Raw genomic sequence first — 226,624 nt, 5'->3', positions numbered from 1 at the left:
TGATGACGGGAAGATCTTTCGCGACAACGGCTTGGAATTCCTTGAAGAAGGCAGCGCGTTTCTCGATGTCAGGCTCCACCGCCGCCGCTTCCAGCAGCCGGTCCACCTCCGGATTGGCGTAGTGGCTGGCATTTGAGAATGGCAGGCCTATCTTGAAGTTCTTGCTCCAGTAGACGCGCTGGACGCCGGCCGTTGGATCGAAAGTGTTGGACAGGGATTCCACCGAAAGGTCCCAGGCGCGGTCAGTGTAGACCACCTTCACATAGGTGCCGAAATCGAATTTCTGGATATCGGCCTCAATCCCGATCTTCGACAGCGCCTGCGCGATGAAATCCGAATAGGTCTGCGGATTGAATGGGTTGGTGGTGACGCGGAGCTTGAAACGCTTGCCGCCGTCCTTGCGCGGGAAACCCGCCTCGTCCAGCAATTTTTCCGCCTGCGCGACGTCGAACCTGGCAAAACCGATATCGGGATTGTGGAACTTCGCAAGACCGGGGCTGATCGGTGTCGGCGATGGCACGGCGTAACCGTAAAGCACGGTATCGATGAGCGCCGGAACATCGATGGCGTGGGCAATGGCCTGCCTGACCTTCAGTTCCTTCAGATATTCGTTCTCAAGATTGATGACCAGCTGGTTCTGCTGGCCGGCATAGGCATAGATGCGGTCATCCACCTTCAACGTCGGGATCGCTTTCAGCCGCTCCAGATCGGCGAGCGCCACAGGGTTGGGGCCAATATCCCCTTCCCCGGTTTCCAGCGCCGCCGCGCGGGCGCCCGCATCGTTGATGAGGCGGATGATGACGCGCTCCAGATAAGGGCGCGGCGCATCCCAGTAGTCGGCATTTTTCTCCAGCAGGATATGGCTGCCTGGCACCCATTCCTTCAGCACGAAAGGGCCGCTGCCGATGATCTGCGCAGGCTTGGGATTGTCGGTCGGTTTGAAGGTTTCAAAGATGTGCTTCGGCACGATTGGCGATTCAGACGACGCGAGCGCGGTGATCAGGCCCGGCGCCGGCTTGGAGAGCTTCACCTTCGCGACCAGCGGATCGGAAGTATCGACGCGTTCGACATTCGCGAACGTCGCCCGACCGCGCGGATGGGCCTCTTTCAGCCGCAGGATGGAAAATTCCACATCCGCCGATGTTACCGGTTTGCCGTCATGGAATTTGGCCTTCGGCTGGAGGTGGAAAACATATTCCAGTCCGTCCGCCGATACGCTCCATTCCCTGGCGAGGCTCGGCTTCGGCGAAAGCTCATAGTCATAGGTCAGAAGCCCATCATAAATCTTCGAGCCGATGAACTGCGGTCCGCCCGCGCTTGTATTGATGGCCACGAGCTGAGTCGGCTCAGGAAAATAAACGATCTTGAGCGTGCCGCCCGAAACCGGCTCTTCGGCCGCGGCGAAAGAACCGCCCGGGAGCGCCACGAATGCGCCGGCAGCAAGTGCGATCTTATGAAACTGGCGTCTGGAAATGGTCATATCTGTCTCCGAAAAATCCGATATGCGGGGTGCGGCAACTCAGTGCAGCTGCGGGAACCCGTGGCGCTCGGCGAGGATTTGCAAAATGCGTTTGGTGTCCTGAATGAAATGCGTCTCGCCCTCGACCGCGACGTCGGCAGGCGCGTCGCCGGCGAAGATCAACAGCGGCAGCGACTGATTTTCCTCCCCCACCGCGGCGATAACCGCCTCACGCGGGCGCTGGAACCCAACGCGGTGGATATCGATCCCGGCGGCAAGGTCAGGAAACGCGGCAAGCAGACCCTCGATCTGGTTACAATGCGGGCAGACGAACCGGACACCGGGGTGCTTGGGGTCCTCGAAACCGGGAGCGATCAAAAAAAGCGTATCCTTGGCCATGGCATCCATCATGTGAGGGTGAGATTTCCAGCTCACAGTGCAGGCGGCCATAGCGCGGGTCCAGAAAGCAATTCTTGCTTGGAAACGAAGAAAAGCTTTGCGCTAAATTATTGATGAAATTGGTTTTTTGGAAATTTTCGTGGATGGCATCGCTGTTTCACCCGATCTGTCTCATGCGCAAAGTTTTTCCCTGAAACAGGCTTGCCGCGCGAAGGTGCAAACAGGATGGAGGGTGGGTTTTGGCAATAAAAAACCCGGCAGAATTGCCGGGTTCTGGTGAGATGCTGTTGGCGTAAAACCTCTCCTTCGTCATGCTCCGGCCTTTCCCAAGCATCTGCGATCTACAAGGCGTAGGATGCCTTGGCAGATCCTCGGTACAAGATCGAGGATGACGTTGAATGCGGAGAAAAGTTCGTCATAACTCTGGCGCCGCAGGGTCACCGGATTTCTGTCCTCACTCGCTTTTCCATGCCGTCGCCAGATCGCCATAGGCAATGTCGATGGTCGTCACGAGGGATTTCAGGCTGGTGTTGCGTAGAATGACGGTCGGCAAAGCAACGATCGAGAAATTCGGCAGGTCATCGCCGACGACTTTCTGGATCTCATGGAACTGCCCGGCCCGCTTCGTGTCATCAACCTCGATGGCGGCCGCCCGGAAAAGATTGTCCACCGTAGGATTGTTATAGTGGGCGGCGTTGACATAAGGCGCGGGGTTCTTGATACCATCGGACCAGTAAAGACGCTGCACGCCCGCCGTCGGATCGAACAACCGGCTGATGCCATTCACCGTCAGGTCGAAACCGCGCTCGGTATAAACGCGCTTGATGAAGGTGGCGAGATCGCCTTCGACGATATCCACCTTCACGCCGAGTTTGCCGAAGGATGAGCGGAGATATTCGGACGTTTTACGGAAGACGTCGGACGGCAGAAAGGCGAGCCGCAGCGAAAAGCGGGTGCCATCCGCGCCCTTCGGGTAGCCGGCCTTGTCCAGCAACTCATTCGCCTTGGCGAGATCGAAGGGATAGGTGAAAGGCTTTTCGTCGTTATAGGCGGTGAAGACTGCCGGGATGTTGGAACCGGCAGGTTTCGCCGTCCCGAAGAAGATGGCGTCATTGATGAAATCGCGGTCGATGGCGTGGGCCAGCGCGTGACGCACCTCCTTCTTCGCCAGAATTGGGTTCTCCAGATTGAACTCGAACACGGCCGCATTGTTGAGATAAGCGTCGGTATAGACCTCCACAGCCAGTTTCGGATTTTGCCGCAGGCGCTCAAGATCGCTGTAGGAGACATCGGCGGTGTAATCCGCCTCACCCGTCTCGACGGAAATGGTGGTGGAAGCCGCATCGGCGACGAACCGTGCCACGAAACCATCAAGGTAGGGCAGATCGGCCTGCCAGTAATCCGGGTTCTTCTTCAGCTTCACATAGCTTCCGCGTTTCCATTCCTCGAACACGAAGGGGCCTGTGCCGATTGGCGCATTGCCGTTCGGGCTTTCATTGTAGTTTTCCGAAGCATAGGCATGGGCCGGCAATATGGGCGTTTCTCCGCCCGTCAGCGCGCGCAGTAGATAAGGTGCGGGTTTGGAAAGCACCACCACGGCCGTCAGCGGATCAGGCGTTTCGATATCGGCAACATTGGCGAAGGTGATGCGCCCCCGTGGCCCGACCTTCTTGAAGGCAAGCAACGAAAATTTGACGTCCTGCGATGTGAAATCCTTGCCATCATGCCATTTGACACCCTTGCGCAGCTTGAAAGTGTAGCGCAGTCCGTCGGCTGATGTTTCCCAGCTTTCGGCCAGAACCGGATGCGGTTTGAACTCGCTGTCGAACCGCACCAGACCCTCGAGGATTTTCGTGGAAATGGCGCGGGTGCGCGTATTGGAATCGGAAAGCGGCACCAGCGTCGTTGGCTCGCCGAGACCTGCAAAAGTGACGATCCCGCCCTTTTTCGGCGTTTCCGCCGCCAGCGTCGGCAGGGATGGCAGCAATGTGGCTCCGGCCAGGGCGGCACTCAGAAGCAATGTCTTACGTCTTGTAATATCCATGGATGTTTCCTCTTACAGACTTGTTTTTAAATTTCAGGCAGGTTTCAGCCGAGTTTCCACCAGCCGCGCGAACAGGGTCGCACCGACGGGCAGGATGTCGTCGTCAACGATGAAACCGGGATTGTGGGCAGGTACCGTGCCGGAATGGCCAAGGGTGAAAAACGCACCTGGTGCGTGTTTCAAAAGATCGGCAAAATCCTCGCTGCCCATGAAGCGGCCGGGCTCGGTAGAAACGCGTTCATCTCCCAGAACCTCGCGCGCCACGCCGGCAACGATTTCCACTGACACGTCATCATTGGTAAGGACCGAGAAGATGTCGCGAATATCCACCTCAGCAGTCAGGCCGTAGGCAGCAGCGATGTGATCCGAGATGGTGCGGATGCGGCCCCTTATGGTTTCGCGCACGCTGTCGGAGAAGGCTCGCACTGTTCCGGCAATCGCGGCCGTTTCGGGAATGACATTATAGGCTGATCCAGCTTCGATCCGCGTGATCGACAGCACGGCGGGATCGGTGGGCGATACGTTGCGGCTGACGATGGTCTGCAGCGCCTGGATCAGCTCACCCGTTGCCGGCACCGGGTCGCGGGAGACATCGGGATGCGCGGCGTGAGCACCCCGGCCCTTGAGCCGGATGTCAAAGAAATCCGCACCAGCCAGAATGGTGCCCGGCGAAACCTTGAGGTGATTGGGCGCGGCATGGGTGGAATTGTGGAGCCCGTAAATCTCGTCGACCGGAAAATCCTTGAACAGCCCATCGGCAATCATGGCGCGCGCGCCGCCCAGCCCCTCTTCGGCAGGCTGGAAAATGAACACCACCGTGCCGGCGAAATCGCGGGTTTCCGCCAGATAACGGGCGGTGCCGAGCAGGATGGTGGTGTGCACATCATGCCCGCAGCCATGGAACTTTCCGGGGTAGACGGACGCATAGGGCAGACCGGTTTCCTCGGGCATCGGCAGGGCATCCATATCGGCCCGGAGCCCGATGGAGCGATTGCCCGAATGACGGCCGCGCAGCACGCCAACCACGCCGGTCTTGCCATAACCGCGATGAACCTCGATGCCCCAGGAAGCAAGCTTTTCAGCGACGATGCCTGACGTGCGCACCTCCTCGAAGCCGATTTCTGGATGCTGGTGCAGGTCGTGGCGGATGGAGACGAGCTCGGGAACAAACGTCCCGATCCGGTCGATGATTTTAGGGGCGGGAGTTTTAACGGGATCGACGGCGATATTCACGGTATCTCCTCAGGACAAAAAATATCGTTTTCGCAATCGGACGATTGCGAAGGATTGGCTTCGGATAGGAAAATCAGGGCTGGAAAGGCGTCAGAGCCTCAGGCCCGCCTCCTTCATCAAGGGCAGAATACGCTCGGCGAAATAATCGAGGTCTTCGCGGAAATCGTAGAAATTCAGCTGAACGCCATCGATCCCCGCCTTCTTCAGGCCGACAAGCTGCTCGACCACCTGTTCCGGCGAGCCGATGATTTCGATATTGCCACCGAGATTGCGGCCCTGCTTGTGGCGTGCATCACCGCGTCCGCGCCAGGCATGGGCGTCGCTGTCGTAATTGTTGGTGGCGAAAGCACGCGTGCCGGGCTGCGGCTTTCCGGCCTCGATGGCATCGGCATAGGCGATCGCCTCCTTCTCCGTATCGCGACTGACAATGATCGGATTGATGATCGTCTTCACCTGCCGGCCATAGGCTTTGGCGCGGTTCTTGATGGTGGCGACATGATCGGGAAGCGTTTCGAGCGCACTGTCTATATGCGCACCGCCTGGCGAAGTGACGAAAACCAGATCGGAATGACGGGCGGCGAAATCGATACCGGCGGGAGAACCCGTCGCTGTGACCAGCGGCGGGCGGCCGAAGGCGGGCTTTGGCGTGATCCAGCCATTGTTGATCGCCCACGGGTTGAGCTTGCCTTCATAAGAGAAGTTTTCGGTTTCTCCCCAAAGGCGGTGGAGCACATCGAACAATTCCCCCGCCATGTCATAACGCTTGTCATGATCGATCCGCTGCCAGCCGAACATTTCATGTTCGATGGCACGGTGGCCGGTGACGATGTTGATGCCCCAGCGCCCTTTGGCGATATGATCCAGCGTCGCGCCATATTTGGCGAGATGCAGCGGATGCAGGGGCCCGTAAAGAACGTGGATGGTGGAGATCAGCAATATGCTCTTCGTCACCGCCGCCATCGCGCCAAGCGCAATGAAACTGTCAAGCGAGGATTCACCGTCATAACCACCCTTCGGCAGCCATTGCGTGCGACTGAAGGCGATTTCGAAACCGAGCTCTTCGGCACGCTTCACCAGTTCGACATTGTAATCGAAGGTCCAGCTGTTGCTGGTCGGCAAGCTGGAGAAATTGATATCCTGCAGATTGAGGAACAGACCGAGCATCAGGGGCTGCTTTATGGCGCGACTGAGCGGGCTGTCGTCGAAATCAGCCGGGCCTTTCAGCTCAAGACCTTTGAGCTCAGAATCTTCGGGTAATGGAACAGTCAGCGCCATGTCTTTTCTCCCTCGGAATGATCGCCCTGTGGGGCAGTCGCCAGCCGCGCGCGCAGATAATCTTCGACACTGCGGGGCTGGCGGCCGGTGATATGGTAGATGGCGTCGGTGATGGATGCGGCGAAACCTTCGCGGATGAGTTCTCCGAATTCACCGATCGCCGTCTGTTCGAAAGCGCCGATATGCGGCGGGAAGACGGGGGCAGCATGGTGCGAAACGCCAACGGGCCGATGCAGGATACGGGCCGCAATGCGGGCAATTTCCAGCGCCGTCAGCGCTTCGCGTCCGGTCAGCACCAATGGGCCGACGAGCGGTGCGCTTGAAGCCAGAGCCTGTACAGCGACATCGGCAATATCGTCGGCATCGATGAAGGAGACCGCCGCATCGCCGAAACGGGCCGGCACGTCCTCGCCTTTGCGAAGCGCGGCGACAGCAGGCTCCAGCGCAACCTGCATCCAGGCGTTCGGCCGCAACACCGTATGCGCGATGCCGCTTGCCGCCAGATATTGTTCCACCTCGCCATGCGCCGCTCCCGAAATCGAGCGTGCAGCATTTCCAATAGTCCAGTCGGAACCGGATATTTTCACGATCCGCGATATACCGGCGGAGAGGGCGGCATCGATGACCGTCTTCTGGTCTGCCGCCAGCGTCTCTCCGATGGGCGAAAGCAGAAGCACCCTGTTGGTCCCCCGCGCCGCCGCCTTCAGGCTGGCCCGATCGGAAAAATTACCCTCCGCAATCTCGACCCTGTCGCCCCACAGCTTCAGCGCGTCTTCGCGCCGGCGGGTCAATACCCGAACCTCCGCCTGACGTTGCAAAAGACGGCTGACGACCCTTTGCCCGAGCTTGCCCGTTGCACCCGTTACAAGAATGATGGCTGCCATGATGTTATCATCTCCCAACAATATGGTGCGCGGTATCCTGCGGTGCAGAAAGGGCGCGTGGATCGGCCCAGTCCTGGACATCGAAATCTTCGGGAATGAATTTCCATTGCAGCAGGAAATCCTTGAAGTGACTGAGCGCATCCAGCTCAGCCGGATCGAGATCGAGTCTCAGATTGCGATATACGTCCGGGCCATTCGCAGCGAGAACCGCCTCCTCGCTGACGCCGATCTCGCGAGCGATGAAACGCACGGCCTCCCCCGGATTGTCATTTGCCCAATCCGCAACGCGCTGAACCGTGGCCACCAGTTCCGCTACCAGATCCGGACGCTCATCGGCAAAAGTGGCGTCCACGGTCAGGGGACGCGGCGTACCGTTATTGATGCGGATCTTCGGATCAGGGTGAAAACCCGTCGATACCACGACCTGCGCGGCGATGAGATTGGCGACAGTGACGCCTTCCGCGCCCTTGACGAAAAATGCATCGATTTGGCCCCGGTGTAATGCTGCGATTTCCTCGCCATAAGGAAGCCGCCGGCGCAGACCGTGGAACCGTTCCTCCGTCGGGCCGAGCAGCACGGGTTCTTTGGCGGCAAGCTCGATAAGCTCGACATCTGCGATGGAAAGCCCCGAGACCGTCAATGCCGACACGATGCCCTTGAGCGAGGTGGCGCGCTGGAAATCGATGATCTCGTCCGGGCGCTTCGGCAGACCGATGCGCCGCCCCTTCAGATCGCTTCCCTTGCTTATGCCACTTGCGGGCAAGGCAATGACGGCCTGGAACTCGTCGGTCCTTGTCAGCCCCACCAGCCGTGTTTTCCGGCCACCGGATTTCGCCCAGATCGGTGGGATGTTGCCGCCCTGACGGAACGACCAGTCCAGCCGATGATCAAAATGACTCTGGCGAATGGCTGGATCGGCCGCATCGCGAATGGACGAAACGGAGATGCCGTGGTTGGCAAAACTCTGCTCAATCCAGCCCAGTTGCGTTGCGATGGAAAGCGGCGTGGGCGCCGGGCAGCGTGTATACCACACCGTTACGGGTTGGGTTCCCTGGCGAAGGGCGGCGTTGGCCATGGCGTTCGTCCTCGAAATTGCGATCTGGACGGCACGCTACACGCCATAAAACATTTTCTATAGATAAAGTGTACTATTTCAAACGCGATTGAGGAAATTCGTTTCCATCTTACCAGCTCATGCGCCGCATGGCGGAATATCCTTTCGATAAAAGCAGGATTTCGCTGGGATTTTTGTCGGGCATCGATCAGATCGACCACGCGCGGGTGAAACTGGAGACGAAAGTTTTTCTTCTCCGCACAGCAAGGATTTTTAACTCGCGACCGGCCCCCCGGCTGTTACGCTTCCCGCAATTGCGCGGCCATACAGGCCGATAATCCAACAGACCCGAAAGAAAAAGTGGCAGCATGAGCAAGACCAAACGCCGGCTCAATCTCAACGTCGGCATCAACACGACAGGATATCTCGCCAGTGCCTGGAAATACCGGAGCGGAGACCGGCACGATATAAACGATATCGGATATTACCGACGACTGACGGAACTGGCGCATGAGGGCCGGTTCGACGCCGTTTTCCTTTCCGACCACCCGGCACTGCTGACCGACCCGGCAAGCCGGCCGTTCCACACCATTGATCCGCTCATCCTCTCGACATCGCTTGCCGCACAGGTGCCGGATATCGGCTTCGTGGCAACCGTGTCCTCCACCTACAATTCGCCCTATAATTTCGCCAGACGAACTCAATCCATCGATCTCGTCACCGGCGGCCGGCTGATCGTCAATATCGTTTCTTCCTTTAATCCCAATGTTGCCGCCAATTTTGGCAACGATCCGCTGCCGCCGCGCAGCGAACGTTATGCCAAGGCTACCGAATTCCTGGATGTCGCAAAAAAGCTCTGGTCTAGCTGGGACCCCCGCCGCGAGAGCGACGTGCCGGAGAACCGCTTCTGGGATGCGGCGACAGCCGAAACCATCGATCATGAGGGGCAATATTTCCATGTCAAAGGCCCCCTCAACGTTCCGCGCGGGCCGCAGGGGCATCCCGTTATCGCGCAGGCCGGCGCCTCCGAAGGCGGCATTGATCTCGCGGCACGCCATGGCGAGATCATCTATTGCAATATTCTGTCACGTCCCGCAGGGCAGGCCTTTGGCAAGAAGGTCCGCGACCGCGCTGTCTCCCTCGGGCGCGATCCCTCTGGCATCCGCATCGTTCCCGGCCTCGTCGTCATTCTCGGCGAAACCCGGCAGGAAGCCCTGCGTAAACATGAACTCTACAGCGGCGCCGGTTCGGAAGACGGTCTCCTGGCACGTTTCGCCAGAGAAAACGGCATAGAGCCTCGCGATTTCGACCCCGACGCAAAACTCGATGCCGAGCGTTTCATCCCCGACCAGAACCGGCAATGGGCGGTAGGCATGGGCCTTGGCCTTTCCGATCTTCTGACCCATGAAAAACTGACTGCCCGCGAGGCCGTACGCCGCTCGGAAGGACATCACCGGCTGCTGCTCGGCACGGCGGAAGAGGTAGCGGACGGCATTATCGAGCTCTGGCAGGATGGCACAGTGGACGGCTACACATTACAGCCGCCACGGGCGCCCGATGATATCGCTGAATTCGTCGAACAAGTTGTTCCGGTACTGCAGGATCGTGGGGTTTACCCGCGCGAATATGAAGCCGCGACGATCCGCGACCGCTATGGCCTGCCATACCCCGATTGAAGGACGGATGCGGCAATGTCGCTCAGTCGACCTCCCGCCGGCTTCCATTGAAAGTCGAATGGCGGGAGGTGGCGATGTTATTGCCCCGTCGCCACTTTCAAAACCGGCCTTTCGCCGGAAAGCTGCGGCAGGACAGAGGCGAAATCCGTCACGATCTGGCGATAATCGTCCGGCTGGAATTCATAGGGAAGTTCGAGGCGGAATTCCGAGACAAACGGCAGAACGGGGTCGCTCGACAATCTTTCCAGAATCTCATGCGTCGTCCCGACGATATCCGGCAGGAAAAGCGTGCGGCGCGCCCCATGCGGCGAGGTCGTGCGCTTGTCCCGCTCGGCAACGAATTCCTGGTAACGGCGGCGCGTGGCGGGGCTTGCGCTATCGGTTGGCAGGATGACGCGGCCAAGAGCGACACGCGGTTCGCGCTCATGCGCCCATTCCTGCCGGAAGCGAGCAACGAGAGCCGCCTGAGCGGTCAGAAAATCATCGGTATTCTCGCCGCTGACAATATTGCCCGTCAGAAGATTGAACCCTGCCCTGCCAGCCCAGCGCGCAGAGTTCTGCGATCCACCGCCATACCATAACCGGTCCGTCAGCCCCTTAGCGACTGGCCGAAGCCGCGGCACCTGCGCACCGGCCGCATTGCCCGCCTCCGTCTCGTTCGACAGCGGCTCCGATCGCAGCGCCCTCGCCAGCTTCTCAGCGCGCGCGTGGCTGTAGTCCGCTTCGATAACCGTATCAACATAGTCGGAAATAAGATGGGCGAAGGGCGGTGCGCCCACCGAAACCCCCACATTCAGCCGTCCGCGCGACAGGACATCCACGGTGGCCAGATCCTCCGCCAGCCTGAACGGGTTCTCGTAACCGAGTTGAATAACGGCGGTGCCTAATCCGATCCGTCTGGTTCGTTGCGAAGCCGCAGCGAGGAAAGTCGCCGCAGAGGAAACACCCCGCTCCAGATGGCGCTGGCGGACCCAGGCGCTATGATAACCCAGCGCCTCTCCTGCTTCGAAAAGCTGCAGGGTTTCTTCCAGCCCCTGTCCCGGATCATCGTCATGATAGTTGCCCGGGACAAGAAAGGCGAAATGGGAGATGTGGGAAAGGGGCATGGGCGCGCATCCGGAAACGAGTTGAAACTCAGCGACGCAAATGCAGCCCTCCTGGTTTGGAACGACCGCCCGATGCGACGCATGCTCACACAGCATGCATGATGACGGCGGCAACTGGCGCGGCATGTTCGTTTATAGTCCCGGCCATTGTTGAAAGATCATTGCGCGATTCAATAATACACTAAAATTGTCGACTATCCCTCCACACAGCCCGCCCTCACGCTTCCTCGGGTCTTTTTTTGGAATGAGGCAAATCCGCCAGAGGCTGTTCCTCACCGTCGACCTGCGCAGCGTCGAGCACAAATGACCTTGATTTCCCCCTCCAACATGTAATACAGATTATCATACATGTTGACAAATATTGCACACATGTATGACATTGCGGCGACCAACAACGCCGAGACACCTGCATGAGGGAGGAATTATGATCATTACCGACGTCGAGGTCCGTGTTTTCCGCACGACGACCCGTCGGCACTCGGACAGTGCCGGCCACGCGCATCCGGGTCCGGCGCATCAGGTGGAACAGGCCATGCTGACGATCCGGACAGAGGACGGCCACGAGGGCCATTCTTTTACCGCGCCAGAGATCGTTCGCCCGCATGTCATCGAAAAATTCGTCAAGAAAGTCTTGGTCGGTGAGGACCATCGAGACCGCGAACGGCTGTGGCAGGACCTTGCCCACTGGCAGCGCGGTTCGGCCGCCCAACTGACTGACCGCACGCTGGCGGTGGTTGACTGCGCGCTATGGGACCTTGCCGGCCGCTCCCTCAATCAACCTGTATACAAGTTGATCGGCGGTTATCGCGACAAGGTGCTCGCCTATGGCTCCATCATGTGCGGTGACGAACTGGAAGGCGGGCTGGCGACACCGGACGACTACGGCCGCTTTGCCGAGACACTGGTGAAGCGCGGCTACAAGGGCATCAAGCTGCACACGTGGATGCCGCCCGTCAGCTGGGCGCCGGATGTGAAGATGGACCTCAAGGCCTGCGCGGCCGTGCGCGAGGCGGTCGGCCCCGATATCCGCCTGATGATTGACGCCTTCCACTGGTACTCCCGCACCGATGCGCTGGCGCTGGGCCGCGGCCTCGAAAAACTCGGTTTCGACTGGATCGAGGAGCCGATGGATGAACAGTCGCTGTCCTCCTACAGGTGGCTTTCCGACAATCTCGATATTCCGGTCGTCGGCCCGGAAAGTGCGGCCGGCAAACACTGGCACCGTGCCGAATGGATCAAGGCCGGCGCCTGCGACATTCTGCGAACCGGCGTCAACGATGTCGGGGGCATCACACCGGCGCTGAAGACGATGCATCTGGCCGAAGCCTTCGGTATGGAGTGCGAAGTGCATGGAAATACCGCCATGAACCTGCATGTGGTTGCCGCCACCAAGAACTGCCGCTGGTATGAGCGTGGCCTGCTACATCCCTTCCTCGAATATGATGACGGCCACGACTATCTGAAGTCTCTGTCCGATCCGATGGACCGGGATGGCTTTGTCCACGTTCCCGACCGGCCGGGCCTTGGCGAGGACATCGATTTTACCTTCATCGACAACAACCGGGTGAGGTAACGGGCGATGAAAACGGTGCTCGCCTTTGGAGACAGCCTCACCTGGGGCGCGGACCCGGCAACGGGCCTCAGGCACCCCGCCGCATATCGCTGGCCGGAGGTTCTGGAAACCGAGCTTGCCGGCATGGCGAAAGTTTACCCCGAAGGTCTTGGCGGACGAACCACCTGCTACGACGACCACGCCGGTCCGGCCTGCCGCAACGGCGCGCGGGCGCTGGAAATAGCGCTCTCGTGCCATATGCCGCTTGACCTCGTCATAATCATGCTCGGCACCAACGACATCAAACCGGTGCATGGCGGACGCGCGGAAGCCGCCGTTTCCGGCATGCGCCGGTTAGCGCAGATCGTCGAGACCTTCATCTACAAGCCGCGAGAAGCGGTACCGAAACTGCTGATCGTTGCCCCACCGCCCTGCGTTGCAGGCCCCGGTGGAGAACCGGCGGGAGGGCGGGACGTCGGGCAATCGCTCAGGCTTGCACCGCTTTACCAAAAACTCGCTACCGAACTCGGACATCACTTCTTCGACGCCGGTTCGGTCGCCAGTGCTTCGCCGGTGGACGGCGTGCATCTGGACGCGCCGGCGACAGCGGCGATCGGCCGGGCCCTGGCCACGCCAGTCAAAGATATTCTTGGTTGATCACACGCCGCCCGAGGAGGAACCGGGCACGTGGATCGAAACGTGGAAGGCCGTATGAAGCGGCCGTATTGGGAGGAAAGATGAAACATTTTCTTGCAACAGCAGCACTTGGCGCCCTGCTGATCGGCGCCATGCCGCTCAGCACTTTTGCCGAGACGCCAAAGGACCAGCTTATTGTCGCCACGACCATGAGCAATATCCTCACACTCGACCCCGCCGCCATCACCGGCCGCGAGACCGTGCAGGTTCTGAACAATATCTATGACACCCTGATCGTGCTTTCGCCTGAGGACCGCAGCGTCCAGCCGCGCCTTGCCGAACGCTGGGAAATAGCCGAAGACCGGAAGTCGATCCGTTTCCATCTGCGTGCCGATGCCAAGTTCGCTTCCGGCAATGCCGTGACGGCAAAGGATGTGGCATGGAGCCTCAAACGGCTGCTCGCCCGCAATCTGGCGCAATCATCCTTTCTGAAAACCCGCGGTTTCAAGCTCGAAGAGGCCGACAAGCTTTTCGTTGCCGAAAGCGATCAGATCTTCGTGCTGAATATCCCCAAGCCCGACGATCCCAACCTTCTCCTGATGATCCTTGCCCAGAACGGTCCCGGCTCGATCATCGACAGCCAGACCGCGCTTGAGAATGAGAAGGATGGCGATCTCGGCGGCGCATGGCTGACGCTGAATTCCGCCGGCTCCGGCCCCTTCAAGCTGACCCAGTGGAAATCCAACGAATATATCATCCTCACCCGCAACGACGATTACTGGGGTGAAAAGGCCAAGATGAAGCGTATCCTGATGCGCCATCTGCCGGAATCGCAGTCGCAGCGGCTCATGCTGGAAAAGGGCGATATCGACGTTGCCTATTCCCTGCAGGCTCCGGATCTGAAATCACTTGAGGCCGACAAGGCCGTCACCATCGAATCCACGCCGGGCTCCGGTTTCTATTACCTCAGCGTTTCGATGAAGGACGAGAAATTCGCGAACAAGAAGGTGCGGGAGGCCCTGCGTTACCTGATTGATTACGATGGTCTCGACAAGGCGGTCATGCCCTATTACGGCAAGCTGCATCAGCGCTCCCTCAGCACCGGCGTCATGGGTGCGCTGCCGGACCAGGGCTACAAGCTCGATATTGAAAAAGCCAAGGCGCTTCTGGCCGAGGCCGGTTATCCTGATGGGTTCAAGACAACGCTGCGCGTGCTTTCGGAAGACCCGTTCATGAAAGCCGCAACGGCGATCCAGAACACGCTCGCCCAGGCAGGCATTCAGGCCGAGCTGATCAGCGGCTCCGGCGACCAGATCTATGGTGCGATGCGCGAGCGCAACTTCGAATTGCTGCTCGGCCGCGGTGGCGGCGGCCAGCAGCCGCACCCGGACAACAACCTGCGCTCGATTGCCTACAATCCCAATAATGCCGATGACGCCAAGCTCACGAATTACCAGAGCTGGCGCACCAGCTTCTTCGACGAAAAGCTGAACAAGATGATCGAGGAAGCGCTTGTCGAGCGCGATGCGGCAAAACAGACGAAGCTTTATGAAGACCTGCAGGGTTATATGGATGAAATCGTCATGTCCATTCAGCCATTCTCCGAAGTGGTCGACACCGCAGCCTTCCGCAGCGACGTCAAGGGCATGATCGTCAGCCCCTGGCTCTCGAGGTTTGAAGTGGTGAGCAAGGAGCGATAATCGGCGCCATATCTGCGAGCAAGAAAAGGCGCGGCTAACCCCGCGCTTTTTTTGCTGCCGACGAGGCCTTACAAAGCCGAAATATTCCGCACTCCGTCACCCCGGACTAGATCCGGGTCCAGCGCGATCAAGTCCTTGATCGCGTAAGACTCCTCTTACGGCGCAGACATGCCGTGGCTGGATGCCGGATCTAGTCCGGCATGACGGCGGAGAGGCTCCGTTTGTCAGCAGCCCAAGGCCCGATTACCACCGGTCTTTTCTATCTTCGGCCTGCCTCCCCAAAAAAAATGCCCGGCGGGGAGGCCGGGCAAGGAAGGAGGCTGTTATTATCCGTGGCGCCCCGGAGGAGGACGGTCACGTTCTTGGAGCCGTCACGCGCCTTCATATTCCAGTGAAGCGCCGATCAGTTCGCGCGCATAAGGATGCGTTGCATCGTTGCCAGCAATGGCCTCGCGCGGCAGGATTTCGGTTATTTCGCCACGCAGCATCACGGCGAAGCGATCGCACATGTGATCGACCACGGCGAGATCATGGGTCACCATGATATAGGTGAAACCGCGCTCTTCCCGCAGCCGCTGCAAGAGGTTGAGGATTTCCGCCTGGACCGAGACATCGAGCGCCGAGGTCGGCTCATCGAGCAGCAGCAGCGACGGTTCCAGGATCAGCGCCCTCGCAATCGCCACGCGCTGCCGTTGGCCGCCGGAGAGTTGGTGCGGGAAACGGTCGAGGAAAGACACCGGCAGGCCGACATCAGTGATGACCTTGCGCATGCGCTCCTCGCGGTCGCCGAGCTTGTGGATCGCAAGCGATTCACCAAGCACGGTGCGCACCGACTGGCGGGGATGCAGAGAGCCATAGGGGTCCTGAAACACCATCTGCAGCATACGGCAGCGCTCGATCAGCGGCACGTCTCGCACCGATCTGCCGTCGATGAGGATATCGCCTGTCCAGAAATCGTTGAGCATTGAGACGCAGCGCAACACGGTGGACTTGCCCGAACCGCTTTCACCGACCAGCCCGAAACATTCGCCGGGCTCGACACGGAACGACACCGAAGGCAGCACTTTCATTGCGGTGCTGCCGCTGCCGAAAGTGATGGAAAGATCGCGGGTTTCGACAGAAACGGCCATTATGCATTCTCCTCCAGCCATTCAGGGCGGCGGTCCAGCACCGCAAGCGGTGCGCGCGCACCGCCGATACGCGGCTGTGCCGCCAGAAGGCCGCGCGTATAGGGATGCTGCGCCTGATCGAGATCGCGGGCGGCCAGCGTTTCCACCACGCGGCCTGAATACATGATCAGCACCCGGTCGCAGAAATTGCGCACAAGGTTGAGATCGTGGCTGATCATGATGAGGCCGATGCCGCGATCGCGCACCAGACCGTCGAGAATGTTCAGCACCTGCAACCGCACCGTCACATCAAGCGCCGAAGTTGGTTCGTCAGCGATAACGAGATCGGGATCGGCAAGCAGCATCATGGCGATCATCACGCGCTGACCCATGCCACCGGAGATTTCGTGCGGGTATTGCTCGTAGACACGTGAGGCATCGCGGATCTTCACCGCATCCAGCATCGCCAGCGCCTTTTCCCGTGCCTCGGCTTTTGATGCCCTGAAGTGGCGCAGATAGGTCTCCGTCACCTGATCGCCGACCCGACGGATGGGGTTGAGGGAGAATTTCGGATCCTGAAGGATCATCGACATGCGCCGGCCACGAACCTTCAGCATCTCCTTCTCATCGAGGGAGAGAAGATCGAGCCCGTCGAAAGCCAGCTTGTCAGCGGTGATCGTTGCCGAAGGCAGAAGGCGCAACAGAGCGCGTCCGACTGTGGATTTTCCCGAACCGCTTTCACCGACAATGCCGAGCCGCTCCCGACCGAGCGTGAAGGAGATGCCGCGCACCGCCTCGGTGGGTGAGCCACCATAACGGATACGGAGATTTTCAACATCAAGGATTGGTTTTTCCATGTTCCTATCTCCGGTTCATCTGCTTCGGATCGAGCGCATCCCGCAGCCCGTCACCGAGGAGGTTGAAAGCGAGACTGACAGACAGGATCGCAATGCCGGGAAAGGTCACCAGCCACCAGCTATCCAGCATGTAACGCCGGCCGGTGGCGATCATCGCTCCCCATTCCGGCAGCGGCGGCTGCGCGCCGAGGCCAAGAAAGCCAAGACCTGCGGCGGTCAGAATGACGGTCGCCATGTTCAGCGTCAGTCTGATGAGAACCGAGGGGAGACACATGGGCATGATCGACTTGACGATGATGCGCAGCGGCGACGCGCCCTGAAGCCTTGCAGCGGCAATGTAATCCGCCTTGCGAAAGGTCATGGCTTCAGCGCGGGCAAGACGCGCAATCGGCGGCCATGAGGTGAGCGCAATTGCAATGATCGCGTTATTAAGGCTCGGACCCAGTGCTGCGACGAAGGCGAGCGACAGGATGAGGCTAGGGAAAGACAGGAAGATATCCGTGATGCGCATCATCACCGTATCGAACTTGCCGCCGAGATAACCGGATGCCGTACCGACCAGAAGGCCGACGGGACCGACGATGATCGATACCAGCGTGATGATGGTGAGCGTGATGCGAGCGCCCCAGAGAAGACGGCTATAGATATCGCGCCCCAGCTCATCCGTCCCGAAGACATGGCCGTTGCCCGGGGGCTGCAGCGTGTTGGCGAGATTCTGTGCGTAAGGATCATGCGTCGCGAGCCAGGGCGCAAAAATCGCCGAGATGACGAGCAGCAGCAAGATAAGCAGGCCGAAAGCCGATGTCGGGCTCTTGAGCAGGAAGACGATAATGTTCTTCAGCGCGTTCAGCGGCACCGGAAGACGGAAGGAAGTTTCAGCACGGGCCGTCATCAGCGGGTCCTCGGATCGAAAAAGCGGTAGAGAATGTCGGACAGGAGATTGAGCCCGATAAAGATGACGCCGACGATCAGTACACAGGTCATCACGGCATTCATGTCGCCGATGATAAGATTGCTGGTGAGATATTGCCCGAAACCCGGCCAGGCGAAGACGGTCTCAATGAGGACCGCTCCTTCCAGCAGCGAACCGTAAGCCAGCGCGATGATGGTGACCAGCTGCACGCGAATATTGCCAAAAGCATGCAGCCACACCGTCTGCCGCTGCGACAGGCCTTTGACACGCGCGGTCGTCACATATTCCTGCCCCAGCTGATCCAGCATGAAGCTGCGCGTCATGCGGGTGATATAGGCAGAGGAGGAATAGCCCAGCAGGGCAGCTGGCAGGATGAGGTGGTTGATGGCCGACCGGAAGACCTCCATGTCACCCGCAAGCAGGCTGTCGATCAGCAGAAAGCCCGTCCGCTCCTCCACCAGACCGATATAGAACTGGTCCATGCGGCCACCGCCGCCAACGAGGCCGAGATGGGCGTAAAAAACGATCAGCGCGATCATGCCGGTCCAGAAGATCGGCATGGAATGGCCGAACAGGCTGAGAACGCGCACAAGATGATCCTGCCAGCGGTCTTTCTTCACGGCGGCGTAAACGCCCATGGGGATGCCGAGACCGGCACCGATCAGGATGGCGAAGGTCGCAAGCTCGATCGTCGCCGGCATCACGCTTATGATGTCCTCGATGACGGGGCGGCCCGTGCGGATCGACGTTCCGAAATTGCCGGTGAAGACATCTCCGAGATAATAGACGAACTGCTGCCACAGCGGGCGGTCAAAGCCGAGCGCGTGATAGACCTGTTCATAGGTTTCGCGGGTCGCATCCTCACCGACAATGGCCCGCACTGGGTCGGCGGGCATCAGGCGGCCAATGAAAAAGGTCAGCAGCAGCAATCCAAGCAGCGTGACCGCAATACTTCCGATCTGGCCGGACAAGCCATAAAGCGAAAGGCGTCTTTTTGACATGATTCCTCCCTTGCCAGTCATCGAACGTGCAAGGAGCACATCCTGTCTGACAACTACGGTAAAGTTGTCACAGGTGTTGCGGGCTGTCAAGCATCCGACGCCAAAATCGATATCAGCAAGCGCGGTGGTATATAGGGACAGCGTTGCCCAGGCGGCGGTTGCGGCGTTCTTCTTTCCCTAAAGAAGCCCACATTGCCACAACCGCAAAACGCTGTATTCTCCCTGCCCACAGAAGGCTGACATGGAAATTCGTGGCGATTTGACCGCTCGTGTCTGCCGCCTCGGGGGAGGAAAATATGATCGACGTGACGCTTCTGGCCTTTGCCATGGTCGCCTTTATCGGTATTGCAACACCCGGCCCCACCGTCTTGCTGGCGCTTGCCAATGGCTCGAAATTCGGCGTGCGTCGCGCGATGATCGGCATGGCTGGTGCCGTCCTTTCGGATTTCGTCCTGATCGGCGCGGTTGCACTGGGACTGGGGGCTCTTATGGCCGCCTCGGAGTTCTGGTTCGGTGTCGTCAAATGGGCGGGGGTCTGCTACCTTGTTTACCTTGGCATCATGCTTTTGCGTTCAAGAGGGACGCTTGACGGCGCTCTCGGCTCTGCAGAGGCAAACATGGCCGCATCGGCGCGTTCGATCTTCCTGAAGAGCTTTCTCGTCGCCGTGACCAATCCCAAGGGATACCTGTTTTTTTCGGCCTTCCTGCCGCAATTCATCGATGTCGCCGCGCCGCAGATTCAGCAATATACCGTACTTGCGCTGATCTTCGCCGGCATCGACTTCATCGTGATGTTCGCATACGCCCTGTTCGGCGCGCAGGCGGTCAGGATATTGCGCAAGTCCGGAGCATTATGGCTCGAGCGCATCTGCGGCGGCGCGCTGTTGACACTTGCTGCTTCCCTGGCCTTTTACCGACGGGCCAACGCATAATTCATTGCCATATCAGCTATTTCCGCCTTACTCAGCCACGGTGCGGGACCGCAGGAGCACCTTGTAACGCTCGAGACTGCCGCGCAGATGCGAGGCCATATATTGGCGCGCGGCATCGGCGTCTCCCTCGATAATGGCATCGACGATCTTGCCGTGCTCCTCTTGCAGGTGAAGGTTGTAATCCTTGGGGCGCGACCCCGGCGCGGCGCCCTGTAATTCGCCGCGGGGAATGATACCGGACCGAATGAGTTGGAGAAACTCCGGAAACCGCCTGTTCTGCGTGGCCTGCGCGATGGCGAGATGGAATTCGAAATCGGCGTCCCGCGTTGGTAGCCCGGCGGCGAGACAGTCACCGACACGCCGATGCGCATCCACGATCGATTCCACCTGCACGGCGGAACGGCGCGAGGCCGCCAGCCCGGCGGATTCCACTTCGAACACGGTCCGCAGTTCCAGGAGTTCGATGACCGAGGAAATGCGACCCACGGCGAGATCGTTAAAAGGCAGTTCCTTTGCCGGCTTGGCTTCGACAGCAAAGACCCCTGCGCCCTTGCGTGCTTCAACGAGGCCATCGGCACGAAGAATGGCGATGGCCTCGCGCACAACCGTTCGGCTGACGGAATATTCCCGCGTCAATTCGCTTTCGCTCGGAAGCCGGTCACCCGGGCGGAACACCCCCTCCGCCAGGTCCCGTCGCAAGGCCGAACTGATTTTCGCCGCAAGCGATACTTGCTTGGTGCTGCTCTCGACGTCCATTTCGGCCCACCTGTTTTAAACTTGTCTGGCATGTTAGCAAACACCGGCCACATTGCAAGTGCCGGGTACCACCACCCCCATCGGATCAACCTCAGGCAGCAACCATGGCAGAACCGCTGGAAAAGCGGCTTCTATACTCTCCCGGTGAGAGGCCGAGAATGCGGTGAAACACCCGACGAAAGGCGGCAGCATCCTCATAACCCACCGACCAAGCGATCTGATCGACCGAACGGCGGGTGAATTCCAGCAATTCACGCGCCTTGCCGACCCGCAGGTGCTGGACATATTCGATGGGCTTCATGCCGGTCGCCACCTTGAAGCGGCGCAGGAAGGTTCGCTCCTCCAGCCCGGCATGGCCGGCCATGTCAGTAACGCTTGTCGCCCGCCCGGCACGGGCCTGCAACCAGTGCTGCACCTTCAGGATCGGCTCATCGCCATGCGTCAGCCTTGGGGCGAAACTACTATAATGACGCTGTTCCCGTCCTGACGGGTCGATCAGCAGAAACTTGCCGGTCTCGATCATCACGGAAGGGCCGAGCAGCCGGTCGACGATGCGCAGACCAAGATCGGTCCACGCCATCAACCCGCCGGCTGTGATGATATCGCCGTCCTCGATGACGATCTTGTCTATCTCCAGCCGGACATCGGGAAATCGGTCCCGAAAACGCTCCGCAAACAACCAGTGGGTCGTCGCCGGGCGGCCAGCCAGAAGCCCGGTGGCCGCGAGCATGAACGACCCGCCGCAACTGGCAGCCAGCGTCGCGCCCTGGGCGTGCCGGTTCAGCAGCCAGCGGGCGTAAGGCTCGGCTTCCTCGATTTCAGCCGGCCCGGTCAACCGGCCGGGCACAACGAAGATATCGGGATGCCCCGGCCCGCCGGGTTCCGTGTCATAGGAGCGGGAAAACTCACCGCCTTCGCCCATGCTCCAATGGCTGACCCGCAATTTAGGCCCGCCGCGATCCTGTGAAAATACCGACGCGATGGCGAAAAGATCGGTGATGCCATGCACCATGGCGATCTGGCAGTCCCGATAGAGGACCAGCCCCACTTCCAGCGCGCTTCCCGTTACACCCGCCATGCCCAACCCCCGTTTTGTCAGTTTCGGCTCGCTTTCTGTCTGAAGCGCCAATCCATTCCCGGCTGCGTCAAGAGTATCTCTATTCCCACGGGACGCAAGCAAGCTCCCTGCAACAGGAGAGAGAGCCATGACAACGATCACCACCAGAGACGGAACGCACATCTTCTACAAGGACTGGGGCCCGAAAGACGGCCAGCCCATCATCTTCTCCCACGGCTGGCCGCTCAGCGCCGACGCCTGGGACGCGCAGATGGTGTTCTTCGCCAATAACGGTTTCCGCACCATCGCCCATGACCGCCGCAGCCACGGCCGCTCCGATCAGGTCTGGCATGACAACACCATGGATCAATATGCCGACGATCTGGCCCAGTTGATCGAACAACTCGATCTTCACGACATCATTCTGGTTGGCCATTCCACCGGCGGCGGCGAGGTGACACGTTATATCGGCCGCCACGGCACCGCCCGCGTTGCCAAGATCGCTCTCATCGGCGCGGTGCCGCCGCTGATGCTGAAGACGGAAAGCAACGCCATCGGTCTGCCAATCGATGTTTTCGACGGCATCCGTAAGGGCACCTATGACAATCGCAGCCAGTTCTTCAAGGATCTGACCATTCCCTTCTACGGCTACAACCGCGAGGGCGCCGTCATATCCGAAGGTATCCGTGATGAGTTCTGGCGGCAGGGCATGATGGGCGGCCTGAAAGGTCAGCTCGACAGTATCCGCGCCTTTTCGGAAAGCGATTTCCATCAGGACCTGAAAGCTTTCGACAAGCCGACGCTGGTTCTGCACGGCGATGACGACCAGATCGTGCCGGTCGGCGCTTCCGCGCTTTCCACGGTCAAGATCGTCAAACATGCGGTGCTCAAAATCTATCAGGGAGCCGATCATGGCCTGACACAGACCCATCAGGACCGGTTCAACGCCGACCTGCTCGCCTTCATCAACGGCTGAAACCACCGGATACAGGAGACACGGACATGACACAGAATACATTTCTCATCACCGGCGCATCCGACGGCATCGGCGCGGTTTATGCCGAACGTCTGGCAAAACGCGGCCACGATCTCATTCTGGTGGCGCGACGCGCCGAGAAGCTGAAGGCATTGGCCGCGCAGCTGGAAAAGGATCATCACATCGCCGTCGAGGTTCTCTCCGCCGATCTTTCCTGGGCGGAAGATCTCGAAAAGGTAGAGGCGCGGCTGCGTGAGGACCGGCGGATTACCGGCCTCGTCAACAATGCCGGTATCGCTGGCGAAGGCGCGATCACGGCGCTGGACCCAGCCTATGTGACGACGATGATCAACCTCAACATTCTCGCCGTCACGCGGCTTGCGGCAGCCATCGCGCCGCGCCTTGCCGCCGACGGAAAGGGTACGATCATCAACATTACATCAGTTACAGCACTGATGCCGGCGGCATTCACCGCCGTCTACCCGGCCACCAAGGCTTTCGTGCTCGCTTTTACGGAGGCGCTGCAGGCACAGCTTTCACCCTCCGGCGTGCGGGTTCAGGCCGTTCTTCCAGGTATAACCCGCACGGCCATCTGGGAGGAAGAACGGCTCGATACCATTCCGGCCGCGATGGTCATGGATGTCCATGACATGGTGGATGCTGCCCTTGCCGGTCTCGACCTTGGCGAAGCGCTGACCATTCCCTCCCTGCCGGACACTGCCGATCTTGAAAATTTCCTTGCCGCGCGTGCAGCCCTGCGGCCCAATCTCTCCCATGCACTTGCCGCCAGCCGGTATCGTGCAGCCAAACCCGAATAGAGGGATACGTATCATGATCCTCGGACTGACCATTCCCCAATTCACTGCACTGCATGTGGGCTTGAGCTTCATCGGCATTGCTACCGGACTGATCGCCCTGCCCGCTTATGCGGCAGGGCGATGGATGCCCCGCATGATGGCGCTATTCCTCGTCACCACGCTTGCCACCACGCTCACCGGCTTCCTGTTCCCAATCGGAAATTTCACGCCGGCACTCGGTGTCGGCGTCATATCGACCCTCGTTCTGGCAATCGCACTTGTCGCGCTTTACGGATACGGTCTGAATGGCAGGGCGCGCATCATTTATACGATCACCGCCACGATGAGCCTCTATCTCAACATGTTCGTCCTGATCGTACAGGCCTTTCTCAAGGTCGAAACGCTCAACAAGCTGGCGCCGAACGGCAATGAACCACCCTTCCTGATCGCCCAGACGGTCCTGCTTGTTGGAGCCATCTGTCTCGGCTGGAAGGCGACGCGCCGCAGGCTTGCCGTCTGAGGCCAGTGTGAATCCTAATCGATGCCGCAAACATGCCTTGCGCCCTGCCACCCGGGCGCAGGGGATGTTCCGCTAACACGCCACAAGCCGTAGACAGCTGAGAAGGTACCTCGCACTCTTGCCAGCGATCAATATACATTATACAATAATATATATTGATTTGTTGCCACGGGAGATGTCGATGAAAGTCGTTAAGATCAACGAGCGCTTGACCGTTGCGGGGCAGCCGATGACCGCCGATTTCCAGTCGCTCTCCGCGCAGGGTTATAAAAGCGTCATCAATGCCCGGCCGGATGGCGAAGAGCCGGGCCAACCGGGCAATGAGCAGGAAAGAAGCGCCGCCGGGGCGGCAGGCATGGACTATGGCTTCATCCCGGTCAGCGGCCCTGCCATCACTGAGGCCGATATCCGCGCCTTTCAACAGAAAATGGCGGAAGCAGCAGGCCCCGTTTTTGCCCATTGCAAGGGTGGCACCCGTGCGCTCACGCTTCATGTGCTTGGGGAAGCGCTCGACGGACGCATGGAACGCGGCGACATCGAGGCTTTTGGCAAGGCGCATGGCTTTGATCTTTCCGGCGCCACCCGCTGGCTGGAGCGACGCGCGGCAGCGGTTCCGCACGTCAAGGCATTCTTTGATCCGCGCACCTGGAGCGTGCAATATGTCGTTTCCGATCCAGTGACCAAACGCTGCGCCATTATCGATCCGGTCTATGATTTTGATGAGAAATCCGGCGCAACCGGAACGATGAATGCCGACGCCATTCTGAACCATGTGGAAAGCGAAGGCCTGTCGGTGGAATGGATTCTCGATACCCATCCGCATGCCGACCATTTCTCCGCCGCCCATTACCTGAAGCAGAAGACCGGTGCGCAGACAGCGATCAGCGCGAAGATCACCGGCGTACAGCGGCTCTGGCAGGAAAAATACAATTGGCCGGACCTTGAAACCGATGGTTCGCAGTGGGACAGGCTGTTCGAGGCGGGCGACAGGTTCAATATCGGTTCGCTTGAAGCGCGCGTGCTGTTTTCGCCCGGCCATACGCTCGCCTCCGTAACCTATGTGGTGGGAGATGCCGCCTTCGTGCACGATACGCTTTTCATGCCGGATTCAGGCACAGCGCGGGCTGATTTTCCCGGTGGCAGCGCCAGAGAACTCTGGGCGTCCATTCAGGACATTCTCGCCCTTCCGGACGAAACACGGCTGTTCACCGGCCATGATTATCAGCCCGGCGGCCGCGCGCCGAAATGGGAAAGTACGGTGGGCGAACAGAAACGCAGCAATCCACATCTGGTCGGCATGACGGAGGAAAGCTTCATCGACCTCAGAGAAACGCGGGATCGGACCTTGCCGATGCCAAAGCTCATCCTCCATGCCCTGCAGGTCAATATTCGCGGCGGGCGCCTGCCGGAGCCGGAGGCAAATGGCAGGCGTTACCTGAAATTCCCTCTTGATGTGCTGGAGGGCAGCACGTGGTAGAGGGAAAGACGCCCGGAAAGCCCCTTCATACTCCTGACATTCCCCTTCCCGCCATGGAGGAACGGGCCGTGGAAGTCGCGCTGCTTTTGAAGACCCTTGCCCACCCTGCGCGGCTGATGCTGGCCTGCACGCTGGCGCAGGGAGAATTCTCCGTGGGAGAGCTGGAAGCCAGGCTGGATATTCGCCAGCCTACACTCTCCCAGCAGCTGGGCGTCCTGCGGGAAGCCGGTGTGGTTGAAACCCGGCGTGACGCCAAGCAAATTTTCTACCAGCTTAGCGAAGCGAAAGCGGCGCAGCTGATCGAGGCGCTTTACACCATATTCTGCGCGCCGGAGGAGGAGACCGCGTGAGCCCCTACTGGTCTTCTCTTTTCGGCGGCATGTTGCTCGGCCTCGCCTGCGTTCTCCTGTTTGTCTTTAACGGCCGCATTGCCGGCATCAGCGGGATCATCGGCAGAACTCTTGGCAGGGAGCGGCGTCTTGCCGATCTCGCCTTCATCACCGGCCTGCTGGCGGGACCTTATATCCATGCCGCAGCATTCGGCCGGCTGCCCGCAATCACCGTCGCTGCCCCTTGGCCCCTCATCCTGATTGCCGGTCTGCTGGTAGGTTTTGGCACACGCATGGGCTCCGGCTGCACCTCCGGCCATGGCATCATGGGGCTGGCGCGGTTTTCCCGGCGCTCGATCGCCGCAACCGCCACCTTCCTGATCGCCGGCATCTTTACTGCGACGATAGCGGGAGCCCTGTCATGAAAAATCCGGCCGTAGCGCGTATTGCACTTGCATTGCTTGCAGGAGCGTTGTTCGGATTCGGCCTTTCGCTGTCGAGCATGGTCGATCCGGCGCGTGTTTCCGGCTTTCTCGACATCGCAAGCGGCCATTGGGACCCGAGCCTGATGTTCGTTCTTGGCGGTGCCGTTATGGTCGCGGCGCTGGGCGTGCTGCTCAGCAGACGTCTCGCCAAGCCCGTTCTCGCCGACGATTTCCGCCTTCCAGCAAAGACCCGCATCGACGGGCCGCTGATAACCGGCTCGGCGATTTTCGGCATCGGTTGGGGGCTTGCCGGTTTCTGCCCCGGCCCGGCACTCTCCGCTGTCGGCCTTGGGCTGATGCCAGTCGTTCTTTTCGTCTGCGCCATGATTGCCGGCATGCTGGCGCACGACCGCCTCTACCCGAAGCAGTCATAGCTCAAAACGCTCGTTCGGAACCGGAAACAGACGGTCGCGCGGGGGCGAAATGCTGCCGCGCGACGACGCTTGATTAAAGGTCGATCAGGCTCTTGCCCGTCATTTCCGGCGGCAAGGGCACATTCATCAGTTGCAGCAGGGTGGGCGCGACATCGGCGAGAATACCGTCATGCAGCTTCGCACCTTCAGGGCCACCGAAAAGGATCACCGGAACCGGATTTGTGGTGTGCGCCGTATGCGGGCCGCCGGTCACCGGGTCGACCATGGTTTCGCAATTGCCGTGGTCGGCAATCACAAGCATTGCGCCTCCCACTTTTTCGAGTGCGGCAACCACCGCACCGAGGCCACGATCCACGGCTTCACAGGCCTTGATTGCGGCCTGCAGATCACCGGTATGGCCGACCATATCAGGGTTGGCGTAATTGGTGACGATGAGATCGTAACCCTTGCCGATCGCCTCGACAAATTTTTCCGTTACCTCGGGCGCGCTCATTTCCGGCTGCAGGTCGTAAGTCGCGACCTTCGGGGATTTCGGCATGAAGCGATCTTCACCGACTTCCGGCTCTTCCTTGCCGCCGTTCAGGAAGAACGTCACATGCGGATATTTTTCCGTTTCGGCGAGGCGGAACTGCGTAAGTCCCTGCTTCGCCACCCAGGCGCCAAGCGTGTTGACGATATCGCGCTTCGGGTAAGCCGTGGTCATGAAATCATTGTGCCGGGTAGAATATTCCACCATGCCAAGCAGCGCCGAGAGCACTGGCTTTTCGCGCGCAAAACCGTCGAAATCATCGGCACCGATGGCAAGCAGGATTTCACGCGCGCGGTCAGCACGGAAGTTCAGGCAGAACAGGCCATCGCCGGCCTTGAAGCCTTCATAACCGTCGATCACGGTCGGCAGGATGAACTCGTCCGTGACTTTATTCGCGTAGCTCTGTGCAACGGCGCTCACCGCATCCCGGGCGTGCTCGCCTTTGGCCAGGACCATCGCGTCATAGGCCTTTTCGACACGCTCCCAGCGGTTGTCGCGGTCCATCGCATAATAACGGCCGATCACGGTGCCGATGCTGGCACCTTCCGGCAGGCTTGCCACAAGCGCAGCCACAAAATCTTCAGCGGATTGCGGCGCGACGTCACGACCATCGGTAATGGCATGCACCACGACCTTCAGGCCGTGGCTGACCATCAGCTTCACCGCCGCCTGGCCGTGGAGGATATGGCCATGAACGCCGCCATCGGAAACGACGCACATCAGATGCGCCACACCGCCTGCGGCCTTCACCTTGGCGGCGAAATCAAGCATCGCCGCATTGCGGAAAAAGCTGCCATCCTCGATTGCAAGATCGATCTGGCCGAGATCCATGGCGACGATGCGGCCCGCACCGATATTGGTATGGCCGACTTCGGAATTGCCCATTTGTCCGGTAGGCAGCCCCACCTTAGGACCAAACGTGGTGAGCCTCGCATTCGGGCAGGTGGCGAAAAGCCGGTCCATGGTGGGCGTGTTCGCCAGAACAGGCGCGTTGCTGGATGTATCCTCACTCAGCCCCCAGCCATCGAGAATAGTCAGGACAACGGGTTTGGGAGTTTGCATGGGAGGACCTTTTTCGTTCTGTTGCCGGCGGAGAGCGGACCGCCGGGCACCGGAGCGCCCTCGTCCGCCACTGTGATCGTGATGAGAAAACATGCTTCTCGTTCTTCTCTTCTATACCCGAAGATGACGAACGCAAGCCTATACCGATAGCGAAACAGTTCCGTGAAAGCTGAAAACGCGGGCTAAGAAATGCGGTCATGACACGCATACGCCCTCATACCTGTGCTCGTCACAGGAATCCAGCCGACGCGCGTCTGCGCGACGGGACGAGTCCTTTCAGCCCTAAGACTTGGGCTGGCTGGGTCCCTGTGACGAGCACAGGGAGGAGGGAGCACGGATCGCCTTCAATCGATGAAGATCAGCGCCGGCTTTTCCAGAAGCGCCTTGACGGCCTGTATGAAGACTGCCGCATCCCAGCCGTCCACGACACGATGATCGAAGCTCGAAGACAGGTTCATCATCCTGCGCGGCACAAAGCGAATTCCGTCCCAGACCGGCCGCGTCACGATCTTGTTGACGCCGATGATCGCCACTTCGGGGTAATTGATGATGGGCGTCGAAACGACACCACCCAACGCCCCAAGCGAGCTGATGGTGATGGTGGAGCCCATCAGTTCTTCCCGATGCGCCGTCCCGGTGCGAGCGGCTTCGGCAACGCGTGCGACCTCGTCTGCGCACTCCCAAAGGCCGAGCGCTTCCGCGTGGCGCACAACCGGAACGGTGAGGCCTGACGGTGTCTGCGTGGCAATGCCGATATGAACCGCCTCATAGTGGCTGACGACACTTTTTTCATCGTCGAAAAGCGCATTCATACCCGGATGATCGGCAACGGCTTTGACAAGCGCGCGCATCAAAAATGGCAGGACCGTCAGTTTCGGCTGCCCGGAACGGCGGTTGCCGTTCATCGTAGCGCGCAGATCTTCCAGATCGGTCACGTCGACTTCTTCGACATAGGTGATGTGGGGAATGCGGGAGGCGGAAAGCACCATCTTCTCGGCAATCTTGCGCCTGAGCCCGGTCACCTTCACCTCTTCGACAGCGCTATCGTGGGGTGCCATCGGTTCAGTGCGTTCCGGCCGCCCCCGCACGGTTAAGAACGCGTCGAGATCGGCATGGGTAATATGCCCGTCGGGACCCGTTCCCTTGACCTGTGCAAGATCGATATCGAGATCGTCAGCACGCTGGCGAACGGCCGGAGATGCCAGCGGCTTATGGTGCAGTTCGACCGCAGGCGCCGTGTTGGCCTCCCCGGCTTCGCGCAGCACCGGCTGGGTTTCAACGGGTGGCGGCGTGTCCGTCATGTCGGCGGGCGCTTCCTCTTCCGTCATGCGGGTCGGCGCCTCCCCTTCCGGCGCGCTACCATTGGCAGCGACGGCAGCGACATCGGTTTCGATGCGCAGGAGCGGTGCTTTCACCGGCACCGTATTTCCCACCGTTACCGCGAGCCAGGTGACGACGCCCGCCACCGGCGAAGGGATTTCCACCGTCGCCTTGTCGGTCATCACCGCGGCCAGCACCATGTCCTCGTGGACAAGATCGCCCGGTTTGACGTTCCATTCCACGAGTTCGGCTTCCGCCACACCTTCACCGACATCGGGCATGGTTAGAATAAATTCTGCCATGATCAGGCCTCCATGACTTCGACAAGGGCGCGCCCGACGCGGGCTGGCCCCGGAAAATAGTCCCACTCCTGCGCGTGGGGATAAGGCGTATCCCAACCTGCGACGCGCACGACGGGAGCCTCAAGGTGATAAAAACAATGTTCCTGCACCAGCGACACGACTTCTGCCCCGAAGCCGGAGGTCAACGTCGCCTCATGCACCATGACGCAGCGGCCGGTCTTGGAAACGGACTTCACGACGGTATCGAGGTCGAGCGGCAGCAGGCTGCGCAGATCGATGATCTCGGCGTCCACTCCCGTCTCTTCCGCCGCTGCCAGCGCCACATGCACCATGGTGCCATAAGCGATGACCGTGACATCGGTTCCGGGGCGGCGGATTTCGGCCTTGCCGATGGGGATGGTGTAGTGCCCTTCCGGCACCTCCCCCTTCTCGTGTTTGGACCATGGCGTTACGGGCCGGTCATGGTGGCCGTCAAACGGGCCGTTATAAAGCCGCTTCGGCTCCAGAAACATTACGGGGTCGGGGTCTTCGATGGACGCTATCAGTAGCCCCTTGGCGTCGTAAGGATTGGAAGGAACCACCACTTTCAGCCCGCAAACATGGGTGAAAAGCGCCTCCGGGCTCTGGCTATGCGTCTGGCCTCCGAAAATGCCGCCGCCGGTCGGCATGCGAAGAACGATCGCGCAGGTAAAGTCCCCGTTTGAGCGATAACGGATACGCGCTGCCTCCTGGGTGATCTGGTCATAGGCGGGATACATGTAATCGGCGAACTGGATTTCGACACACGGCCGCAATCCATAAGCGGCCATGCCGATGGCGGTGCCGACAATGCCGGATTCGCTGATCGGCGCATCGAAACAGCGGGTTTTACCGTATTTCTGCTGCAGCCCCTGTGTGGCGCGGAAAACGCCGCCGAAATAACCCACATCCTCACCAAAAACCACGACATCATCGCTGCGTTCCATGGATACATCCATGGCGCTACGGACGGCTTCAATCATCGTCATTCTTGCCATGTCTTACCATCCTGCCTTCTGGCGCTGGCGGACGAGATGCGCCGGCATCTCGGCGTAAACACCTTCGAAAATATCCTTCTTCGGCGGTTTTTTGCCCTCGTGCAGCGTGCCGTGGCTTTCCGCCTCGCGCTGGGCTTCCAGCACCTCATCGGCGATCTCCGCTTCCGCCTGCCGGTGCCGCTCTTCCGACCAGACGCCACGCAGGATGAGGTGTTTCTTCAACCTCAGGACAGGGTCGCCCAGAGGCCATGCTTCGGACTCGGTCTTCGGGCGGTAGGCGCTCGGATCGTCAGAGGTGGAATGCGCGCCGACACGATAGGTGACGTATTCGATGAGCGTCGGGCCGAGATTGCGGCGCGCCCGCTCCACGGCCCAACGGGCCACGGCATAAACGGCCAGATAATCATTACCGTCGACCCGCAGTGCGGGAATACCGAAACCCAGCCCGCGTGCCGCGAAGGTCCCGGAGCCCCCGCGTGCAATGCCCTGAAAGGTGGAAATGGCCCATTGGTTGTTGACGATGTTGAGAACGACCGGCGCCTTGTAGGTCGATGCAAAAACCATCGCCGAATGAAAGTCCGACTCCGCCGTCGAGCCATCGCCAATCCAGGCGGCCGCAATCTTTGTATCACCCTTGATGGCCGACGCCATCGCCCATCCCACCGCCTGCACATATTGCGTGGCGAGATTGCCGGATACGGTGAAGAAACCGTGTTCTTTGGAAGAGTAAAGGACAGGCAGTTGCCGCCCGTGCAGCGGGTCGAGTTCGTTGGAATAGATCTGGTTCATCATGGTGACGAGCGGATAGTCGTCGGCGATCAGCAGACCTGCCTGCCGATAGGTCGGGAAGTTCATGTCGCCCTTGGAAAGCGCCTTGCGGAAGGCGCAACTCACTGCCTCCTCCCCAAGATGCTGCATATAAAAAGAGGTCTTGCCCTGCCGCTGCGCCATCAGCATGCGCGCATCGAAAGCCCGAAGCCTCATCATGTTCTTCAGACCCGTCAGCAGGTCGTCATCCGAAAGCAGCCCGGACCAAGGTCCGACGGCCTCACCCTGATGATTAAGGACGCGAATGATCGAATAGGCGAGATCACGCATGCTCTCCGGCGCGGCATCCACTTCCGGGCGAGGCACGGAACCGGCCTTGGGTATCTTTACATTGGAGAAATCCGGCTGATCGCCGGGCCGCACGGCGGGTTCCGGAACATGCAGGCTTAGATGTGGCGTTTCTGATATGTCCATTCTACTCCTCCCGTCGCGGTCTCCTCCAGACCGTGAAACAACTCTCAAAGGTTTCTTGCGATCACCATCCGCTGGACATCGCTTGTCCCCTCGTAAATCTGGCAGATGCGCACATCGCGATAGATCCGCTCCACCGGATAATCCGCCATGTAGCCATAACCGCCGTGGATCTGGATGGCGTCCGAACAAACGCGTTCGGCCATTTCCGACGCGAAGAGCTTGGCCATCGAGGCCTCGGAAAGGCACGGCTCGCCCGCTTCCTTCAGCGCCGCCGCGTGCAGCACCAGCTGCCGCGCCGCCTGAATGCGCGTTGCCATATCCGCGAGACGAAACGCCACCGCCTGATGTTCGATGATCGCCTGCCCGAAGGCCTTGCGCTCGCGGGCGTAATCCCGCGCCGCCTCAAATGCCGCCTGAGCCATGCCCACCGCCTGCGCCGCGATGCCGATGCGGCCACCTTCCAGATTGGCGAGCGCAATGCGGTAACCCTGACCTTCCTCACCGAGCCGTAAATCGGCAGGAATGGCCATGTCGTTGAAAGCGATTTGGCAGGTATCGGACGAGTGAAGGCCGAGCTTTTCTTCGACCCGGATAACCTCATAGCCCGGCGTATCGGTGGGCACGATGAAGGCGCTGATACCCTTCTTGCCTGCCGCTGCATCCGTAACGGCAAAAACAATGACGACATCGCCATTCTTACCCGAGGTGATGAACTGCTTTGCGCCATCAAGAATATAGCGATCGCCATCGCGACGCGCCCTGGTCTTGAGATTTGAGGCATCGGAGCCAGCCTGTGGTTCGGTCAGCGCAAAGCCACCGATCCATTCGCCGGAGGCAAGCTTCGGCAGAAAACGCTGCTTCTGGTCCTCGGTCCCGAATTTTAGGATCGGCACGCAACCGACCGAATTATGGACGCTCATGATGGTGGAACAGGCACCGTCCCCCGCAGCGATTTCTTCCAGCGCCAGCGCATAAGCGACAGCACCGGTTTCCGCCCCGCCATACTCTTCGGACACCAGCATGCCGAGGAAGCCGAGCTCGCCCATCGCTTTCAATTCTTCCTTGGGGAAACGGCTTTCCCGGTCACGCGAAGTGGCGCCAGGGGCAAGCCTTTCCCGCGCAAAGTCGCGGGCCATATCTCTGATCTGCTGCTGGGATTCAGTGAGCATCATCGCCGCCTCCCGCCAAAAAGCAGAAGCGTATCAGGCGCGTCGCCAGCTGGAATTGGTCGCGAGGGCTGCCCTTGAAAGCACGGGCGGCCCCATCGATCACGACAGGGTCATGCACAGCCAAATTCACCTCCCTTGGCCAGCCCTGACGTGAGGAACCGGCCCGCCGCAAATCTCCTCCAGACCGCGACTGACGTGAACGCTATCACTATCTCGAATTCATTTCAAAGCTATTTTGATTGACAGTTTTTTGATTGGCGATATCTTTGATCCAACAAATAGTCATATCATAGAGCAAATGATCCATGATTGAGCTCGACAGTTTCGACCAGAAGATTCTGCATGTTCTCGGCGATGACGGGCGGGTCAGCTGGCGGGATCTTGCGGCTCGGATAGGCCTTTCTTTCACACCCACGTTGCGCCGCGTGCGCAAGCTGGAAGAGGAAGGCATCATTCGCGGCTATACCGCCGTGTTTGACGAGAACCGGCTGCTCGGCAATATGGGTGTCTTCATCTCCGTCACGCTGGAGCGGCAGATCAAGGAAGCGCTGACGACATTCGAACATCATGTGGCCTCCATTCCCGAGGTGGTGGGTGGTTACCAGACGAGCGGCAGTTCCGATTATCTGATCCACGCCATGGTGCGGGATCTGCCGCATTACCAGCAGCTGCTGGATTTCCTAACCACCGTTCCCGGCGTGTCGCGCATCCAGTCCAACTTTGCCATCAAGACATTCGTGCGCCGTTCCGCCGCCTTCACCGGGGGTGACACGCCGTAAATAAGGGCTGCCGGCGCGGAGGAGGTGCCGGCTGCTGACAAAGGGACGGCCTGCCGTCCGGAGGAGGAGACGCGATGAGTTTGAACCTCGCCGCCATTTTCGATGCCGATCTCGGCCCGGAAATCGCAGCATTGCGCGACAGCGCAAGTGCATTCGCAGATGATAAAATCGTCCCGCTGGCGGCGGAGATCGACAGGGACGACCGCTTCCCGCGTCAGCTCTGGCCGCAGATGGGTGAACTCGGCCTGCACGGCATCACCGTTTCGGAAGAATTCGGCGGTGCCGACATGGGCTATCTCGCCCATTGCGTGGCGATGGAGGAAATAAGCCGGGCTTCCGCCTCCATTGGCCTTTCCTATGGCGCCCATTCCAACCTCTGTATCAACCAGATCCACCGCTGGGGCACGCAAGAGCAGAAGCACAGATATTTGCCGAAACTCGTCTCTGGCGAGCATGTCGGTTCGCTTGCCATGAGCGAGACGGAGGCCGGTTCGGATGTCGTCTCGATGCGGCTGAAGGCGGAACGCAGGGGCGACCGCTATGTGCTCAACGGCGCGAAAATGTGGATCACCAACGGCCAGGAGGCCGATACGCTGGTCGTTTACGCCAAGACCGACATGTCCGCCGGCCCCCGCGGCATCACCGCCTTCCTCATTGAAAAAGGCTTCAAAGGGTTTCGTCCGGCCCAGAAACTCGACAAGCTCGGCATGCGCGGCTCACCCACATCAGAATTGGTGTTCGAGGATTGCGAGGTGCCGGAAGAGAACATTCTCGGCCGCCTCAATGACGGCGTGACGGTGCTGATGAGCGGGCTGGATTACGAGCGCGCCGTGCTGGCCGCCGGCCCTGTTGGTATCATGCAGGCGGCCATCGATCTGGTGCTGCCTTATGCCCGCGAGCGCAAGCAATTCGGCAAACCGATCGGTGAATTCCAGCTCGTGCAGGGTAAGCTCGCGGATATATATTCGGCGATGAACGCATCGCGCGCTTATGTCTATTCCGTGGCCCGGGCCTGCGACAATGGCCGCATCACGAGGCAGGATGCGGCAGGCGCGATCCTCTTTGCCGCCGAGCGGGCGACGCAGGTGGCGCTGGATGCGATCCAGCTTCTCGGTGGTTCCGGTTATGTCAATGAAAGCCCGGCAGGACGGCTGCTGCGCGATGCCAAGCTTTACGAAATCGGCGCCGGCACCAGCGAAATCCGCCGGATGCTGATCGGCCGCGAGTTGGTCAAGGGCAACGGGTGAGGACACGCGATGAAGCTAACATCCAGCCTGAACCGCGATACCACCTTCTCTGCCAATGTCGATTTCATGTCGGGTCTGGTCGATGACCTGCGCCAACATGTCGAAAAAATCTCCAGAGGCGGCGGTGACAAGGCCCGAGAACGGCATCTTTCCCGCGGCAAATTGCTGGCGCGCGACCGGATCGAAACACTTCTCGATCCCGGCAGTCCATTCCTCGAATTCTCGCAATTTGCAGCTTACGAGGTTTATGACGAACCCGTTCCGGCCGCCGGCATTGTCACCGGCATCGGCAGGGTCTCGGGCCGAGAATGTGTAATCGTCGCCAATGATGCGACGGTGAAGGGCGGCACCTATTATCCGCTGACGGTGAAGAAACATCTGCGCGCGCAGGAGATTGCCGCCGAGAACCGCCTGCCCTGTATTTACCTCGTGGATTCCGGCGGCGCGAACCTGCCCAATCAGGACGAAGTGTTTCCGGACCGCGATCATTTCGGCCGCATCTTCTACAATCAGGCCAATATGTCGGCGAAAGGCATCGCCCAGATCGCCGTGGTGATGGGCAGCTGCACGGCGGGCGGGGCCTATGTGCCTGCGATGAGCGACCAATCCGTGATCGTTAAAAACCAGGGCACCATCTTCCTTGGCGGCCCGCCGCTGGTGAAGGCGGCAACAGGTGAGGTGGTGAGTGCGGAAGAGCTGGGCGGTGCGGATGTGCACTCCCGGCAATCCGGCGTCACCGATCATTATGCCCGGGACGACCGCCACGCACTGGCGCTGACCCGGCGGATTGTCTCAACCCTCAACCGCCGCAAGCAGGTGGAGCTCGATATTCGCGAACCGCTGGAGCCGCTTTATCCGGCAGACGAGCTTTACGGCATCGTTCCCGCCGATACGCGCAAACCCTTCGAGGTACGTGAGATCATCGCCCGTCTGGTGGATGGTTCTGAATTTGATGAGTTCAAGGCGCTTTATGGCACGACGCTGGTCTGTGGTTTCGCCCATATCCATGGCTATCCCGTTGGCATCATCGCCAATAACGGCATCCTGTTTTCGGAATCGGCGCTCAAGGGCGCGCATTTCATCGAGCTCTGCTGCCAGCGCGGCATTCCCCTGGTTTTCCTGCAGAACATCACCGGCTTCATGGTCGGCAAGGCCTATGAGGCTGGCGGCATCGCCAAGGATGGCGCAAAGCTCGTCACCGCTGTTGCTTCAGCCAAAGTGCCGAAATTCACCGTCATCATCGGCGGCTCCTTCGGGGCCGGTAATTACGGCATGTGCGGGCGGGCCTATTCGCCACGCTTCCTGTGGATGTGGCCGAATGCCCGCATTTCCGTGATGGGCGGCGAGCAGGCGGCCTCCGTTCTGGCACAGATTCGCCGCGACGGTATCGAAGCTGATGGCCGGCACTGGTCGAAGGAAGGCGAAGAAGCGTTCAAGCAGCCGATCCGCGAAAAATACGAGCGGGAGGGCCATCCCTATTATGCCAGCGCGCGGCTTTGGGACGACGGTATCATCGACCCAAAGGATACCCGCCTCGTCCTCGGCCTCGGTCTGTCCGCCGCGCTCAACGCACCCATTGAACCCACCCGTTTCGGCATATTCAGGATGTGAGGCGACGATGTTTTCGAAAATACTCATCGCCAACAGGGGCGAGATCGCCTGCCGCATCATCCATACCGCCCGCAAAATGGGCATTCGTACCGTCGCCGTTTATTCCGATGCCGATCGTGACGCCATGCATGTGGCGCTTGCCGACGAAGCGATCGCCATCGGCGCTGCACCCGCGCGTGCCTCCTATCTCGATGGCGAAAAGATCATCGCCGCAGCGAAGACAAGCGGCGCAGAAGCCATTCATCCGGGTTACGGTTTTCTTTCGGAAAATGCCGGTTTCGCCGAAGCCTGTGCCGCCGCCGGGCTGGTGTTCATCGGCCCACCGGCCGCGGCGATTCGCGCCATGGGCGGCAAAAGCGAAGCAAAGGCACTGATGGCCAAGGCTGGCGTGCCCGTGGTTCCTGGTTATCACGGTAAGGACCAGGCGGAGGAACGGCTGGGGAATGAGGCGGAAGCCATAGGCTATCCCGTCCTGCTCAAGGCTTCGGCCGGCGGCGGCGGCAAGGGCATGCGCATCGTCAGGCAAAAACGTGAATTTGCAGCGGAACTTGCCGGGGCAAAACGCGAGGCGTCGGCCGCCTTCGGTGATGACCGCATGCTGATCGAAAAATATCTCGAACGGCCGCGCCATGTGGAGGTTCAGATCTTTGCCGATAGCCACGGCAATTGTTTTTCCCTTTTCGAACGTGACTGCTCCATCCAGCGCAGGCATCAGAAGGTTTTGGAAGAAGCCCCTGCCCCCGGCCTGCCGGATGCGCTCAGGCAACGTATGTATGAAGCGGCAACAGCCGCCGCCCGCGCGATCGACTATCGCGGTGCGGGAACCGTGGAATTCCTGCTCGATCCTTCCGGCGCATTCTATTTCATGGAAATGAATACGAGGCTTCAGGTCGAACATCCCGTGACCGAGTATATTACCGGTCTCGATCTGGTCGAATGGCAGATCCGTGTTGCGGATGGTGAAACGTTACCGCAGGACTGGGCCGATCTCAGCATAAATGGTCATGCCATCGAGGCCCGTATCTATGCCGAAGACCCGGCGCATGATTTCCTGCCGTCGGTCGGCACCATCAGCCATCTCGTTTTCCCCGATCAGGGCCCTCACGTCAGGATCGACAGCGGCATCCGCGCCGGCGACGCCATCACCGTGCATTACGATCCGATGATCGCCAAGCTTATCGTCTGGGATCGGGACCGAGCCTCAGCCGTGCGGCGTCTGACGCTGGCGCTGGAAAAGCTGGCGATCTGCGGCGTTACCAGCAACGCCGCGTTTCTGACACGGCTTGCCCGATTGGAAGCTTTCGCCTCAGCCGACCTCGATACGGGTTTCATCACCCGCAACGAGGCTTCGCTCTTTGCTCCAGCCGCGAGTGATGGAAGTGTCATCGCCCTCGCCGCGCTTGGCCTGCTGCTCTCCCGCCGCACAAACGGAATGTCGCAATCAGAGGCGGATCCCCATAGCCCGTGGAACACGAAGGTCGCATTCCGCCTCAACGCACCGGCGCGGGAAACGCTGAATTTCATGTTTGATAACCAGCCGTTAAGCGTCGGCGTCACGCATGAGGGTGATGAATTCACGCTCGCAATCGAGGGGCGGACGATCCGGGCCTACGGCAGCCTTTCCGGTGACGGCCAGCTCCTTGCAACCTTGGACGGCCGGAAAAGTCAGGGCTATTTCTTCGCAGAGACCGGCACCTATGCGCTTTTCCTGCATGGCGAGCCTTACCGCATCAGCCAGCCAGATCCCATCGAAATCGCGGATTCTTCCGTTCACGCCGCTGGCCTGGAAGCTCCCATGCCGGGCGTGATCCGCGCGGTGCTCAGCCGGAACGGTGCTGTCGTGGAGGCCGGCGACGCGCTTGTGGTTATGGAAGCGATGAAGATGGAGCATACGATCCGTGCACCGGCGAAGGGCATCGTCAACGCCATCAATTGCAATGAAGGCGATATGGTCGCGGCCGGCGCGGTGCTGGTGAATTTCGAGCCGGAAGGAGCATGAGATGAGCTTGCCCCGAACCGTCAGGATCGTTGAGGTTGGCGCACGTGACGGCTTGCAGAACGAGACCACCGAGGTTCCGACCGCGACAAAAATCGAGCTGATCGAGCGGCTGGCTGCAGCAGGACTGAGAACGGTGGAAGCGGGCGCTTTTGTCTCACCCAAAAAAGTGCCGCAGATGGCGGGGTCGAAAGAGGTGTTTAGAGGCCTCGAAAGGCGAGCGGGAACGGCCTATCCGGCGCTTGTTCCCAACATGAGAGGTTTCGAAGCTGCCATTGAAGCCGGTGTCACGGAAATCGCGGTTTTCGTGTCCGCCTCCGAAGGTTTCAGCCAGCACAACATCGGCTGTTCGCGCGCCGAAAGCCTAGACCGTCTGCGCGATGTCGCGGATGCCGCTGCCGTGCGAAATATCCGCATGCGCGGTTACCTTTCCTGCATTGCCGGCTGCCCCTATGACGGAGCAGTTGCGCCCGATGACGTGGCGGCGATGGCCGATGCCCTTATTGCGCTCGGCTGCCATGAAATCTCGCTGGGTGATACGATCGGCATCGGCACGGCGGGCCAGATCCGCAACATCATCGAGCGGGTCTCGGCACATATCGCGCTTGAAAAACTCGCCATGCATTTCCACGATACCTACGGACAGGGCGTCGCCAACGTGCTGGCTTCGCTTCAACAGGGCATAACGACGTTCGACAGTTCCGTCGCCGGGCTGGGCGGTTGCCCCTTCGCGCCGGGCGCGAGCGGCAACGTCGCCACCGAAGACGTCATTTATCTGCTTTCGGGACTTGGCATAGAAACCGGCGTCGACCTGATGGCCGTGGCGACAACCGGTGACTGGATAAGCAGGCATCTGGGCAGGTCCAATGCAGCGCGTGCCGGCAAGGCGCTTCTCGCCGCGAAACAGAAGGGTGACGCCCATGGCAAATGAGGTGTTGAGCGAGAAACGCAAGGATGTTCTGTGGCTGACTCTCAACCGACCGGAGGTGCATAATGCCCTGAATGCCGCGATGACCGATGCGCTCACCCATGCGATCCGCGCAGCCTCCGGCGACCATGGCCTGCGCGCCGTTGTGATAACGGCAGCGGGAGAACGCAGTTTCTGTTCGGGTGCAGATCTGAAGGAAAGTGCGGGCGGCATGTTCCTGTCCCGGGACGGCACGAACCCTATAGCCGACGTCATGCGCGCCATAGAAGGCTGCGACAGGCCCGTCATCGCCCGCATCAACGGCCGGGTTCTGGCGGGCGGGCTTGGCCTCGTTGCCGCCTGCGATCTCGTCTATGCAGCCGATCATGCCGAATTCGGCCTGCCGGAGGTGAAGGTCGGTCTTTTCCCCGCCATGGTCGCAGCGAAACTTCTGGCAAAAATCCCGTTGGGCGGGCTTCAGGAAATGGCTTATCTCGGCCACACGGTCAGCGCCAGTGAGGCGACACGTCTCGGGCTCATAAACCGCGCCGTTCCCCTCGCCAGCCTCGACGGCCTGATCGAAGAGGTTCTTGCAACACTGCGGCACAATGCACCGGGTGCCATCGCGGCCGGAAAGGCGGCGCTGCTCGCCATGCGCGAAATGCCATCGGCGGAACGGCTCGTCTTCGCCGAACGCATCATCGCCGTCGTCAGCGGCAGTGATGAGGCGCGGGAGGGACGTCTGGCCTTTGCGGAAAAACGTCCCCCGCGCTGGACCGGCAAGCCCTGAGGCCAGACAGGCAGGGTGTGTCGATCGCCAACTCCGTTAATCGATATAATGGGTTTGACCGCGTTGACCCCGTTTCACAAATCGCGTTCTATCCAGCGCCTTTCGCCGGAGGGTGATCGGGAAGCCGGAGGAGACCTTATGCGCCTTGTAAAAACTGTCGCCGAATTGCGCGATGCGATCGCCGTCTTTCGCCGCGCCGGCAAAACCGTCGGCTTCGTACCGACGATGGGTTTCCTCCATGTCGGTCATCTCACGCTGGTTTCCAGGGCGAAGGCGGAAAACGACGTGACGGTGGTTTCCATCTTTGTCAATCCGCTGCAATTCGGCGCCAATGAGGATCTGGCCCGCTATCCGCGCGACCTCGCCCGCGACAACGCGCTTCTGGAGGAAGCTGGCGTCGACATTCTTTTCGCGCCCGAAGTCTCGGAGATGTATCCGCGTCCCATGGCAACCGTCGTTGACGTGCCGGAACTCGGCAGCCAGCTGGAAGGCGCGGTTCGGCCGGGGCATTTCGCCGGTGTCGCAACCGTGGTGACGAAGCTTTTTAATCTTGTTCAGCCAGATTCGGCCTATTTCGGTGAGAAGGACTATCAGCAGGTAACGTTGATCCGCCGCATGGTCGAAGACCTCGCCCAGCCGGTCAGGGTCGTTCCCGTCACAACCGTGCGGGAGCCGGATGGGCTCGCCTGCTCCTCACGCAACGTCTATCTGAGCGCCGAGGAACGTGCCGCCGCCGTGATCGTTCCGCGGGCGCTGAACGAGGCGGAACGGCTTTATGACCTGGGATTGGATGACCCCGCCGCGTTCGAAGCGGCTCTCGAAACATTTATCGCCGCCGAGCCTTTAGCATGTCCCGACGTCGTCGCGGTACGCGACCCCGATACGCTGGCACCCGTTGCTTCCGTGCAGGCAGGGCCAATATTGGTGGCGCTGTTCGTGCGCCTCGGCAGCACAAGGCTTCTCGACAACCGCGTCATCGGCCGCGAGAGAACAGAGAAAAGGGAGGCCGCCCAATGAGCGCCCATGGAAAACAAAAACGGCTGACGACGGCCTCCATCCGGCAGATGAAGGGCGAGGCGCGCATCGTTTGCCTGACCGCCTATACCACACCGATCGCCCGCCTGCTTGACCCGCATTGCGACCTGCTGCTGGTCGGCGATTCCCTCGGCATGGTGCTCTACGGAATGGATACCACAGTCGGCGTGACGCTGGACATGATGATCGCCCATGGCCGCGCCGTCATGCGCGGCGTCGAACATGCCTGCGTCATCGTTGATCTGCCCTTCGGAACCTATCAGGAATCCAAGGAACAGGCCTTCCGCAACGCGGCGCGGCTGATGCAGGAAACCGGCTGCGACGGCGTGAAGCTGGAGGGAGGCGAGGAAATGGCAGAAACCATCGCCTTCCTGGTAGCCCGCGGCATTCCCGTCTTCGGCCATGTCGGTCTGATGCCGCAGCTTGTTCACACGGCTGGCGGCTTCCGCTCGCTGGGGCATTCTGATGCGGAAACGCAAAAGATCTGGCGTGACGCGATTGCGGTGGATCAGGCGGGCGCCTTCGCCATCGTCGTGGAAGGCACAGTCGAGCCGCTGGCCCGCGAGCTGACGAAAAAACTTGCCGCGCCCACCGTTGGCATCGGCGCATCGCCAGCCTGTGACGGGCAGGTGCTGGTTTCCGACGACATGCTCGGCCTCTTCACCGACTTCAAACCGAAATTCGTCAAGCGTTTCGCCGATCTGGGCCCGACGATCTCCGAAGCGGCGGCGGCCTATGCCGATGAGGTTCGCGCAGGGGCGTTTCCGGGGCCCGAACATACGTTTCAGGTGCGCCGACAACCGCCTTCTGGGAGTCGTGAAGGCGCAGCGGGCGGGGGCGCTTCGTGACCAACACCTTCACCTTCGTCATGCTCGGGCCTCTCCCGAGCATCTATTACCGATCGATTTTATGCAAAGCAGGCAGATCCTCGGCACAATGCCGGGGATGACGTCGAGATTGAGGCAAGGTGTGTAGTCAGCCTCGGCTCCCCCTGTTCCAACGACACCGAATTTACACAATCCCGCCGCTGCCGCCAACCGAAGCCGGGCGCTTCGCCGCAACCTGCTTGCGATAGCCGCTCGCCCGATAGGCCGCAATCGGATCAATCGCGCCGCCTGCCAGTTGCCGCGCCTGAGCGAGAATCGGTTCGACATCGGTGCGGTAGGCCCGCTTCAGCACATCTGAAGCCATCAATGCATCATTGTCCTGCTGGTAGCCGTCAAGAGCCACACGATCCACCAGCAGCGCCTGCGCATAGGCGCGACGGATTTCGTTGGCGCTGGAGATCAGGCTTTCGATCGGGTCCGTCACATTATGCGACTGATCTATCATGTGGGCGGGATGGAAACCCTTCACCCCGCGATGTTCGGCGTCGACAAGTTCGTTGAAAACGAGGAACAGGCGGTAAGGGTCGATTGAGCCGGCATCCAGATCGTCATCGCCATATTTGCTGTCGTTGAAGTGGAAACCGCCGAGCTTGCCGAACTGTATCAGCCGGGCGACGATCATTTCGATATTGGTGTTGGGCGCATGGTGACCAAGATCAACGAGGCAGAAGGCCTTTTCGCCGAGCGCGTTGGCGATAAGATAATTGGTGCCCCAATCCTGCACGACGGTGGAATAAAAGGCCGGCTCATACATCTTGTGTTCGGAAAAGATGCGCCAGTCATCCGGCAGCGCCTTGTAGATGTCGGCCATTGCGGCGAGATAACGCTCGAAACTTCTGGTGAAATTGCTCTGTCCGGGGAAGTTGGAGCCATCACCCACCCACACCGTCAGGGCCTTGGAACCGATGGCCCTGCCGATTTCGATACATTCGAGATTGTGTTCCACCGCCTGCCGGCGTGTGGCGGCGTCGGTGTGGCTGAGCGAGCCGTATTTGTAGGAATGGCTCTGGCCCGGAGCATCCGAAAACGTGTTGGAGTTCATGGCGTCGAAGCCGAGACCCAGCGCATCCGCATGGGCTTTCAGGCGTTTCGGGTCTTCCTTGTCCCACGGAATATGCAGTGAAACATTGGGCGTCGCCCGCGTCAGCTGGTTGATGACGGCGCAGTCATCGAGCTTGTCGAAAATGCCGCGCGGTTCGCCCGCGCCGGGAAAACGGGCAAAACGGGTTCCGCCGGTGCCGACGCCCCAGGAGGGCACGGCAACGAAAAATTCGGAGACACTGGTTGTGACGGCCTCGATATCGATATTGCGGCGCGCGAGCTGGTTGCCAAGCGCCTGATAATCGTCATTCAAAGCAGCAGCGCGCTTTTCGTTTTCAGCCGCGATCACATCGGCGGCGATTGTCGTCTCGGTCATTTTTTCCTCCCGAACGATGAACACAACAGGTGCTTCGACCCGCGACACCACCACCCCGTCATTCCGGCCTTGAGCCGGAATCCAGCCAGCCCAAGTCTTTGGGCTGAGAAGACTCTCCCGCCGCGCAGATACGCGACTGCTGGATTCCGGTTCAAGGCCGGAATGACGGAGGTGGGACCTGCCGGACGTCTACCGCGTAAAACTCTGCGCATTACCGGCATCAACATTGATGATGTTGCCGGTCGACTTGGCCGAAGCGTCGGACGCCAGGAAGTAGATCGCCTCGGCGATATCTTCCGGAAAGACATTGAGTTTTAGCATGGAGCGCTTGCGGTAATGTTCCTCCAGATCGGTCACTTCGATCTTGGAAGAGGCCGCGCGCTGCTCGCGCCATTCGCCGCTCCAGATCTTCGAACCGCGCAGCACGGCATCGGGATTGACGGTGTTGACGCGAATGCCGGCCTCCGCCCCCTCAAGCGCAAGGCAACGGGCTAGATGAATTTCTGCCGCCTTCGCGGTGCAATAGGCCGAGGCATTGGGCGAAGAGGCGAGGCCATTTTTGGAAGCGACAAAAACGACGTTGCCGCCGAGATTCTGGCGCCGCAGCAGCCGGAATGCTTCTCGCGAAACGAGGAAATAGCCTGTCGCGAGAATGTCGATATTCTTGTTCCACATGGCAAGCGTCGTATCTTCCACCGGAGCGGAAGAAGCGATGCCGGCATTGGAAACGAGGATATCCACGCCTCCGAATTCCACACTCGCTTCCGCGAAGGCGGAAATCACTGCATTCTCCTGCGTCACGTCAAGCTTGACGGTACGCACCGCATCCGCGCTATACCGCTTGACGAAATCGCCCTTCGCAGCCTCCAGTGCCGCTTCATCGATATCGGCCAGCACCACACAGGCACCCTCGCCCGCCAGCCGCTCCGCCGTCGCCCGGCCGATGCCGCCGGCGCCGCCCGTAACGAAGGCCACGCGGCCCGCAAGGCTCTTCGGCTTCGGCATGCGCTGCAGCTTCGCTTCTTCCAGCAGCCAATATTCGATATCGAAGGCTTCCTGCTCGGGAAGACCCTGATATTCCGACACGGTGGACGCGCCACGCATGACATTAATAGCGTTGACATAAAATTCGCCGGCGATGCGGGCCGTGGCCTTGTCTTTAGCGAAAGACAGCATGCCGACGCCGGGGATGAGGAATATCACCGGGTTCGGATCACGCATTTTTGGCGAATTATCGTGGCGGCAAGCTTCATAATAGCGCGTGTAATCCGCGCGATAGTCCTCCAGCGCCTTGTCTAGGCTGGCCGTCAGCGCATCCACATCTGGATTTGCGGTATCGAGATCAAGGATCAGCGGACGAATTTTCGTGCGCAGGAAATGGTCCGGGCAGGATGTGCCCAGCGCACCGAGCGGTTTCAAATCCTTCGAATTGACGAATTCCAGAACGGCATCCTGATCGTCAAAGTGGCCGAGCTTGCGTTCTTCACGGCCGATGCGGCCACGGATTTCCGGCATCAACCGGGCGGCGATGGCCCGACGTTCGGCAACCGGCAGGCTTTTGGCCACTGCCCCGCCGAAGATCGCCTTGCCTTCGGTCTCTTCCGCAAACCATTCGATGGCCTTGTTGATGATGGCGAGCGTCAGTTCGTAACACGCCTTGGCGTCGTTATCCCATGTGAAGAGGCCGTGGCTTTCCAGCACGACGCCCTTGGCTTTCGGATTGGCCTTGACGAAAGCTTCCAGATCGAGGCCCAGCTGGAAACCGGGGCGACGCCAGGGCAGCCAACCGATGTCGTCGCCGAAAATCTGCTGCGTCAATTCCTTCGAGTTTTTCGAGGCGGCGATAGCGATGATTGCATCGGGATGCATATGGTCGACATGATCATAAGGCACGAAACCGTGCAGCGGCGTATCTATGGAGGCCGCGCGCGGATTGAGGTTGAAGGTGCAATGCGGCAGGAAGCCGACCATGCGGTCCTCATCCTGAACACCCTTGTAAATGCCCTTCAGCGCTTCCAGCTTGTCGAGATAAAGCGTTGCAAAACCATCAAGCTTGATGGTGCCGACATCGCCGCCGGAGCCCTTCACCCACATGACGCGGACCTTCTCGCCCGTCAGGGGATCGGTTTCAAGCACCTTTGCTGATGTGTTCCCGCCTCCGTAATTGGTGATGCGCTTGTCGGCACCGAGCAGGTTGGAGCGGTAAAGAAGCTTTCCCGGCTCATCGAGCGTCCTGGCATAAGCGTCGTCCCAACGGCTTTCGAGAAGGCGGGATGTTCCCGTCATGTCTTCCTCCCACATGGTCTTCATTCGCGAACCGACACCGGTCCGCCTCCTTTAACGGCAGGTATCGCGCATCCAAAAGCCCAATGTCAATCAAAAACGATCATAAATTTTCATGTTGCAGCGCGATATTGATTAATTTGATCGTTGTTGATTGACAACGTAAAGAGATTGCGAATAATCACGATCAGGAGGACCAAATGCACGAACGCGAACGCCATCGCATCATCTTGAGCGCCATACAGGAAAAACCTGTGGTGACGGTGCAGGATATTGCGGAATTGACGGATGCGTCGGAAGCGACCATTCGGCGGGATATTGCGTCCCTGCACGTGCAGGGCAAGTTGCGGCGCGTGCGCGGCGGTGCGGAAGCGGTGCATCCGCCGCAGCTCGGCAATCTGGCCGCGCGGCCATTCCGCGTGTCCGAATCAGTCAACATCGACAAGAAACGCGCAATTGCGCGCAAGGCGGTCGATCTCTGCAATGATGGCGATGCGATCATCCTGAATGGCGGCACCACGACATTCCAGATGGTGCATTACATGGCGGCGCGCCGCCTGCAGGTGATGACCAATTCTTTCGCCATCGCCGAGCATCTGGTCAAGCATTCCAAATGCAATGTCAGCGTGCCGGGTGGCGCGATCTATCGTGACCAGAGCCTGATCCTGTCACCCTTCGAGAATGACGCAATCCGCAACTTCTATGCACGGCGGATTTTTCTCGGGGCGCAGGGCGTGGGTGCGCTCGGCATCATGGAATCCGACGCGCTGGTCATACAGAGCGAGCAGAAGCTGATGCGGCAGGCGGAAGAGCTGATCGTGATGGTCGATTCCTCGAAATTCAGGAAACGGTCCAGCCTCATTCTCTGCCCGCTCGAGAACGTGTCGACCATCATCACCGATGACGGGATTTCTGACGAGGCGGCAAGGATGGTGGAAGATGCCGGGGTAGAGCTGCTGATCGCCGGCGCCGTGGCGGACGCGAAAACGGCCGGTCCGCCGGATGAGGAGAATTCTTCGTCGGTCGCTTGAGGAGCGCCGGCAGGGAAGTTGCAAGGTTCAAAAACGGGAGGAAAAGGGACATGAAACTTACACGCAGAACATTAACGAGCGTACTCGCGCTCGGCGCGGCACTCTCCGTAGCCGGCCTCGGCGGCGTTGCACAGGCCGCCGACGTGAAGATCGCGCTGGTGGTGAAATCGCTTGGCAACGGCTTTTTCGAAGCCGCCAACAAGGGCGCACAGGAAGCCGCAAAGGACCTCGGCGGAGTCGAGATCATCTATACCGGCCCGACCAGCACAACGGCGGAAGGCCAGATCGAAGTCATCAATTCGCTGATCGCGCAGGGCGTCGACGCCATCGCCATTTCCGCCAACGATCCCGACGCCGTGGTTCCGGCGCTGAAGAAGGCGGCGCAGCGCGGCATCAAGGTGATTTCCTGGGATTCCGGCGTTGCGCCCGAAGGACGCATTCTTCAGCTCAACCCCTCGTCCAACGCGCTGATCGGCAAAATGTGCCTGCAGCTCGCAGCATCGCATCTGGAAGGCGGCAAGGGCGATTTCGCCATTCTTTCGGCCACCACCACCTCCACGAACCAGAACATCTGGATCGATGAGATGAAGAAGCAGCTGAAGGACTTCCCCGGCCTCAACCTCGTCACGACGGTCTATGGCGACGACCTCGCCGACAAGAGCTACCGCGAAGCACAGGGCCTTCTCTCCTCGCAGCCGAATGTGAAGGTCATCGTCGCGCCGACGACGGTCGGCGTTCTCGCCGCTTCGCAGGCCGTGAAGGATGCCGGCAAGATCGGTCAGGTCTATGTCACCGGTCTTGGCCTGCCTTCCGAAATGGCCGGCGCCATCAAGTCGGGCGCCACCAAGGAATTCGCCATCTGGAACCCCATCGACCTCGGCTATTCCGCCACCCAGATCGCCTATCGCCTCGTGAAGGGCGAAACCGACGGCAAGCCGGGTTCGGAAATTGAAGCCGGCCGTATGGGCAAAATCAAGGTTGGTGAAAACAGCGAAGCGGCGATGGCTGATCCGTTTGTTTATGACGCGAAGAATATCGATCAGTTTTCGAAGATTTTTTGATCTGAGAAGTTGCTGACCGCGGGCGGAGGGTTACCCCCTCTGCACTGCCGGGCATCTCCCCCTCGAGGGAGAGATCGACTCGCGGATAAGTTTCGCCCATCTCGACATTTGCGAATGAAGTGGTGGTAGAGCCTCCTGCCGATCTCCCCCTCGAGGGGGAGATGCCCGGCAGTGCAGAGGGGGTAGCTCCTCGCCGCTTCACACAAACCGACCGGTAAGACGAATGATGCGTGCCGAACCTCAAATCCTAAACGCTGCAGAAGCTCCCAGCGCCACGCCCATTCTCGAAATGCGCGGCATCAGCCAAATATTCCCCGGCGTCAAGGCGCTGGATGGCGTCGATATTGCGCTTTACCCCGGCAAGGTCACCGCCCTGATCGGCGAAAACGGCGCGGGCAAATCCACGCTCGTCAAGATCCTCACCGGCATTTACCGCCCGAACGAGGGCGACATCCTTCTCGACGGCCAGCCCGTCAATTTTCACAGCGCACAGGATGCCATCGATGCCGGCGTGACGGCCATTCATCAGGAAACCGTGCTGTTCGATGAGCTTTCCGTCGGTGAAAACATCTTTCTCGGTCATGCCCCGAAGGGCCGTCTCGGCCTGATCGACTGGAAGACCATCAATACGCGTGCCAGAATTCTGCTTGAACAGCTCGAAAGCGCCATCGATCCGACGATCCGGCTGAAAGACCTGTCGATCGCACAGCGCCACCTCGTCGCCATTGCCCGCGCCCTGTCGGTCGAGGCGCGCATCGTCATCATGGACGAACCGACCGCCGCCCTTTCGCGCAAGGAAATCGATGATCTCTTCCGCATCGTCGAAAACCTGAAGCGGCAGGGCAAGGCTATTCTCTTCATCAGCCACAAATTCGATGAGGTCTATGAGATTGCAGAAAACTATGCCGTCTTCCGGGACGGCAGGATGGTGGGCGCCGGCACGCTCACGACCACCCCGCAGGATGAAATCGTTCGGCTGATGGTTGGCCGTGATGTAACGAACGCCTTTCCAAAGCAGGCTGTTACGCTGGGTCCCACGGTTCTTTCAGTCCGCGATTACTCTCATCAGACCGAGTTTCGCGATATCTCTCTCGAGCTACGCAAGGGCGAAATCCTTGGCCTTTACGGGCTGATCGGCGCCGGGCGTTCGGAGCTTTGCCAGTCGCTATTCGGCATCACCCGCCCGGCATCGGGTGAAGTGATGTTGAACGGCCAACCCATCACAATCCGCTCGCCGGAAGATGCCATCCGCGCCGGTATCGTCTACGTGCCGGAGGAACGCGGCCGCCACGGTCTGGCGCTCGACATGCCGATCTACCAGAACATGTCGCTGCCTTCACTTACTCGCACCTCGCGCAAGGGCTTCCTGGCCGCCGCCAACGAATTCGCGCTTGCGCGCAAATATGCCTCGCGGCTCGATCTGCGCGCCGCCGCCCTTTCGGTGCCGGTCGGTACACTTTCAGGCGGCAACCAGCAGAAGGTGGTGATCGGCAAATGGCTCGCCACCCAGCCAAAGGTCATCATCCTCGATGAGCCGACAAAGGGCATCGATATCGGCTCCAAGGCAGCGGTGCACGGCTTCATCAGCGAGCTCGCGGCCGAAGGCCTGTCGATCATCATGATCTCGTCCGAACTTCCCGAAATCCTCGGCATGTCCGACCGCGCCATCGTCATGCGCGAAGGCCTGATGGCGGGCCAGTTCGAACGCGCCGATTTTTCCCCGGAAAAGCTGGTGCGCGCCGCCACCGGCAATGCCTGAGAGGGGCTAACATGCAACGTCTACTCAAAAACCGCGAATGGCTGCTGGCGGGTATCATCATCGTCATGATCGCCGGTTTTGCGATGCGCGCCCCCGGCTTCGGCCGGCCCGGCAATCTCGTCAACATCTTCAACGATACCTCCATTCTCATCATTCTGGCGCTGGGCCAGATGGCGGTCATCCTTACAAAATCCATAGACCTTTCGGTCGCAGCCAATCTTGCCTTTACCGGTATGGCGGTGGCGATGACCAACGCTGCCTTTCCGGGCATTCCGCTGCCGCTGCTTATCGTCATGGCTGTCGGCATCGGCGCGTTTCTCGGCTCGCTCAACGGCGTTCTGGTCTGGTGGCTCGGCATTCCGCCCATCGTCGTCACGCTTGGTACACTCACCATCTATCGCGGCATGGCCTTCGTGCTTTCGGGCGGCGGCTGGGTGAATGCGCACCAGCTATCCCCCACTTTCCTCAACGTGCCGCGCACCATGATTCTCGGCATGCCGGTCCTTTCCTGGGTGGCGATCCTCATCATCGCCGGCGCCTGGCTGGTGCTCGGCCGGACTTCCTTCGGCCGCTCCGCTTATGCCTCGGGCGGTAATCCGAGTGCAGCCGTTTATGCGGGCATCGATGTCGGCCGCACGCGCTTCTTCGCCTTCGTGCTCTCGGGCGCGCTCGCCGGTCTCGCCAGCTATCTCTGGGTGTCGCGTTACGCGGTTGCCTATGTCGACATCGCCGCCGGCTTCGAACTAGACAGCGTGGCGGCAAATGTGATCGGCGGCATTTCGATTGCGGGCGGCATCGGTTCGGTGGCGGGTGCCGTGCTCGGCGCGCTGTTCCTCGGCGTCATCAAGAACGCGCTCCCCGTCATTGGCATCTCGCCCTTCGCGCAGATGGCGATATCAGGCGTCGTCATCGTGCTCGCCGTCGTCTTCAACGCCCGCGCCGAAGCCAGGAAAGGCCGCATCATCCTGCGGGACCGCGCCGCAGGTGATCAGCCCAAGGAGGCCGCAGCATGAGCACGCCGTCCCATTCAACACAAAGCCCGCGCATCATTCCAGACAAGCTGGGAACACCTCTACGGCGCATCATGGGCAGCTGGGAAGTGCTGCTGCTCGGCGTAGCGATCCTGATCTTCATCGCCAATTCGCTGGCCTCGCCCTATTTCCTCAATGCCTGGAACCTGTCTGATGCGACCTTCAACTTCACGGAAAAGGCCATCATTGCATTTGCAATGGCGCTGCTGATCATCGCCGGTGAGATCGATCTCTCGGTCGCCGCCATCATCGCGCTCGCGTCCACCGCCATGGGCGCTGCGGTGCAGATGGGCGCCGGCACACCGGGCCTTGTTGCGATCGGCATCGGCACCGGGCTTTTGTGCGGCGCCTTCAACGGGTTCCTGGTCGCCGGGCTGAAACTGCCGTCCATCGTCGTCACCATCGGTACCATGAGCCTGTTTCGCGGCATTTCCTACATGGTGCTGGGTGATCAGGCCTATGGCAAATACCCCGCCGATTTCGCCTATTTCGGTCAGGGTTACGTCTTCTGGGTGATTTCGTTCGAATTCGTCCTGTTTATCGCCATGGCCATTCTCTTCGCCATTCTGCTGCATGCCACCAATTTTGGCCGGCAGGTCTATGTGATCGGCAACAACCCGTTCGCCGCCCGTTTCTCCGGCATCCCCGTCGAGCGGGTGAAGTTCATCCTCTTCCTGCTCACGGGCCTGATGAGCGGCATTGCCGCCGTCTGCCTCACCTCGCGGCTCGGTTCGACGCGGCCGTCGATTGCTCAGGGCTGGGAGCTGGAGGTCGTGACGATGGTTGTGCTGGGCGGTGTGTCGATCCTTGGCGGCTCCGGCACCATCGCAGGCGTCGTCATCGCCGCCTTCGTCATGGGCCTCGTCACTTTCGGGCTGGGGCTTTTGAACGTGCCCGGCATCGTCATGTCGATCTTCGTTGGCCTGCTGCTCATCGTTACCATAGCCATCCCCATCGTTGTCCGCCGCCTTCGGTCCATGAGAAGCTGAGCCATGACGGAACTCGAAAAATACGCCTTCAAGATGAAACTCTTTCCGGGAAAAGAGGCCGAATATAAAAAGCGCCATGACGAGATATGGCCGGAACTGGTGACACTGCTGCACGAGGCAGGGGTGAGTGACTATTCCATTCATCTCGACCCGGAAACCAACATCCTTTTCGGCGTGCTGACGCGCCCGAAGACCCATCGCATGGCGGCTCTGCCAGAGCATCCCGTGATGAAAAAGTGGTGGGCCCACATGGCCGATATCATGGAGAGCAATCCCGATAATTCGCCGGTCGCAAAAGATCTGGTGACGGTGTTCCATCTGCCATGAGCAAGAGCACCAGACCGGACCGCGTCGCGGTCATCGATATCGGCAAGACCAACGCCAAGGTCGTCGTCATCGACACCGGCAGCGGCGAGGAGATTGCCAGCAAAAAACAGGCGAACCCGGTCCTCCGCGATGGAATTTATCCGCATTACGATGTGGAGATGCTCTGGAGCTTCATTCTCTCCACGCTTCAGCGTTTCGGCCAGAAGCCCGGCTTCGATGCGATTTCCATCACGACCCATGGCGCTTCGGCAGCACTTCTCGATGGGAACGGCGACCTCGCCATGCCTGTGCTCGATTATGAACACAGCTATCCCGCAGCCATTGAGGAAGCCTATCGCAACATCCGGCCCGATTTTGCCGAGACCGGTTCACCACAGCTTCCCGCCGGGCTGAACCTTGGCGCGCAAATCCATTTCCAGAAGACGGCCTTTCCGAACGATTTCGCCAGGGTGCGCAGCATCGTTACCTATCCACAATATTGGGCGGGACGTCTGACCGGCATTCGGGCCACGGAAACGACCTCGCTCGGCTGTCATACCGATCTCTGGAACCCGCGCCGGAAGAGCTTCTCCTCGCTCGTCGAGCGTCTCGGTATCGAGACGTTAATGGCGCCGGTCCGCTCCGCTTTCGATGTCCTGGGTACAATCCACCAATCACTGGCAATCGAAACCGGCCTTTCGCCGCATATGCCGGTTTATTGTGGAATCCACGATTCCAACGCCTCGCTCCTGCCGCATCTTCTGCGCCGCGACGGTGATTTTTCGGTCGTCTCCACCGGCACCTGGGTGGTGAATTTCGCCATTGGCGGCGCGGCGGGTGCGCTCGATCCCATCCGCGACACACTCCTGAATGTCGATGCTCTCGGCCGTCCCGTTCCCTCTTCCCGCTTCATGGGCGGCAGGGAATATGAAATGCTGGCACAGCAATTCGGAGAAGCAAAAGACGAAGCAATAGACGCAGCTCTCGGCGGCGTTGTGGCCAGGGGCATGATGCTGCTGCCGAGTGTTGTCAGCGGCTCCGGCCCGTTTCCGGACAAGACGGCGCAGTGGCTCGGCGATAAAAACGCCACCGCTGCAGAGCGACACGCGGCGACATCGCTTTACCTGGCGTTGATGACGGAATTCAGCCTTTCGCTCATCGGGCGGAAAGGTCCCATCCTTGTCGAAGGCCCTTTCGCCAGCAACGCCCTTTATCTGAAGGCGCTGGCCGGCTTTGCAGAGACGGACGTAACGGCGGTCGAAGGGTCTACCGGCACCAGCGCGGGCGCGGCCCTGCTTACCGGCATCAAACCGCTTGCCGGTCGAGAGCGCCATTTCACGCCGCACGACATTCCCGGTCTCACCTCTTACCGCAATGTCTGGCGAGGCCGCCTCGCCTGATGCGAAACGCAAAATGCGGCCGAATGATCGGCCGCATTGTGATGTCGCAAAAGTATCAGCCCTTGATGAAGGCCAGCAGATCGGCGTTCAGCACATCGGCATTGACGGTGAGCATGCCATGCGAGAAACCGGGATAGGTCTTCAGCGTGCCGTTTTTCAGCAGCTTCACCGATTTCAGGGCGGAGTCGGCGATCGGAACGATCTGGTCGTCTTCACCGTGCAGAACAAGCGTCGAAACGCTGATATTCTTCAGGTCCTCGGTCTGGTCGGTTTCCGAGAAGGCCTTGATGCCGTCGTAATGGGCCTTTGCACCGCCCATCATGCCCTGACGCCACCAGTTCTGGATAACGCCTTCATGCACGGTCGCGCCATCGCGGTTGAAGCCATAGAACGGACCGGCCGGGACATCGCGGAAGAACTGGGCACGGTTTGCGGCAAGCGCAGAGCGGAAGCCGTCAAAAACCTCCATCGGCAGGCCTTCCGGATTGGCTTCGGTCTTGACCATGATCGGCGGTACGGCGGAAACGAGAACCGCCTTGGCGACACGGCCGGCGGGTTCGCCATGCTTGGCGACATAACGGGCAACTTCGCCGCCGCCGGTGGAATGGCCGATATGCACGGCATTCTTCAGATCGAGCGCTTCAACGACGGCAAAGGCGTCGGCGGCGTAGTGGTCCATGTCGTGACCATCGGCAACCTGGGCGGAACGGCCGTGACCACGGCGGTCATGGGCGACAACACGATAACCCTTGGAGACGAAGAACAGCATCTGCGCATCCCAGTCATCGGACGAGAGCGGCCAGCCATGGTGGAAAACGATCGGCTGGGCATCCTTCGGGCCCCAGTCCTTGTAGAAGATTTCGGTTCCGTCTGTCGTCTTAACAAAGCCCATGATCGTTTCTCCTTCGGTTGCGTTGGAATGGTGCATCCTGTTGTGCGCCGGTTTGATGGAGGGATAATGACGCAGGAAAATGACTTCAACAATTACAATAACAATTCGGAATGAATTGCATTTTTTGCAACAATAGAGCTGCCCGCTGCCAGATGAATTGCGGCACGGGCACTAAACGGCATGAAGCTCCAAAGGTTGCACCAGATGGCGCAAGCGGTTGGTAAATGATTGCGGGCAGAACGCTTAGCGCCTACCCGCAGCTTGAAACAAACTCTCCAACGTCGCCCTCGGCTTGAGGTGCCCGGCTTTCAATCCACCTCGGGATCGTATTCCCTCGGGCTGTCATCCCGGGAAAACAGCACGCAAGGACCGCGAGAGCCGCGCGGATCATAGGCATAACCCTTGGCGGTGAGTGCCTGCATGATGTCGCGGACGCCGGCAAGACCGTAGAGGTGGTCGTGCAGCTCGACGAATATCCGCTCCACGCCGCTCAGGTCGGCCCTGCCAAGCAGATCGCGTTCCGCACCCTCGATATCCATGACGAGCGCTGTAATGCCGCGGCTCGTGATGAATTCATCGATGTTGGCGGAGGAGATTTCGATCCGTTTCTCATAGGGACCCTGATTTTCGTCCATGGACGACATCCAGAGATCCCTGCGAACGTAAAAAGAATAGGAGCTTGGCTCGTCGGCGGTAAGAAGCCCCTGCGAAAACACGACGTTACCCCGGCAATTGGCCTTGATCACCCGCTCGGCCAGCGCCGCAGTCGCGGGGTTGGCCTCGAAAGCCCATACGGAAACATCCTGGATGCCTGCAATGATCGACGTGATGATCCCGATACCGGAACCCAGCTCCAGCACCCGATCACCGGGCTTGATGGCTTTCAGGACGCTGCGAGCCTCCTTCGCCTCGTAGCTGCCGTCGGTCAGCGCCTGCCAGATGACGGGCGACACCTCATCGGGAGAAAGAGGCAGGGCAACTCCATGCACGTCCAGTATTTCCATGTCTCAAGCCTTTTCGCAAAATCCGGTCGTCTCGCCGCAACGGTCCCGTATCAACCGAAAATGCTCTACAGCATCGTTGCGGTAACCGGTATGGGTTTTCGCGAGCGACGGTATCACTTGGTAAAAATTCCAATGGCCGCCAGGACAGGCGCGTCTCAGGCAGAGCTCCAGGCGACGAGTTCCTTGGCCGGCAGCGGCCTGCTGATCAGATATCCCTGAACCTGGTCGCATCCCAGACGCCTGACGCATTCATATTGCTCTTCCGTCTCGATACCTTCCGCAATCGTCGTCATTCGCAAACTGCGGCCAACACCGACCACGAATTCCACGATCGCCAGCGCATCCCGGTCGCTGGTGATATCGCGCAGAAAGGATCGGTCGATCTTGATCTTGTCGAAGGGGACGCCGCGCAGATTGGCGAGCGATGAATAGCCAGTGCCGAAATCATCCATGGCGATCTTGATGCCGACAGCCTTCAGCCGCGACAGCGTGTTGATCGTCTGGTCGCTCTTGTTGAGCAGGATCGATTCGGTGATCTCAAGTTCGAGCCGGCTTGGTTCCAGTCCGCTTTTTTCAAGCGCGCCCATGACGTTTTGAATAAGGTTGGTACTATGGAACTGAACGGGTGATAGATTGACGGCCACCTTCATGTCCTCGTCCCAGCCCATCGCCTCGCGGCAGGCAGTTTCCATCACCCACTTTCCGAGCGAATGGATGAGACCGGTTCTTTCCGCGACGGGAATGAACACACTGGGGGGCACATCGCCGCGCACCGGATGTTTCCAGCGAAGCAACGCCTCGAAGCCGCAAAGCTTGCGCGTCTGCGTCGCCACCTGCGGCTGGTAATAAACTTCCATCTCGTCGTTCTGCAGTGCCGTCTGCAGATCGGCTTCGAAGGATTTCTTCTCGGTCAGCTGCTTCTGCATCCGAACCTTGAAAACGCTCGCACGACCTGGACCGATGGCTTTCGCCTCGTAAAGCGCCAGATCCGCCCGCTTGAACAATTCATCCGCATCCACTGCACCGTGCGATATGGCGATGCCGATGCAGGTGCCGATTTTGACCTCCTGCTCACCCAGCTGATAGGTGCGGCTGATCTGATCGATGAGCTTGGTGGCAAGACGGCGCGCGGCGTCCTCATTCAGATCGTCGGAGACAACCGCGAACTCATCGCCTCCAAGGCGGCAAACCATGTCATAATCGCCGCCGATGGCCGAGAGGCGCTGCGCCACGGCCTGAAGCAGCGCATCGCCTGCATCGTGGCCGAGCGTGTCGTTGACATCCTTGAATCCGTCGAGATCGAGCAACAATATGGCTGTCGTACCGGTGCCACCGAAGGACCGGCGCAGCCGCTCGATCAGTTCCTGCCGGAACAGCGCCCGGTTCGGCAGGCCCGTCAGCGCATCGTGATAGGCATCATGCTCCAGACGGACATTCTTTGCCTGCAACTCCAGCGTCGCGGCGCGCAGATCGTCCGTCAGCCCGCGCATGCTTTTCTGCGCGCGGTTCAGGAGATCGTTCTGGCGAAGCAGCAATATGACAAGCGCGATGCCGCAGAGGATGAGACCGCCCGCCAGCGCCGTATAGACGATGTGGAGCTTGCGGACATCCTCATGGGCGGTATCGATCAGATTCACATCATACGCGACGGAAGACGAGGCGAGCGTCGTCATCGGCGCATCCAGCGCGCTCATAGCGGCAAGAAGATCCGGCACATCGCTCGAATTCAAGCTGTTTATCTGCTGTTCGAGACGCGCCAGAACGGCGTCAAGGCGGGTTACCAGATCCCGCCATTGCTGCTTTTCATTGATGAAAGCGCCGAGGTTGCCCTGCTTCAACAGCTCCAGGCGACTGAGCATGATATCCAGACGCAGCTGCAATTCATCCCGGTCAACCCTGCCGGGATTAAGCGCGAACACAGCGAGTTTATTCTGGAGGCGCAGATATTCGGCTACTGTCTGGCTGACGGCCCATGAGTCATTATAGCGGGCGAACTTCTGCAGAGCGGTCTGCCGCTCGGCAATGACGAAAGCGATATAGCCCGTTGCCAGGACGAAGCAACAGATGATCACCGCCACAAGTTTTCGCAAACGGCACCTTTATTCCACTATCAGTTTGGCGACTTGCCATGCGGACCGCGAATAATAAGTCTGCTTCTGCAGTTCCGGATCGCTGTCATAGGGATAGATGACAAACAACGGGCCCTTTTCGCGTACTGTCATATAATTGCCATCCAGTTTGATGGCGAGGATAACATTGAATTTCTTAAAGTCTTCAACCGGTATCGTGCTCACATAATCGTTGAGAGCCACCGCCGTGACACTGGTGCCCTTTGCGCCGACGACATCCATCAGCTTGGCAAGCGACACACCGTCAAAACGGACACGGCCGTCGTGCCACGGTGTCGTCGTCTCCACGGTGTCCATGCCGAGCGCTTCCAGCATGTCGCGGTCAAATTCCGCAGCTCCATCGGTATTGGTGTTGGTGATGTTGCCGGATATGGTTAATATCGGCTTGCCCTGCGGCTTGGCTATGTCTCCCGCCTCGGCACAGGAAAGCCACACGAGCGACATGAACGCACTGAGAAGTACCCGGGCGAAATTCATAATTTTTCTCCATCGATAACGTTCAGGTCGAGGGTTTTCGCCAACCCTGGAAGGTCAAGGGAACCGCCAACAGCATATATATCAGGAACCGATGTTATATCCTCACTGAGATTTTATCCGTATTTTCTCTAGGTATTGAGTAAACCCTTTGGATAATTTTTCCGTCTTATTGTACTTTTTGACGTTGCGCGCCCTGTTATGACGCAACCGGTAACGCCGCGCACCGCCCGCCCCCGATCCGTCCAGCGTGACCACGGCCGAATTGTGGCCGAATTTCCACCGTTTCCTTACGAAGCAACGTGATTCGCGCCCGCCGTTGCCGCCGGAAATCGGCATCGACATCCATGACGGCACAAACGGCGAATGATGGTTCCGCGTCACATAAAAATCATGGCATTACCTCGGGCAAGCGGTTGAAACATACCGCCCGGAACTTAATATAAGCACTGTCGTTTCCGTTTCCGGCAGTCCACGACCTCCGCCGGAAAAGCCCAGACACCTGTTCCACGCTGCGAAAGCTGCGACGCCGGATTTCGTCCGGCCAGGAAAATTCTGTTCACCTCTCCGGGCCGGGCGGCATGCGCCGTATCGGCCGCATCATGAAGGTAGCCCCTATGCACACCTATCCCGACATCAAACTTCTCATTGGTGGCGAATGGCGCGATGCCGTTTCCGGTAAGACAATCGCCGTCTCCGATCCGGCGACGGACGAAATCATCGGCGCGATTGCGCATGCCGAGAAGGAAGACCTCGATCTGGCGCTCGCCGCCGCCGAGCGGGGTTTCAAGGTGTGGCGCGACACCTCGCCCTTTGAGCGTTCCAAGATCATGCGCAGGGCGGCCGACATATTGCGCGAGCGCAAGGACAAGATCGCCTACATCATGACCCGCGAACAGGGCAAGCCGCTGGCGCAGTCCGCCACTGAAATCATGGGCGCGGCCGACACCATCGACTGGTTCGCAGAAGAGGCGCGCCGCACCTATGGGCAGGTCATCCCGGCGCGGGCAACCGGTGTCTCACAGCTGGCCATCAAGCTGCCGGTCGGACCCGTTGCAGCGTTTACGCCATGGAACTTCCCGATCAACCAGATCGTCCGCAAGCTTTCCGCCGCGCTTGCAACCGGCTGCTCCATCATCGTCAAGGCGCCGGAAGAGACGCCGGCGTCGCCTGCCGAACTCATCCGCGCCTTTGTTGATGCGGGCGTTCCGGCGGGCGTCGTCGGCCTCGTCTATGGCGTACCGTCAGAGATTTCGGAATATCTCATTCCGCATCCGGTCATTCGCAAGATATCCTTCACAGGCTCCACGCCCGTTGGTAAACATCTGGCTGCACTGGCCGGCAGGCACATGAAGCGCGCAACGATGGAACTGGGCGGGCATGCGCCTGTCATGATCTTCGACGACGCCGATATCGACAAGGCCATCGAAGTCACCTCGCTTGCCAAGTTCCGCAATGCCGGCCAGGTCTGTGTCGCCCCTACCCGCTTCCTCGTGCAGGACGGCGTGGCCGATCGGTTCCTTGAAGGTTTTGTGGAAGCAACCAAGGCAATCAAGGTGGGCAATGGCCTGGAAGATGGTGTCGTGATGGGCCCGCTCGCCAATGAGCGTCGCATCCCGGCGCTGGAAGGCCTCATCAACGACGCCGTTTCGCATGGCGGCGAATTGAAGACCGGCGGCCGCCGCATCGGTAACAAGGGCAATTTCTTCGAGCCGACGGTTCTCGCCAATGTGCCGACATCAGCCAAGATCATGAATGACGAGCCCTTCGGCCCGGTCGCCATTATCAACCGGTTCTCAAGCTTCGATGACGCCATCACCGAGGCGAACCGCCTGCCCTTCGGCCTTGCATCCTATGCCTTCACCGGTTCGGTCAAGACCGCGCACGCGCTTGGCCAACAGGTCGAGGCCGGCATGCTGACCATCAACCACAACGGCCTTGCTCTTCCCGAAGTCCCCTTTGGCGGCATCAAGGACTCTGGTTATGGCACGGAAGGTGGCTCCGAAGCAGTCCAGGCCTATCTGGAGACGAAGTTCGTCAGCCAGATGAGCTGATTTGCCCAGAAAATTCTTCTCCCGCCGCGGAGAAGGTGGCCCGAAGTGCCGGATGAGGGGGCAAGCTCGCGACTTTTCGCTGACCTTGCCTCCTCATCCCGCTACCGCGAACTTCTCCTCGGACGGGCAGAAGACGTTTGTGGCACGCGCTCGGTCCGTCAGCAGTATTCGAAAGCGACTTAGTCTTCCCTTGCCTCGCCTCTCCTCCTGCCCTAAAAGAACAAAAAGTGAACTTTGAGGACATTATGAGCGACACGGCGGCACCGGCACTGAAGGAAATCTTCAACCACGAGAAACTGCAGCATATCGCCGATCAGACCAGGGCCGTTCATCCGCCCTTCGACGCTTCCGCCTTCATGGCGCTCGCCACCGAAAACCTTGAAGCGCTGGGCATCATGCAGCGCATGCGGCAGGTGGCAACAAGCCTGCATGCGACGCTTCCCGGCGACTATGCCCGCAACATCGAAATCCTCACCGCCGCAGCGCCCGGCATCGGCAACGGTTTCGCTTCGATTTCGCTTCCGGAGTATGTCGCGCTTTACGGCCTTGATGATTTCGATCTTTCCATGGACGCGCTGCAATATTTCACCCGCTTTGGCTCCTCGGAATTCGCCATCCGGCATTTCCTGCAAAAGGACCTGACCGCCACCCTTGCCGTGATGGAAACCTGGTCACGGCACGAAAATGAGCATGTGCGGCGGCTTGCAAGCGAAGGCTGCCGGCCTCGCCTGCCATGGTCATTCCAGCTCAAGCCCCTGATCGATGATCCCTCGCCGGTTACCGCGATCCTCGACACCATGAAAGCAGACCAGGCGCTTTATGTGCGCAAATCCGTCGCCAACCACCTGAACGACATCACCAAGGATAATCCCGCTTTTGTGCTGGCGCTCATCGATGAATGGCCGAAGGACAACCCGCATACACGCTGGATCATGCGGCAGGCCTTGCGCACGCTGATCAAGAAGGGCGACAGCGCAGCGCTTGCCCATCTCGGGGCGCATGAGGAGGCGCAGATTACACTTGCGGCGTTCGAGGTATTGCCGGCAAAAGTCGCTCTCGGCAATCCGGTGCGGATTTCCGCCTCTTTCACTTCGACGGCGAAGAGCCGGCAAAAGCTGGTGATCGATTACGCCGTGCATTATGTGAAGAAGAGCGGCGATGCCTCCGCAAAGGTCTTCAAGTGGAAGGAAGTCGAGCTTCCGCCCGGCGAGACATGTAAATTGTCAATCAGCCGAGCCATACGTGATTTTACGACCCGCAAACACTATCCCGGTGTCCACCGGGTCGACCTTGTGATCAACGGCAGGCTAATAGCCGAAAGCGCATTCGAACTTCTGTTTTAAGCGGGCAAAGGCCCTCGCGCCTTACGGCGCCGGGAAAATCTTCGCCCGGCGAATGATGACGGAACCGCGATCTCCGGCGGCGACGTCGTTTTCGGGCGGCACGTCGAATTCCAGAATATCGCCGCCGTCGGTACTGGCGATCACCCGGCGCTCACCGGCGCGGTCAAGGACGCGCTCCACGGAGGCCGGTATGCCTTCATGCAGGTCTTCCCACTCCAGATCGCCGGGACGCGCGTAAATATCAACCGCGCCATCGCCCTGAGCATAGGAGAAGGGCAGTTCATTCTCACCCACATACACCTTTCCGCCGCGCGCCACACCGGCAACCCGGTTGGCGTCTCCCAGAAAGCGCATGACGAAGGCACTGTTCGGCTGGCGGCAGACCTCCTTCGGCGTGCCCTGCTGCACGATTTCGCCCTGATTGAGAATGACGACCCGGTCGGCCAGATCGAGCGCCTCTTCCTGGTCATGCGTCACGAAAATCGTCGTGATGCCGAGCGAATCGTGGATCTCGCGCAGCCAGCGGCGCAGGTCGCGACGCACATTGGCGTCCAGCGCTCCGAAAGGCTCATCCAGCAATAGCACCTTGGGATCGACCGAAAGCGCCCGCGCCAGCGCCACACGCTGCCGTTGGCCGCCGGAAATCTGCGCGGGAAAACGGTCGCCCAGGCCATCGAGCTTCACCAGTCGCAGCAATTCTTCGACGCGCGCGGCGATAGCCGCCCTGTCCCGGTTCACCTTCGAAACCTTCATGCCGAAGGCGATGTTTTCGTTGAGCGTCATATGCGGAAACAGCGCATAATGCTGGAACACAAACCCCACACCGCGGTCACGCACCGGAATATTGGTGGCATCCTCCTCCCCGAAGAAAATCTGGCCGCCATCGCTATATTCGAGGCCGGCGACCATGCGCAAAATCGTGGTCTTGCCGGAGCCTGACGGACCGAGCAGCGCCAGAAGCTCGCCGCTTTCGATATCAAGCGAAACATCGCGCACGGCACGGAACGTATCAAAGGTCTTCACCACATTTTCGAGGCGGATTTTCATGGGAATCAGGTCTCCGTGGCGATGGCGGCATCGCCGTTGGTCTTTTTACGCCCGCGCCCTGCGCCGCGCCGTTCCAGCGCCACCTTGGCGATGATGGTGACGACGGCGAGGGTCGCGAGGATCGACGCCGCGGCGAAAGCGCCAGCCGTCTGGTAATCGTGATAAAGCAGCTCGATATGCAGCGGCAGCGTATTGGTCTGACCGCGAATATTGCCTGACACGACCGATACGGCGCCGAATTCTCCCATTACGCGGGCGTTGCACAGCACGACACCATAAAGCAGCGCCCATTTGATGTTCGGCAAGGTCACCGAAAAGAAGGTTCGCCAGCCGGATGCGCCAAGCGAGGTCGCCGCCTCCTCGAGATCACGACCCTGCGCCTGCATGAGCGGAATGAGTTCACGCGCCACGAAAGGCGCAGTCACGAACATTGAGGCGATAACGATGCCGGGAAGCGCAAACAATATCTTGATATTATGCGCGTCGAGGAACGGCCCGAACAGGCCCTGCAAACCATATACGAAGAGATATGCGACACCGGCAACGATCGGTGAAATCGAGAAAGGTATCTCGATCAGCACCAGCAGGAAGCGCCGGCCCGGGAAATCGAACTTGGTGATGGACCATGCCGCTGCAACACCGAAGGCCGTATTGACCGGCACGGCGATCAGTGCGGTCAGCACCGTCAGCATAATGGCGTGACGAGTATCCGGATGGGTGATGGTGGCCGAATAGGCCTTCCAGCCCTGCGAGAACGCTTCCACACCGATGATGACGAGCGGTGCCACAACGAGAAGCGTGCCGATGATGAGCACGAAGGCGATCAGGCTGCGGCGCACAAGAGGTGCATCGCCGACACGGGGCGGTTTGCGATGTGAGGAAACGCCGCTCATCTTCTCAGCCCCTCGCCGTATATCGAAGCGCGCGCGCCTGCAGATAATTGGTCACCGCCAGCATCACGAAGGCGGTGATAAGCAACACGGAGGCGATGGCCGCTGCCGCCTGATAATCATATTCCTCGAGCCGGATGAAGATCAGCAGAGCGGTGATTTCCGTCGAGAACGGCTGATTGCCTGCGATGAAGATGATTGCCCCGAATTCACCCAGGCTGCGGGCGAAAGAGAGCGAGAGACCGGCGAGCAGAGCCGGAGTCAGGAGCGGCAGGATGATCTTGCGGAAAATTTCAAGATCGGAACCACCGAGCGACTGCGCCGCTTCTTCCAGCGCCGGATCGAGGTCTTCCAGCACCGGCTGCACGGTGCGCACGATGAAGGGCAGGCTGGTAAAAGCCATCGCCACCATGATGCCAAGCGGCGTATAGGCCACCTTGATGCCGAATTGCGCCAGCACCGAGCCGAACCAGCCATTGCCGGCAAACAGCGTCGTGAGGGCGATGCCAGCGACGGCGGTGGGAAGCGCGAAGGGAAGATCGACGATCGCATCGACAAAACGCCAGCCGGGAAAGCGGTAGCGCGTCAACACCCAGGCGAGCGCAAGTCCGAAGATCACATTGAACAGGGTTGCGGCCAGTGCGCAGAGCACGGTGACACGGTAACTGGCGACGGCCCGCGGCGAGGAAATGATGGACCAATACTCAGCGGGCCCGAGGCTTGCCGCCTTGAACACAAGCGCCGAGAGCGGCAAAAGCACAATGATGGCAACGTAAGTGAGGGTAACGCCAAGGGACAGTTTCAGCCCCGGCAGAACATTCCGCTTCAAACCCCGCCCCCATCAATCAAAAAGCGACCCGGCAGTTTCCCGCCGGGTCATTCAAATGTTGCTGTCGCTGTGATTAGCGGCTGCCGTAGAGCGTATCAAGCGTCGCGCCGGATGCAAAATGCTCTTTCTGGATTTTAGTCCAGCCACCGAAAACGTCATTGACGTTGACGAGGCGGATAGCCGGAAACTTGTCCTTGAACTCACCGACAACCTTTTCATTATGGACACGGTGGCCGAATTCAGCGGCGATGCGCTGCCCCTCTTCGGTATAGAGGAAGTCGAGATAGCTTTTCGCCAGATCGCGAGAGCCACGCTTGTCGACGACCTTGTCCACCACGGCAACCGGGAATTCGGCCAGCAGACTGACGGAGGGCACGACGCCTTCCACCTTCTGGGCGCCATATTGCTTGGCGATGCCACGGGTCTCCGCTTCAAAGGTAATCAAGACGTCACCGATTTCACGCTCCACGAAAGTGGTGGTTGCAGCGCGGCCTCCCGTGTCGAAAACAGGCGTATTGTCGAAGATTTTCTTGACGAATTCCTGGACCTTCGCGTCGTCGCCCTTGAACTTTTCCTTGGCGTAGGCCGTGGCGGCGAGATAGGTGTAACGGGCGTTACCGGAGGTCTTCGGATTGGGGAAAACGACCTTCACGTCGTCGCGGACAAGATCGTCCCAGTCTTTGATTCCCTTGGGGTTGCCGGCGCGGACAAGAAAAGAGGGGAAGGAATAGAAGGGCGATGCGTCATTCGGGAAATCCTTCTGCCAGTCAGCGGAAACGAAACCCTGCTTCACCAGAAAATCGACATCGGTCACCTGGTTGAAAGTGACGACATCGGCTTCAAGACCCTCGACGATGGCACGCGCCTGTTTGGAGGTGCCGGCATGCGACTGATCGACGGTTACGCCCGGATGCTGCTTGATGAACGCCTCGTTCTCGGCCGCGAAGACCTCGCGGGCGACATCATAGGACGCGTTGAGAATGGTAGTCGGAGACTGCGCCTGCGCCGCACCTGAAAAAAGAGCGGCGATGGCAGTTCCGATAATGAGAAGACGTTTCATGAATACCCCCGGCAATTCGAATGGTGCTCAACATAGCGGGCGGCAGCAACGCCCGCGAGAAACAACTATCCCTTGCCGGAGGGTGGATTGGAAATTTCGCCCAAATAATATTCAATTGGAAGGCGAGGATTTCATATAGGCCCCGAACCCGGATTTCTTTTGCGCCTCACTAAAGGCGATGATCGGGAAAAAGGTTGCCGGAATGCTCGGCGAGATAGGGCGCAAGGTCCTCCTCCCGCACCTCTTCCAGCCGCGCCGGCGACCAGCGGGGATTGCGATCCTTGTCGACGAGGGCAGCGCGCACGCCCTCATAAAAATCACGTTGGCGCAATATCTCCGTGCCGGCAGCAAATTCCCGCTCAAGGCATTCGATGAGGCTCGCGCTTTCCCGACCCAGGCGCAGCAGCTTCAGGGTCAGCTTAAGGCTGGTGGGGGAGCGCTTTTGCAGAACCTCGAGGGTCTCGCGTGAAAATGCATCTTGGCGCGCCGAGAGCGCGGCAAAAATCTCCTCGACCGTGTCAAAACGGAATGTCGCGTCGATGATCTCCCGATTGAGGGATAAGATGCCTTCGCCGGCCTCAATAGCGTGCGCCGTGATGGCCGTCTCAACACTGTCCGTATCCACCGATCGCGATAGATCCTGAACCAGCCTGCCAAGGCGATCCGAAGGAACAAGATAATCGGCAAAGCCCGCATAGATGGCGTCGGCGGCAGTAACGGCATTGCCCGTCAGCCCCAGCCAGGTGCCGCATTCGCCCGGCGCCCGTGGCAAAAGCCAGGACCCGCCAACGTCAGGAAAATAGCCGATGCCCGTCTCCGGCATGGCGAGCTTTGTGCGCTCCGTGACGATACGATGGCTGCCATGGGCTGAAATGCCAACGCCGCCGCCCATGACAATGCCATCCATCAGCGCCACATAGGGCTTGCCGAAGTGGGCGATACGATAATTGAGCGGAAATTCTTCCCGCCAGAAATCAAGGACCTGTGGGTCCCCCGCCTTGCCGAGATCGTGAATGATACGGACATCGCCCCCGGCGCAAAGCCCCCTGTCCCCTTCTCCGGTCAACACCACACAGGCAACGCCGGGTTCCTCCTCGAAACGCTGAAGCGCATGGAACAGGTCGCGCACCATAGGCAAGGTCAGGCTGTTGATGGCCTTCGGCCGGTTGAGGCGAATGATGCCCGCCCCTCCCTGTTTTTCGACGATGACCTGCGCATCCGTTTCCATTCTCCGCTCCAAGACCGCCTCCTCCGCTGCCCGTTCGTTCGGCCATCTTGGCGGCCTTGGCGCAATCACGCAACGTTGATCTTGCGTTGCAGGAACGTCTTTCGCTCAAACCGCTTTAACGGGCAGAAAATGCCAGAAATCGGTTTTCGCAATGCAGCATGTTTGCTTGACGCCCGGAAAATCATGGCATGTAATGGCCTCTGGAAATGCCGGCATTGATTCCTGTCGAGCGTGTGCCGGACCAAAGCGGAATGTCGCCTTCTCATAGGCGCTGTAAACAGCAACGGGAGACGAGCATGCAGGTTTCGGAACACGAATGGATCAGTAAACGCGCATATACACTCTGGGAAAAGGAAGGCCACCCGCACGGGCGCGATGCGCACCATTGGGAACAGGCCAAACATGAATTTTCGCTGCTGAAGACGTCGGAAGCGACGAAGCCCGCAACGCGCAAGAAGGCCGCTCCCAAGGCCGCTGCGGCAGAGGCGGCACCGGATGCACAAGCTGCCGCAAAACCCAAGGTCCGTGCCAGCAAGGCTGCCACCACCACGAAGTAGCAAACACCTACGCATCGATCAAAAGTCTGGAAGCAACCAAGTAGTGCGCGGGTGTATAGCCTCGCCAGATGCGTTTTACGGAGGCATACTGGAAGCGCTTCCTACAAGTGTAATGTCCCCGGCAAAAAACCGGGGACATTTTTTCACAAATCATGTTTGACTGGCAAGTATTCCCCCCAGTCTAAGCTTTATTGTCTCGACAGGCATTCCGTATCCGCCGGATCACAAGCTCGATAGCTCCGGGGTGCCTGCTCGGGTGGACGAACCTGCTCCTGTGACGGAGCACGGCCTTCGGGACGTCGTTGTTCTTCAGGTTGAACACGACGCTCGGGGCGGCGCTGACCATCATCCTGGTTGAACTGACGGTTGCGGTCGCGATTTTCATCTTCCCAACGGCGGCGGTCGTCGTCGCGACGCGGCCTGTCCTGATTTCTGTCGCCCTGGTTCCAGTCGCCGTAGCGACGTTCCCAACGACCATCATTCGGACCACCGCCCTGGCGGGGATCACGCCACTCATCGCGGCGGCCATCACGCCACTCATCGCGGCGGCCATCGCGCCAGTCGTCACGCGGACGTGGGCGATCCCATCCAGCACTCGGGGGCGGGGCGTTCCAGTAGCCGCCTGATGGCGGCGGGCGACGCCAACGGTCACGTTCGCGGTAAAAGTCGCGATCGCGATAATAACGGTCCCAATACCGGCCAGCTTCGAAGGTGATTATGGGAACGCCGAGATCGCGATAATAACGGGGCTCGACGTAGACCCGGTTTTGCCGGAATGTCGTCTGGATATAGCGGCCGGCTACCCAGCCTCGACCGTTGACGAAAGACACATCACACCACGGGGTATCGGACAGGCAGCCGTGTACCGTCAATGGTGCGCCGACGGGGATCACGACAACAGCCGGATAGGCTGTGCTGGGACCGGAGCGCATATTCACATTCGCGGTGGCGAATCCCCGCGTTGCGGCTTCGGCAAGGGCCGGCGCGGCGAGCATGGCCACCAGCGCAATTGCGCCAAACAGTTTTTTCTTCACTTCTTTCTCCTCAAGCAAAGGCCCGCTTTGCCCTTGTCGGCATCCATCCTGTTCGATGGACGAGCATGCGTTCCGCATACTGCCACGATCGGAAAATACGCGCTCTTCCATGAACGCAGCATGAAACAAATGAGGGGCCGCATCAGTTCCCCTGCGGCAATGAGCGCCCGATAAATCGCTGCCGGAGAAAGCCTCCGGTCTTGACTTCGGGGGGCAATCGTCCGACTTCAATGCAACAGCAATATGGAGCAGAGCCATGAGCGAGACCGCACAGACGACCGTCGACCAGAGCGAAGTGGATCGCTTCTCCGCGATGGCCGCAGAGTGGTGGAGCCCGACCGGCAAGTTCCGCCCGCTGCACAAATTCAATCCGGTGCGTCTCGAATATATCCGCAACCGCATCTGCGACAATTTCGGCCGGGACCCGAAGGCGCACCGCCCATTGGAAGGGCTGCGCGTTCTCGACATCGGCTGCGGCGGCGGTCTTCTCTCCGAACCCGTCGCCCGCATGGGCGCCGATGTGGTAGGCGCGGATCCCTCGGAAAAGAACATCGGCATCGCCTCCACCCACGCCCGTGAAAGCGGGGTCAGCGTCGACTATCGCGCGGTGACGGCCGAACAGCTGCAGGAAGCCGGCGAAACCTTCGACGTCATCCTCAACATGGAGGTGGTCGAACACGTGGCCAATGTCGATCTCTTCGTCACCACCTGCGCGAAAATGGTACGCCCCGGCGGCCTGATGTTCGCGGCCACCATCAACCGCACGCTGAAAGCCCGGGCATTGGCGATCTTTGCCGCCGAAAATGTTTTGCGCTGGCTGCCGCGCGGCACACATCAATATGAAAAGCTGGTTCGCCCGGAAGAGCTTGAGCGGCCGCTGGTTGCAAGCGGAATGGATATCATCCACCGGACAGGCGTCTTCTACAACGTGCTGCAGGATCGCTGGAACCTCTCGCCGGATATGGACGTCAACTACATGATGCTGGCAAAGCGCCCGGCGCAGGGGTAACGCCGGGCGCTCCGTAAGCGATGTCTCTGAAATTCAGTTGACGTCGTCGGGCAGCACCGGCAGCGGTGCGATCTCTATGCCCTCTTCCAGCAAGGCCCTGGCGTCCTGCACCGAGGCATTGCCGATGATGCCCCGCTCGTCCGCTTCGCCATAATGGATCTTGCGGGCTTCCTCGGGAAACCTGTCGCCGACATCTTCGGCAGTGGCGCGAATATTGGCGACGGCCTCGCGGATTTTTGCAAGCGCCTCTTTTCTGGCGGCATCCATGGCGAGCGTCTGGCGTTCGTCCTTCTTGCGGGCGGTGGAAACCGACGGCGCCATCAAAAGCTTGGAGACCTGCGCGGAATTGCAAACCGGGCAGGAGAGGAAACCGCGCTGCAACTGATCATCGAAATCGTCGCTACCGGCAAACCAGCCTTCGAACTCGTGGCCCTTTTCACAGGCTAGCGCATACCGGATCACGCTGCCTCACCTCCCACAGGTTTGAGGGGAATGACCGTATCCAGCCCGAACTCCCGGGCATTGCGCAAATTGGGAATCTTTCCACGGGCGGTCGCCACCAGCGATGTATCGATCTCGGCGAAGATGATCTCCTCGCCAGCGCCGCCGGCGACTGCCAGAACCTTACCCCAGGGATCGATGATGATGGAATGGCCGAATGTTTCACGCCCGTCCTCATGTACGCCCGCCTGAGCGGCGGCGATGACGAACGCGCCGTTTTCAATGGCGCGGGCGCGCAGCAGAATTTCCCAATGGGCTTCCCCGGTCTGGCGCGTGAAGGCAGCGGGAACCGTCAGGATCTCAGCGCCGGCAAGAGCTTCCGCCCGGAAAAGCTGCGGAAAACGGACGTCGTAGCAGATTGCGAAGCCGAATTTACCCAGCGGCAGTTCAACGATGCGCGCCACCTCGCCGGGCTCGTAAGCGGCGCTTTCGCGCCACCTCTCGCCATTGTCGAGATCGACATCGAACATGTGAATCTTGTCATAGCTGCAGATGCGCGAGCCGTCCGGCGCGAAGAGGAAGCCGCGATTGGCGATCTTGCCGTCCGGGCGGGCAATAGCCGTAGAGCCCACATGGACGTGAATACCGAGTTCGCGGGCAAGGCGTGCGGCGGTCGCGACGATGATATCGCCATCATCGTCGCGCAGCTGGGCCCGCAGCGCCTGCCTGTCCTTCTGGATTGCGCCCGTCATTTCCGGGGTCTGAACATAAACAGCCCCTTCGGCCGCGGCGGCGCGCACAAGCCGATCCATATCGGCGGCATTCCTCGCCGTATCGACACCGGAGCGCATCTGAATGGCGGCAGCCTTGAAACTCATGATTTCCTCCGTCGGTCGGGCAGATCAGGCCGCCAGCATCGCGTCCAGCTTGCCGGCGCGGTCCAGCGCATGAAGATCATCGCAGCCGCCCACGTGCTGGCCATTGATGAAGATTTGCGGGAAGGTCGTTCCGCCCGATTTCTCGATCATCTCCTGCCGGTATTCGGGCGTCGTCGTGGCGTTATATTCGGCATAATCCACGCCCTTGCTATCCAGCAGCGCCTTGGCGCGCGCGCAATAACCACAAAAATCCCGCGTATAGATTGTCACCGGTGCCATGTTTTCAAAGCCTCGCAAACGTGCGGTCAAGCGCACGGTTTCCTCATGTCATTACGGCTTCATATAGGACCGGAAATGGCCATTGCAAAGGTCAAAACTGTCACTTCCGCAGCACCCGCTTTTCGGAGGGCCCGGCTTGCCGCACGCACTGTCGCGCCGGTGGTGTACACGTCATCCACCAGCACCACGTGCTTGCCTGAAACATCCGCTTCCCGACCAGGCGCGAGAGCAAAAGCGCCCCGCATATTGTCACGCCTGGCGATTGCCGAGAGCCCAACCTGCCGCTCCGTCGATTTCACCCGCAGCAGGGTGCCGGCGAGCAAAGGCTTGTCAGCCGCCCGGGCCAGATGCCGCGCAAGCTCGGCGGACTGGTTGAAACGGCGGCGCAGGAAGCGGTAGCGATGCAGAGGAACGGGCACGATGCAATCGCAGGCGCTGACCGCTCCGTCGTCTGCTCGCAGCATCCACAACGCCATCAACCGCGCAAGCTCTGTCCGGTCCTGATATTTCAGACGGTGCACCAGCTTGCGGGCGACGCCCTGATGGCTGGCGGCGGCACGCAGACGGTCAAAGGGCGGCGGGTCGGCAATGGCCTCGGCGCTGACAATGTTTTCGCCATGGTCGCGGACAAAGGGAATGCCGAGAATTTCGCAATAAGGACGCTCGATAAAAACAATGTCCCGCCAGCACTCCGGGCACAACGCCCCTTCTGCGCCGATCATGCGGGTGCAGCCGGCACAGGTCGGCGGGTAAATCATGCGGAAGACCGAACGCAACACGTCTCGTGCGACCCGCGGTACGACCGCGGATTTCGATAGCATCCCCGAAAACAGACCTTCACCAGCACCCATGAGGTTGACTTTAGCGCCGAACGGGTGCCTTTGCGAGACAGATCATTCCGGCTGATGCCGGAAAAGCAATGCCTGAAACGGCATGACACAGAATGCGGCCCCGCCGTACCGATGGCGCCAGAGGCCGAGCAGGCAAGACGATGGACATTCTTTTTGACCAGGCCGTGATTGAACAAAACCGTCGCCGGGCGTGGAACCGGCGCGACGACAAAGCCCTTTTTCTTCTCGACATGGCGGCTGAAGAACTGGCAGACAGGCTTGCCATTGTCGAACGCCAGTTCGAGACCGCCATCGAGCTGCATGGCGGCACCGGCGTTGCCGCCCGGCGGCTGGCACAGACGGGAAAGGTGAATTCCATTCGCCGCATAGAGACGGAAAGCCGTTTCACCACGGATGAAAATATTCCGGAGGCGGCATCCATGGAGCATCTGCCGCTGGAAGAGGCCTCCGCCAATCTCATCGTTTCACCGCTTGCCCTGCATTTGACCAACGACACGCCCGGCGCGCTGATCCAGATCCGGCGGGCATTAAAGCCGGACGGCCTGTTTCTCGGCGCGATTCCCGGCAGCGGGACGCTGCAGGAACTGCGCGACGTGTTGTTGACGGCAGAGGCGGAACTGACCGGCGGGGCAAGCCCGCGCGTCATTCCCTTCGCCGACGTGCGCGATGTCGGCGCGCTTCTGCAACGCGCCGGTTTTGCGCTTCCCGTCACCGACGCGGAAACCTACACGGTACGTTACGATTCGATTTTCCCGCTGATGCGCGACCTGCGTGCGATGGGCATGGCCAATCCGCTGGCAGGCCGTAGCAGACGACCGCTCAACCGTGCCTTTTTCATGCGGGCGGCAGAGCTTTATGCTGAACGTTATGCCGATCCGGATGGGCGCATAAGGGCGACATTCTCCGTCATCTATGTCTCGGGCTGGGCGCCGCATGAGAGCCAGCAGAAACCGCTGAAGCCCGGCTCCGCCAAAGTGCGCCTGGCGGACGCCCTGAAGACCAGGGAAGTCAAGCTATCCTGAACGCAAGAATGACCGTTTCAGAAACTGGCGAAGGTATCGGCGATGAACTGAAACAGGGCATTGATGTTGCTGCTGATGGCGCTCGCGCCGCCGACAAGGGCGACGGAAATCACGGCCACTATCAGGCCATACTCAACGGCGCTGGCGCCGTCTTCATTCCTGCAGAAATCGATAAATGAACGCAGCACAGAATATGCCCAATCCGCCAGCCGGCAATATGACCTATTGAAGTCGGCTTATTCTAGACGGGCTATGTGAGAGATCGGTTACCGACAATGGTAAACGATCAGCAACCGCTCTCATTGCTGTAGCCCGTCACCACGCAGGGCATTTCCGGCATCGGCTGTGTTATGCTACGGCGGATGGAGTATGTCTTGCCCACATCTGTCTTCTTGATGGAGCCGGTGCTGATCATGTCGTAATTGTCGGGAAACTGCGCCACACGCGTGGAAGACTTTCCGGCGAGCATGGGTGTGATGATCAACGACAGGGCGATGACGGCCGTGCCGAAAAGCAATGCGACGTTCAGAACGCCGGTGCGACTGGATTTATCGGAATAAGAGTGACGACCTTCCACCGTCTTCCAGAAATCCTCGTTCATGACCAACCTCGTAACGCGCAGTTTACCGCTTCTTTAGCTTAACAATCTGCCAGAGGGTGCTGAACGATCTCTTAACACAGACCCGTTTTGGCACGGCAAAGCGCTGGCAACGGGGCATTTTCACGAAGCTGTGACGGGATCATAAGCGAGGAACGCCGGCGATTGCCTGTTCTAAAGCAGATCCTGCAGGAAGGGGATCAGCGGCTCATCGGCCGGCGGCATGGGATAATCGCGCAACGCCTGCGGTTTTACCCATTTCAGCGCCTGTCCTTCCCGGCCATGCGCAATGCCCTCGTAACGACGGCACACGTAAAGCGGCATCAGAAGGTGGAATGTCTCATAAGTGTGGCTGGCAAATGTCAAAGGCGCAAGGCAGGCGATCTTGGTTTTGATACCCAGCTCCTCGTCCAGTTCGCGCACGAGAGTTTCCTCGGGCGTCTCGCCCTGCTCCACCTTGCCGCCCGGAAACTCCCACAGGCCCGCGAGCGACTTGCCCTCCGGACGTTGCGCCAGAAGAATGCGGCCATCCTGGTCGAGAAGGGCGCAGGCGGCGACCAGCAGGATTTTTTTGCCGGCCTCGCTCATTCTCCTGAACCCTTGCGCCAATAGCGATAGCGATAGGCCTCGGAGAAGCCGAATTTCTCATAAAGTGCGATTGCCGGCGCATTGGCGGCTTCAACCTGCAGCCACGCGCTTTTTGCGCCGCTGATCCTGGCCCAGCGCAGTGCGGATGACAGGATTTGCGTACCGAGGCCCTTCTTACGCTGCGACTTTTCGACATCGAGGGAAAGGATGCCGGCAAGATCGTTGTCCTGCACGCAGATGACGGTTGCGAGCGGATTGCCTTCCACTTCCTCATTGATGAAGAGACCGAGCGTCGGCTTGATGGAACTGACGATTTCAGCAATTGCCGGGCGCAGCGCCGGATCGCCATCGCTCACCTTGATGCTCGCCTCTACAAAACGGCCGATATCGTGGCTCGGAAGGCTGACCAGCGTTTCCGGCAACTCCATGTCGGAAAGATCGGCAGTCATGACCACAACCTCTTCGAACATCGACCAGCCGTCCCTGACCAGAAATTCCACAAGCTGCGGCGGCATCAGCGTCGTTTCGCGCACCACCAGCGGCCGGCCGAAATCATCGAAACGCTTACGCGCCTTTTCCAGCCGCACCGCGCTGTTTCCGTAATCGGACGGATCGAGCGGCACTACGCAGTTGATACGCTTGGAGGGATGCGAACCCGTGAGACGGATTTGCCAGCTGCCGTCATAAATAACCGACGAGGCTGGCCACGCCCGGAAGCTGACGGCTTCCAGACGGCGAACCAGCGGCAGATTGACGGCCTTGTTGTCCTGCATTCTATTCGGCTCCAACGGTCAGCTCCGGTAGTCGCCGTTGATCGCAACATATTCTTTCGTCAGGTCACAGGTCCAGACCGTGGCCTTTCCCTGACCGAGGCCGATATCGACCTTTACCGTGATGTCTTCCAGTTTCATGACGGCACTGGTTTCCGCTTCGGAATAGTTCGGGTCGCGTTCGCCGTTGACGGCCACGCGCACGCCGCCGAACCAGATGGCAAGACGGTCGCGGTCCGCCATTTCGCCTGATTTGCCGACGGCCATGACGACACGGCCCCAATTGGCGTCCTCACCGGCAACCGCGGTCTTCACCAGCGGTGAATTGGCGATGGAAAGGGCAATCTTCTTGGCGGCGGCGTCGTTTTCCGCTCCTGTCACGGTAACTTCCACCATCTTGCGCGCGCCTTCGCCATCACGAACGACCTGCAAGGCAAGGTCCTTCAGAAGATCGTTCAGCGCGGCGCGGAAGCCGGAAAGGCGCTCATCATCGGCATTCGTCACTTTCACCTGGCCGTCTTCGGCCGCAGCGCCCGTGGCGAACAGCATCAACGTGTCGGAGGTGGAGGTATCGCTGTCGACCGTTACGGAATTGAAGGTCGGGCCAACGCCGGCCGACAACAGGGCCTGCAACGCGGCTGGCTCAATATCCGCATCCGTCACAACGAAGGAAAGCATCGTCGCCATATCGGGCGCGATCATGCCGGCGCCCTTGGCGATACCGTTGATCGTCACGATCACGCCGCCGATCTCGGCGGTGCGGCTGGCGACCTTCGGATAGGTGTCGGTCGTCATGATCGCCTTGGCGGCTTCCTGCCAGAAATCGGCTTCTGCCCGAACATTCATGTCACCCAGGACACCGGCGAATTTCGAGGCATCCAGCGGTTCCCCAATCACGCCCGTCGATGCCAGAAAGACCTCTCCTTCGGAGCAGCCGACGGCAGCTGCGGCGGATTTCGCCGTCAGCTCGGTCGCGGCCTTGCCCTTGAGGCCGGTAAAGGCATTGGCATTGCCGGAATTGACCACCACGGCGCGCGCCGCGCCGCCGCCGAGATTGGCGCGGCAGAAATCAACCGGGGCGGAAGGGCATTTCGACTTGGTGAAGACGCCCGCAACGCTTGCAGGCTTGTCGAACACCATCAAGAGAACGTCCGTGCGGTTCTTGTACTTGATGCCGGCAGCGGCCGTCGCCATGCGAACGCCGCGGAGCGCAGGCATGTCAGGATAGGATTTCGGAGCGAGCGGAGAAACGGCAACGGACATGGGAAGCGCCTGAAATTCTGGAATGGATGTCTGGAGATGGCCTGAGATGAAACGGGGCGGCCGTTAAGCCGCCCCGTAATCCGAAATTTTACTGCTGCGGCTGTGCCTGCTGTTCCTTCGTGGCTTCGTCATAGCCCTTCTTCAGCGTCTCATCCATGATTTCGATCTTCTGGTCAGCCTTGGCCTTCTCGATGAGGGCAACGTACTTGTCGCGCATGACAAGCTGACGAACCTGCGGCTCGACCTGCTCGAAAGCCGGCGGCGGCGCAATGCGCTTGTCTTCCAGCTTGATGACGTGGAAGCCGAACTGGGTCTTCACAGGCGTTTTGGTGTAGGCGCCCTTTTCGAGGCCGAAGGCGGCTTCTTCGAATTCCGGAACCATGCGGCCCTTGCCGAACCAACCGAGATCGCCACCGTCATCCTTGTTGGAATCGGTGGATTTTTCCTTGGCGAGGGCTGCGAAATCCTTGCCCGAATCAAGCTGCTTGATGATGTCCTTGGCTTCGTCCTCGCTGGCAACGAGGATGTGAGCTGCCTTGATCTCTTCTTCCTGCGGCAGGGCTGCGACTTCCTTGTCGTAGCGAGCCTTTACTTCGTCATTGGTGACGGCGTCGACCACGTGCTTGCGGAAATACGCGTTGTGCAGCTCACGGTCCTGGATGAATTCCATGCGCTTCTTGAAATCTTCAGTCTTTTCCAGACCTTCGGCGCTGGCGTTCTTGACGAGAAGCTTGACATCGATCGCGCCGGAAAGGGCTGCGACCTTCTTCTGCTCGTCGGGAAGCTGCGCGAGTTGCGGATCGAGGTTGCTCATGGCGAGGTCGAGTTCGGACTGGTGGATTTCCAGATCGCCGACCTTGGCGACGACCTTGTCTTCCTGTGCGAAAGCCGGAAGCTGGAGGCCGAGCGTGGCCACAATCACCGCAGCCGCAATTTTATTATAGCGCAACATTTTGAACCTTTCGGGGACAATGCCGGCTCCAGACATGGTTTCCGGCTCTGAAAAAACTTCCAAACACCGGAATGTGGCCATTCTGTAACGGGCAGAACCGTTGACATCATTTGCCCCCCCTCTTATCTGTCACGCAACCTCGCGTCCAGATACGTTGAAGGGCGAAGTCCGTCATTTGTGCTGAAAACAGCGTGACGGAGCAAAGCGCCCGGCAAAACGGAATTTCAGAAAGGGCCAGTAAGATGGTCAGTCTCGGCGGAATAGCCCGCAAGTTGTTCGGTTCGGCAAATGATCGCCGCGTCCGCTCTTATAAAAGCAAGATCGCAGCCATCAATGCGCTGGAAGAAGCCACCAAGGCGCTCTCCGACGAAGCGCTGGCGGCCAAGACCGCCGAGTTCCGCCAGCAGCTGGCAGACGGCAAGACACTCGACGACCTGCTGATCCCGGCCTTTGCCGTGGCCCGCGAAGCATCGCGCCGCGTTCTCGGCATGCGTCCCTTCGACGTGCAGCTGACAGGCGGCATGATCCTGCACGGCGGCGCCATCGCCGAGATGAAAACGGGTGAAGGCAAGACGCTGGTGGCCACTCTTGCGGTGTACCTCAACGCGCTCGCCGGCAAGGGCGTGCACGTCGTCACCGTCAACGACTACCTCGCCCAGCGCGACGCCGCCACGATGAGCCGGCTCTATCGCTTCCTTGGCCTCACCACCGGCGTCATCGTTCATGGCCTTGACGACGACCAGCGCCGCGAGGCCTATGCCTGCGACATCACCTACGCGACGAATAACGAGCTCGGCTTCGATTACTTGCGCGACAACATGAAATATGACCGCGCCCAGATGGTTCAGCGCGGCCACAACTACGCAATCGTCGACGAAGTCGACTCGATCCTGGTCGATGAGGCGCGCACTCCGCTCATCATTTCCGGGCCGCTGGACGACCGTTCCGATCTCTACAATACCATCGACGCCTTCATTCCGCTCTTGACGCCGGAAGATTACGAAATCGATGAGAAGCAGCGCTCGGCCAACTTCTCCGAAGAAGGCACCGAGAAGCTCGAAAACCTGCTGCGGCAGGCGGGGCTGCTCAAGGGCGAATCGCTTTACGACGTCGAGAACGTCGCGATCGTCCACCACATCAACAATGCGCTGAAGGCCCACAAGCTCTTCACCCGCGACAAGGACTACATCGTCCGCAACGACGAAATCGTCATCATTGACGAATTTACCGGTCGCATGATGCCCGGCCGTCGTTATTCCGAAGGTCAGCACCAGGCTCTCGAAGCCAAGGAAAAGGTACAGATCCAGCCGGAAAACCAGACGCTGTCCTCCGTCACCTTCCAGAATTATTTCCGCATGTATGAAAAGCTGGCCGGCATGACGGGTACGGCAGCGACGGAAGCGGAAGAATTCGGCAACATCTACGGCCTCGATGTCATCGAGGTGCCGACAAACCTGCCGATCCAGCGTATCGACGAAGACGACGAGGTTTATCGCACCGGCGAAGAGAAATTCCAGGCGATCATTACCGAAATCAAGGCAGCGCATGAGCGCGGCCAGCCGGTTCTGGTGGGCACGACGTCGATTGAAAAATCCGAGCTTCTGGCACATCTCCTGCGCCAGTCCGGTTTCTCCGACTTCCAGGTTCTGAACGCCCGTTACCACGAGCAGGAAGCTTATATCGTCTCGCAGGCCGGTGTGCCGGGCGCCGTGACCATCGCCACCAACATGGCGGGCCGCGGTACCGACATCCAGCTTGGCGGCAATGTCGAGATGCGTCTGGAGCGCGAGCTGGAAGGCATGGAGCCGGGTCCGGAGCGCGATGCGAAGGAACAGGCGATTCGCGCCGAAATCAAGGTGCTCAAGGAAAAGGCGCTGGCCGCCGGCGGCCTCTACGTCATCGCCACCGAACGCCATGAAAGCCGCCGTATCGACAACCAGCTGCGTGGCCGTTCCGGCCGTCAGGGCGACCCGGGCCGCTCGAAATTCTACCTCTCGCTTCAGGACGACCTGATGCGCATCTTCGGTTCCGAGCGTATGGACTCGATGCTGCAGAAGCTGGGTCTCAAGGAAGGCGAGGCCATCGTCCATCCGTGGATCAACAAGGCGCTGGAACGCGCCCAGAAGAAGGTCGAAGCCCGCAACTTCGAGACCCGCAAGAACCTTCTGAAATATGACGACGTGCTGAACGATCAGCGCAAGGTGATCTTCGATCAGCGCCTTGAGTTGATGGAAGCCGATAATATCGGCGAAACCGCAGCCGATATGCGTCACGAAGTCATCGAAATGCTCGTCACCAAGCATATTCCCGAAAATGCCTATGCCGAACAGTGGGATATTGCAGGCCTGAAGGCGGGCATCGCCCAGTTCCTCAACCTCGACCTGCCGGTGGAAGAGTGGGCCAAGGAAGAAGGCATCGCCGAAGACGATATTCTCCAGCGCGTCACGGAGGCGGCCGACAAATACGCCGCCGAGCGTGCGGAACGTTTCGGCCCCGAGATCATGACCTATGTCGAACGCTCGGTCATTCTCCAGACGATCGACCATCTGTGGCGCGAGCATATCGTCAACCTCGATCATCTACGCTCCGTCGTCGGTTTCCGCGGTTATGCCCAGCGCGACCCGCTGCAGGAGTACAAGGCCGAAGCCTTCGAACTCTTCCAGGCGTTGCTCGCCAATCTGCGCGAAGCCGTGACCGCCCAGCTGATGCGTGTGGAACTGGTTCAGCAGGAGCCGCAGCAGCCGGAACTGCCGGAAATGACTGCCCATCACCTTGACCCGAACACGGGCGAGGATGAAATGGCTCAAGGCTTGCAGGCGGCGCCTGCCGCCTTCGTGCCGGCAGAGGAGCGCGATCCGAACAACCCCGCCACCTGGGGCCGTATCGGCCGCAATGAAATGTGCCCCTGCGGATCCGGCAAGAAATACAAGCACTGCCACGGCGTTTACGAACAGGCCTGAACGCCGCGCATATCCGATGAAGACCATCGCCCGTAACCCAGGTTGCGGGCGATTTTCTTTGCGCAATTCATTGTTGTTGACGGGCATGATCGGTTTCCAATATGGGAGCTGGATCATCCTCCGGAAAATGCTGCCATGGCCCCTCGCGATCTTGCCGCCTATGTTTTTCTCGCACTCGCATGGGGCGCGTCCTTCCTCCTGCTTCTACAGGTTGTGGATGCATTCGGCTGGATCGGCGCAGTGACGTTGCGGTCACTGGTGACCGCCACCACTCTTTTCCTGATCGCGAGAACTGCGCGACGCAAACTGGCGTTTTCGGCAAGCTGGCAAGCCTTTGCCATTGTGGGCGCAACCACCGTTGCCGGCCAGTTGATCGGCCTTTCTTATGGCACGCCACTTGTCGGGACCGCCATGGCCGCAATATTGGTCGCGACCATCCCGCTTTTTTCCATGCTCATCTCGCAGGTCTGGGGGCTGGAGCGACTGACGAGGCAAGGTGTCGTGGGGCTGGTTTTGGGCTTCGGCGGGATTGTGCTGCTCGTGGGTTTTCCCGCCGTACCCGTCACGACCGGTTTTGTCATCGGCTGCATCGCCTGTGTCGCCGCCTGCATCTGCGCGGCCTTCGGCAGCAATTATGCCAGCAGGTATCTCAAAGGCGTGGGTTCATGGGAAATTACCATCGGCTCATTCATGACCGGTGGCATCATGACGCTGCCACTGCTGCTGGCAGTTCCGATTCCCCGCATTCCCGCGCCGATCGACTATCTATACCTGCTCATCCAGGCCATCGTCATGAGCGGCCTCACCTACATAACCTATTTCCGCCTCGTCTCCGTGATCGGCGCGACAAAGGCCATCAGTGTGGAGTTTGCAGTCACCGTTGTGGCGGTGCTTATCGGCGCCCTCGTGCTGGATGAGCCGCTGTCGCTGCCTCAGCTCTTCGGCGCGGGCATCATTATCCTCGGCTGCGCGCTGGTGCTCGATCTTCTACCCAAAAAGAAGGCTCCGCCCACACCGGCTGGCGCATGAAGGGTTTGTTAGCGTTTTCCACCAATAGTCGTGTCGGCTACCGCAGATCACGCGTGATCGCATGTGCGACGCGAGGAGAAAATGCAACCGAGCAGCTCAGATTATGAACATTACTGGGACCCGTTGCGAGCGCTTCTGATGCTGCTCGGCATTCCCTATCATGCCTCACTGCTCTATAGCTACGCCCTGCCCTGGGACATCAAGGATTTTGAGACCAGCACGCTCCTGACCGCGCTCGGTGCCGGGCTCGTCACCTTCCGAATGCCGGCGTTTTTTCTGGTCGCCGGGTATTTTTCCACCATGGTCATCGGCAAAAAAGGCAAAATGCCTTGGCTCAGACAACGTTTCCTCCGCCTCGGCGTGCCCTTCGTCGTGACGCTCGTTCTGCTCGGGCCGCTGCAGCTTTTACTGTTGCGACTGGCCGGTATCGCCAAAGGCGAGATTTCAGCCGAAGGACTGATTGAGAGCCTGCCGGGTCTGCTGCGCCCGAGTGAACAATGGATCATGCATCTGTGGTTCCTGCCCGCTCTCATCGCCTATTCCGTGGTGCTTGCCGCTCTCTTGTATCTTCTGGAACGTCCGCCTTTTGCGCGCGCAGTAGACAGGCTCGACAGCCTGCGGCGGCGACATGCCGGGTTGTTTTTCGCCGCACTCTGCATACTGCCCATTTTATGGGAGTTGGCGATATACGGTTCCAGCCTGATTGCGGCAGAAACCGAAAGCAGCCTGCTTTCTCTCTATGAGCGCGCTTCCGACCCCTATGGGCGCTATGTGCCCTTCTTCCTTGTCGGAGCCCTGCTCCACCGCGACCGGACCCTCTTTCACCGCTTTCGCCAGACCGGTATTCTCACGGCAATCGTAGCGACGGCCGCCATTGCGGCGGCAGTGACACTCAGGCTGCAAAGCCCGTTTTCGAATTCAGCCCTGCTCGTGCTGGTGTCGGCAATTGCCGCAGTAACGGTGAGCCGCCTGCTGATCGACCTCGCCTGCCGGTATTTCGACCGGCCAAGCCGGTTTGCCAGACGGATGACGGATGCGTCCTTCACTATCTATCTGTTTCACCACCCGCTGATTTACGTTCTGGGTACACTTTTTATTCTCATCTCCCTGCCGCCCCTCGTTGAATTCACCATCATCGTCGCAGCCACGACCATCACGGCTTACTCTCTGCATCAGGCGATACGCCGCAGCCCGTTGGCTCTGTTTCTCTTCAACGGCATCCGCAAGCCGCGGGAAGCGAGTGACATCAGGACAGGCGCAGCCGCCTCCCAAACGCTTCGTTAAGGATGAAGGGCTTACAATCGGCCTGCCCATTCAACTGGAAATAATGGCGTGTGGATCATGGCTATCCTCAGCACGGCGGAAAAAGCCTTACCCGCAGGCCTGCGCGCGAAGATTTCGCCGCTGGGCGATAAAATCGCCCTCATTGTCTCCGCGAGGGACGAGGTTGCCCGGGCACAGCGCATGGCGCTCGTCGCCTTCGCGGTGCGCATCGTCAGCGCCGGCATCGCCTTCATATCGCAGATCATCCTTGCCCGCCTGATGGGCGAGTTCGAATATGGCCTCTTCGCCTTCGTGTGGGTTCTGGTAATCCTGTTCGGCAATCTTTCCTGTCTCGGCTTCCACACCACCGTCATCCGCTTCCTGCCCGGCTACCGTCTGGAAGATGCCCATGACAAGATCATGGGGCTAACCTCGACGGCCCGCTTGTTCGCCATGCTGTCTGCCAGCACGCTGGCGCTTTGCGGTTTCATATTTCTGTATTTCTTTGGCGAGCGCATCGCCGCCTATTATCTCATTCCTGTCTCGCTGGCGCTTTTCACCCTGCCGATGGTGGCTCTGGGCGATGTGTTGAACGGCACGGCGCGGGCCAATGGCTGGGCCATCTCCGCCCTTAGCCCCACCTATATCGTACGTCCCGTACTGATCCTCCTGTTCATGCTGGTGGCCATTGCCCTGGGAGCCGAAAAGACTGCGACGACGGCCATGCTGACGGCACTTTTCGCAACTTATGTCACCACCATTTTTCACTTCGTCTTCCTGAACCGCCGGCTCAACCGACATTTCCGCAGCGTCACCCGAAGGGTTCATTTTCGTCACTGGATCAGGTTTGCCTTTCCGGTCTTTCTGATCGACGGCATCGGTTTTCTGATGACCAATTCCGATGTGGTGATCGTCGGCCTTTATCTGCCGCCGGATCAGGTCGGCATCTATTTCGCCGCGGCGAAAACCATCGTGTTGATGCAGTTCGTGTTTTTCTCCGTCCAGGCGGCGGCCGCACCACGTCTCGCGGCGCTCATTTCGGCCAATGACAGGCCGGGGCTTGCGAGCTTCGCCAGCCAGGCCGCACGTTGGGCCTTCTGGCCGTCTCTCGCCGTTGGCAGCGTGGTGCTTCTGGCCGGGCCATTCCTGCTGTCGCTGTTCGGTCCTGGCTTCGTAGAGGGTTACGAGCTGATGTTCTTCCTGTTTGCGGGGTTCCTGGCAAAAGCGCTCATCGGCCCCGGAGAGACGCTGCTGAATATGGCCGGCAAACAAAAATTGTGCGTGATACTTTATATTATCATCTTCGGTTGCAACATTGCACTCAACATGGCGCTCATTCCGGTCTATGGTCTGACAGGCGCCGCGGCAGCGGTGGCGATAGCCATGTCCATAGAGGCTGTGCTATTGCATGTTGCCATACGCCGTACACTCGGGATCGTCCTTTTTGCCTTCAACGACCCCCGGGCGAGTCAAAACACTGGTAAGGCGGTGTAACGATAAGCATGTCCAGCGATCCAAAGAATCCGGATTTTCAGGACCCGCGCATCGCGGCGCTCATGGCGTCTGCGGAGCGTGATCGCCCGGTGGCGGACAGCAGCCGGCGTGTGGGCCGGGAAGGCCGTGAATTCTGCATCTATCCGGGGCAGCTCGGTTACGACATGCAGGAGGAACTCGACTTTCTCTCCAACCGCGTCATGGAGGCAAACGTCTTTTTCACCGGCCGGCTTCTTGCTCCGGCCATGCCGCGTATCGACGACAAGACCGTGCGCTTCGCCCTCATTCGCGATGAGAACGGCGCCCGAAGCCGCATGCGGTTTCTGATGCCTTTTACCGTTGAAAAGCCGGGTTTTTCCATCGGTCCTTCCATTATTCGCGTCTGGGCCAATCCTTTCGGGCCGCTCGGGACGCCGCTGGTGGATACCGAAGGGGCGGCCGAGACCCTCGATAACCTTTTCGACGCCCTTTCCGACCGGGACATGCGGCTGCCGAATGTTCTGGTTCTGCCGGATGTGCGGCTGGAGGGGCCTTTTGCCCGCATGTTCCGAGCCATCGCGCTCAGCCGTAACCTGCCGGTGACGACGACGGGTCATTATCACCGGCCGATGCTGGAAAGCCTGCTTGATGGCCAGGCTTATCTGCAAAAAGCCCTTGCCCCGCATCATTTGCGGGAAATGCGCCGGCAGTGGCGACAGCTCGAGAGGTTGGGCGCGTTATCCTACACTGTCGCCCGCCAGCCGAAGGATATACGCTACCGCATGGAGGAGTTTCTGGCGCTGGAGGCAAGCGGCTGGAAGGGCCGCAAACGCACCGCGCTGGTCAACGACCGGTATCGCGCGGCCTTCGCCCGCGAGGCGATCACCAACCTGGCCGAAGCCGATGCCGTGCGTATCCACACTATCGATCTCAACGGAAGCGCCATTGCCTCCATGATCGTCTTCATCACCGCCGGCGAGGCCTATACGTGGAAAACCGCCTTCGACGAGAATTACGCGCAATTTTCGCCCGGCAAGCTCCTGGTACAGAAACTGACCGACTGGCATCTGGACGACGCCAATATTCTCCGCAGTGACAGCTGCGCCGTGCCCGATCATCCTGTCATGAGCCGCTTCTGGCAGGAACGGCAGGAAATGGGCACGCTTGTCGTGGGGCTCACCCAGAACAGTGACAGGGACGTTCGACAGGTTTCCACGCAGGTGGACATGTATCGCAACACCCGTAATCTCGCCCGCAGCCTGCGGCAGAAAATCCTGTCCTTCGGTCGCAAGGGTAACTGAGGCCGGAGGACGCCAACGGCATCCTCCGGATTGTTCGGGTCCAGCTTCAGCGCGAGGCCGTCCGGATCATCTTGCACAATTGCGTCAAAGCTGCATCGTATCCGCCACCCAGAATATCGATGCAACGCCGGGCGAGCCTGATCTGCTCGGTGCGCGACATGTCGTTATAAGCCTGAATGGCGTTACGCATGGCGCCAGGCGTTACCGGCCCCGATTTGCCGGGATTGTTCGGATTTCCCGGACTGCCCGGGTTTCCAGGATTGCCCGGATTACCGGGATTGCCCGTGGAACCTGAACCGCCAATGCCGAGACCGACATCAACGCCCAGGCCGCTGGATCCGCCGACATTTGCGCCGACATTGGCATTGACGCCGTTGGAGCCGCCAACGGAGGCGTTCACGCCCGCATTGACCCCGCCGGAACCGCCGACGGATGCGTTGACATCCGCATTGACCCCATTGCTGCCACCAACCGAAGCGTTGACATCCGCGCCCAATCCGCCGCCGCTTCTGCCGCCGACATCGGCACTGGCGTTGACGCCGCCGCTGCCACCAACGGAAGCATCGACCCCGAGACCACCGCTGCCATTACCACCCACGCTCGCATTAACCCCATTCTCTCCACCGATCCCTATATCCAGCGCGTGGGCGTTGACCGGCAGGATCAGGCAGGCAGACAATAATAAATTGCGAGAAAAAGCCCTCATAATTTCCTCCCTATGAGTTGGCTACTCCCGCCCCGCGTGGAAACTCCACCCGGCCATTATAAATTCAATTAGCAATTGCGTACATACTAATTTATTAGAACTATCTAAAATTATCATGAAAACGCAACCGAGGATGTATCATTTCGAGACAGCGTGGGCGGTAAAATCCGTCCACGCTGCCCTCTTCAGTTTCCGAACCGTTCGACAAGCGTTGCGAGATCAACATGGCCCCGGCAGCTTCCATTGCCTTTAGCCGGCTCTCCACGTTCCAGGCCACCCGCATAGACAACAGCGGGATCAGCCTCGAGACGCCTGCGCAACGCGGCTAGCTTTGGCCACCGGCCCGGGTCAGCCACATCGTGAATCTCCAGCCAGCGGGCGACACCGACCAGGATTCCATCCGCGAGGCTCGGCCTGTCGCCGATTGCAAAGGGGGTGACGCCAATCATCTCCTCCAGCAGGTCGTGCCGTCTGATCACGGCGTCCGTTCCATACTGCCGAAGAGCCGATTGCAGGGCCGGGTTCGGCGGCTCCATCTCAAGCGCAACCCACAGCGGGGTGAAAGCGCCGGTGAAGTCGGTGTTGATGAACGCCATAAACTGATGCATCAGCTCGGCCTCCCGTGAATGGAGATCGAAACTGATACGCCGCTCGGTGTCGCGTGTTTCCAGCCATGCAGCGATCGCCATCGTCTCGGTCAGTATCTCGCCCCTGTCCGTGATAAGGACGGGCGTTTCGACGCGTCGATTGATACGCTTATAGGGTGCCTGCCGCATTTCACCGAGCATATCCACCCGGCAAAGCCTGTACGGCTTGCCAAGCCACTCAAGCGCCGCGACAAGCCCCATCGAACTTCCCGCCGGGAAGCCATAAAGTAAAATCGGTTCCATTTTTTATACTCTCAGTTTCGAGGGCGCTGCGCAGCGGGTTGAACTTAGCGCCGGGTGGCGCCAAGTAAATTACGAACCTTTTTGTAACCACGAGGCGCTGATGAAAGACCTTGTATCCCGTTGCCCCATCGAGGAGGCCATGCAGGTCCTGAGCGGGCGCTGGCCGACGCTCCTGATCTACTACCTGAAGGATGGCACAAAACGCTTCAGCGATCTGCGCAGGGACAACCCGACGATCTCGCATAAGATGCTCGCACTGGAATTGCGCAAACTGGAAGACGCCGGCATCGTTCAACGGACAGAGTTTCAGGGTTATCCGTTGCGCGTCGAATACGACCTGACCCCCGCGGGCAACACGCTTGTACCGCTGATCGACTCTCTCGGCCAATGGTGGGAAACGACGAGCGCCATACCGGAAGCCAGCGGCCCGCCCGTCCACGCCCTACCTGGTGCTCAGGCACAGCGAAACGCTTAAAATTCCAAGGAATGGCAGCGATGAGCTACCATTTGAAAGGCGCGAAGTTACACGCTCAAACGCGCAAATTTCCAGCTTTTGGGGTTGCACGCAGGGTCTCGCCCGTGATAGACGCCGTGACATTACCACCGTTGCCCCAATGGCGGAATTGGTAGACGCGCCGCACTCAAAATGCGGTTCCGAAAGGAGTGCTGGTTCGATCCCGGCTTGGGGTACCATTACCTACCCATCTCAATTTTTCCCTGCTCCAGATGCTTTTTTCATAGCGGCTTCGATGGGTGGCGTAGAGGCTGGTGTCCTCACGAAAGCTTGCTCATCCGCCTCCGTTTCTTACCAGGCTTTCATTTGCCAGTTGCAGAGGACTGGATTAGACGAATCCCGTAACATTCATCGAGATCGGCGACTTAATTTCGCCATCACGCCCGCCTTTTTGAAAGCCCGTTCGGGATATCTGCTTCTTCGCGAAGTTTGGGGAAATTTACATGGCCAATGCGACATCCGCCGATAACAGCCGCACACTCGCCGCTCTCGGCGTCACGGCGGGAATGATCTTTACCGTCGGCTCAGCCCTCGGTTTCCAGCATATCGGCGGTTACACGCCCTGCGCGCTGTGCCTGCTGCAGCGCGATCCCTATTATTACGCCATTCCGCTTGGCATCTTGGCCATTGCATCCAGCATTTTCAAATTGCCGGTTCAAATAACACGGCTGCTTCTTGCCCTTATCGGCGTGGCCATGCTGATTGGGGCCGGCCTCGGCGTCTATCATGCGGGTGTGGAATGGGGTTTCTGGGCGGGGCCGATTACCTGCGCCACCGGGGCGCCTTCCATCACGACCAATGCCGGCGACCTGTTGGGCAACCTCAACGCCATCAAGGCGCCTTCCTGCAATGATGCGGCACTTCGTGTCCTCGGCCTGTCGTTCGCCGGATGGAATGTCATCGCAAGTCTGGCACTTGCGGCAGTCGCCTTTTTCGGCGCAAGCCGTAAAAGCCGCTAAGCGGAAAACCGCCTTGCAGTCCTGAAAGCTCAGGGCTGCAGCTCGGTATCCCAGTAAAGATAGTCCATCCAGCTTTCATGCAGATAATTGGGCGGAAACAGACGCCCATTATTGTGCAGGTCCTGAACCGTCGGCTGGAAAGGCTTCTGCGCCGGGAACATGCCCGCCTGTTTGGGAAGCTTGCTGCCTTTTTTAAGGTTGCAGGGAGAGCACGCCGCCACGACATTGTGCCAGGTGGTTTCACCGCCATGCGCGCGGGGAATCACATGGTCGAAGGTCAATTCGTCGCGTGTCCCGCAATACTGGCATTCAAACTTGTCCCGTAGGAAGACGTTGAAGCGCGTGAAAGCTGGGTTGCGGGTGGGCTGCACATAGGTCTTGAGGCTGACGACGCTCGGCAGCCGCATGGAAAAGCTGGGTGACGACACCGCATGATCATATTCTGCAATGATGTTCACACGGTCTAGAAAGACGGCCTTGATCGCGTCCTGCCAGGACCATAACGACAAGGGATAATAACTCAGCGGCCTATAGTCTGCGTTCAGAACGAGCGCCGGCAGGGCCTGTGGTGAAACTGCAATCGTCAAGGGCTTCTCCTGAGCGATTCGGCATCTGCACTTGTATATTAGGTCCGTTGTTACAGGATTGTGAAGCCTATAAATGCAGCGGAGAAGAGCTTAATTTTTCAGCGGGAAAAAGGCCCTTTTATGTTACGGTGAGGCAGGCAGAAGCCGATTGAGCAGCCGGTCGCACGACGAGACAGCGGCGGGTGATTCCATGCGCGGGAACCGTCAAATCCTTCTCACGACAGCTGCTGCATCAATGATATGATCAGCGATACGGCGAGATGAAAACGGCGCTGCCGGCGACGACCATCCGCGCGCCCCGGAGGAAACGGAATGACGGCGCATCGGCATCTAACAGCAGCATTTCGGGCGGCCCTTGCGAGCGGCGCATGGATCTTTGCCGCTTGCCTGGCGGGTTCGTCACCTGCCCAGCAATATCAGAATTTCGAGATCGCGCCGGATGGCCGCGGCGGTGCGCAGGGAACGATAGGCGGGCGAAATTTCGAAGTGCCCCGCAGTTACGACAGGCCGCCCGCCGGCCGCGTCTCCCCGGACACGCGGCGCGACCGGAGAACCAGCGTGCCGCAGCACACATGTATCGTCGACGCCGAAGGCCGAACACGCTGCAACTGATGGCATTCCCGCGAGAAAAATGGGATTTCACTAAAAAGCAATCTATCGACTTAAATGGCCTGCAAGAAAGCATCGCTATGTTCCCGGGCATAAGGAAAACAACTGTGCAGGGGCAAGAACATGGCGAAGAAAACAACCCGTGTGGCGGCAAGTCTGGCCATTGCCATCGGCGTGGCGGCAGGCGTGGCGACGACGGCACCGGCCGTTCAGCTCGGCGGCCTCGCGAAAAACCCGTCGGCCTCGCGGCCCGGCCAATTCATGAAGACAAGCCGCCCAACGATCGCGCCGATCGCCTTTGCCAAATTCTGCGACAATGCCGCCGACCAATGCGTTCGCATTGGTGATCGTGACACGATCGAACTGACCAAACAGAAACGCGTGGAGCTTCAGCGCATCAACTCCGAGATCAACACCGCAATAACCTATGTTGGCGAACTGGAGGGCGAAGACGAATGGAAGCTGAACCCGACAAGCGGTGATTGCGATGACTATGCGGTGAGCAAGCGGCAGCGCCTGCTGCGTGCCGGCTGGCCTTCCGGCGCCCTGCGCATCGCCACCGCGCGCACCCCCAGCGGTGTCGGCCACGCGGTTCTGGTGGTCAGCACCACCCAAGGGGATTTGGTGCTGGACAATCGCACCAATGTCGTCAAACCGTGGAAGTCCGTGGATCTGAAATGGATCAAGATCCAGTCGCACGAAGACCCGCGTGTCTGGCTGAAACTCTAGGTCTGAAGCAGACATAGTCTTTGCAGGCGAAAAAGAGTATCCTGCCGCTCGCCGATCGAGGCCCCGCCGCGCAAAAACCGCTTCTGGCGAAGCCTTCCGGCAGGGGCCGGGAGCGAGATCCTGACCGGGCACGGCCTGTCTCGGGCGGGTGACGCGGCATCAGCTTCCAACGCTCTTGACCTCGTGTAAGGGAGACAGTATCGGCAGCTATGCCCAAGGTGCTCAACTGGATTCGCGGTCGTAAACAACCAGCCCCCCGCGAGGCGCGGAGACGGCGCAGAGTTGAGCTTGGCGACAGGCTGACATCCTTTCCGATCTATGCTATCGGCGATGTGCACGGCAGTCTCGATCTGCTTTTGCAGGCAGAACAAAAAATCCTAGCGGATCTGGCCGGCGACCGCTCTCCCGCCCTTGTCGTGCTGCTCGGCGATTATGTCGATCGCGGACGCGATTCCTGTGGGGTTCTCGAGCATCTGTTGCGGCCGCCGCCTGCGCCACTGCGCCGCATCGCGCTGTGTGGCAATCACGAACAGCTGTTCAGCGACTTTCTCGAAAACCCGCGCGAAAACATGCATTGGCTGGATTTCGGCGGTCGCCAGACGCTTCTGTCCTATGGTGTGGATATTGATTATTTCATTGAAAAGGGCCGCCTGAGGGTTCAACCCTTCAAGGATGCCCTGCTGGGCGCCATTCCCCAGACTCACCGCCAGCTTTTGGCCAATCTGCCGATCTACGCCCGCATCGGGCCCTATATTTTTGTGCATGCCGGCCTGCGTCCGGGTCTGCCGCTCGAAGCGCAGACCGATGAGGACATGCTGTGGATCAGGGAACCTTTTCTGTCCCAGGGCGCGGGACTGGACCTCCTTGTCATCCACGGCCACACGCCGGTGACGGAACCGGAAACCGGGCCGCAACGGGTAGGCATCGATACCGGTGCTTTCACCACCGGCAGACTGACCGTCCTGAAGATCGTGGAATCGGGTCTTTCGATTATCGTGTAACCCCGTCGCTTCTGTCACCGCCATACAACATGTCGTTTGAATATCCGTTTATTGTTTTGACGAGAGAAATTTCACTTTATTCCTGAAGAAAATTGCCTTTAAAAAAGATGGATACTTAAAATGACTGCAGCATATTTCCGGGAAAAACCGGCCATTATTTTAAACATTCAGGACACCCCGCCAGCGCCGATACAAACAGGAACACTTTCCCTGATCCCCGATGAAGCTCCGCGGGCGTTTCCCACAAGCCTCGCACGCGAAACCGCAGCAGCAGGTAACCCGCTCGGTCGTCGCTTCAGGTCCAGGGCCAGCCAACTGCAAGAGGCTTCATGCGTTATTCCATTCTCGTTCCGGCCTTCAACTCCGAAAAAACCCTGGCGCGCGCACTAGACAGCCTTAGCCAACAGAGCTTCGGTGACTGGGAAGCCCTGATCATCGACGATGCTTCCACCGACGGTACGGCGGAGATGGCAGAAGTCCATGCTGCGCGCGACCCGCGCTTCCGGGTTTTGCGCCAGCCGAAAAACGCCGGCCCGGCCGCATCCCGCAACGCCGGCATCGAGCATGCAAGGGGAGAATGGATCGCGCTTCTTGATGCCGATGACGCCTACCTTCCCGATCGATTGAAAAGGCTGGCGGAAATATCCGACCGTGTCGGCCTCGATATGATCGCTGACAATCTCCTGCTTTACGACCTCGGGGCCGATACCATCGTCGGTCCGGCCTTTGCGATGGAGAACGCGCTTTCGAAATGGACGATCCGGACTCTCTGCGAAAACGATGGCCCCGGCCGACACAGCCACGCGGGATGGCTGAAGCCTGTTTTTCGCAAGCAATTGCTTGCGGAGAATAATCTTCGCTACCACGACACATTTCGCGTCGGCGAGGATTTTCTTCTTTATGCCGAATTGATTCTCACCGGCTGCAGGGCAGCCATTCTTCATGAGGCGCTCTATCTATACACCACGCCCACCGGCGCAGTATCGGGTCAGCGTTCGACATCGCAGACAGTCGTCAATAATGCGCACTTACTCGCCTCGAGTGACATGCTCATCGAGCGGCTGCAGCAGGGGGACGGCGGGCGCAACGCCCTTCTTGAGCGAAAGGCGCGTCTTAATCTGTCGCAACGCCGGGAACCGGTGAAAGCCGAGATGGTAAAGCTCTATAAAAACAGGCAATTGCTGGCTCTTGCCCTAAAAACCATCCGTCACCCGGCCGCATTCCGGGATATTCTGCGCCCGCCACCTGCCTCCCCCGGTCCTGAAAAATTGCGGGCGCTGCCCTTTTCCTGATGGGAGACGACGGCGAAATAGTCTGCAATGCCCCGCTTCAGCGGCGCGACAGAATTTTGCGCAACTCTACGACCGAGGTTTTCGCGACCGCGGGCATGGCCGCGAAAATCAGCGCCGCGTAGATGCAGGCGCCCACCACGACCAGACATGCGAGAGAGATGATCGGAGGCAATCTACCCTCGATGACCTGCTCCAATCCAAATACGGACGCTCCCATGACGATCGATGCACCGAGCGGGATGGCAATGACCCTCATGATTTTCTGGAATTCCACGCCGCCGTAACGCTGGGTATAAAAAACACCCACTGGCCAGACGCCGTACACTTTCGCGACATGCGCCCACGCGACAGGATAAAGACCGAAAGGAGCGGCAAGGAAACTCAGTCCGATACCGGCGAGCAATTGCAGGACCGAAATTTTGAGATTGAGCCCTGGCCTTTTGATCGCCGCCAGAACACCCCAGGTGAAGGATTCCACCACGAAGGGTATGGCAATGAGGCAGAGAATTTGCAGCACCGGCACCGCGGGTTTCCAGTTCTCGCCAAACAATACTGGAATGAATATAGGCGCGACCGCTGCCATGCCGGCAAAACAGGGAAATGCGAGAAGGCCCGAAAAGCGGATGAAACCGAGACAGGCCTCTTCCACCGAGCCTTTCTGTGCATGGGCCTGCGAGTAGGTTGCCATGGCCACCGAACCGAAAGGAATAACGGCGAACTGGCTGACAAGATCGATACAGCGCCAGGAAAGCCTGATGTAACCCACGGCAGCCGGCGTCAGGAACATGGCCGCGATCAGTTCCTGAAGTCTGAGGTTCATGGCGAGCAGGAAGCTGGCCGAGAAAATTCTGGACCCGAAACTCCATTGGTCAGCCGCGTAATGCCTGACGAAACGGCGGCGCGGCACCCAGCCTGATGCGAGCCAGTTCATGATCGTCGTTGCGATACTGGCCAGCAGGCGCTGGGCCACCATGGCCCATATGCCCCATCCCTGGAGGGCAAGAACTATGGCAATGGCCCCGGCGAGCATGTTGGAAAAAATCGCCCGCATCGCCAGCTTTCGAAACGCGAACGCCCGCTGCAGCCGGGCCTCATGGATACTGCCGGCACCCATGATCAGGAGCACCGCAGAAAGCGCCATCAACACGGGGCAGAGTTCCGCGAGCCCGAACAGGCCGGCGAGGAACGGTGCCGCCACGGACAGCGCAACGCATAAGGCAGCGCCCCAGCCAAGGGAGAACCAGAAGGCTGTATCCGCATAGTCTTCTTCAAGTTGAGGCCGCTGCACCACCGCCTCCGGCAATCCGCCGCGCGCGATGACGAGAATGATATCGACAAAAACCGTGGCGATGGCGACGAGGCCAAACTCATCCGGCGTCAGCAGACGCGCGAGGATAAGAAAAACTGCAAATGAGAGGAAGACATTGCCGTAACCGCCGACGGCGCTCCACAGGGCGCTCGTGACCGAATGCCTCTCAAGGCCGGGGGTATCGTCCTTCGTTTTCAACATGGCCGGCTCCAGTGCGGCCTGTTCAACCCTTCACCCACGGCATCGGGAGCAGGCTCGCGCCGTCGGCGGCCCGTCATGCCGCCGCGGCCCTGCTTTTTGCCAGGACGTCCTCATAGAGTTTCACATAATTCTCGCCTACCCGACGTGAAGTGGATTCCTCGACAATATTTCCGAAGTCGGCTTCCGTCGGCAATTGCTCGCGTGACAGTGTCAGCACCCGGCGGATACGGGCAGCCAGATCGGCAGCATTGCCGGGTTCGAACAGCCAGTCATGATTGGTCTCGCCGATCAGTTCCGGAATGCCGCCGGAGGCGGCGCCGATGACCGGCACGCCCATCGCATAGGCCTCATAGATCGTGCGTGGTGAGGGTTCTGCCCAGAACGAGGGAACGATGAGAACATCGATCTGTTCGAAAAACTCCTTCGGTTTCGCCCAGCCGATGAATTCGATCGGCAGATCGCCGGCCTGCGCCTTGAAGCGCTCAATGGAATCGTCCATCGCGTGGCCCGCCACCAGACAGCGCCAGTTGCCATGACCGATTTCCCTGAAAGCATCGACCATGTTGCCGACGCCTTTCTCCGTATTGATGCGGCCTATATAACCAAAGGTCATGGGCTGGCCGCTGCGGTCGATCTGTCGTCGTGCCACGGGGTCGCCTTCCGGGACCGTGCAGGAATAAAATATGACGCGCCGCAGGCTTTCCGGAATATGGTGGAAAAGCCCGTGATTGACATGCGTCCTGAGGATTTCCGTACCGACGCTCGCGACCGCGCCGATATAACGCTGTGTGAATTTCTTTGTGAAATTCACCACCTGACAGCCCAGATGAATATGGTCGCAGGGTTTGCCACCCTTGAACATGGCGGCGTTGCCGCATAGCAGGTCATATTCGCAAATCGTATGCACGATCGGAATGCGGCGCTTATGCGCCGCCCGCCACACCAGCGTCGTAACATCGAGCAACGAATGCGTGTTGAGGACATCGGGCCTGAAATCGTCAAGAACCGCCTCGAACTGCTTCTCGACGTTGAAATTCCACTGTTGCCTGATCTTCTGCATCCGCCTTTGCTGCGGCGTATATTGCGGCCAGTCTTCCAGCCAGAAATCATTGTTGTGGAACATGCGGTAGACGCTGACGCCATTGCGCACCGACTTCGCCTCGGCCTGGCGCTCTATGCAGGCGGCACCCACCGTATGCCCCATGGCAACCAGTTCCTCTGCCAGATGCTCGACCGAGCGTTCGCATCCACCGACGATATGCGGCGGGTAAAGACTGCTGAGATGGAGGATTCGCATGGGGCTACGCTCAATATCCTTTAAAATTTATATTTCCGCACCGGCACCGCTGAACCGACCAAAAGAAACGGTCGTGACAGGGCGGCGACCAGGCCGAAGGAAGTAACAATTTAAAAATCATCATCAGAATATCGGGCTTAAAGAGCACCGAAAACACCGCCGTTTCAAGTGATTTTTTGCGGCGCCGCGGAATTCATGCCGTATTGCAAAAAAGAATCTCCGTTGCTAATTATATTCGAATATAAAACCTAACAATATGCAGCCCCGCCGCTGCACCATTGATATTATTATTTTATTTTAGAAAATTTGGATTCCCATGTCTTCTCAAAGCAGCGGAAAGCTTCCGAGAAACTATAATCTCGACATGTTGCGCGGTCTTGCCGCAGTTTGCGTTGCTTATTCTCATCTGGCGCTGAAGATGCACAATCGCGGCGATACTGATGGAGTGACCCGGGCCCTTTTCGATGTCACCAAGGTTTTTCTCGATGTCGGCAAATTCGGCGTGATCGTGCTGTTCGCGCTCGGCGGTTACTTCATTCTCTCATCGCTGCAAAATGCCGCGATGCGGTATCGGAAACCGCTTACCGCCTTTGTACTGCATCGGTTTTTCCATCTTTATCCCGCCTACTGGCTGTCCCTGTTTTTCGGCGTGCTGCTGCCCTGGGATGACCCGGGCAAGATATTCCCGGCCCATGTCGTCGCCATCAACGCCACGATGCTGCAGGGCTTTTTCATGACGGAAAATGTCATGGGACTCTACTGGACCCTGCAGATCAATCTGACTTTTTACGCGCTGTGCGTGCTGCTGTTCCTGATGGGACGAGCAGCCGATTTGCGGGTGGTGACGGCTGCAACAGTTGCGCTTTTTGGTTTTGCGGCAATTCTCTCCCTCGTAAGATACAAGCTCGGCATCAAGATGCCGGTTGCCCTGCCGCTGATGGTGGGTGTGTGCTTTCTGGCATCGCTGTGGAAGGCGTCAGATGCCGGGCGCAACCGTGACAGTCGATATTGTGCCTGGATTGCGGTCGGCACTTTCTACGCAATGCTTCTCCCCATCTGCCTCCTGGCCTATTCGCATGACTACGGCTTCGAGGAGACCTGGTATCGCTACGCCATCAGCTACGGCACAGGCATGACGGTTTTCCTTGCGGTTTCGGCGATGAAGAGGCCTGTCCTCAATCGGCTGGCGCCCCTCGGCGGTGCAAGCTACGCCATTTTTCTGTGTCATCCGTCCGTCTATGCGGCTCTCGACAGGATCGGGTTTACGCCAGCCAATACATCGCTGTCCCCATCCATCGTTATGGCTATTTCTGTCCTCTTGGCCATCACATGCGGCCTGGCCGCCAATCGTTTTGTTTTAGCACCCGTGCTCGCCTGGGGAGAGAATGTCGTCAATTCGGCATCCCGCAGACATTTAAGTGCAACCTTGGCCCGTTAAATTGAGATAGGAACATAGTCAGCAAGAATACGGCAGGAGATGTTGATGAAAGAAAACAGGCCTGTCGGTGCTCGCTCCATGACGCGACGTACATTGCTCTCTGCAGCCTCTTTCGCCTTCGCGGCAGCCGGTGGTCTGCGTGCCGCAGCGGCGAAGGTCAAAACCGATTTTTCTGCCGATACGGAGGCATTTCTGGACAGTGTTGGAGTGTGCGGCCATTTCACCCGCACACGTGGTGTCTATCCGGAACAATTCGACCGCATCCTTCCGGAACTCAAGGCTCTCGGAGTGCGCCATTTACGCGACGAAGGCATCATCTTTCCTGAAGACCGCCGGGAAAGCGCCTCCTTTAAGCGGCTGCGCCAGATCGTTGCGTCAGGCCTGCGCCTCACCGTCATCTGTTTTGACGATCTCAACCCCTATCTGAGCACGCCATTGGACAGGCTCGTGGATTTCTACGACTGGTGCGATGGCGGCATCGAGGTTTTCGAAGGCAGCAACGAACCCGTGCTTACGTCCGATCCGAAAAATGCGCCGCGCCTTTCGGCGCAACATCAGACTGCATTGCACGACGCCATCCGCGCAAACCCCGCGCTCCGGGATCTTCCCCTTGCCGCGCCAAGCTATGTCCTCAGCAACAGGGCGCTGGCGTTTGATCTCGCGAAGGTTTGCCAATATGGCAATATTCACCCCTATGCGGGGATGGAACACCCCGAAACGACCGGGCCGGGCGCCCTCTCGAAGTCTCTTGCCGCTTCCGCGCACATAGCAGCAGGCAGGCCGACGCTCGCCACCGAAATCGGCTACCATAGCGCCCTGAAGACCCAGAGCTTTCATTTTCCTGTCACCGAAGGAATAAGGGCGCGCTACATGCCGCGCACGCTCCTGTGGTGCTTCATCAATGGTATCCGCCGGACATATATCTATGAAATGGTGTCAAGCTTCGCCCGGGATGACACCAATCCCGAGTCCTCCTTCGGCCTGCTGCGCCACGATCTGAGCCGCACCGCCGCCTATGAGGCGGTGCGCGCCCTGCTCTCGCTCCTGACGGCAAGACGCCAGACCGCGCCCACGCAATGCCAACTCGAATTCGTCGAAAGCGCCTCCGAAAGTGTTTCCCTGAGACTGTCGCGACCGGATGGCGCGCTGCTTGTGCCGGTTTGGCTTGCAATATCGGGCTGGCAATGGCCGGCGCAGATCGAAAACCCGCCAACCGAACGTGCAGCAAGCTTTATCGTTACCGGTGCACACAGCCAGGTGATTGCCCACCGCTTTCAGGACGACGGCTCCGTTATCCAGCGCGTTATTCCGCAGGAAGGCGGGCAATATCGGCTTGCCGTCAGCGACCAGTTGACGGTGCTGGAAGTTTTTTGAACACTCACCTTCCAGCCGCAGCGTGAAACCTCCGCCCACACCGGGCGGGTGACTGGCGCGGCCGACATCTTTCGCGTGATCGACCGGGCAGTTGCTCTCACCGCTCAATGTTGAAGGGAGAGCCGCCTGACGCCGTCTCTTTTGCGATAGGCTCGATTAATCGGCGCCTCGATGAATCGATAAGACGCCAAGCCGCACACGATCGTCAGCAGCAAAGCCAGAACACCTGTGATGAGCACCGACACGATACCCGACAACCCCGTTACCCCGACAGCCTTCATTGCAATTTGAATCACCAGATTGTGGACGAGATAGATGGAATAGCTGGCATTTCCCAGATGGATCAGCAGCCAATGCCTTGCAACATAACCGTTCTGTTCAAGGAAGACGCAGCCGGAAACCAACAGCAGTCCCGAAACGCCCCAGGTCAGAGGCCGCACAATGTTGTTGTTATAGAGCTCGAATCCCGAGCTTGTCGCGAGAATGACTGACGCTCCGGCAACGATGAGAAACCAGGCCCCTCTCGGCCCCAGGAAGGGCGGCTTGCCTTTCCTCGCGCAGAAAAATGTCCCGAAGGCGGCACCCAGGGCGAAATCCAGCATCACCGGGCTGCTGTAATACCGCAGGTAACCATCAAACGAAAACAGTAATCCGGATAGCACAAATGAACAGAGAAAGAATATAATAAACGATATTCTCGTATAAAAATTCCCCACAACCATCAAAATCGAAAAAACAACATAAAAGAACATTTCGTAGTTAAGGGTCCACCCGACAGACAAGACCGGCTCCCAGAATCCTCCGCGTTCAAATGGTATGAAAAACAGGGATTTCCAGACGTAGCTCGGCTGCAACTCCATAACGCCGAGAGGGCGCGCGCCGAGGAGAAAAATAAAGACGATTATGAATGTCATTATCCAGTAAATCGGAACGACCCTGACAATTCTGTTCACCAGGAATTTCAAGGGATCGCCATCTTTGTTGTGAGTTGTGACGACCATTATGAATCCGCTCAGAACGAAGAATATGTCGACGCCGGAAGCACCGGCCTCGTATCGTCTGACACCGGGGAAAACCCGGTCGATAACGGGCATGAAATGATGGAAAAAGACCATGAACGCAGCAACCGCGCGTAAAACCTGAAGATTGATGATCATCAAATCAATATCCGTATGAATTTGGGATTAATCAAAAAATTATATTGATATAACAGGTGCTTAACTCGGAAAAACCGGAGAAATTATAATTTTGCCACGCAGTGCGAAAAGTAAATGAGCAAGACGGGAAGACAAAATATCTCCCTTTATTCAAACATCAGCTAAAATCAAACAATTCCATATGCCTGTCAATTCCTCAGGACCTAGGAGAAGAACTTCGTGACTTTCATCGCTCGCCGACCAACGCCGTATCAAGCCTTGGGCAGCTATCGCCGGTTAAGGATACTTAAGAAGTTGCGGTTGCGTCGTTGTTTTAGCACTTGATCCGCCGCCTAGCCTATGCGATCTAAGAAGAACATTTTAAGTGCTGAATAACCATATCGGCATTGCGCGTAATTAAAGTCGTATTTTAAAAATTTGGAGAGTTGTGATGTCTCGCCTTCTTAATGGCTCGGCGCTCACCGGTGCGATATTGATTATCGGCACGGTTATAGTTTCCGCCTCAGCCCATGCACAGAATGTCGAACCTGCGCCAGGCGCGCCGCAGCAGCAGGCCGCGCCCGCCCAGAGCGTGACGACAGGCGCACCGATCAAAGCCCCCGATGAAAGCACCGCCGCCTTTCTGGGGCGGGTGAACACGACCAGTCCAGACATGGTTCCCCTTGCCGCCGCTGAAGCGTTCAAGCAGTCTCCGACGTCGCCAACGGTCAGGGATCTGATCGCCGTCGCTTCCAGCACCGATGCCGCCACGGCCGAGCTGGCGGCGAAGGTGACGGGCGGATTTCCGATCATCGCCGTCTCCACCAGTGCCGCGCAGTTTTCCGAGCAGATTTCCGCACTTGTACTGAGCGACTCCAGCCAGTTGCCCGCCGTCGTCGCATTGGCACAGAAGGTCGGCAACAAGGATTTCTCGGAAGTGGTGGGCGAAGGTCTGGCGCTTGCCTATTCCGCGGCGATGCAGAACAACAACACGATCCTTGCGGCCGCCATTCAGCTGCAGACGAAGGGTGCCGGCGTGCCTTCCGATCTGCTGATCGCCTTCAGCGAAAACATTGAAGGAACCGCGGCCGGCCCGGCTGCGGCAGCAGCACCCGCGGCCGCAGCAGCCGCCTCGCCGATCGGCGGCGCGGGCTCCACTCCTGCGAGCGGCAACAGCGTCGGTGGTTCGGCGGGCGGCCAGACCGGGGCGGGTACCGCGCAGTCCGGTGGAACAGGCGCGCCTGCCGGCCGTGGCAGGTCGCTTTCCACCGGCAGCACCAGTACGCCGGTCAGCACCAGCCCCGTTTAACAGGGCCTTGCCGATCTCCCTGCGGGAGCGGCGATCGCCCGAAACGTGATGCAACCGGGACTTTGGCAGGCCCTGTGCATGCCTAAAAAAGCGAGGCTGACAGTTGTTGCAAAGGCACGATCCACTGACGATGGCCGATTTCGATAAAAACGGCTTTACGGCTGACTTTATCGATATAGACGCCGCACTTGCGACGGTTCGCCGTCAGTGGCGTATCGTGCTGGCGGCCGTCGCCGTTGCCGGGGCAATCGGCCTTGCTTTCGCAGCCACAGCCGTTCCGATCTATTCGGCTACTGCAACCCTTTTGATAGACCGCAACAACAGCCAGGTTGTCGAACAGCTTTCGACGATCGGGGGCGTGATCGAGGACGAGGCGTCCATTCTCAGCCAGGTCGAGGTGCTGCAATCGGAAACCATCGGCCTCGCCGTGGTCGACAGCCTCAACCTGACGGAAAACCAGGAATTCAGGGCAACACGCGCCTCGTTCCTAAGCTCCGTGCTGGGCACCATCCGCTCACTTGTCAACGTATCGCAATGGTTCGCGCCAGCGACAAAAGAGGCGGTAGTGGATGACGGAACCCTGAAAAGGGGTCTTTCGGACCGGTTGCTGCAGGGTCTCAGCGTCAAGCGTATCGGCCGGACCTATGCGCTGGAACTCACCTATAATTCGACGTCGCCGGTCCTTGCAGCGCAGATCGTCAACGCGGTCGCCGCAGCCTATCTGGTGGACAAGCTGAATTCCAAATATGAGGCAACGAGGCGGGCGAGCGACTGGCTGTCCGATCGCATTGCCGAACTGCGCCAGAGGGCGCTCGACACCGACCTCGCCGTCCAGAAATTCCGTGCTGAGCATAACCTGATCTCGACCGGCAATAACGGGCTGCTTTCCGACCAGCAGCTGGCGGAGTCGAACAGCGCGCTTATCCTGGCGCAATCGGAAACCGCCAGGGCGCGGGCAAGAGTGCAACGCATCGAACACATCCTCGCCACCGACGACGTCGATGCGGTCGTGACGGATATTCTCGACAGTTCGGTCGCAAACGACCTGCGGAAGAAATATCTCGAATCCTCGAAGGTCGAAGCCGAGATCACCGGCCGGCTGGGCGCCAACCATGTGCAGGCGGTGCGTCTGCGCAACGAGATGCAGGAATATCGCAGGCTGATGTTCCAGGAAATCAGCCGTATCGCGCAAAGTTATAAGAGCGATCTGGAAGTTTCCGAAGCAAGGGAGAAATCCCTGGCCGAAACCGTCGCCAAGGCCACCAATATCAGCAACTCCGCCGGCGAGACGCAGGTTCAGCTTCGCGAATTGCAGCGCGAGGCGGAAACCTACAAGAACATGTATCAGACATTCCTGCAGCGTTATCAGGAGGCCATGCAGCAGCAGTCCTTCCCGGTGACGGAAGCGCGCGTGATCTCCAAGGCCGTACCGCCGAGAACGCCGAGCAAGCCGAACAAGGCGCTCATTCTGGCGCTGTTCATGATCATGGGTGCGGCCGCGGGCGGCGGCGTCGCCATGTTCCGCGAATTCCGCGATCGCTTTTTTCGCACGGGGGAGCAGGTCCGCGACGTCCTTGGCCTGGAATTTCTGGGCAATACACCGCTTGTGCCGAACAAGCTGGCCGCAGACACGGAGCCGAGAGGGCAAGATGGCGGCCCAACCGTTACGCGCCCCTCCGGCGTTGCCCGTTATGCCGTAGACCACCCGCTCTCCTCCTTCGCCGAAACACTGCGCAGCACGCGGCTGGCGATCGATCTCGGCATAGCGGCAAAAAACGGCGCCAGGGTCGTCGGCGTCGTCTCCGCCCTGCCGGGTGAGGGAAAATCGACAATTTCCATCAATCTCGCGCAGCTTCTGGCCGCACAGGGCGCAAGGGTGCTGCTGCTCGATGCGGATATTCGCAACCCGGGCGCCACCCGCGCCCTTGCCCGCCACGCGACAGCAGGCCTGCTTGAAGTGCTGCTGGAAGGTCGCTCCATCCGCGATGCGCTTGTGCATGATGAAAAGACTCGGCTTGCTTTCCTGCCCACGGTCGTCAAGCAGCGTGTCCCGCACTCCTCGGAACTCCTGACTTCCGCGCAGATGCACCGCCTGCTGGCCGAGGCAAGCGGGGCCTTCGATTACATCATCGTCGACCTGCCGCCACTTGGCCCCGTTGTTGATGCGCGGGCGATGGCCGGCCGGATCGACGGCTTCGTTTTCGTCACGGAATGGGGCAAAACCGCACGGCGGGCGGTTCGCAACACCATCGAAAACGAAGTTCAAATCCGCAAGAAATGTCTGGGCGTCATTCTCAACAAGGTCGACACGGAGAAGCTCAAGCTTTACCGGGCTTACGGTTCAAGCGAATATTATCATTCCCGCTACACGCGATATTATCATGACTAGGACCGCTGGCGTGCCGAGCCTGCGCAGGGTCCTGACGGTCACGCCGGTATTGATCGTTTCGCTATTTGTGTTGTTGCTCGCGGCCCAGGCTTTTTCCGAAACACGACGGTTTTCCGATATCATCGCTTTGGCGCGCATTGCCGACGAGGACAATGGTCTCTCTCCCGATCTGCTGACGAAAACCGTCGAGGGTCTGCAGCCCGTCATTGCCGAAAAAATCTGCCGTTCGGATATCATCAAGGCCGGGATGCGGCTCGTGCTTGCCGATATCGACGCCCATGCCGGGGATGCATCGCCAGAAGCGGATGCCATGCGCCTCGGTTTTGCCGAAACCTATATGCGCCACGCCCTGTCGTGTCTTCCCGCCAATGGCGATGTCTGGCTGCGCCTCGCCATGGTTCGCTCGTTGCGCAACGCCTCTGCCATGGAAATCGCCGTGCTGACGAATTTCTCCCAGCTTTATGGCCCCGCCGATGCCAATCTGATCCGCGGGCGCTTCGTCATCTGGCAACAATTTACCAAAGGCGCCCTACCGCAGGCTGAGGCGGCCCGTGAAGCCGACACCGCGATCGTCTGCGGCAGGCAGGGCGAAATATTGCGATGGTCGTTGCGGCATGTCTGCTCCCAGGAGCTTCAGACCGGCATGCAAAGCGCCAAACCACGGCCCTGAGATACACGGAAGCGCCAAGTCCTTTCTTTAGTTCATCGTCACCACAACAAGCAGATCTCAAAAGCCGAACATCATGCAGATACTCGACGCTCCACCGGAATTGCTGTCATCCTCGCCGCCCCGGCCGGCATTTGTTCTGCATCGCGCCCAGGCAATCGTCACGATCGCTTTCTGGACCATATTCCTGCTTGCCTTGCTCAATCGCGGCGCAACCGACATCGAAAGCCGGATCGTCATCACATTCGCCGCCTATCTGCTGCTCCTTGCCGCCCTGCCTCTCTTCGGCCCGCCCCAGCCCGCCATAGGGAAGGCCCTGGCAGCGGCCTGTCTTCTGCTCGGCGCACTGATGCTTCAGGTCTTGCTTCAGACATCCGCCAGGCACGGCATATTGCCGCCCAACCCCGCCTGGTCCGCCGCAGCGATGTTTACGCAGGTGGCACCCGCGGCCACGATCTCGCTCACGCCGGCAGATGACTGGCTGGGCCTGCTGAGCGCCGCCTTGCCCTTTGGCGCCTTCATGACCGGGCTCGTGATCTGTAATACGGACGAGCGTGCGGCAAAAGCACTGCGATGCTTCGCAATCGCCGGCGGCTGGCTGTCGCTGGGCGCTATCCTGCAATTTCTCCTGTTTCCCGATATGCTCGGCCTTATTCAAAAGCGTTTTTATCTCGGCAGCCTGACGGGGCTCTTCGTCAACCGCAATACGGCGGCGACTTTCTTCGGGCTTATCCTGCTCACGCTTGTGGTGCTACTGAATAACAAGCTGGCGGCTCCGGATTGGGGAAGGGTGAGAGCGCTTGTGGCAAACCGCCTGACAGTGCCGGGCGATCAAAAACGCCTCATCCGCCACGCCGCCTTCATCGGCCTTCTGACCGGGTTCTGTTTCATCGCCCTGATGCTGACGGGATCACGCGCGGGCATCATGTCCAGTTTCGCGGCGCTGCTTTTGCTCATCCTTCTCATCGTTTTCAACTCACCCGGGCCCGGCCGGAATGTCGCGCCCTCACGGCGCAGAAGACGCGGCTCCAGACGACGCGCAGCAATCCTGCTCGCCATCGCCATCGGCCTCTTCGCCCTTTTTGCAAATCGTGTAGCGCTGCGTATGGAAACACGCCTCGAAGACGACATGCGCTTCTGCTATATGCCCGGTATTGCACGCGCGATAACGGATAACTGGCCCCTGGGCGCGGGGCTGGCCAGCTTTTCAGAAACCTACGCTCCCTATCATTCCGCGCAATGCGGCGTCGATGCCGTCGTCACCCATGCCCATAATGTGTATGCCGAGGGCTTGCTGACGCTCGGAGCCGCTTTCCCGTTTTACGCGGCATTTTTCCTGTTCGGCCAGTTGCTTATTTTCATTCGCGGGGCCCGCAGGCGCAAAACTTATCGTTATGCCTCGCATCTCGGCCTCGCCGGGCTGCTGCTAGTGGCGCTGCACTCGTCCCTCGATTTTTCACTGCAAGTGCCGGGCTTCGCCATGGCTTACGCCGTTTTCCTCGCACCCATCGTCACCCTTTGCCTGCACCCACCAGGAGCAGATCGGCGCAGACAAACTTCGGCCAATGCCGCTTCCTCCGTCTCGGCCGCCGGCACAGGAATTTAAACATGCGTATCTTGCAGGTGACATCACTGTTTTCTCCCGACCGTGTGGGAGGCGCGGAGATATTCGTCGAAGACCTTGCCCGGGGTTTGGCCGGGAAAGGACATACAATCGCGGTTGCCGCCATTTCCCGGGAGCGCCAGACCGCAGAATTGCGAGACGGTTTCGCCATTCATCGGCTTGGACATACGACGCCCTTTTTCATTGGGGATTGGGAGCGGCAATCAGAATGGAAACGCAAATATTATAAGGTCGCCGTCCAGATCGATCCCCGGCTGGTGCAGCGGCTGGCGCGCGTCATTGAGGATTTTCGCCCGGATGTGGTCAATACCCATTCCCTCTCGGAACTGACGCCGCTGATCTGGCCGATGATTGGCAGACGCGGTATTCCGCTTGTGCACTCCCTGCATGATTTCACCAGCATGTGCACCAATGGCTCCCTGTTTCACGAAGGGCATATCTGCGATGGCAGGAGCAAAAAATGCCGGGCCTTCTCCTGTCTGCACCGGCGCTGCCAAGGCGCGGTGGATGCTGTCACCGGCGTTGGCAGCGACATTCTGAAACGCCATCTGGAGGCCGGTTTTTTCACGCACGTTCCTGAAAATCGCCGCGCGATAATCTGGAACGCCATCGCACAACCAGAATCGTTGAACCCCCGCAAGGCCCGTGTTGCAGGAGAACCGCTGGTTTTCGGTTATCTCGGACGTATCGAAGAACCCAAGGGCGCCGATCTCCTTATCGATGCCATGCGGCTCCTGCCCCCGCAAGGTTGGCGAATGACCATGGCCGGTCGAGCGCCCGGCGGCATCGAAACCTATAAGCGAAAGGCATCAGGCCTGCCCGTCGACTTTCCCGGATATGTCGAGGCCGACAGTTTTTTTGCTGGCATAGATTGCCTCGTCGTGCCGCCTTTGTGGCCGGAGGCTTTCGGCAGAACGGTAGCGGAGGCCATTTTGCGCGGCGTCCCTGTCATTGGAGCCAATCTCGCCGGAGTTGCCGAACAGATTGGCCGCGACAGGCCGGACCGCCTTTTTGCGCCAGGTAATGCCAACGAACTTGCCGCCCGTATGATCGAGGCCATGAAAAATCCTGCCGTTCTCACAGAGTTGGCGCAAACCAGAGAGCGGATTTCTCAAGGCGTCGCGCCGGAACGGGTGATTTCCGCGTATGAAAAACTTTATGCTGATCTGCGGCGGCCGATCACGGCATAGTCAGGCCGTCTCGTGGAAAAGCTGCGCATATGTCTCCGCCGCCTTTTCCCAGGAATAAAGGCTGCGGTTTTCGTAACCCGCCTGGCGCAGCGTCTCCGCAAGCGCCGGCTCGCGAAAGAGCCGCTCCAGAGTTGCGACGAGACTATCGGTGTCCGAGGGATCGAAGGTCAGCGCGCCCATACCGGCAATTTCTGGTGTCGCAGAACGATTGGAGCAGACGACCGGGCATCCCAGTTGCTGCGCCTCCAGCACCGGCAGGCAGAAGCCCTCATAAGTGGAAGGCACGCAAAGGCAGGCTGCATGACGATAAAGTTCCGCCAGTTCCCGGTCATCTATGCCTGAAAGCCGGATAAGCCGGGCCTTCAATCCCGGATCGTCAAGCGTGTTGGCGATTTCTTCCGCCTCGTCGCGGCCCACATGGACAATACGCAGGTCCGGCATCGTCGGGCCCAATCGCGCAAAAGCCTTGCCCAGAAGGGCAAAATTCTTGTTCGAGGTCGCGTTTCCAACCGCCAGTATGTAACGCCCCGCGATCGGCGGCGGCGCAGCCGTGGCCCCTGCATCCAGCTTCAATGTGCTGTCGGAATGAATGGTCACGCTCTTGCGGGCAGCGCCGGGATAAAAACGCGCAAGATCCATTCGCGTCGCGTCGGATACACACGCGATCCGGTGCGAACCGGCCAGCATGAGGCGAAAAATGAAATCGGTGGTCAAGGCCGCCCGCCAGCCAATCTGTTCAGGTATGGTCTTGAAATAGAGATCGTGAACAAGGGTGATCCGACGCCTGCCGCCCAGCGGGCTGCCAAAAGGATCGGCATTAAAAAGCACGTCAATGCCTTCCCGGCGGCAAAGCACCGGCAGCGTCATGGCCTGCCGCAGCACGTCAAGCACCATGATGTGCGGCCGAGCCGTCTCTATCAGCCGCAGGCGGCTGTCGCGCAATTCCGCGGGCAATTGCGCCCGCGTCCAGGGCGAGCGCAGGATATAATCATCATCAGTCTGCTCCAGAAGCCGCTCCAGCAGGCTGAAGGTTACGCGGGCAACGCCGGAAGCTTTCCCGCCATACTGGCTCGGCATGTTCACGAGAATGCGCATTCCAACCTTCCACCCGTTTGGGATTGCCGCCTGTGAGCGGTCGCAGACCGCAGCGTCACGCTACTTCAGACAAAAGCGCGGAGATCGTCCTGCAGGTTTCCTCGAGCGAAAAACGCCGCATCACATCTTCCCGCCCCTTCTTCCCCAGTTTTTCAGCCAACGTCGGGTCCGCCAGGATGCGGCCCAGCGCCGCGGCCAGTGCCGGCGCATCCGCAGGCGGCACAAGCAGGCCGGTTTCACCATCACGGATGATCTCGGTGACCCCACCGCCGCGGGTGGCGACAACCGGTCGTCCGCACATCATGGCCTCCACCACCACACGACCAAACGGTTCGGCAACAACTGAGGTATGGGCAACCGCGTCCATCGCCGCCATCAACTCCGTTACATCCGGGCGAAAACCGAGAAACCGGACACGGGAATCAAGACCGAGACTGGATGCCAGCGTGCGGATGCGGGCTTCGTAAGCCTCCTGCCCGAAAAGCGCGCTGCCAACGATCACGGCCTGGACCCCCTCCATTGCAGCAATCGCCTCCAGGAAAACATGCTGCCCCTTCCATTCGCTCAACCGGCCGAACAATCCGATCAGTGGCTGTGGGCCAAGGCCGAGCTCCCTGCGCAATTGCTGCGCTCTTGCGGGGTCATAAACCGACGCTTTGGCTGGGTCGAAACCGTTATAGACGATGCGGACCTTGTCCTCCTCGCCTCCCGCCTTCACAAAAGCCCTGCCCGTCTCTTGCGAATTGACGGCAACCAGCCTTGCGAAAAGACGCGAGAATGTCAGCGAAGCGCGGCGGTTTGCGGCGCTGAAGGCGGGGTCGGTGACGATATCATGCAGGATCCAGATCAACGGCCGACGACTGAGCTTCGCCGCCAACGCGCAGACAAAAAGCGCCTTTTGCGAATTGGCGCAGATCACGTCATGGTTTTTTGCCTGACGGCTGAGCTGCCAGGCAACGGCCAAAACATCGACGGCCCCTCGCAGCATCGCACCGAACGACGAATCCCGCCGGATCGACAGCATTTTTTCTCCCGCAGACAGCAGAAGAGGCGGCCTGCCGCATTCCGCCAGATCGTCCGCTGCCCCACCGCCACTGAGGAAGCAGGCTCGCCAGGAGCGCGGCCCGGCCTTGACGATATCCGCCAGAAAAAGTTCGGCACCGCCCTTTTCCCCCGTGTGGCTGACGAAAAGCGCCGATGTCATGCCTTGAGCTCCACGGCATGCAGACACCAGGGATAGCACCACTCCGTCTTGCGGGCATCACCGGGGTCGGGGTCAGAACGACCGCCCCCTCCGTCAATGGCGGCGGGATATTCGGCGGAGACAGCAATTGAGAAATAACAATACTTGATCGCGCGGAAAAAAAGTGACATTCAAACCTTCGTGTGGACCAAAAATCCGACCCAGATAAAATAAAAAATCTATTTTATTTATATGCTTTAGTTGAAATCGAAGAAAATTCGTGACGTGCAGTTTTATTGCGATTCAGCGTCCGGCTCCCTGTGTTTTTCCCCGGGCCTCACCGCGGGGTTATTCTCTAGGGGCAGACAAGGAGACCGAAATGATGCTGCTCGAAGACAAGATATGCATATATATGACCGGAACGGAAGAGGTGCCGGCATGATCGGCGTATCGCTCGGCATTTCCCAACAAAACCGCACACCGATGGCGGGATCAGTCGATGCGTTCTCCCCCCTGCGCGCCCGTCTTGTTGCGGGCAAGAACGCCACGATCTTCGTGAATGGCGACAGCACCGCCCATGCGGACGACGGGCCATTCCAGCAATTCGCCATCATGCTTGGCGGCCTGCATGATATCAAGGTCGTGCTTTACCGCTGGGCGGAATGGCAGACCCATGCCGCGACGGGTCCCAAGGCCTATGCCGACCCGGTTATACTGCGCGCCGGCACGGGCGCGACGCTGACTGTCTATCTTGCCACACTGCCGGTTGGCAGGCCGGGCTACATGCTTGCCGAACAGCGCATGGCGGCGCTGCAAATTCCACGCCCCGACCTTTGCATCATGCATCACGGATATAATATGCAGAGCTTCGAAACGCCGGGCGGCATCCGAAGCCCCGGAAGGGCTGTCCTGCTTGGGCCGCTGGGCATGACCGAATGGCATTGGCCGGGCGCGGCACAGCTCATCACCACCCAAAACCCCTGGAAGGATGGAACGGGCTACGACAAAGTCTATCACACCATACTGGACGTCGCCCGGGCGCACCCGAACCTGACGCTGGTGGACACCCATGCGGCATTTATCGCAAACGGCAAGGACGCCACGCTTTACAACGACAATATTCATCCCAGCAGCACAGGTTCGGCGCTCATCGCCAGAACCTTGTTCGCCGCCTATCTGGCGTCAGCGCCGAATAGCGGCTTCGAAACTCCATGCTGGCCAAAACTATCCGCCACCAACCTGATCGCCAACGGCGATTTCACCGAATGGTCCGGGCCCGCTCCTTCAGGCTGGTCCCTTGCAGAGTCAGCCTCCGCCACCAAGAGCACGGAGGTCACCTTCTCCCCCTCTTTCGCCTATAGCCTCGCATTGCGAGCGAATGGCAGCGAGTTCAGCGGGCTTTTCCATTATTTCCGCAACGAAGAAGCGGCCGCGATGATCGGCAAGACTCTCTCCTTTGCGGTGCTCTATAAGAACAGCGCAGGACAACGCACTCCTTTTGTAGACTTGGTTGCTAAAAGCGGGGGCGATCTCAGGACGATCATCTGCGGCACCTTGCAATTTGGAGACGCTGGCATCCTCGATAACAGCGGCTGGATGTGGGCCACAGCCAATGGAATTCCGCTGGATCCCGACATCGATCCGAGCGGATACAGTTTCTACCTCCGAGTCCTCCCGGCCTTTGGCTATAGTGTCCCGACGTCCAATGCACCGCTTTACCTTCAAAGGATAATTGCGGTGGAAGGAGATTTGCCGAAAGGTAATCTCACCGGCTGAAGAATAAAGGAAAGGACTTGCACGCCGACGTGATCAGGATCACTATCCAACGCCTCACCCCACGGTCGCGGCGCCCAACAACCTCAGGACAATTTCATTGTCTGCAGCGAAGAATAAAGGCCGCGAATGACAAGTCATGCAAATAACGGGGCTGCTTATCCATCATCGATACCAGGTTTCGTCGTGGCGATGCCGTTTTATCCTTCCAAAATCATCGGTGTGCCTGGCGTGATCCTGGCGATCTTCGTTTTTTCCATTGGCTTTTTTATTCAATGCAACATCGTGACGAGCAATATCGGACTGCGCTTCCTGAACATTAGCGACATGCTGGTGTTGGTAACGCTTCCCGTTATCGCCATTCTCTATATTCGCTGCCTCACCCCCTCAATCATTCTTCTCTATCTCGTTCCGCTGACCGTTTTTTTTCTACTTTCTACTTTCTTCGCGGATGATCGTGGCGAAGGCGAATTTTATACGACAGCGCTGACATATTTTTACGCGATTTATTTCCTCTTTTTCGCCTATATGCTTTTCAAGGAGAACCTTCTCGAATTATTCTCTTGGGGCATGTTCATCGGTTTCATCGCGGTGACTATCCTGTTGTTCCTGGATGTCGTCATTCATGACAGGCTCGCCTCGCTTGGCCTATCCTTCATGTTCGATGAGGCGTCGGTGCTGGAGTCCGCGGCTCGAGGTGAAATAAGCCCGCTATTATTACGTTTGGAGAAGGCGGGGGGAATATGGCCAGTGGGCAACACGGCCGGACCGGCTTTCGCTCTAGCCGGTGCGGCAGCCGCTCATCTTGCGGAGCGCTACAAGCGCCCAATGCTCTTTGCTATATTTATACTGGTATATTTGGCCAGCTTCACGCTGACGCTCAATCGATCGGGCCTTTTTGCCGTAATCGCGATCGGACTCTATTTTTATTTTAGAAATTTTTCGATACGAATGCTGTTCAGCACCTATTTCGGTTTCGCTCTATCTGCGCTCGTCATCGCTGCCGTTTTGCCTTTCGGAATTCTCGATTTCGCAGAACAGGCGTTCTCGAAACGCTTTGTGGAGGACAGCCACAGTACCGACAACGTGCAGGAACGATGGACAACCATCGCAGGCGGCTTCCAAGTGATGCTCGATCACCCTTTCGGCGTCGGTTTCACGGCACGAATTCAGGAGCTTACGCAGGTCGCGGGTATCGGCACGCCGCATAACGGCTTTCTGGCTACTGCCTACGCCTCCGGCATCCCGTTTTGCCTTCTAGCTGCCTTCGCACTCGTCTATACGATCCTTCGGAAACGCAAAGTCGGTTTTTTCGCCTATTCCGCGATAGCGGTCATTATCGGTTACCAATTTGAAGAACTGAATTTTAATCCCGTCTTCATGGCGCATGTGGGACTAGCACTGGCATACGCCTCTATCGACCTCGATTTCAGGTTTTTCCTGAAGAACGCCATGATGCGGCTGACGGCAATGGCCAGCGGTGGAGGCAGCTCGGCAGTGCCATTTTCCCGGTGATAATGTTGGTGCCAATGCCAAGGAGCCGGTCACGAAATGTCGACAATTTCAATCTCCCTGTCAGCCAACCCGACAAAGTCTCCGACCGCTCTTCCCATCAAGGCCCGAGCCACCGGAGAAACATAGGACATCGATCCCCTGGCGGGATTGGCCTCATCCTCGCCAACGATCCGCAACCGCTGCGTGCGGCCATCGTCGCGGCGGAAGGTTACCAGATTGCCGAATGCCACAACGGCATTTGTGGGCGGATCTGGCATCACCTGAGCCGTACGGACTCGCTCCGCAAAATAACGCATGTCTCGCAATGGGCCGGCGGAAGCGCGCCGCCTTTCATTTACATCCTCGATCGCGCCAGCGGCTTCACAGGCTTCACGGGCCAATTGTAACTGCCCTTCCAGAGCTTTCAGCCCTGTCTTGGTCACCAGATTGGGATGAGGTGAAATCACCCGATCCGGCAGAACCGTTTCGGCTGCGGTCTCCGCACTGTCTTCCTTGGTAAAGGCTACACTCAATCCTGCAACTCCATTGCGACGGGATGCTGACAACAACCGCTAACCCGGAGCGATTTTGCCACTACCGGCAGCAACGCAGCAAGAGCACAAATCCAAGAAACGATCTTTCGATGTCGATCGAACAGGAACAAGCCAACTCTCTGCGTAACATCTCCCCTCCGTCCGGAACGGAACATACCCCTCATTTCTGGCCCTAACAGGAAGCTTTTCGCGCTGTTAGGCTGTTGTTCAGGAGGAGGGAGGAAGCGACGCGAACGGACAGGAGAAGGCTTATGGCCAGAACAGTTGTGAATGCGCTTGGAGACACACTCTACTATAGCGGCAGTTCCACCGGATTTTTCTCCGCCACGGGCTCCGGCCCGCTTCTTGCCGGTACGGCCGGCAATGATTCCATGTGGGGTGACAGTTCCGTCAATGTGACAATGGCGGGCGGCACCGGGGACGATATTTATTATCTTTATTCCAGCATCAATCGCGCCGTCGAAAATGCCGGAGAGGGTATCGATACGATCGACACCTGGATGAGCTATACACTTCCCGAAAATTTCGAAAACTTGCGGGTCACCGGCGATGGCCGTTATGCCTTCGGCAATTCGCTCGACAATATCATCACCGGCGGATCTGGCAGCCAGACGATTGACGGCGGTGCCGGCAATGATGTGCTGATTGGCGGCGGCGGTGCGGATACGTTCGTATTCACGAGCGGCAATGGCACCGATCTCATCATGGATTTCAGCGCCAATGACACGATCCGCCTCAATGGCTACGGCATTACCTCCTTCGAGCAGCTTGCAAGCAATGCCACGCAGCAGGGCAATGATCTGTGGCTGAATTTCTCGAATGGCGAAGCCGTCGTTTTGGCCGGAACGACCATAGACGATATCCAGCCCGACCAGTTCGAGCTCAGCCTCGACCGGTCATCCCTGACACAAACCTTTGCAGACGAGTTTGATACGCTGTCACTGCGCAACGGCGATCAGGGAACCTGGGATGCCAAATATTGGTGGGCACCGGAGAAGGGCAGTTCCCTGACGACGAATGGCGAGGCGCAGTGGTATGTCAACCCGGCATATACCGGTACGTCGGAGGTAGACCCGTTCAGCGTCAGAAACGGCGTCCTGACCATCACGGCTGCCGAGACCCCGCAATCGATCGCCGACGAGGTCGAGGGATATGATTACACCTCCGGGATGCTGAACACCTATTCCTCCTTCAGCCAGACCTATGGATATTTTGAAATTCGCGCCGATATGCCGACCGATCGCGGTGCCTGGCCGGCCTTCTGGCTTCTGCCGGAAGACGGGTCGTGGCCGCCGGAACTGGACGTCATCGAAATGCGCGGCCAAAATCCCAATACGCTCATCATGTCCACACATTCGAATGCGACCGGCGAACAGACTTCTGTCATCAACAATGTCAGCGTGCCGAGCACGGAGGGGTTTCACACATACGGCGTGTTGTGGGATGCCGAACACATCACCTGGTATTTCGATGATGTCGCCGTTGCGCAAACGGATACGCCTGACGATATGCATGATCCGATGTACATGGTCGTCAATCTTGCCGTCGGCGGCATGGCGGGAACACCCTCGGCAGGTGATTTCAGCGACGGTTCGCAAATGATGATCGACTACATCAGGGCCTATTCGCTCTCCGACTGGGCAGCGTGAACAGAATGCCGGCAGCCGCGTCCGCAACTGCCGGCATCTCCGGCGTCGGCCGATCGCGGCCGCGCGCAATTCGGTTCCCTCACTCTGCTGCGAGCAGTGTCCGTTCGGCATTAAGCGTCATCAGACGCCGCGCCGTTTCGAGGCTTGCGGGCTGCTCGGCCCGATAGCGACGGCCGATTTCCATCATCAGAACGGTGTCAGGCAGGAAGGTCAGTTCGGAGAAGATGCTCTCCCATTCGATGTCGCCCCAGCCGAGCGGCATATGCAGATCGCCGATGCCGAGCGCTGTGTTTTCCTGCGGAAAATAGGGCTGGTAGAAACCCTGCGGCCGGCCGAAGGAATCGTGGACATGGAGATGACCGGCGACCGGCGCCATGGCACGAAGCTGTTCACGGAAGTCCAGGCCACGATAAGTGGATTCGAGATATGCATGGCTGAAGTCGATCAGCGCCACGACATTGTCGTGGCCGACAGCCTTAACGGTCGCTGCCACCTCAGCCGGTGTCTGGCGGTATTGGCCGGGTTCGGTGGTGAAGATATTTTCGAGCGCAATCCGCACACCATAGGGCCGGCAGAATTCCGCGAGTTCGAAAAGCGCGTCGCGTTCACGATGATCGGCCTCTGCCCGCTCGGCGATCTGGTCAGCGCGCAGCGCGCCGCCATGCTGGACAAGAATACCCGCACCGATGCGGTCACAGAGAACGGCAAGCGCCTTCGCGGCATCGATCTGGTAGCGGCAGGTCACCGGATCCATGAAGTTGGATGAAACCAGGCCGTGCACCGTGTAACGGAAATCAAACTGCCTTGCGAGCGACACGAGACGGTCCGCGCGCTCCTCGATGATGCGGCCGCCGGCAACCACGTCGAGGCTGGTGGCGGCGATTTCGACGGTGTCGCAGCCAATATCGGCAAGGGCACGCAAATCGTTTTCAAGCGTGGCGAACTCGCCATCGTCCGAGCCGGCGTTAAAACCGGTACCAATAAGATTGCTCACTTCGTCATCTCCAGAGCTAAGAAAGTCATGCGAATTCGCGCGACCGCGCAGCGCGTCATGCCGCATCGAAAGATCAGGCCGGCCAGCACAGACATGGTCTGTCTCGGCCGAAGCGACGTGATAAGAAAAGTCCGTGCCCGCCGGCGAGGCCAACGGGTGGACCGTGGTGATGCGTCTCCATCGAGACCGATCACTCAATTAGGTTTGTTCATTTACAGCTTTATGACATTCCGCTGTGCGAAGTCCGCAAATCGACGTGGCGGAAGCGGCGCTACAGAGTTGCGGAGGAGCCGGACTGGATGTCCACCCAGTTTCGGGGGGTGCGACACTCTCCAAGTTCCGATGCCCGAATTAGTCGCGGACGATATCGGCGGTTGAAGCCCGTTTTGGGCAGGAGGAGTCAACCGAGATTACGCACCATGAAATAGATCAGCAGACAATGTCCAATCGCAAGCACTGCCCATGCCCATTTCGCGACCCTGATATCGGCGTCGACGACCATATTGCTGATTTCCGCCCGGCGTCCCGCTTCTTCTGCCTCGCGCACTTCCGGCGGGCGCGGCGGGAACGCCAGCCCGGCTTCCGCCTCTTCCACGACATGAAGCCTGTCTTTATGAGCTTGCGGACGTGGTTCCCCCTCGGCGCGCTCCGTCGAAAACGCACGGCTGTCGGAAGCGCTATTCACCGCCAGAAGCTGCGATGACACCCGCCTGTTACGCATGTTACCTTGATTGGGCATCATAATTTTCCACACAATAAAAATAAAAATATGCACCGGTATTCCCCGACCAAGCCTGAGCTCTGCCAGGTGAATCCACCGACCCCCTCTGCCCGCGCGCCGCGTTCTCCCCTGAACGCGAAGCACCCCGCAATCAGCGCGCCGCGCCCGCGGGAAAACTCCGCCCGCCCGGGTGAGGTTTCGCCTCCCGCTGGATCAGGAAAACTGATTTTTCCACCGGCAGCGGCTCCACCGTCCGGTAACGCTGAAAACGTCTGGAATATTCGAACCGGATGAGCCTGTCGTCGAATTTACCCGCCAGAACGCGATAGCCGTTGACCACCTCGTTCAGGATTTCCAGTTCCTCTCCCCACAGCCAGCCGCCATAGAAAGTGCCTTCGTTCGAACGCAGCACGATCTCGAAGAAGTGTCCGCCCGCCACGGCAGGCATGCGGAAGAGAATGTCGAGATTGTCCTCATCCTGATCATCGCATTTTTCCGCCGACAGCCTTGCATGCGCGACCTTCGCGTGAACCAGCGCCGAGACCGGATAAAACGGGCGGCCCTTGAACCACATGAATTCACTGACCGCGTATCCGACGTCATCGGCGCGCTGGTAAGGCTCAATACGCGGCTCGAATGCCATGTAGCTTCCGTTGAACGCTATCACTTTCGATGATCCCCGATACCTGTCGCCTGCCGGTTCCGCCCGTCATTCACGCTTCCGTTTGCGACAATAGGCAGGCGGCGTCACACCAGCGTCAAATCGAATGCTATGATGACTTTCAATTTCCCGGGCACGTTGTTAGATGGTGATTCAAGGGGGACGAAAGTGGCTGGGAACGATGAACTGATAGCGATCCGGCTTTTTGGCACCCCGCGCTGTGAAGCGGTGCGGGAGGCATTTTTTCCGTCCAAGGGTTTTGCCCTCACGGCCGCCCTGATCCTTGCTCCCAACCAGTCCCTGTCCCGCCAGCACCTCGCATCGCTGCTGTGGGAAGATGTCGAGCAAAAAAGGGCGCTGGGCAATTTGCGGCAGCTCATTCTGCGCCTTCAGAAACTCTTCGGCGACGACGAGGCCATTCTGCTGACGGAAGGGAATGATCTGAAGGCCGGAAAGCTGGCGCAGCGCACGGACCTCGCGCTTTTTCTCGCCGATGCGAGAGCCGAAAACCCGATGCGGCGGCTGAAGGCCCTTCTGGAGTTCGGCGGCGACCTTCTGGAGGGACTGGATGCCGGCCAGGACCATCTCTACCTCTGGCTGCTTTCAGAGCGTCGCCGTCTCAAGGACCTGTTTTTTTCGAGCTACACGCAGCTTCTGGAGGAGCTGACCCGCTTCGGTCGCGCCAGCTCGAATGATATCGCCAGACTTTCCGAGCGCGCGCGCAATATCGAGCCGGAGCGCGAAGAAACCTATCGTGCCGCCATGGCCTCCTATGCGCGGATCGGCAATATCAGCGGTTGCGAGAGCATGTACCAGCTGTTGCTGGAACAGCTCCGCCAGGAGGGACGCCCGCCGGAAGCCGAAACCGTCGCGCTGAGGCGGCGAATACAAAGCCTCACCGCGACAATCGCGACCCCCGCCGAGCCGGAGGAAAGCAGTCGCCGGCAATCGCTGGCAAAACCGCGCGTGGCTTTCTGCCGGCCGGCGCGGGTGGACGGGCTATCCGTTTCACCGGTGATGCAGGCCTTTGTCGAAGACGTCGCAAACAGCCTTGTGCGGTATCGGACCTTCACCGTCCTTTCACCGCACAGTACCTTTGCGCTCTCGCATGACCGGGCGGATGACGGATATGCCATGTTGCGGGCCGATTATCGCATCATGTCGACAGTTTTTGACGATGCCCGCATGTCCGTGGCGCTGATCGAGGAAACGACCGGTGAAATCGTCTGGTCGCTGGAGGCGGTGCTGACCGAAAGGCACATCCACGCGGCCTTCCGGCTGCTGTCCAAACAGGTGGCTGCTGCGCTTGCGCGGGAGATCGAGCGGCTTCAGGTGGAACCCGACCGTAACCACAGTGGCGAGGCTTACCGGCAATTGCTGGAGGGCCAGCAGCTTCTGCGCGGCAAATGCGACCTGCCGCTCCTGCGCAGGGCCCGCTCGATGTTCCGCAAGGCTGTCGATCTCGATCACGGAATGGCGGTCGCCCGCGCCCGCGTTGCGCAAAGTCTGCAACTGGAGTGGCTGATGCTGGGCGGTAACGACCCTCACCTGCTGCACCGCGCCAAGGCCGAGGCTGACGCCTCTGTGGAGATTGATCCGGCCCTCGGCGTCGGCCACTGGATGTGCGCGGTGGTGGCGCTTTATCAGCGGGATTTCGACATGTCTGCCGAGAAATTCTTCGAGGCGGAAGCGCTCGCCCCGAACTCAGCCGACCTGCTTCTCCAGCATGCCGATGCGCTCGCCCATTTCGGTGAGGCGGAAGTCGCGTGGGAAAAATTTCAGCAGGCCATCGACCTCAACCCGCTCGCCCCCGATATTTACTGGTGGGCTGGGGCCAGCATCGCGTTCAAGCGAGAAGATTATGGGGCCGCGGTGGAACTCTGCGGTCGCATGGAAGACGATGAGCCCGCGCTGCGAGTTCTGACCGCAAGTCACGCGCTCCACGGTGATCTGGCCGCCGCCCGGGAAGCCGGCAGCAGGCTACAGGAAAACTATCCGGGCATGACGGCAAGGGAGATCAGCAGCCTGTCTCCGGACCGCGACCCGGTAGCAAACGAAAAATTTTATCAAGCGCTTCGTTTAGCCGGGATCAAATAGGAGAGAATATGTCGTCGCATTTCTTTATCGTCGGGAAAAAGGGTTTTGGCGTTCTGTTCATTCGCACCACGCCGCTCAGGGTTGCTTCGGTATCGCACGAAACGATCACCGCCTATGAGGCGAGCCACCCCGGCGTGGATGGTTACGCCCGCGTGGCTGCAGCAGCCAAGGCCATGCTTGTCCGCCAGGACGGCCAACCTGAAGCCGAGCTGGACCAGGTCCAGATTCAAGGCATCGAGGCGCTTGTCTCAGGCGGCGCCGTCGTGTCCGAAGCCGATTTTGCCTTTATCGGTGAAGTGGTCGATGCCGGCTGGGATTTCAACCGCATGGTGCTGACGCCGATCGAAGCGGCACTGAAGGCAGTCGGGCCCGCGGGTTCGATCACCGGCGAATTGTTCGACGCGATCCTTGCCGACGACCCGAACGCCGCGCCCTGACGGCGATTGTGAAGCCTTGACCGCTCAAGGTCCTTCCATGTCAGCGACAACGGACAAAGGTGATGCAGACGCTTCCATCTTCGATCCCGAACTGCTCCGGCGGTTCGGGATTACCCGTGTCGGCGACGTGACCGGCCTCGATATTGTCGGCATACCCGTTTGGTTTGCGGTTCGCCCCAATTCGCGCGGTTTATCGGTGTCACAGGGCAAGGGACTAGTTCCGGCGCAGGCGAGGCTCTCTGCCGTGATGGAGGCGATCGAAGGCGCGGTTGCCGAGGATACCCGCAGACACACGGTCGCTTTCGGCTCAATCCACGATATGCGCGACAAGGGTTTTCCCTTAATCCCCTTCGAGAGCGTTGGCAGGGTCGATATGGACATGCTCGACCCCCAGCGTGAACGCGCGTGGGTGAAGGGAACATCGGTTCGTCGGCAGCAGGAGATCTACGCTCCCTTTGAGCTGATCGGCATGGATTTTCGAGCGGATTTCCCCTGGGACCGGCAAGCCTTCCTCATGAGTTCGCAGGGCCTCGCAGCCGGTTTCAATCATGACCACGTCGTCCTCCATGCCCTGCAGGAATTGATCGAAAACGACGCCTGCTTTCTCGTGGACGCTTTCGAAACCCGCGCCGTCAGCCCCAGACCGATCCTGTTGCCAGCGGGCGTCGAAACATCATTCGACAGGCTTGTCCGGCATCTTTCGGACCTCGGTCTGCCGCCCTCCTTCTTTGACATGACAAATGCACTCGGCGTGCCGGTGGTGATGGCAAGCCTGCCGCGGTCGCTTCATGCGCAGGATGGGCCGGCGACCCGCAGCGCTGCCGGGGCGGCCTGCCGTCCCGACGTTTACGACGCCGCGCTTGCCGCGCTACTGGAGGCGGTCCAGTCGCGGTTGACGGATATTAGTGGTGCCCGCGACGATCTCTCCCCGCTTCGTTATCGGCGTGACGGGGTTGCTTCCAAGCCCGTGGCCCCTGGGGCAAATCAGGCAGAACAGGCGCCGGGCAGTCTCGACTTATCGCGTTTCGAAACCTTTTTGCCGCCATGGCGCCAGCTTGCGGAACACCTTTTTGCGCATGGCATCGACGATGTCCATGTTTTTACGCTGAAAACGGGCCTCTCCGGGCTGCACGTCGTGCGCGTCCTGGCAAGCGGGCTGGCCCCGCTTAGCCGCGGAATGCAACGCCTATCGCAACGAACGCTCGAGGGTTTTCTGAAGGCCGGGAGGACGACATGAAACCGGTGGTTTTCGCGGGCCCATCCATCCACGGCATTGCCGGCCAGTTCGCCGGCCTTGATCTTCGCGGCCCGGCGGCATGCGGCGATATTCTCGATGCGGTCCGTCAAGACATCAAGGTCATTGGGCTGATCGATGGGCTTTATGGCGATTGCGCCGCCGTCTGGCACAAGGAAATCCTTTACGCGCTTGCATCAGGCGTCACCGTTTTCGGTGCCGCCAGCATGGGCGCGCTGCGCGCGGCAGAATGCGCCGCCTTTGGCATGATCGGCATTGGTCACGTCTTCGAAGACTATCGGGATGGACGGCGTTTTTCCGATGCCGATGTGGCCGTGAACCACGCCCCAAGAGAGCTCGGTTACAGCCCGCTCACTGTCGCGCTGGTTGATGCCGAAGCAACGCTCGCGGCGTGCGGAACCTCCTTCGGGCCCGCAGAGCGGAACGCCCTGTTGCATGCCGCCCGCTCTCTGCATTTCACCCGCAGAACCTGGCGCTCTGTCACCACGGAGGCCGGTCTCGAAGACGAAGCGGCAAATCTTCTCGCCGCTCATGCTGTTTCCGTCAAACGAAACGACGCCGCCCTGCTTCTGACCATGCTGAACGGCGGCGCGTTACCGACCCCACCGCCGCCAGGCTGGAAATTCCAGAATACTCTCTTCTTCCAGCAATTGGCGTCCGGACGGACCGCGGGAGGTCCACGCGGTGACCACTGATCGGCCTTCGCCTCTGATAGCCGATTGCGGCGGCCTCATCGAGACGATCGCGCTCTCGCTGCCCGCCGCTTGGTTTGCCGACGCCGGGATCGGCTTTACCGTTTCACCTCTTGTTCCCATCGGTAACCTGCTTTTGACCCTGCCGCGAAATGTCGCGGTTCCTCTGCTGGTTGATCGTCCGTGCCTTGCAGCCGCGCGGAGTTGGCTCGATCGTCTCGCTGTCACGTGCCAGGTAGACTTGGTGACGCTTGATGAACCCGGCACCGTTCCGCACCCGTGGATACAGGATATGTTCCATGTCCGGCTGCGCGCAGACGCCCTGACACCGGAATTGGTCTCAAGCGGGGAGAGCGCTATAAGCCAGGCGCTTGCAGCCCGTTTAGGCTTCGCGACCGCAATCTCCGATGTCATCTTGCCCGGCGGCAACCAACTTGTCGGCCCGGATTACCGGCTGGTCGGCCACGCCAGCCTGCAGGGCGGCGCAGAAAGCGCGCGAAGCGCGCCGGCCACCCTTTCACGTCGTTGGCTGCGGATCGAGGCTCTTGACCCACGGGCCGTCTTCAGCTTCGGCTATAGGCCGGAAGACCTCGGCGAAACAGTCCAACCCGACCTTTCGCAGACGGGGTCCGGACCGGCAATGGCCGCCCGGAACATACACCAGTGCGGTTTCCACGTCGATCAGTTCGTTTCGATAACCGGACTTCGGCGCGACGGGCGGCCGCTTCTGCTCGTCGCCGATCCGGAAGCCGGTGACATGCGCTACCCCCGTGCCGCCGAGGAGCTGAAACGGAAGCTGGACGCGTCTGCTCTTTCACTCGCGCGCCAGGGTTTCGCCATCCTGCGAAATCCCGTGCCGGTTTTGCCCACCATCGACACCAACAAATGCCTGCCGAGACTTTACAACAACGTACTCCTTGAAAACGTGACGCGCAACGGCGAGACCCAGCCGTTGGTCTGGGTTCCGCATTTTGGCGATCTGGAACTGCTCGCGGACTTCGATGCGGAAAATCGGCGGATATGGGAAAGCCTCGGCTTTCGTGCGATCGGTGTTTTGGGTTTCAGTCATCTTGCAAGCCGCAACGGGGCGTTGCGGTGCGCTACAAAGGTTATAATGCGGGGCCTCTGACAATCGATTCCAGATGAAAAACCCTGTTCTTTTGGCAATAAAGGTTCATAATACCCGTGGAAATTGTGTTGAATGTATACCTTCGACAATATTAATTGACGATCATCGAATTTAGCCCTCACAGCCGGAGGAATTTGTAATGCAAGCGAAACTACCCAGCCCGATCGATGTGCATGTGGGCGCGCAAATCAGAATGCGCCGCAAGTCGCTCGGCATGAGCCAGAGCGCGCTGGCCGGGCGATTGGGCATCACCTTTCAGCAGGTGCAGAAATACGAAAAAGGCGCCAATCGCGTCGGCGCATCACGCCTGCAGGCCATAGCATCCATCCTCGGTGTAGACGTCAGCTCGCTATTCGCCAATGCCACGCCCGACGGCGGAGAAGCCAATCCGGCCCTGGGCTCGATCAACGCCATGCAGACATTTGTCGCCTCCAACGAAGGTTTTTCGCTCAACCAGGCCTTTTCGCGCATCAGGAGCGCCGCCGTGCGCAAGAGTATTGTTGCCCTCGTCACATCATTGGCAGCTTCCGAAGCCATTGAAAATGCTGGCACCGCGGAAACCAAAAACGACGATTGACGCAGGTGTGACGCTCGCGTGACGCTCGATGTGGTCGAAAATGAACAACGCGGTTTCACGCGTTCTCATACTGTCGACTGTCGAGAGGGAATCATGGTCACGCCTACCACAGCAGTACTTGAACAGGACGATGCAGACGAGATTCTGGCGCTTGGGCGGATGGTTTCCTACCTATGCCAGCGGTCGAAATCTCTGGAACTCGGCATGTCGACCTATTTCTTGGAAATGGCCTTGTTGTCGCTCGCCCAGGACATCAATCAGCACGGCCTGCCGCTCACAGCCGCGGAGGCGAATGGGGGTGGTTTCGCTCCGGCCGACCTGCATTGAACAGGCGGCCGGCGTAATCTGCAGGAATGAGCGCCTCCATCTCGATCTCCGGTCATGAGGCGTCGGTCCGCTTTTTTCGTGCCGCTCCGGCGCGGCCGGTCCGTCGGTAGCGCTTCCGGTTTTCTGCAAATCCAATGACAAAGGCCCGGCTTACCACCGGGCCTTTGTCATCAACAAGCGCTGCGAAAGGAAGTCCGAAGCCGCTTCGGATTTTGCGCGTCTTCGGACGGAATATTCGACAGTCAGGATACGACCGCGCCGGGGCCTGCCACGGCACCCGCAGGCACCTTGCCCAGAATGATCATCCCGAGCACTTCGTCCTTGGTCACATCCTGGGTGCGGGCATGGCCCACCACCTTGCCGTTTTTCATCACGAACACACGATCGGCGAGATCGAAAACGTCGTGAATATCGTGGCTGATGAGAAAGATGCCGATGCCCTGCCGTTTCAGCTCCTTGACGAGATCGCCGACCTGCGCGGTCTCCTGCGGACCGAGCGCCGCCGTCGGTTCGTCCATGATAAGGATGCGGGCGTCAAAGAGAATGGCACGAGCAATGGCAACGGACTGCCGCTGGCCGCCGGACAGCGCCTTTACCGGCTCCTTGAACCGCCGAAAATTCGGGTTGAGACGTCCCATGACCTCACGCGCGGAGGCTTCCATGGCGACATCGTCCAGCGTGCCCCATTTCGTCTTCAGCTCGCGGCCGAGATAAAGATTGGCTGCCGCATCGACATTGTCGGCCACGGCAAGCGTCTGGTAGATGGTCTCGATGCCATATTTCTTGGCGTCACGGGGATTGCGGATATCCGCCTCTTCGCCATTGATGAGGATATCGCCGCTATCGCGCCGATAGGCGCCTGAGAGTATCTTGATCAGGGTCGATTTGCCTGCGCCGTTATGGCCGAGAAGGGCGACAACCTCGCCGGGGAAAAGATCGACAGAGGCGTTTTCCACCGCGTGGATGCCGCCGAAGGAAATGGAAATATTGCGCATTTCCACGAGGGGCGTGACTTGGTCCGTCATAGGAGTTCTCCTCGGTTCTTACTTGGCGCGGGCGCGGTAGATTGTGTCGAGCCAGACGGCGACGACCAGAACCACACCGACGACGATGCGCTGGAAGGGCGTATCGATGCCCACCAGCACCATGCCGGATTGCAGCGACTGCATGACGAGCGCGCCGAGCATCGCACCCGCTATGGTTCCGACGCCGCCGGCAAGCGAGGTGCCGCCGATGACGGCTGCCGCGATGGTGTAGAGCTCATCGAGCTCACCCTGGGCATTGGTAGCGGCATTGAGGCGAGCGGTTGAAATCGCCGCGGCGATGGCGCACAGAACCCCCATCAGCGTGAAGATCTTCACCGTCACCCAGCGGGTCTTGATGCCGGCAAGTTCGGCAGCTTCAGGGTTACCGCCGATGGCGAAGACATACCGTCCGAAACGAAGCCGTGTGGCGATAAAGGTCATGACCGCGCCGACGGCAAGCGCCATCAAAACGGGAATGGCGATGCCGTGCGGAATGAACAGGCCGCCATCCGGCCAGGCGATGCCGTTGGCATCGGCATAGTTGCGGGCAATGTTGACCGGCCATGGGTAGCTGTTGACGACGGCCACGAAACCGATGACGACAAGGCATCCGAGCGCAGCCAGAAAATACTCCGCCCAGACGGGCCGTAGCGGAAAGCCGAAACGTCGGCGCTGATGACGTGAATTCAGGATTGCCGCCACAATGGCGACGCAGGCGACGGCCGCGGCTATCCAGCTCCATGTCGCACCGATCGAGCCGCTGGTGCCGCCCCCCATCAGGCGGAAGGTGGAATCCATCGGCGCCACCGTGCGGCCGCTGGTGATGAACCACGTGCCGCCGCGCCAGACGAGCAGGCCACCGAGCGTGACGATGAAGGAGGGTACGTTGAGGAAGGCGATGATGGAGCCCTGCAACATGCCGATCGCGCCGCCGACAAGAATGCCGACCGCAAGCGTGACAATCCATGTGGCCCAATGTTCGAAGCCAAGAATCTGCGGCAGGATTTCCGCCTGCATGACACCCATGATCATACCCGAAAAACCGAGGATGGAACCCACCGAGAGATCGATGTTGCGGGTGACGATGACGAGGACCATGCCGGTTGCCATAACGGCCACGGACGCGGTCTGCACGGAAAGGTTCCAGAGATTTCGCGGCGTCAGGAACAGGCCGCCGGACAGGATATGAAATCCGATCCAGATCAGAAGAAGTGCGCCGACCATCCCGAGCAGGCGGGTATCGAGTTCCGTGGCGCTGATGAAGCGCGCAATCGAGCCGGTCTTTTCCGTCTTGGCGGACGCTGTGGAATTGGATTGGGTCATATCGGCCATGAACTGCCGGTGCTCCTCACATCTTAAAGGGCGCCGCGCCATGAACCATGGCGCGGCGCCCGAACCGGGACATATTCGATCAGTCGCAGGCCTTGACGGACCCGGCCTTCACGCCTTGGCAGGCGGTTTCCTTCTTGATCCAGCCCGCATCGATAACGACGTTCAGATTGTCCTTGGTGATGGCGATCGGCTTGAGGAACACCGATTGCATCGTCACCTTCTTCGGACCTCCGTCAAAAGCGGTGACGCCCTTGATCTCCGTCATCTTCTTGCCACCGGCCAGTTCCAGCGCGATGCCGGCTGCTTCCTTGCCGAGTTCGCGGCTGTCTTTCCAGACTGAGACGGTCTGTGTGCCGAGCGCGACGCGGTTCAGCGCGGCGAAATCGGCATCCTGCCCGGAAACCGGGACCGACCCCGCCAAGCCCTGCGCGGCGAGCGCGGCGATTGCGCCACCGGCCGTGCCGTCATTCGAGGCGACGACCGCATCGACCTTGTTGTTGTTCTTGGTCAGGAACTGTTCCATGTTCTTCTGGGCATTTTCCGGCTTCCAGCCATCGGTATAGGCTTCGCCGACATTCTTGATCTTGCCGCCGTCAATGGCCGCCTTCAGCACTTCCTGCTGGCCCGCAAAGAGGAAATCCGCGTTCGGATCGGAAGATGAGCCCTTGATGAAAACATAGTTGCCTTCCGGCTTCACCTTGAAGACTTCGGCTGCCTGCAGACGACCGACTTCCTTGTTGTCGAAGGTGATGTAGAAGGCGTTCTTGTTTTCGATCAGGCGGTCATAACCGACAACCGGAATACCCTCGGCAACTGCCTTTTCAACAGCCGGGCCGATGGCGTCGCTGTCCTGCGCCAGGATGATCAGCGCGTTGGCGCCCTGGGAAATCAACGATTCCACATCAGTCAGCTGCTTGGCCGCGGATGACTGCGCATCGGCGGAAATATACTTTGCGCCTGCCTTGTCGAGGGCTGCCTTGATGGCCGCCTCATCGGTCTTCCAGCGCTCTTCCTGGAAATTCGACCAGGATACGCCGACGACGAGGTCAGCCGCAATAGCGGCCGTATGCAGGGAAACGAGTACGGCTGTACCCGCCAGAAGCTTGGCAAATGAATTCATGATGTCCTCCCGGTAAGAGCGCTGCCCCACACCTCCATGCGGGGAAAACGCCTGAAAAAGCTGCCGGTCGCTGTGGTTTCACAATTTTCTCGACAGTCGAGAAAATTAATGTCAGAGATTCCCCATGCTGTCAACAACGGCTGCGGGCAGCATCCGGGTGCCTTGATCTTGTCCAGCACATGCGCCATGGACAGGTCTAGCACGACAGGAAAAAGGCCGTTCAGGGAGCATGCCGCAGCCCATGTCCGCCATTGCAAGCACGGAACTGGTGCGCCAGAAAAACAGCCTGTCGGTGATGGCCGCACTGCGCCTGCACGGCAGTCTCTCCCATACGGACATGTCGACTTTCACAGGGCTTGCTTCAGCAACCGTTTCCGCCATCACCACCGAGCTTGAGCGGGCGGGCCTCATATTACGGAAAGAACAGCTCGCAACCGCCGGTCGGGGCCGGCCGCGAATTCTCTTCGGGCCACGCGGGGCTTTCTGTCACGTCGCCATCGTCATCATTTCTTCAGATAGCGTGCAATATTCGCTGGTCGATTATGCCGGCAAGCTGGTGGACCGCTTCACCGAACAGAGGATCGCCGCTGAAAAAGGCACGTTCGGCGGCGCGATCCTTGGCGGCCTTGCACGGCTTGCCGACCGCTCACGCATCGACAGTCATGATATTCTCCAGGTCTCGATCAGCAGCAAGGGGCTGGTTGATGCGGGCGCGGCAACGCTTCTCTGGTCTCCGGTTCTCGGCGACGAAAAGATAGATTTCCAGCAGCTTATTTCGCAAGACGGGCGCACCCGCGTGACGTTGAACAACGAGACGCTGCTGGCCGCAAAAGCCATCTGGATGGGAGAGCATGCGAAGGGCAATCCCGCGCCGGATGCCCTTGTTACCCTGTCGCTCGGCCATAGTATTGGCCTTGGCGTCGCCCGTGCAACGGGCGGCACGATCGAGGTTAGCGCCCCCAACTTCGGACATATGCTGCATCTGGCCGACGGCGCCTTGTGCCGCTGCGGCACCAAGGGCTGCATCGAGGCTTATTCCGGCTTCTACGCCATCCTGCGCTCGGCTTTCGAGGCCCCACCGCAGGCCGAACCTGCGAAGTTCGTGCCGATAGCCGAGGTGGACAAGATCGCCGCTTCAGCCCGCGCCGGGGGACGCATGGCGCGGTTTGCGTTCCGCACCGCTGGGCTGGCGCTCGGCAACGGCCTTTCACGCCTCTTCAGCCTGCATGGTCATATGCCGGTTTTCATCACCGGCCCCGGCACACGTTATTTCGACCTCCTGGAAAGCGGCCTGCGCGACGGGCTGGCGCAATCGCAAGCAGTGCGTTTCGGCGGCATGCCGGAAATTGCAATAGCACCGAACGAACCGGAACTGGTGTTCGAAGGGCATATGGAACACGCTCTTTCCGCCGCCGATGACTATATATTGAGTGCAGAAAGCTTTCCGAAACCGGCGAGGAACTCCACAGCGTGACACTAGCGGAAGACGTTCAGGCTCGCTCCACCGCAGCTTCCGCCTCTTTCCTTCCACCCGTCAGCTTGGATACGAAGTCATCCAGCTCGGCGGCCTCGGCCTTGTTCAGGCGAAGGCCCTGTTTCGTGCGTCGCCAGAGAATGTCCTCGGCCGTGCAGGCCCATTCCTGCTCAACCAGCCAGCGCACCTCGCATTCATAGAGCGTGCCGCCGAAATGCCGGCCGAGCCCGACGGCATCGGTAACGCTGCCCAACAATTCCGCAGCCTTCGTACCGTAGTTTCTGACTAGCCGCTCGGCATGGTGTCTATCGAGGAAAGGATATCGGGAGACAAGCGCCCGCACCTGCGTCTCATATCTCTCCGCGCCGAAATCTCCACCCGGCAGGTGTGAGCCCGCCGTCCATGGCTTGCCCTTCTCGCCGATCGCCGCGCCGATCTTTTCCAGCGCATGTTCCGCCAGCCGTCGATAGGTGGTGAGCTTGCCGCCGAAAATATTGAGGAGTGGAGCTTGCCCGTTGCCCTCCTCAACCTTCAGCACGTAATCGCGTGTGGCTTCCTGCGCTTTCGAAGCACCATCATCAAAGAGCGGCCGCACGCCGGAATAGGTCCAGACGATGTCTTCCGGCCGAACCGGCTCGCTGAAATAGTCGCTGGCGGCGTTGCAGAGATAGGAAATCTCTTCCTCGGAAATGCGAACCTTGGCCGGATCGCCCTTGTAGTCGCGATCCGTGGTGCCGATCAGCGTGAAATCCCGCTCATAGGGAATGGCGAAGATGATGCGGTTGTCAGGGTTCTGGAAGAAATAGGCGCGCGGATCGGAAAACTTCCGGCGCACGATAATATGGCTGCCCTGCACGAGCCGAACATTGTGGACGTCGATGCGCCCGAAGACGCCGGAAAGCACCGTATCCACCCAGGGACCAGCGGCGTTCACCAGCATACGTGCCTTGTGCACGCCCGCACGGCCGGTTTTTTCGTCCAGAGTTTCGATGAGCCAGAGCCCACCTTCGCGTCGTGCGGAAACGACCCGCGTGCGGTTCATGATCGTCGCGCCGCGGTTAGCAGCATCGCGCGCATTGAGAACCACGAAACGGGCATCATCCACCCAACCGTCGGAATATTCGAAGGCCCTGGCAAAAGCCGGCTTCAGAGGCTTTCCAGCCGGGTCCTTCCGCAGATCGAGCGTTCGGGTGGGTGGCAAAAGTTTCCGGCCGCCGAGATTGTCATAAAGAAACAGGCCAAGCCGGACCATCCAGGCCGGGCGCACCCCGCCCTTCTGAATGGGCAGGACGAAACGCATGGGCCAGATGACATGCGGCGCCATGGCCCAGAGAATTTCCCGCTCCATCAGCGCCTCGCGCACCAGACGAAACTCGTAATGTTCGAGATACCGCAGGCCGCCATGGATGAGCTTGGTGGCGGCGGACGACGTGCCGGAAGCGAAATCGCCTTTTTCCGCAAGCGCCACGGAATAACCCCTGCCCACCGCATCACGGGCAATGCCGCAGCCATTGATGCCGCCGCCGATGACAAAAAGATCAAAAATGTTTTCGCTGGACATGAAGCCTCCGCGACAATGCAAGGGAGAAACCCTTTATGGAAAGACAATTACATAAAAACGAAAACAAAACGAATGTCAAAAGAAAACAAACGAACCACGAAAGCACGTGCGAAAGCGCCGCCGTGAGCATTGCCTCACAGGGTCAGCCTCCTAGGAGATTTATGTTTCAGCCGTGTGTCTGAGAAACCTGCTCGAGCTCGTAAAGCACCCCGCCCATATCCTTCGGATGCAGGAAAAGAACGGGATTGCCGTGCGCGCCGATCTTTGGCGTGCCATCGCCGAGAATACGGACGCCTTTTTGAATGAGGTCGTCGCGCGCCGCCAGTATATCCGGCACCTCGAAGCAGAGATGATGTGTGCCGCCGCCCGGATTGCGTTCGAGAAAAGCGGCAATCGGCGAGTTTTCGCCGAGCGGGTGAAGAAGTTCGATCTTGGTGTTATCAGCCTGAATGAACACCACCGTCACACCATGTTCCGGCAGCGATTGCGGCTCGGAAACCCGTGCGCCGAGCGCCCTGTATCGCGAAACAGCGGCATTAAGATCAGGCACCGCAAGGGCAACGTGGTTCAATCTTCCGAACATGGCCGCCTTCCCTCACACGTTCCGCCTGATGCCTTCGAGCAGGTCGAGCACCTTGTTGGCCGCATCCATGACATTGGTACCGGGGCCGAAGATGGCCGAGACTCCGTGGTCGAGCAGGAACTGATAATCCTGGCGCGGAATGACCCCACCGACAACAACGATGACGTCTTGCGCGCCTTTCTGTTTCAGCGCCTCGACCAGCTGCGGCGCAAGCGTCTTGTGCCCTGCGGCGAGCGACGACATGCCGACCACATGCACCTTGTTCTCAACGGCAAGCTCGGCCGCCTCCGCCGGTGTCTGGAACAGGGGACCGGCCAACACGTCGAAACCAATATCGCCGAAGGCAGACGCAATAACCTTTGCGCCACGATCATGCCCATCCTGCCCCAGCTTGGCGACCATGATGCGCGGTTTTGTGCCGATCCGTTCAGCCACACCTGAAAGGCGGGCGGCAAGCGTAGCGAGTTCCGGCTCATCCTTATAAGCCTCGCCGTAGATATCGCTCACCACCTCGGGCACCGCGGCGTGGTCTCCGAAGGCCGCGCGCAGCGCATCGGAAATCTCTCCCACCGTGGCGCGTGCACGGGCCGCGACGACGGCGGCTTCGAGAATATTGCCCTTGCCGCCGCGGGCCACCTCCGAGAGCGCCTGCAAAGCGGCGGTCACGTCCTTGCCATCGCGGCGCCGGCGCGTGTCTTCGATGCGGCGGATTTGCGCGGCCCGCACGGCGGCGTTATCGATATCGAGAACATCGATATCCTCTTCATTTTCGAGACGATAGCGGTTGACGCCGACGATCACCTCCTCGCCCTTGTCCACCGCCGCCTGCCGGCGTGTCGCGGCCTCCTCAATCAGCCGTTTCGGCAGGCCTTCCGCCACGGCCTTTGTCATGCCGCCAAGCGCCTCGACCTCCTCGATCAGCGCCCAGGCCTTCTCGGCCAGCTCATTCGTCAGGCTTTCGACATAATAGGAACCGGCCAGCGGATCGACGACCCTGGTGACGCCGGTTTCGTGCTGGAGGATAAGCTGGGTATTGCGGGCAATGCGGGCGGAAAATTCCGTCGGCAGCGCAATCGCCTCATCGAAGGAATTGGTGTGCAGTGATTGCGTGCCGCCGAGCACGGCGGACATGGCCTCGAAGGCAGTGCGGACGATGTTGTTATAGGGGTCCTGCTCCTGGAGCGACACGCCCGACGTCTGGCAATGGGTGCGCAGCATCAGCGAGGACGCCTTTTGCGGCTTGAATTCCTCCATGATGCGTGACCAGAGCAGGCGCGCGGCGCGCAGCTTGGCCGCCTCCATGAAGAAATTCATGCCGATGGCGAAGAAGAACGACAGGCGGCCGGCAAAATCGTCAACATTCAGCCCCTTGGCCAGCGCCGCCCGCACATATTCACGGCCATCCGCGAGTGTGAAGGCAAGCTCCTGCACCAGCGTCGCCCCGGCCTCCTGCATGTGATAGCCGGAAATGGAGATGGAGTTGAATTTCGGCATCTCCCTCGCCGTATATTCGATGATGTCGGCGATGATCCGCATCGAGGGTTCGGGCGGATAGATATAGGTGTTGCGGACCATGAACTCCTTGAGGATGTCGTTCTGGATGGTACCGGAAAGCGCGGCACGCGGCACGCCCTGTTCCTCCCCCGCGACGATAAAATTGGCAAGAACGGGGATGACCGCGCCATTCATCGTCATGGACACCGAGACCTTGTCGAGCGGGATGCCGTCGAACAGGATTTTCATGTCCTCGACGCTATCGATCGCCACGCCCGCCTTGCCGACATCGCCCTCCACGCGCGGATGGTCGCTGTCATAACCGCGATGGGTAGCGAGATCGAAGGCGACGGAAACGCCCTGCTGACCGGCAGCCAGCGCCTTGCGGTAAAAGGCATTCGAGGCTTCCGCGGTGGAGAAACCGGCATATTGGCGGATGGTCCAGGGCCGTCCCGCATACATGGTGGCGCGCGGGCCGCGGGTGAAAGGCGCAAATCCCGGCAGGCTGTTCAGATGGGAAACATGTTGCAGGTCGTCGGCCGTATAGAGCGGCTTGACCTCGATACCCTCGGGCGTGTGCCAGACGAGTGTGTCCGGTGAGCGCTTCAGCTCCTTTTCAGCAAGGTGAAGCCAATCCCGCACCGTTTTTTCACCCGACATGCATCTCTCCCCGTTTGCATTTCGCTCTGGCATTCCAGCGGGAGATCAAGGCAAGATTCGCCCGGCCCGTCCGCAGGTCCGACCCCGTAAACCGCCCCGGCCGGTATCCGTTCCGGAAAAACCGGCAGCGGCCTTCACTCGAACTCGAGAATAACCTCATCCACAGCGAGACTATCGCCGGGTTTCGCCGCCACTCTCGCAACACGACCGCGTTTTTCGGCACGCAGGATGTTTTCCATCTTCATGGCTTCCACCGTCGCCAGTGCCTGCCCGGCCTCTACCTCGTCACCCTCACCCACCGAAATACCGGTGATGACCCCCGGCATGGGGCAGAGCAGCAGTTTCGACGTATCCGGCGGCAGTTTTTCCGGCATCAGCAGCGCCAGTTCCGCCACGCGCGGGCTGCGCACGCGGGCGAGAACATCCATGCCACCCCAGCGCAGACGAACCGCTGCGCCTGCAAGATCGACCTTGACGGCAATGACCTCGCCCGCCACCGTAAACAGGCCAAGGCTTTGACCGGGAAGCCAGCCGGTATCGATGGTGAGCGCTGTCCCGTCTTCAAAACGGACCGCCGCGCCATCCGCACCGGTTTCAATGCTGAGCCGGTGGCGAAACGCACCAAACGAAACCATCCAGTCTTGCCCGATAATGCGGCGATGATTGCCGATGGTACCGGAAATTTCCACCGCTCGGTTCTGCACACGCTGATTGATGATAGCGGCAATGGCGGAAAGCTTGCGCGCGGCGGCCTCATCCGGCTCGACGCCGGAGAAGCCTTCCGGAAACTCTTCCGCGATGAAGCCCGTCGTGAGCCTGCCAGAGCGAAAGCGCTCATGCTGCATGACGGCCGACAGGAAGGGCAGATTGTGGCCGATGCCCTCGACTTCGAAACGGTCGAGCGCCCGCCCCATGGCATCGATGGCCGTTTCGCGATCCTTGCCCCAGCTGCACAGCTTGGCGATCATCGGATCGTAATACATCGAAATCTCGCCGCCTTCGAAAACACCGGTATCGTTGCGGATGACGATGCCACCCTCCTGCCTGCCCTCTTCCGGTGGACGATAACGCGTCAGGCGGCCGATGGAGGGCAGGAAGTTACGATAGGGGTCTTCGGCATAAAGCCGGCTTTCGATCGCCCAACCATTCAGCTTCACATCCGCCTGTCCGAAGGAAAGCCTTTCACCCGAGGCCACACGGATCATCTGTTCAACCAGATCGATGCCGGTAATCAGTTCCGTTACCGGATGTTCCACCTGCAGACGGGTGTTCATTTCGAGGAAATAAAAGTTGCGGTCGCCATCAACAATGAATTCCACCGTGCCGGCGGAGTGGTAACCGACCGCTCTCGCCAGCGCCACGGCCTGCTCGCCCATGGCATGCCGAGTCGCCTCGTCCAGAAACGGCGACGGCGCTTCCTCGATGACCTTCTGGTTACGCCGCTGGATAGAGCATTCGCGCTCCCCGAGATAAAGGATATTACCGTGCCTGTCGCCCAGCACCTGAATTTCAATATGGCGCGGCTGGGTGACGAATTTTTCGATGAAGATGCGATCGTCACCAAAGGAGGATTTCGCCTCGTTTTTCGAGGACTGGAAACCCTCGCGCGCCTCAGCGTCGTTGAAGGCGATGCGCATGCCCTTGCCGCCACCGCCGGCAGACGCCTTGATCATGACCGGATAACCGATCTGCGAGGCGATCTTCACCGCCTCATCCGCATCCTCGATCAGCCCCATATGGCCGGGTACGGTGGAAACGCCGGCTTTCGCAGCCAGTTTCTTCGACGTGATCTTGTCACCCATGGCCTCGATCGCGCCGACGGGCGGACCGATAAAAACGACACCCGCCTTTTTCAGCGCCTGCGCAAAGGCAGCGTTTTCCGACAGGAATCCGTAGCCCGGATGGACCGCATCCGCTCCGGTCTTCTTGATCGCCTCAAGGATCTTGTCGATGACGATATAGGACTGTGACGAGGGTGCCGGGCCGATATGAACGGCTTCATCTGCCTGTCTCACATGCAGCGCATTGGCATCGGCATCCGAATAGACCGCAACGGTGGCGATGCCCATTTTCTTCGCCGTCTTGATGACCCGGCAGGCAATCTCGCCGCGATTGGCGATGAGGATTTTCTTGATCATGCGGTTGTTGCCCTCTCCCTCAGCACAAACCCTTAAACAGCCCTCAAATCTCGAAAAAATTCTCGAAGGATTCCGGGAAATTCTGCCGGGCGACGCGTTCGTCTATGACGAGCATTGCCTGATAGGAAACAGGGTCGAAATTTTTCTCCGCAGGTACGACCTCGCGGCCGAAAAGCAGGTTGAGGCGGGCGGCGTCGAGATTGCCGCGCTCGAAGGGCTCGGCACCGAAATGGTGCCAGAGCGAGTGCAGAAAGGCGGCATCGATGCGATGCTCCTTGGTGTCGTTGCGCGCCCGGCGGGGTATCATCTTGATCGGTGTTACCCCTTTGGGATTGGCGCGGCGGATGGTGAACTGGACGCCCGTGCTCGGCATACCGGAGGGAAATCCCTTGTGTTTGGTCATTTCGGGCAGGTTCGCCATCTTTAGTCCTTCTTGTATTTGTTACGCCTTGCCGATCTTGTCCTGCGTCTTCGTGTCGAAGTCGGAGGCATCGTGGCGTTCATGCAATTGTTCAGACGGATCGCCGGAGGTCTTGTTGACGATCACGCCGCGTTTTACAGCAGGGCGTTCGCCGATTTCCAGCGTCCAGCGCATGACGTTCTTATAACCGTCTGCTTCAAGGAAAGCACCCGCATCGCCATATGCCTGGCCAAGCGCGATCTTGCCATACCACGGCCACACCGCCATGTCGGCAATCGTGTATTCCGAACCGGCGAGATAACGGTTTTCGGCGAGATGGCGATCCAGCACGTCGAGCTGGCGTTTGACTTCCATGGCGTAACGATCGATGGCGTATTTGATCTTGATCGGCGCATAGGCATAAAAATGGCCGAAACCACCGCCGAGGAAGGGGGCGGAGCCCATCTGCCAGAACAGCCAGTTCAGCGCTTGCGTGCGGGCATTGCCCTCCTTCGGCAGGAAGGCGCCGAATTTTTCCGCGAGGTAAACGAGGATGGAGCCGCTTTCGAAAACGCGCGTCGGCTCAGGCGTCGAATGGTCCATCAGCGCCGGGATCTTGGAGTTCGGATTGACCTCGACAAAACCGGAACCGAACTGGTCGCCTTCGCCGATCTTGATCAGCCAGGCATCGTATTCGGCGCCCTTGTGGCCGGCAGCAAGCAATTCTTCCAGCATGATGGTGACCTTCTGGCCATTCGGCGTCGCCAGCGAATAAAGCTGCAGCGGATGCTTTCCGACGGGAAGTTCCTTTTCATGGGTGGGACCGGCGATCGGCCGGTTGATATTGGCGAACTGGCCGCCATTGCCCTTGTCCCAGGTCCAGACCTTGGGCACTTCATACCCGGTAGGGAAATTATCTGCTGAGGATTTTTCGGCCATGAAAATGTGTCCTTGTGCGTTTCAAGAGGACATCCGGACATCCGGGCGCCTGAACATCCATATAGTAAGGTGGCCGAAGCATTTTTCCAGCCCTTCAGCAGATCAGAGCGGAATGGTGTCGTGTTTCTTCCAGCGGGTTTCCACGTTCTTGTTGCGCAGCGACGCAAACGCGCGGGCGATGCGGCGGCGCGAGGAATGCGGCATGATGACCTCATCGATAAATCCGCGCTCCGCCGCGACGAAGGGATTGGCGAAACGCTCCTCATATTCTCTTGTGCGCGCGGCGATCTTTTCTGGATCGGCAAGCTCGGAACGATAGAGGATTTCCGCCGCGCCCTTGGCACCCATCACGGCAATTTCGGCCGTTGGCCAGGCGTAGTTGACGTCCGCGCCGATATGTTTGGAGGCCATCACGTCGTAAGCCCCGCCATAGGCCTTGCGGGTGATCAGCGTCACCATCGGCACTGTCGCCTCCGAATAGGCGAAGAGAAGTTTTGCGCCGTGCTTGATGACGCCGCCATACTCCTGGGCCGTGCCTGGCAGGAAACCCGGCACATCCACCAGCGTCAGCAACGGAATGTTGAAGGCGTCGCAGAAGCGCACGAAGCGGGCGGCCTTGCGCGAACTGTCGATATCGAGGCAGCCGGCCAGCACCATCGGCTGGTTGGCGACGACGCCGACCGTCTGGCCTTCGAGACGAATGAAGCCGGTGATGATGTTTCGGGCAAAGGCCTCCTGCAATTCGAAGAAATCGCCCTCGTCGGCCAGCGCGTGGATCAGCTCCTTCATGTCATAGGGCTTGTTGGAACTGTCAGGGATCAGCGTATCGAGCCGCGCTTCCAGGCGCGCCGGATCGTCGTGGAACGGCCGCACCGGCGGCTTTTCGCGATTGTTGAGCGGCAGGAAATCAAAGAGCAGCCGCACATGCTCCAGCGTCTCGATGTCGTTTTCGTAAGCGCCGTCAGCGACGGAAGATTTTTTGGTATGGGTCGAGGCGCCGCCCAGTTCTTCGGCCGTGACGATCTCGTTCGTCACCGTCTTCACCACATCCGGCCCTGTCACGAACATGTAGGAGGTGTCACGCACCATGAAGATGAAATCGGTCATGGCAGGCGAATAAACCGCACCGCCCGCACATGGCCCCATGATGACGGAGATCTGTGGCACGACGCCGGAGGCGACGACATTGCGCTTGAAGACATCGGCATAACCGCCAAGCGAGGCCACGCCTTCCTGAATGCGCGCGCCGCCGCTGTCGTTGAGGCCGATAACAGGCGCGCCGTTACGCACCGCCATATCCATGATCTTGCAGATTTTCTGCGCATGGGTCTCGGATAGCGAACCGCCGAGCACGGTGAAATCCTGGGAAAACACATAGACCTGCCGGCCATTGATGGTGCCCCAACCGGTCACGACGCCGTCGCCCGCGATCTTCTGGCCCGCCATGCCGAAATCCACCGCTCGGTGGGTGACATACATGTCGTATTCTTCGAAGGAACCCTCATCCAAGAGTACGTCGATGCGCTCGCGCGCCGTCAGCTTGCCCTTTGCGTGCTGCGCCTCGATGCGCTTGACGCCGCCACCGAGCCGAGCCTCTTCCCGCCGCGTTTCCAACTGCTCCAGAATGCCGGGCATGTATCCTCCATGCGTTATGCCAAGATCAATAACCCAGAAAATACTCTGCCAGAAGCCTTGATCGTGCGCGTATGCGTGCCATAAATATTTGCAATATTTAATTTTGCAAAGTTGCAACATGGCGACGGAAAAACTCTTCATCGGCCGCAAGGTGCGCGGCCTTCGCGAAAATGCCCGCGCCACGCAGGCGCAATTTGCCGAACGGCTGGGCATTTCCGCGAGCTATCTGAACCAGATCGAAAACAACCAGCGCCCCGTTTCGGCCAGCGTTCTGGTGACGCTGGTGGAAAAATTCCAGCTCGACATGGCGGAACTGGCGACAGGCGAAAGCGACCGGCTGGTTTCCGCCGTGCGCGAGGCGCTGAAGGACCCGCTGTTCATGAATTATGAGCCGGGGCTTCAGGAGTTGAAGCTGATTGCCCAGAACGCACCTGGTTTTGCCCATGCGCTGCTGCGGGCCCATCAGGCCTATCGCCAGAACAGCGAACAGCTGGTGCAACTGGATGACCGCTTAGGCCGCGGCACCGCACAGGTTGAAAGAACCCCCTATGAGGAGGTCCGCGATTTCTTTCACTTCGTCGACAATTACGTTGCCGAGATTGATCTTCTGGCCGAGGAGCTGGCGCAGGAACTGGAGATCGAGGGAGGCGAGACCGACAGCATTCTGTCAGCGCATCTCAGGAACCGTTACGGCATCCATATCACAAGAACCGCGGCGGCAGGCGGGCTGATCCGGCATTTCGATCCTGTCGGCAAAACGCTCGCCCTCAGTTCCTACATGGCCGCATCCACCCGCTGTTTTCAGCTCGCGTTGCAGATCGCCCAGCTTCACGCCGGCCCGACGGTGGACAGGGTGCTGGCCGGCGCCGGTTTCCGCAACACGGAAGCGGCCGAAATCTGTCGTATCGGACTGCACAATTATTTCGCCGCAGCGCTCATCCTGCCCTATGGGCAATTTCACCGGGCGGCACAGGAACTGCGCCATGATCTCGAACTTCTCGCCGTGCGTTTTGGCGCGAGCCTTGAGCAGGTGGCCCACCGTCTGAGCACCCTGCAGCGCCCGGGCATGAAAGGTGTACCGATCTTTTTCGCCAAGATCGACCGCGCCGGCAACATCACCAAACGCCACAGCGCCACGCGGCTGCAATTTGCCCGGTTCGGCGCGGCCTGTCCGCTGTGGAATATCCATCAGGCTTTCGAAAGCTCCGACAGGATCGTGCGGCAGCTGGCGGAAACACCTGACGGCGTGCGCTATCTTTCCATCGCCACCCAGATCGAAAAGGCCGGCGCCGGCTTCAATACGGAAAGGCCGCGTTACGCCATCGCACTCGGCTGCGAGATTTCCCATGCGCAGAATTTCGTCTACGCCGACACGCTCGATCTCGGCAATGCGGCTTCCTTCAAACCGATCGGCATTTCCTGTCGGGTGTGCGAAAGGGTGGATTGCGTGCAGCGCGCCGTGCCGCCGCTGAAACGCAAGCTGCATTTCGATCATCTTTCACGCGGCGCCCTGCCCTATCGGATTGCCGATTTTTGACCCCGCTCAGGGCAGTGGCACCATCGCGCGCCGCATGATGTTGGCGTAATAGCCCCAGAAAAGCCGGGCGGCGACGGAGCGCCATGGCGACCAGAGTGTCGCGCGTTCCGCGAGCCATTTCGCTTCCGGCCTTATCTCCAGATCGAGCGCATGTGCCACCGCTGATCTCAGCGCCACATCGCCAACGGGAAAAATATCCGGATGCCCGCCGCAGAACATCAGATAGACCTCTGCCGTCCATGGGCCTATGCCACGAAGCGCCACCAGTTCAGAAAGGGCTGCACTCCCCTCCTTGCGCACCACGCCGTCAAGGTCGATCTGCCCTTCGGTAACGGCGCGAGCCAGTCCTTCCAGCGTCGTCGCCTTGGCGCGCGAAAGGCCGAAAGTAGCCCGCAATTCCTCCGGTGCGCCGAGATAATTTTCCGCCGTGACCGCCCCGCCCGTCCCGGTGAGAATACGCGCCCATATGGCAGTGGCGCTGGCGCGCGACACCATCTGCGAGACGACGATATGAGCAAGGCCGGCAAAGCCCGGCTCGTGGATGCGCAGTTCCAGCGGACCGGCTATCTCAATGACAGGGGCAAGTGCGGGGTCGAGGCGGGCGAGATGCTCCAGCCCTTCGCTGATGTCATCCATCCCGGTGATGATTTTCATGTCGGTCATTCCATATGCCGCCAGCCCGCTGGCGGGGTGCATTAAAACATGGCAGAAGAAACCATGCCTTCATCCATCCGTCAAAAACCGGTTTACCGTTTCGCGCCAAGCCCCAACGGCCCGCTGCATCTCGGCCATGCGCTTTCCGCATTCCTGAACCATGACATGGCGCTGGACAATGGCGGCCGCTTTCTGCTGCGTATAGAGGATATAGACCAGACGCGCTGCACGCCGCGGCTGGAACAGGCGATCTATGATGATCTCGGCTGGCTGGAACTCTCTTGGGAAGAGCCAGTGCGGCGACAATCGGAGCATTTCGATGAGTACCGGATGGCGCTGCACAGGCTGATCGAGGCGGATCTTGCCTATCCCGCCTTTCTCAGCCGTGGCGAAACCAGGGCCATTGTCGGTGCCTTCGAAGCGGAAGGCGGGACATGGCCGCGCGATCCTGACGGAGCGCCGCTCTATCCGTCCGTCGACCGCGAGAGGCCGAAGGCGGAACGGGCGGCCCTGCTTGCATCCGGCCGGCAACATGCCTGGCGGCTCGACATGGACAAGGCGATCCGCTGCGCCCGCACCCCTCTGTTCTGGCAGGAGAGCGGCGACGGGGCGACGGGGCAGATCGAGGCCCTGCCCGCGCTCTGGGGCGATGTGGTGCTGTCGCGTTCCGACGCGCCTTCGAGCTATCATCTTTCCGTTGTGGTTGACGATGCACTGCAGGGGATCACCCATGTGGTGCGCGGCATGGATCTCTTCCATGCCACCGCCATCCACCGGCTGCTGCAGCAGCTGCTGGACCTACCGCAGCCCGCTTATCATCATCACCGGCTGATTTTGGGCACGGACGGGCGCAAGCTTTCGAAAAGCGAAGGCGGTACCGGGCTTTCCGCCCTTCGCGCCGAAGGAGCGACGCCCTCAGATATCCGCCGGCTTGTCGGCCTCCTCTAGCGCCTGCCCGCGGCGCGCGCCATTGCCGCCGATGTTACGGCGGATGATCTGCCGGACCTTGTATTTCATCAACGCGGCATTCACCTCCGCGCCGAGCATGAAGATGACGCCGACCATATAAAGGAACACCAGAACCACCATGACGGAGGCGAGACCGGCATAGGTGGCGGCATAATTGGCGAAGGTGGAGAGATAATAGGCGAAGATAGCCGCGCCGATGACCCAGAATATCATCGTCAGCAAAATACCCGGCCAGACATCCCAGATGCGGCGCTTGCCTGCGGGTAGCCACAGATGCGCCGCCACCAGCCCCGCCGTCAGCACCACGATGGTGCCATAAAGGCCGAGGCTGGAAATGGTGTTCAGCACATCCGTCAGCCACGGAAACCGCCGTTCGGCGAAGGACATGGCGACCGGCACGGCGACGAGCACGGTGCTGATGCCGGCAAAGACCACAACGGCAATCAGGACATAAAGCAGGCTGAGCAGCCGGGTCACATACCACCAGCGCGTTTCCGTGACGCGATAGGCGCGGTTCAGCGAAATGCGCAGCGCCTCGACGCCGTTCGAGGCGAAGTATGCGGCCGCCAGCACCGAAATCGTCAGCAGGCCGCCGCGCGGGATGGTGAGAACCTGCTGCACCTGAGCTGCCAGCGGACCGGCAATTGCTTCCGGCCAGGTGTCGAAAATCAGATGCACCGCCGTTTCGGAGAACTGGTCGGCGCCCAGAAAACCGGCTAGCGCCGTGCCGAAGATCAGGAACGGAAACAGCGCCAGCAGGATGGACAGCGCCATGTGGCTCGCCATCGCCCAGCCGTCATCCTCGGCGAAATGGGAATAGGCATCGAAGGCAACCTTGCCTGCCAGGCGCACTGCGGCAACCATGTCGCCTCCATTCATCGGCATTTCATTTGTAACTTCGCCCCGAATATGGGAAATCAGCTTCGTTTTGTACAGCGCGCAAGCTGACCTTTCGGTTCCCGAAGGACACGGATTTCGCGCGATTGGATTTTAACGGGCCGGGTAATCGGACCAGAGCGACAGTCGGTTTCCCGGAGCGGCAAATGTCTGAAAAACCCGTCATCATCATCACCGGATGTTCCTCGGGCATCGGCGCCTATTGCGCCGGCGCGCTCCACCGGGACGGCTGGCGGGTCTTTGCCACCGTGCGGCGCATCGCTGACATGGCAGCCCTCGAAAATCAGGGCATAGAAACCCTGATCATGGATTACACAAAGTCCGAAACCATCGCCGCGCTGGTGGACACCGTCGCCGCCCGCACCGGCGGCCGCATCGATGCGCTTTTCAACAATGGTGCCTATGGCCAGCCGGGCGCGGTGGAGGACCTGCCAGTCGAAGCGCTGAGAGCCCAGTTCGAAACCAATGTCTTCGGCTGGCACGATCTGACGCGGCGGGTCATTCCCTTTATGCGGGCGCGTGGTGCGGGCCGCATCGTGCATTGCTCGTCCATTCTCGGGCTCGTGCCCTATCGCTATCGCGGCGCCTACACCGCTTCGAAATTCGCGCTTGAGGGGCTGGGCGTCACCCTGCGCATGGAGCTTCAGGGCAGCGGTATCCATGTCAGTCTGATCGAACCCGGCCCGATCACGTCGAAATTCACCGCGACGGCGCTTGCTCATATCAATGAGCATATCGATCTCGAAAATTCGGCCCATGCGGCAGAATATAAACGCCAGCTGGCGCGTATGGATGGTTCCGGCCCCGTCAACCGTCACAAGCTCGGCCCGGATGCCGTTTATGCCGTGCTGAAACACGCCCTGACGGCTGCAAGGCCGAAACCACATTATCCCGTTACCGTTCCGGCCAAACAGGGGCTTATGCTGAAACGTCTCTTGCCTGCCGGACTTTTCTATCGTCTGCTGCGCAGATTCGATTGAGGAGGAGTAATACCGCATGTCCGGCTTCACCACCGTTCTGGCCCTTATCGTCATGGGGCTTGTCGTCATCGTGTTGATACGCGGCCTCTTCAACATGCTGAAGGGACAGGACGCCAACCGGTCCAACAAGCTAATGCAGCTTCGCCTGCTTCTGCAGGCTATCGCCATCGCTCTGATCATGCTCACCCTCTGGCTCACTGGAGGCGGCCGCTGACATGGTGAAACTGAACAAGATCTACACCCGCACCGGGGACAAGGGCACGACGGCGCTGGTTTCCGGCCCGCGCCGACCGAAGCACGATCTGCGCGTCGAAGCCTACGGCACGGTGGACGAGACCAATTCGGCCATCGGTGTCGCGCGGCTTCACACGGCTGGGCTGGAAAAGCTGGATGCCATGCTTTTCCGCATCCAGAACGATCTTTTCGACCTCGGCGCCGATCTTGCCACGCCTGACGATGACGAACCGCTGCCTTACGAACCGTTGCGTATAGTCGAAAGCCAGGTCACACGGCTGGAAAGCGAAATCGACGACCTCAACGCCACCCTCGAACCGTTGACGTCCTTCGTGCTGCCGGGCGGCAGCGCCGCGGCGGCAAATCTGCATTTGGCACGCACGGTTTGCCGGCGCGCAGAAAGGCTGATGGTGGAGCTTTCCGTCACCGAGAATGAGATCGTCAGCCCGGCCGCCATCAAATATGCCAATCGCCTCTCCGACTTCCTGTTTGTCGCGGCCCGTTTCGCCAATGATGCCGGCAAGGCCGACATATTGTGGGTTCCGGGCAAGAACCGCTAAGGCGTTTCAACGACGCAACCAAAGGGCGTTCGATGTTCATACCGCTGCACGATGCGAATTCCCTCAAGCATATCCGGCTGCAATATGTCACCATCGGCCTGATCGTGGTCAACGTGCTGGTCTGGCTGTTTACCGGCGTGCTGGCCAGCGACACCGAAGCCAATGCCGCTGCCCTCGGCCTCGGCTTCATTCCCGCCGTGGTGTTCGATTACGCCTATCTGGAACCCGCCCTGCAGGTCGTGCCTGATGACCTCACTGCCATCACCTATGCCTTTCTTCATCTCGATTTCTGGCATCTGGCCGGCAACATGCTGTTTCTCTGGGTCTTCGGCGACAATGTCGAGGATGCGCTCGGCCATTTTCGTTTCCTGATCTTCTATCTCGCCTGTGCCATCGCCGGCGCGCTGTTTCACGGTTTCGTCTCACCCACCTCGGAAGGACCACTGATCGGTGCCTCGGGTGCGGTTTCCGGCGTCGTCGCGGCCTATTTCCTGCTGCATCCAAAAGTGCGCGTCTGGGTGCTGGTCCTAATGCGCATTCCGCTTCCCCTTCCCGCCTTCATCCCCCTGGCGTTATGGATCGGCCAGCAGTTCCTGATGCTGGCGCTCGGGCTGGAAGAGAATGTCTCCTGGGGCGCGCATGTCGGCGGCATCTTGGCGGGCGCCATCATGGTAATTTTCATGCGCAGACGGGGCGTTCCCCTGTTTGATCGCACCATTGTCCCGCCGAGGGCGGCGCAGTTCAAAAATACGTCGCAAACGGCGGGGTTGTCGCAAATCGAACGCGGCTATGACGGGGGTAGATGAGAGGTCAAGTCAGAGATAGAGTATTTACGTTAACGTCAACGTAAGATATGCCTTGTGTGCATGCGATAATGAAGATTGCTCCGTTGTAATTGCGGGAAAAATGCTTATCCATGTCGCCAACCTGTTTTTGGAGGTCCGCTCGGCATTGCCAAGCGGACAGGAGTTTGAGGAAAGCCGCCGATGAAAATCCTTGTCCCCGTTAAACGAGTCGTCGATTACAACGTGAAGATCCGCGTGAAGGCGGATGGTTCTGGCGTTGAGCTTGCCAATGTGAAGATGTCGATGAACCCGTTCGACGAAATCTCGGTGGAAGAGGCCCTTCGCCTGAAGGAAGCCGGCAAGGCTGAAGAAGTCGTCGTCGTCTCCATTGGACCTGCCAAGGCGGAAGAAACGCTGCGCACCGCGCTTGCGATGGGTGCCGATCGCGCCATCCTGATCGAGACCGATGAAACGGTCGAGCCGCTCGCTGTCGCCAAGCTCCTGAAGGGCGTGGCCGAGGCTGAGCAGCCCGGTCTCGTCATTGTCGGCAAGCAGGCGATTGACGACGATTCGAACCAGACCGGCCAGATGCTGGCAGCCCTCCTCGGCTGGGGCCAGGGCACCTTCGCCTCAAAGGTCGTGCCTGCCGACGGCAAGGTTGCGGTGACCCGCGAAGTCGATGGCGGCCTGCAGACGGTGGAACTGAAGCTTCCCGCTGTCGTCACCACCGATCTTCGTTTGAACGAGCCGCGTTATGCCTCGCTGCCGAACATCATGAAGGCGAAAAAGAAGCCGCTCGACAAGAAGGCTCCGGCCGATTTCGGCGTCGATGTTTCGCCGCGCCTGAAGGTGTTGAAGACCGAAGAGCCGGCGGGCCGCAAGGCCGGCATCAAGGTGGGCTCGGTTGCCGAGCTGGTCGAAAAGCTCAAAGCCGACGGCGTCCTCTAAGGTTTCGGAAAAGGGAGATATTCTCATGGCCATTCTTCTTCTGGCAGAACACGACAACGCAACCCTTTCCGACCTGACGGCAAAGACCCTGACGGCGGCAACCCAGATTGGCGGCGACGTCCATGTGCTGGTCGCCGGCTCCGGCGCCAGGGGCGCTGCCGACGCCGCAGCAAAACTCTCCGGCGTTTCCAAGGTGCTGCTTGTCGACGACGCATTCTATGCAAACCAGCTGGCGGAACCGCTGGCGGCGCTGATCGTTTCGCTTGCCCCGTCCTATGACGTCATCATCGCTCCTGCGACCGCCTCGGCAAAGAACGTCACGCCGCGTGTTGCTGCGCTTCTCGACGTGGCTCAGGTCTCGGAAATCATCGAAGTTGTCAGCCCGGATACCTTCAAGCGCCCGATCTATGCCGGCAATGCCATCCAGACCGTTCAGGCAACCGATGGCAAGAAGGTCATCACCGTGCGCCCGACGGCCTTTGCGGCAGCGGCAGAAGGCGGTTCGGCAGCGGTCGAGACGATCGCCGCCGCTGAAAACCCCGGCGTCTCCTCTTTCGTTTCTGATGCACTGGCCTCGTCCGACCGTCCGGAACTGACCTCCGCCAAGATCATCATCTCGGGTGGCCGTGCTCTCGGTTCTTCGGAAAAATTCAAGGAAGTCATCCTTCCTGTCGCCGACAAGCTCGGTGCTGCCGTTGGTGCATCGCGCGCTGCCGTCGATGCCGGCTATGCGCCGAATGACTGGCAGGTGGGCCAGACCGGCAAGGTCGTCGCCCCACAGCTTTACATCGCGGCGGGCATTTCCGGTGCCATCCAGCATCTGGCCGGCATGAAGGACAGCAAGGTCATCGTCGCCATCAACAAGGACGAAGAAGCGCCGATCTTCCAGGTTGCCGATTACGGCCTTGTGGCGGACCTCTTCGAGGCATTGCCGGAACTGCAAAAGGCCCTCTGATTTCAAATAGATGATGAAGGCGGCGCGTTTTTTGAACGCGCCGCCTTCTCTTTTTCGGCGATATGCGTAACATCGCCAGCGAATTTGCACATGCAGCACATGGGAGAACAGCATATGACCGCCCCCTTTAAGAACATCGGTGTCATCGGAGCCGGTCAGATGGGGTGCGGCATCGCACATGTCTCTGCGGTTGCCGGCTACAGGGTTCATATCTACGATCTTTCCAAAGACGGCATCGAGGCCGGCCTTGCCACCATCAACGGCAATCTCGCTCGCCAGGTCACCAACGGCAAGCTTTCCGACGAGGCCCGCAAGCAGGCCCTGGCGCTCATCAGCGGTTCGACCGATGTCAACGATCTGGCACCCATGGACCTCGTCATCGAGGCTGCCACCGAGAACGAAGAGATCAAGCGCAAGATCTATGCTCAGATCTGCCCGGTCCTGAAGCCGGAGGCGCTTCTCGCCACCAACACGTCTTCACTTTCCATCACCCGGCTTGCCTCTGCCACCGACCGTCCGGAACAGTTCATGGGCATCCACTTCATGAACCCGGTGCCGGTCATGAAACTGGTGGAACTGGTGCGCGGCATCGCCACCAATGAAAAGACCTTCGATGCGGCCAAGGACTATGTGCGGACGCTCGAAAAGGCGATCACCGTCGCCGAAGATTTCCCAGCCTTCATCGTCAACCGCATCCTTCTGCCGATGATCAACGAGGCAATCTATACGCTTTATGAGGGCGTTGGCTCCGTGGAAGCCATCGACACCGCCATGCGCCTCGGCGCGAACCACCCGATGGGTCCGCTGCAGCTCGCCGATTTCATCGGTCTCGATACCTGTTTGTCGATCATGCAGGTGCTGCATGACGGCCTGTCCGACAGCAAATACCGCCCTTGCCCGCTGCTGGTCAAATATGTCGAAGCCGGCTGGCTCGGCCGCAAGTCCGGCCGCGGTTTTTATGATTACCGCGGCGAGACGCCGGTTCCGACACGATAGAACCTTCACTGTTCTTTCGTTGCTCCACCGCAGAAGGCAACCGGGCGACAATGCAATCTATACGATTATAAAGTAAGTAGACGCGCAGTGCGTGCGAACCCAAGATCATGCTGTGATTCTTTTGGGGGCTTACATGAAAATTCATATTGCAATGTCTATTGTCGCCATTCTCGCGAGCGGTTGCGTTTCGGAAAATCCGCGGGAGATTGTCAGAAGGGCTGGTTATCTCACGACGGTGCCGCCCAGCACCAGCTTTGGTCCAGGTAACATCGTCTGGAAAAAGACCAATCGATATAACGACAAAGACGATATCTCGCTTGGTTACATCTGCTCTCCGGAATATGTGACGTTCCCTGGCAGCCCTGAAAAAGGGAGGGGCGAAATCAGTGATTTCGGGCGAAAGAAGGATTTCTCCTTCAATGCAGACAATCTGCAGAAACTCGGATTTTCAAGCAGCGCGCAATATGTGAACAACCTGACAATCAGGTTCAGCAATATCGAATATCTCGAATACGGCCTCGACAAACTCGAAGCCATAGAAAAGACGCTGGGGCCGGAGTGCCGCAATATCCTTCGGAAACAACGCAAGAAGCAAAATGCACATATTGTACGTTCTGCTTTCAAGGCGGATCTGGATTACGCCATTACATATAAGGCATCAACCAGCGCCTCCATCAAAGCTGCAATATTGAAGGAAATTGAAGCCGGGTTTGGCATTACCCTTGAAGGCAATCAGGGTCGTGTCGGCCGAGGCCTTTATTACGGTGTATCGGTGGACCCGCTATACTGAGTTCGAAAAGTCTTATCGGCAGTCATTTGACTGCCGATATCAGCGCCTTCGCATCTTCGCTATCCCACGCCGCCGGGCCGTTCATGGCGCCGAGCAGGCACCCGTTTTCGTCCAGCAGCAGGGTTGCGGGCAGGCCAAAGGCAAGGCCTTCCTTTTTGAGAACGTTGAAAACGCCCATGGAACTGTCGCGATAGTGCTTCAGGGAATCGATCTTGTATTCGTCCATGAAGGCTTTCGGCTTCTCATCCCCGCCCGTATCGATGTTAACAGCCACGACTTCAAAGCCGTTACCGCCCTTTTCCTTCTCCAGCGCGTTCAGCGCCGGCATTTCTTCCCGGCAGGGCACGCACCACGTCGCCCAGAGATTGAGCAGCACCGCTTTACCCTTGAGATCGGCAAGGCTCATATCTTTCCCCTCCGGCCCTTTGAAGGAGAGCGGAATAACGCGCGGGGTGTCTGCCGCCGACATAGCCGCCACCTGGCCCTTCAGAAAGGGTTTCAGCGTCGCAATGCGGTTCGCCGCACCTTCACATAAACCGGCGTCGGCCACCGCTGCCCCTTGAACCGGGCTCTCAGACCCAATATGCCTGAACCAGACCGCGCCTGCACCGGCGAGCACACCGGCAACGGCAGCAATTGCAACCAATTTGGCGGAAGGAAGCCTGAACGGCCTTTTCTCTGTCATCGAATACTCCAGGGCATCACACATGGCTGACGGCACAGATCAGAAATCCTCCAACCAGATGTGGGGCGGGCGTTTCGCTTCCGGGCCATCTGCCATCATGGAAGAGATAAATGCCTCCATCGGCTTCGACAAGAAACTTTACGCCCAGGATATCCGCGGCTCTATGGCGCATGCCGCCATGCTGGCATCTAAAGGCATTATTTCGCCTGAAGATAAAGACAAGATCACCGAAGGCCTGAACACGATCCTGTCAGAGATCGAATCCGGCAGCTTCGAATTCTCCCGCAAGCTCGAAGATATTCACATGAATATCGAAGCGCGGCTTGCCACCCTCATCGGCCCGGCCGCCGGCCGCCTCCATACCGCCCGCTCGCGCAACGACCAGGTGGCGCTCGATTTCCGCCTGTGGGTCAAGGAAGAATTGCAGAAGACCGAAGGCATGCTGACGGCGCTCATCGCTGCCTTCCTCGACCGCGCCGAGGAAAACGCCGATACGGTCATGCCCGGCTTCACGCATTTGCAGACGGCGCAGCCTGTCACCTTCGGCCATCATTGCATGGCCTATGTGGAAATGTTCGGCCGTGACCGCGCCCGCGTACGCCACGCCATCGAGCACATGGACGAAAGCCCGATTGGTGCGGCTGCCCTTGCCGGCACCGGCTATCCGATTGATCGCCACATGACGGCCAAGGCGCTCGGTTTCCGCGAGCCGACCCGCAACTCCATCGACACCGTGTCCGACCGCGATTTCGCGCTGGAATTCCTGTCGATCGCCTCCATCTGCGCCACGCATCTGTCGCGTCTTGCCGAAGAGATCGTCATCTGGTCGACGCCGCAATTTGGTTTCATCCGGCTGTCGGACGCCTTTTCCACAGGCTCGTCGATCATGCCGCAGAAGAAGAACCCTGATGCCGCTGAGCTGGTGCGCGCCAAGACCGGCCGCATCAACGGCTCGCTGATCGCTCTCCTCACCGTGATGAAGGGTCTGCCGCTCGCCTATTCCAAGGACATGCAGGAAGACAAGGAACAGGTTTTCGACTCCGCCGAAAGCCTGGAACTGGCGATTGCCGCCATGACCGGCATGATCCGCGACCTCGAAGTACGCAAGGACCGCATGCGCGCAGCGGCGGGTTCAGGTTATTCCACCGCGACAGATCTGGCCGACTGGCTGGTGCGAGAAGCAGGTCTGCCCTTCCGCGATGCCCACCATGTGACCGGCAATGCCGTGGCGCTGGCGGAAAAGAAAGGCTGCGATCTCGCCGATCTTTCGCTGGAAGAATTGCAGGCCATCCACCCCGGCATCACCAACAGCGTTTTCGATGTTCTTTCGGTGGAAGCATCGGTCGCCAGTCGCACAAGCTTCGGCGGCACGGCTCCTTCGGAGGTGCGCAAACAAATCGCCTGGTGGCGCGGCCGCAACTGATAAATCTGCGTTAAGCCGCGATCACAAGAAACAGGGTGCACAAGCGCCCTGTTTTTCGTTATCAGAGAAGCACATATTTCCTTTGGACAGGCCCATGCTTTCAAAATCCGTGCGCAAACTCATCGTTCCCATCGGCATGACGCTTGCCGTAAGCCTCGCTCTCAGCGCCTGCGGGCGCAAGGGCGACATCGATCCGCCGAGCACGCCGGTCGAAATGCGCAACAAGCGCGCCGCCGATGGCAGTGAGCCGAAGCCGGCAACGGCGGAACGGCCCTTCATTCTCGACAAGCTTCTCTGACGGGTAAAAAGCCGTGAACCATTTTGGCTATATCGACGGCGTGCTGCACGCCGAAAACGTGCCCGTGCCCGAGATCGCCAAGGCGGTCGGCACGCCCTTCTACGTCTATTCGACCGCAACCCTGGAGCGCCACTACAAGGTGTTCTCAGGTGCGTTTGCGGATGTGGACGCCATGGTCTGTTATGCCATGAAGGCCAACTCCAACCAGGCCGTGCTGAAGACGCTGGCAAAGCTCGGCGCTGGCATCGACGTCGTCTCCGGCGGTGAATTGCGTCGCGCTCTGGCTGCTGGCGTGCCGGCAAACCGCATCATGTTCTCCGGCGTCGGCAAGACGGTTGCGGAAATGGATTATGCGCTGGATGTGGGCATTTATTGTTTCAACATCGAATCCGAGCCGGAGCTGGAAGTCCTCAATCTGCGCGCCATCAAGGCGGGCAAGCGGGCGCATGTCTCCTTCCGCATCAACCCTGATGTGGATGCGCGCACCCACGCCAAGATTTCCACCGGCAAGAAAGAAAACAAGTTCGGCATTTCCTATGAGCGGGCGCGCGCCGTCTATGCCCATGCTGCAACCCTGCCCGGCATCGAAGTCACGGGCATCGACATGCATATCGGCAGCCAGATCACCGAGTTGCAGCCTTTCGAAGACGCCTTCCGGCTGCTGCGCGAACTGGTGGAAGCGCTTCGCGGCGATGGCCATGCGATCAGCCACGTCGATATCGGCGGCGGCCTCGGCATTCCCTACCGCGACGACAATAATCCGCCGCCTTTGCCGGATGCCTATGCGCATATCGTCAAGAACGAGTTGAAGAGCCTCGACTGCAAGATCGTCACCGAGCCCGGCCGCCTGATCGTCGGTAATGCCGGCATTCTGGTAACGGAAGTCATCTATGTGAAGGATGGCGGCGAAAAGACCTTTGTAATCGTTGACGGCGCGATGAACGACCTCATCCGTCCGACACTGTATGAGGCCTATCACGGCATCCGCCCGGTGGTGCAACCGGCAGAGGATACGCCGCGCATCAAGGCCGATATCGTCGGCCCGGTCTGCGAAACCGGCGACTATCTGGCGCTGGACCGTGAGATGGCCGCACCGCAACCGGGCGACCTCATCGCCGTCAGTTCCGCTGGCGCCTATGGTGCGGTGCAGGCAGGAACCTATAATTCCCGCCTGCTGGTGCCGGAAGTGCTGGTCAAGGGTGACAAATTCCACGTCATCCGCCCCCGCGGCACGTATGAAGAGCTGATCGCCCTCGATTCCGTGCCCGCCTGGCTCGACTGATCCGCTTGCAGCCGATCACAATTGAGCGAAGCTGCCTAAAAAATGGGGGTGAGGGCTTGGCTGCCCTCGTCTTCGCCACAAAGAATGTTATCCTTGCCTCTGTGATATGGAGAACTCGCCGTTCCGGGAATGGCGTTAACGTGGCCAGAACCGGGAGAACGGATTGATGACCACAGCCGGAGAGGACAGGACAGGCAGAAAGCGCTCCACTGGCGCATTCGTGCAGCGGCCGGACCTTGCCCGCCGGGTTGCCGCCAAGCGTTTCTTCGCAAAAATCGTTCTGCTTTCGGAGAAGATCGCCCCGAAAACGCTATGGCCGCTCTCTATTGCCGCTCTGTTTTTGGCGCTTGCCTGGTTCGGCCTTTACCGGCACATGCCGGGTTTTCTGCGGCTCGGCGTCGTTTTCGTGCTCGTGTTCGCCTTCATCGCCACTCTCCTGCCGATCGCGCGGCTGAAATGGCCGACTGACAACGACGCTTCCCGCCTTCTCGAAGATCGCAACGGTCTTGCACACCAACCTGTTGGAGTACAGGAAGACGAACCGGCCTTCGACACGCCTTTTTCCAGAACGCTCTGGAAGGAACACCAGATCCGCATGGCGGAGCGTATCGCCGCACTGAATGCCGGTCTGCCGAAGCCCGATATCGCCCGTTATGACCGTCTCGCCCTACGCGCCGTTCCCGCCCTTCTTCTGGCCGCTGCCTTCGGTTTTTCCTTTTCCAACGGCGCAGGCACGATTGCCGATGCCTTCCGCAGCCAACCGACCGTGGGTCCGCTCAATCCCGATATTCGACTGGATGCCTGGGTTACGCCGCCCTCTTATACCGGCCGCGCACCGATTTTCCTGACTGGGCGTGACGCGACCAACCGCGACGCGGTTTCCGTGCCGCAGTCCTCCAGGCTGACGATCCGCATGACCGGTGGTGATGGCGGCGAAGAAGTGACCTTCGAACCGGAAATGGCGGGCGCCCTGCAAAAGCTCGCTCCCGAGACAACCCGAGCCGACAGCGTGAGCGGTGATGTCGCGGTTCCGGCGCAGGCTCCTTTGGCGGATCAGCCCTTAGCACCGCGCACCTTCGCGATGGATGTCACCGAAAGCGGCATGATAACCGCCAATGGTGAGCAATGGTTGTTCAATGTCATCCCGGACCAGCCGCCCAGCATCGCCTTCGACAACATGCCGCGCCGCGCCGTCAACGGCGCGCTGGAAATCGGCTTCACCGCCAAGGATGACTACGGGTTGAAGGAAGCTCACGCAATTATTGAGCCTATCGGCGTTGCCGAAGGCGCGACAGCGCTTTACCCGTCGCCGGAATTCAAGCTCGATCTGCCGCGGCAGAACAATCGCGAGATCAAGGGGCTGACCAGCCGCAACCTGACCGAACATCCGATGGCCGGGAAACGCGTGCGTATTACACTGGTGGCGACTGACGGTGCAGGCCAGACCGGCCGCAGCCCTCCGCATGAAATGGTGCTGCCGGGCCGCAATTTCTCCGAACCGCTGGCTGCTTCCATTGCCGAACAGCGGCAGATTTTTTCGCTCGACACACGCCAGATGCCGAAGGCGATCGCCTATAACGAGGCGGTTGGAATGCGCCCGGAAGAGACCATTCCCAACACCACGCATTATCTGCTGCTGCAATCGGCGCAGACCCGCATGCGGCTCGCCTATAATGAGGAGATGCTGAAGAACACCGCGGATTACCTCTGGGAGATCGCACTGGGCATCGAGGATGGCGATCTTTCGCAGGCGGAAAAGCGCCTGCGCGATGCACAGACCGCCCTTTCCGAGGCGCTTCAGCGCAATGCCTCCGATGAAGAAGTGGCCAAGCTCATGCAGGAGCTGCGCGAGGCGATGCAGCAGTTCATGAGCGAGCTTGCGCAACGCATGCAGAATGCGCCGCAAGCCAACATGAACCAACAGGCACAGAACGTGCTGCGCCAACGCGATCTGGAAAACATGATGAACCAGATCGAGAATCTCGCCCGTTCCGGAAACCGCGATGCCGCGCAGGAAATGCTCTCGCAATTGCAGCGCATGATGAACAATCTGCAAGCCGGCCGACCGCAGCGTCAGGGGCAGCAAGGCCAGCAGCAGAGCAGCAAGATGCGCCAGCAGATCGACAAGCTTGGCGAAATCCTGCAGCAGCAGCAGAAGCTGATGGACGAAACCTTCAAGCTGGATCAGGCATTGCGCGACCGGATGCAGCGCGGTGATCCGCAGCAGGGCGGCGAAAGCGACGACCAGCAGATGGGCGAAAACGGCCAGCAACAACCTCAGAGCCAGCAAGGCCAACAGGGTGAGAATGGCCAACAGGGCGGACAGCAGCAGACGGACCAGATGACCGCCGAGCAATTGCGCGAAGCGCTGAAAAACCTGCGGGCCCAGCAGGATGCCCTCGGCAAGCAGCTCGGCGAATTGCAGCAGGGACTTCGCGATCTCGGCATGGAGCCGGGCGAAAATTTCGGCAAGGCGCAGCAGGAAATGCAGGGCGCCGGTGAGGCATTGGGCAAGAGCCAGGGTGAACAGGCCGTCGAGGGCCAGGGCAATGCGCTGAATGCGCTGCGCCAGGGCGCACAGGACATGATGGGCCAGATCATGCAGGCCATGCGCCAGCAGGGCCAGCAGCCGGGTCAGGGGCAGGAAGGCATGGCCGGTCAAGGCGGCCAGAACGGCCGCGATCCGCTCGGCCGTCCGCGCAGCACCACCGGCCCTGACTTTGGCGATCAGGTGAAGGTGCCTGACGAAATAGACGTGCAACGCGCCCGCGAGATTCTTGATGCCATCCGCGAAAAGCTCGGCAACAATCCGCCGGGTGAGGTGGAACGGCGTTATCTCGAGCGGTTGCTGGATATCAGGTGAGGGTTCGCACAGGTAATGGTGCGCCTCGTTACATCCTGTTTCAGAAGCTAAAGTTTCCGTCATGCCGGACTTGATCCGGCATCCAGCAGACGCGCGTCTGCGCGGCGGAAAGAGTTCTTTCAGCCCAAGGACTTGGGCTGGCTGGATTCCGGCTCAAGGCCGGAATGACGGAGGTAGGGAACTGCGCTGAGCCAGGGGGCTGACCAACAAAAAAGGCGGCCCGACGGCCGCCCTTTAAATCTCTGCGCCCTTGCCACTCAGGCCGCAAGCGCCCGTGCCACAGCCTTGCGAATATCCGGAAGCGCAAAGGGTTTGGAAACCACATCAACGATCTTCGTCGCCAGATCATCCGCCCGTTCGCGCTGCTCGGCGTAACCGGTCATCAACAAAATACGCATGGCCGGGAAGCTTTCGGCGGCGCGGTGCGCCAGCTCGATGCCATCCATGACCGGCATGCGGATATCCGAAAGAAGAAGATCGAAACTGGTTTCCTGAAGCTTTTCCAGCCCCTGCTCGCCGTCTGCCGCCTCATGGGTCTCGTGACCGTCGAGACGGAGCGCCCGCGCCACGAAAGAACGCAGCGCATCCTCGTCTTCGGTAATCAGAATCTTCGCCATTACTCATTGCTCCTGGGCATCATTTCCAGCCGTGAGCAACATCGCAGGCTCCTCTTTTCAAGAGGTAAACACCCAGGCTTTGGCTGGGTGAATGGTTAATGAGGCGTCTCTTCGCTGTGCCGTTCCGGCACGGGAAAACTGCTCAGGCGTCGCCGGTGACAACGCCGACGAAGGGCAGCTCGCGGAACGCATAAGCGACATCCATGCCGTAACCCACCACGAAATAATCAGGACATTCGAAACCGACATAATCGGCTTCCAGATCTTCCTTGCGCTTGACTTTCTTGTCGAGAAGCACGGCGATGGTGACGTTGCGAGCGCCACGCTCGTAAAGCAGTTCCTTGGCGAAGCGCAGCGTGCGGCCGGATTCGAGAATGTCGTCAATCAGCAGGACGTCGCGGTCTTTCACGTCGCTGTCGATATCCTTGACGATCCTCACGCCCTGCGAAACCGTGCCGGTGCCATAGCTCGACAGCGTAATGAATTCGACCTCGGGGGCAAGACCACTGTCATGCAGCGCGCGGATAAGGTCGGCCGCGAAAATGAACGATCCCTTGAGCACGGCAATGACGAGCAGATCCTTGGTCGGGCCGCTGGCAATGTGCTTGGCCATGTCGCGATTGCGCTCTGCAATCTGCTCGGCGGTATAAAGCGGCTCGATATTTTTTCCACGGACGACGGGCATTCTTACTCCTGTGCTGCGCCTTGCCGATTTTACCTTTCAGTAAAAATAGAAGACAGGCGTTAGCACAGTCAGCGTCCGGACGCACCCGCCTCAACGAAGGAAAGCTTGATCTCGGGCGTTTTTCCACCGGGATGGCGCAGTTTTGCCGAAAAACCGTGGCTGAAACCGGGCTGCATCTGTTTAACCGGCGGTTCAATGACCATGCTGGCCACCAGTTGTCCCTTGGCGGCAAAAAGGTCGGCGCGAAGGGCCGGCACCTCTTCAAGCTTGCCGCCGTTGTTCTCCACGATGCCATTGATGAGCAGGATATCCATACCGCCCGCCTCCTGCGGCGTCACGGTGACATGGGAAATGGCGAGGGGACTGACCAAAGCTGCTACAGCGGTCTTTTCCGGCACCACCACCGAGAGGCCGCCTGAACAGACAAAAACAAGAATGGCGAGCCCCGCCACCAGCGCGGAATAAGCGTCCGCCGAAAGGAGGGATAATCTGCGATCCAGCCAGCCGATGAAGGCGAGGCCGAGCACACCGATGGTGACAGGTGGTTTTGCACCGTCCAGGGGCCTCGCGCCGCGATTGTCGTTTCCGGGCTGGCGCGGACGGTTTTCCTTGATGGTGACAAATTCCGCGTCTACCACGTCAACTGTCGGGTTTGCCGTCCGCGCCGTGCGGCGCAGCGGCGTCTCCGGCATCAGGAGGTCAAAATCGAATGCCGCTTGCCGGCGAGATGAACGGAACATAGCCATAGAATTCCTTGGGTGAGGTTTTCCGGCCCGCAAAACTGGGCATTGCAACGAATCCTGCCAAGTTTTAAATTTAAATGGTTAATGCTTCGCAAAAACCGCTCGCCGGGCGTCCCGAACCGGGGTAGACCGCGCCCTCCGGCTTCATCCCAGCGGCTTGCGAACCACCACGAAACGAAGAGACTGGAAGTCCGTTGATCCATTTCGAAAATGTCGGGTTGCGTTACGGCATGGGACCCGAAATCCTGAGGGACATGACCTTCGATATTCCTAAAGGGTCGTTCCAGTTTCTGACCGGCCCCTCGGGCGCCGGCAAGACGACGCTCCTGCGCCTGCTACTGATGTCGCTGCAGCCGACCCGCGGCAATATCCGCATGTTCAATCGCGATGTGTCACGCATTCCGCGCAGCGAGCTGCCGATGTTGCGCCGACGCGTCGGCATCGTGTTTCAGGATTTCCGGCTGCTTGATCATCTGACGACCTATGAGAATGTCGCCCTGCCGCTGCGCGTGCGTGGCAAGGAAGAAAGCGCCTATCGCAATGACGTGATTGAGCTTCTGAAATGGGTTGGGCTCGGCGAGCGTGTCAACGTGCTGCCGGCGATCCTTTCCGGCGGCGAGAAGCAGCGCGCCGCCATTGCCCGCGCGCTGATGGACCAGCCGGAAATATTGCTGGCCGACGAGCCGACTGGCAATGTCGATCCGCCGATGGCCAAGCGCCTTCTCAACCTGTTTCTGGAACTCAACCGGCTAGGCACCGCCGTCGTTATCGCCACCCATGACTTCGGCCTGATGGACCAGATCGATGCGCGCCGGATGATCCTGACCGAAGGGCGGCTCGACATCTATGAATGAGATCACCCGCAAACCGTTGAAGCCGGAAGCGGCGCAGCCGAAGCGTCCGCCCATGCGCATCCGCCCGATGGCACCCATTCTGCCGCCCTCCAACATTCAGGGCAATGCGCTGATGGTGGTCATCGCCATCATGGCTTTTCTCGCCTGCCTCACGCTCGGCGCCGTTTCCATGGTGCGCGCCACCGCCGCCACGTGGCAGAGCCAGATTTCCCGTGAGATCACCATCCAGATCAAACCCGAGGACGGGCTGGACATGAATGCAGCGCTGAACAAGGCGCGCAATCTGGCGCTCACCTTCGTCGGCACCCGCGATGGCACCATTCTTGACGATGCGGCGACATCGCGCCTGCTGGAGCCGTGGCTCGGCAGCGGGCTCGATCTCTCCGAACTTCCCATACCGCGTCTCGTCGTCATCACCATCGATGAAAACAATCCGCCCGATTTCCAGGCGATGCGGGATATGCTGAAGGCCGAGATTCCACAGGCATTTCTGGATGACCATCGCACCTGGGTCGACCGGCTCGTTTCCATGGCAAGAACCACTGTCATGATCGGCGTTGGCGTCCTCGTTCTCGTGTTCACCGCCATGGTACTGACCGTCGTGTTTGCCACCCGCGGCGCGCTTTCCGGCAACCGGCACATTGTTGAGGTGCTGCATTTTGTCGGCGCGGAGAGCAGCTTCGTGGCGCGGGAATTCCAGAAACACTTCCTGAAGATCAGCCTCAAGGGCGCGGCGGCGGGCAGTGCGCTGGCGGCCGCCGTGTTCCTCGTCGCCGGTTTCTGGCAGTCGAGCACCGTCGCCACCCCCCAGAGCGACCAGGCAAGTGCGCTTTTTGGCTCCTTTTCCGTTGGCCTTGGCGGTTATTTCGGCATTGCGATGACGATGATCATCATCGCGCTTCTCACCACCATCACCGCACGCGTCACCGTCATCCGCACCATCGACGATATCGATCGTGTCCGGTCCGATCCGTCGAAAAGCGACGGCCTGGCATCGTGATGACACGATGAATCTAGCGGAAAAACTGAAACCGTCACGAACGGGATGTAACCTGCGGACGGTGGACAAAAATGCCTGTTCCTTGCCTTAATCGGCGAGTAATCAGGAGGAATGTTTGTGAGTCGGACGGACCAGGATCAGGCAGCGACGCGACCGGCCCGAAAGGGGCTTTTGGCGCGGCGTGGTCCATTGCGCCGTTTTATCCGCGGCCTCATCCTGCTCTGCGTCATCGCGCTCGGCGCATTTTCCGGTGGTTTCCTGTGGTTTGCCGATTCTGTCGCCTCGATGCGCCCGCCCGAGGGTGCCAGAGGCGATGCCATCATCGTGCTCACTGGCGGTTATCAGCGCATCGAACAGGCGGTCGGCCTTCTGAGAGACGGCGTGGGAAAACGGCTTTTGATTTCAGGCGTCAACCCGGCCACAACCCGCTCGCAGATACGCAAGATGACGCAAGGGTCGTCCGATATGTTCACCTGCTGCGTGGACATGGGCTACAAGGCGATAGATACGATCGGTAACGCCAATGAGGCGGCGAGCTGGATACGCGATCACAACTACTCGTCCATCGTAGTCGTCACAAATAATTATCACATGCATCGCAGCCTTCATGAATTGCGCAGCGCCAGCCCACACACGCAATTCATCGCCTATCCCGTCATCAGCGCCGATCTTGCCCGCACCAACTGGTTCGTGGAACCGGATGTGGTGAGAACCATGCTTTATGAATATCTGAAATTCGTGGCGGCGGCCGGACGTGACCTGACGGGCTTCGGCAAGGGCGATGGCCTGCGCAAGGCCACTGCCGATCACACTGCGCCTAAAGTCACTGCAGCTTCCTCATAAGCATCCAGAAACACGCTTGCTGCCGCCCCTTGTTTTCGTGTAGGCGTCTGACATCGGCATCCGGCATCGAAACGCTAAAGACTTCGAAACGGCTGCGTCCCGGGAAGGCTGTTGATGCTCAAGCTGCGCTCTTTTCTTTTCAATACGCTGTTTTATCTCAACCTGATTGTCCGCATGATCGTGCTGACGCCGATCTATTTTATCCTGCCACGCAAGATCGCCTACGAAATCCCGAAGAACTGGGCGCGCTCCAATCACTGGCTGATGAAAACCATCGTCGGCACTACCTTCGAGATCGAAGGGCTGGAAAACATTCCAGAGACTGGCTGCATCTTCGCGCCGAAGCACCAGTCCTTCTGGGACACCTATGCGCTGCTACCCAACCTTCCCGATCCGGTCTATATTCTAAAGCGCGAACTTTTGTGGATCCCGCTGTTCGGCTGGTACGCGATGAAACAGAGGATGATCCCGGTCAACCGTGCCGCGCGCGGCAAGGTGATGCTGAAGGTGATGGAGCGCGCGAAAGAGGAAATGGCCGCGGGCCGCGAACTCATCATCTATCCCGAAGGGACACGCCGGCCGCCGGGCGCCGAGCCTGAATATCGTTACGGCATCGCGAGGCTTTACCGTGACCTTCAGGTTCCGGTCATTCCCGTCGCCATGCATCCGGGCCTCTTCTGGCCGCGCCGTTCCACCATGCGTTATCCCGGCCATTTCAAGGTGCGTATCCTGCCCGCCATCGAACCGGGGCTCGACCCCGATGTGTTCTTCAAGCGCCTGATCGATGTCACGGAAAAGGCGAGCGACGAATTGCTTTTGGAAACGGCGCGCAACAACCCGCATTTGCCGCTGCCACCAACCGCCGTGAAGCGGATTGCCGAGCTTCAGGGCAAGGAAACAATGGCCGGCTGAGCCGAAAGCGTACCGACACGCGCGGCGATGCTTTCCAGCAGCGAATCGCGAATGCCCATCTCCTGCAGATGTTGCACGGTGTTGAAGACGTAATCCGTGTTCGGACCGGAGCGACCGGCCGCAGCCGCGATGATGACAGCCGATTCGGCAACGCCGAGACCGCCGATATATTGCTCATGCGCGGGATCGGCCACGTAGGTCACGGCACTGCCGCGCCGGCCGTCGGAAAGCGCGATCGAAACTACCCGCTCCTTGTAGACGTTCGTCACCAGTTCGCGCTCACGCAGATAGGCCATGACGGGATCATGATCCTTGCCCCGCACGCGAAAAGCGACGCCAAGACATGAACCACCGCGTTCCAGCCCGAGAACGAGGCCGGGCTTTTCTTCCGTGCCTCTGTAAAAATTGGAGCTGATGCAGAGCGAGCGCCGATAACCGTGCAATCGTGCCTGCTGCCTCTCCTCGAAGGCGAAGCCAGGGTTCCACATTAACGAACCGTAGCCAAAGACCCAAAAATCGTCCATATCCCAAGCCAAATCAAAATTCCCTGAAGTCTGTTCATCGGAGATCAATATGGCAGCGTCAAGCCAATCCGGCACGGCCAAAAAATTCCTCTGGCTCGCCATCGCCATCCTCGTGGTTATCGGACTTTATACCGCCGGGTGGTTTTACGCCGCCGACAGGCTGAAGCAGACTGTCCTGAACGTGATTTCCCCCTCGCAGGCCCGCAGCGTCAGCGGCGAATGCAGCGATATTGCCTTCAAGGGTTATCCCTTCCGCATCGGCCTCTTTTGCGCGAAGGTGACGGTGGATGACAGCCAGAACGGCGTCTCCGCCTCCTTTGGCGAATTGCGCTCGGCGGCACAGGTCTACAATCCCGGCCATATCGTCTGGGAACTCGATTCGCCCGCGGAAATCCGCTCGGCCCACGGCCTGACTATTTCGGCGGAATGGAAGAACATGCAGTCCAGCATCGTCACCAGGCTGAAGGGCATTGACCGCAGCTCACTCATCATCGACGGGCTAAAGGCGCAGGCGGTTTCCTCGGTCACCGGCCAGACCATCGACTTCGATGCCGCCAAGACGGAGATGCACCTGCGCCAGAACGGCGCCGATCTCGATGGCGCGATCACGCTCACGGACTCCGCGACCGCCATCAAGGACTGGCCGCAGATTCTTCCGCGCCTCAACGCCATTGCCGATGTCACGCTCGCCGGCAAAGCGGGCATGGTGGATGGCAGCGATACAGCTGGCCTTTATGGCGCAAGCGGCGAGCTTCGCCGGCTGGTCGCCGATATCGGTGAAGGCCGTGTCATGCGCATCAGCGGCCCCTTCTCCTTCGATAACGAGGGTTATCTCTCCGGCAAGTTCAAGCTGGAGATCGAAAAGCTCGGCGCGTGGTCTGACAATGCCAAGCAGGCGTTTCCACAGCTGCAATCTACCATCGACACGGCGCGCAAGCTGCTCGGCGCACTCGCCGGCGGCGGTGACAGGGCGTCCGTCGATCTCGTAGTGGACCGCGGCCGCGCCACGATCAGCGGCTTTATCCCGCTGGGCAAGATTCCGCCGATCTGAGGGTTAGCCCGTAATCGACGTCATCCTTGGGACAAGCCCGAGCATGACGAAAGCAAGGCTTTGACACTTTACCAGCGGTTTGATGGCCGGATCAAATCCGGCCAAGACTGTCACCAGCGGCGCCCTACTTCTTCTGATCCAGCGCGTGACGACCGAAGTCGGGCGCATCGACGTCCTGACCTGCCTGCACGATGGAGCGACGAATAGCGCGGGTGCGCGAGAACAGCTCGAACAGCTTGTCGCCCTCTCCCCAGCGAATCGCCCTTTGCAGGGAGGCGAGATCCTCGGAAAACCGGGCCAGCATCTCAAGGATGGCGTCCTTGTTGTGCAGGCAGACGTCGCGCCACATGGTAGGATCGGAGGCGGCCAGACGTGTGAAGTCGCGGAAACCGGAGGCAGAATATTTGATGACTTCCGACTCGGTCACCGTCTCCAGATCATCCGCCGTGCCGACGATGTTGTAGGCGATGATGTGCGGCAGATGCGAAACAATGGCCAGAACCTTGTCGTGGTGTTCGGCATCCATTTCATCCACGCGCGAACCGAGCGCCCGCCAGAAATCCTTCAGCTTCTCCAGCGCCGCCGCGTCCGTGCCCGGCAGCGGTGTGAAGATACACCAGCGGTCACGGAAGAGGCCGGCAAACCCGGCATCCGGGCCGGATTTTTCCGTACCTGCCAGCGGATGGCCGGGAATGAAATGCACGTTGTCAGGCATATGCGGCGCCATCTGTGCGATGACGGAAGCCTTGGTGGAACCCACATCGGTAACGATGGCGCCCGGTTTCAGATGCGGTGCGATCTGCCGCGCCACGCTTTCAGACGCGCCGACAGGCACGGAAACGATGACGAGATCGGCATCCTTCACCGCTTCCGCCGCCGAGACGGTATAATCCGTGCCAAGCGCCAGTTCTTCCGCCCGTTTCAGCGTATCTTCGCTGCGGGTGGAAATAATCACATGGCGGGCGAGCCCCAGTTCCTTGATGTCCCGGGCAATGGACGAGCCGATCAGGCCGATGCCGATCAGCGCGATGCGTTCAAACATGATCTCAGCCATCAAGCCCGTCCCATGAACTCGTTGAGAGCAGCGATGACGCCAAGATTGGCCTCTTCCGAACCGATGGTCATTCTGAGCGCATTGGGGAAACCGTAACCGCGCACCGCACGAAGAATGTACCCGCGGCGGCTCAGGAACTCGTCAGCGTCCGTTGCCCGCTTGCCGTCCTGATCCGGAAAATGGATGAGGATGAAGTTGGTGACTGACGGCGTGACGGTGAGGCCGAGGCCGGTAAAGGTCGTGACCAGCCTTTCCATCCACACCGCGTTGTGCGCCACGGCTTTTTCGACGAAAGCCTGATCGCGGATGGCAGCGGCACCCGCTGCGATGGCCGGCGCGCTCATGTTGAACGGCCCGCGCACACGGTTCAGCGCGTCGACGATGGAGGCCGGACCATACATCCAGCCCACGCGCAGGGCAGCAAGGCCGTAGACCTTCGAGAAGGTGCGGGTCATCACCACGTTGCGGTTGCCGGAAACCAGTTCCAGCCCGGCCTCATAGTCGTTCTTGCGCACATATTCGGCATAGGCCGCATCCAGCACCAGCAGAACATGTTTCGGCAGGGCGGCCTGCAGGCGGCGAATTTCCGCAACCGGAACATAGGTGCCGGTGGGATTGCCGGGATTGGCGATGAACACCATTTTGGTCTTCGGCGTCACGGCGGCGAGGATCGCGTCCACATCGACAGCGCAGTCTTTTTCCTTCACAGTCACCGGTGTCGCGCCCGCGCCCATGATCTGGATCTTGTAGACGAGAAAACCGTGTTCGGTGATGATCGCCTCATCGCCCGCACCCAGATAGACGTGGCAAAGCAGGCCGAGAAGCTCGTCCGAGCCGTTGCCGCACAGGATATTCGCGATGTTAAGGCCATGCACGTCGGCAATCGCCTGCCGCAACGCAATCGCCTGCCCGTCCGGATAGATTTCCAGATGGCTGGCCGCCGCACCGAAAGCCTCGATGGCTTTAGGGCTCGGCCCAAGCGGGGTTTCATTGGAGGAGAGCTTATAAACCTTCGCAACGCCATCCACATGCTCCTTGCCCGGAACATAAGCGGCGATATCCAGAATACCCGGACGCGGAACAGGTTGGCTAAGCTCTGCACTCATTTGATCGACCTTTGGAAAGCGCCGGAGAACCCGGCAAAAGCAATGCCGGAGGCATTAGACCGGAACGGTCGCTTTGTCGAGGGTCAGCGCGGCTTTCCTTGGCTTGCGGCAGTGCGGGTGGTGGGCACCCCCTGCGGCGCGAGAACGGGCACGAAAACCCGGCGCGAGGCGCGCTGGGTCACTGGCAATCCCTGATAGAGACGTTTTTGCGCTTCCACCACGATGACGCCGGAAAACAGCGGCCAGAGACGACGGCCGGTATGTTCGAGGTAACGGCGGAATTTCAGCACCGGCCGGCTTGTAGTGGGCGGGAAGAACAGCGCCTCGGCGGTGGCGCCCGGCGTGAAATTGGTTTCGCGCAACAGCGCCGTCAGCTGCCCGCGCGAATAGGGCCGGCCGGAACCGAAAGGCGTGTGTTCCATGCGCGCCCAGACGCCGCGGCGGTTCGGCACCACGATGACCAGGCGGCCGCCCGGCGCCAGTACCCGCCATAGTTCCTTGAGGCTTTCCCGCGGATTTTCGGCGAATTCCAGCGCATGCACCATGAGAACCCGGTCTATCGACGAATCGGGCAGCGGCAATTCCTCATCGAACACCAGCGCGGTGGAGGAAAGCTCTCCCGCCGGCCAGTTCACCGCCCCCTGCCCGGCCGGCATGAAGGCGAAGGTCCGCTCCGTATCGCGGCGGAACCGGTCCAGAAACGGCACGGCATAACCGAGGCCCACCAGCCGCTCTTCCGGCAAGGGGGGCCACAGCGTCGAAAGCGCCATGGTGATCGCCTGCTCGGCCGAGCGGCCAAGTGGAGAATGATAGAATTCGCGCAGATCGACGATATCGGTATTCATGGGCGAGAATGTAGCATCAGGCGGTTGGACTTCAAGGCGTCTGCCCTTACATTGGAAGTCAGTTGGGAAAGTCAGGCAGGCGAATGCGCCGGTTTTGGCCGGCAAATGGAGAGGATACGATGAAACCTTTGGAAATAGACGTCTTTCTTTGCCGCAGCGACAATTTCGGGGTTCTGTTGCACGACCCCGAAAGCGGGGCAACTGCCGCCATCGACGCGCCGGAAGAAGGCCCTATCCTGCACGCTCTCGACGGCCACGGCTGGAAGCTCACCCATATTTTCACCACGCATCACCATCAGGACCATGTGGAAGCCAATCTTGCGCTGAAAGACAAGTTTCAGTGCGAAATTTACGGCCCTTATGATGAGGCCGTGGCCATACCGGGGCTCGACCGCTCGCAGGCCGATGGCGACGAATTCGAATTCGCCGGCCGCCGCGTTCAGATCATCGCCACACCCGGCCATACGGCGGGGCATATCTGTTATTATATGCCGGATGACGGGCTGCTGTTTGCCGCTGATACGCTGTTTGCCATGGGCTGCGGCCGCCTTTTCGAACGCCCGGCGGCGGATATGTGGCATTCCTTCCAGAAGCTGATGGCTTTGCCGGATGAGACCAAGGTCTATTTCGGCCATGAATACACGCTGAGCAATGCCCGCTTTGCCCTGACCGTCGATCCCGACAATGCCGCGCTGCGTGACCGCGCGGAAAAGGTGGAAAAGGCACGGCAGGCGAATGAATTCACGATTCCCACCACCATCGGGCTCGAAAAACAGACCAACCCCTATATGCGGGTGGCGGATACCGGCATTCGCAAAAATCTTGGTCTGGAAAGCGCCACCGATGCCGACGTCTTCGCGGAAATCCGCACGCGCAAGGATAATTTCTGATGGGAACGGATATATCTGCGCAGGCGATCATTCGTGAACTGGGGCTCGAGCCGCATCCCGAGGGCGGTTTTTACCACCAGACTTTCCGTGACAAGGCCGGTGGCGATCGCGGTCATTCGACGGCCATTTATTATCTCCTGGAAAAAGGCGATCGCTCGCACTGGCATCGGGTAACCGATGCGGTGGAAGTCTGGCACTATTATGCTGGCGCGCCGATCGCGCTGCATCTTTCGCAGGATGGCCGGGAAGTGCAGACCTTCACGCTCGGCCCTGCCATTCTGGAAGGCGAGCGCCCGCAGGTCATCGTTCCCGCCAATTGCTGGCAGTCGGCCGAAAGCCTCGGTGATTATACCCTCGTCGGCTGCACCGTCTCGCCGGGCTTTGCCTTTTCGAGTTTCGTCATGGCCGAACCCGGCTGGTCGCCTGGGGATGCGCAGTAACTTTCAGAGCAATGCTGGCAGCGGGATGAGGAGGCAAAGCGAGAGCTTGCCCCCTCATCCGGCGCTTCGGGCCGGCCTCTCTCTGGCGGGGAGAAAAAATACGCCGCAGCGTCTGCTTTTCTTACACTACCATCAGCCTTAGTCAGCCGCCGTATTTCGTGGCGGTGATGTAGACCTGTCCCACCCGCGTCGGGATGATCGCATAAACAGGCGCATAGACATCCATGTTGTTCGACTTGGCGAACCAGATCTCCATCGAAATGGATTTCAGATATTCGATATCCTTGCGCCCCTGCCGGTAACCCGACTTCGGCACATAACGCGCCTTGCAGACGATGGCGTCGCCATTAAAACCATTGGTCTTGAACGGCTTGGTGCCGCTGGAGCTCAAAACCAGATCGAGTCGCGATTCGCCGTCATAGATCGGCAGGCGAGTCGGGCAGATGCGGCCGCCCGCGGGAATGATGAGACCGGAAATTGGATCGAGAACCGAGCGCAGGTCGCGGTCCTTGACATCAACCCAATTGTCCGGCCGTGTCTTCGGCTCCGGTTTCACCGTCGTCGATGTCACGTTGCCGTTGCGATAGACGACGTCATAGGTGCGCACGCGTTTGCCGTCCTTATAGACCAGCGAATACTCGTTGGCCTGCAGCCGGTGGCCACGTCTCGCGCCGGAAACGGTCGTCTTGCCGGAAATATCCTTGAGAATGCTGGCAAGACCGGCGGCACTGAAGGACCCGGAGATCGAATAATTTGGTCCATCCATGCGAGTCGAAAAACTCGCTTTGGCAATCGGCAAAATGCCGAGATTGATGCTGTATTCGCTTGTGTGGCGCGCTTCGGCAGCGAGCGAGGGGGAGACACCCGCTAACGCCATTGTCGCGGCCACGAAAATGCTTTTTCCTCTGGCAATCATTTCGATATCACCTTAAAAGAGGCGCGGAAGCGGCCTTATCGGGCGATGATATACGCCGACTTGTGGCAATAAAAAAGCGGATGCCGGTTGAAAACGCCGGAATTTCCTTTCATTTGCTCGCGAGCGGCTTGACTGTTAAGTCTCGTCTGACTATAGAACCGCAACTTTCCAATCATGGCCAGTTGGATTGCCACCCCGGTTTTTGCCGGTGGCGAGCCAGTGGTGAAACAGACGAAACGAAATAGGTGTACCCATGTCCCGTGTATGCGAATTGACCGGCAAGGGCGTCCAGACGGGCAACAACGTCAGCCACGCCAACAACAAGACCAAGCGCCGGTTCCTTCCGAACCTTTGCCAGGTTACGTTGATCTCCGATGCTCTCGGCCAGCGTTTCCGCCTGCGTGTTTCCGCAGCCGCTCTGCGCTCCGTTGAACACCGTGGCGGCCTCGATGCCTTCCTTCTGAAGTCCGGCGAAAACGAACTGAGCATGCGCGCTCGTCTCCTGCGCCGCCAGATCGCCAAGAAGACGGCTGAAGCTGCTTAATAGCAGTTTCGACATCATCGACATTCGGAAGGCTTGACTGGCTTTGGCCGCTCAAGCCTTTTGCTTGTTTAATCCGGTTCCAACTGGTGGCATCACCCAGGATAAAAAAATGCTCTACCTGCGCTATACGCTTATCTATGTCGTGCTGATGACCCTCGTGGTCGTTGCGTCCAATATTCTGGTGCAATATCCGCTTTCCGGTTCGCTGTTCGGCATCAATCTCGGCGACCTACTGACCTGGGGTGCCTTCACCTATCCAATCGCCTTCCTTGTCACGGACCTGACGAACCGCCAGTTTGGCCCATCCATAGCGCGCCGCGTCGTGCTTGCTGGCTTCGTCGTCGGGGTCACGCTGTCCTTCTGGACATCCATTCCACGCATTGCAGTCGCCTCTGGGACGGCTTATCTGATCGGCCAGCTGCTAGACATTTCCGTGTTCAACCGCCTGCGCCGCCAGCGCTGGTGGCATGCGCCGCTGGCCGGCTCCATGCTGGGTTCGGTGCTGGATACGGCGCTCTTCTTCTACATCGCCTTTGCGGCAAGCTTCTCCTTCGTCGGCCCCAACGATGCCTTCGCCATCGAAAACGCTCCCATCCTCGGTGTCTTCGCCGCGGAAGCGCCCCGTTGGATTTCATGGGCCCTGGGTGATCTTTCGGTGAAGGTTCTCGTCGGCCTTGTCATGCTCCTGCCTTACGGCGCGCTGATGAACACGCTGAAGCCGATGCCGGGCGCCGTCAAAACCGGCCGCGTTTGAGACCGTCAAGCGCGGATGAAATCGCGCTTGCAAGCCAGCCGTCAGCATTGCAGTCTGTCGTCCGTGGCACAGCGCGGAGGCAGGTAGACATGCAGATCAAGGACGTTATCGACATTGTAGAGGCCGCCAGCGCTACGCTTTCAGGCTCAACCTTCAATGACGTCAATCTTTCCGGCACGGTCTTCGACAACGTCAATCTTTCTGGGGCGAGCTTCAACAATATCAATTTGTCGGGTGCGTCGTTCACGGATAACAACATGTCCGGCTGGTCGATCGATGACGTCAATTTTTCCGGTCTGAAACTGAGCAACTCAAATCTGTCCGGTGCGCAGATAACGTCATGCCGAATGACCGGCATGAAGATCGACGGCATTCCCGTCGAGGATCTGATGGCTGCCTACAAGGCGGCACAGCAGCAGACTTGATTTTAGTCCACTAGTCTGAATTCCAGCATCAGGTTGCGCTGGAGGAAAGAGTGGTTGTCATCAGAAATGATGACGAGGCGCGTCGAACCATCCGGCCCCTTCACCACATCCATGCCTTCCATATTGTCGATCTGGTAGGCCATGCCGGCTTCCATGAGGATTTCACCATCCACCACCGCGCCCGGCCGGATATCAGCACCGTGTATGCGGCGGATGCGCATGCCGACGCCTTCGGCAAAATTGAAGCGGCGCTCGAGCAGCAACAGGTCGCCATTAGGCAGGAAGGCGCCATCAGTCACGTCGAACGAGGGATGGTGGGTAACCGCGAATGTGCCTTTCAGCGGCCCCTCAAGGATCGCGGCGAGAAGATTGCCGTCCGCATCAATGCTTTTCTCCGCAACGACGACGAGAGCGCCCGCGAGCGGCGAATCGGCTGGCGAGACCGCCAGCGCCTCCATGCCGCCATTGTGGCGCAGCTCATTATTGGGGATGAGATGCGGCAGACGGCCAAGTGGCTTTGAGGTGGCAAAGCCCGGATCGGGATAGATATCGATCCTGTGGCGTTGCTCGTAACTGACGAAAACCCTGCCGCCGCGCAGCGCCAGCCCTTCCGCATCCATCTCCATCTTGCGCGGCGGTTCGCGGCCGTTCATGTCCAGCATCGGGGTAATACGGACTTCAGCAAGACCAGACAGCGCCCCGACAGCGTCACGTGTCACCCTACCGGTCAGCCAGTGGCCGGTATCCAGCACCGCAACGAAGTCTTCCCCGTTGGGGCGGAACCGAATGGAGGAGATAGCGCCGAACAACTTTTCCGGCGCACTCATCACCATGCCGCCAATGAATTCCAGCTTGCCGAAACGTTTTTCGCTGGTGCCGACCTCGAAACCGGAGAGCTGACGGACGCTGACCGGCACATCGATGGCGGACGCGCCAATGGAAACCGGACAAAGCGATACGGCCGCCAGAATGGCGGCCATCAAGAGCGTTTTGCGGGTGGAGGACGCTCCGCCCTGCTTATCCCGCACGACGGACCCTGCGGGACGAACCGGCAGCGCCGCTCGTATCTTCAAAGAGCGCCGCGAGCTGTTCGGTCATCGCGCCAGCCAGCTCGTCCGCATCCACAATGGTGACCGCGCGGCGGTAATAACGTGTCACGTCATGACCGATACCGATTGCCAGCAGCTCCACCGGCGAACGCGTTTCGATCTGCTCGATAACGGCGCGCAGGTGCCGCTCCAGATAGTTGCCCGGATTGACCGACAGGGTTGAATCGTCCACCGGCGCACCATCAGAGATCATCATCATGATCTTGCGCTGCTCGGGGCGGCCGATCAGGCGATTATGCGCCCACATCAGCGCCTCGCCGTCTATGTTTTCCTTGAGCAAGCCTTCGCGCATCATCAGGCCGAGATTGCGCCGTGCGCGCCGCCACGGCGCATCCGCCGACTTGTAGATGATATGGCGCAGATCGTTAAGGCGGCCCGGCGAAGCCGGCTTGCCGCTGGCGAGCCATTGCTCACGCGATTGCCCGCCCTTCCATGCCTTGGTGGTGAAGCCCAGAATTTCCACCTTTACACCGGAGCGCTCCAGGGTACGCGCCAGAATATCGGCGCAGGTGGCGGCGACCGTGATCGGACGGCCGCGCATCGAACCGGAATTGTCGATGACCAGCGAAACCACGGTATCGCGGAATTTGGTGTCGCGTTCCTTCTTGAAGGAGAGCGGCTGCATGGGATCGATGATGAGCCTGACGAGGCGGGCCGGATCGAGATAACCCTCTTCCAGATCGAAATCCCAGGAACGGTTCTGCTGCGCCATCAGGCGGCGCTGCAGACGGTTCGCCAAGCGCCCCACAGCGCCCTGCAGATGGGCAAGCTGCTTGTCGAGGAAGGCGCGCAGACGGTCAAGCTCGGCCTCGTCGCACAGTTCCTCGGCGTGGATTTCCTCGTCGAATTCCTGCGTGAAGATGCGGTAATCGACTTTCTCGTTGAAATCATCGAAGGGGCTGTTGGGACGGCGGGTCTCGCCGGGCGTTTCGGAATCCTCGTCGAGATCGTCGGACATTTCCTCGTCCGACATCTCGGCGCCGTCCATCTCGCCTTCTTCCATTTCCTCCTGCGAGGCCTCGTTCTCATCGGCGGGCGTCGCGTCGGAGCCGGCCTCTTCCTCGACCTGCTCTTCTTCGGTCTCGTTGGTGCGCGGCTGGTCCTCGTTGGATTCCGCTTCCTGACTTTCCGGCTCGTTATCCTCGTCGCCGAAATCCTCCGCCATCTGCATGGAGGTCAGCATCTTGCGCACCAGACGCGAAAACGCCTTCTGGTCGCCGATCACCTTGGAAAGATCGTTCAGGTCGCCGGCAGCCTTGTCCTCGATGAAGTCGCGCCAGAGGTCGAGAACCTTGCCGGCACTTTCCGGCGGCTTTTCGCCTGTCAGCTTCTCGCGCACCAACAGCGAAACGGCTTCGGCAAGAGGAGCATCATCCTGTTTTGTGATACCGGCAAAATTCGCCTTGGCGTATTTTTCCGTGTTCATGGCATGGATATTGGAAGCCATGCCCGGCATCCGCAGCGCACCGATCGATTCAACGCGCGCCTGCTCCACCGCATCGAAGATCAACCGCGCTTCAGCGCCCTGCGGAGACATCACCGCATGGGTATCCGCATCGTGACAGGCGAGACGCAGCGCCATGGAATCGCCGAGGCCGCGGGTTATCGCGATTTCCTGCGCGGTGGGTTTCTTGGAAATTTCCGGCAGGCGCATGCGCTCGCCGGCAAGACCCGGCCGTTCATTGGCGAAAACGACTTCGACTTCGGTATCGCCAGCGACGGATCGCACGCATCCGGCAATCGCCTGACGCAACGGTTCCGTATCGACCGCCGTACCCGGTTTCGCTCTGGAATTGTCGCCGCGCGCTGCCATTGTCTTTCCTGTCGATTGTCGACGCCTGCGGCCCACGCATCTCTGGATGCGCGATCCGCCGGCGTCCTCAAGTCATGGATGATCTTTTCCGGGCAAGCCGGGAACGATCAGGCGCTGAGAACGATGTTCGCAGCGCTTTCCTTCAGCTCGACGCCAAAGGCCCGCTGATACTGTTCGGCCACCAGCGTGCGCTCCAGCTCGTCACACTTGTTGAGGAAGGTCACGCGGAAGGCAAAGGCGAGATCGCCGAAGATTTCCGCATTTTCCGCCCAGGTGATGACGGTACGCGGGCTCATGACGGTGGAGAGATCGCCATTGATGAAAGCCGAACGGGTAAGATCCGCCACGCGCACCATCTTGGAGACGGTTTCGCGTCCCTTCGGATTGTCGAAGCTCTTCACCTTGGCGGCGATGATGTTCACTTCCTGCTCATGCGGCAGATAATTCAGCGTGGTGACGATGGACCAGCGGTCCATCTGCGCCTGGTTGATCTGCTGCGTGCCGTGGTAAAGGCCGGTCGTATCACCAAGGCCGATGGTGTTGGCGGTCGCGAAAATGCGGAAGGCCGGATGAGGACGGATAACGCGGCTCTGGTCGAGCAGGGTCAGGCGGCCAGACGATTCCAGCACGCGCTGGATCACGAACATCACATCCGGGCGACCGGCATCATATTCATCGAAGACAAGCGCGACATTGTGCTGGTAGGCCCAGGGCAGGATGCCGTCCTTGAATTCGGTAACCTGTTTGCCGTCTTTCAGGACGATGGCGTCCTTGCCGACGAGATCGATACGGCTGACATGGCTGTCGAGGTTGACGCGCACGCAGGGCCAGTTGAGACGGGCAGCCACCTGCTCGATATGGGTGGATTTACCCGTGCCGTGGAAACCGGAGACCATGACACGTCGGTTGTGAGCAAAACCGGCAAGGATCGCGAGCGTCGTGTCGCGGTCGAAAAGATAGTCGGGATCGAGATCAGGCACATAGGCGTCGCCCTGGGAATAGGCGGGAACCCGCAGATCCGTATCAATGCCGAAAACCTCCCGCACGGACACCGTCGTGTCGGGCAGGTTGGAAATATCAAGGTCGATTTTGCTCATCACGTCTCCAAGGCGGGCGGCAGCCACCCGGCCACATCATCAATCAGGCGGTAAACACAGAAGTTGGCTTAGCAGAAACCTGACTGCTTTAACAATTGATATGCTTGAACAACAGCCCGAAAACGTTCTTCCGAACCACGATCGCCACCATTAGCATCAGGATGGTGCTTTTTGACAAGCTCCTTATAGCGCCTTTTTATGTCTTCCTGCTTTGCACTGGAAGAAAGTCCGAGCGTATCGAAGGCTTTTGCCTCCAGCGTCTTCAATTTTCGGTCCTGCTGCATGCGGGTGCCGCCTGCCTTCGAGCCACCCGCGAAACCGCCGGCAAAGCCGAAAGGATCACGGATACGGGCATTGCCGCTCGCCGTGCCGGAGCGCAGCGTGGAATGCAGCGGGCTGTCGCGGGCGGTCTTGTTGACGCCAACCGTCCAGGTGGGGCGATGGCCGGTGATCGCTTCCTTCTGGTAACGGGCGATCTCGCTGTCGGACAGGCCGGAAAAATAATTGTAGCCTTTATTATATTCCTTCACGTGCTCAAAACAGAACAGGAAGAATTGCCCCTCGGCATTGCGGCCGACGGGTGCCCGGTGAATGCCCGGCTTGTCGCATCCGTCCCACTGGCAGGTTGGGGCCTGAACCTCAGGTTCCCGCTCCCTTTTCCGGCGCGTGCGGATGCGGTCGAAATATTTCGAATCCAGTTTCATGATGCCCTGATTATGGGGTGCGAAAAGCCGCACAACAAGAATTGACAAAGCGGAATGTTACAGGCTTTTAGGGAGCCCCCTTCAAAGACCGGCAAACAGAATTGGAGCCCTTCGAATGTCTCTGCGAGAGCGCATAGAAACCAAGCTTCGGGAAAGCTTTTCACCGGAGCGCCTGAGGGTCGTCGATGAAAGCCAGATGCATGCGGGCCACCAGCCGGATATCACAGGTACCGGCGAAACGCATATGCGTGTTCAGATAGTGTCGGAGAGCTTTTCCGGCAAGTCCCGCATCGAACGGCACCGGGCAATCAACGCGCTTTTGAAGCCCGAACTCGATGCCGGGCTGCATGCTCTGGCGATAGAGGCAGCGGCACCGGGGGAAGCGGTGCGGTTTTAAGTAAAGGTTGTCATCAGAACCGAGAGCAAGCCCCCTTACCCGGCCCTTCGGCTACCTTCTCACCGGCGGAGAGAAGAAACCGGGCGGCAACGCCTTGCTCAACGCGCCAGCAACTTTTCCCCGTAGAGCATTGCCAAAACAGCTTGTTCTTTTCCCCGCCGGGGAGAAGTGCCGGAGCGAAGCCAGGCGATGAGGGGGCGCCCTCACCGTACCTCTCAGCGCCAGTTCACCCCGGATGCTTCTCCGACAGGAAGGACTGCACCTCGGATGCCGCAACGTCATCCGCCACGAAGGACTGGCCAATGCCGTGGGTGAGGATGAAGGTGAGCTTGCCGCCCTTGACTTTCTTGTCCTGCGCAATTGCCGTCATCAGCGTTTCGACGGGCGGCAATTCTCCAGGAATATCTTTTATCGTGGTCGGCAGGCCGACTGCCTTCAGGTGCGCTTCGACGCGCGCGGCATCGTCAGGACTTGCGAGGTTCAGGCGGGCAGAGAACTGGTGCGCCAGCACCATGCCGATGGCGACACCTTCACCATGCACCAGCCGCTTGCCGTCGTAATTGGTCGCCGCCTCCAGTGCGTGACCGAAGGTGTGGCCGAGATTCAGAAGGGCGCGTACGCCGTTTTCCTTTTCGTCGGCCACCACCACGTCTGCCTTGGCCTGGCAGCTGGTCGCAATCGCCTGGATGCGGGCAGGGCCGCCGGTACGGATGTCGTCCCAGTTCTTTTCCAGCCAGAAGAAAAAATCCGGCTTGTCGATCAGGCCGTATTTCACCACTTCGGCGTAGCCGGCGCGGAATTCGCGCGGACTGAGCGTATCGAGCACCGCCGTATCCGCCAGCACCAGATCAGGCTGGTGGAAGACGCCAATGAGGTTCTTGCCGTGGCGGGTGTTGATGCCTGTCTTGCCGCCGACGGAGGAATCGACCTGCGCCAGAAGCGAGGTCGGTATCTGCACGAAACGTACGCCGCGGCGGACGATACCGGCTGCAAAACCGGCGAGATCGCCGATCACGCCGCCGCCAAGCGCGATTACCGCATCATTGCGCTCCACCCTTGCGGCTAGAACCGCATCGCAGACAGTGACGAGATGCTCGAAGCTCTTGGTCTTTTCACCGGCCGGCAGGGTCAGGGAAACAGCCTCGATGCCGTCCGTCTGCAGTCCATCCATCAAGCCTTCAAGGTAGAGCGGCGCGACATGCTCATCGGTGATGATCGCCGCGCGCCGGCCCCTCAGCCGCGCCGAGATTTCGCCGCCCGCCCGGCCGATGAGGCCGGGCCCGATCAGAATGTCATAGGCGCGCTCGCCGAGCGGCACATGGACGAGACGTTCATCGGCGTGGATTTCAGAAGGCGTCATGGGAATCAGTCTTTCTGTTCGATGCCGGCAATGGCGGCCAGCACTTCGGTCACGATGATTTCCTTGCGGACATCACGGGATTCGATGGTGAGATCTGCTTCCGAATAGATCGGATAGCGCTTCTCCATCAGGGCCGCCAGCGTGGCCCTGGGGTTTTCGGTCTTGAGAAGCGGGCGGTGATCACGCTTGTTCACCCTCTCCCACAACACCTCCAGATCCGCCTTCAGCCACAGCGAAATCCCACCACGGCTGATGTGCCGGCGCGTATTGTCGTTTATGAAGGCGCCGCCGCCAGTTGAGATGACCTTGGGCCCGCCGCGCAGCAGCCGCTTGATGACCCGCGTTTCCAGCGCCCGGAATTCTTCTTCACCATAGGTGGCAAAAAGTTCTGATATCGTCATGCGCGAAACCCGTTCGATTTCGACATCCGTATCGATGAAGGGAACCCTGAGCTGCTGGGCAACCATGCGGCCTATCGCCGACTTTCCGGCGCCCATCAGTCCGACAAAGACGATATTGCGCCGTCCGAGTTTTGCCCGCGCTTGCTCCCCGAGTGTGGCCGGGACGGATAAATTCGTTTCGCTCATAAATTTGAAAGCCCGTTTGGCATGGATATCTGCAAATGTTTACGAAGCGTCAAGCCAAATTGCTGACTGAATTGCGGTGAATCACAATGATCGCCGCATGCGGCGGCGACAGTGGCAGGCTTTTTCAGCTTGCCGCCGGTTTCGCCGCACCGCATATACGTTTCGATCGCCACCTTCACGGAGCCGCCATGCCCACCCTCTTCCGCTTCACGATGATACTGGCGACCATCGCGGGGCTGGTCTATGGCGGCATGGTGCTGCTTGTCATGGTCGTTCAGCCCCGCGACCGCGAAGTAACGGTGCGCATTCCCTCGGAAAGGCTGAACCCACCGGGGGCAGAACCGGCAAGGCGCACCCCATGAGCGGTCAACCGGCGGGGGGGCGCGACAGCGCGCGGCTGGAGAGTTTTCTGGAGATGATGAGCGCCGAGCGGGGTGCAGCCGCCAACACGCTCGCATCTTACGAGCGTGATCTGACGGACCTGCGCGAGTTCCTTGGGAGCCGCCGCCAGTCTCTGACAGAAGCCGCCACATCGGACCTTTCCGCCTATCTGACCCATCTTTCCGCGCAAGGCTTCGCTGCGACCTCGCAGGCGAGACGCCTCTCATCCATGCGGCAGTTTTATCGCTTTCTTTATTCGGAAGGCCTGCGCAGTGACGACCCGACCGGCATCATCGATGCGCCCAAGAAGGGCGTTGCCCTGCCGAAAACGATGAGCGTCGCCGATGTAAACCGTCTCCTCGGGCTTGCGGCGCAGGAAGCGGCAACCGAAGGTCCCGGCCAGCTCGCGCGCATCCGCATGCATCTGCTGCTTGAGCTTCTTTATGCGACCGGCATGCGTGTCAGCGAACTCGTCTCGCTTCCGGTCAAAGTGCTGCGTCAGGAAGGACGTTTCCTGATGATCCGCGGCAAGGGTAACAAGGACCGGATGGTTCTTCTTTCCCGAACGGCCATCGAGGCCATGGAAAAATATGAAGCCGCCCTAAAGGCGCTTGCCTCAGAAAATGGCAAGGCAACGAAAAAGGCCGAAGCGACGGATAGCCCGTGGCTCTTCCCATCCAACAGCAAGGAAGGCTATCTGCCCCGTCAGGTCTTCGCCCGCGACCTCAAGGACATCGCCATTCGGGCCGGGCTGCACCCCTCGGCAGTGTCACCGCATGTGCTGCGCCACGCCTTCGCCAGCCACCTCTTGCAGAACGGTGCGGATTTGCGCGCGGTGCAGGAACTGCTCGGCCACTCCGACATTTCCACGACACAAATCTATACACATGTGCTGGAAGAACGCTTGCAAGAGCTGGTACAAACACATCACCCCCTTGCCAAACAGGGCAAAAACCTTGATTAGAGCGACCGGAACCGCCGGATAATCCGGTCAAACCTTGCGCAAAACGATCGGAAACGGATCTCATGCACAATTATCTCGACTTCGAAAAACCTATCTCGGACCTTGAGGGCAAGATCATCGAGCTGAAGAAGCTTGCCGATGAAGACGAGAGCATAGACACCTCGGAGGAGATCAACCGCCTGGAATCGCGCGTCAACGATGCGATGCAGGACATCTATTCCAAGCTGAACGCCTGGCAGAAAACGCAGGTCGCGCGTCACCCGCAGCGTCCGCATTTCGTCGATTACGCCAAGGCGCTGTTTACGGATTTCACGCCGCTTGCCGGCGACCGCAAGTTCTCCGAAGACGCCGCCATACAGGCCGGCCTTGCCCGTTTCAACGGTCAGCCAGTCGCCATCATCGGCCAGGAAAAGGGCAATGACACCAAGAGCCGCCTGAAGCACAATTTCGGCAGCCCGCGCCCGGAAGGTTACCGCAAGGCTATCCGCGTGCTGGAATTGGCCGACCGCTTCTCGCTGCCTGTCGTCACGCTTATCGATACCGCGGGCGCCTACCCCGGCGTCGGTGCGGAAGAGCGCGGTCAGGCTGAGGCCATCGCCCGCTCGACGGAAATGTGCCTGAACGTGAAGGTGCCGATCGTCTCCGTCGTCATCGGCGAAGGCGGCTCGGGCGGAGCCATCGCGATTGCCACCGGCAACCGCGTCTACATGCTGGAACATGCAATCTACTCTGTAATCTCGCCGGAAGGTGCGGCATCCATCCTCTGGCGCGATTCGACCCGCGCCAAGGAAGCCGCGACCAACATGAAGATCACCTCGGAAGATCTGAAGTCGCTCGGCGTCATCGATGGTATCATTCCCGAGCCGATCGGTGGCGCGCATCGCGCGCCGGAAACCGTGATCAGCGCGACAGGCGACGTTATCGCCAAGGCGCTGGCCGATCTTTCCCAGCGCTCGGGCACGCAGCTTAGGGCCGAACGCCGCCAGAAGTTCCTGGATATCGGCCGTAATCTCTGAGGCGGCCTTAATTTCCGCCGCTGTCGCCCCAACTCGGCCATAGTCCGGTCACATCAAAAGATGGATCGGCGGCCGCGGGGGCGGATCCGATTTGAGTTAAGAAGATGTAAACGGTTAATACCGTATTTAAATTGCACACGGAACGGTATAGAACTGCCGTCACTTCGTGCCATCGTCTTTCGGATCAGATCATGCGTTTGACACATTTTGCACTTCTTGCCTGTACCGCGCTCGTTCTCGCCGGTTGTAACGATACACTCGAAACCGTCGAACGTGATGTGTCGCACATCAAGAACAAGGTTGATTACCCGCTGTCTCCGTCCATTCTGGCCGAGATCGACAAGAAGGGCATGGACCGCACGTCGCCGATCATGATCCGTATCTTCAAGGAAGAAGGTGCGCTGGAAATCTGGAAGGCCAAGCGCGATAACCGTTTCGACAAGATTGCCGAATATCAAATCTGCGCATGGTCGGGAAAACTCGGCCCCAAGGTCAAGGAAGGCGACCGGCAGGCGCCGGAAGGTTTCTACAACCTGACGCCAGCCCATCTCAATCCGAATTCGAAATATTACCTCGCCATCAATACCGGCTTCCCGAACCGCTACGATGCTGCCAATGGCCGCAACGGCACCAACCTGATGATCCATGGCGCCTGCTCATCATCAGGCTGTTACTCGATGACGGATGCGCAGATTCTTGAAATCTACGGTTTTGCCCGCGATGCCTTCAAGGGCGGCCAGAAGACAGTTCAGCTGCAGGCATTTCCTTTCCGCATGACGGCGGAAAACATGGCCCGTCATCGCAAGAGCGAGCACCTCGAATTCTGGAAGATGCTGAAGGTCGGCTACGACAATTTCGAAGTGACCAAACGTCCGCCGGAAGTGAATGTCTGCGAGAAGAAATATGTCTTCAACCAGCAGACGGAAGGCGGCAGCTTCAACGCGTCGGCCCAGTGCCCGCCCATGAGCACGCCGCCCGCACTCGTCAGCGCGCTTTCGAGCTATGAGAAGACTTACGATCTCGCCTATGAAAAGGCGATGAAGAAATATGAAGGCATGGCCTGGTACGACCCGAGCGAAGCCGAGCGCAAGGCGCTGGTGGCCGAAAAGCGCAAGGGCCGCGAACCCGCCTATGCCCCGACGGGCTCGGCGCTGAAGGCCGGCAAACTGATGAAGGAAACGGAATATGCCGCGCTGATGGAGAAGAAGGCGCAGCAGGTGACATCGTCTTCGCCAGCGACCACCGCAACCGCCTCGGCGCTGCGTGGCCCTCGCCCTTCGGCTAACCAGCCGGCCACGGCGCCGCAATCGAACCCGGCACCAGCTGCCCCGACAATGGTTGCCTCGGCTACGCCTGCAGCAGGCCAGACTGGCGCTGCTGCCCAGAGCGTTCCGGTGCCAGCCATGAACCCGCTTGCCTATTCCGCAGCCCCGGCGCCGGAAGCACCGGAGAAGAAGCCATTCTGGAAGTTCTGGGCCAAGGAATGACCGCAACAAGCGATATCGTCTATGATTTGAGGGGGCTTAAATGCCCCCTTCCGGTTTTGAGAAGCCGCAAGAAACTTGCAACGCTGAAGACGGGGGATGTTCTCACCGTCGAGACGACCGATCCTTTGGCGGTGATCGATATTGCACATATGTGCAATGAGGATGGGCATCGTCTGGTGGAGACGACGGCGCTGGATAAGGGCCATCGATTTCGGATTGTGAAGGGTGGGAAAACCGACGTTTGACGGTGTCGCCGGTGGTTCACCCCCCCTCTGTCCTGCCGGACATCTCCCCCTCAAGGGGGAGATCAGTCGCTGTGGCCGCTCGTTCCCTCGCCAGTATGCTCGCTGCGACCGTCGATGCGGAAAAGAGTATTCGGAGCAGGCCCCTTGTCGATCTCCCCCCTTGAGGGGGAGATGTCCGGCAGGACAGAGGGGGGTAAGCCACACCCCGGCCCGGCCGCCATTCCATACTACTTCAAAACTTCAACCCAGAAACCGCCAAAGGATTATCCGTCAGCGCCTGCCTGTCCGGGCGGTCAATACCCGGCGCGCTGGTGAAGGCGGCAAACAGGTCCTTTACGAAAGCCTCCGGCAAATCCTTCGTAATCAGCACCATGCGCGTGCGCTGATCAGCGGGGTCCGGCCAGGCGGAAAGACGCTCCGGCGCGTGAAAAATCGTCTGCACGCCATGGAGCACCAACGGCCTGTCCGGATTGTCCGTGAGCTTCACGATGGCCTTCATGCGCAGAAGCTTTTCACCATGCGCCGAGCGCAGCAAATCCACAAACATGTCGATGGCCATTGGGCTTATAGGCTCGTCGTGTATGATCGAAAAGGAACGAATGGATGCATCGTGGCGGTTCACGTCGTGGTCATGGTGGTGGTGGTGATCATCGTGGTCGCCGTGATGGTGATCATGTGCATGATCATGGTGGTGGTGATCGTGCAGCGCCTCTTCGCCTAACCAACGGCTGACATCGGCAGTTTTATTGCCGGCATCGTAAAGGCCGTTATTGAGCAGATAAGCTGCGCTCCAGTCGGTTTTGTCACCGTCCTCGATGATCGCGCGCGGATTGAGCGCCTCTAGGCGGGCAGTCAATGCCGCAATCGTGGCGTCATCGGCGAGCGCTCGTTTCGTCACCACAAGACGATCGGCCACAGCCACCTGTTTCACGGCTTCCTGATGATTGTCGAGTGTGGAGAGGCCATTCACGGCATCCACCACAGTGACCATGCCAACCAGCACGAAATTCTGCGCAATGACCGGGTTACCCATGACCGACTGCATGACGGGAGCGGGATCGGCAAGGCCGGTCGTTTCGATGACCACGCGCTTCACCGGCTTCAGCTTGCCGGTCTGGATACCGTCCATCAGTTCCGCCAGCGTGTCCACCAGTTCGCCGCGCACGGTGCAACAAAGGCACCCTTCCGCCAGTTCTATAATGCCCTCGCCCGCGCTTTCGACCAGCATGTGATCGATGCTGACATCGCCGAATTCATTGATGATGATCGCTGCGTCGCTCATGTCAGGATCCTTGAGGAGCCGATTGAGCAGAGTCGATTTTCCGGCGCCGAGAAATCCGGTGATAATGGAAACCGGGATACGATCGCGAGACATGTCTGGCCTGTATGTTGATTGCCGCTTTGGGGAAGTCAGTTCAGGACGTAAAACCCGCAACGGCATGAAGCTAAAACAAATCGCCCGAGGCTGGAAGCCGCGAGCGCCACTGTAATATCATAACGTGATCGATCTGCGAATAGCCAAATGGCAGGCGGCCGGGAGACCTCTCCCGGCACCTTCGCCTGTCCGTCAGAATGTGGGGCGCGGGATCGGGATCGGCACATTCGCCAATTGGCCCTTTGCGGCCGCGCCCTTGGGCGCATTAACCGCGACCGTCTCGCTGCCCGGTATAAGACCGGCAAAGGAATATTCCGGCGGGCGGGTCATTTCCTGCACATAGGGCGAATGGATGACCATGCGGCCGGCATCGTCGCGTCCCTCACTGCGGATTTTGGCCGCCTTCGGGTTGCATATTTCGGCGCTGATATCGTTGACCTCTGCGGTATCGCCATAAGGGGCAAGCGAGGCGAGCGAGACACCCTGACCGGAAGGAGACGTCAGGCCCATCTGCAGAAGATCGGCCGACTGGTCGGTTCGACCCGCGAGACTATCGGCACCCAGCACCACAGTGATGATCGAGCGGCCATTGCGCACGGCCGATGCCACCTGGTTGAACCCGGAAGCGCAGATAAAGCCGGTCTTCATGCCATCCGCGCCATCGAAGCGGCCAACCAGCATATTGAAATTGGCGTAATTCTTTTTGCCGGTGGTGACGCCCTCAAGCGAGAAATAATGCGCATATTCGGGAAATTCCCGCTTGATGATCAGCGCCAGCAGCGCGAGGTCGCGGGCCGTCGTGTACTGGCCCTTCCCCGGCAGACCATTGGGGTTCACGTAATGCGTGGAATTCATACCGAGGCGCTGCGCCTGCGCATTCATCTGCGCCACGAAATTATCCGTGTTGCCGCCGATGGTCTCCGCAATCGCGACCGCAATATCGTTGGCGGACTTGATCAGCAGCAGCTTCAGCGCGCTGTCCATCGTCAGTTTCTGGCCGGGCTTGAAATACATCTTGGAGGCGGGCTGGTCGGCGGCCTTCTTGCTCATCACCACTTCGGTCTGCGGGCTGATCTTGCCAGCCTTCATCTGCGAAAAGGCGATATAGGCGGTCATCAGCTTGGTCAGCGAGGCCGGATACCATTTGCGGAAGGCTTCCTGGTGCGAGATCACCTTGCCGGTTTTGACATCGACCACCATTTTCGGATTGGCATTGGCCACCGGGGCCGCGGCGACGACACCTGCGGTGATGATGGCAATGGCTGCGGAAAGCCGGCGGGCGGCGTTTGGCGATTTGAAAGTCTGTGGCAAGGCTAGTCCTCGAATTCCCGTCTTCAGTCGGGGAATGGCAATATTCACCATATATGTCCTAGCAATGGCAAAGTACATTGATTACGTCAATTATGCGGCGCACTATCCACCACGGAGGATGGAGTTTTACGACACGCCGTACCGATGAACCCAGGAATGAACGAATGCCGATTTTGAACAGAGCCGCCGAACTCCAGCAGGAAGTCAGCGAATGGCGGCATCACCTGCATGAAAATCCAGAGATTTTGTATGATGTCGACAACACCGCGGCCTTCGTCGCGGAGAAGCTGAAATCTTTCGGCGTTGACGAAATCGTGACCGGTCTCGGCCGCACCGGCGTCGTCGGCATCATCAGGGGCAATCTTCCAGGCAATCGCACCATCGGCTTCCGCGCGGATATGGACGCGCTGCCCATAGTCGAGGAAACCGGCAAAGCCTGGGCATCGAAAACGCCCGGCGCCATGCACGCCTGCGGCCATGACGGCCACACCGCGATGCTTCTCGGCGCGGCGAAGTACCTCACCGAGACCCGCAATTTCGCGGGCTCGATCGCTGTCATTTTCCAGCCAGCGGAAGAAGGCGGCGCCGGCGCGCTCGCCATGGTCGAAGACGGCCTGATGGAGCGTTTCGGCATCGACGAAGTTTACGGAATGCACAATATGCCGGGCATTCCGCTTGGCGCCTTCGCCATCCGCAAGGGCGGCATCATGGCAGCACCGGACAAGTTCTCAATCACGGTCAAGGGCCGAGGCGGCCATGCGGCCCAGCCGCATCGCACGATCGACCCCATCACCATCGGCGCGCAGATCGTAGGCAACCTGCAAATGATCGCCTCACGCAATGCCGATCCGATCCGCTCCGTTGTCGTCTCGGTCACGCGCTTTCAGGCCGGCTCCAGCCACAACATCATTCCCAACGAGGCGCTGATCGCCGGCACCGTGCGCAGCCTCGATGAGACAGTGCGCGATCTCGCCCAGGAACGTATCAAGCAGATGGCGGAAGGCATTGCGCTTGCCAATGGCGCAGAAGCCGAAGTCGTCTATGAGCGCTATTGCCCGGTGACCTTCAACCACGCCGCTGAAACCGACCACGCTATCCGTGTGGCCCGCGATGTGGTTGGCGAACCGAATGTAGACCCCGATGTCGATCCCTCCATGGCAGGAGAGGATTTCTCCTTCATGCTGAAGGAAAGGCCCGGCTGCTTCATCTTCATTGGCAATGGCGATTCGGCCGGGCTCCACAATCCGGGTTATGACTTCAACGACGAAGCCATCGCCTACGGCATCTCCTATTGGGTGAAACTTGCAGAACAGCGCCTGACGAGCTGATGTCAGGCCAACGCGAAGAAAGCGGAGGACGAGATCAACCGCGATGAAGAACGCGGTTGATCCGCCGGCTGGGTCAGGTTAAAGAGCAATTCAGTGTCCACGTAGCTCAGCAGGATAGAGCACAGGATTCCTAAGACAAATTGGGGGTTGCGTCCGGAAACGACGCAATCGATCTGCTCAAAGTCGGGGAAAGCTTCGCTGGTCTTCCAGCATGCCAATCCCGAGCCAAGCTCCGGAGAAATCCGGTGAAGGTGTAGAGACTGGATGGGCAGCACCTAAAGGCCTCACGGCCCATGGTGAAGGGACAGTCCAGACCACGAACGCCCTTCCCGACAAGGCAGGGCGGCGGCGAAAGCCGAAGCGGTATGAATCCTGGGGTCGGAGGTTCGAATCCTCTCGTGGACACCATTTCCTGAAAATTATTTAAAATCAATGACGTAATCGGAAAGCGACCAGCAGACAGCTGGTCCGGGCGCGAGAAGTGGAGCGTATTCTTTGCCAGCCTGCCGCCTGCAATTGGCAAATATCAGATCGACCGACATAATAGCGTTTCCTCCTAGAACACAGAAAGTTCAAAGCTTCGTAAGGGAACGTTGAAAGCCCGCAATCGCTTCCTATTTCCTATCAGTGACGACGAGGCGCCTGTCGAAGTGGGTCGCGCGAGACGAGGGAGATTTGATGATCGACGAATATGGTCCATATGTGCAGATGTCCACGCTTGGAGAACAGATGGCTGCCTGCTACCAGACGGATGCAAATCTCGCGCTGGAACCGCATCTGGCGCATTACATGGACGAGGTGGAGGTGAATATAGCCGCCGACAGCTTCAACCATGTTGGCTTCCTGAACAGGATCAGCAGCCGGTTGCAGGTGACGCTGGCGGCAACGACCAATCAAAGACGCCGGGAGTTTCTGCAAGCGGTTGTGGCTTCACTTCAGGAGCGGATCGACCGCCATTCGTTCGATGTGGCTCAATAGGATTGGACCACTCATCTCCCCGCGGTTGACCGGCTTGCCGCACTTGGTCGACGAGACGGTCACAAGGCCTGTCTTACAGGAGCCCTCGGCGGCCGTTGTTGACTTGGACGCGCCGTCGTTATTCGACGAAAATCCGGACACTCGACGCACGGCCATCGGCGTCAATCACCGTGAGTGTGGAAAACCCCTGCCCTTCCGGGCGCCATTCACTGCTGCGACGGTGGGATGCATCCGGCAGAGGCAAACCGTTGGCGAGCCAGCGGAAGGGTGCACGCCCGCCCTGGAGCTTCAGCACCAGTGGCGAGATGCCCGACTGGCCGGAAAGCTCCACACGCGCGCCCTCGGGCGGATAAACGATGCGCGGGGCGCTTTCACGTCTTGAAGCCGAAAGCAGGCCGTTTGCGGTCGTCGTGAAACGCCGCTGGTTTGCCGGAAGGTCGGCCACGCTCACGCGCGCGACGCCGGAGGGTGCTGCCGGCATTGGCGTGATGGCCACGCCCGATTTTTCAAAGGCCTCGAAGAGGATGGGAGCCGCCGTCGCGTAACCGGCAATACCCGGCACGGCGCCGTTATCGGCGCGGCCGACCCAGACGCCGACCACGTGCCGCCCGTCATACCCGATCGACCAGGCGTCGCGGTAACCGTAGCTAGTGCCGGTCTTGTAGGCGATGCCGCGCTGTTTCATGCCGAGCGGCGGCAGCACGCCGGACAGGATGTCCGAAACGTTCCAGATTGCGGCATCGGAAAACAATCGGTCGCCTTCCAGTCGTTCCGGGGCGGAGCGGACGCCATCACCGAGGCGTACGGGACCCTCGCCACCTGTTAGCCCGGCATAAAGCTGGACAAGATCGACAAGCGAAATACCGGCGCCTCCGAGAGCAATGGCGAGCCCGGGTGCTTCGTTGGCAGGCAACGCGAGTGTGACGCCAGACCGCCGGAACCGCACCATCAGCGCCGATGGGCTCACCGCGTCGAGCAATTTCACGGCGGGCACGTTGAGCGACAGTTGCAGCGCCTGCCTGATGCTGACATCGCCCTGATAATGCATGTCGAAATTGCGCGGCCGGTAACCGGAAAAATCAGCCGGGCGATCCTCGATGATGGTCTCCTGACCGATCAGGCCATCCTCAAAGGCGAGGCCATAAATGAATGGCTTGAGGGTCGATCCGGGCGAGCGCACCGCGCGGCTCATCTCCACGAAACCCCTCCTCGCGGTATCGAGATAATCCGCCGAGCCGACCTCCGCCAGAATATCCCCGCTCTCTGCGTCGGCCATGACGATGGCGACGGATACCTTATCGCCGATTTTTCCTGCTGCATGGCGCGCCACGCCTTCCAGTTCCCGCTGGATCGAAAGCTTCAGAGTCGAGCGTATTTCCGCAGCATTGGGGAATTTCGCACGCGCGGCAGCAGCCATGTGCGGTGCTAGCGCCGGCAGATCGCGCCGGCTGGTCGGAACGCCCGCAAGCGTCGCCCGTTCCGCTTCGCCCTCACCCACGACACGTTCGACGGCAAGCCTCTGCAAGACCCGTTCCCTTGCCTGTCTCGCCGCCTCGGGATACCTGTCCGGGCGACGCCTTTCTGGCAATTGCGGCAGGGCGACCAGAAGGGCAGCCTCGGCCGTGTCGAGCCTTCCCGGCTCCTTGCCGAACCAGGCGAGGCTGGCCGCGCGTATGCCTTCGAGATTGCCGCCATAGGGCGCGATATTCAGATAAAGATCGAGGATATCCGCCTTGCTGAGCCGCCGTTCGATTTGAATAGCCCGCAGGGCCTGAAGAAGCTTTGCCGAGAAGGAGCGATCGGCGCGTGGCTCGACCAGCCGCGCCACCTGCATGGAAAGCGTCGAGGCGCCGGATACGATCCGGCCGTTGCTCACCAGTTGCCACGCGGAACGCAGCAAGGCCCAGGGATCGATACCGTGATGGTCGTAAAAGCGTTGGTCCTCATAGGCGACCAGCATCCGCAGGAACTGCGGATCGACTTCGGCCGCCGTGGTGTCGAGCCGCCAGCGGCCATCCGGTGTTGCGAAGGCACGCAGCAACTTGCCGTCGCGGTCCAACACCTCGAAGGATCGCTGCCGCGCTGCCTCGAGCGGCGGCGGGTAGGCCTTGTCCAGCGCATCCAGACCGAAGGCCGCACCGCCGATAAGCAATGCGGCCATAACGAAGCCGACGATGACAGCTTTTTTCCGCCTCATGGGGTCGCCGAACGCACCTCCATGCGGCCGGTTGCGGTGCGGGCGGCAAATTGCGGCCGGTACATATCCTCAACAGACGCGGCCGGATGATCATAAGTACCGGGAGTGACCGCGCGGACGACATAAGCCAGCGCTATTTCCGAACTGTCCCCTGCCGAGCGATCGAAGGCCGTCACAAAACGGTCGTAGCGGAATTCTGTATGCGCCGCCTCCGTTTCCGGCAACCAGTCGAAATTCGACAGTTCGGCCGAATTGACGAGGCTCGGATTGTCGATCTCGAAACCGGAAGGCAGTAGATCCGTCACCAGAATGCGCGACTGCCAGTTATTTTGCGGCACCACGTTCAGAACCACGACATAACGTTCGTTCTGTGTGACGTCGCTCGGGTTCACCTCTTCACCGTCCATGGAGTAATAGGTGCGGGTGATGGTGAAGCCTTCGCCGCCGGCAGCGAGCGGCTGAGCCGGCGGGGCCACCGTAGTGACGACGGCCGTGACCGGATCAGCCGAGGCATTGGCGATCTTCAAGGGTGCCGCCAGCAATTCCTCGCCGCTCATCCGCTTGCCGAAACCGCCGGTCTGTAAATCACCGTTCACATCGAGACGGATATCCTTGTCCTCGCCTTTCACGGCCCGGGCGGCCAGCAGCATCCATGCCTGCTCCTGTGTGCTGGTATAGGGCTTCTTTTCCCATTCCCTTGCCACGGCACCGGCAAGCTGCGGCACGACGGCCGGAACCGGACGGCTTTCCGCCGCCAGCGCCAGCGCCGCCGCACCGTCGCGAAGGGCGGAGCCGTAATCGGCGCGGGCGAAGCTGACATTGGTGGCGCGGCTGGCCATGTCGAGCGAAGCACCGAACACGGTCTTCGAACGGGCCTGGTCGCCGTAAAGCGAAAGGGCTGCGGCAACCTGCGCCTTGGCAAGCGGCGTCGGGAAATCGGCAAGCGCAGTATCGGCGTAATAACGCAGATCGTTGATCGCCGCCTTGCGGTTGCGCGCCAGCACATAAAGCGAATAGGCGATCTCGTTGCCGCGATCCTTGACATTGCTGTCATAGGACAGGCCGTTCTGCAGGTTGTTCAACGCCTGCACCATGGCCGCTTCGGGGACATCGTACTTCTGCTCGCGCGCGCGGGTCAGGAAGTCGGTAATATAGGCATCGAGCCACAGATCGCCGTAACCCGGCGACCAGAGGCCGAAGCTGCCGGAACTCGACTGGAAGGACAGCACGCGGTAGACCGCTTCCTGAACCCTCTTACGGGTGTCGGGATCTTCAGCCATGCCGCTGTCCTTTGTCAGTTCCGAGACGTAAAGCAGCGGCAGCGCGCGGCTCGTCGTCTGTTCGGCGCAGCCGTAAGGATATTTGTCCAGCATCATCACCAGCGCCGGGATATCGAAAGCGGGCGAGCGCGTGACATTAACGGCGACGGACGAGCCGAGGAGCATGCTGTCGGCCAGAAGATCACCATTGATCGTCAGGCTGCTGTTCGGCGCAATCTTGATTTCGCGCCGCGTCGTGACTGGAAGAACGGCCGGGCGCACCGGAACGTTCAGAACCTGCTCAAGCGAGACACCTGCCGCATTGGAGACCTTTATGGTGATCGCGCCATTGCCGGGCTGCTCGCCCGTCAGCGGAACGGTCAAAGACGACTTGCCGCCCTTTTGCAGCGCAAGTGTCTGCGACACTTCACCCTGATCGACCGTCAGAGCCGTATTGCTGGTCACATCCAGCCGGTAGTCGCCGGCGTCGCCATCCGTATTGGCGATATCGAGCCGCAATTGCGAGATATCGCCGGGGGCGAGGAATTTCGGCGCGCTGGCGGTTACCACGACGGGATCGCGAATGATGGCATCGGAAACCGCATGTCCCACGCCGGTCTTCGTCCAGGCAACCGCCATGATGCGGGCCGTCCCGTTGAACTGCGGAATATCGAAGCTCACAGTCGCCTTGCCGTTAGCGTCGAGTTCAACCGGACCGGCAAAGAAGGCCACAAGCTTTTCCGTGGGTGGGCTGCCCTGAAGGGCCGCCCCGCCGCCATCACCGCCGGTGCGCAGCCGGCCCGTGGCGCCAAGCGAGCCGTCAATCAGGCGGCCATAGAGGTCGCGGATTTCCAGTCCCAGCCGGCGCTGGCCGAAATACCATTCATCCGGCTTCGGCGGCTCATAGCGGGTGAGGTTCAAGATGCCGACATCGACCGCCGCAACGATGGCGTAGGCCTTTTCGCCCACACCAGCCCCCGCAACCGTGATCGGAATTTCGAGCGGCTGGCGCGGCAGCGTCTTCTGCGGCGCGCCGAGTTTGACGGCAAGCTTGCGCTCGGCCGGATCGACGGCAAGCCACTTGATGCCGATGGCGCGCATGGGCATACGGCTTTCCTGCGCGTCGCCGGGGCGGAACAGCGTCGCCGTCACATAAGCGCCAGCGCCCCATTCCTCGGTGACCGGAATGTCGATCTCGCCGCCCTCTTCGCCGATCTCGGCATTCTGTACCGCAATCAGCTTTTCCGAACCGGACGTTATCATCAATTCACCGGCGAAACGTGAGGAGACCTTGAGTTTGGCCGTATCGCCGATCTTGTAGCTCTGTTTGTCCAGCGCGATTTCCAGCGCATCCGGCGTTTCCGTCGAGCTTGCCTCCACATAGAAACCGGCATCGAATTCGACACTGGAAACCGGTGCGCCATTACCCGCACCCTCCACTTCCAGCCGGTAGCGGCCCCAGGTGACCGGCACGGAAATTTCGCCGCCATTGGCGTCGACCGAAAGCGTGCCGGTTTCCTGCTGCTTGGTGTATTCCACGGGCTCATAACGCCAGGAATTACCCTGACGATACCATTGATAGTTACGCTCTACCTTGATGAGCTTCCAGGTCAGGCCATTGATCGCCTGTTTGGCACCATCGGCACTGACACCGATGATATGGAAACGTCCAACGGAGTTCTGGGCGAGATCGCCGGAAAACTGCGGCTTGATGCCAATGACGGATGCTTCCGCCTTGATGGGCAGCGCCAGCGAGCGTTCCACGGCGCGGCCGCCGGCTTCGCGCATGCGCACGGTGATGTTGGCGGAGAGAAGCTGCGTTGTGGATGGCAGATCGGTGAGATCAACGTTGAAGCTCGCTTTGCCCTCTTCATCCAGGACCGGCAGATCGGCAAGCGTCGTGCGGTTTTCCTCTTCGCTTTCCTCATCGGCCAGGCCGAAGAAATAACCTTCGAAATCGGCGCTGGTGCGCGTCGGCTTGATCGCGACCTCCCCTTCCAGCGTCAGGCCGGCAGCGGGCGCGCCATAAAGATAACGGCCATCAACGTCGATTGCCGTTTCTGCGCCCCGATCGATCTGTTTTGCCTTGCTCGAGAGGTCAAACTCGGTGCGGTCAGGCACAAAATCATCGACAAGGAAGCTCTTTTCGCTGATCGCAGCCGTCTTCGGGTCGGTATGGATGCGCAATGTCCAGGTGCCGCGCATGGCATTTGCCTGCAACGGCAGATCCACCGCATGACCGCCAAGCGCCTTGCCGTCGCTGACAAAGCGCCGGTCTTCCACGCCGTCAGGGCGTGAGAAAATGAAAGTGAGCGGCAGGTCCTCGATTGCCTTGCCGTCAACGTCACGGGCCAGGGCTGCGGCATGCACGGTCTCGCCGGCACGATAGATGCCACGTTCGGTCCAGCTGAACACGTCGATAGCACCGGGTGCTGCACGTCCCGTCACGCCGCGATCCGAAAGATCGAAGCCTGCACGGGTCATATCGAGGAACACGTAATCCTTATCGCCGTTGCGCGCCGTCAGGATGGCAGGCGCCTGAGCCGCCGTGCCGCGCATCAGGCCGGCAGAGAACACCGCGCGGCCGTCCGCATCGGTTTTCGCGGTGCCCAGCACCTCGTTGTTCTTGGCCAGGAGCTGCAGATCCACGTCCGCAAGCGGTTTGGCGCTGCCGAGTGCACGGACAAATACATTCAAACCGTCCGTTCCGGCATAGGTGGTGATGCCGGTATCCGACACGAGGAACCATTGGGTGGCGCGCGAATCCCAGGTTTCCGGCGCCGTGCCCGGCGGCACGGCAGTCAGCACATAGATGCCCGGCTTGCGCTCCGGCAAGGCCTCATCCACTGGAAAACTCGTGACCACATCCTTGTTGAGATCGGGCTGGATATCAATCGAGCCCTGCCAGACAAGCTCGCCGATTTCGTTTTCGATACGGTCGGCATTGTAACCGTCCATCTGCGTCAGAAACTGCGAATTTGCCAGCAGCGCGGTGATATTGCGGTCACCGACGCGATAAAGCTTCAGGTCGGCCTTGTCGGCATTCACAGAGACAATCGGAATGCCACGGCGCGCACTGCCCGGCAGCACGAAATTCTCGCCGGTGAAGCGCACGCTGGCCGTGCGGTCACGCACGTAAATATCGAGATTGACCTGTTTTTCCAGCGGCTCTTCCACGGAAGACGGCAGGCCGGCGCGCAGTGCGATCTTGTAGCGCTGGCCATGGGTCAGGCCTTCGACGCAAATTTCGCTGCCCTTCGCCTCGATGGCCTTGGGGGCTGCCCCATCCAGCGTGATGAAGGAAGAATAATCGACGCCATTCTTCACCAGCGGTTCGGAAAACTGCACGCAGGCGCGCGGGCTTACGCTGTCCGTATCCACCGTATTGTTGATGACGCGAAAACCCTGGCGCGTGCGCAGGTCGGCATAGGCCGCCTTTGTCTGTGCATCATCGGTGAGCGCAAGGCTTTCCTTATAGGCATTGAGGGCTGCGCGATAATTCTGGGTTCTTTCAAATGCCTTCGCCAGCCGGTTCAGGGCTTCTGTGCGGGCGCTGACTGTTCGGCTCAGCTGATAGGCATTGATGGCGGCAGACGCCGCTTGCCCTGCGATCGAATAATTATCGGTGACCTGCGCCGCTTTTTCGGAAAGCTCCGCCCAGAGCGCGCCGTCGTCTGGCGTGATCGCAAGGGCCTGCTTATAGGTCGTAACCGCATCGGGAATATTGCCCCCGGCCGCCTGCTGCCGCGCCGTCTGTACGAGGGCTTCCACGCCTTGCCCGCCCTCACCGTCATTCGCCGCAAGGCCGGATTTCATTCGGCGCGCTTCCTGCTGCAGGCTGTCAGTGACGAAGGACAGGCGCTGCGGCGCGCCGATATCGGCTTCCGTCGCCACTTCGACAATCTTGCCGGCAACCGCACCGGGGAAGGCGTTCAGCTGATTGAAATCAGATTTGAGGAAGCACCATTTCACCTTTGGATTGTAGGTAAAGGCCTTGCAGGATGTGTCTCCGGCGCAAATCTCGCCACATTGCTCCAACGAGACGTTTTGCTCCGTCCTGAGATCGAAGCCGAAATAATCGCCATTTTGGGTGGTCACGACCTTGCGGGAGGGTTCCGCCGCCATGGCTGGCGCAAAAATCATGGCGGCTGAGACCGCAACCAGCGAAATCCGGACGAGCGCGCGCAACGACATCAGTTCTCTCCCCGCAACAGACATGTCGGGCGGGACTCTGGTCAAATCCACGCATGGTTGTCAACGCATCTTCGTCAATTCGCGCCATGACAATCTGTGGAGAGGAAAAGAAGCTGCGATTAGTCCTCTATTTTACGCGCTTCCGAGATGAGCATGATCGGCACACCGTCACGAATTGGATAAGCAAGCCGCGCATTTTCGGAGATGAGTTCATTGCGGGCACGGTCATAGGAAAGGCGGCCCTTCGTCAAAGGGCAGACAAGCAATTCGAGAAGCTTCGGATCGACGTTGTTCATCCTGTCGTCCATGGCGGCGATCCTACTGCAGCACGTTGCCGCCCTCACCCGATCCCTGGGCAAGAACGATCTCGGTGATGGCGATCAATGTTTCGGCCCGCGTCTTGAGATCGGGCGCTTCCAGCAGCGCCTGTTTTTCGGCGGGTCCAAAGGGAGACATCATGGAAAGCGAATTGACCAGAACACGGTTGCCGGCCCTTTCCACACTCTCCCAATCCGCTTCCAGCTGGTTGGCCTCCAGAAACGAGCGGAACACCCGCAGCAGGTTTTCACGGTCCACGGCCTCCTCATCGTATTCGCCGGAGAGATCGGCGATGAAGGGCGCGTGACGGAAACTGCGATAGGGCTTGCCGGCCTCCACCTCCTCCAGCAGACGGAAACGGCACACACCGGTGAGCGATATGATGTAACGGCCATCGCCGGTTTCGGAAAAGGAGGTGATGCGGCCAAGGCACCCAACCGCACTCAACGGCCCGCCCTCCAGGCCCGATTCGATGACATGAAGGGCTGGCTGCACCATGCCGATGAGACGGTGACCCGCCAACGCCGTGTCGATCATGGCAAGATATCTTGGCTCAAAGATATTGAGTGGAAGATGGCCTTCCGGCAACAGAAGAGCACCGGGAAGGGGAAAAACCGGCACGGTTTCCGGCAGGTCGTCGCTCTTCACATATCTTGCATTTCCGACATGCATGGGAATCAAGCCCCCTGTTCACTGCTGCCGCCCGGCGGATCAACCGCCTGGCCGGGATATGCCCGCATTAAGAAAACAGTATCGACGAAAGCTTCCGGCGGCCCGCGACGGTCGCCGGATCCTTAAAGCCCCAGGCCTCGAAAAATTCGAGAAGCTGGCGGCGCGCGCCGTCGTCGTCGAAGGTCCGATCCTTACGCATGACGTAGAGCAGATGATCCGCCGCCTCGTCGCGCCGGCCCTGCGCATTCAGCACCTTCGCAAGCTTAACCCGTGCCTCGTGTCGATCTGGGTCGGCTGCCAGTTCGCTTTCCAGCGCCACGGGATCGCCGATCTTGCGGGCTTCCTCATATTGGGCGATCTTTTTCGAAACGAGCTGAATGCCCGCATCCTCATTGAGTTCCGCCGGCAGTGACGACAGCAATTCACTGGCCCGCTCATATTGTCCGGCGGCGATCATGCACTCGGCAATGCCGGCAATCGCTGCGGGGTTTTCCGGATCCGCCTGCATGACGGCGCCAAAGAGCTGTGCTGCGCCGTTGAAATCGCCATCGGCCAGCAGCTGTTTCGCTTCGGTCAGAACGGCCTCGATCTCCGCCTTGGGATCGCCTGCATCAGGGCCGGCAATCTTTTCGATGAATTGCTTGATCTGGCTTTCCGGCACCGCGCCCATGAAGCCGTCGACCGGCCGGCCATCCGCAAAAGCGACGATCGCCGGAATGGACTGGATGCCGAGCTGTCCGGGAATGGACGGGTGGTCGTCAATGTTCAGCTTCACGAGCTTCACGCGGCCATTCGCTTCGTTGACGACTTTCTCGAGCACGGGCGTCAGCTGTTTGCACGGGCCGCACCAGGGCGCCCAGAAATCCACGAGAACTGGCTGACGACGTGACTCTTCGAGAACGTCCTTGGAGAAACCAGCCGTCGTTGTGTCCTTGATGTGTCCGGAGGACGCACCATTCAGCTCGCCACTATAGTGCGCGCTTGCGGACATCTGCCCGCCGTAGGAACCGCCGTAAGGATTATTCGTGTCGCTCATGCCGGTCTCCCGTAACCTCTGTCATATGTCTTGATTGAAGCAAAGATCGTATCTCACTCGCTGACTTTCAAGACAAGCGGCGTATGTCCGGTCGCCTCGAGAAAGCGAATGAGATCCGCGGATGCGATTGTCGTCGTCTGATCGTTGGAGAGCGGGTGGCCATTGACAAGTTCGTTTTCCAGCAGCGCGCTATCCAACACAAAAGTGACCTGCCGGTCCGTGTCGTTGATTGCGCCGAACACCGTGACCGAACCCGGCACCACACCCAGATATTCGAGCATTTTTTCCGGCCGGCCGAAGGACACGCGGCTTGCCGCACCGATGATCTTATGGACGCTTTTCAGATCCACCACCGCGTTTTCTTCCACGGTCAGAACGAAGTACTGGTCCTTCTTGTCCTTTACAAAGAGGTTCTTTGTGTGGCCCCCAGGGATCAGGTCGCGCAATGACTGCGATTCCGCGACGGTAAAGACAGGCTCGTGCTGTTTCGTGGTGTGCGAAATTCCGAGCCCATCGAGAAATTCGAACAGCTCCGCTGCCGTCTTGCGAGAATTCTCCGCCATATGCTGCCACCTGCCTCTGCCGATTCCATTGTCGTTGCGTCATGATTAAGGGGGCAGCCGCCTATTGGCAACGCGGGAAAAATCGGCTGCAGGAAAAATTATCAATCTTTTCCGCCGCTTGTCGCATTTCTCAAAGAAATTTTCGCGTTTTTGTCATTTCCCTGTTGCATTCCAAAATCGATTGAGCGATATAGCGCCCGTCGCCGCTTCGGCGGCCCACGGTTCAGCATACTACCCCGGACCGGTGGATTTGAGCGGGTGTAGCTCAGGGGTAGAGCACAACCTTGCCAAGGTTGGGGTCGAGGGTTCAAATCCCTTCGCCCGCTCCAGTTTCCCAAGTCATGATCTTCCGGATGTTTATTTTTTCGCAGCGGCGGTTTTCGTTGCGGCGTCACCGGCTTCATATTGTCTGTGTACGAGCGGTACAAAAATCGTCCCCCGGGCGGAACCTATATCGAGGATGGCCGTTTGAACGCCGAGGCTCCTAACCTCAGTTCCCTCTGATTGCCCGCTGCCAGCGGGCATTTTTTTACCCTCTTTAAAGTCGCCACCTGCGCCCGCCCCTTTGAAACTACGGGTGAGAGCCCCGTCATACGCGGCTGAATGGCAGAACAACCCTGTCAGCAGCAACAATATGACGCCTTGATCTTGCCATATTTCATTCAGTGTGCTTTTGTGCAGCCGCCCTTGTGGGAGGGGGTAGAGGTTGAGGCCCGCTGGCTGCATTTTAGCAGTAGCGGGTTTCCCTTTTTTTGGGCGAGATTCGCCGGCAAAGGCGTCTGATCCATTGCTATTTGCCGCTGAGACAAGCAACGAACTCCCGCGCTGCACGGTGAGGTATGGTTTTTTCGTATGAAGAAAAGTGGTAGCGGGAGAGGGACTTGAACCCCCGACACGCGGATTATGATTCCGCTGCTCTAACCACCTGAGCTACCCCGCCACAGGGGAAACGTGACAGTCATGTGACCGGCTGTTCCATCAGGATGAGCGGCTTATAAGGTGCCGCTCCCCAAAGTGTCAAGCGCAAGATGCGCAAAAAATTCGCTTTCCGCATCGCTGCAAAAAGCGAGTGGTTTCAGGCGGCAACCGGCTTTTCCAGAAGCGCCTTGAGCGACGCCTCGGCCTCCGCCGAGCGCTCGGACCGTTCAATGAAACCGCCGCCGTACACGCGGGCATCCGCGCCCGGCGCGGAATAAAGCACGCAGGCCTGACCGGGCGCGACACCCGCCTCTCCGGTCATCAGGTCCACATAGATACCATTCTCATCCGCATGCAGCACTGCCTCCGTCGGAGGACGGGTGGAACGCACCTTGGCGAAGCAGGCGAAGCCCTGCCCGGCGTCAACGGCCAGGTCGCCATCACCCAGCCAGTTCATGTCACGAAGATAGACGCGGCGGGTTTCCAGCGCCTCACGCGGGCCAACGATGACCCGGCGGCCACGCGCATCGAGATGCACGACGTAAAGCGGCTCGCCCGTCGCAACACCGATACCGCGGCGCTGGCCGATCGTATAATGCACGATGCCATCGTGGCGGCCGAGCACACGCCCGTCGAGATGCACGATATCACCCGCCAGAGCCGCATTCGGCTTCAGCTTGTTGATGATATCGGTATATTTGCCCTGCGGCACGAAACAGATATCCTGGCTGTCGGCCTTTTTGGCAACGACAAGCCCCATTTCTTCCGCTAAAGCCCGCGTTTCGGCCTTGGAGAGGCCACCGAGCGGGAAGCGCAGATAATCGATCTGTTCCTGCGTGGTTGCGAACAGGAACCAGCTCTGGTCGCGGTCGCTATCGATCGGCCGATAGAGCGCGCGGCGGCCCGCCTGACCGGGAACGGGGTTGGGCCGCGAACGGATGTAGTGGCCCGTGGCCAGCGCATCGGCACCCAGTTCCTGCGCGGTCGCTAGAAGATCGGCGAATTTTACCGTCTGGTTGCAGGCAACACAGGGAATGGGGGTCTCACCCATTGCATAAGCTTCCGCAAAGGGGTTGATGACGGTTTCGCGGAACCGCGCTTCATAATCCAGCACGTAATGGGGGATGCCCAGCGTTTCGCAGACCCGGCGCGCATCGTCGATATCCTGGCCGGCGCAACAGGAGCCGGCGCGGTGCACGGCGGCGCCATGGTCATACAGCTGGAGGGTGATGCCGAGGACATCGTAGCCCTCGCGCTTGAGGATACCGGCCACAACAGAAGAATCGACGCCACCGGACATGGCGACAACGATCCGGGTATCTTCCGGCCTCTTGTCAAAATCGAGCGTATTCACGTTTTTTCCCATCGTCAGTCATAACGGGGGTAAAGGCCCCGCCGCCTGTCGGTCATCCGCCGCAAGAAACCTTGCCCACCAAACGGGCCGTCCTGTCTCGCCATACCGCGGATTTAAGGGCTGCATATAGAAAGGAATGGCTTCACACGCAAGTACGGGGCGGAAAACCGCCCCGTAAAGCCGTCTGATTCCCTTGTAGAGGGCTTCAGGCACCAGCCGTCTTCTGGCCGCTGCTGCCGAACCACTTGTCGCGCTCCCGCCACAGGGCGGGCATGGCCAGCAATCCGATGGCCGTGAAGGCGATCAGCGTCTTGTTCAGCTGCGACAGTTCGGCCGTGCGTCCATCGAGATAATAAACACCGTAGACGATCGCCACGTGCCACACATAGACCTGCAGCGAGTGGCGGCCGAGCAATTGCAGGAACTTAAGCGACAGCACCCAGATAACGCCTTCGGCGATGGAGCGCACGAGCGGGCGGTGGTGATGCGGTCCGGCAATCACGAGCCAGGTGAGGCCAACGCCGACGGCGAGGAAGTTGATGAGGTAGACCGGGCCGAAATCGGCGCGGATTTCCATCGTCGAAAACTTGCCCATCATGAATTCCGGCATCAGACCCCACGCGGTAGCGATGCGGAGCGGCATGAAGAACAGGCAGATGACAAGCGCGGCCTTCGGCAGCCAGGTGTGCTCCGGGGAGAAAATCTTCTTCCACGGAATGCGGTTCTGCGCCGTCATAGCACCCATCACCAGCGCCGAGTAGAACACCAGCTGCCAGCCGAGCAGGTTGAAGCTGACGCGAATACCCTGTTCGTCCGCGCCCTTGACGAGTTCATTGAGAGGCGTCGTCACAATCTGCTGCAGGCCAAGCTGTCCCGCCATCCAGACCAGCAGCGAGCCGGCCATGACATAGGCCCATTTGCCATCGAGGCAGAGCTTCACCAGGACAGGCGCGAAAATCATGTAGACAATATATTGCGGCAGAATGTCCATGAAGGTCGGCTGGAAGAGAAATGTCGCAATTGCCGCCAGACGCAGCGGATCGTCGAAAGACGTCATGCCGAGCCAATTGTACCAGATATAGGGCGCATGCGGGATGATCATACGGAAGAACAGAACGGCGATGACGAGACCCATCGCATAACGATAGAGTTCCAGCGCGCGGTTCCAGATCATCTGTTTACCGGCGTCATAGCCATATTTCATCATCTTGCGCGCGTATACCATGCCGATCAGCAGGCCGGACAGGAATACGAAGCCCTGCGCGTCCTCGACAAAGGCGAACTGACGATGGTTGATTTCCACCAGCCAGAAGCCGCCGGCAAACACCAGATGGTTGATCAGCATGAAGACGAGGAAGTAACCACGCATCCCGTCGATCAGGTCAAAGCGTTTCATTTCGATAGCTCTCCGTTCTCGCGGGCCGTGCATTGCCCGGCCACCCAGCCCGGCCTGCGAGATGCCGGGAATTGGATTGTCAACGCGCTTTTGCGGCTGAGGTTCCGCTCCCAAAGCGGTTTAGAACCGGCACAAAAAGTCACATTGACGTGTACGCCCTGTGGTTAGGACGCGGGGACTGAATGCCAGATGAATGAAAAAAGGCAATTCCGTGAAGCGGATGAGCCATGCACCAAGGACATACCGAGGCAAACAAGCCTCAAGGCCTTGCATGGCAGGGGAAAGCCGAATCCGCCGCGCGTGGCTGGCGGATATATCACCCGCAAGATCTCCCAATCTTTTTTGGCGGCATTCCGCCATGCTTTTTAGGAAGCTTTATCGAACGAAACGAACAAAGGCCCGGCGGTGAAGCGACCGCCGGGCCTTATCCGTTTAAGAGGCTCTGATTCGTCAGGCGGCGGCCTGGATGGCGGCGACCTGCCAGTTGTCGTTGCCGGGGCGGCGGACAAAGGTCCACATTTCCACCGATTCGGACGGATGTTGCTCGTCACCTTCGATCACCTTGCCAGAGGTGCGGTCGCGCATCACGTCGATGGCAGAGTAGCGCATCGCGACTGTCGCGTAGTCCTGCCCTTCTTCGTGCCATGCTTCAGCGACATCGCCCTGCAGTAGCGTCACCTCGCGCACGTCGTTTTTCACACCGCTGGTCGCGTTATCACTGAGTTCTTCAGCGAGATATGACATGGCTTCGGGCGTCGTCAGTTTGCGCAATGTGCCATAATCCTCGGCGGCATAGGCAGCCTGCACGTCTTCCAGCATTTTCTGGAACGTCTCGAGGTCGCCCTGCGTGATGCCGATTTCGTCGCCTTCCGAGATGGCGTTGGCGTGGGGCGTGGGCTTTGCCGTTGCGGCAGCAGCAGCCGCTCCGCCCGCAGCGCCGGCCATCGCGCCGATCTTCGGGATCTTGAACGAGGATGCGGCCGGACCCGCCTGCGAACCGCCATTATAGGAGGAGCCGGAATGATCCGTGCGGTGCGAGCCGTTGGCCGATCCATAAGCGGGCTGGCCCTGACGGCGCGACGCGAAGAAACGCATGGCGAGCATGACCAGAAGGCCGATCAGCGCAACCTGCAGCAACATGCCGAAGAAACCGGCCATGCCGCCGAAACCACCACCCAGAAGCATGCCGAACAGACCGCCCATCAGAAGGCCGCCCATCAGACCACCCATCATGCCGCCGAAGAGGCCACGATTTTGTTGCGGCGCCTGTGCGCCAGGACGTGCCGGCTGAGCAGCGCCAGGAGCTGCCTGGTTGGTGTTGGGCGTCATGCTGCGGTTAATCGGCGCGGTCTGGCCGGGCGCAGTGCTGGTCGAAGGCGGAGCGGAGTAGGTCCGCGTGCCACGGCTGCCGAAACCGCCGCTGGCGCGACGTGCTTCTGCCATATCAACCGCCACAAAAGAAACCGCGATACCAAGCGCGGCGACTGCGAACAAACCCTTGAAGCGCCGAAAGGCAGCAAACATCGTTATCTCCTATTGGCCGCCCTCCCATGAGCGGCATCTCAACAGGCCATATAGCAACTCATGATCATCATTTTTAGACCGCTCGGCTTAAATTTTTTGTGATATGCAACCAAGGCGTGAGGCGCGTGAAATCTGCCGCAATTCGAAAGCTGGAAAAACAAAAACCGGCACAGGGTTTCCCCTGCACCGGTTCCTATTGTCCCCTTGGGAGGAACGATAGATCAGTCGACGTTGAACGTCAGCGGCTTGACCTGGCGGATGGCGGGGTTGGCGCGCAGCTTGTCCAGCACCTCTTCGGAAACCGGACCGTCGACATAAAGCAGGGCGATGGCGTCGCCGCCTTCCTTTTCACGTCCAAGCTGGAAGTTGGCGATGTTGACGCCAGCCTCGCCGAGCGTGGTGCCCATGAAGCCGATCATGCCGGGAACGTCGGTATTGGTGATGTAGATCATGTGCGATCCGACATCGGCATCCATGTTGATGTTCTTGATCTGGATGAAACGTGGCTTGCCATCCGAGAACACCGTGCCGGCAACCGAGCGGATCTGGTTTTCCGTCTTCACCGTTAACTTGATGTAACCGTCGTAAACGCCGGTCTTGTCGCGCTTGACCTCGGAAAGGATGATGCCTTTCTCCTTGATCATGACCGGGGCCGAAACCATGTTCACGTCGGCAACCTGACTCCGGATGAGGCCGGCCAGCAATGCACTGGTCAACGCCTTCGTGTTCATGTTGGCGGTTGCACCGTCATAAAGGATTTCGATTTCCTTGGTGGCGCTTTCCTGTACCTGGCCGACGAAAGACCCGAGAACATCCGCGAGACGGATGAAGGGCTTCAGACGCGGCGCTTCCTCAGCCGTGATCGACGGCATGTTGATGGCGTTGGACACGGCACCCTTGACGAGGTAATCCGACATCTGCTCGGCAACCTGCAGGGCAACGTTTTCCTGTGCTTCCGTGGTCGAAGCGCCAAGATGCGGCGTGCAGACGACGTTAGGAAGGCCGAAAAGCGGGCTCTCGGTGGCGGGCTCGACTTCGAACACGTCAAAACCGGCACCGGCGACATGGCCGGACTTGATGGCTTCCGCAAGGGCAGCTTCATCCACCAGACCACCACGGGCGCAGTTGACGATACGTACGCCCTTCTTGGTCTTGGCAAGGTTTTCAGCGTTGAGGATGCCGCGCGTCTTGTCGGTCATCGGCACATGCAGGGTGATGAAATCGGCCTGGGCTAGCAACTCGTCCAGCTCAACCTTGGTGACGCCCATTTCCTGCGCGCGCTCCGGCGACAGGAAGGGGTCGTAGGCGAGAACGTGCATCTTGAGGCCAAGTGCACGCGAGCAGACGATCGAACCGATGTTACCCGCACCGATGACGCCGAGCGTCTTGCCGGTGATCTCGACACCCATGAACTTCGACTTTTCCCACTTGCCGGCCTGCGTGGAGCTGTCGGCTGCCGGAAGCTGGCGGGCGACGGCAAACATCAGCGCGATCGCGTGTTCTGCCGTCGTGATGGAGTTGCCGAATGGCGTGTTCATGACGATGATACCGCGGCGCGAGGCGGCCGGGATGTCAACATTGTCGACGCCGATGCCGGCGCGGCCGATGACCTTGAGGTTGGTCGCGGCTTCGATCAGCTTTTCGGTTGCCTTGGTGGCAGAGCGGATGGCCAAGCCATCGTAATTGCCGATGATTTCAGCAAGCTTGTCCTTGTCCTTGCCGAGCTTCGGCTGGAAATCGACTTCGACGCCACGATCACGGAAAATCTGGACGGCGGTTTCCGACAGTTCGTCGGATACGAGTACGCGAGGTGCCATGGTTCACGGGCTCCTTGAAAAACGGTGCAGTTTTGAAAGCGGGAACTATGCGGCCCTGCATCAGCGCAGGGCCGGTATCAAAATCAGGCGGCAGCCTTGGAAAGTGCTGCCTTCTGCGTCTGGTAAGCCCAGGTGAGCCAGGGCATGACGGCTTCCATATCAGCCGTCTCGATGGTGGCGCCGGCCCAAATGCGCAGACCGGACGGGGCGTCGCGGTAAGCGCCGATATCGAGGGCGACATTTTCCTTTTCGAGCAGGGCGACGACGCCCTTGGCAAAATCGGCCTGTGCCGCGGCATCCAGCGCCTGGACCTCGGGATCAACGATCTTGAGGCAAACAGACGTGTTGGAGCGAGTTTCCGGCTTCACGGCCAGGTTGGCGATCCAGTCGTTCTTCTCGATGAAGTCGTAGATAACCTTGGCATTGGCATCGGCGCGGCCGATCAGCGCCTTCAGGCCACCGAGATTCTTTGCCCAGAGCAGCGCGTCGATATAATCTTCAACGCAGAGCATGGACGGCGTGTTGATGGTTTCACCGGTGAAGATGCCTTCGATCAGCTTGCCGCCGGAAACCATGCGGAAGATTTTCGGCAGCGGCCATGCCGGTGCGTAGCTCAAGAGACGCTCAACGGCGCGCGGCGACAGGATGATGACGCCATGGCCGCCCTCGCCGCCGAGAACCTTCTGCCAGGAGAAGGTGACGACGTCGAGTTTCGTAAAGTCCATATCCTGCGCGAAAGCCGCCGAGGTGGCGTCGCAGATGGTCAGGCCCTTGCGGTCGGCGGGAATGAAATCGGCGTTGGGAACACGAACGCCAGAGGTCGTACCGTTCCAGGTGAAGACCACGTCGCGGTCGAAATCGACTTCGGCAAGGTTCGGCAGCAGACCGTAATCGGCCTCGAACTTGCGAACGTCCTTCAGCTTCAGCTGCTTGACGACGTCGGTGACCCAGCCGGCGCCGAAGCTTTCCCAGGCGAGCATATCGACGCCACGTTCGCCGAGCAGCGACCAGAGCGCCATTTCAACGGCGCCGGTGTCGGATGCGGGAACGATACCGATGCGATAATCGGCGGGAACATCAAGAACTTCACGGGTGAGATCGATGGCCTGCTTCAGCTTGGCTTTGCCAACCTTGGCGCGATGCGAGCGACCGAGCGGCGCATCGGAGAGAGCATCTAGCGACCAACCGGGGCGCTTCGAGCAGGGACCAGAGGAAAAATGCGTATTGCCCGGACGGACGTCCGGCTTCACGATATCTGTCATTTGACTACCCTTCCAGATAGGCGCTCCACGTTAGGGTGGAGTGTCCTGACGCCGTTGCTATTCCTGTCGCCGATCCCAGTCAAGCGGAATATGTCGCTACGCAGAAGAATCTTGGTCCATATGCGTCATGTCCCTTGCCACATGCCGATAAAACAAAACCGCCCGCACCCGGAGGATGCGGACGGCCCGAAACTATCAGGTTGGCGTGACGTTTATTTATAAACGGCAGGCTGCAGAGGAATATCGGCAGGCGGCATGTATTGCGCGGTGTCGCAACCGTTGAAGACATAACGGCCGCCGACACGCACTTCATGCGAATAGAGGCCCTTGTCACGGCCGGGGCCGCCGCCATTCTCATAGGCGAACATGTCGCCCTTGTTGATGTGACGGAAACGGTAACCGATATCGGCCTTCAGATTACAGGTAACATCAATGGATGCGCCAGCCATAAGGGCGTAAGCGAAACGCCACTTGCCCCTGCCGCCGTGTTCGGTGGTCGGGTCGCAATAGCCCGATCCGTCTGTCGCGCAGGAGGTATTACGCAACTTGTCCCACTTCACGTAGGACGCGCCGATACCGCCGCCGACGTATGGTGTGACGCGGCCGTAGGTACCCAGATCGACATAGGCGTTCGCCATCAGCGTATAAGCCCGCAGCGCGCTTAGGTCGGTCGATACGCACGGCGTTCTGCTTCCCAAAGGACCACCACCACAAAAACCACTAGTGGAACCGCGGAAATCCGACTTGCCCATATAGTCGAAGGTCAAGTCGCTGCGGAAATAGTTGTTGAACTGATAACCGACACCGGCGCCAATGACATAGCTATCGTCGATCTTCGCGGTATCGAAATCAGCGAGATAGCCACCAGGGCCACCCTGATAATAATTGGCACCACGCAGCTTATTGAAAGAATAACCGACGTCGCCTCGCAGATACCAGCCGCTTGCCTGGGTGATCTCCACTTCGGGAGCATAGGTCGGCGCAGGCTCAGCTTGATAAAGATCGGCGGCAATGGCGCTGGTGCCGGTCAGCAGGACGGCCAGAAATCCGGCCAGGGCGTTTTTCATGACTTCCACTCCAGAAGAGGCACGTGCGTTTGCGGCAGCAGATGCCAGTGAACTGTTCAGTCATGGAGATTGACGTAAAATGGTTAAGTCCCGATTAACCACGCTCATTCACTATATTTATTAGTAAATACTCAAAGAAAAAGCCGGCGGAAGGCCGGCTTTTTGCTGATTTATTGTTGCTATGCCTCACGCGGCTGAGCGGGCATTCGCGATGATGCCGACAAGATCATTGACGATACGCTCCACCTTCGCGCTATCGTCGCCTTCCGCCATCACGCGGATCAGCGGTTCGGTGCCGGAAGGGCGGATGACGAGGCGGCCATTATCGGCAAGCGCACTTTCCGCATCCGCAATTGCCTGCTGCACGACCGGGTTTTCCAGCGGTTTGCCACCGGAGATACGGACATTCTTCAAAAGCTGCGGCACGGGCTCGAACTTGCGGCAAACCTCGCTCACCGTGCGGCCGGAGCGCTTGACCTTGGCGAGAACCTGCAATGCCGCAACGAGCCCATCCCCCGTCGTGCCGTAATCCGACAGCACGATATGGCCGGACTGCTCACCGCCAACATTGAAATTGTGGTTGCGCATGTGTTCGACCACATAGCGGTCGCCCACCTTGGTGCGGGCAAGGGTGAGGCCCTTGTCGCCAAGAAACCGCTCAAGACCGAGATTGGACATGACAGTTGCGACGATGCCACCGCCGCGGAGCGTGTTGTCTTCGGCCCAGCTGTCGGCGATGACGGCCATCAGCTGGTCGCCATCAACGATCTCACCGCGTTCATCAACGATGATGACGCGGTCCGCATCACCATCCAGCGCAATGCCAATATCGGCCCGCACCTCGTGGACCTTTTTCTGAAGGGCTTCCGGGTGCGTGGAACCGCATTCGAGGTTAATGTTGATGCCGTTCGGCTCGTTGCCGATGGTGACGACCTCCGCGCCGAGTTCCCAGAGAGCCGCGGGCGCCACCTTATAAGCCGCGCCATTGGCGCAGTCGATGGCGATTCGCAGGCCGCTCAATGTCACGTCGCGCGGCAGGGTGCGCTTCACGAACTCGATATAACGATAGATGTCGCCATCGACGCGCTTCGCCCGGCCGATTTCGGCAGGTTTCGCCAGTTGGGCGTAGATATCCTTGTCGAGGAGGTCTTCGATCTCCAGCTCCAGCTCATCGGAAAGCTTGTAACCGTCAGGCCCGAAAAGCTTGATGCCATTGTCGGAGAAGGGATTGTGCGAGGCCGAGATCATCACGCCGATATCGGCGCGCAGCGAGCGGGTCAGCATGGCGACGGCCGGCGTCGGGATCGGGCCGAGCAGGAAGACATCGAGACCGGCGGCGGTGAAGCCGGCAACCAGGGCGTTTTCCAGCATATAGCCGGAAAGGCGCGTATCCTTACCGATGACGACACGATGGCGATGATGGCCACGGCGGAAAATCGTCCCGACGGCAATGCCAACCCGCATCGCCAGATCAGGCGTCATGGGGAAGACGTTCGATTGTCCGCGGATACCATCGGTTCCGAAATAACGGCGTGCCATTTGAACTCCAAATCTTTTCCAGCATTCCGGCATAAGCTGAAAACAGCCGGAAGCGTTTTTGGCTAGATGCCACAAACCACGATAAACAGCACGTAAATTACCGCAAAAATGGCTTATATCTTGTTACCAAAATGAAAAGGCCATCCGGAAACCCGGATGGCCTTTTACAATTTCTAACAGACGCGGTCGATCAATGCGGCTGCGGCTCCATGCCGCCTTCGGCTTCACCGTCGCCCTTTGCTTCACCGTCACCCTTCGCTTCACTAGTGCCGTCCTTCTTGGTGCCGGCCTTCGGCACTGCCGAACCACGGCTGCCCGGAGAATCGTCGCCCAGATCGCGGGCGGGCTTCTCACCCTTCAGCAGGGCCTTGATCTCGTCACCCGTCAGGGTTTCGTATTCAAGCAGACCCTCGGCAATCGCAACGAAACCATCGTGATTTTCCGTCAGAATGCGGCGAGCCTCGGCATAAGCCTCATCGATCAGCCGGCGAACTTCCGTGTCGATCGTCTGGGCTGTGGCTTCGGAGACGTTCTTCGACTGCGAGACGGAATGGCCAAGGAAAACTTCCTGCTGGTTTTCACCATAGGAGACCTGGCCGAGCGCATCGGAAAAGCCCCATTGCGTCACCATGGCACGGGCAAGCTTGGTTGCCTGCTCGATATCCGAAGACGCGCCCGAGGTAATGTTTTCCTTACCGAAGGTCAGTTCTTCGGCAACGCGGCCACCCATCATGATCACGAGGCGCGACACCATCCACTTGTAGCTCATGGAATAGCGGTCGCCTTCCGGCAGCTGCATCACCATGCCAAGTGCGCGGCCGCGCGGGATGATCGTTGCCTTGTGCAACGGATCGGCCACGGCAACCTTCAGAGCGGTGATGGCATGACCGGCTTCGTGATAGGCAGTCAGCTTCTTTTCGGCCTCGGTCATGGCGGAAGAGCGGCGCTCCGCACCCATCATGATCTTGTCCTTGGCGTCTTCGAATTCCTGCATGGTGACCACGCGCTTGTTGCGGCGGGCGGCCATGAGGGCGGCTTCGTTGACGAGATTCATCAGGTCCGCACCCGAGAAACCGGGGGTACCGCGGGCGAGCACCTTGAGATCGACATTCGGCGCCAGCGGCACGTTGCGGATATGCACCTTGAGGATGCGCTCGCGGCCGACGATGTCAGGGTTCGGCACAACGACCTGACGGTCGAAACGGCCGGGACGCAGAAGTGCGGGATCGAGAACATCGGGTCGGTTGGTAGCGGCGATGAGAATGATGCCCTCATTCGCCTCAAAACCGTCCATCTCAACCAGCAGCTGGTTCAGCGTCTGTTCGCGCTCGTCGTTACCGCCGCCGAGGCCGGCGCCACGATGGCGGCCGACGGCGTCGATTTCATCGATGAAGATGATGCAAGGCGCATTCTTCTTTGCCTGCTCGAACATGTCACGCACACGGCTGGCACCGACGCCAACGAACATTTCCACGAAATCCGAACCGGAAATCGTGAAGAACGGCACATTGGCTTCACCTGCGACGGAGCGGGCCAGAAGTGTCTTACCGGTGCCCGGAGGACCGACAAGCAGAACGCCGCGCGGAATCTTGCCGCCGAGGCGCTGGAACTTCTGCGGGTCACGCAGGAATTCCACGATTTCCTCAAGATCCTGCTTGGCTTCATCCACGCCTGCGACGTCATCGAACGTCACGCGGCCATGGGCTTCCGTCAGGAGCTTGGCCTTGGACTTGCCGAAGCCCATCGCGCCACGCGAACCGCCCTGCATCTGCCGCATGAAGAACAGCCAGACGCCAAGAATGAGAAACATCGGCAGAAGCGTGCCGAGATAGCTCAGGAAGCCCGAGGAGCCATCGCTTTCCGGGCGCGCCACAATGGTCACGTTCTTGCTCTGCAAGCGCTCCATCAGGCTGTCGTCGATGACGGGGGAATAGGTCTGAAAGGCCGTGCCGTTTTCGGTGTAGGTTCCGAGAACCCGGTTACCGGTGACGGTCACGTCGCGAACTCGCCCGGAATCCACGTCGCGGAGAAACTGGGAATACGGAATTTCCCGTGAACCCGTTTGCGTCGGCGAAGTCTGGAACATGCTGAACAGCGCGATCAGCAAGAGGGCGATCACGGCCCACAAGGCGAAATTTCTGAAATTTGGGTTCATCGAACTCCCCGAACTCACACGGGCACAACTACTGCCCGCTATTACGTGCCCTTAACATAAGGACGACATCTGCCCTTGCCAAGGCAAAGCGCATTATCTGATGCGTTTTGGTGTAAAAACTGTTCCAAGGCAATTCACGAAAATGAGGCCCGATTTAAACCGGGGGCTGTGGATAGGCGGCGTGCAGGAGGCGCATGGCAATCACATTGGCCAACTCAAGGTCGAAACGCGGAAGGAAAAGATCATAAGGCGCAAGCAGCGGGCGGATCGCCGCCACGCCGGACCCCGGAAATTCCAGATCGTGATTTTCGCGCACGAAGACCGGCATTGTCTGGCTGGAGCGTTTCAATATCCCCGGAGGAATGACACCGGAAGGTTTGATCGGAATACCCATTGTGTCTCCGGCGCCAAAAGCGCGGACGACTATCTCTGCATCGGAACGGTTGAACACGTCAAAGCGCTCGTCCCAAACCATCCTCGCGCCCGGCGGCATTCGCAGTGATGGAATGTTTCTGTTTTCCCGCATCAGGTAGAGGGCATCCTTGCGGTAATCGAACACGACGCGGTTCGCCGTTATCCTTCCCGGTTCTCGATTCGCGACAAGCGCCATCACCCTGTCCATCGTGTCAGAGGCCATGGGATATCGTCGACCGCCGATAACACCTGATAGCGCCGACAACGCGTACCGGATAACAGCGGGGTCTTCACCGAGGCTCTCAGCGTTTATCCTGATTAAACCAAGGAAAAAAAAACAAGAGTTATGATGTACAAACCGGGCTGCGCGTGCGGATAATTCCGACCTTGTGTCTGACGTTCCGTACGGAAAAAGACGAGGCGTATCGTCCAGCGCCTGCCGCACCCTCACCCGCTCATATTTGCGGTTTTCATTGCTGGGATCATCGATCCAGCCTTGCGCCCTTTCGAGAAGATAATCGCGAATGGCTTGGCGCTCGCAATGCAGAAATGGCCGCATGACCCAGTGACGCCCACCATACAGCACGGCGTCTGCCATACCCGACAAGCCGAGATTATCAGCCCGTTTCCGGCGGGCGGCGCGCATCGCAACCGTTTCCCGCTGGTCGCCCCGTGTATGCCCCGTCACGATGACATCGGCGCTCATCGTGTCCGCGACACCAGCAATCAGATGGTAACGCGCCAGGCGCGAGGCCTCGGCCAAACCGGAGGCGGGTTTTTGGTCTTCCCAACGGCGCACGGCATGAAAGATGCCAAGCCCGGCGCATAACGTGGCGACTTTTTTTGCCTCGTCAGCGGATTCGGGCCGTAGCGCATGATCGACCGTGACGGCCGACAGCCGCACCTGATCCCCTGAACCGATGGAAGCTTCGTGCAATGCGAGCAACAAACCGGTGGAATCGCTGCCGCCGGAAATTGCAACGAGAATATGCGCAGGTTTGCGCAGTTTCGCGACGAACAATCGCGCAGCCTCAAGCGGGACAAGCCCGGTTTCGTCTGGAATGCTGGTCTTGGCAGGCATGGACAGACCGCACTTCAACGGGAAAGAGGGATCAGCAGCTCAGCCGCTTCTGTTCACTGGCGACTTTGTTCAGCACGGTCTTCGAGGCATTGGGGTAACGCTTCGGCACCTCGCGCAGCGTGGCGCAGGCCGTTTCGGTATTATCGAGAGCGGCAAGGGACATGCCAAGCTTCATCAGCATTTCCGGAGCCTTCGGAGACTTGCCATAGGCCTGGTGGCCGTTAAGAAAGGTCTTCGCGGCTTCGTTGAACTTGCCCTGGGAATATTGCGCTTCACCCAGCCAGAAGCTCGCATCCGCGGCTTTCGTGCCCTTGGGGTAACCCTGCAGATATTGCTGGAACCCCTGCTCCGCCAGCTTGTAATCACCGGAAAGGACATGACCGTAAGCGGCCTGGTAGATATCGCCTTCGCTGGTCAGCGCCGCTGTATTGACGGGATCGGTCTTGCGCGTGCTGTTGCCTGTCGTAACGCCGGGAAGGCTGCCGGAAGAATTGTTGGCGCCTGAATTGAGCGTGCCGCCAATAGGCATCCCCTTGGAATCAAGTTCGATCGAACCGAGCGTTGTCTCACCCGGCGCGCCTGTCGGAGCACTGGAGGGAGCGGACGGTGAAACGGAAGCGCCACCCTCGGGTGGCGTTTCGATGATCGTTGCAACGTCGTCGGTCGGGGGCGTCGCCGGACTGACCGGACTTGCCTCCGCCTTCTTTTTCGGCGTTGCTGCAGGACTTCCGCCCTTTCCGCTTTCCAGTTCCTGGAAGCGGAACTCATTGTCTTCCTGCGCCTTGCGGATCGTTTCCTGCATCTGCAAAAGCTGGAAGCTCATTTCCTCGATACGGCCGTTGAGTTGCCGGATCTGTTCTTCAAGCTGCTGAACCCGATAGGCTTCATTGGCCTGAACCCGGACGACCGGGGGCTGCTGCTGAGAATTGATCGTGCCGAAGCTACCCCCCGCACCGAACAGCGGACCCGAAACGGCTGTGCCGCTCAAGCCGGTGCAGGCTGCAAGCCCCAGCATTCCCGCCACGACAAGTTTCTTCATCTCATTCGTCCTGCCTTAACTGATTTGCACCGGAATAGTGCAAGCCGGATTTTTTCCATATCGACCGAAAAAGCAACTTAACTTCGGCCAAACTATGAAAAAAACAAAAGGCGGCCCGAAGACCGCCCTTTATTTACGTTCACAAAAACGTCAGGCGATTACATGCCTGCGCCGCCGAGAACCGTGACCGCGCGACGGTTCTGCGACCAGCAGGAAATGTCGTCGCAAACCGCGACCGGACGTTCCTTGCCGTAGGAGATCGTCTTCATGCGGCTTGCCGGAACACCCTGAGAGGCCAGGAAGTCGCGGGTTGCTGCCGCACGGCGGGCGCCGAGTGCCAGGTTGTATTCACGCGTGCCGCGCTCGTCGGCATGGCCTTCGACCGTGATGGCGTAGTTCGGGTAACGGGCAAGCCACTGTGCCTGGCGCTGCAGGGTCTGCTGGGCGTCGGCGCGGATCGAGGTGGAGTCCGTGTCGAAGAAGATGCGGTCGCCGACATTGACCGTGAAGTCCTGCTGGGAGCCCGGCGTTGCAGAGCCTGCGCCACCAAGGCCGAGTTCACCGGCGCTGTTCGGCATGTTCTTCTTGTTCGCGCAGCCTGCGAGAGCAAGCGCGAGCGTCATGGCGATGACAGCCGGGTTACGGGCCAGTTTCTGCATGGGGCTGAGTGCCGAAATATGTGTACGGCTCATCGCCGGTCTCTCCTTAGGATTTCAATAACGTTGCCGGACACTAACTGATCGCGGTTAATAGCCGGCAAACGCTTATGGTTAACAGAAAGGAAATGTCCCAGTTTTTTGCTCCCTCACAACACTTTGCGGCAAGAAAGAGGCACATTTCCCTGTGGTATGCGTAAAACATCACGGCACCGGGTTAAGCCGGCGCCGTGATGGCAGTCATATCAGTCCAGAAGCGGCGACCAGGCCGGGTCTGAAGCGAAGGTCGGTGTCTTGATGAGCTGTTCATTGTAGCCCGTCAGGTCGATCGAATAGAGCTGCGGACCGCCCGCACCCGCGTTCTGGCGGAAGAACATCAGTACGCGGCCATTCGGTGCCCAGGTTGGCCCTTCATTGTGGAAGCCGCTGGTCAGGATGCGCTCGCCCGAACCATCCGTCTTCATCACACCGATCGAGAACTTGCCGCCAGACTGCTTGGTGAAGGCAATCAGATCGCCACGCGGGGACCATACCGGCGTGGAATAAGAACCATCGCCGAAGGAAATGCGCTGCTGGCCGGAACCATCGGCATTCATGACGTAAATCTGCTGGCGGCCGCCACGGTCACTTTCAAAGGCAACACGCTGACCGTCAGGCGAATAGGACGGGGCCGTATCGATCGCCGACGTGTTGGTCAGGCGTGTCGTGGTACGAGAGCGCAGATCCATGGTGTAGATATTGGCGTTGCCATCCTGCTGAAGGCTCATGATCACCTTCTGCCCGTCAGGCGAAAAGCGCGGCGAGAACGTCATGCCTGGGAAGTTGCCGACGACTTCACGCTGTCCGGTTTCCAGCTGCAGCAGATAAACGCGTGGCTGCTGGCCTTCAAAGGACATGTAGGTGACTTCCTGACGGCTCGGCGAAAAACGCGGTGTCAGGACGATGTCGTTCGAGTTGGTCAGGTTGCGGACGTTGAAACCGTCCTGGTCCATGATCGACAGCTGCCGCTTGCGGGCGGTCTTTGGTCCGCTTTCGGAGACGAAAACGACACGGGTGTCGAAATAACCCTTCTCACCGGTGATGCTTTCATAGATCGCATCCGCGATGATGTGGGCGACGCGACGCCAATTTTCTGGCTGGGTGAAAAACTGCTGGCCCGCCATCTGCTTATTTGCAAATGTGTCCCACAGACGGAATTCCGCACGTAAGCGACCATCCCCTTCGCGCGTCACGCGACCCGTCACAAGCGCCTGCGCGTTAATGACTTTCCAGTCCTCGAAACGCGGCTGCTGATCCGGATTGCTGATCTTCTCGATAAAAGCATTCTTGTTGATCGGCGCAAAGAGACCGGACCGTTGGAGGTCGGCTGCAATAACGGCAGAAACCTGTGCGCCGATCCCGTCTCCGGATATGAAATCCGTGATGGCGATGGGCAGCGGCTGTACATTGCCCTTGTTGATGTTGATTTGAACTTCCGCATTGGCAGGCACGACAGCAACCAGCGAAAACAACATGCCCGTTGCAACCATGAGGGCGCGGAGGACAGAATTCTTGATCATTGAAACAAGCCTTTCAGCTTCTTACGAAAATGGGACAGATATTTCAGACGCATAGTGTCGACTCCAGAATCTGTCGGCTTAAGTCGCGAAATCGGAGGCGTCGAAGTTGAAAACGATCGTGTTCCAACCCTTTTCGCCATCATATTTCTCGGGCGGTAAGTTCTGCAAAGGCGATGAGCGCAGAACGGCACGCCGGGTGCTGCTCTCCACTGCACGGCGGGTACCTTCAGGACCACCCGATGCCGTTACCTCCGGCTCGCCCACCACGTTCCCCGCCTTATCCAGCGAAACCCGGACCTGCACCCTTACCTCGGCTACTCCCGTCAGGCCGGCGACCATCGACCAGTTCTTCTGAACCTGGCCTCTGACATTGTCCATTTCGCTGGCGCTCAATCCCGTACCGATGGTCTTCTTGCCGCCAAGAGACGCCGTCTGGGTGGAGCGCTTTGCGCCGCCGCCCGAAGGTGCCTGCTTGTTAAGCAGCGCAGAAATTTCGTCGGCGTTAAATTCACTCGCCTGAGAGGAAGCAGATTTCGCCGTCTCCTGCTTCTTCTCACCGGGTTTCTTATCCGAAGGCTTGTCCGTGGACTTGGCCTGATCGGGCTTCTTCTCAGCTGGTTTTTCGGCTGGTTTCTGCTCGGCGGGCTTCGTCTCGGCCTGTTTCGGCTCTTCGGGCTTGGGTGGCTCAGGCCTGGAATTCGGGCGCGGAATGTTCTGCGGCACGGGGATTTCGGCCGGTTCCTGCGTTGCCGGCGGAGGCTCTTCCGCTTTGGTTTCCTGCGGTGGCGGCTCGGTCTTCGGCTGCGGTGTAATCTCAGGCTTCGTCTGCGGCAGGGCGGCCATTTCCTGCTGCTTCGGAGCCGAGGTTTCTTCCTTGACGATCTCCTTCACGTCGTTCGCTTTCGTATCGACGGTCGGAAGTGGCTTTTCCTGTTTGGGCGGGGCGGCCGCACTCATATTGTCGTTTGGCTTGGTCGTCGGCGTCGGCGGCGCCTCTATATCTGCCGTATTGTTACCGACATTCTGAGAGTTCTCGATGATATCAGGCCGGGTCGTCGGAACAGGAGCAGATTTTTCCGCCTTCGGAGCGTTCTTATCACCCTGCTGGATCTGGGTTAGCTCTTCAACATTCACCAGCTCCACCGGCAGTGCCTCAGCCTGAGACACGTCGAGGGGTTCCGGCGAGCCCAGGGAGACAAGGGCGAAAGCCAGAAGCGACGCATGCACGATCGCGGATGTGGTAAGGCTGCCCTTCATCGCTTTACGTCAATTGTCCTGTTTCTGCTGGGTCACAAGGCCGATGTTTTTGAAACCGGCCGCCTGGATACGCGCCATCACATCCGCAACGACGCCATAGGCGGCAACGGAATCCGCGCGCACGAAAATGCGTTCGTTATAGCCGGTCGTGGCGATTGCCTGCAGCTTGTCCGCCACTTCAGCCGCCTGGATTTCCGTTTCCTGCAAATGGATCTGGCCATTGGCATTGACGGAAATGGTGATCGGTTGCGTGTCCGAATTCAACGCATTGGCGGAGGTCTGCGGCAGGTCGATCGGCACGCCGACAGTCATCATAGGCGCCGCCACCATGAAGATGATGAGCAGCACGAGCATGACGTCGACCAGCGGCGTCACGTTGATTTCGCTGATCGCGCCGCCTCTGCGCCGTCCGCCGCGTCCACCCCTGCGTCCGCCGGAACCGCCGCCGCTGCCACCTGCTGACATACCCATATCATCTACTCCGTTTTGCCTTGCGGCAAATCACTCGACGGCATTGCAGTCGGCCGCTTACTGGGCGGCCTGCCGTGTCTGAAGTTTTTCATCGATCTGTCGCGACAGGATTGCCGAAAATTCGTCGGCGAAACCTTCCATTCGGGCGGAAAGCTTGTGCGCGTCAGCCGTGAACTTGTTGTAGGCGATAACCGCGGGAATAGCCGCGACAAGGCCGATCGCGGTGGCAAGAAGCGCTTCCGCGATACCGGGAGCCACGACCGCGAGGTTGGTGGACTTCGAACCGGCAATCGCCTGGAACGAGGTCATGATACCGACAACCGTGCCGAAGAGACCGATAAAGGGGCCGGCCGAACCGATGGTGGCGAGCGAGCCGAGGCGCGCCTCGTATTGTTCGCTTTCCCGCGCCATGGTCACGTCCATTGCCCGGTCGATACGCATCTGCAGGCCGATGGGCGAACGTGCGCCACGCTCGAAGGATTTTTTCCATTCGCGCATGGCCGAAACGAAAATTGCGGCCAGACCGCCATTCTGGCGCTCCGCCAGCGTGCGATAGAGCTCTTCAAGAGACTGGCCCGACCAGAACACCTGTTCGAACTGGTCGAACTGGCGCCTCGCCTTGCCGAAGCTCACATATTTGTCGAAGACGATTGCCCACGTCCAGACCGAGGCGGCGATAAGCCCGATCATCACGAGCTTAACGATGAGGCCCGCCTGCATAAACAGCGCCCAGAGACTTACATCATGCGTCGCCGCTGCCAAACCTGCCTGTTCCATAAATATCCAATCCCCGAATCCAAACGCCCGGTACGGGACCGGGCGATTCAAACGCGTGTTAACGCTCGAAGTCCTGCGGCAACAGCCGCCAACCCCTTAGCCATACCCCGATACTTGCCAGTAAGCCTTACTTGCCAATAAATTTGGTGAAAGGAAGGCGTGCGCTGCACAAATGCCAGTTGCTAAAGTAAGACACCATTATGGTTAAAGGAGTGTTACAACCCGGCCACGCCCGGCGGATTTACTGATCCGGCCCGTCAATTACTTCAGAAATTTTTCCGCCACCGTCTCGGGAAGACGCCTTGGCCGGCCATTGGCATTGATGACGGCTATGATGACCTTGGCGGCGACGAGCAGCGTTTCACCGCGCCTGATTTCCTGATTGAGCACCATTTTTGCGCCCCCGGCCTTCTCGGTGATGGTGGTCACCGTCAGCACGTCGTCCATCCGGGCGGGGCTTTTAAAATCGATCTCCATGCGATGCACGACGAAGACCAGACCTTCTTCATCAGCGGTCAGAAGCGCACTTTGTTCGCAGCCGAGGCAACGCAGGTAATCGGTACGGCCCCGCTCAAGAAAATGCAGGTACCGCGCGTGATAAACCAGGCCGGAAAAATCGGTGTCCTCGTAATAGACGCGTTGCATCAGGCGGTGACCGTGTTCGATCAGTTCACCCGACAGCGAAACCAAAAGCTCGCTCATAATGTCTCCTTGGGATTTTCAATAGCGTCGGAGCGGCCCTCGCGGACAATCAGATGCTCGTGCCGCAGGGGCAACGCCTCGATGCACTCTGCGATGAAGCGCGGGCGCAGATCGTTCCTGATCAGCGCGGAAGTTCGTGAAGGCAGCCAGCGGAATTCGACCTCGATGCCATCCATCACCCTGTGGACGATGTGGTTTTCATGGAATGGCAGGGGATGGCCCAGCGAAACGAGATAATAAAATCCCAATTCATGGGCCGAATAACCGTCATAGGCGAAAAAGTTTTCGGCCGACCATAAAAGGCGCTCCACCGAACACGTCCGATCAAGCTCCTCACCGATCTCGCGAACAATGGTCTGCTCGGAGCTTTCACCGATTTCAGCCCGACCGCCAGGCAAGGCCCAGTAGTCATCCCCTGCGCCACGCTGCACCAGAAGATGATCACTCTGAAAAATGAGGGCTGCCACGCGCATGCTAAAAAGCTGCGGTCTGCGATCCAACCGGATCATGTGACGTTGGGGCGGAGAGGTCATTTATCGTCCAGATCGCCGTCGTGCCAGACGAGGTGTCGCGTGGCCCTGGGCAGGTTCTCTATTTCGTCGGCGATGAAATAGGGGGGAATATCGAGCTCCGTCAATGCCTGCCGGGTTGCCGCGACCCAGCGAAACTCAAGCTCGTTATCGCCATCCTGAACACGGTGAATAATGTCGGTGGGATGAAAGGCAAGCGTTTGCGGCAGGTCCATCAGGTAATAAAAGCCGAGTTCGTGCCAGTCCTTGCCTTCGTAATGGAAGAAATTTTCGACCGCCCAGAGAAGCCGCCCGATCTTGGCTTCCACACCGAGCTCCTCGACCATTTCCCGCGCCAGCGTTTCTTCTGAGCGCTCACCCATTTCGGCACGCCCGCCTGGAAAGGTCCAGAATTTTTCATGTGTGGCCCGGTGCACCAGGACGTGGCCATCGCGGAAGGCCAGCCCCGCCACCCGCATCTGGAAAATGCGCTTCGGCTTGAACTTGATGCGGATGCGGGTGTCCTGCTTGGTATTGTGTGTCATTGGGCGGGCCTGCGGGCTGGAAACATCAAATCGGTTTCCGTCCACCCTAATGCATCCATCTCGTCTTTTCTCGCCTTTGCATCATCTCCCACAATGAATTCATCCAGTTGCGGCGGCTTGACCGGGGTCCCGGACAGCATCGCATGCGCCTGCCCGCGATGATGCGTCTGGTGCTGGAAGAGATGCGACAGAACGTCGTCGCAGCGATCCTGCTGGATACGCCTGCCGCGGTGGATACTGACAGTAGCGGCGAGGCGATCTTCATCGAGCCCGTCGACAAGGGCAATCAACACCTCGTCAAGCTCTGTCTGGGCGCCTTGCAACGCTGGCATGTTGGCAAAGGGTTCCTCTACGGCAAAGGCGGCCAGTCCCAGTGTGCCGCCCTGCAACGCATCGATATAAAAGCGGTCGACAGTGTAGATATGATTGAGCGTCGCACGCAGCGTCGGGAAGAAACTGATGCGGCGGGCAACAAACTCCTCCTGCGAAAGCTGGAGACAGGCTTGATGCAGCCGGTAATTGGCGAGCCGGTTGTTGCGCGCAAGTTTGCGGAAAACCCGCAGCGGATCATAAGGCATCGGCATCCCTCCCGTAACACCTAACGGCGTCGTTCAATCGGTGCGTTCGAGCTCTGATCTGCTTTTCAGAACCTTGCCGCCATCTTCCTGTCCGATGAGATAAGCGGGTTCGTCTTTGCTGGCCTTACGCTTTATCGTGGAACCGGAAATCGTTCTTTCGACATCTTCGGTGAAGACTTCAAGGATTTTCCCTTCACCTGTACCCGTGCCCCAGTTCCAGCGGACCTTCGTACCCTTGCGATATCCAGACATGACCATCTCCGTGCCAAAGACGATCAAAGCCGGCAAGGCGGGTTTGTTCCCCTCAATCGTCCTCAAGCGTGAGCCGGAACTGTGCTGCCTCGAGATCCTTCGGCGGCTGCATGCCCAGATGTTTCCAGGCCGTGGCGGTCAGGATACGCCCGCGCGGCGTGCGCTGGATGAAACCCTGCTGGATCATATAGGGCTCGATGATATCCTCGATCGCGTCGCGCGGCTCCGACAGTCCAGCGGCAATGGTCTCGATGCCGACCGGGCCTCCGCCAAAATTGATGGCGATCATGGTCAGATACCGCATGTCCAGCTGGTCAAGACCCATATTATCCACCAGCAGCCGCGTCAAAGCCTCGTCGGCGATATCCCGGGTAACGGCTTCCGCCCGCGCCACCTCGGCAAAGTCGCGCACCCGGCGCAGAAGCCGTCCGGCAATTCGGGGCGTGCCACGCGCCCGCCTCGCCACTTCACGGGCACCCTCATCCGTCATGTTGAGACCCATCAGCCGCGCACCGCGACGGACGATAAGTTCCAGTTCATCAACCGTGTAAAAGGACAAACGCACGGGAATGCCGAAACGGTCGCGCAGCGGTGTCGTCAAGAGGCCGAGGCGGGTGGTGGCGGCGACAAGCGTGAATTTGGAAAGATCGATCTTCACCGAACGCGCCGCCGGGCCTTCCCCGATGATCAGATCGAGCTGGAAATCCTCCATCGCCGGATAGAGGATTTCTTCCACGGCCGGGTTGAGGCGATGAATTTCATCGATGAAGAGAACATCGCGCTCTTCAAGATTGGTCAGGAGCGCGGCGAGATCGCCCGCCTTGGCGATTACCGGCCCTGAGGTGGACTTGAAGTTTACTCCAAGCTCCTTGGCCATGATCTGCGCCAGGGTGGTCTTGCCGAGGCCGGGCGGGCCGACGAACAGCACGTGATCCAACGCCTCGCCACGATTCTTGGCGGCTTCGATGAAGACCTTGAGATTGGCGCGCGCCTCCGCCTGCCCGGTAAAGTCGTCGAGCGACTGCGGACGCAGGGTGGTGTCGATGTCCTCACCGCGCTTTTCCGGGGTGATCAGTCTGTCCGCATCGCTCATTCAGGGCATTCCATTATTTCTAGAATTCATGAGGTCGTCTTCGCCGCTATAACATGGCTGTCGCGCCAGGGCCCGTCACGAAATTCAACACCGCATCCGGACGCTTGTGTAACGGGCTCACCTTACCGTGAAAGCTCCTTCAGCCCCAGCCGGATCAGCTTGGCGCTATCCGCGCCCTCACCGCCATTTTTCAGCGCCGCGGCGACCGCATTGGCGGCCTGGTCACGCGAATAGCCGAGATTGGTGAGTGCAGATACGGCGTCCGCCACCGGCGCGGAAGCTACACCCTCCCCGAGTTCCTGCTTCAGTCCGATGGCCCCGGACGCCTCGCCCGCGAAAGCCGGGGCCTTGTTGCGCAATTCGGTCACGAGGCGCACGGCCACTTTGGGCCCAACCCCCGGCGCACGCGATATTGACGCCTTGTCCTGCAGCGCTATGGCATTGGCAAGTTCGGTGGGCGACAGGGTGGAAAGCACCGCAAGAGCGACTTTCGATCCGACACCCTGCACGCTCTGCAAAAGGTTGAACCATTCCCGCTCCAGCGCCGAAAGAAAGCCGAAAAGCTTGAGCTGGTCCTCTCGTACATAGGTTTCGATGAAGAGGATCACGGCCTCTCCGACGGAGCCTATTTTCGACAGCGTGCGCGCCGAACAATAGGCGACGTAACAGACGCCATGCACATCCACCAACACGTAATCCGTGCCGATTTCCTCGATGCTGCCCTTCAGTTTTCCGATCATGATCGCGCCCGCTGCAATGAGACTTAAAATTAACCGGCCGCCAGCAGCCGACGCATCCTGTCACCGCCGCGATTATGGGCGTGGCAGATTGCGATCGCGAGGGCGTCCGCCGCATCGTTACCCTTGAACTCGGCCTTCGGCATCAGGATTTTCAGCATCATGTGAATTTGCTGCTTTTCACCATGCCCCACGCCGATGACAGCTTTTTTCACGGCGTTCGGCGCGTATTCGAACACCGGCAAACCGGCACGCGCCGGAACAAGCATGGCAATGCCGCGCGCCTGTCCGAGTTTCAGCGTGGCCACCGCGTCCTTGTTGACGAAAGTCTGCTCCACAGCCGCCTCATCGGGCTGATGGCTGTGCACGATTTCCGCCAGGCCGTCATGAAGCTGGCAAAGCCGGGAGGCGAGATCCATGTCGCCATCTGAAGTCACCGTGCCGGAAGCGACGAAACGCAGGCTGTTTCCCAATGTGTCGATCACGCCCCAGCCGGTGCGCCGTAGTCCGGGGTCGATGCCGATGATCCGAATCGTCTTTTGCATGAGGTACCTTATCTTTCCGGCCGCGAGACTGCCAGCGATAAGTGAACAAAACGACAACATTCCCGGATACAGACGTCGAGTCAGGGCCAAAGTTGTCCCAGTACCGACCTTTGGCAAAGGCCAATTTTTTTGATCCATCCTTCAATTCTACGCGACTTGTCTGGTAAATCCGTAGACGCGCCTTACATCCGCTGCAAAGACCCAGATTACGCAGGAGCGTCGGATGATCCCCTTTTCCCTTCTCGATCTTTCGCCCATTGGCGAAGGCGAGAGCGTCAGCGCGGCGCTCGAAAACTCCCGCCGGATGGCGATCAAGGCTGAAGAACAAGGTTATATCCGCATATGGCTGGCCGAACATCATGGCATGCCCGGCATCGCAAGCGCCGCGACGTCGCTCGTTATCGCCCATGTGGGTGCGGCCACGAAACATATCCGCGTCGGCTCGGGCGGTATCATGCTTCCCAACCACTCCCCGCTCGTCATTGCCGAACAGTTCGGGACGCTTGCAGCACTTCTGCCCGGCCGGGTCGATCTTGGCCTGGGCCGCGCCCCCGGAACAGATATGCGAACCGCACGGGCGCTGCGCCGTAATCTCGACGCCGGTGCGGAGAATTTCCCGCACGACATCGTCGAATTGCAAAGATATCTCGGCCCGCCTCAGCAGGATCAGGCGATCCTCGCCGTACCCGGCATGAATTCGAACGTGCCTCTCTGGCTGCTCGGCTCCAGCACCTATAGTGCGCATCTGGCCGCAGCCCTTGGCCTGCCCTATTCCTTCGCATCCCATTTTGCCCCTGACATGCTGATGGAAGCGATCCATATCTATCGCGAGCGTTTCCAGCCCTCCGAGGTGCTGGACAAGCCCTATGTGATGGTGGGCGTGATGGGTGTCGGCGCCGATACCGACGAGGAGGCGCAGCATCTCTTTACCTCGTCACAGCAGCAATTCGTCAATCTGCGGCGCAATGTGCGGACGCAGTTCCCGAAGCCCGTGCACAGCATGGAAGGCTACTGGAACGAGATGGAGCGCTTCTCCGTGGAGCACACGTTGCGTTTTGCCGCCGTTGGCGCGCCTGAAACGATCCAGCGTCATCTCGACGGTTTTCTGGCTGAAACACAGGCTGACGAACTGATTGTCTCGATGCCGATCCACGACATCGAAAAGCGGCTGCGGTCGGTCGAGATTTTCGCCGACGTGCGGACATCCATCAAAAAGGCCGCCTAAACAAAAAGCCCCGGAGCGGATCGCTGCCGGGGCCTTTTTTAGGAACGTGAAAACGTCAGGCGGAAAGCTTGGCGAGAATTTCTTCCGACACTTCGAAGTTCGAATAGACGTTCTGCACGTCGTCATCGTCCTCGAGGTTGTCGATGAGTTTCATCAGCGACTGTGCCTTTTCTTCATCTACAGGTACCGTGTTCTGCGGCTTCCAGATGGCCTTGACGCTTTCGGCTTCGCCCAGCACGCCTTCCAGCGCCTTGGACACCTCGTTCATCGCTTCGAAACCGCAGATGATGATGTGGCCGTCTTCGGAAGATTCAACATCGTCCGCACCGGCCTCGATGGCCGCTTCCATCACCTTGTCTGCATCGCCGACTTCCGCCTTATAGGAAATCTCGCCGACACGGTCGAAGGAGAAGGAGACCGATCCGGTTTCACCCAGCGCACCACCAGCCTTAGTGAAGATGGATCGTACATTGGAGGCAGTGCGGTTACGGTTGTCGGTAAGCGCCTCGACGATGACGGCGACGCCGCCAGGGCCGTAGCCTTCGTAGCGGACCTCATCATAGTTCTCGCCTTCGGCACCCGCAGCCTTCTTGATGGCACGTTCGATATTGTCTTTCGGCATGGACTGGGCCTTGGCGTTCTGGATGGCCAGACGCAGGCGCGGGTTCATGTTCGGGTCGGGCATGCCCGTCTTGGCCGCAACGGTGATTTCGCGCGCAAGCTTGGAAAACATTTTGGACCGCACGGAGTCCTGCTTGCCCTTGCGGTGCATGATGTTCTTGAACTGTGAATGACCAGCCATGGAAAACCTGATTTATCGTAATTTGGAGATTGCGGGCCTTATAAGTGCGATAGGCTCATCGTTCAAGCCCGCAGGCGCTTTCTCTTGCCGCAACAACAGAAGGAACTGATTTATCCGCTCTTCGTTCTGATCATGAACGCGACGGAGAAGGCCATCTTGTCCACTCCGCCGCAGCCCCAAACCGGAAGGAGAAGACATATGGTCAGCCTGACTGAAGCAAGAGAAGCCCCGGCCCGCCAGCTCTGGGACGAGATCAATTCCGTCCATGCCGGCATGCTCGGCCTTGAGGGCCTGCACAGTCACATGCAGCCTATGGCGCCCCATGCTGACCCCAAGACCAACACGATCTGGTTTTTTTCCAAAAAAGACACGGATCTGGTAAAATCGCTCAAATCCGGATCCCGCGCGCATTTCTGCCTCGTGGGCAAGGATCATGATTATCACGCCTGCCTTTCGGGCGTACTCGAAGCGCGCGATGACAAATCAAAGATCGACGAATACTGGAATTCAGTCACCGCCGCCTGGTACGAGCACGGCAAGAGCGATCCGCAACTGACCATGCTGGCGTTGCATGTCGATGATGCCGATATCTGGGCTTCGACGGACAGTACGCTGAAATTCGGCTGGGAAATCGCCAAGGCAAACATGTCGGATGACAAGACGCCGGACGTCGGCGTTCGCCAGCACCTCACCTTCGCCTGAGAACCCGCTCCCCGAGCCTTTCCCCGCCCGTCGCCATTTACATGCCTTTCGGCACCAGTATCTGCGGCTGGCGGGGAAGGTTTCTCATCGAGACCCGGATGACCGGATCGCTCGCATAGGCGATAGCGAAATTTTCGCCAAACATGGTCAGAAACTGCTCCAGCGGCGGGCCGGTGCGATGCATCGGCAGGATCAGCGCAGAGCGCAGGCGCTTGACCACCCTGCTCATGCTGTCGGCCCCCATGGTCAGACCACCATCGACAGGCACCATCAACACATCCAGGCGGCCGATCTCGGCATAATGCGTGTCCGTCAACTCATGATGCAGATGGCCGAGATGGCCGATACACAGCCCGGCAACCTCGAAGATGAAGATGGAATTGCCGTTTTCCTGAAAAGACTCATAATCTCCCCAGCGGTTGCGGATGTCGGTTGAGACATTGCGGATGTAAACGTCGCCCACGAGCACCTTGTGCTCGGCTTTTTCTCCCGGCGTATCGCTCCAGCCATGCAGCACATATTGAATGGCCGGGTCCGGATTAAGGGTGAAATGTGTTGAATGCGCCCGGTTCATGGTCACCACCGTCGGCATGACGGGAGGGCGATAGACACCGTTATAATCCGTGGCAATCGTTACCCCGCCGGGACTTTCGATCAGGTAGGTGGAGTGGCCGATGAAGCTGATTTTCACCTCTTCCTTCGCCGTGGCCTGAGCCAGCTGAACATTGCGCGCATCGAAGCGCGCGAACATCACGCCCGGAATGGCGCTGGCGATCGCCTGGCACTGGCTGACGGGAGGACGGCTCGCCGACTGGGAGAAGGCCGCTCCCGAACAGGCGATCAGTCCTGTTATTGCAAGCATTAGCACGCGCAGCATCATGCCACTCCCCTGAACTTGCGAAGCTGAGAGGATGGGACAGGTTTTGCCGAGCGTCCAGTTACATCAGCAACTGAAGGCTGGCACTCTCGTCATTGTGAACGCTTCGGCGGGATCAAACCCAGAAGGAAGGCAGCGTTTCCGAAAGTCGCGGCCCGATGCGCAGCGGCGCAATTTTTTCCGCAAGCCCAGTCCGGTCGGAAATCTCCACCCCGACACCGCAGATCGTGGCAGGCCCGCTCGCTGCCTCAAAGCGGCCCTTCGGCATCTTGGAGATAAAGCGGTTGATCGGCTCTTCCTTGTCCATTCCGAGGGAACTGTCATAATCGCCGCACATGCCCGCATCCGACATGTAGGCGGTTCCGCCGTTCAATATCTGTGCGTCAGCCGTCGGAACATGGGTGTGGGTGCCGACGACGAAGCTTGCACGGCCATCCACGAAATGTCCGAAGCACTGTTTCTCGCTGGTCGCCTCGGCGTGAAAATCGAAGATGATGGCATCCGCCTGTTCCTTCAGCGGGCAGGCAGCAAGAATGCTTTCCGCCGACTTGAAGGGGTCGTCCAGCTCCGGATGCATGAAGACCCGCCCCATGATGTTGGCGACCAATATGCGTGCGCCGTTGCGGGCATAAAAAATGCCCGAGCCCTTGCCCGGCGTACCCTCGGGGTAATTGGCGGGCCGCAGGAACTGGTCATGGCGCTCGCAGAAGGAAACCGCCTCTTTCTGATCCCAGACGTGATTGCCGGTGGTGACAACATCGGCACCGGCATTGATGGTCTCGAGATAGATATCCTCGGTGATACCGAAACCACCAGCAGCATTCTCACCGTTGACGATGACGAAATCCAGCTTCAGATCGGAAATCAGCCCCGGCAATCGCTCCCAGACAGCCGTGCGTCCGGTCTTGCCAACCATGTCTCCGAGAAAAAGAAGCCTCATTCACCCGCCCCGATCTTGCGCATGTTTCGATATTTCGTCCCCTCTAACGGGTAATCCATCTTTTAAAAAGTGCTAAAGCGCCTTTTGCCCACTATCGGAGATCGACAACGGGGCGGAAAACCAGCGCAGACCGCTTTCTGTCAGAATGGCGTGAAGCGAGACATCGTGCGGCTCCGCGGGGATGTCTGCCACTTCCTGGCAGTCAAAGGCGACACCGATGAGAACGGGCTGTTTGCCCTTGGCGTGCAACCGCGCGATGGCGCGGTCATAATGGCCTGCGCCATAACCAACCCGTTGCCCGTGTCCGTCGAAGACAGACAGAGGTACGAGCAGTATATCGGGATCGAGAAGCTCCGCATCCTCACCCGGACCGGTCGTGCCGAAGCCGGTCTTCACCAGCGGCGTATCCCTCTCGAAAGCCCTGAAGACAATGGTTTCACGATCCAGCACAACGGGAAGGACGAGACGTCCACCCCTCGCCCGCAACGCTTCCATCAGCGGACGGGTATCCGCCTCCGAGCGGATCGGCATGAAGCCGGAGATGACGGTCCCCGGCACAAGGGGAATATCTGCGACACCGTGGGTGGTAATGAACTGGCTCTTCTCTTGCCGTTCCGCCAGTGTCAGAGCATCTCGCGCGGCGAGCCGTTCGCCGCGCAACCTTGCTTTTTCGGCAACGTCACCGGGCATCAGGCGGCCCGGCTCACGAGAACCTTGTCGATGCGGTGACCATCAAGGTCGATGACCTCGAAACGCCAGCCGTTGCGGGTTACATGTTCACCCAGTTCCGGCAGGCGACGGAACTCGTCCAGGACAAGTCCGGCGACGGTCTCGAACTCGGCGTCCTCATTGATCTGGAAGCCCATGCGATAAGCGAACTCATCGGCAGGCATCCAGCCGGCAACGAGGAACGAACCGTCCTCGCGCTCGACCATGGCCGGCTCTTCGTCGTCATCTTCCTGAAAGGCACCGGTAATGGCCTCCAGCACGTCGCCGGAGCTGATGATACCTTCGAAATGGCCGTACTCGTCATAAACGAGGACCATGTGCACGGTGGAGCGACGCAGCGACTGGATGACGTCAACGGCGCTCGTCAGGTCGGACACGACGGGCACCTCGCGCAGAAGCTCACGAATGTTGAGCTCCTTGCCGGAGGCCAGCGCATCGAAGGCGTCCTTGGCGAAAAGCACGCCAAGAATTTCGTCGGACGCGCCGTTGCGCACCGGCAGACGCGAACGCTGCGTCCCGCGAAGCTGCTCGCGGATTTCCTCGGCGCTGTCTTCGATATCGACCACTTCCACGTCGCGACGCGGCGTCATCAGGCCGCGCGCGTTGCGGTCAGCAAGGCGCATGACGCTGGTGATCATCGCCGATTCTTCGGTCTCGATCACGCCGGCGCTATGGGCTTCGGCCAGAACGGTGCGAATTTCATCGTCGGTAACCGACGCGTTGGATTCGCCACTATGGCCGAGAAGCGCCAGAATGGCCTTACCCGACCGGTCGAGCAGCCACACCAGCGGCGCGCCGACCTTGGACAGCAGCATCATGGTAGGCGCAACACGCGCGGCAATCTTTTCAGGATCTCGCAACGCAATCTGCTTTGGCACCAGTTCGCCGACGATCAATGACAGGTAAGTAATGGCGACGACGACCGAGCCGACGCCAATTGCATCGGCCGCACGGTCAGGAACACCCTGCTCCAGAAGCCACGCCGTAAAGCGGGCACCGAGCGTGGCGCCGGAAAATGCGCCCGAGAGGACGCCGACCAGCGTGATGCCGATCTGCACTGTAGAAAGAAAGCGTCCGGGGTTTTCGGAAAGGCTGAGCGCCTGTGTGGCGCCCTTGCTGCCTTGCGTGGCAAGCACCTTTAGCCTCGCCGGTCTGGAGGAGACAACGGCAAGCTCGGACATGGCAAGCACACCGTTCAATACGGTGAGCAGGACCACGATCATAATTTCAGTAAACAAGTTTAGCTCTTTGGGCTGTTGAACGGCACGTCGCGGTTTTGGCCGCAGCGCCCCTTTTTAAAGGGCATGACAGACATACCAATCCGGATAATAGGGAATTGTTCCGCCATTGCAATGACAGGAATATAAAAAAGCCGTGCCCGGCAGTTATGAAAAATGACTGTCGACTATCTCGAGGGTACAGGGAAGCATCGGAATTGTCCCGA

General features: G+C 59.5%; 212 protein-coding genes and 3 tRNA genes (1 of these 215 cut by a window edge). 97 read left to right on the top strand and 118 right to left on the bottom strand.

What is annotated here, in order from left to right; genetic code table 11:
• The 7 genes from FHW77_RS02375 to FHW77_RS02345 all read right to left on the bottom strand — a co-directional run.
• Window positions 1–1,480: the 5' portion of an ABC transporter substrate-binding protein gene (locus FHW77_RS02375; RefSeq protein ID WP_004445490.1), read on the bottom strand. Its footprint begins 116 nt before the window's first position; the window shows 1,480 of its 1,596 coding nt (coding positions 1–1,480); the start codon lies at window positions 1,478–1,480; its stop codon lies off the left edge, out of view.
• 39 nt (window positions 1,481–1,519) lie between these two features.
• Window positions 1,520–1,870, bottom strand: a complete 351-nt coding sequence (locus tag FHW77_RS02370; RefSeq protein ID WP_100911198.1) for a DUF3088 domain-containing protein — start codon at window positions 1,868–1,870, stop codon at window positions 1,520–1,522.
• Window positions 1,871–2,312: 442 nt separating this feature from the next.
• A complete protein-coding gene (locus tag FHW77_RS02365; RefSeq protein WP_004445495.1) occupies window positions 2,313–3,902 on the bottom strand; it encodes an ABC transporter substrate-binding protein in 1,590 nt (529 codons plus the stop codon).
• A 33-nt stretch (window positions 3,903–3,935) separates the two neighbouring features.
• Window positions 3,936–5,135, bottom strand: coding sequence for a M20 aminoacylase family protein (locus FHW77_RS02360; protein ID WP_004445497.1), 1,200 nt, complete (start codon window positions 5,133–5,135; stop codon window positions 3,936–3,938).
• A gap of 90 nt (window positions 5,136–5,225) precedes the next feature.
• Entirely contained in the window at window positions 5,226–6,410 is a 1,185-nt protein-coding gene (locus tag FHW77_RS02355) for an LLM class flavin-dependent oxidoreductase (RefSeq protein WP_004445499.1), read from the bottom strand.
• Window positions 6,401–7,294, bottom strand: a complete 894-nt coding sequence (locus FHW77_RS02350) for an NmrA family NAD(P)-binding protein (protein WP_004445500.1) — start codon at window positions 7,292–7,294, stop codon at window positions 6,401–6,403. Before FHW77_RS02350 ends, FHW77_RS02355 begins: the two co-directional genes overlap by 10 nt.
• A 7-nt stretch (window positions 7,295–7,301) precedes the next feature.
• On the bottom strand, window positions 7,302–8,369 hold the full coding sequence (locus FHW77_RS02345) for an ABC transporter substrate-binding protein (protein WP_004445501.1): 1,068 nt from the start codon (window positions 8,367–8,369) through the stop codon (window positions 7,302–7,304).
• 347 nt (window positions 8,370–8,716) lie between these two features.
• Between FHW77_RS02345 and FHW77_RS02340 the strand changes: the two genes are divergently transcribed.
• Entirely contained in the window at window positions 8,717–10,024 is a 1,308-nt protein-coding gene (locus FHW77_RS02340) for an NtaA/DmoA family FMN-dependent monooxygenase (RefSeq protein WP_004445502.1), read from the top strand.
• Between the two features lie 77 nt (window positions 10,025–10,101).
• Here the strand turns inward: FHW77_RS02340 and FHW77_RS02335 are convergent, their stop codons facing one another.
• The gene (locus FHW77_RS02335) at window positions 10,102–11,130 is read right to left on the bottom strand and encodes an LLM class flavin-dependent oxidoreductase (protein ID WP_004445503.1); all 1,029 of its coding nucleotides are present in this window, start codon (window positions 11,128–11,130) and stop codon (window positions 10,102–10,104) included.
• Between the two features lie 424 nt (window positions 11,131–11,554).
• Between FHW77_RS02335 and FHW77_RS02330 the strand changes: the two genes are divergently transcribed.
• The 3 genes from FHW77_RS02330 (at window position 11,555) to FHW77_RS02320 (ending at window position 15,018) form a co-directional block, all read left to right on the top strand.
• Window positions 11,555–12,703 (top strand): mandelate racemase family protein, encoded by a 1,149-nt coding sequence (locus tag FHW77_RS02330; protein ID WP_004445504.1) that lies wholly within the window; start codon window positions 11,555–11,557, stop codon window positions 12,701–12,703.
• Window positions 12,704–12,709: 6 nt separating this feature from the next.
• On the top strand, window positions 12,710–13,339 hold the full coding sequence (locus FHW77_RS02325; protein ID WP_004445505.1) for an SGNH/GDSL hydrolase family protein: 630 nt from the start codon (window positions 12,710–12,712) through the stop codon (window positions 13,337–13,339).
• Between the two features lie 80 nt (window positions 13,340–13,419).
• Window positions 13,420–15,018 carry an ABC transporter substrate-binding protein gene (locus FHW77_RS02320; protein WP_004445506.1) on the top strand — a complete coding sequence of 533 codons (1,599 nt, stop codon included), beginning with the start codon at window positions 13,420–13,422 and terminating at the stop codon, window positions 15,016–15,018.
• Window positions 15,019–15,389: 371 nt separating this feature from the next.
• Here the strand turns inward: FHW77_RS02320 and FHW77_RS02315 are convergent, their stop codons facing one another.
• Genes FHW77_RS02315 through FHW77_RS02300 form a run of 4 tightly spaced genes read right to left on the bottom strand, consistent with a single transcriptional unit; the run spans window position 15,390 to window position 18,898 of the window.
• Entirely contained in the window at window positions 15,390–16,148 is a 759-nt protein-coding gene (locus FHW77_RS02315; protein ID WP_004445508.1) for an ABC transporter ATP-binding protein, read from the bottom strand.
• Window positions 16,148–16,984 carry an ABC transporter ATP-binding protein gene (locus tag FHW77_RS02310; protein WP_004445510.1) on the bottom strand — a complete coding sequence of 279 codons (837 nt, stop codon included), beginning with the start codon at window positions 16,982–16,984 and terminating at the stop codon, window positions 16,148–16,150. The genes FHW77_RS02315 and FHW77_RS02310 overlap by 1 nt, the downstream gene beginning before the upstream one ends.
• Before the next feature lie 4 nt (window positions 16,985–16,988).
• Window positions 16,989–17,876, bottom strand: coding sequence for an ABC transporter permease (locus FHW77_RS02305; RefSeq protein WP_004445513.1), 888 nt, complete (start codon window positions 17,874–17,876; stop codon window positions 16,989–16,991).
• Complete coding sequence (locus FHW77_RS02300; protein ID WP_004445514.1) at window positions 17,876–18,898, bottom strand: ABC transporter permease; 1,023 nt, start codon at window positions 18,896–18,898, stop codon at window positions 17,876–17,878. The genes FHW77_RS02305 and FHW77_RS02300 overlap by 1 nt, the downstream gene beginning before the upstream one ends.
• Before the next feature lie 296 nt (window positions 18,899–19,194).
• Here FHW77_RS02300 and FHW77_RS02295 point away from each other — a divergent pair, with 296 nt between their 5' ends.
• Window positions 19,195–19,830: a LysE family translocator gene (locus FHW77_RS02295; protein WP_004445515.1), complete on the top strand. Its 636-nt coding sequence runs from the start codon at window positions 19,195–19,197 to the stop codon at window positions 19,828–19,830.
• A 27-nt stretch (window positions 19,831–19,857) separates the two neighbouring features.
• Here the strand turns inward: FHW77_RS02295 and FHW77_RS02290 are convergent, their stop codons facing one another.
• Both FHW77_RS02290 and FHW77_RS02285 read right to left on the bottom strand, forming a co-directional pair.
• On the bottom strand, window positions 19,858–20,586 hold the full coding sequence (locus FHW77_RS02290) for a FadR/GntR family transcriptional regulator (RefSeq protein WP_004445516.1): 729 nt from the start codon (window positions 20,584–20,586) through the stop codon (window positions 19,858–19,860).
• Window positions 20,587–20,677: 91 nt separating this feature from the next.
• A complete protein-coding gene (locus tag FHW77_RS02285; protein ID WP_004445517.1) occupies window positions 20,678–21,664 on the bottom strand; it encodes a GlxA family transcriptional regulator in 987 nt (328 codons plus the stop codon).
• A 127-nt stretch (window positions 21,665–21,791) separates the two neighbouring features.
• Between FHW77_RS02285 and FHW77_RS02280 the strand changes: the two genes are divergently transcribed.
• The 7 genes from FHW77_RS02280 to FHW77_RS02250 all read left to right on the top strand — a co-directional run bounded on the left by FHW77_RS02280 (window position 21,792) and on the right by FHW77_RS02250 (window position 26,601).
• A complete protein-coding gene (locus tag FHW77_RS02280) occupies window positions 21,792–22,619 on the top strand; it encodes an alpha/beta fold hydrolase (RefSeq protein ID WP_004445518.1) in 828 nt (275 codons plus the stop codon).
• A 26-nt stretch (window positions 22,620–22,645) separates the two neighbouring features.
• Window positions 22,646–23,437, top strand: coding sequence for an SDR family NAD(P)-dependent oxidoreductase (locus FHW77_RS02275; protein WP_004445519.1), 792 nt, complete (start codon window positions 22,646–22,648; stop codon window positions 23,435–23,437).
• Window positions 23,438–23,450: 13 nt separating this feature from the next.
• On the top strand, window positions 23,451–23,936 hold the full coding sequence (locus FHW77_RS02270) for a hypothetical protein (protein ID WP_004445520.1): 486 nt from the start codon (window positions 23,451–23,453) through the stop codon (window positions 23,934–23,936).
• Window positions 23,937–24,117: 181 nt separating this feature from the next.
• On the top strand, window positions 24,118–25,413 hold the full coding sequence (gene blh, locus FHW77_RS02265) for a bifunctional sulfur transferase/dioxygenase Blh (RefSeq protein WP_004445521.1): 1,296 nt from the start codon (window positions 24,118–24,120) through the stop codon (window positions 25,411–25,413).
• A gap of 53 nt (window positions 25,414–25,466) precedes the next feature.
• On the top strand, window positions 25,467–25,763 hold the full coding sequence (gene bigR, locus FHW77_RS02260) for a sulfite-sensing transcriptional repressor BigR (protein WP_045531466.1): 297 nt from the start codon (window positions 25,467–25,469) through the stop codon (window positions 25,761–25,763).
• Window positions 25,760–26,167 carry a YeeE/YedE family protein gene (locus tag FHW77_RS02255; RefSeq protein WP_004445526.1) on the top strand — a complete coding sequence of 136 codons (408 nt, stop codon included), beginning with the start codon at window positions 25,760–25,762 and terminating at the stop codon, window positions 26,165–26,167. The genes bigR and FHW77_RS02255 overlap by 4 nt, the downstream gene beginning before the upstream one ends.
• Window positions 26,164–26,601 carry a YeeE/YedE family protein gene (locus FHW77_RS02250; RefSeq protein ID WP_004445527.1) on the top strand — a complete coding sequence of 146 codons (438 nt, stop codon included), beginning with the start codon at window positions 26,164–26,166 and terminating at the stop codon, window positions 26,599–26,601. The genes FHW77_RS02255 and FHW77_RS02250 overlap by 4 nt, the downstream gene beginning before the upstream one ends.
• Before the next feature lie 73 nt (window positions 26,602–26,674).
• Here the strand turns inward: FHW77_RS02250 and gpmI are convergent, their stop codons facing one another.
• From gpmI to FHW77_RS02225, 5 genes are all read right to left on the bottom strand, one after another.
• Window positions 26,675–28,192, bottom strand: coding sequence for a 2,3-bisphosphoglycerate-independent phosphoglycerate mutase (gene gpmI, locus FHW77_RS02245; RefSeq protein ID WP_004445529.1), 1,518 nt, complete (start codon window positions 28,190–28,192; stop codon window positions 26,675–26,677).
• 344 nt (window positions 28,193–28,536) lie between these two features.
• Window positions 28,537–29,814 carry a dihydrolipoamide acetyltransferase family protein gene (locus FHW77_RS02240; RefSeq protein ID WP_004445531.1) on the bottom strand — a complete coding sequence of 426 codons (1,278 nt, stop codon included), beginning with the start codon at window positions 29,812–29,814 and terminating at the stop codon, window positions 28,537–28,539.
• 2 nt (window positions 29,815–29,816) lie between these two features.
• On the bottom strand, window positions 29,817–30,830 hold the full coding sequence (locus FHW77_RS02235) for an alpha-ketoacid dehydrogenase subunit beta (protein ID WP_100911200.1): 1,014 nt from the start codon (window positions 30,828–30,830) through the stop codon (window positions 29,817–29,819).
• A gap of 3 nt (window positions 30,831–30,833) precedes the next feature.
• Window positions 30,834–32,072 (bottom strand): 3-methyl-2-oxobutanoate dehydrogenase (2-methylpropanoyl-transferring) subunit alpha, encoded by a 1,239-nt coding sequence (locus FHW77_RS02230; RefSeq protein WP_004445533.1) that lies wholly within the window; start codon window positions 32,070–32,072, stop codon window positions 30,834–30,836.
• Between the two features lie 44 nt (window positions 32,073–32,116).
• Window positions 32,117–33,244 (bottom strand): acyl-CoA dehydrogenase family protein, encoded by a 1,128-nt coding sequence (locus FHW77_RS02225; RefSeq protein ID WP_004445534.1) that lies wholly within the window; start codon window positions 33,242–33,244, stop codon window positions 32,117–32,119.
• Window positions 33,245–33,546: 302 nt separating this feature from the next.
• Here FHW77_RS02225 and FHW77_RS02220 point away from each other — a divergent pair, with 302 nt between their 5' ends.
• The 8 genes from FHW77_RS02220 (at window position 33,547) to panB (ending at window position 42,454) form a co-directional block, all read left to right on the top strand.
• Window positions 33,547–34,020, top strand: a complete 474-nt coding sequence (locus tag FHW77_RS02220; protein ID WP_004445535.1) for an Lrp/AsnC family transcriptional regulator — start codon at window positions 33,547–33,549, stop codon at window positions 34,018–34,020.
• Window positions 34,021–34,094: 74 nt separating this feature from the next.
• On the top strand, window positions 34,095–35,267 hold the full coding sequence (locus FHW77_RS02215; protein ID WP_004445536.1) for an isovaleryl-CoA dehydrogenase: 1,173 nt from the start codon (window positions 34,095–34,097) through the stop codon (window positions 35,265–35,267).
• A 9-nt stretch (window positions 35,268–35,276) separates the two neighbouring features.
• Window positions 35,277–36,878 carry a carboxyl transferase domain-containing protein gene (locus tag FHW77_RS02210; RefSeq protein WP_004445537.1) on the top strand — a complete coding sequence of 534 codons (1,602 nt, stop codon included), beginning with the start codon at window positions 35,277–35,279 and terminating at the stop codon, window positions 36,876–36,878.
• A gap of 7 nt (window positions 36,879–36,885) precedes the next feature.
• Window positions 36,886–38,877: an acetyl/propionyl/methylcrotonyl-CoA carboxylase subunit alpha gene (locus tag FHW77_RS02205; protein ID WP_004445538.1), complete on the top strand. Its 1,992-nt coding sequence runs from the start codon at window positions 36,886–36,888 to the stop codon at window positions 38,875–38,877.
• A gap of 1 nt (window position 38,878) precedes the next feature.
• Window positions 38,879–39,805: a hydroxymethylglutaryl-CoA lyase gene (locus tag FHW77_RS02200; protein WP_004445539.1), complete on the top strand. Its 927-nt coding sequence runs from the start codon at window positions 38,879–38,881 to the stop codon at window positions 39,803–39,805.
• A complete protein-coding gene (locus tag FHW77_RS02195; protein WP_004445541.1) occupies window positions 39,795–40,571 on the top strand; it encodes an enoyl-CoA hydratase-related protein in 777 nt (258 codons plus the stop codon). Before FHW77_RS02200 ends, FHW77_RS02195 begins: the two co-directional genes overlap by 11 nt.
• Window positions 40,572–40,709: 138 nt before the next feature.
• Window positions 40,710–41,588 (top strand): pantoate--beta-alanine ligase, encoded by an 879-nt coding sequence (panC, locus tag FHW77_RS02190; RefSeq protein WP_004445543.1) that lies wholly within the window; start codon window positions 40,710–40,712, stop codon window positions 41,586–41,588.
• Complete coding sequence (panB, locus tag FHW77_RS02185) at window positions 41,585–42,454, top strand: 3-methyl-2-oxobutanoate hydroxymethyltransferase (RefSeq protein WP_004445544.1); 870 nt, start codon at window positions 41,585–41,587, stop codon at window positions 42,452–42,454. The genes panC and panB overlap by 4 nt, the downstream gene beginning before the upstream one ends.
• 163 nt (window positions 42,455–42,617) lie before the next feature.
• Here panB and rhaI read toward each other — a convergent pair whose 3' ends face one another.
• Both rhaI and FHW77_RS02175 read right to left on the bottom strand, forming a co-directional pair.
• Window positions 42,618–43,910, bottom strand: coding sequence for an L-rhamnose catabolism isomerase (rhaI, locus tag FHW77_RS02180; protein ID WP_004445545.1), 1,293 nt, complete (start codon window positions 43,908–43,910; stop codon window positions 42,618–42,620).
• Between the two features lie 189 nt (window positions 43,911–44,099).
• Window positions 44,100–46,196, bottom strand: a complete 2,097-nt coding sequence (locus tag FHW77_RS02175) for a bifunctional rhamnulose-1-phosphate aldolase/short-chain dehydrogenase (RefSeq protein WP_004445547.1) — start codon at window positions 46,194–46,196, stop codon at window positions 44,100–44,102.
• Between the two features lie 197 nt (window positions 46,197–46,393).
• Between FHW77_RS02175 and FHW77_RS02170 the strand changes: the two genes are divergently transcribed.
• The 7 genes from FHW77_RS02170 to FHW77_RS02140 all read left to right on the top strand — a co-directional run bounded on the left by FHW77_RS02170 (window position 46,394) and on the right by FHW77_RS02140 (window position 53,770).
• Complete coding sequence (locus FHW77_RS02170; protein ID WP_004445548.1) at window positions 46,394–47,224, top strand: DeoR/GlpR family DNA-binding transcription regulator; 831 nt, start codon at window positions 46,394–46,396, stop codon at window positions 47,222–47,224.
• Window positions 47,225–47,274: 50 nt separating this feature from the next.
• The gene (rhaS, locus tag FHW77_RS02165) at window positions 47,275–48,285 is read left to right on the top strand and encodes a rhamnose ABC transporter substrate-binding protein (RefSeq protein ID WP_004445550.1); all 1,011 of its coding nucleotides are present in this window, start codon (window positions 47,275–47,277) and stop codon (window positions 48,283–48,285) included.
• A gap of 223 nt (window positions 48,286–48,508) precedes the next feature.
• Entirely contained in the window at window positions 48,509–50,044 is a 1,536-nt protein-coding gene (locus FHW77_RS02160) for a sugar ABC transporter ATP-binding protein (RefSeq protein WP_004445551.1), read from the top strand.
• A gap of 11 nt (window positions 50,045–50,055) precedes the next feature.
• On the top strand, window positions 50,056–51,057 hold the full coding sequence (locus FHW77_RS02155) for an ABC transporter permease (protein WP_004445553.1): 1,002 nt from the start codon (window positions 50,056–50,058) through the stop codon (window positions 51,055–51,057).
• Window positions 51,054–52,064, top strand: a complete 1,011-nt coding sequence (locus FHW77_RS02150) for an ABC transporter permease (protein ID WP_004445555.1) — start codon at window positions 51,054–51,056, stop codon at window positions 52,062–52,064. Before FHW77_RS02155 ends, FHW77_RS02150 begins: the two co-directional genes overlap by 4 nt.
• Before the next feature lie 3 nt (window positions 52,065–52,067).
• Window positions 52,068–52,391, top strand: coding sequence for an L-rhamnose mutarotase (gene rhaM, locus FHW77_RS02145; protein WP_004445557.1), 324 nt, complete (start codon window positions 52,068–52,070; stop codon window positions 52,389–52,391).
• The gene (locus tag FHW77_RS02140; protein ID WP_004445559.1) at window positions 52,388–53,770 is read left to right on the top strand and encodes an FGGY-family carbohydrate kinase; all 1,383 of its coding nucleotides are present in this window, start codon (window positions 52,388–52,390) and stop codon (window positions 53,768–53,770) included. Before rhaM ends, FHW77_RS02140 begins: the two co-directional genes overlap by 4 nt.
• A 55-nt stretch (window positions 53,771–53,825) precedes the next feature.
• On the opposite strand, the gene FHW77_RS02135 is transcribed toward FHW77_RS02140, so the two are convergent.
• The 4 genes from FHW77_RS02135 to FHW77_RS02120 all read right to left on the bottom strand — a co-directional run bounded on the left by FHW77_RS02135 (window position 53,826) and on the right by FHW77_RS02120 (window position 58,272).
• On the bottom strand, window positions 53,826–54,662 hold the full coding sequence (locus FHW77_RS02135; protein ID WP_100911203.1) for an alpha/beta fold hydrolase: 837 nt from the start codon (window positions 54,660–54,662) through the stop codon (window positions 53,826–53,828).
• 308 nt (window positions 54,663–54,970) lie between these two features.
• Complete coding sequence (locus FHW77_RS02130) at window positions 54,971–55,666, bottom strand: FkbM family methyltransferase (protein WP_003585663.1); 696 nt, start codon at window positions 55,664–55,666, stop codon at window positions 54,971–54,973.
• 155 nt (window positions 55,667–55,821) lie between these two features.
• Window positions 55,822–57,756 carry a putative bifunctional diguanylate cyclase/phosphodiesterase gene (locus FHW77_RS02125; protein WP_003585661.1) on the bottom strand — a complete coding sequence of 645 codons (1,935 nt, stop codon included), beginning with the start codon at window positions 57,754–57,756 and terminating at the stop codon, window positions 55,822–55,824.
• A gap of 9 nt (window positions 57,757–57,765) precedes the next feature.
• On the bottom strand, window positions 57,766–58,272 hold the full coding sequence (locus FHW77_RS02120; RefSeq protein ID WP_003585660.1) for a putative pterin-binding protein: 507 nt from the start codon (window positions 58,270–58,272) through the stop codon (window positions 57,766–57,768).
• 614 nt (window positions 58,273–58,886) lie between these two features.
• On the opposite strand from FHW77_RS02120, the gene FHW77_RS02115 reads away from it, so the two are divergent.
• Both FHW77_RS02115 and FHW77_RS02110 read left to right on the top strand, forming a co-directional pair.
• Window positions 58,887–60,323, top strand: coding sequence for an NAD-dependent succinate-semialdehyde dehydrogenase (locus FHW77_RS02115; protein ID WP_003585659.1), 1,437 nt, complete (start codon window positions 58,887–58,889; stop codon window positions 60,321–60,323).
• A 245-nt stretch (window positions 60,324–60,568) separates the two neighbouring features.
• A complete protein-coding gene (locus tag FHW77_RS02110; protein ID WP_003585658.1) occupies window positions 60,569–61,666 on the top strand; it encodes a DNA alkylation repair protein in 1,098 nt (365 codons plus the stop codon).
• A gap of 21 nt (window positions 61,667–61,687) precedes the next feature.
• Here FHW77_RS02110 and FHW77_RS02105 read toward each other — a convergent pair whose 3' ends face one another.
• From FHW77_RS02105 to FHW77_RS02085, 5 genes are all read right to left on the bottom strand, one after another.
• Entirely contained in the window at window positions 61,688–62,713 is a 1,026-nt protein-coding gene (locus tag FHW77_RS02105; protein ID WP_003585657.1) for a sulfate/molybdate ABC transporter ATP-binding protein, read from the bottom strand.
• Between the two features lie 5 nt (window positions 62,714–62,718).
• Window positions 62,719–63,606: a sulfate ABC transporter permease subunit CysW gene (cysW, locus tag FHW77_RS02100; RefSeq protein ID WP_003585656.1), complete on the bottom strand. Its 888-nt coding sequence runs from the start codon at window positions 63,604–63,606 to the stop codon at window positions 62,719–62,721.
• 4 nt (window positions 63,607–63,610) lie between these two features.
• Entirely contained in the window at window positions 63,611–64,432 is an 822-nt protein-coding gene (gene cysT, locus FHW77_RS02095) for a sulfate ABC transporter permease subunit CysT (RefSeq protein ID WP_003585655.1), read from the bottom strand.
• Between the two features lie 73 nt (window positions 64,433–64,505).
• Window positions 64,506–65,492, bottom strand: a complete 987-nt coding sequence (cysP, locus tag FHW77_RS02090) for a thiosulfate ABC transporter substrate-binding protein CysP (protein WP_003585654.1) — start codon at window positions 65,490–65,492, stop codon at window positions 64,506–64,508.
• Between the two features lie 169 nt (window positions 65,493–65,661).
• On the bottom strand, window positions 65,662–66,720 hold the full coding sequence (locus tag FHW77_RS02085; protein ID WP_003585651.1) for an enoyl-CoA hydratase/isomerase family protein: 1,059 nt from the start codon (window positions 66,718–66,720) through the stop codon (window positions 65,662–65,664).
• Between the two features lie 296 nt (window positions 66,721–67,016).
• On the opposite strand from FHW77_RS02085, the gene FHW77_RS02080 reads away from it, so the two are divergent.
• Entirely contained in the window at window positions 67,017–67,277 is a 261-nt protein-coding gene (locus tag FHW77_RS02080) for a DUF2934 domain-containing protein (RefSeq protein WP_003585650.1), read from the top strand.
• Window positions 67,278–67,465: 188 nt separating this feature from the next.
• Here the strand turns inward: FHW77_RS02080 and FHW77_RS02075 are convergent, their stop codons facing one another.
• Entirely contained in the window at window positions 67,466–68,311 is an 846-nt protein-coding gene (locus tag FHW77_RS02075; protein WP_003585648.1) for an SH3 domain-containing protein, read from the bottom strand.
• Between the two features lie 256 nt (window positions 68,312–68,567).
• Between FHW77_RS02075 and ubiG the strand changes: the two genes are divergently transcribed.
• Window positions 68,568–69,320 carry a bifunctional 2-polyprenyl-6-hydroxyphenol methylase/3-demethylubiquinol 3-O-methyltransferase UbiG gene (ubiG, locus tag FHW77_RS02070; protein WP_003585646.1) on the top strand — a complete coding sequence of 251 codons (753 nt, stop codon included), beginning with the start codon at window positions 68,568–68,570 and terminating at the stop codon, window positions 69,318–69,320.
• 33 nt (window positions 69,321–69,353) lie between these two features.
• Here the strand turns inward: ubiG and FHW77_RS02065 are convergent, their stop codons facing one another.
• From FHW77_RS02065 to FHW77_RS02050, 4 genes are read right to left on the bottom strand one after another with little or no spacing between them, the layout of a single operon-like run.
• The gene (locus FHW77_RS02065) at window positions 69,354–69,782 is read right to left on the bottom strand and encodes a DUF1178 family protein (RefSeq protein WP_003585644.1); all 429 of its coding nucleotides are present in this window, start codon (window positions 69,780–69,782) and stop codon (window positions 69,354–69,356) included.
• Window positions 69,779–70,639, bottom strand: a complete 861-nt coding sequence (locus tag FHW77_RS02060; RefSeq protein ID WP_003585643.1) for a carbon-nitrogen hydrolase family protein — start codon at window positions 70,637–70,639, stop codon at window positions 69,779–69,781. Before FHW77_RS02060 ends, FHW77_RS02065 begins: the two co-directional genes overlap by 4 nt.
• A 24-nt stretch (window positions 70,640–70,663) precedes the next feature.
• Window positions 70,664–70,918, bottom strand: coding sequence for a glutaredoxin 3 (grxC, locus tag FHW77_RS02055; RefSeq protein ID WP_003585640.1), 255 nt, complete (start codon window positions 70,916–70,918; stop codon window positions 70,664–70,666).
• Window positions 70,919–70,977: 59 nt separating this feature from the next.
• Complete coding sequence (locus FHW77_RS02050) at window positions 70,978–71,769, bottom strand: ComF family protein (protein ID WP_035211661.1); 792 nt, start codon at window positions 71,767–71,769, stop codon at window positions 70,978–70,980.
• A gap of 140 nt (window positions 71,770–71,909) precedes the next feature.
• Here FHW77_RS02050 and FHW77_RS02045 point away from each other — a divergent pair, with 140 nt between their 5' ends.
• The gene (locus tag FHW77_RS02045; protein WP_003585636.1) at window positions 71,910–72,791 is read left to right on the top strand and encodes a methyltransferase domain-containing protein; all 882 of its coding nucleotides are present in this window, start codon (window positions 71,910–71,912) and stop codon (window positions 72,789–72,791) included.
• Window positions 72,792–72,808: 17 nt separating this feature from the next.
• Here FHW77_RS02045 and FHW77_RS27050 read toward each other — a convergent pair whose 3' ends face one another.
• The 6 genes from FHW77_RS27050 to FHW77_RS02015 all read right to left on the bottom strand — a co-directional run bounded on the left by FHW77_RS27050 (window position 72,809) and on the right by FHW77_RS02015 (window position 76,962).
• On the bottom strand, window positions 72,809–72,979 hold the full coding sequence (locus FHW77_RS27050) for a Flp family type IVb pilin (protein WP_006698497.1): 171 nt from the start codon (window positions 72,977–72,979) through the stop codon (window positions 72,809–72,811).
• 98 nt (window positions 72,980–73,077) lie between these two features.
• Window positions 73,078–73,392: a hypothetical protein gene (locus FHW77_RS02035; protein WP_003585635.1), complete on the bottom strand. Its 315-nt coding sequence runs from the start codon at window positions 73,390–73,392 to the stop codon at window positions 73,078–73,080.
• A 171-nt stretch (window positions 73,393–73,563) separates the two neighbouring features.
• Complete coding sequence (mutT, locus tag FHW77_RS02030) at window positions 73,564–73,977, bottom strand: 8-oxo-dGTP diphosphatase MutT (RefSeq protein WP_003585633.1); 414 nt, start codon at window positions 73,975–73,977, stop codon at window positions 73,564–73,566.
• The gene (locus FHW77_RS02025) at window positions 73,974–74,750 is read right to left on the bottom strand and encodes a GNAT family N-acetyltransferase (RefSeq protein ID WP_003585631.1); all 777 of its coding nucleotides are present in this window, start codon (window positions 74,748–74,750) and stop codon (window positions 73,974–73,976) included. The genes mutT and FHW77_RS02025 overlap by 4 nt, the downstream gene beginning before the upstream one ends.
• 18 nt (window positions 74,751–74,768) lie before the next feature.
• A complete protein-coding gene (argJ, locus tag FHW77_RS02020; RefSeq protein WP_003585629.1) occupies window positions 74,769–76,010 on the bottom strand; it encodes a bifunctional glutamate N-acetyltransferase/amino-acid acetyltransferase ArgJ in 1,242 nt (413 codons plus the stop codon).
• An 88-nt stretch (window positions 76,011–76,098) separates the two neighbouring features.
• Window positions 76,099–76,962: a peptidylprolyl isomerase gene (locus FHW77_RS02015; protein WP_035211677.1), complete on the bottom strand. Its 864-nt coding sequence runs from the start codon at window positions 76,960–76,962 to the stop codon at window positions 76,099–76,101.
• A gap of 242 nt (window positions 76,963–77,204) precedes the next feature.
• On the opposite strand from FHW77_RS02015, the gene secA reads away from it, so the two are divergent.
• The 5 genes from secA to FHW77_RS01990 all read left to right on the top strand — a co-directional run bounded on the left by secA (window position 77,205) and on the right by FHW77_RS01990 (window position 84,988).
• Complete coding sequence (secA, locus tag FHW77_RS02010) at window positions 77,205–79,922, top strand: preprotein translocase subunit SecA (RefSeq protein WP_003585625.1); 2,718 nt, start codon at window positions 77,205–77,207, stop codon at window positions 79,920–79,922.
• Between the two features lie 135 nt (window positions 79,923–80,057).
• Window positions 80,058–80,951 carry a DMT family transporter gene (locus FHW77_RS02005; protein WP_003585624.1) on the top strand — a complete coding sequence of 298 codons (894 nt, stop codon included), beginning with the start codon at window positions 80,058–80,060 and terminating at the stop codon, window positions 80,949–80,951.
• Between the two features lie 81 nt (window positions 80,952–81,032).
• Window positions 81,033–82,235 (top strand): acyltransferase family protein, encoded by a 1,203-nt coding sequence (locus FHW77_RS02000; RefSeq protein ID WP_003585622.1) that lies wholly within the window; start codon window positions 81,033–81,035, stop codon window positions 82,233–82,235.
• A gap of 57 nt (window positions 82,236–82,292) precedes the next feature.
• A complete protein-coding gene (uppV, locus tag FHW77_RS01995; protein WP_044459179.1) occupies window positions 82,293–83,708 on the top strand; it encodes a Wzx-type polysaccharide biosynthesis protein UppV in 1,416 nt (471 codons plus the stop codon).
• Window positions 83,709–83,716: 8 nt separating this feature from the next.
• Window positions 83,717–84,988, top strand: coding sequence for a GNAT family N-acetyltransferase (locus FHW77_RS01990; protein WP_003585618.1), 1,272 nt, complete (start codon window positions 83,717–83,719; stop codon window positions 84,986–84,988).
• Between the two features lie 46 nt (window positions 84,989–85,034).
• On the opposite strand, the gene uppQ is transcribed toward FHW77_RS01990, so the two are convergent.
• Complete coding sequence (gene uppQ, locus FHW77_RS01985; protein ID WP_044459178.1) at window positions 85,035–85,694, bottom strand: polysaccharide biosynthesis GNAT family N-acetyltransferase UppQ; 660 nt, start codon at window positions 85,692–85,694, stop codon at window positions 85,035–85,037.
• Window positions 85,695–85,879: 185 nt separating this feature from the next.
• Window positions 85,880–86,584 (bottom strand): glutathione S-transferase family protein, encoded by a 705-nt coding sequence (locus FHW77_RS01980; protein ID WP_003585616.1) that lies wholly within the window; start codon window positions 86,582–86,584, stop codon window positions 85,880–85,882.
• A gap of 100 nt (window positions 86,585–86,684) precedes the next feature.
• Here FHW77_RS01980 and FHW77_RS01975 point away from each other — a divergent pair, with 100 nt between their 5' ends.
• The 3 genes from FHW77_RS01975 to FHW77_RS01965 all read left to right on the top strand — a co-directional run bounded on the left by FHW77_RS01975 (window position 86,685) and on the right by FHW77_RS01965 (window position 88,057).
• Window positions 86,685–87,059, top strand: coding sequence for a winged helix-turn-helix transcriptional regulator (locus FHW77_RS01975; protein WP_003585614.1), 375 nt, complete (start codon window positions 86,685–86,687; stop codon window positions 87,057–87,059).
• 133 nt (window positions 87,060–87,192) lie between these two features.
• Window positions 87,193–87,277, top strand: a tRNA-Leu gene (locus tag FHW77_RS01970).
• 264 nt (window positions 87,278–87,541) lie between these two features.
• On the top strand, window positions 87,542–88,057 hold the full coding sequence (locus FHW77_RS01965) for a disulfide bond formation protein B (RefSeq protein WP_003585612.1): 516 nt from the start codon (window positions 87,542–87,544) through the stop codon (window positions 88,055–88,057).
• A 29-nt stretch (window positions 88,058–88,086) separates the two neighbouring features.
• On the opposite strand, the gene FHW77_RS01960 is transcribed toward FHW77_RS01965, so the two are convergent.
• Window positions 88,087–88,644 (bottom strand): HNH endonuclease, encoded by a 558-nt coding sequence (locus FHW77_RS01960; RefSeq protein ID WP_003585610.1) that lies wholly within the window; start codon window positions 88,642–88,644, stop codon window positions 88,087–88,089.
• A gap of 312 nt (window positions 88,645–88,956) precedes the next feature.
• Between FHW77_RS01960 and FHW77_RS01955 the strand changes: the two genes are divergently transcribed.
• The 4 genes from FHW77_RS01955 (at window position 88,957) to FHW77_RS01940 (ending at window position 92,275) form a co-directional block, all read left to right on the top strand.
• Entirely contained in the window at window positions 88,957–89,256 is a 300-nt protein-coding gene (locus tag FHW77_RS01955; protein WP_003585607.1) for a hypothetical protein, read from the top strand.
• Between the two features lie 120 nt (window positions 89,257–89,376).
• Entirely contained in the window at window positions 89,377–89,982 is a 606-nt protein-coding gene (locus FHW77_RS01950; protein ID WP_003585606.1) for a transglutaminase-like cysteine peptidase, read from the top strand.
• A gap of 209 nt (window positions 89,983–90,191) precedes the next feature.
• Window positions 90,192–90,983 carry a metallophosphoesterase family protein gene (locus FHW77_RS01945; RefSeq protein ID WP_003585604.1) on the top strand — a complete coding sequence of 264 codons (792 nt, stop codon included), beginning with the start codon at window positions 90,192–90,194 and terminating at the stop codon, window positions 90,981–90,983.
• A gap of 329 nt (window positions 90,984–91,312) precedes the next feature.
• Complete coding sequence (locus FHW77_RS01940) at window positions 91,313–92,275, top strand: glycosyltransferase family 2 protein (protein WP_003585601.1); 963 nt, start codon at window positions 91,313–91,315, stop codon at window positions 92,273–92,275.
• A gap of 37 nt (window positions 92,276–92,312) precedes the next feature.
• On the opposite strand, the gene FHW77_RS01935 is transcribed toward FHW77_RS01940, so the two are convergent.
• Together FHW77_RS01935 and FHW77_RS01930 are read right to left on the bottom strand one after the other, a co-directional pair.
• On the bottom strand, window positions 92,313–93,785 hold the full coding sequence (locus FHW77_RS01935; RefSeq protein WP_003585600.1) for a lipopolysaccharide biosynthesis protein: 1,473 nt from the start codon (window positions 93,783–93,785) through the stop codon (window positions 92,313–92,315).
• A gap of 73 nt (window positions 93,786–93,858) precedes the next feature.
• Window positions 93,859–95,082 carry a glycosyltransferase family 4 protein gene (locus tag FHW77_RS01930; protein WP_003585598.1) on the bottom strand — a complete coding sequence of 408 codons (1,224 nt, stop codon included), beginning with the start codon at window positions 95,080–95,082 and terminating at the stop codon, window positions 93,859–93,861.
• Between the two features lie 316 nt (window positions 95,083–95,398).
• On the opposite strand from FHW77_RS01930, the gene FHW77_RS01925 reads away from it, so the two are divergent.
• Both FHW77_RS01925 and FHW77_RS01920 read left to right on the top strand, forming a co-directional pair.
• Complete coding sequence (locus FHW77_RS01925; RefSeq protein WP_003585596.1) at window positions 95,399–96,520, top strand: acyltransferase family protein; 1,122 nt, start codon at window positions 95,399–95,401, stop codon at window positions 96,518–96,520.
• Window positions 96,521–96,565: 45 nt separating this feature from the next.
• Entirely contained in the window at window positions 96,566–97,894 is a 1,329-nt protein-coding gene (locus FHW77_RS01920; RefSeq protein WP_003585594.1) for a hypothetical protein, read from the top strand.
• 104 nt (window positions 97,895–97,998) lie between these two features.
• On the opposite strand, the gene FHW77_RS01915 is transcribed toward FHW77_RS01920, so the two are convergent.
• Window positions 97,999–99,051, bottom strand: a complete 1,053-nt coding sequence (locus FHW77_RS01915) for an acyltransferase family protein (protein ID WP_003585592.1) — start codon at window positions 99,049–99,051, stop codon at window positions 97,999–98,001.
• 430 nt (window positions 99,052–99,481) lie between these two features.
• On the opposite strand from FHW77_RS01915, the gene FHW77_RS01910 reads away from it, so the two are divergent.
• The 5 genes from FHW77_RS01910 to FHW77_RS01890 all read left to right on the top strand — a co-directional run bounded on the left by FHW77_RS01910 (window position 99,482) and on the right by FHW77_RS01890 (window position 106,209).
• The gene (locus tag FHW77_RS01910) at window positions 99,482–100,339 is read left to right on the top strand and encodes a hypothetical protein (protein ID WP_100911205.1); all 858 of its coding nucleotides are present in this window, start codon (window positions 99,482–99,484) and stop codon (window positions 100,337–100,339) included.
• Between the two features lie 130 nt (window positions 100,340–100,469).
• On the top strand, window positions 100,470–102,728 hold the full coding sequence (locus FHW77_RS01905) for a polysaccharide biosynthesis tyrosine autokinase (RefSeq protein WP_044459175.1): 2,259 nt from the start codon (window positions 100,470–100,472) through the stop codon (window positions 102,726–102,728).
• The gene (locus FHW77_RS01900) at window positions 102,721–103,398 is read left to right on the top strand and encodes a hypothetical protein (protein WP_044459174.1); all 678 of its coding nucleotides are present in this window, start codon (window positions 102,721–102,723) and stop codon (window positions 103,396–103,398) included. The genes FHW77_RS01905 and FHW77_RS01900 overlap by 8 nt, the downstream gene beginning before the upstream one ends.
• A 73-nt stretch (window positions 103,399–103,471) precedes the next feature.
• Entirely contained in the window at window positions 103,472–105,001 is a 1,530-nt protein-coding gene (locus FHW77_RS01895) for an O-antigen ligase family protein (RefSeq protein ID WP_004445567.1), read from the top strand.
• Between the two features lie 2 nt (window positions 105,002–105,003).
• A complete protein-coding gene (locus tag FHW77_RS01890; RefSeq protein ID WP_037092746.1) occupies window positions 105,004–106,209 on the top strand; it encodes a glycosyltransferase family 4 protein in 1,206 nt (401 codons plus the stop codon).
• Here FHW77_RS01890 and FHW77_RS01885 read toward each other — a convergent pair whose 3' ends face one another.
• Together FHW77_RS01885 and FHW77_RS01880 are read right to left on the bottom strand one after the other, a co-directional pair.
• A complete protein-coding gene (locus FHW77_RS01885) occupies window positions 106,210–107,304 on the bottom strand; it encodes a glycosyltransferase family 4 protein (protein ID WP_044459173.1) in 1,095 nt (364 codons plus the stop codon).
• 55 nt (window positions 107,305–107,359) lie between these two features.
• Entirely contained in the window at window positions 107,360–108,508 is a 1,149-nt protein-coding gene (locus FHW77_RS01880) for a glycosyltransferase family 4 protein (protein WP_004445571.1), read from the bottom strand.
• Between the two features lie 417 nt (window positions 108,509–108,925).
• Between FHW77_RS01880 and FHW77_RS01875 the strand changes: the two genes are divergently transcribed.
• Window positions 108,926–110,263: an SGNH/GDSL hydrolase family protein gene (locus tag FHW77_RS01875; RefSeq protein WP_004445574.1), complete on the top strand. Its 1,338-nt coding sequence runs from the start codon at window positions 108,926–108,928 to the stop codon at window positions 110,261–110,263.
• A gap of 126 nt (window positions 110,264–110,389) precedes the next feature.
• Window positions 110,390–111,775, top strand: coding sequence for an O-antigen ligase family protein (locus tag FHW77_RS01870; RefSeq protein ID WP_004445576.1), 1,386 nt, complete (start codon window positions 110,390–110,392; stop codon window positions 111,773–111,775).
• Between the two features lie 29 nt (window positions 111,776–111,804).
• Here FHW77_RS01870 and greA read toward each other — a convergent pair whose 3' ends face one another.
• Window positions 111,805–112,287, bottom strand: coding sequence for a transcription elongation factor GreA (greA, locus tag FHW77_RS01865; protein WP_004445578.1), 483 nt, complete (start codon window positions 112,285–112,287; stop codon window positions 111,805–111,807).
• Between the two features lie 272 nt (window positions 112,288–112,559).
• On the opposite strand from greA, the gene eglC reads away from it, so the two are divergent.
• Window positions 112,560–113,957 (top strand): endo-1,3-1,4-beta-glycanase EglC, encoded by a 1,398-nt coding sequence (eglC, locus tag FHW77_RS01860; RefSeq protein ID WP_004445580.1) that lies wholly within the window; start codon window positions 112,560–112,562, stop codon window positions 113,955–113,957.
• 79 nt (window positions 113,958–114,036) lie between these two features.
• Here eglC and FHW77_RS01855 read toward each other — a convergent pair whose 3' ends face one another.
• From FHW77_RS01855 to FHW77_RS01845, 3 genes are all read right to left on the bottom strand, one after another.
• A complete protein-coding gene (locus FHW77_RS01855; protein ID WP_004445582.1) occupies window positions 114,037–114,951 on the bottom strand; it encodes a TIM barrel protein in 915 nt (304 codons plus the stop codon).
• Window positions 114,952–115,351: 400 nt separating this feature from the next.
• Complete coding sequence (locus tag FHW77_RS01850; protein ID WP_044459172.1) at window positions 115,352–115,690, bottom strand: hypothetical protein; 339 nt, start codon at window positions 115,688–115,690, stop codon at window positions 115,352–115,354.
• Window positions 115,691–115,823: 133 nt separating this feature from the next.
• The gene (locus FHW77_RS01845) at window positions 115,824–116,315 is read right to left on the bottom strand and encodes a hypothetical protein (protein ID WP_004445587.1); all 492 of its coding nucleotides are present in this window, start codon (window positions 116,313–116,315) and stop codon (window positions 115,824–115,826) included.
• A 132-nt stretch (window positions 116,316–116,447) separates the two neighbouring features.
• On the opposite strand from FHW77_RS01845, the gene FHW77_RS01840 reads away from it, so the two are divergent.
• From FHW77_RS01840 to FHW77_RS01810, 7 genes are all read left to right on the top strand, one after another.
• Window positions 116,448–118,430, top strand: coding sequence for an AfsR/SARP family transcriptional regulator (locus FHW77_RS01840; RefSeq protein ID WP_004445588.1), 1,983 nt, complete (start codon window positions 116,448–116,450; stop codon window positions 118,428–118,430).
• An 8-nt stretch (window positions 118,431–118,438) separates the two neighbouring features.
• On the top strand, window positions 118,439–118,867 hold the full coding sequence (locus tag FHW77_RS01835) for a hypothetical protein (RefSeq protein ID WP_004445589.1): 429 nt from the start codon (window positions 118,439–118,441) through the stop codon (window positions 118,865–118,867).
• A 37-nt stretch (window positions 118,868–118,904) separates the two neighbouring features.
• The gene (locus FHW77_RS01830; RefSeq protein ID WP_004445590.1) at window positions 118,905–120,104 is read left to right on the top strand and encodes a YcaO-like family protein; all 1,200 of its coding nucleotides are present in this window, start codon (window positions 118,905–118,907) and stop codon (window positions 120,102–120,104) included.
• Window positions 120,101–120,817 (top strand): TfuA-like protein, encoded by a 717-nt coding sequence (locus FHW77_RS01825; protein ID WP_004445591.1) that lies wholly within the window; start codon window positions 120,101–120,103, stop codon window positions 120,815–120,817. Before FHW77_RS01830 ends, FHW77_RS01825 begins: the two co-directional genes overlap by 4 nt.
• Window positions 120,807–121,943, top strand: a complete 1,137-nt coding sequence (locus FHW77_RS01820) for a hypothetical protein (RefSeq protein ID WP_004445592.1) — start codon at window positions 120,807–120,809, stop codon at window positions 121,941–121,943. The genes FHW77_RS01825 and FHW77_RS01820 overlap by 11 nt, the downstream gene beginning before the upstream one ends.
• A gap of 139 nt (window positions 121,944–122,082) precedes the next feature.
• Window positions 122,083–122,520 carry a helix-turn-helix domain-containing protein gene (locus tag FHW77_RS01815; RefSeq protein ID WP_004445593.1) on the top strand — a complete coding sequence of 146 codons (438 nt, stop codon included), beginning with the start codon at window positions 122,083–122,085 and terminating at the stop codon, window positions 122,518–122,520.
• A gap of 93 nt (window positions 122,521–122,613) precedes the next feature.
• A complete protein-coding gene (locus FHW77_RS01810; protein WP_004445594.1) occupies window positions 122,614–122,847 on the top strand; it encodes a hypothetical protein in 234 nt (77 codons plus the stop codon).
• A gap of 242 nt (window positions 122,848–123,089) precedes the next feature.
• On the opposite strand, the gene FHW77_RS01805 is transcribed toward FHW77_RS01810, so the two are convergent.
• The 3 genes from FHW77_RS01805 to xylF all read right to left on the bottom strand — a co-directional run bounded on the left by FHW77_RS01805 (window position 123,090) and on the right by xylF (window position 126,324).
• Entirely contained in the window at window positions 123,090–123,872 is a 783-nt protein-coding gene (locus tag FHW77_RS01805; RefSeq protein ID WP_004445595.1) for an ATP-binding cassette domain-containing protein, read from the bottom strand.
• 18 nt (window positions 123,873–123,890) lie between these two features.
• Window positions 123,891–125,204 carry a sugar ABC transporter permease gene (locus FHW77_RS01800; RefSeq protein WP_004445596.1) on the bottom strand — a complete coding sequence of 438 codons (1,314 nt, stop codon included), beginning with the start codon at window positions 125,202–125,204 and terminating at the stop codon, window positions 123,891–123,893.
• 79 nt (window positions 125,205–125,283) lie between these two features.
• The gene (xylF, locus tag FHW77_RS01795; RefSeq protein ID WP_004445598.1) at window positions 125,284–126,324 is read right to left on the bottom strand and encodes a D-xylose ABC transporter substrate-binding protein; all 1,041 of its coding nucleotides are present in this window, start codon (window positions 126,322–126,324) and stop codon (window positions 125,284–125,286) included.
• 241 nt (window positions 126,325–126,565) lie between these two features.
• On the opposite strand from xylF, the gene FHW77_RS01790 reads away from it, so the two are divergent.
• Entirely contained in the window at window positions 126,566–127,798 is a 1,233-nt protein-coding gene (locus FHW77_RS01790; protein ID WP_162696267.1) for an ROK family transcriptional regulator, read from the top strand.
• A 16-nt stretch (window positions 127,799–127,814) separates the two neighbouring features.
• Here the strand turns inward: FHW77_RS01790 and FHW77_RS01785 are convergent, their stop codons facing one another.
• The 7 genes from FHW77_RS01785 to FHW77_RS01755 form a co-directional block, all read right to left on the bottom strand.
• A complete protein-coding gene (locus FHW77_RS01785) occupies window positions 127,815–129,359 on the bottom strand; it encodes a glycerol-3-phosphate dehydrogenase (protein WP_004445601.1) in 1,545 nt (514 codons plus the stop codon).
• Window positions 129,360–129,525: 166 nt separating this feature from the next.
• A complete protein-coding gene (gene mce, locus FHW77_RS01780) occupies window positions 129,526–129,942 on the bottom strand; it encodes a methylmalonyl-CoA epimerase (protein WP_004445603.1) in 417 nt (138 codons plus the stop codon).
• Between the two features lie 12 nt (window positions 129,943–129,954).
• Window positions 129,955–132,096: a methylmalonyl-CoA mutase gene (scpA, locus tag FHW77_RS01775; RefSeq protein ID WP_044459170.1), complete on the bottom strand. Its 2,142-nt coding sequence runs from the start codon at window positions 132,094–132,096 to the stop codon at window positions 129,955–129,957.
• 134 nt (window positions 132,097–132,230) lie between these two features.
• Entirely contained in the window at window positions 132,231–134,234 is a 2,004-nt protein-coding gene (locus FHW77_RS01770; RefSeq protein ID WP_004445607.1) for an acetyl-CoA carboxylase biotin carboxylase subunit, read from the bottom strand.
• 43 nt (window positions 134,235–134,277) lie between these two features.
• Window positions 134,278–134,655, bottom strand: coding sequence for a hypothetical protein (locus FHW77_RS01765; protein ID WP_004445608.1), 378 nt, complete (start codon window positions 134,653–134,655; stop codon window positions 134,278–134,280).
• A 21-nt stretch (window positions 134,656–134,676) separates the two neighbouring features.
• Window positions 134,677–135,573 (bottom strand): glutathione-dependent disulfide-bond oxidoreductase, encoded by an 897-nt coding sequence (gene yghU / locus FHW77_RS01760; protein WP_004445609.1) that lies wholly within the window; start codon window positions 135,571–135,573, stop codon window positions 134,677–134,679.
• 102 nt (window positions 135,574–135,675) lie between these two features.
• Window positions 135,676–137,208: an acyl-CoA carboxylase subunit beta gene (locus tag FHW77_RS01755; protein ID WP_004445610.1), complete on the bottom strand. Its 1,533-nt coding sequence runs from the start codon at window positions 137,206–137,208 to the stop codon at window positions 135,676–135,678.
• Between the two features lie 118 nt (window positions 137,209–137,326).
• Between FHW77_RS01755 and FHW77_RS01750 the strand changes: the two genes are divergently transcribed.
• Window positions 137,327–138,745: a helix-turn-helix domain-containing protein gene (locus FHW77_RS01750; protein ID WP_004445612.1), complete on the top strand. Its 1,419-nt coding sequence runs from the start codon at window positions 137,327–137,329 to the stop codon at window positions 138,743–138,745.
• A gap of 6 nt (window positions 138,746–138,751) precedes the next feature.
• Here the strand turns inward: FHW77_RS01750 and FHW77_RS01745 are convergent, their stop codons facing one another.
• A complete protein-coding gene (locus tag FHW77_RS01745; RefSeq protein ID WP_161794443.1) occupies window positions 138,752–139,408 on the bottom strand; it encodes a DNA-3-methyladenine glycosylase family protein in 657 nt (218 codons plus the stop codon).
• A 39-nt stretch (window positions 139,409–139,447) separates the two neighbouring features.
• On the opposite strand from FHW77_RS01745, the gene gluQRS reads away from it, so the two are divergent.
• A complete protein-coding gene (gene gluQRS / locus FHW77_RS01740; protein WP_044459169.1) occupies window positions 139,448–140,347 on the top strand; it encodes a tRNA glutamyl-Q(34) synthetase GluQRS in 900 nt (299 codons plus the stop codon).
• On the opposite strand, the gene FHW77_RS01735 is transcribed toward gluQRS, so the two are convergent.
• A complete protein-coding gene (locus tag FHW77_RS01735; protein ID WP_004445618.1) occupies window positions 140,315–141,232 on the bottom strand; it encodes a YihY/virulence factor BrkB family protein in 918 nt (305 codons plus the stop codon). The two genes, gluQRS and FHW77_RS01735, sit on opposite strands and share 33 nt — an antisense overlap.
• 179 nt (window positions 141,233–141,411) lie before the next feature.
• Here FHW77_RS01735 and FHW77_RS01730 point away from each other — a divergent pair, with 179 nt between their 5' ends.
• The 8 genes from FHW77_RS01730 (at window position 141,412) to FHW77_RS01695 (ending at window position 147,513) form a co-directional block, all read left to right on the top strand.
• Entirely contained in the window at window positions 141,412–142,245 is an 834-nt protein-coding gene (locus FHW77_RS01730; protein ID WP_044459168.1) for an SDR family oxidoreductase, read from the top strand.
• A 16-nt stretch (window positions 142,246–142,261) separates the two neighbouring features.
• Window positions 142,262–142,459 carry a twin transmembrane helix small protein gene (locus FHW77_RS01725; protein ID WP_004445622.1) on the top strand — a complete coding sequence of 66 codons (198 nt, stop codon included), beginning with the start codon at window positions 142,262–142,264 and terminating at the stop codon, window positions 142,457–142,459.
• A 1-nt stretch (window position 142,460) separates the two neighbouring features.
• Entirely contained in the window at window positions 142,461–143,039 is a 579-nt protein-coding gene (locus tag FHW77_RS01720; RefSeq protein ID WP_044459167.1) for a cob(I)yrinic acid a,c-diamide adenosyltransferase, read from the top strand.
• 32 nt (window positions 143,040–143,071) lie between these two features.
• The gene (locus FHW77_RS01715; protein WP_035209118.1) at window positions 143,072–143,845 is read left to right on the top strand and encodes a rhomboid family intramembrane serine protease; all 774 of its coding nucleotides are present in this window, start codon (window positions 143,072–143,074) and stop codon (window positions 143,843–143,845) included.
• A gap of 180 nt (window positions 143,846–144,025) precedes the next feature.
• Window positions 144,026–144,772 (top strand): electron transfer flavoprotein subunit beta/FixA family protein, encoded by a 747-nt coding sequence (locus FHW77_RS01710; RefSeq protein WP_022563006.1) that lies wholly within the window; start codon window positions 144,026–144,028, stop codon window positions 144,770–144,772.
• A gap of 25 nt (window positions 144,773–144,797) precedes the next feature.
• The gene (locus tag FHW77_RS01705) at window positions 144,798–145,727 is read left to right on the top strand and encodes an electron transfer flavoprotein subunit alpha/FixB family protein (protein WP_044459166.1); all 930 of its coding nucleotides are present in this window, start codon (window positions 144,798–144,800) and stop codon (window positions 145,725–145,727) included.
• A 114-nt stretch (window positions 145,728–145,841) separates the two neighbouring features.
• Window positions 145,842–146,723, top strand: a complete 882-nt coding sequence (locus FHW77_RS01700) for a 3-hydroxybutyryl-CoA dehydrogenase (RefSeq protein ID WP_004445632.1) — start codon at window positions 145,842–145,844, stop codon at window positions 146,721–146,723.
• A gap of 133 nt (window positions 146,724–146,856) precedes the next feature.
• The gene (locus FHW77_RS01695) at window positions 146,857–147,513 is read left to right on the top strand and encodes a hypothetical protein (RefSeq protein ID WP_044459165.1); all 657 of its coding nucleotides are present in this window, start codon (window positions 146,857–146,859) and stop codon (window positions 147,511–147,513) included.
• Window positions 147,514–147,535: 22 nt separating this feature from the next.
• Here the strand turns inward: FHW77_RS01695 and tlpA are convergent, their stop codons facing one another.
• The gene (tlpA, locus tag FHW77_RS01690) at window positions 147,536–148,198 is read right to left on the bottom strand and encodes a thiol:disulfide interchange protein TlpA (protein WP_037092758.1); all 663 of its coding nucleotides are present in this window, start codon (window positions 148,196–148,198) and stop codon (window positions 147,536–147,538) included.
• Window positions 148,199–148,220: 22 nt separating this feature from the next.
• Here tlpA and argH point away from each other — a divergent pair, with 22 nt between their 5' ends.
• From argH to FHW77_RS01670, 4 genes are all read left to right on the top strand, one after another.
• On the top strand, window positions 148,221–149,621 hold the full coding sequence (gene argH, locus FHW77_RS01685; RefSeq protein ID WP_044459164.1) for an argininosuccinate lyase: 1,401 nt from the start codon (window positions 148,221–148,223) through the stop codon (window positions 149,619–149,621).
• A 94-nt stretch (window positions 149,622–149,715) separates the two neighbouring features.
• Complete coding sequence (gene lptM, locus FHW77_RS01680) at window positions 149,716–149,919, top strand: LPS translocon maturation chaperone LptM (RefSeq protein WP_004445637.1); 204 nt, start codon at window positions 149,716–149,718, stop codon at window positions 149,917–149,919.
• 13 nt (window positions 149,920–149,932) lie between these two features.
• A complete protein-coding gene (lysA, locus tag FHW77_RS01675) occupies window positions 149,933–151,201 on the top strand; it encodes a diaminopimelate decarboxylase (RefSeq protein ID WP_035209120.1) in 1,269 nt (422 codons plus the stop codon).
• A gap of 166 nt (window positions 151,202–151,367) precedes the next feature.
• On the top strand, window positions 151,368–154,064 hold the full coding sequence (locus FHW77_RS01670) for a TIGR02302 family protein (RefSeq protein WP_044459163.1): 2,697 nt from the start codon (window positions 151,368–151,370) through the stop codon (window positions 154,062–154,064).
• A gap of 257 nt (window positions 154,065–154,321) precedes the next feature.
• Here the strand turns inward: FHW77_RS01670 and FHW77_RS01665 are convergent, their stop codons facing one another.
• From FHW77_RS01665 to FHW77_RS01655, 3 genes are all read right to left on the bottom strand, one after another.
• Window positions 154,322–154,681 (bottom strand): response regulator, encoded by a 360-nt coding sequence (locus FHW77_RS01665; protein ID WP_004445642.1) that lies wholly within the window; start codon window positions 154,679–154,681, stop codon window positions 154,322–154,324.
• 142 nt (window positions 154,682–154,823) lie between these two features.
• Window positions 154,824–155,366 carry a hypoxanthine phosphoribosyltransferase gene (gene hpt, locus FHW77_RS01660; RefSeq protein WP_004445644.1) on the bottom strand — a complete coding sequence of 181 codons (543 nt, stop codon included), beginning with the start codon at window positions 155,364–155,366 and terminating at the stop codon, window positions 154,824–154,826.
• A gap of 68 nt (window positions 155,367–155,434) precedes the next feature.
• Window positions 155,435–156,106: a DUF3426 domain-containing protein gene (locus FHW77_RS01655; RefSeq protein WP_044459162.1), complete on the bottom strand. Its 672-nt coding sequence runs from the start codon at window positions 156,104–156,106 to the stop codon at window positions 155,435–155,437.
• Window positions 156,107–156,303: 197 nt separating this feature from the next.
• On the opposite strand from FHW77_RS01655, the gene ftsE reads away from it, so the two are divergent.
• The 4 genes from ftsE to FHW77_RS01635 all read left to right on the top strand — a co-directional run bounded on the left by ftsE (window position 156,304) and on the right by FHW77_RS01635 (window position 159,718).
• Complete coding sequence (gene ftsE, locus FHW77_RS01650) at window positions 156,304–156,963, top strand: cell division ATP-binding protein FtsE (RefSeq protein ID WP_004445648.1); 660 nt, start codon at window positions 156,304–156,306, stop codon at window positions 156,961–156,963.
• Window positions 156,956–157,963, top strand: a complete 1,008-nt coding sequence (locus FHW77_RS01645; RefSeq protein ID WP_035209125.1) for a cell division protein FtsX — start codon at window positions 156,956–156,958, stop codon at window positions 157,961–157,963. Before ftsE ends, FHW77_RS01645 begins: the two co-directional genes overlap by 8 nt.
• A 111-nt stretch (window positions 157,964–158,074) precedes the next feature.
• On the top strand, window positions 158,075–158,806 hold the full coding sequence (locus FHW77_RS01640; RefSeq protein WP_035209126.1) for a YdcF family protein: 732 nt from the start codon (window positions 158,075–158,077) through the stop codon (window positions 158,804–158,806).
• A 114-nt stretch (window positions 158,807–158,920) separates the two neighbouring features.
• On the top strand, window positions 158,921–159,718 hold the full coding sequence (locus tag FHW77_RS01635; RefSeq protein ID WP_044459161.1) for a lysophospholipid acyltransferase family protein: 798 nt from the start codon (window positions 158,921–158,923) through the stop codon (window positions 159,716–159,718).
• On the opposite strand, the gene FHW77_RS01630 is transcribed toward FHW77_RS01635, so the two are convergent.
• A complete protein-coding gene (locus FHW77_RS01630) occupies window positions 159,691–160,242 on the bottom strand; it encodes a gamma-glutamylcyclotransferase (RefSeq protein WP_044459160.1) in 552 nt (183 codons plus the stop codon). The genes FHW77_RS01635 and FHW77_RS01630 overlap by 28 nt on opposite strands.
• 49 nt (window positions 160,243–160,291) lie before the next feature.
• Between FHW77_RS01630 and FHW77_RS01625 the strand changes: the two genes are divergently transcribed.
• On the top strand, window positions 160,292–161,293 hold the full coding sequence (locus tag FHW77_RS01625; protein WP_035209127.1) for a DUF2125 domain-containing protein: 1,002 nt from the start codon (window positions 160,292–160,294) through the stop codon (window positions 161,291–161,293).
• A gap of 124 nt (window positions 161,294–161,417) precedes the next feature.
• Here the strand turns inward: FHW77_RS01625 and FHW77_RS01620 are convergent, their stop codons facing one another.
• The 3 genes from FHW77_RS01620 to FHW77_RS01610 all read right to left on the bottom strand — a co-directional run bounded on the left by FHW77_RS01620 (window position 161,418) and on the right by FHW77_RS01610 (window position 164,298).
• The gene (locus FHW77_RS01620) at window positions 161,418–162,347 is read right to left on the bottom strand and encodes a prephenate/arogenate dehydrogenase family protein (RefSeq protein ID WP_034497228.1); all 930 of its coding nucleotides are present in this window, start codon (window positions 162,345–162,347) and stop codon (window positions 161,418–161,420) included.
• On the bottom strand, window positions 162,347–163,453 hold the full coding sequence (gene hisC / locus FHW77_RS01615) for a histidinol-phosphate transaminase (RefSeq protein WP_044459159.1): 1,107 nt from the start codon (window positions 163,451–163,453) through the stop codon (window positions 162,347–162,349). Before hisC ends, FHW77_RS01620 begins: the two co-directional genes overlap by 1 nt.
• Before the next feature lie 83 nt (window positions 163,454–163,536).
• Entirely contained in the window at window positions 163,537–164,298 is a 762-nt protein-coding gene (locus tag FHW77_RS01610; protein WP_044459158.1) for a class I SAM-dependent methyltransferase, read from the bottom strand.
• A gap of 119 nt (window positions 164,299–164,417) precedes the next feature.
• Here FHW77_RS01610 and gloB point away from each other — a divergent pair, with 119 nt between their 5' ends.
• Together gloB and FHW77_RS01600 are read left to right on the top strand one after the other, a co-directional pair.
• The gene (gloB, locus tag FHW77_RS01605; RefSeq protein WP_006697143.1) at window positions 164,418–165,188 is read left to right on the top strand and encodes a hydroxyacylglutathione hydrolase; all 771 of its coding nucleotides are present in this window, start codon (window positions 164,418–164,420) and stop codon (window positions 165,186–165,188) included.
• Window positions 165,188–165,628 carry a cupin domain-containing protein gene (locus FHW77_RS01600; RefSeq protein WP_004445662.1) on the top strand — a complete coding sequence of 147 codons (441 nt, stop codon included), beginning with the start codon at window positions 165,188–165,190 and terminating at the stop codon, window positions 165,626–165,628. The genes gloB and FHW77_RS01600 overlap by 1 nt, the downstream gene beginning before the upstream one ends.
• Window positions 165,629–165,770: 142 nt before the next feature.
• Here the strand turns inward: FHW77_RS01600 and FHW77_RS01595 are convergent, their stop codons facing one another.
• Window positions 165,771–166,544, bottom strand: coding sequence for a DUF3108 domain-containing protein (locus tag FHW77_RS01595; protein WP_004445663.1), 774 nt, complete (start codon window positions 166,542–166,544; stop codon window positions 165,771–165,773).
• Window positions 166,545–166,797: 253 nt separating this feature from the next.
• Between FHW77_RS01595 and rpmB the strand changes: the two genes are divergently transcribed.
• The 3 genes from rpmB to FHW77_RS01580 all read left to right on the top strand — a co-directional run bounded on the left by rpmB (window position 166,798) and on the right by FHW77_RS01580 (window position 168,267).
• Window positions 166,798–167,088 carry a 50S ribosomal protein L28 gene (rpmB, locus tag FHW77_RS01590; RefSeq protein WP_003509888.1) on the top strand — a complete coding sequence of 97 codons (291 nt, stop codon included), beginning with the start codon at window positions 166,798–166,800 and terminating at the stop codon, window positions 167,086–167,088.
• Window positions 167,089–167,197: 109 nt separating this feature from the next.
• Window positions 167,198–167,842 (top strand): queuosine precursor transporter, encoded by a 645-nt coding sequence (locus tag FHW77_RS01585; RefSeq protein ID WP_182590345.1) that lies wholly within the window; start codon window positions 167,198–167,200, stop codon window positions 167,840–167,842.
• An 89-nt stretch (window positions 167,843–167,931) separates the two neighbouring features.
• Complete coding sequence (locus FHW77_RS01580; RefSeq protein ID WP_006697146.1) at window positions 167,932–168,267, top strand: pentapeptide repeat-containing protein; 336 nt, start codon at window positions 167,932–167,934, stop codon at window positions 168,265–168,267.
• 2 nt (window positions 168,268–168,269) lie between these two features.
• Here the strand turns inward: FHW77_RS01580 and FHW77_RS01575 are convergent, their stop codons facing one another.
• The 4 genes from FHW77_RS01575 to FHW77_RS01560 all read right to left on the bottom strand — a co-directional run bounded on the left by FHW77_RS01575 (window position 168,270) and on the right by FHW77_RS01560 (window position 172,990).
• Entirely contained in the window at window positions 168,270–169,247 is a 978-nt protein-coding gene (locus FHW77_RS01575; protein ID WP_042935500.1) for an esterase-like activity of phytase family protein, read from the bottom strand.
• Between the two features lie 37 nt (window positions 169,248–169,284).
• Window positions 169,285–171,189, bottom strand: a complete 1,905-nt coding sequence (gene cobT / locus FHW77_RS01570; protein WP_044459156.1) for a cobaltochelatase subunit CobT — start codon at window positions 171,187–171,189, stop codon at window positions 169,285–169,287.
• A gap of 107 nt (window positions 171,190–171,296) precedes the next feature.
• Window positions 171,297–172,286, bottom strand: coding sequence for a cobaltochelatase subunit CobS (gene cobS / locus FHW77_RS01565; RefSeq protein WP_004445672.1), 990 nt, complete (start codon window positions 172,284–172,286; stop codon window positions 171,297–171,299).
• Between the two features lie 68 nt (window positions 172,287–172,354).
• The gene (locus FHW77_RS01560) at window positions 172,355–172,990 is read right to left on the bottom strand and encodes a J domain-containing protein (RefSeq protein ID WP_004445673.1); all 636 of its coding nucleotides are present in this window, start codon (window positions 172,988–172,990) and stop codon (window positions 172,355–172,357) included.
• A 115-nt stretch (window positions 172,991–173,105) separates the two neighbouring features.
• Here FHW77_RS01560 and FHW77_RS01555 point away from each other — a divergent pair, with 115 nt between their 5' ends.
• Window positions 173,106–173,387 (top strand): BolA family protein, encoded by a 282-nt coding sequence (locus FHW77_RS01555; RefSeq protein WP_004445674.1) that lies wholly within the window; start codon window positions 173,106–173,108, stop codon window positions 173,385–173,387.
• Window positions 173,388–173,613: 226 nt separating this feature from the next.
• On the opposite strand, the gene aroB is transcribed toward FHW77_RS01555, so the two are convergent.
• Window positions 173,614–174,747 (bottom strand): 3-dehydroquinate synthase, encoded by a 1,134-nt coding sequence (gene aroB / locus FHW77_RS01550; protein ID WP_044459155.1) that lies wholly within the window; start codon window positions 174,745–174,747, stop codon window positions 173,614–173,616.
• 5 nt (window positions 174,748–174,752) lie between these two features.
• Window positions 174,753–175,334, bottom strand: a complete 582-nt coding sequence (locus FHW77_RS01545; protein ID WP_004445677.1) for a shikimate kinase — start codon at window positions 175,332–175,334, stop codon at window positions 174,753–174,755.
• Window positions 175,335–175,522: 188 nt separating this feature from the next.
• Here FHW77_RS01545 and FHW77_RS01540 point away from each other — a divergent pair, with 188 nt between their 5' ends.
• From FHW77_RS01540 to FHW77_RS01520, 5 genes are all read left to right on the top strand, one after another.
• Window positions 175,523–175,696: a hypothetical protein gene (locus FHW77_RS01540; RefSeq protein ID WP_034497628.1), complete on the top strand. Its 174-nt coding sequence runs from the start codon at window positions 175,523–175,525 to the stop codon at window positions 175,694–175,696.
• On the top strand, window positions 175,693–176,679 hold the full coding sequence (xerD, locus tag FHW77_RS01535; protein WP_044459154.1) for a site-specific tyrosine recombinase XerD: 987 nt from the start codon (window positions 175,693–175,695) through the stop codon (window positions 176,677–176,679). Before FHW77_RS01540 ends, xerD begins: the two co-directional genes overlap by 4 nt.
• Before the next feature lie 62 nt (window positions 176,680–176,741).
• Window positions 176,742–177,695 (top strand): acetyl-CoA carboxylase carboxyltransferase subunit alpha, encoded by a 954-nt coding sequence (locus tag FHW77_RS01530; protein ID WP_004445681.1) that lies wholly within the window; start codon window positions 176,742–176,744, stop codon window positions 177,693–177,695.
• Between the two features lie 191 nt (window positions 177,696–177,886).
• Entirely contained in the window at window positions 177,887–179,182 is a 1,296-nt protein-coding gene (locus FHW77_RS01525) for a L,D-transpeptidase family protein (protein WP_044459153.1), read from the top strand.
• Window positions 179,179–179,427, top strand: coding sequence for a sulfurtransferase TusA family protein (locus FHW77_RS01520; protein ID WP_044459152.1), 249 nt, complete (start codon window positions 179,179–179,181; stop codon window positions 179,425–179,427). The genes FHW77_RS01525 and FHW77_RS01520 overlap by 4 nt, the downstream gene beginning before the upstream one ends.
• Window positions 179,428–179,659: 232 nt before the next feature.
• Here the strand turns inward: FHW77_RS01520 and FHW77_RS01515 are convergent, their stop codons facing one another.
• Together FHW77_RS01515 and FHW77_RS01510 are read right to left on the bottom strand one after the other, a co-directional pair.
• Window positions 179,660–180,802, bottom strand: a complete 1,143-nt coding sequence (locus FHW77_RS01515; RefSeq protein WP_044459151.1) for a CobW family GTP-binding protein — start codon at window positions 180,800–180,802, stop codon at window positions 179,660–179,662.
• 192 nt (window positions 180,803–180,994) lie between these two features.
• A complete protein-coding gene (locus FHW77_RS01510) occupies window positions 180,995–182,113 on the bottom strand; it encodes a D-alanyl-D-alanine carboxypeptidase family protein (RefSeq protein ID WP_034497250.1) in 1,119 nt (372 codons plus the stop codon).
• A 164-nt stretch (window positions 182,114–182,277) separates the two neighbouring features.
• On the opposite strand from FHW77_RS01510, the gene FHW77_RS01505 reads away from it, so the two are divergent.
• The gene (locus FHW77_RS01505) at window positions 182,278–183,441 is read left to right on the top strand and encodes a M20 aminoacylase family protein (RefSeq protein WP_004445691.1); all 1,164 of its coding nucleotides are present in this window, start codon (window positions 182,278–182,280) and stop codon (window positions 183,439–183,441) included.
• A gap of 678 nt (window positions 183,442–184,119) precedes the next feature.
• On the top strand, window positions 184,120–184,419 hold the full coding sequence (locus FHW77_RS01500; RefSeq protein ID WP_004445697.1) for a hypothetical protein: 300 nt from the start codon (window positions 184,120–184,122) through the stop codon (window positions 184,417–184,419).
• A 118-nt stretch (window positions 184,420–184,537) separates the two neighbouring features.
• Here the strand turns inward: FHW77_RS01500 and pbpC are convergent, their stop codons facing one another.
• From pbpC to FHW77_RS01470, 6 genes are all read right to left on the bottom strand, one after another.
• Entirely contained in the window at window positions 184,538–186,616 is a 2,079-nt protein-coding gene (gene pbpC / locus FHW77_RS01495; RefSeq protein WP_100911210.1) for a penicillin-binding protein 1C, read from the bottom strand.
• Entirely contained in the window at window positions 186,613–192,069 is a 5,457-nt protein-coding gene (locus FHW77_RS01490; protein ID WP_100911211.1) for an alpha-2-macroglobulin family protein, read from the bottom strand. The genes pbpC and FHW77_RS01490 overlap by 4 nt, the downstream gene beginning before the upstream one ends.
• Before the next feature lie 119 nt (window positions 192,070–192,188).
• Window positions 192,189–192,377 (bottom strand): Trm112 family protein, encoded by a 189-nt coding sequence (locus tag FHW77_RS01485; protein ID WP_004445702.1) that lies wholly within the window; start codon window positions 192,375–192,377, stop codon window positions 192,189–192,191.
• A 10-nt stretch (window positions 192,378–192,387) separates the two neighbouring features.
• On the bottom strand, window positions 192,388–193,059 hold the full coding sequence (locus tag FHW77_RS01480; protein ID WP_162696268.1) for an LON peptidase substrate-binding domain-containing protein: 672 nt from the start codon (window positions 193,057–193,059) through the stop codon (window positions 192,388–192,390).
• 67 nt (window positions 193,060–193,126) lie between these two features.
• Entirely contained in the window at window positions 193,127–194,095 is a 969-nt protein-coding gene (gene trxA / locus FHW77_RS01475; RefSeq protein WP_022563036.1) for a thioredoxin, read from the bottom strand.
• 53 nt (window positions 194,096–194,148) lie between these two features.
• Window positions 194,149–194,658, bottom strand: a complete 510-nt coding sequence (locus tag FHW77_RS01470) for a prolyl-tRNA synthetase associated domain-containing protein (protein WP_004445709.1) — start codon at window positions 194,656–194,658, stop codon at window positions 194,149–194,151.
• A 254-nt stretch (window positions 194,659–194,912) separates the two neighbouring features.
• On the opposite strand from FHW77_RS01470, the gene FHW77_RS01465 reads away from it, so the two are divergent.
• Window positions 194,913–194,987: transfer RNA gene (locus tag FHW77_RS01465), tRNA-Gly, on the top strand.
• A 28-nt stretch (window positions 194,988–195,015) separates the two neighbouring features.
• Here the strand turns inward: FHW77_RS01465 and FHW77_RS01460 are convergent.
• From FHW77_RS01460 to ruvC, 25 genes are all read right to left on the bottom strand, one after another.
• Entirely contained in the window at window positions 195,016–195,471 is a 456-nt protein-coding gene (locus FHW77_RS01460; protein ID WP_135855545.1) for a hypothetical protein, read from the bottom strand.
• A 50-nt stretch (window positions 195,472–195,521) separates the two neighbouring features.
• A tRNA-Met gene (locus tag FHW77_RS01455) sits at window positions 195,522–195,598 on the bottom strand.
• A gap of 135 nt (window positions 195,599–195,733) precedes the next feature.
• Window positions 195,734–196,930: a tRNA 2-thiouridine(34) synthase MnmA gene (gene mnmA / locus FHW77_RS01450; RefSeq protein ID WP_004445712.1), complete on the bottom strand. Its 1,197-nt coding sequence runs from the start codon at window positions 196,928–196,930 to the stop codon at window positions 195,734–195,736.
• A 205-nt stretch (window positions 196,931–197,135) separates the two neighbouring features.
• Window positions 197,136–198,326: an OpgC family protein gene (locus FHW77_RS01445; protein WP_022563038.1), complete on the bottom strand. Its 1,191-nt coding sequence runs from the start codon at window positions 198,324–198,326 to the stop codon at window positions 197,136–197,138.
• Window positions 198,327–198,776: 450 nt separating this feature from the next.
• Window positions 198,777–199,850: a Tim44 domain-containing protein gene (locus FHW77_RS01440; RefSeq protein WP_022563039.1), complete on the bottom strand. Its 1,074-nt coding sequence runs from the start codon at window positions 199,848–199,850 to the stop codon at window positions 198,777–198,779.
• Window positions 199,851–200,071: 221 nt separating this feature from the next.
• Window positions 200,072–201,667, bottom strand: a complete 1,596-nt coding sequence (serA, locus tag FHW77_RS01435) for a phosphoglycerate dehydrogenase (RefSeq protein ID WP_003506257.1) — start codon at window positions 201,665–201,667, stop codon at window positions 200,072–200,074.
• A gap of 83 nt (window positions 201,668–201,750) precedes the next feature.
• On the bottom strand, window positions 201,751–202,929 hold the full coding sequence (locus FHW77_RS01430) for a phosphoserine transaminase (RefSeq protein WP_022563040.1): 1,179 nt from the start codon (window positions 202,927–202,929) through the stop codon (window positions 201,751–201,753).
• Between the two features lie 212 nt (window positions 202,930–203,141).
• Complete coding sequence (locus tag FHW77_RS01425; RefSeq protein WP_100911214.1) at window positions 203,142–203,996, bottom strand: outer membrane protein; 855 nt, start codon at window positions 203,994–203,996, stop codon at window positions 203,142–203,144.
• A gap of 186 nt (window positions 203,997–204,182) precedes the next feature.
• The gene (gene glmM / locus FHW77_RS01420) at window positions 204,183–205,535 is read right to left on the bottom strand and encodes a phosphoglucosamine mutase (RefSeq protein ID WP_004445721.1); all 1,353 of its coding nucleotides are present in this window, start codon (window positions 205,533–205,535) and stop codon (window positions 204,183–204,185) included.
• Between the two features lie 190 nt (window positions 205,536–205,725).
• Complete coding sequence (gene ftsH, locus FHW77_RS01415; RefSeq protein WP_100911215.1) at window positions 205,726–207,690, bottom strand: ATP-dependent zinc metalloprotease FtsH; 1,965 nt, start codon at window positions 207,688–207,690, stop codon at window positions 205,726–205,728.
• A 154-nt stretch (window positions 207,691–207,844) separates the two neighbouring features.
• Window positions 207,845–209,185: a tRNA lysidine(34) synthetase TilS gene (gene tilS / locus FHW77_RS01410; protein WP_100911216.1), complete on the bottom strand. Its 1,341-nt coding sequence runs from the start codon at window positions 209,183–209,185 to the stop codon at window positions 207,845–207,847.
• 31 nt (window positions 209,186–209,216) lie between these two features.
• A complete protein-coding gene (gene ybgF / locus FHW77_RS01405) occupies window positions 209,217–210,224 on the bottom strand; it encodes a tol-pal system protein YbgF (protein ID WP_022563043.1) in 1,008 nt (335 codons plus the stop codon).
• Window positions 210,225–210,382: 158 nt separating this feature from the next.
• Window positions 210,383–210,916: a peptidoglycan-associated lipoprotein Pal gene (gene pal / locus FHW77_RS01400; protein ID WP_004445728.1), complete on the bottom strand. Its 534-nt coding sequence runs from the start codon at window positions 210,914–210,916 to the stop codon at window positions 210,383–210,385.
• 209 nt (window positions 210,917–211,125) lie between these two features.
• Entirely contained in the window at window positions 211,126–212,439 is a 1,314-nt protein-coding gene (gene tolB, locus FHW77_RS01395; protein WP_006697167.1) for a Tol-Pal system beta propeller repeat protein TolB, read from the bottom strand.
• 78 nt (window positions 212,440–212,517) lie between these two features.
• A complete protein-coding gene (tolA, locus tag FHW77_RS01390; RefSeq protein WP_100911217.1) occupies window positions 212,518–213,696 on the bottom strand; it encodes a cell envelope integrity protein TolA in 1,179 nt (392 codons plus the stop codon).
• 9 nt (window positions 213,697–213,705) lie between these two features.
• Complete coding sequence (gene tolR / locus FHW77_RS01385) at window positions 213,706–214,167, bottom strand: protein TolR (RefSeq protein ID WP_004445732.1); 462 nt, start codon at window positions 214,165–214,167, stop codon at window positions 213,706–213,708.
• Between the two features lie 57 nt (window positions 214,168–214,224).
• Window positions 214,225–214,944: a protein TolQ gene (gene tolQ, locus FHW77_RS01380; RefSeq protein ID WP_003523238.1), complete on the bottom strand. Its 720-nt coding sequence runs from the start codon at window positions 214,942–214,944 to the stop codon at window positions 214,225–214,227.
• Between the two features lie 261 nt (window positions 214,945–215,205).
• The gene (ybgC, locus tag FHW77_RS01375) at window positions 215,206–215,646 is read right to left on the bottom strand and encodes a tol-pal system-associated acyl-CoA thioesterase (protein ID WP_004445735.1); all 441 of its coding nucleotides are present in this window, start codon (window positions 215,644–215,646) and stop codon (window positions 215,206–215,208) included.
• On the bottom strand, window positions 215,643–216,179 hold the full coding sequence (locus FHW77_RS01370) for an NUDIX hydrolase (protein ID WP_100911218.1): 537 nt from the start codon (window positions 216,177–216,179) through the stop codon (window positions 215,643–215,645). Before FHW77_RS01370 ends, ybgC begins: the two co-directional genes overlap by 4 nt.
• A complete protein-coding gene (locus FHW77_RS01365) occupies window positions 216,176–216,700 on the bottom strand; it encodes an NUDIX hydrolase (RefSeq protein ID WP_004445738.1) in 525 nt (174 codons plus the stop codon). Before FHW77_RS01365 ends, FHW77_RS01370 begins: the two co-directional genes overlap by 4 nt.
• On the bottom strand, window positions 216,697–217,278 hold the full coding sequence (locus FHW77_RS01360) for a DinB family protein (protein ID WP_100911219.1): 582 nt from the start codon (window positions 217,276–217,278) through the stop codon (window positions 216,697–216,699). The genes FHW77_RS01365 and FHW77_RS01360 overlap by 4 nt, the downstream gene beginning before the upstream one ends.
• Window positions 217,279–217,311: 33 nt before the next feature.
• Entirely contained in the window at window positions 217,312–217,530 is a 219-nt protein-coding gene (locus tag FHW77_RS01355; protein ID WP_077985921.1) for a hypervirulence associated TUDOR domain-containing protein, read from the bottom strand.
• A 52-nt stretch (window positions 217,531–217,582) separates the two neighbouring features.
• A complete protein-coding gene (gene ruvB / locus FHW77_RS01350) occupies window positions 217,583–218,623 on the bottom strand; it encodes a Holliday junction branch migration DNA helicase RuvB (RefSeq protein ID WP_100911220.1) in 1,041 nt (346 codons plus the stop codon).
• A 122-nt stretch (window positions 218,624–218,745) separates the two neighbouring features.
• Window positions 218,746–219,363, bottom strand: coding sequence for a Holliday junction branch migration protein RuvA (gene ruvA / locus FHW77_RS01345; RefSeq protein ID WP_004445745.1), 618 nt, complete (start codon window positions 219,361–219,363; stop codon window positions 218,746–218,748).
• A gap of 29 nt (window positions 219,364–219,392) precedes the next feature.
• Entirely contained in the window at window positions 219,393–219,905 is a 513-nt protein-coding gene (gene ruvC, locus FHW77_RS01340) for a crossover junction endodeoxyribonuclease RuvC (protein ID WP_004445748.1), read from the bottom strand.
• Between the two features lie 223 nt (window positions 219,906–220,128).
• On the opposite strand from ruvC, the gene FHW77_RS01335 reads away from it, so the two are divergent.
• Window positions 220,129–221,130 (top strand): LLM class flavin-dependent oxidoreductase, encoded by a 1,002-nt coding sequence (locus tag FHW77_RS01335; protein ID WP_100911221.1) that lies wholly within the window; start codon window positions 220,129–220,131, stop codon window positions 221,128–221,130.
• A gap of 55 nt (window positions 221,131–221,185) precedes the next feature.
• Here FHW77_RS01335 and FHW77_RS01330 read toward each other — a convergent pair whose 3' ends face one another.
• Window positions 221,186–221,932 (bottom strand): YebC/PmpR family DNA-binding transcriptional regulator, encoded by a 747-nt coding sequence (locus FHW77_RS01330; protein WP_004445751.1) that lies wholly within the window; start codon window positions 221,930–221,932, stop codon window positions 221,186–221,188.
• A 198-nt stretch (window positions 221,933–222,130) separates the two neighbouring features.
• On the opposite strand from FHW77_RS01330, the gene FHW77_RS01325 reads away from it, so the two are divergent.
• Window positions 222,131–222,634: a pyridoxamine 5'-phosphate oxidase family protein gene (locus FHW77_RS01325; RefSeq protein WP_004445753.1), complete on the top strand. Its 504-nt coding sequence runs from the start codon at window positions 222,131–222,133 to the stop codon at window positions 222,632–222,634.
• Between the two features lie 37 nt (window positions 222,635–222,671).
• On the opposite strand, the gene FHW77_RS01320 is transcribed toward FHW77_RS01325, so the two are convergent.
• From FHW77_RS01320 to FHW77_RS01305, 4 genes are all read right to left on the bottom strand, one after another.
• On the bottom strand, window positions 222,672–223,514 hold the full coding sequence (locus FHW77_RS01320; protein ID WP_034497294.1) for an MBL fold metallo-hydrolase: 843 nt from the start codon (window positions 223,512–223,514) through the stop codon (window positions 222,672–222,674).
• 112 nt (window positions 223,515–223,626) lie between these two features.
• The gene (locus FHW77_RS01315) at window positions 223,627–224,451 is read right to left on the bottom strand and encodes a TIGR00282 family metallophosphoesterase (protein WP_004445757.1); all 825 of its coding nucleotides are present in this window, start codon (window positions 224,449–224,451) and stop codon (window positions 223,627–223,629) included.
• 72 nt (window positions 224,452–224,523) lie between these two features.
• Window positions 224,524–225,141 (bottom strand): 5-formyltetrahydrofolate cyclo-ligase, encoded by a 618-nt coding sequence (locus FHW77_RS01310; protein WP_100911222.1) that lies wholly within the window; start codon window positions 225,139–225,141, stop codon window positions 224,524–224,526.
• Window positions 225,141–226,403 (bottom strand): hemolysin family protein, encoded by a 1,263-nt coding sequence (locus FHW77_RS01305; protein WP_004445761.1) that lies wholly within the window; start codon window positions 226,401–226,403, stop codon window positions 225,141–225,143. Before FHW77_RS01305 ends, FHW77_RS01310 begins: the two co-directional genes overlap by 1 nt.
• Window positions 226,404–226,624: the final 221 nt, after the last annotated feature.

This window comes from Agrobacterium sp. RC10-4-1, assembly GCF_014138475.1.
Taxonomy (GTDB): Bacteria; Pseudomonadota; Alphaproteobacteria; order Rhizobiales; family Rhizobiaceae; genus Agrobacterium; species Agrobacterium pusense.
Note: the sequence above shows the minus strand (reverse complement) of the source record. Positions and strands in the feature narration are given on the sequence as shown.

What these genes read in the sequence shown, in the direction of transcription:
- FHW77_RS02370 (WP_100911198.1), bottom strand. Translation starts at nt 1,870, where the DNA reads ATGATGGATGCCATGGCCAAGGATACGCTTTTTTTGATCGCTCCCGGT.
- FHW77_RS02365 (WP_004445495.1), bottom strand. Translation starts at nt 3,902, where the DNA reads ATGGATATTACAAGACGTAAGACATTGCTTCTGAGTGCCGCCCTGGCC.
- FHW77_RS02355 (WP_004445499.1), bottom strand. Translation starts at nt 6,410, where the DNA reads ATGGCGCTGACTGTTCCATTACCCGAAGATTCTGAGCTCAAAGGTCTT.
- FHW77_RS02350 (WP_004445500.1), bottom strand. Translation starts at nt 7,294, where the DNA reads ATGGCAGCCATCATTCTTGTAACGGGTGCAACGGGCAAGCTCGGGCAA.
- FHW77_RS02345 (WP_004445501.1), bottom strand. Translation starts at nt 8,369, where the DNA reads ATGGCCAACGCCGCCCTTCGCCAGGGAACCCAACCCGTAACGGTGTGG.
- FHW77_RS02340 (WP_004445502.1), top strand. Translation starts at nt 8,717, where the DNA reads ATGAGCAAGACCAAACGCCGGCTCAATCTCAACGTCGGCATCAACACG.
- FHW77_RS02335 (WP_004445503.1), bottom strand. Translation starts at nt 11,130, where the DNA reads ATGCCCCTTTCCCACATCTCCCATTTCGCCTTTCTTGTCCCGGGCAAC.
- FHW77_RS02330 (WP_004445504.1), top strand. Translation starts at nt 11,555, where the DNA reads ATGATCATTACCGACGTCGAGGTCCGTGTTTTCCGCACGACGACCCGT.
- FHW77_RS02325 (WP_004445505.1), top strand. Translation starts at nt 12,710, where the DNA reads ATGAAAACGGTGCTCGCCTTTGGAGACAGCCTCACCTGGGGCGCGGAC.
- FHW77_RS02320 (WP_004445506.1), top strand. Translation starts at nt 13,420, where the DNA reads ATGAAACATTTTCTTGCAACAGCAGCACTTGGCGCCCTGCTGATCGGC.
- FHW77_RS02315 (WP_004445508.1), bottom strand. Translation starts at nt 16,148, where the DNA reads ATGGCCGTTTCTGTCGAAACCCGCGATCTTTCCATCACTTTCGGCAGC.
- FHW77_RS02310 (WP_004445510.1), bottom strand. Translation starts at nt 16,984, where the DNA reads ATGGAAAAACCAATCCTTGATGTTGAAAATCTCCGTATCCGTTATGGT.
- FHW77_RS02305 (WP_004445513.1), bottom strand. Translation starts at nt 17,876, where the DNA reads ATGACGGCCCGTGCTGAAACTTCCTTCCGTCTTCCGGTGCCGCTGAAC.
- FHW77_RS02300 (WP_004445514.1), bottom strand. Translation starts at nt 18,898, where the DNA reads ATGTCAAAAAGACGCCTTTCGCTTTATGGCTTGTCCGGCCAGATCGGA.
- FHW77_RS02295 (WP_004445515.1), top strand. Translation starts at nt 19,195, where the DNA reads ATGATCGACGTGACGCTTCTGGCCTTTGCCATGGTCGCCTTTATCGGT.
- FHW77_RS02290 (WP_004445516.1), bottom strand. Translation starts at nt 20,586, where the DNA reads ATGGACGTCGAGAGCAGCACCAAGCAAGTATCGCTTGCGGCGAAAATC.
- FHW77_RS02285 (WP_004445517.1), bottom strand. Translation starts at nt 21,664, where the DNA reads ATGGCGGGTGTAACGGGAAGCGCGCTGGAAGTGGGGCTGGTCCTCTAT.
- FHW77_RS02280 (WP_004445518.1), top strand. Translation starts at nt 21,792, where the DNA reads ATGACAACGATCACCACCAGAGACGGAACGCACATCTTCTACAAGGAC.
- FHW77_RS02275 (WP_004445519.1), top strand. Translation starts at nt 22,646, where the DNA reads ATGACACAGAATACATTTCTCATCACCGGCGCATCCGACGGCATCGGC.
- FHW77_RS02270 (WP_004445520.1), top strand. Translation starts at nt 23,451, where the DNA reads ATGATCCTCGGACTGACCATTCCCCAATTCACTGCACTGCATGTGGGC.
- blh (WP_004445521.1), top strand. Translation starts at nt 24,118, where the DNA reads ATGAAAGTCGTTAAGATCAACGAGCGCTTGACCGTTGCGGGGCAGCCG.
- bigR (WP_045531466.1), top strand. Translation starts at nt 25,467, where the DNA reads ATGGAGGAACGGGCCGTGGAAGTCGCGCTGCTTTTGAAGACCCTTGCC.
- FHW77_RS02250 (WP_004445527.1), top strand. Translation starts at nt 26,164, where the DNA reads ATGAAAAATCCGGCCGTAGCGCGTATTGCACTTGCATTGCTTGCAGGA.
- gpmI (WP_004445529.1), bottom strand. Translation starts at nt 28,192, where the DNA reads ATGCAAACTCCCAAACCCGTTGTCCTGACTATTCTCGATGGCTGGGGG.
- FHW77_RS02240 (WP_004445531.1), bottom strand. Translation starts at nt 29,814, where the DNA reads ATGGCAGAATTTATTCTAACCATGCCCGATGTCGGTGAAGGTGTGGCG.
- FHW77_RS02235 (WP_100911200.1), bottom strand. Translation starts at nt 30,830, where the DNA reads ATGGCAAGAATGACGATGATTGAAGCCGTCCGTAGCGCCATGGATGTA.
- FHW77_RS02230 (WP_004445533.1), bottom strand. Translation starts at nt 32,072, where the DNA reads ATGGACATATCAGAAACGCCACATCTAAGCCTGCATGTTCCGGAACCC.
- FHW77_RS02225 (WP_004445534.1), bottom strand. Translation starts at nt 33,244, where the DNA reads ATGATGCTCACTGAATCCCAGCAGCAGATCAGAGATATGGCCCGCGAC.
- FHW77_RS02220 (WP_004445535.1), top strand. Translation starts at nt 33,547, where the DNA reads ATGATTGAGCTCGACAGTTTCGACCAGAAGATTCTGCATGTTCTCGGC.
- FHW77_RS02215 (WP_004445536.1), top strand. Translation starts at nt 34,095, where the DNA reads ATGAGTTTGAACCTCGCCGCCATTTTCGATGCCGATCTCGGCCCGGAA.
- FHW77_RS02210 (WP_004445537.1), top strand. Translation starts at nt 35,277, where the DNA reads ATGAAGCTAACATCCAGCCTGAACCGCGATACCACCTTCTCTGCCAAT.
- FHW77_RS02205 (WP_004445538.1), top strand. Translation starts at nt 36,886, where the DNA reads ATGTTTTCGAAAATACTCATCGCCAACAGGGGCGAGATCGCCTGCCGC.
- FHW77_RS02200 (WP_004445539.1), top strand. Translation starts at nt 38,879, where the DNA reads ATGAGCTTGCCCCGAACCGTCAGGATCGTTGAGGTTGGCGCACGTGAC.
- FHW77_RS02195 (WP_004445541.1), top strand. Translation starts at nt 39,795, where the DNA reads ATGGCAAATGAGGTGTTGAGCGAGAAACGCAAGGATGTTCTGTGGCTG.
- panC (WP_004445543.1), top strand. Translation starts at nt 40,710, where the DNA reads ATGCGCCTTGTAAAAACTGTCGCCGAATTGCGCGATGCGATCGCCGTC.
- panB (WP_004445544.1), top strand. Translation starts at nt 41,585, where the DNA reads ATGAGCGCCCATGGAAAACAAAAACGGCTGACGACGGCCTCCATCCGG.
- rhaI (WP_004445545.1), bottom strand. Translation starts at nt 43,910, where the DNA reads ATGACCGAGACGACAATCGCCGCCGATGTGATCGCGGCTGAAAACGAA.
- FHW77_RS02175 (WP_004445547.1), bottom strand. Translation starts at nt 46,196, where the DNA reads ATGACGGGAACATCCCGCCTTCTCGAAAGCCGTTGGGACGACGCTTAT.
- FHW77_RS02170 (WP_004445548.1), top strand. Translation starts at nt 46,394, where the DNA reads ATGCACGAACGCGAACGCCATCGCATCATCTTGAGCGCCATACAGGAA.
- rhaS (WP_004445550.1), top strand. Translation starts at nt 47,275, where the DNA reads ATGAAACTTACACGCAGAACATTAACGAGCGTACTCGCGCTCGGCGCG.
- FHW77_RS02160 (WP_004445551.1), top strand. Translation starts at nt 48,509, where the DNA reads ATGATGCGTGCCGAACCTCAAATCCTAAACGCTGCAGAAGCTCCCAGC.
- FHW77_RS02155 (WP_004445553.1), top strand. Translation starts at nt 50,056, where the DNA reads ATGCAACGTCTACTCAAAAACCGCGAATGGCTGCTGGCGGGTATCATC.
- FHW77_RS02150 (WP_004445555.1), top strand. Translation starts at nt 51,054, where the DNA reads ATGAGCACGCCGTCCCATTCAACACAAAGCCCGCGCATCATTCCAGAC.
- rhaM (WP_004445557.1), top strand. Translation starts at nt 52,068, where the DNA reads ATGACGGAACTCGAAAAATACGCCTTCAAGATGAAACTCTTTCCGGGA.
- FHW77_RS02140 (WP_004445559.1), top strand. Translation starts at nt 52,388, where the DNA reads ATGAGCAAGAGCACCAGACCGGACCGCGTCGCGGTCATCGATATCGGC.
- FHW77_RS02135 (WP_100911203.1), bottom strand. Translation starts at nt 54,662, where the DNA reads ATGGGCTTTGTTAAGACGACAGACGGAACCGAAATCTTCTACAAGGAC.
- FHW77_RS02130 (WP_003585663.1), bottom strand. Translation starts at nt 55,666, where the DNA reads ATGGAAATACTGGACGTGCATGGAGTTGCCCTGCCTCTTTCTCCCGAT.
- FHW77_RS02120 (WP_003585660.1), bottom strand. Translation starts at nt 58,272, where the DNA reads ATGAATTTCGCCCGGGTACTTCTCAGTGCGTTCATGTCGCTCGTGTGG.
- FHW77_RS02115 (WP_003585659.1), top strand. Translation starts at nt 58,887, where the DNA reads ATGCACACCTATCCCGACATCAAACTTCTCATTGGTGGCGAATGGCGC.
- FHW77_RS02110 (WP_003585658.1), top strand. Translation starts at nt 60,569, where the DNA reads ATGAGCGACACGGCGGCACCGGCACTGAAGGAAATCTTCAACCACGAG.
- FHW77_RS02105 (WP_003585657.1), bottom strand. Translation starts at nt 62,713, where the DNA reads ATGAAAATCCGCCTCGAAAATGTGGTGAAGACCTTTGATACGTTCCGT.
- cysW (WP_003585656.1), bottom strand. Translation starts at nt 63,606, where the DNA reads ATGAGCGGCGTTTCCTCACATCGCAAACCGCCCCGTGTCGGCGATGCA.
- cysP (WP_003585654.1), bottom strand. Translation starts at nt 65,492, where the DNA reads ATGAAACGTCTTCTCATTATCGGAACTGCCATCGCCGCTCTTTTTTCA.
- FHW77_RS02085 (WP_003585651.1), bottom strand. Translation starts at nt 66,720, where the DNA reads ATGGAAACGGATGCGCAGGTCATCGTCGAAAAACAGGGAGGGGCGGGC.
- FHW77_RS02080 (WP_003585650.1), top strand. Translation starts at nt 67,017, where the DNA reads ATGCAGGTTTCGGAACACGAATGGATCAGTAAACGCGCATATACACTC.
- ubiG (WP_003585646.1), top strand. Translation starts at nt 68,568, where the DNA reads ATGAGCGAGACCGCACAGACGACCGTCGACCAGAGCGAAGTGGATCGC.
- FHW77_RS02060 (WP_003585643.1), bottom strand. Translation starts at nt 70,639, where the DNA reads ATGAGTTTCAAGGCTGCCGCCATTCAGATGCGCTCCGGTGTCGATACG.
- grxC (WP_003585640.1), bottom strand. Translation starts at nt 70,918, where the DNA reads ATGGCACCGGTGACAATCTATACGCGGGATTTTTGTGGTTATTGCGCG.
- FHW77_RS02050 (WP_035211661.1), bottom strand. Translation starts at nt 71,769, where the DNA reads ATGGGTGCTGGTGAAGGTCTGTTTTCGGGGATGCTATCGAAATCCGCG.
- FHW77_RS02045 (WP_003585636.1), top strand. Translation starts at nt 71,910, where the DNA reads ATGGACATTCTTTTTGACCAGGCCGTGATTGAACAAAACCGTCGCCGG.
- FHW77_RS02035 (WP_003585635.1), bottom strand. Translation starts at nt 73,392, where the DNA reads ATGAACGAGGATTTCTGGAAGACGGTGGAAGGTCGTCACTCTTATTCC.
- mutT (WP_003585633.1), bottom strand. Translation starts at nt 73,977, where the DNA reads ATGAGCGAGGCCGGCAAAAAAATCCTGCTGGTCGCCGCCTGCGCCCTT.
- FHW77_RS02025 (WP_003585631.1), bottom strand. Translation starts at nt 74,750, where the DNA reads ATGCAGGACAACAAGGCCGTCAATCTGCCGCTGGTTCGCCGTCTGGAA.
- argJ (WP_003585629.1), bottom strand. Translation starts at nt 76,010, where the DNA reads ATGTCCGTTGCCGTTTCTCCGCTCGCTCCGAAATCCTATCCTGACATG.
- FHW77_RS02015 (WP_035211677.1), bottom strand. Translation starts at nt 76,962, where the DNA reads ATGTTGCGCTATAATAAAATTGCGGCTGCGGTGATTGTGGCCACGCTC.
- secA (WP_003585625.1), top strand. Translation starts at nt 77,205, where the DNA reads ATGGTCAGTCTCGGCGGAATAGCCCGCAAGTTGTTCGGTTCGGCAAAT.
- FHW77_RS02005 (WP_003585624.1), top strand. Translation starts at nt 80,058, where the DNA reads ATGGCCCCTCGCGATCTTGCCGCCTATGTTTTTCTCGCACTCGCATGG.
- FHW77_RS02000 (WP_003585622.1), top strand. Translation starts at nt 81,033, where the DNA reads ATGCAACCGAGCAGCTCAGATTATGAACATTACTGGGACCCGTTGCGA.
- uppV (WP_044459179.1), top strand. Translation starts at nt 82,293, where the DNA reads ATGGCTATCCTCAGCACGGCGGAAAAAGCCTTACCCGCAGGCCTGCGC.
- FHW77_RS01990 (WP_003585618.1), top strand. Translation starts at nt 83,717, where the DNA reads ATGTCCAGCGATCCAAAGAATCCGGATTTTCAGGACCCGCGCATCGCG.
- uppQ (WP_044459178.1), bottom strand. Translation starts at nt 85,694, where the DNA reads ATGAGGGCTTTTTCTCGCAATTTATTATTGTCTGCCTGCCTGATCCTG.
- FHW77_RS01980 (WP_003585616.1), bottom strand. Translation starts at nt 86,584, where the DNA reads ATGGAACCGATTTTACTTTATGGCTTCCCGGCGGGAAGTTCGATGGGG.
- FHW77_RS01975 (WP_003585614.1), top strand. Translation starts at nt 86,685, where the DNA reads ATGAAAGACCTTGTATCCCGTTGCCCCATCGAGGAGGCCATGCAGGTC.
- FHW77_RS01965 (WP_003585612.1), top strand. Translation starts at nt 87,542, where the DNA reads ATGGCCAATGCGACATCCGCCGATAACAGCCGCACACTCGCCGCTCTC.
- FHW77_RS01955 (WP_003585607.1), top strand. Translation starts at nt 88,957, where the DNA reads ATGACGGCGCATCGGCATCTAACAGCAGCATTTCGGGCGGCCCTTGCG.
- FHW77_RS01950 (WP_003585606.1), top strand. Translation starts at nt 89,377, where the DNA reads ATGGCGAAGAAAACAACCCGTGTGGCGGCAAGTCTGGCCATTGCCATC.
- FHW77_RS01945 (WP_003585604.1), top strand. Translation starts at nt 90,192, where the DNA reads ATGCCCAAGGTGCTCAACTGGATTCGCGGTCGTAAACAACCAGCCCCC.
- FHW77_RS01940 (WP_003585601.1), top strand. Translation starts at nt 91,313, where the DNA reads ATGCGTTATTCCATTCTCGTTCCGGCCTTCAACTCCGAAAAAACCCTG.
- FHW77_RS01935 (WP_003585600.1), bottom strand. Translation starts at nt 93,785, where the DNA reads ATGTTGAAAACGAAGGACGATACCCCCGGCCTTGAGAGGCATTCGGTC.
- FHW77_RS01930 (WP_003585598.1), bottom strand. Translation starts at nt 95,082, where the DNA reads ATGCGAATCCTCCATCTCAGCAGTCTTTACCCGCCGCATATCGTCGGT.
- FHW77_RS01925 (WP_003585596.1), top strand. Translation starts at nt 95,399, where the DNA reads ATGTCTTCTCAAAGCAGCGGAAAGCTTCCGAGAAACTATAATCTCGAC.
- FHW77_RS01920 (WP_003585594.1), top strand. Translation starts at nt 96,566, where the DNA reads ATGAAAGAAAACAGGCCTGTCGGTGCTCGCTCCATGACGCGACGTACA.
- FHW77_RS01915 (WP_003585592.1), bottom strand. Translation starts at nt 99,051, where the DNA reads ATGATCATCAATCTTCAGGTTTTACGCGCGGTTGCTGCGTTCATGGTC.
- FHW77_RS01910 (WP_100911205.1), top strand. Translation starts at nt 99,482, where the DNA reads ATGTCTCGCCTTCTTAATGGCTCGGCGCTCACCGGTGCGATATTGATT.
- FHW77_RS01905 (WP_044459175.1), top strand. Translation starts at nt 100,470, where the DNA reads ATGGCCGATTTCGATAAAAACGGCTTTACGGCTGACTTTATCGATATA.
- FHW77_RS01900 (WP_044459174.1), top strand. Translation starts at nt 102,721, where the DNA reads ATGACTAGGACCGCTGGCGTGCCGAGCCTGCGCAGGGTCCTGACGGTC.
- FHW77_RS01895 (WP_004445567.1), top strand. Translation starts at nt 103,472, where the DNA reads ATGCAGATACTCGACGCTCCACCGGAATTGCTGTCATCCTCGCCGCCC.
- FHW77_RS01890 (WP_037092746.1), top strand. Translation starts at nt 105,004, where the DNA reads ATGCGTATCTTGCAGGTGACATCACTGTTTTCTCCCGACCGTGTGGGA.
- FHW77_RS01885 (WP_044459173.1), bottom strand. Translation starts at nt 107,304, where the DNA reads ATGCGCATTCTCGTGAACATGCCGAGCCAGTATGGCGGGAAAGCTTCC.
- FHW77_RS01880 (WP_004445571.1), bottom strand. Translation starts at nt 108,508, where the DNA reads ATGACATCGGCGCTTTTCGTCAGCCACACGGGGGAAAAGGGCGGTGCC.
- FHW77_RS01875 (WP_004445574.1), top strand. Translation starts at nt 108,926, where the DNA reads ATGATCGGCGTATCGCTCGGCATTTCCCAACAAAACCGCACACCGATG.
- FHW77_RS01870 (WP_004445576.1), top strand. Translation starts at nt 110,390, where the DNA reads ATGACAAGTCATGCAAATAACGGGGCTGCTTATCCATCATCGATACCA.
- eglC (WP_004445580.1), top strand. Translation starts at nt 112,560, where the DNA reads ATGGCCAGAACAGTTGTGAATGCGCTTGGAGACACACTCTACTATAGC.
- FHW77_RS01850 (WP_044459172.1), bottom strand. Translation starts at nt 115,690, where the DNA reads ATGCCCAATCAAGGTAACATGCGTAACAGGCGGGTGTCATCGCAGCTT.
- FHW77_RS01845 (WP_004445587.1), bottom strand. Translation starts at nt 116,315, where the DNA reads ATGGCATTCGAGCCGCGTATTGAGCCTTACCAGCGCGCCGATGACGTC.
- FHW77_RS01840 (WP_004445588.1), top strand. Translation starts at nt 116,448, where the DNA reads ATGACTTTCAATTTCCCGGGCACGTTGTTAGATGGTGATTCAAGGGGG.
- FHW77_RS01835 (WP_004445589.1), top strand. Translation starts at nt 118,439, where the DNA reads ATGTCGTCGCATTTCTTTATCGTCGGGAAAAAGGGTTTTGGCGTTCTG.
- FHW77_RS01830 (WP_004445590.1), top strand. Translation starts at nt 118,905, where the DNA reads ATGTCAGCGACAACGGACAAAGGTGATGCAGACGCTTCCATCTTCGAT.
- FHW77_RS01825 (WP_004445591.1), top strand. Translation starts at nt 120,101, where the DNA reads ATGAAACCGGTGGTTTTCGCGGGCCCATCCATCCACGGCATTGCCGGC.
- FHW77_RS01815 (WP_004445593.1), top strand. Translation starts at nt 122,083, where the DNA reads ATGCAAGCGAAACTACCCAGCCCGATCGATGTGCATGTGGGCGCGCAA.
- FHW77_RS01810 (WP_004445594.1), top strand. Translation starts at nt 122,614, where the DNA reads ATGGTCACGCCTACCACAGCAGTACTTGAACAGGACGATGCAGACGAG.
- FHW77_RS01805 (WP_004445595.1), bottom strand. Translation starts at nt 123,872, where the DNA reads ATGACGGACCAAGTCACGCCCCTCGTGGAAATGCGCAATATTTCCATT.
- FHW77_RS01800 (WP_004445596.1), bottom strand. Translation starts at nt 125,204, where the DNA reads ATGGCCGATATGACCCAATCCAATTCCACAGCGTCCGCCAAGACGGAA.
- xylF (WP_004445598.1), bottom strand. Translation starts at nt 126,324, where the DNA reads ATGAATTCATTTGCCAAGCTTCTGGCGGGTACAGCCGTACTCGTTTCC.
- FHW77_RS01790 (WP_162696267.1), top strand. Translation starts at nt 126,566, where the DNA reads ATGTCCGCCATTGCAAGCACGGAACTGGTGCGCCAGAAAAACAGCCTG.
- FHW77_RS01785 (WP_004445601.1), bottom strand. Translation starts at nt 129,359, where the DNA reads ATGTCCAGCGAAAACATTTTTGATCTTTTTGTCATCGGCGGCGGCATC.
- mce (WP_004445603.1), bottom strand. Translation starts at nt 129,942, where the DNA reads ATGTTCGGAAGATTGAACCACGTTGCCCTTGCGGTGCCTGATCTTAAT.
- scpA (WP_044459170.1), bottom strand. Translation starts at nt 132,096, where the DNA reads ATGTCGGGTGAAAAAACGGTGCGGGATTGGCTTCACCTTGCTGAAAAG.
- FHW77_RS01770 (WP_004445607.1), bottom strand. Translation starts at nt 134,234, where the DNA reads ATGATCAAGAAAATCCTCATCGCCAATCGCGGCGAGATTGCCTGCCGG.
- FHW77_RS01765 (WP_004445608.1), bottom strand. Translation starts at nt 134,655, where the DNA reads ATGGCGAACCTGCCCGAAATGACCAAACACAAGGGATTTCCCTCCGGT.
- yghU (WP_004445609.1), bottom strand. Translation starts at nt 135,573, where the DNA reads ATGGCCGAAAAATCCTCAGCAGATAATTTCCCTACCGGGTATGAAGTG.
- FHW77_RS01755 (WP_004445610.1), bottom strand. Translation starts at nt 137,208, where the DNA reads ATGCCCGGCATTCTGGAGCAGTTGGAAACGCGGCGGGAAGAGGCTCGG.
- FHW77_RS01750 (WP_004445612.1), top strand. Translation starts at nt 137,327, where the DNA reads ATGGCGACGGAAAAACTCTTCATCGGCCGCAAGGTGCGCGGCCTTCGC.
- FHW77_RS01745 (WP_161794443.1), bottom strand. Translation starts at nt 139,408, where the DNA reads ATGACCGACATGAAAATCATCACCGGGATGGATGACATCAGCGAAGGG.
- gluQRS (WP_044459169.1), top strand. Translation starts at nt 139,448, where the DNA reads ATGGCAGAAGAAACCATGCCTTCATCCATCCGTCAAAAACCGGTTTAC.
- FHW77_RS01735 (WP_004445618.1), bottom strand. Translation starts at nt 141,232, where the DNA reads ATGGTTGCCGCAGTGCGCCTGGCAGGCAAGGTTGCCTTCGATGCCTAT.
- FHW77_RS01730 (WP_044459168.1), top strand. Translation starts at nt 141,412, where the DNA reads ATGTCTGAAAAACCCGTCATCATCATCACCGGATGTTCCTCGGGCATC.
- FHW77_RS01725 (WP_004445622.1), top strand. Translation starts at nt 142,262, where the DNA reads ATGTCCGGCTTCACCACCGTTCTGGCCCTTATCGTCATGGGGCTTGTC.
- FHW77_RS01720 (WP_044459167.1), top strand. Translation starts at nt 142,461, where the DNA reads ATGGTGAAACTGAACAAGATCTACACCCGCACCGGGGACAAGGGCACG.
- FHW77_RS01715 (WP_035209118.1), top strand. Translation starts at nt 143,072, where the DNA reads ATGTTCATACCGCTGCACGATGCGAATTCCCTCAAGCATATCCGGCTG.
- FHW77_RS01710 (WP_022563006.1), top strand. Translation starts at nt 144,026, where the DNA reads ATGAAAATCCTTGTCCCCGTTAAACGAGTCGTCGATTACAACGTGAAG.
- FHW77_RS01705 (WP_044459166.1), top strand. Translation starts at nt 144,798, where the DNA reads ATGGCCATTCTTCTTCTGGCAGAACACGACAACGCAACCCTTTCCGAC.
- FHW77_RS01700 (WP_004445632.1), top strand. Translation starts at nt 145,842, where the DNA reads ATGACCGCCCCCTTTAAGAACATCGGTGTCATCGGAGCCGGTCAGATG.
- FHW77_RS01695 (WP_044459165.1), top strand. Translation starts at nt 146,857, where the DNA reads ATGAAAATTCATATTGCAATGTCTATTGTCGCCATTCTCGCGAGCGGT.
- tlpA (WP_037092758.1), bottom strand. Translation starts at nt 148,198, where the DNA reads ATGACAGAGAAAAGGCCGTTCAGGCTTCCTTCCGCCAAATTGGTTGCA.
- argH (WP_044459164.1), top strand. Translation starts at nt 148,221, where the DNA reads ATGGCTGACGGCACAGATCAGAAATCCTCCAACCAGATGTGGGGCGGG.
- lptM (WP_004445637.1), top strand. Translation starts at nt 149,716, where the DNA reads ATGCTTTCAAAATCCGTGCGCAAACTCATCGTTCCCATCGGCATGACG.
- FHW77_RS01670 (WP_044459163.1), top strand. Translation starts at nt 151,368, where the DNA reads ATGACCACAGCCGGAGAGGACAGGACAGGCAGAAAGCGCTCCACTGGC.
- FHW77_RS01665 (WP_004445642.1), bottom strand. Translation starts at nt 154,681, where the DNA reads ATGGCGAAGATTCTGATTACCGAAGACGAGGATGCGCTGCGTTCTTTC.
- hpt (WP_004445644.1), bottom strand. Translation starts at nt 155,366, where the DNA reads ATGCCCGTCGTCCGTGGAAAAAATATCGAGCCGCTTTATACCGCCGAG.
- FHW77_RS01655 (WP_044459162.1), bottom strand. Translation starts at nt 156,106, where the DNA reads ATGTTCCGTTCATCTCGCCGGCAAGCGGCATTCGATTTTGACCTCCTG.
- FHW77_RS01645 (WP_035209125.1), top strand. Translation starts at nt 156,956, where the DNA reads ATGAATGAGATCACCCGCAAACCGTTGAAGCCGGAAGCGGCGCAGCCG.
- FHW77_RS01640 (WP_035209126.1), top strand. Translation starts at nt 158,075, where the DNA reads ATGTTTGTGAGTCGGACGGACCAGGATCAGGCAGCGACGCGACCGGCC.
- FHW77_RS01635 (WP_044459161.1), top strand. Translation starts at nt 158,921, where the DNA reads ATGCTCAAGCTGCGCTCTTTTCTTTTCAATACGCTGTTTTATCTCAAC.
- FHW77_RS01630 (WP_044459160.1), bottom strand. Translation starts at nt 160,242, where the DNA reads ATGGACGATTTTTGGGTCTTTGGCTACGGTTCGTTAATGTGGAACCCT.
- FHW77_RS01625 (WP_035209127.1), top strand. Translation starts at nt 160,292, where the DNA reads ATGGCAGCGTCAAGCCAATCCGGCACGGCCAAAAAATTCCTCTGGCTC.
- FHW77_RS01620 (WP_034497228.1), bottom strand. Translation starts at nt 162,347, where the DNA reads ATGGCTGAGATCATGTTTGAACGCATCGCGCTGATCGGCATCGGCCTG.
- hisC (WP_044459159.1), bottom strand. Translation starts at nt 163,453, where the DNA reads ATGAGTGCAGAGCTTAGCCAACCTGTTCCGCGTCCGGGTATTCTGGAT.
- FHW77_RS01610 (WP_044459158.1), bottom strand. Translation starts at nt 164,298, where the DNA reads ATGAATACCGATATCGTCGATCTGCGCGAATTCTATCATTCTCCACTT.
- gloB (WP_006697143.1), top strand. Translation starts at nt 164,418, where the DNA reads ATGAAACCTTTGGAAATAGACGTCTTTCTTTGCCGCAGCGACAATTTC.
- FHW77_RS01600 (WP_004445662.1), top strand. Translation starts at nt 165,188, where the DNA reads ATGGGAACGGATATATCTGCGCAGGCGATCATTCGTGAACTGGGGCTC.
- FHW77_RS01595 (WP_004445663.1), bottom strand. Translation starts at nt 166,544, where the DNA reads ATGATTGCCAGAGGAAAAAGCATTTTCGTGGCCGCGACAATGGCGTTA.
- rpmB (WP_003509888.1), top strand. Translation starts at nt 166,798, where the DNA reads ATGTCCCGTGTATGCGAATTGACCGGCAAGGGCGTCCAGACGGGCAAC.
- FHW77_RS01585 (WP_182590345.1), top strand. Translation starts at nt 167,198, where the DNA reads ATGCTCTACCTGCGCTATACGCTTATCTATGTCGTGCTGATGACCCTC.
- FHW77_RS01580 (WP_006697146.1), top strand. Translation starts at nt 167,932, where the DNA reads ATGCAGATCAAGGACGTTATCGACATTGTAGAGGCCGCCAGCGCTACG.
- FHW77_RS01575 (WP_042935500.1), bottom strand. Translation starts at nt 169,247, where the DNA reads ATGGCCGCCATTCTGGCGGCCGTATCGCTTTGTCCGGTTTCCATTGGC.
- cobT (WP_044459156.1), bottom strand. Translation starts at nt 171,189, where the DNA reads ATGGCAGCGCGCGGCGACAATTCCAGAGCGAAACCGGGTACGGCGGTC.
- cobS (WP_004445672.1), bottom strand. Translation starts at nt 172,286, where the DNA reads ATGAGCAAAATCGACCTTGATATTTCCAACCTGCCCGACACGACGGTG.
- FHW77_RS01560 (WP_004445673.1), bottom strand. Translation starts at nt 172,990, where the DNA reads ATGAAACTGGATTCGAAATATTTCGACCGCATCCGCACGCGCCGGAAA.
- FHW77_RS01555 (WP_004445674.1), top strand. Translation starts at nt 173,106, where the DNA reads ATGTCTCTGCGAGAGCGCATAGAAACCAAGCTTCGGGAAAGCTTTTCA.
- aroB (WP_044459155.1), bottom strand. Translation starts at nt 174,747, where the DNA reads ATGACGCCTTCTGAAATCCACGCCGATGAACGTCTCGTCCATGTGCCG.
- FHW77_RS01545 (WP_004445677.1), bottom strand. Translation starts at nt 175,334, where the DNA reads ATGAGCGAAACGAATTTATCCGTCCCGGCCACACTCGGGGAGCAAGCG.
- FHW77_RS01540 (WP_034497628.1), top strand. Translation starts at nt 175,523, where the DNA reads ATGCCCACCCTCTTCCGCTTCACGATGATACTGGCGACCATCGCGGGG.
- xerD (WP_044459154.1), top strand. Translation starts at nt 175,693, where the DNA reads ATGAGCGGTCAACCGGCGGGGGGGCGCGACAGCGCGCGGCTGGAGAGT.
- FHW77_RS01530 (WP_004445681.1), top strand. Translation starts at nt 176,742, where the DNA reads ATGCACAATTATCTCGACTTCGAAAAACCTATCTCGGACCTTGAGGGC.
- FHW77_RS01525 (WP_044459153.1), top strand. Translation starts at nt 177,887, where the DNA reads ATGCGTTTGACACATTTTGCACTTCTTGCCTGTACCGCGCTCGTTCTC.
- FHW77_RS01520 (WP_044459152.1), top strand. Translation starts at nt 179,179, where the DNA reads ATGACCGCAACAAGCGATATCGTCTATGATTTGAGGGGGCTTAAATGC.
- FHW77_RS01515 (WP_044459151.1), bottom strand. Translation starts at nt 180,802, where the DNA reads ATGTCTCGCGATCGTATCCCGGTTTCCATTATCACCGGATTTCTCGGC.
- FHW77_RS01505 (WP_004445691.1), top strand. Translation starts at nt 182,278, where the DNA reads ATGCCGATTTTGAACAGAGCCGCCGAACTCCAGCAGGAAGTCAGCGAA.
- FHW77_RS01500 (WP_004445697.1), top strand. Translation starts at nt 184,120, where the DNA reads ATGATCGACGAATATGGTCCATATGTGCAGATGTCCACGCTTGGAGAA.
- pbpC (WP_100911210.1), bottom strand. Translation starts at nt 186,616, where the DNA reads ATGAGGCGGAAAAAAGCTGTCATCGTCGGCTTCGTTATGGCCGCATTG.
- FHW77_RS01490 (WP_100911211.1), bottom strand. Translation starts at nt 192,069, where the DNA reads ATGTCGTTGCGCGCGCTCGTCCGGATTTCGCTGGTTGCGGTCTCAGCC.
- FHW77_RS01485 (WP_004445702.1), bottom strand. Translation starts at nt 192,377, where the DNA reads ATGGACGACAGGATGAACAACGTCGATCCGAAGCTTCTCGAATTGCTT.
- FHW77_RS01480 (WP_162696268.1), bottom strand. Translation starts at nt 193,059, where the DNA reads ATGCATGTCGGAAATGCAAGATATGTGAAGAGCGACGACCTGCCGGAA.
- trxA (WP_022563036.1), bottom strand. Translation starts at nt 194,095, where the DNA reads ATGAGCGACACGAATAATCCTTACGGCGGTTCCTACGGCGGGCAGATG.
- FHW77_RS01470 (WP_004445709.1), bottom strand. Translation starts at nt 194,658, where the DNA reads ATGGCGGAGAATTCTCGCAAGACGGCAGCGGAGCTGTTCGAATTTCTC.
- FHW77_RS01445 (WP_022563038.1), bottom strand. Translation starts at nt 198,326, where the DNA reads ATGAAACGCTTTGACCTGATCGACGGGATGCGTGGTTACTTCCTCGTC.
- FHW77_RS01440 (WP_022563039.1), bottom strand. Translation starts at nt 199,850, where the DNA reads ATGTTTGCTGCCTTTCGGCGCTTCAAGGGTTTGTTCGCAGTCGCCGCG.
- serA (WP_003506257.1), bottom strand. Translation starts at nt 201,667, where the DNA reads ATGGCACCTCGCGTACTCGTATCCGACGAACTGTCGGAAACCGCCGTC.
- FHW77_RS01430 (WP_022563040.1), bottom strand. Translation starts at nt 202,929, where the DNA reads ATGACAGATATCGTGAAGCCGGACGTCCGTCCGGGCAATACGCATTTT.
- FHW77_RS01425 (WP_100911214.1), bottom strand. Translation starts at nt 203,996, where the DNA reads ATGAAAAACGCCCTGGCCGGATTTCTGGCCGTCCTGCTGACCGGCACC.
- glmM (WP_004445721.1), bottom strand. Translation starts at nt 205,535, where the DNA reads ATGGCACGCCGTTATTTCGGAACCGATGGTATCCGCGGACAATCGAAC.
- ftsH (WP_100911215.1), bottom strand. Translation starts at nt 207,690, where the DNA reads ATGAACCCAAATTTCAGAAATTTCGCCTTGTGGGCCGTGATCGCCCTC.
- tilS (WP_100911216.1), bottom strand. Translation starts at nt 209,185, where the DNA reads ATGCCTGCCAAGACCAGCATTCCAGACGAAACCGGGCTTGTCCCGCTT.
- ybgF (WP_022563043.1), bottom strand. Translation starts at nt 210,224, where the DNA reads ATGAAGAAACTTGTCGTGGCGGGAATGCTGGGGCTTGCAGCCTGCACC.
- pal (WP_004445728.1), bottom strand. Translation starts at nt 210,916, where the DNA reads ATGAGCCGTACACATATTTCGGCACTCAGCCCCATGCAGAAACTGGCC.
- tolB (WP_006697167.1), bottom strand. Translation starts at nt 212,439, where the DNA reads ATGATCAAGAATTCTGTCCTCCGCGCCCTCATGGTTGCAACGGGCATG.
- tolA (WP_100911217.1), bottom strand. Translation starts at nt 213,696, where the DNA reads ATGAAGGGCAGCCTTACCACATCCGCGATCGTGCATGCGTCGCTTCTG.
- tolR (WP_004445732.1), bottom strand. Translation starts at nt 214,167, where the DNA reads ATGGGTATGTCAGCAGGTGGCAGCGGCGGCGGTTCCGGCGGACGCAGG.
- tolQ (WP_003523238.1), bottom strand. Translation starts at nt 214,944, where the DNA reads ATGGAACAGGCAGGTTTGGCAGCGGCGACGCATGATGTAAGTCTCTGG.
- ybgC (WP_004445735.1), bottom strand. Translation starts at nt 215,646, where the DNA reads ATGAGCGAGCTTTTGGTTTCGCTGTCGGGTGAACTGATCGAACACGGT.
- FHW77_RS01370 (WP_100911218.1), bottom strand. Translation starts at nt 216,179, where the DNA reads ATGACCTCTCCGCCCCAACGTCACATGATCCGGTTGGATCGCAGACCG.
- FHW77_RS01365 (WP_004445738.1), bottom strand. Translation starts at nt 216,700, where the DNA reads ATGACACACAATACCAAGCAGGACACCCGCATCCGCATCAAGTTCAAG.
- FHW77_RS01360 (WP_100911219.1), bottom strand. Translation starts at nt 217,278, where the DNA reads ATGCCTTATGATCCGCTGCGGGTTTTCCGCAAACTTGCGCGCAACAAC.
- FHW77_RS01355 (WP_077985921.1), bottom strand. Translation starts at nt 217,530, where the DNA reads ATGTCTGGATATCGCAAGGGTACGAAGGTCCGCTGGAACTGGGGCACG.
- ruvB (WP_100911220.1), bottom strand. Translation starts at nt 218,623, where the DNA reads ATGAGCGATGCGGACAGACTGATCACCCCGGAAAAGCGCGGTGAGGAC.
- ruvA (WP_004445745.1), bottom strand. Translation starts at nt 219,363, where the DNA reads ATGATCGGAAAACTGAAGGGCAGCATCGAGGAAATCGGCACGGATTAC.
- ruvC (WP_004445748.1), bottom strand. Translation starts at nt 219,905, where the DNA reads ATGCAAAAGACGATTCGGATCATCGGCATCGACCCCGGACTACGGCGC.
- FHW77_RS01335 (WP_100911221.1), top strand. Translation starts at nt 220,129, where the DNA reads ATGATCCCCTTTTCCCTTCTCGATCTTTCGCCCATTGGCGAAGGCGAG.
- FHW77_RS01330 (WP_004445751.1), bottom strand. Translation starts at nt 221,932, where the DNA reads ATGGCTGGTCATTCACAGTTCAAGAACATCATGCACCGCAAGGGCAAG.
- FHW77_RS01325 (WP_004445753.1), top strand. Translation starts at nt 222,131, where the DNA reads ATGGTCAGCCTGACTGAAGCAAGAGAAGCCCCGGCCCGCCAGCTCTGG.
- FHW77_RS01320 (WP_034497294.1), bottom strand. Translation starts at nt 223,514, where the DNA reads ATGATGCTGCGCGTGCTAATGCTTGCAATAACAGGACTGATCGCCTGT.
- FHW77_RS01315 (WP_004445757.1), bottom strand. Translation starts at nt 224,451, where the DNA reads ATGAGGCTTCTTTTTCTCGGAGACATGGTTGGCAAGACCGGACGCACG.
- FHW77_RS01310 (WP_100911222.1), bottom strand. Translation starts at nt 225,141, where the DNA reads ATGCCCGGTGACGTTGCCGAAAAAGCAAGGTTGCGCGGCGAACGGCTC.
- FHW77_RS01305 (WP_004445761.1), bottom strand. Translation starts at nt 226,403, where the DNA reads ATGATCGTGGTCCTGCTCACCGTATTGAACGGTGTGCTTGCCATGTCC.